Below are 230,686 nucleotides of genomic sequence, written 5' to 3'. Positions count from 1 at the left end.
ATCGAGCCCTGGCCCGCCTCCCGCATGAAGGGCAGAGCGTGTTTGATCGCGGTGAACGCACCGGTGAGGTTGATGTCGAGGGCGCGCCGGAATCCGTCGGTGGCGAGTTCGTCGACTCCCCCGTTGACGACGATGCCGACGTTGTAATGGAGCACGGTCGGTGCGCCGAGCGTATCCGCGCAATGAGCGAAGGCCGCGGCCAGAGAGTCTTCGTCGGCGACGTCAGCGACGACCGTGGTCAGATGGGAGCCGAGGTCGACCCCGCCGAGGTGGATGCCCGTGCCGGGGACACGGTCAGTGTCACCGTCGCCGCGGTCGACACGGTCAGTGCGGTCAGCAACGTCAGCGGCGGCCGCCTCGGCGAGGACCTGTGCCGCCTGATCGAGAGCGTTCGAATCGCGGTCGACGAGGCACACGCGCGCCCCCTCGCGCAGGAACGCGGTCGCCGCAGCGAAGCCGTTGTTCACCTCCCCGTCCGGAGTGCCGCAGCCGATCGCCATGATCGTCGTGCCGACTAACCTACCTGTCGGCGCTGACACGGCTGCCGTCTCTGTCGTACTCATCGTGCGTGGCCCCGTCCTTCGGAGTATTCGGCCTTGAGTTCCTTGCGGGCGAGTTTGCCGTATGCGGTGACCGGCATCGTCTCGACGAAGTGGATCTCCTTGGGCACCTTGTATTTCGCCAGCCCCGCCTTGCACAGCGCGGTCAGCCGCTCGGCCAGGTCGTCGCCCTCGGTCGGCGCCTTTGCGCGTTCGATGACGGCCACGCCGATCTCGCCCCACTGCGGATCGGGCACGCCCACGACTACAGCCTGGGCCACCTCGGTGTCGGTGAGGAGGAGTTCTTCGATCTCGCGCGGGTACACGTTCGACCCGCCGGAGATGTACATATCGGATTTCCGGCCGGTGAGGAACAGGTACCCGGCCTCGTCGAGGTAGCCGACATCGCCGGTATGGAAGACGCCGCCGGCAAAGGATTCGGCGTTCGCGTCGGGGCGGCCGAGGTAGCCGGCGCACACGGTGGGTCCGGCTACACAGACTTCACCTTGGACTCCGGCGGGCCGCTGCGTGCCGGTCTCGTCGACGATGACGATTTCGACTCCGGTGCGGGCGCGCCCACAGGTGCCGATGCCCGAGTCGTCGACGGGGATGATTCCGTGGTCCTCGGGACGGAGGATCGTGATCGCTCCGGTCACCTCGGCGAGGCCGAAGTACTGCACGAGGCAGGGTCCCAGCCTCTCCAACGCCCGGGTCTGGTCGGCTGCGAGCATCGGAGCTCCGGCATAGATGACGCGTTCGAGGGTGTGATCCTCGGGCCCGCGGCCTTCCGGGTAGCCGGCGGCGATGCGGTTGAGGATCGTCGGGACGGTGAAGGCGTTCGTGATCCCATAGGCGTCGATGGCCGGCCACAGGGATTCCACGCTGGGCCTGCCACCTGGGTGGATGATCGACGGGGTGCCGCCGAAGACCTGTCCGAGCATGTGGATGCCCGCCCCGTGCGACAGCGGCGCGAGCACGAGGGAGGCCCCGGTCTCATCCTCATTCGGGAAGAGATCGCAGCGGTGGTTCATGAGCACCGCGCCGAGGTGGCGGTGCGTGAACGTCGCGGCCTTCGGTCGGCCGGTGGACCCGGAGGTGAAGAAGTACCAGCAGGGGTCGTCCTCGTCGACCGTAGAGTCGACGGCTGCCTCGGTGGGATCGGCCGCCTCGGTGCTCGTGGGCAGTTCCCCGATCCAGAACACGGGACCCGTGAAACTTTCCGCCTGGAAGGCTGAGACGAAGTCCGAATGGGCGCGGTCGGCGATGACGGCGGCCGGGGCCACCTCGGCGCTGATGCCGAGCAGCTCCTCGGTCGACAGGGCCGCGTTCGGTGGGGCGATGACGCCACCGGAGCGGAGGATCCCCCAGAAGGACTGGATCACCTCGGCGTGGTTGGCCGAGACGAGGAGGACAGTGTCGCGGCGGCCGACTCCACCTGACTGGAGCGCGGCGGCGAGCGCCTCGGCGCGGGTGTCGAGTTCGGCCCAGGTCCAGCGCTGCCCGTGGTCGTCGTCGACGACGGCGAGCCGGTCGGGCAAACGCCGGGCGGTCTGGGTGAGGAAGTGGGAGACGTTGACCCCGCGCCGAGGTGTCGGCGTGAAATCCTTGGCTGGGGACGTCTGGGAGATGGCGCGCATCAGCGGATGCGCTCGAGGACGGAGGCGAAGTTCGACACGGCGGCTCCGCCCATGTTGAAGACTCCGGCGAGTTCCGGGGCTTCGATCTGGATTCCGGGTGAGCGGCCAGTGAGCTGGGCGGCGGCCAGGGCATGCATGGACACTCCAGTGGCGCCGATGGGGTGGCCCTTGGCTTTGAGTCCGCCGGAGGGGTTGACCGGCAGGCGACCGTCGACTTCGGTAGCGCCTTCGTCGAGGAGGGTGTGGCCCTGGCCGGGGGCGGCGAGTCCGAAGGCTTCGTATTCGAGGAGTTCGGCGATCGTGAAGCAGTCGTGGGTCTCGAGGAAGTCGAGGTCGTCGATGCCGATGCCGGCAGTCTTCAGAGCCTGGTTCATGGCGTCGCGGGCGCCTGCCATCTCCAGCGGGTCGCGTTGGGACAGGGGCAGGACGTCATTGGCGTTGCCCATGCCGCGCCAGGTCACAGCCTGCGGTGCGGAGGCGGCGACATCCTCGGCGGCCAGGACGAGCGCCGCGGCGCCGTCGGAGACCATGGAGCAGTCGGTGCGGCGGAGGGGTTCGGCGACATAGGGGTTCTTCTCGCTCACAGTGTTGCAGAAGTCGAAGCCGAGGTCCTTCTGCATATGGGCCAGTGGGTTCTGGGCTCCGTTGGCGTGGTTCTTCGCAGCGATCTTCGCCAGCGCCTCCGAGTGGTCGCCGTAGCGGTCGAAGTACTGGCGGGCGATCTCGCCGAAGACTCCGGCGAAGGACTTGAAGTGCTCTTCCTCTTCCCGATAGCTGGCACTGAGCAGGACCTCGTTGACGTCGTGACCGGAGGCCTGAGTCATCCGTTCGGCACCGATGACCAACGCGGTGCGGTGGCGGCCGGCGGCGATGGAGTCGTGGGCGGCGAAGATCGCAGCGGAGCCGGTGGCGCAGGCGTTCTCGTGTCGATGGGAGGGAGTGCGGGCGAGTTCGGGGAAGACGGTGCCGGGCAGCGCGGCTTCGAAACCTTGGCGGGAGAGTCCGTTGTTGAAGACGCCGACGTGGATGACGTCGATGTCGGCGGGCTCCAGTCCCGCCTCGGCGATGGCGTCACGGGCGACATCGGCCATCATCTGCGGCAGCGGCGATTCGGACCGGCCGAACTTGCCGTGGGACCAACCGATGATTGCAGGTGAGGACATGGACACTCCTTCGGGTACCGGGCGGCGGATTCCCGGGCCCGGTGTTCGCGACTTCGCGATGGCCGGCTCGGGAAGAGCACTGTCCCCTCATACTTTCCCGGTCCCATCAGTCGGTCAATAAAAATCCACCATATGGAACATTGGTGTCACGGCAGAGCGTCCTGGTTCCTGCCGAAGCCGTGGTCGCGCACGCCCACCGCCGAAAAGTTTCAGCACTGGGTGGTCGTTCTGGTCACGCGACATTGAGAAAAATGCGACCAGAACGACCACCCAAGCCACAGCCAGGAGGCGCTTCCAGCATCACCCCTTCAGGCGCGTCATCTCCGGGTCGAAGAGCGGTTCGGCGGTGACGGTGGCCGGCAGCCGGCGCCCGAGGTACTCGATCTCCACCTTGTCGCCGACAGACAGGGTGTTCGGGAGCCACGCATAGGCGATCGACTTCCCGATCGTGTACCCGTACGCCGCCGAGGTGACGTAGCCGTCCGCGGCTCCGCGTCGACCCGCGGAACCCCCATCACCCGAGCCGTCCGCGGAACCCCCGTCCGATCTCGCCGAGGCGGCCCCGCCGACCACGTAAACCGGTTCTTTCCCGAGTACGACGTCCGAGGGCACGTCGAGGGTCAGGCTGGTCAGCTTCGTCGTCGCAGCAGCCGCCCGCTCCGCCAAAGCGGCCTTGCCGATGAAGTCGTCGGTCTTCGAGGCTTTGACCGCGAAACCGAGGCCGACCTGCACCGGCTCGTGTTCGCTGGTCATATCGGTGCCGTAGGAGCGGAACCCCTTCTCCAGGCGCATCGAGTTGAAGGCCTCACGGCCGCCGGCGATGATGCCGAATTCCTCGCCGGCCTCCCACAGCACGTCCCACAGCCGCGATCCCAGGTCCGCGGAGGTGTAGATCTCCCACCCGAGCTCGCCGACGTAGGACAGGCGCATCGCCGTCACCGGCACTCCCCCGAGGACCGCGGGCTTGGTGCGGAAGTACTTCAGCCCGGCGTCGCTGAAGTCCTCGTCCGTGACCTTCGCGATGACGTCCCTGGCCAGTGGCCCCCACAGACCGATGCAGCAGGTGCCCGGCGTCGTCTCCCGCACAGTCACCCACTTCGCTTGGTCGGCCTCCGACTGATGCCGGGCCGCCCGCGCAACGTAAGCGATGTCGATGTTCGAGTTCGCTCCCACCTGGTAGGTCTGCTCGTCGAGGATCGCCACGGTGATGTCGCTCGTGATGCCGCCGGCCTCGTCGAGCAGCAGCGTGTAGCTCACGGCCCCGGGTTTGCGCAGCATCGACGAGGTGGTCATTCCGTGCAGCAGTTCGCCCGCACCGGGGCCCGTGACCTCGAAGCGTTTGAGCTGGGTCATGTCGAACATCGCCACCGAGGTGCGGGTTTTCCAGGCCTCGGCCGCGGCGATGGGCGAATGGAACTGATTCGCCCATGCGTCGCGTTCGGGTGCCGCCCATTCGGCCGGCATCTCCGAGAGCAGCTCCGCGTTCGCCTCGAACCAGTGCGGACGCTCCCAACCGGAGGTCTCTAAGAAGAACGCACCAAGTTCCTCCTGCTGCCGCCGGAACGGGCTCGAGCGCAGATCGCGGGGAGAGACCCGCGGCTGCAGGGGATGGAGGATGTCGTAGATCTCGACGAAGTTCTGCTGCGAGGTCTCGCTGACGTAGTCCGGTGTCGTCTGCACGTCCTCGAAGCGGTTGAGATCGATCCCGGACAGGTCCGTCGACGATCGTCCCTCGGCGATGAGTTCGGCCACCGCGCGGGCGATGCCGGCGCCATGGGTCACCCACACTGCCTCGGCGACGAAGAATCCGTCGACCTGACGCGACTGCCCGACCAGCGAACCGCCGTCGGGAGTGAAGGAGAAGATGCCGTTGAAGCCGCGCTGGATCTGCGTCTGCGCCAGCTCCGGCAACAGCGCCTTCGTCGCCTCCCATTCGGGGGCGAAGTCATCCGGGGTGAAGTCGAGGCTCGAGGGCATGCGCTCCGAGGTGATCTCGTCCGGTGAATACGCCGGCAACGTGTCGAGGTCGACGGGCATCGGGCGGTGAGCGTAGGAGCCGATGCCGATCCGCTCGCCCCATTCCCGGTAATAGAGGTCCTTGTCCTGGTAGCGCAGGATCGGCGCTGAGGCTCCGGCCGGCGTCTCGTTCTTGCCCACCAAGGAAGGCACCTCGGTGGTCCAGGCGAACTGGTGGCCCAAGGGCAGCAGCGGGATCGAAGTGCCGACCATCTCACCGATCTTCGGTCCCCAGAAACCGGCGCAGGAGACGACGATGTCGGCGGGGATGCGATCCTCTCCGGCGATGACGGCGCTGACCCTGCCGCCGGTCGTTTCGATGTCCGTGACGGTGGTCCGGTCGCGGAACTCGACACCTGCCGCCCGGGCCCGCTCGATGACGAGCTGGGTGCCTTTCGCTGCTAACGCGAGTCCGTCACCCGGGGTGAGCAGCCCGCCGAGCACCATGTCCCGATCGAGCATGGGGAACAGACGCGAGCACTCGTCGGCGTCGATGACATCGGCCTCGACACCGAAGGACCGGTTCCATCCGGCCCGCCGATGCAGGTCCTGGAGTCGATCCTCGGTCGTGGCGATCTCGAGTCCGCCGACGGGCAGGAACGAACCGCGGCCGTCGGGACCGGTGAGCGAGGTGAGCTTCTCGATCGTGTACTGCGCGAACTCGGTCATCGACTTCGACGGGTTCGAAGAGAAGACGAGTCCCGGGGCGTGCGAGGTCGACCCGCCGGGGATGGCCAGCGGGCCCTGCTCGATGACGAGCGTATTGGTCCAGCCCAGCTGCGCGAGTTCGTCGGCGAGGTTGGCGCCGACGATGCCGGCTCCGATGATGACGACTCGAGGTGATGAGTTCGGCACTGAATACTCCTAAAGATTGTGGGGGCTGTGAAGCGGCGGTGGTCAGGGCAGGGCCGGTCCGAGGTGGTTCAGACGTCGATGACGAGGTCGGACTTCGCTGTCGAGCAGCAGGGCAGGAATTTGCCTGCGTCGATCTCTCTGGCCCGGATGCCGCCTTGGTGGTTCATCTCGACATCGCCGTCGAGCTTGACGACTTTGCACGACCCGCACATGCCCTCCTGACAGTTCGCGGGGATCTTCACCCCCGCCTTCCGCGCGGCTTCGAGGACCGTCTCGTCCTCCCCGACACGGACGTTGAGGCCGGTGCGCACGAACGACATCGTGTGCTCACCCTGCCCCACAGTAGGCAGTGCGGCCGGGTCGACGACCTCTGTTTCGTCATCTTCGTCCGACTCCTTCGCCGAGGTGGCCGACCCGGTCCCAGCCGGGCCCGCGGACCCAGCGTCGGACAAGGACCCAGCGTCGGACATGGACCCGGGTGCCGCCTCGGCGAGGGTGTCGTCGGTGACCCCGACGACCTCAATCTCGACGTCGTCCTCGACGGGCACGACCGCCTCGGCGTCGACGGCCTCGGTCGGGGCACCTGCGGCCTCGATCGGGCCGTCGGCGTCGTAGTCGGGTTCGTACATGTCGAGCGCGACCGGCTGGGACTCAAAGTACTCCTCGGTCGAGGCCGCGATCTCTTCGGCGATCTCGCCGGCGATGGCGACTTCCTCGGCGTATTCGGCGCGGATCGCGCGATCGCCGGAGAAGAACTCCATGAACACGGAGGTGTCGTCGACGCCGACGTCACGCAGCAGTTCGGTCGCTGAGTTGAGGTAGCCTTCCGGGCCGCACGCGAAGACCTGCCGACCGTTGGCGTCGGGGACGAGCTCCTCGAGCAGTGGCGTCGACAATCGTCCCGTCCGTCCCGTCCACTCATCGCTGCATGACCGATCGCCGAGGCAGTAGATGACCTTGATCCGGAAGTCGACCTTCGCGAGGAAATCGAGTTCTTCGGAGAAGGCGAAGGAATCAGGGGCCGCACCGTGATAGAGGAGGACCACATCGGCCTGTCCCGGCAGCGAGTGGACGGTGCGGACCATCGACATCAGCGGGGTGATCCCCGCTCCGGCCGCCAGCAGCAGGAACCGAGCCCGCCGGTCGTAGTCGGCGAGGTGGAAGGCGCCGACCGGGCCGAGCATGTCCAAGGTCGTGCCGGGGCGGATGGTGTCATGCGCCCAAGGTGAGACCTTGCCCTTGGGGTCGCGTTTGATCGTGATGGAGAACGTCCAGGGCTCGGTCGGTGCCGACGAGATCGAGTAGCTGCGCGACACCGGTTCGGCATCGGGGCCGTCGACGGGGAAGTCGATGTTGATGTACTGGCCCGATCGGAACGCCAAAGGCGCACCGTCCATGCGACGGAACACGAAGACCATCATTCCGCCCGCCTCGGGGATGGTCTCCACACACTCGGCGGCGAACTCCTGCGGGTGCCAGGGACCCAGCGCGGTGGCGGCCCCGGCCGGACCCGAAGCGCTCGAGAGCACCCGGTTCCACGGCATCTCCAGTCCGCGCACCCGCTGGGCCAGCGGCAGCGCGGGCACGGCGGAGGACCTCATCCCACGTGCTCCCGCATCCGCTGGACGTACCAGTTGATGAAGGCCTCGACCTGGTATTCGCTCTTCATGTACGGACCCTGCTCATAAAAGGGGCTCTCCGCTCCCTGCTGGCAGAGTTCGACGAAGTTCTTGTCCTGCAGGTTCGTCTGCTTCCAGGTGTGGGTGAGCGTCTCGAGGTCGTAGTCGACGCCTTCGACGGCGTCGTCGGCTACGAGCCATATGGTGCGCACGAGAGTCTTGTTCGCACTGATCGGGAATGCCGCGAAGGTGATGACGTGATCGCTGAGGAGGTGGAACCAGGAGTTCGGCTGCAGGTGCATCGAGCAGCGTCCCAGTCGGAAGTCCGGCAGGTCTCCGAGCAGCTTCTTCGACAGCCGACGCCCGTCCGCGGAGAAGGACTCCCCTGCCCCGTCGAGCGATTCGCGGGAGATGCGGATGCCGCCGACGCGGGTGTCGAGCTCTTCGACGACCTCGTAGGGAAGTCCGTAGCGGCGGCAGCGATATTCGAGGGAGGCCTGCGCCTGCTGGTTGCGGTCCCACACGTCTTCGAGGTGGGGTGGGATGGTCTCATCCGTCAGGCCCCAGGTCGGGAACAGCGAGCACGCGAGCTCGGGGTGACCGTCGCAGTGGTAGCACTCGCGGTTGTTCTCCATCACGAGCTTCCAGTTGCCCTCTTCGACGATGTTCTGCTGGAAGGCGACCTTCGTCTTCTCCAGCTCGTGCGGGGCGACGTAGGGTGCGAAGATCTTCGCCGTCTCGTGGAAGTCCGTCGGCGGTTCTGCCGCCAGGCAGATGAACACGAGGCCGGCGGTGATCGTGCCGTGAGCGCGCTTGAGCGAATAGCAGGACTTGTCGAAGGTCATCTCTCCCGGCGCCGAGGCGTGGATGAGCTCGCCTTCGGGAGAGTACGTCCACGAGTGGTAGCCGCAGACGAGATTGCCCGTCGTTCCTTTGGATTCCGTGAGTACGCGAGCCCCGCGGTGGCGGCAGACGTTGTGGAGGACGTTGACACCGCCGTCATCGGTGCGCAGCACGATGATCGAGTACGGTCCGTAGTCGAGGGTGACGTAGTCGCCGGGTTCGGGGATCTCCGCGACGCTGCAGGCGAAGACCCAGTGCTGACCGAAGACGGCCTGCATGTCGAGGTTGAACAGGTTCGGGTCGGTGTAGAACGGAGCTTCGAGCGAGAAGCCGGTCCGACGCGTGTCGAGCCGGACCCGGAACTCATCGAGTCTCTCCTCGGTGAATCCGGCGGGGAAGCCCTTCTTCGTCGGTGCCAGGTTGGTAGCGGTCAATTCTCATCTCCCTTGATGTCTGCCATGCGCGGCCGGACGACAAAGCGGCGAACTCATCGGCCGAGACCGTGGAGACCGAGCCTCGAACTGCGATCTCGAAAGCCAGACTAATCTCCACAATCCTCCGGAAAAAGCGCGAGATTCCGTTCCGTATCGTACGGATCCACTGCATAATGTTGCTCATGATCGATCCGCGCCTGACGACGCTGCGCACCTTCGCCGCCTGCGGCACCATCGCCGCCACCGCCGAACTCACCGGCTACTCCCCGTCCGCGGTGTCCGGCCAGCTCAGAGAGCTGCAGCAGTCCTTGGGCATGACGCTGCTCGTCAAGGACGGCCGCGGGCTGCGACTGACCTCGACGGGCCGCTATCTCGTGCGACGCTCGGACGCCCTGACCGCGACTTGGGAGGACATCCGCGCCGGAGCGCTCGGTGCCGGAGATCGAGCACCGACGCACTTCGGCATCGGCGGCTTCTCCACCGCCTCGTCGAATCTTCTGGCACCTTTGGCGGCGAAGCTGCGCACGGAGCGCCCCGAGGTCAGGGTCCACGTCATCGAGGCGAGCCCGACCCGCTGCTTCGAACTGCTCATCGCCGAACGCATCGACCTCGCCGTCATCGTCTCGATGCAGGGCAATGTGCAGGTCGAGGAGGACGACCGGTTCGAGAGCATCGACCTCCTCGACGATCCCCTCGATGTCATGGTGCCGGCCGATCACCCGGTCGCCGATCGCGAATCGGTGACCCTCGGCGAGCTGGCCGGCGAGGAGTGGATCACGGCTGGCCCCGGATCGCCGTACCACGCGCTCTTCGTCGCGGCCTTCACCGCGGCCGGGGTGACCCCGACCGTTGCGCATGAGTCCGCCGAGTGGGAGACTTCGGCGGCTCTCGTGGGGGCGGGCGTCGGTGTCAGCCTGCTCCCGCGCCTGGCCAGCCTCGCCGGCGAGGCGAACGTCCGCCGGGTCCGGCTCACGGGAACCGGCCGGCTGAGCCGGAAGATCATTGCCGCCGTGCGGGCGGGGAGCCGCAGATCTCCGCTGATCCGGGAGTCACTGCAGCATCTGCGCACGATGTCCCAGCACATACTCTCGACCCGCCTGCGCGAGGATTCCTGAGAGGGATCCTGAGAGAGCTGCCGAGAGGTCTCCTGAGGAGGGTCGCACCCGGCGGCTGCGACGAGTCCGCCGTGTTCGAATGAACTGCCGACGGGGCCTTGACAGAGGTCGATCCGGACGGAGAGACTGCAGTCACGTCTGCCATCAGACTGATATGTCAGTGGCGTCGCCTGACTCACTCACATGTCCGAACTCCCACGCATTCGCATTCATGGAGGCTCAACGATGAGCAATAAGGCAATCAGCTATGCAGGTCCCGGAAAGGTCGAAGTCGTCGACACCGAGTACCCGGAGTTCGTCCTCAAGGACGGCCCCGGGGTCAATCCCGCCAACGTCGGCCGCAAGGTCGATCACGGCGTCATCCTCAAGACAGTGGCAACGAACATCTGCGGCTCCGACCAGCACATGGTCCGGGGCCGTACGACTGCCCCGGAAGGACTCGTGCTCGGGCATGAGATCACCGGAGAGGTCGTCGAGGTCGGCCGCGACGTCGAATTCACGAAGGTGGGCGATCTCGTCTCGGTGCCGTTCAACATCTCCTGCGGTCGCTGCCGCAACTGCAAGGAGGGCAAGACCGGGATCTGCCTCAACGTCAACCCTGATCGGCCCGGTTCGGCCTATGGGTACGTCGACATGGGCGGGTGGGTCGGCGGTCAGGCCGAATATGTGCTCGTGCCCTACGCCGACTGGAACGTCCTGAAGTTCCCGGACAAGGACCAGGCGATGGAGAAGATCCTCGACCTCACGATGCTCTCCGATATCTTCCCCACCGGTTTCCACGGTGCCGTCAGCGCCGGCGTCGGTGTGGGTTCGACGGTCTACGTGGCCGGTGCGGGGCCCGTCGGAATCGCCGCGGCCACCTCGGCGCATCTGCTCGGTGCGGCCTGCGTCATCGTCGGCGACCTCAACGAGGATCGACTGGCGCAGGCACGGGGATTCGGGTGCGAGACGGTCGACGTGTCCAAGGGCGATCCGAAGGACCAGATCGCGCAGATCCTCGGCGAACCCGAGGTCGACTGCGGCATCGACGCCGTCGGCTTCGAGGCGCGCGGGCACGGCAAGGACTCCAGCCACGAGGCCCCGGCCACGGTGCTCAACTCGCTCATGGACATCACGCGCGCCGGCGGCAGCCTCGGCATCCCCGGCCTCTATGTCACCGGCGATCCGGGTGCCCCGGACGAGGCGGCTAAGGAAGGGTCGCTGTCGATGCGCTTCGGCCTCGGCTTCGCGAAGTCCCACGTCTTCGTCACCGGCCAGTGTCCGGTGATGAAGTACAACCGCGGGCTCATGCAGGCGATCCTGCACGACAAGGTCTCGATCGCGAAGAACGTCAATGCGACACCGATCCGGCTCGAGGACGCCCCACAGGGCTACGCGGACTTCGACTCGGGTGTGGCGAAGAAGTTCGTCCTCGACCCGCACGGCCTCATCACCGCCTGAGGGTTTCCGCCTAGGGCGTCCCGTTCCAAGAAGTGGTCGCAATCGGATAGTGCGTGACGAAATTTGGGTCGCAACCGGATACTCAGAAGGCCCTGAAAGTATCCGGTTGCGACCTATATTCTGCGCCCACAGGTTTTGGCGTCCGGCACCCCACCCTCAGCCGGCCCTCAGGCCTCATCTTCCAGCCGCGCGAATGCCAGGTGCGCCAGCGCCGCAGCCTGGTCGCCGAGCAGCCCGTCGTCGAAGACCACCCTGGGCGAATGATTCGTTTCGGCCTCGGGGTCGACACCTTCGGGCGTCGCGCCGAGGAAGACGAATGTGCCCGGCACCTTCTGCAGCACGAAGGAGAAGTCCTCGGACCCCATTCGCGGATGCTCCATCTCAACGACCCGCTCACCCCCGAACACCTCACCAAGGCGTTCGAGCACGACCGCTGACTCGGCGGGGTTGTTCACGGTCACGGGGAATCCCACCCGGAAGTCCGCCTCGGCGGTGCAGCGATGCGCCCGGGCGATGTTCTCGGCGATCTCGGCCACCCGCTTCTCAAGCAGCGCCAGCGATTCCGCGGACAGGAAGCGGATGGATGCGGTGAGCTTCGCGGAGTCAGGGATGACGTTGCTAGCCTGCGCGGCTTCGAGCTGGGTGACTGAGACAACGACGGGGTCGAAGATGTCGAAGGACCGTCCGGTCATCGTATTCAGCGCCAGCACCACCTCGGCGAGCGCGGGCACGGGATCGCGCGTCGCCTGCGGCTGCGAGCTGTGCCCGCCGGCGCCGTGGATGGTGACGGTGAGGTCGGCGAATCCGGCCATGAGCGGGCCGCCCTTCGTCGTGAAGCGGCCCCGCACATCGGCTTCGACGTGGATGCCGTAGGCCGCGACGACGGGGACGCCGGCGGCCTCGAGCACGCCCTCGGCGATCATCGGCTCGGCCCCGCCCTCGACCTCCTCGGCGGGTTGGAACATGAAGATGATCGAGCCGGGGATCTCTTCCCGGTGCGCGGCGAGCAGGCGGGCGGCGCCGACGAGTCCGGCCGTATGCAGGTCGTGTCCGCACGCGTGCATGTTCCCATTCGTCGACGCGAAGTCCAGGCCGGTGTCCTCGACGACCGGCAGCGCGTCCATGTCCCCGCGCAGCAGCACCGCGGGCCCGGGCTTCCCGCCCTTGAGGACGGCCACCACCGAGGTCAGCGACTCCCCCGTCGTGACCTCAAGTCCGAGCCCGGCGAGCTCATCGAGCACCGTCGCTTGCGTGAAGGGAAGGTCGTAACCGAGTTCGGGGTTCGCGTGCAGCTTTCGTCGCAGAGAAATGAGATCGCCGAGGTGGCCCTGCGCTTCGGTGCGGAAATCTGGAGTGGTCATCGGGGCTCCTTGTGGGATGGTTCGGGTTGGTCGAGCTCGCCCGCGGCGCGGATCCCGGCGTCGAAGGCTTCGACGAAGCGGGTGAACTCATCAAGGAAGTCGACCGCGTCTCCCTTTACGGCATCGAGGCCGAGGCGCAGCGCCGCCAGCGACTTCTCGACATCGTCGTCGAATGCCTGCCTCCCGCGCTCGGTCGGAGAGATCAGCTGTGCGGGATGACCCTCCTCGCGGGTGCGCTGCAGCAGACCATCGACGATCGCGGCGTTGATCTGCCGGTTGACCGTCGACTGCTCGAGCTCGAGTTCATGGGCGATCTGCTTGAGGGTGCGAGCGCGCCCGTCGGAGAACATCCAGAGGATCCGCAGGTCGGCGGTGCCGAGTTCCATCTGCGCCGTCTGGGCCCGACGCAGACGCTCGAGGTGGGTGATGAGCGCGGCCATCCGCCGGTCCGGAGGCAGCGCGGCCGTGTCTCGGGCATGCCCCTCAGCCCCGATTCGTCTCACCGCAGGGTCGCTCGGATTTGGTTCGCCGCTCATAGATATGTATTCTACATAAGCACAGAATATGTAGATTACATATCGCGCTCCGGCACCCTCTCCCCCAGGAAGCGAGTCCGACTTGGACGACCACGCCCCCACTGACAGCCACAGCACCCCAGCCCCACCGGCCGCCTCGGCGCCGATCCTCGTCATCCTGGTCCTCGGGTTCTCCAGCCTCTGTGCCTCCCTCATGCAGTCCCTGGTCATCCCCATCCAGCCGGAGCTGCCCCACCTGCTCGACACCACGGCCGCCAATGCGTCCTGGGTCGTCACCGCGACCCTGCTGGCCGGCGGCGTGTCGATGCCGGTCTCCGGGCGCCTCGCCGATATCTACGGTCGCAAGCCGATCCTCGTCGCCTCGGCGATCATCCTCGCTGTCGGCTCCCTCATCTGCGCCCTCTTCTCCACCATCGGGCCCATCCTCATCGGCCGCGTGCTCCAGGGCGTGGCGATGGGCTACATCCCCGTAGCGATCAGCTTCGTCCGCGAGATCGCCCCACCGCATCTGCGCAACTCCGCCGTCGCTGGCATCAGCGCCACCCTCGGCGTCGGCGGCGCCCTCGGACTGCCGATCTCGGCGTGGATCGCCCAGGACTTCGACTGGCACATGCTCTTCTGGCTCTCCACCGTCCTCGCCGTGCTCATGACCGTCTTCTCGGCCCTCGTCCTGCCCCATGTCGCCCCCGTCGACCGTGCCGGATTCGACGCACTCGGCGCGATCGGCCTGGCCATCGGCATCGTCGGCATCCTCGCCGGCGTCTCCAAGGGCAACGACTGGGGCTGGACCGCACCGTCGACCCTGGTGATGATCATCGGCGGCATCATCGTCCTCATCGGCTGGGGCTTCTACTAGGTTCGCCATCCGCATCCGCTCGTCGACCTGCGCACCACCGTGAGACGCCCGATCCTGCTGACGAACATCGCCGCACTGCTCATCGGCTTCGGCATGATGGCCCAGTCGATCGTCGTCCCGCAGCTGCTCCAGATGCCCAGCGAAGTCGGCTACGGTCTCGGGCAGACCATCCTCCAGGCCGGTCTGTGGATGGCACCGGGCGGGCTGATGATGCTCGCGTTCACCCCGATCTCGAGCCGTCTGCTCACCGCTCTCGGCGGTCGCGCGACCCTGGCGCTGGGGGCCTTCGTCATTTCGTGCGGCTACGTCTTCGCCGTCTTCCTCGACGGTGAACCCTGGCAGCTCATGGTCGCCACCTGCATCGCCTCGGCGGGTGTGGGCATCGGCTACGCGGCCATGCCGACGCTCATCCTCGAGAACTCGCCCGCCTCCGAGGCGGGAGCCGGTGTCGGCGTGAACTCGCTCATGCGCTCGATGGGCACCACCGTCGCCGGTGCCGTCATGGCGATCGTCCTGACCAGCCAGACGATGGACGCAGGTGGGATCCGAATCCCCGCCGAGGAGGCCTTCCGCTCCTGCTTCATCATCGGTGCCGCTGCCGCCTTGGCCGGGGCCCTCGTCGTGCTCTTCATCCGCAGGAACCACACCACCGCCGAGGTGGTCGAATCCTCCGAGCACGTCGAATCCACGGCCTGACCGCGAGACGTGCACCATGCGCCCGTCTGTAGGCAGATCAGCCAGTTGGCCTACTGACAGAGTCCGGTATCCACCGCACTCAAAGCTGTCTCAAGCAGCCCAAGGTCGCGAGGGTCCCATTTCAACTCGATAAGGAGCTCTATATGAAGCTCTCGTCGATAGGCTGGCCCAATGGCTGAGTTCGTGCTGTTCTGCGTTCCGACCGCCGTGTACTTGTTCCTGCAAACACGCGGCGACAGGCGAGACGTCGCCTCAACCATGAAACGAGCAGGACTCTCATGGGGCTCGCCGTCCGCATATCTCTGGGCGGCGTCTCTGCTGATTCCGCTCGTGCTGCTCGGATGGCTTGCGATCACCTGTGTACCTCAGGAAGTGCTGAGAGCTCCCGGAGTTTCAATCGCGCAGGTGACGTCGGTGAGCGCAGGGATAGGCGTACTGTTGCGTGCCGTCGGCGAAGAGATCTTCTTTCGTGGACTGCTGGGCGAAGCTCTCGTGCGGAAGGTTGGTTTCGGGTGGGGCAACGTCTTCCAAGCCTTGCTCTTCTTGATACCGCACCTGGCCCTATTGCTGGTGGATCCCCGGCTGTGGCCTCTGCTCCCGGTCCAGTTCGCAGCCGGCTGGCTGCTTGGGTGGCTGAGGCACAGAGCTGGATCTTTTCTGCCCGGGGCTGCTGCTCATGCTCTGGCAAATATCACTGCTGGCGTCTTCGCCTGAGCCAAGCTGTCGTTCGCGGACAGGATCGATGAGATTTACTGCGGGCCATAGACCACCAGGCGTCGACCTGCGTACCGTAGTCGGTGACACCGCCACTCAACGAGGAGACCGAGCGTGCGCATCATCATCACTCAGAACATCACCCTCGACGGCCGCGTCGAGATGCTCGACGACTGGTTCGATCCGCAAGCCCAGGACGAGGAACTCTCGGCCGAACTCATGCGGCAGTCCGCGAACGAGGACGTGCTGCTGCTCGGCCGGCAGACCTTCGAGGACTTCCGCGGCTACTGGCCCGACCAGACCGACGACACCACCGGGGTCGCAGAGCATCTGAATCAGGTCGACAAACGCGTCGTATCCTCGACGCTCACCGAACCCGGCTGGCAGAACACGCAGATCATCAGCTCGGATCCGATGCAGGCGGTCGCGGCTCTGCGTGAGGAACCGGGGCGTGACGTCATCGTCACCGGCAGCATCACCCTCGCTCACGAACTCATCTCGGAGGGACTCGTCGATGAGTATCGGATGTTCACCTATCCGGTGTGGCAGGGTCGCGGACGAGGATTCTTCCACGATGGAGCGCACTCGGCTAGACCGCCCCGGCTGCGGCTCATCGATGCGAAAGCGTTCCCGAGCGGGATCACCTACTCGGCCTACGAACCGAGCGCCTGAGGCGCGCCGACCAGGGGCCTGAGTGACGACCGCCCAGGTAGTCGGGCCTCAGGTGGTCGTCCCTCACCCGGCCTGATTGCGCTCGAAGTCCTTGCCCCACTCATTCATCGTTTCGACGATCGGCTGCAGGCTGCGGCCCAGATCGGTCAGGGAGTATTCGACTCGTGGCGGCACCTCCGGATAAACGGTGCGCAGCACCAGCCCGTCCTCTTCGAGCTCGCGCAGCTGCCGGGTGAGCGTCTTCGTATTCGCCAACGGCACCAGGCGGCCGAGCTCGTTGAACCGACGTGTTCCGTCGAGCAGATGTTTGATGACGGTGAGCTTCCACGTGCCCCCGACCGCCGAGACCGCAACCTCGACCGGGCACACCTCCATCGCTCGCCGAACAGGCAGACGCACACTCACCTCCATAGTGACAGAAATGTCCGTACTAAACAGCTTTACCCTAGGCCGCAACGATGGAAGCATGCAATATGCCAACTCTCCTTCGAGCATCCTCTGGCTCAGTGCTCACCCGGAATCCCGGTCCCTCAACGGGAGCCTGCGCAAGACAGGAGTCGCTCATCTGCGCCGGCACGGCCATACAGTCCTCGAATCCGACCTCTACGCAATGGACTGGGACCCAGTGCTGCGTCCGCGCGACGGCGGCCACGACGTTGAGACCGATGATCCGAGCACCGAGGCGGCCGAATCCGCAGACAAGTCCGCACGCTCCCTCGACCGCTTCCGAGTCAGCGCAGATACCCGCACCGCATATCGCACCGACACCCAGCACTCAGAGGTCGTCCGTGAACAGGAGAAGCTCCGCCGAGCCGACGCGATCGTCGTCCAGTTCCCGCTGTGGTGGTACGGGATGCCCGCCATCCTCAAAGGCTGGTTCGACCGAGTCTTCGTCAGCGGCTTCGCCTTCGGCACCGACGAAGCCACGGGACGTCGGCTCCGCTTCGAACAGGGACCCTTCACCGGCAAACGGACCCTCATCGTCACCACCCTCGGCGATCGACCGCACGCCATCGGGCCGCGCGGAAAGTCCGGAGAGCTGAACGAACTCCTCTTCGGCCTCCTCCACGGCACCTTCGCCTACACCGGCATGAGCGTCCTCGACCCGTTCGCCGTTCCCAGCGCCGACCAGATCGACGACATCACTCCGATCAGCACTCGACTCATCGACCGCCTCGACGGACTCTTCACCGAACCGCCCATCCCCTACCGACCGCAGTTCACCGGCGACTACACGCCCGAATGGGAACTCGCACCCCACGTCCGCCCCGGCGAGCATGGGGTACGCATCCACACCGCCAGCTGACCGAACACACTCTCGACCGCCGCCCACCTGAGGAGAGCCCCCCCCGATGCCCGAACCCACCGGCACCACGCACCCAGCAGACGATTCCACCTCGTGCGACTCCGTGCAGAGATTCGACGCACACGTCCCTGAATCCGAGCTCGACGAGCTCCGCTCCAGACTGGCGACTGCCCGCCTGCCTGAACCCGAGACAGTCGTCCGCCCCGCGCCGGATCCCAGACGTTGGGATCAAGGCGTACCGCTCGCCGACCTCACGGAACTCATCGACTACTGGAAAACCGACTACTCATGGCGCGACTTTGAGTCCCGCCTCGACGAGATCGGCCAATTCCGCACCGTCATCGACGGTCTGGGCATCCATTTCCTGCATCGTCGCTCCTCACGTCCGGACGTGACCCCGCTCATCCTCACCCACGGGTGGCCGGGCGGCATCGCCGGATACGTCGACGTCATCGACGAGCTGGCCGAGCCGACCGATCCCGATGCTCCGGCGTTCCACTGCGTCGTGCCCTCGCTGCCCGGTTTCGGGTTCAGCGACAAGCCGAACGTCACCGGCTGGACCACGGACAGAATCGCCGAGGCGTGGGTGACGCTCATGGGCAGACTCGGCTACGACCGCTTCGCTGCCTTCGGCGGCGACTGGGGCGGGGTGATCACCACGATCCTCGGTGGGCGCTTCCCCGAGCACCTCATCGGAATCCACACCACCTACGCACCCGGCGTCCCCGGAGCCTCCCTGGAAGATCTGACCGAAGGCGAGCGCGCCTGGGCTCTCGATGCCGAAGACTTCTGGACGAATCGCGCCGCCTATGCGCACCAGCAGGCCACACGCCCGCAGACCATCGGCTACGCCCTCGTCGATTCGCCGGTCGGCCAACTCGCCTGGATCCTCGATAAGTTCGCCGAATGGACGGACACCCGTGACAGTCCGTTCGAGACGATCTCCCGCGACCGACTGCTCGACAACGTCTCCCTGTATTGGCTCATGCGCACCGGCGCCTCCTCGGCGCGGATCTATGCCGAAAGCCACGACTCCCTCGACCCCGACCTGCGCGTCGACGTTCCCACCGCGATCACGATGTACCCGCACGATATCGAGCGGTACCCTCGCGCGCTGTCACAGGAACGCTACCGCAACATCGTTCGCTGGCAGACGGCCCCGAGAGGAGGCCACTTCCCGTCCCTCGAGGTGCGAGACTTCTTCATCGACGACCTCCGTCAGGGCCTCGGCGCGGTGCTCGGGCACGGCCCTGCCGAGTGACCGCGCGCGTCGACCCCTCACGCCGTGCCGAACATGACCTTCCGACCGTCGGGGTCCTCGACGGTGACGACGACGTCATCGACCTCGATGAGCGGCACGCCCGTCCCCTTGATCCGTTCGAGGAACTCCGCCTGGTCGAGGATCCGGAAGTACAGGTGGGTGAGGTTCGACTCGGCAACGGGCGGGAATGCGTAGTCGGCGAAGGCTTCCGCACCGTGGAGGGCGATCTGGATTCCCTCGGCATCGATGACGAAGTACGTGTAGTTCTCATCGCCTGCCGTCTCGAGCGGAAGACCGGCGATCTCGCGGTAGAAGGCGGCGGTCGCCTCGGGGTCGGTGCAGGTGAGGAACACCCCGCGAAACGTCGATTCCATTTCGTCTCCCTTCGCCGCCGGTGACGCGGATCCGTCGCCGCGCCCTGCCGGTAGACGCAGTGTACCCGCCGAGGCGGCCCACCGTCAGTCCCCCACCGACCGCCCCCATCGGCTGAGCAGAGCCCGCCCCATCGGCTGAGCAGAACCCGCTCAATCCACCCTGCCAAGCGATACTCATACTCCGCACATACTTCGGGGAGCCGCTCCTGTTAGCCTGACAGGCTGTAGACGACAAGCAGGAGTGATTGTGCGAACGAACCGGTGGTTGCTGGGTCTGGCCATGTCCGTCTCCGTGGTGGCGCTGGCCGCATGCGGAAGTCAGGGCGACGACGCGAAACCGCAGGAGTCCTCGGCCGCCGCCGAGCAGTCCCCCGGTGCCGACTCCGCTGATCAGAGCCAACAGAACCAGCAGAGCAAGCCGAATACGAAGGACATCCCCAAGGTGGTCGCCGAGGTCAACGGCAAGAAGATCACGAAGGAGGAGTTCGTCCCCCTGTTCGAAACCCAGTACCAGCAGATGCAGATGCAGGCTCAGCAGTCGGGCCAGCCGGTCAACGAGAAAGACCTGAAGAAGCAGACTGCGGAGAATCTCGTGAGCACCGAGGTGCTCGTCCAAGAAGCCGATAAGCGCAAGATCTCGGTGACGGACAAGGACGTCGACAAGGGCCTCAAAGAATCCGCCAAGTCCGGTCAGATGAGCGAGAAAGACTTCCTCAAGGCCATGAAGGACCAGGGCATGGATGAGAAGAAGGTCCGCTCGGAACTTCAGAACCAGATGAAGATCGAAAACCTCGTCGAAGACGAATACGGTGAGTTCAAGGTCAGCGGCGAGGAGATCGGCCAGGCCTACGAACAGGCGAAGACCCAGCAGGAGCAGATGGCCCAGCAGGGCGGACAGCAGCAGGAGATGCCTTCGATCGACGAGATGCGCCCCCAGCTCAAGGAGCAGGTGAAGAACCAGAAGTCTCAGGAGGCGACGCAGAAGTTCGCGAAGAAGCTGCGCAAGCAGGCCGACGTCACCATCAATCTCTGATCGTCATCCGACTCTGAGCGTCATCAACCTCTGAGCTCTGCCCAGCTCTGAGGAAGTCCCGAATGGCAGGAAACACCTGTCTTTTCTGCACAAAGTGCTGTGTATTCCTCGCGTTTTCATTGTGAGCGACATAGCCTTTAGTGGAATATGAGTCGGTCGGGTCACCCCCGGCCCGGCCTCTCGTCCACTCTCCGTTGTCAACGGTGACACGAGTTCCACTTCAGAAAAGGACTTCCCGTGGCTTCCATTCTCACGCGTTCGGCCATCGTCGCGCCGAAGCACTTCAATCGGTGGCTGATCCCACCGGCGGCCCTGGCCATCCACCTGTGCATCGGCCAGGTCTACGCATTCAGCGTCTTCAAGATCCCGTTCATGTCGCACTTCGATGCCGGTGAGGTCTCGATCGGCTGGATCTTCTCGATCGCGATCCTCATGCTCGGCATCTCCTCGGCCGTCTTCGGCCCCTGGGTGGAGAAGAACGGTCCGCGCGCATCGATGGTCGCGGCCGGAACCTGCTGGGTCGTCGGCTTCTTCATCGCCTCGCTCGGCATCGTCTCCGGTCAGCTGTGGCTGGTGTACCTGGGCTACGGCGTCATCGGCGGAATCGGATTGGGCATCGGCTACATCTCCCCGGTCTCGACCCTGATGAAGTGGTTCCCCGACCGCCCGGGCCTGGCCACGGGCCTGGCCATCATGGGCTTCGGCGGCGGCGCGCTCATCGCGAGCCCGATGTCGAACCAGCTCATGGCCTTCTACGGCGGCGGTGCCGAACCGGAGAACCTCGTCGCGGGCCTGACCCCGACCTTCGTCACCCTCGGCATCGTCTACGCCGTGGTCATCGCCGCCGGTGCCTTCGTCATCCGCGTCCCCCACCCGGAGTGGACGCCGAAGGGCTTCGACCCCTCGAAGGTCGCCTCGAAGCCGATGCAGACGAAGGGCAACGTCTCCGTCCGCAACGCGATCCGCACTCCGCAGTTCTGGTTCCTGTGGGTCGTCCTGTTCCTCAACGTCACTGCGGGCATCGGCATCCTGGAGAACGCCGCTCCGATGATCCAGGCCTACTTCGGCATCACCGCCGCCGCGGCCGCAGGCTTCGTTGGTCTGCTCTCGATCGGCAATATGGGCGGACGCTTCATCTGGTCGACGACCTCGGATTACCTGGGGCGGAAGAACAACTACATGATGTACCTCGGCGTCGGGGCGATCCTCTATCTGCTCGTCGCGCTCTTCGGCGGCGGCTCGATCATCCTCTTCGTCCTGGCCACTCTCATCATCATCTCGTTCTACGGCGGCGGCTTCTCCACGGTCCCCGCCTACCTCAAGGACCTCTTCGGCGTCTACCAGGTCGGCGCCATCCACGGCGCACTGCTCACCGCATGGTCGGCTGCCGGTGTGGCCGGTCCGCTCATCGTCAACTCCGTCGTCGAGGCCGGCGAAGCAGCCGGGAAGACCGGACCCGAGCTCTACACGCCGGGCATGTTCATCATGGTCGGTGCGCTGGTCGTCGGCTTCATCGCCAATGCCCTCGTCCGTCCGGTCAGCGAGAAGTACTTCGAACGCGAAGCGGACGTCAAGGCCAAGCAGGCCGCCGCCCTCGAAGAAGACTGAAGGAAGGGTCACGATCATGAATGATTCCACCCCCGTCGCCCACGTCCCCGAATCAGGCTCGCCCCAGTCGCCCGTCGGCGGCGCCTACAAGGCCATCGGCTCGGTCCTCACCGTCGTCGTGGCCGGCGGCCTGGTCTGGGGCCTGTCCCTGACCGTGGTCAAGGCCGTCGCGATCTTCACCGGCTGAGTCTCCCCCAAGCAGGACCCTCGCCGAGGCGGCCCCGACGCAGCCGTCCACCCGCCGTCCTCGTCACGGACCGACATCCGATCCCCGGCAGAACCGACAATGGTTCTGCCGGGGATCGGGTGTTTCCGGCCATGTCCGGTCGTGTCCGGCCATGGCCGGCCCAGCTGTGGCCCTCTCTCCGGCATCCTTCCACCTCCGCGAAGAAACGATGCAGGATCATTGCCATCCATTAACTTAAGTGCTTAACTTACTTCATGGATCTCGCTCATGAACTTCACGACCTGGTCCGCACACTCGATCGGTGGGCGGAGCAGATGCTGCGCCCCGAGGGACTGACCTACAACCAGTACGTCGCCCTCGTCATTCTCGACCAGCACCCCGGCATCACCGGACGCACGCTCTCGAAATCGCTCGGTGTCACCGAGGCGGCCGGGTCCGGGATCGTCAAAGCCCTGCTGAACGACGGCCTCATCACCAACGATGCGACTCCGGGCTCCGGCAATCGTCGGCAACTGCGCCTCACCTCGGCGGGGGTAGACAAGTCCGCGCACGGCGGACGTCTGCTCGTACACTCACTCGACGACAATGCCCGAGCGATCGGCATCGACCCGACCACTTTGGCCTCCACGATCCGCGACCTCCACAACGAGGTCCGCACCATCCGCTCCGACACTCCCAAAGACCACTCATGACCCTCATCCCCGGCACCTGAGCAGCGCGATGACCTGGGTGAGCGTGCCGTTCTGGGCACTGCTCGCCGCGGCTGTCGCTCTCGGTCTGCCCGACTGGGGCGACTCGACGTTCGTCAGCATCGCCCTCGCGGTGCTCGCGCTCATCTTCCTCGCCCTGCCCTTCGTCCCCACCGATCTGGAAGGCGAGAAGCTGACCACGATCGGGCGCCTGCATTACCTGATGGCCATCGCCTGGTTCGCCCTCAGCTACGCCTGCATGGGCAACTTCGTGCGGCTCTTCACTGCCGAGGGCCCGGCGCCCCTGGCGCAGATCCTCCAGGTGATCTCGTGGTTCGCGCTCGTGTCTCTCATCGTCAGCGTCGTCGTGCTCATCATCAGGTCCCTGCGCCCGAAGGTCTTCGGCATCGCCGAGCGCATCTTCATCTTCTCCGTCAACCTCTTCTACATCGGTGCCGCCATCGGCATCATCGCCATCGCCGCCTGATCGACCTAACCACCGAGGCGAACCTCCCGTCTCCGGCACCGACCTCCGATCGCGCGCTCACGCACTATGCAGCCGACCATCGGCCAGATGAACGATTCTTTCGCAGCTTGCAGCTACTCGTTCGCTGTGTGTCGCAACGATGAGACTCGTGCCCATGCGCTTCACGGTGTCGAAGACATCGAGGATGAGCTCCTCGCTTTCAGCGTCCAGGGCGCCGGTCGGTTCGTCAGCGAGCAGTACGCGAGGCTGTTTTGCCAGAGCACGCGCGATCGCAACCCTCTGCGACTCTCCGCCGGAGAGCCTGTTCACCCGTTTGCTCGCCAATGCGCTTATGCCAACACGTTCGAGGCACTCCCGAGACCGCGCCTTTGAACCTCGACGATCTGGGCATCCGAACATCACATTGCGCAGTACAGTCCGGTCCTGAAGGAGGTCGAAGTGCTGAGTGATGAACCCAATCGACCTCCATCTCAATCGCGCCAGATTCACAGCATCGCGACCGAGCACTTCCCCATCGAAGAAATACGATCCCGAATAGTGAGGATCGAGACCTGCAATGATCCGGAGCAGAGACGTCTTCCCTGATCCGCTTCTGCCCATTATCGCAACAGAAGTCGGAGCATCACCCAGCCGGAACTCGAGATCGTCAAAGAGTTCCCGCTTCTCTCCGTTGGCCTCCGTGATGCTCTTGTGGATAGATGTCAGCTCAATAGTCATGTCCGTCCCTGATGAATAGTCCGTGCGTGATCCAGCGTTTCCGCAGTACCGTCTGGAGAGAAATGTCGGCGACCATCACAGCAGCAGCTGTCAAGGTTAACGCGATCAGCCCAGATCCTCCGCCCTGAGGAACTCGGCTAGCCAGTAGAACCAGGGCAACGACCAGGACAACGTACTCGAAGGCGGTGACGAACACGATTCTGGCGCCTGTGATACGTGGACTGACGCCTAGAATGAACTCGATCTCCTGCTGTTTCCATCGCCGACGTGCGAGGTGAAGACTGATCACACCGTTCGACACTGCTACACAGATCCCGAGCAGAATTCCCACCCCAATCAGGAGTCCGGCATTGTCCTGAATGAGCTGCCTGGTCAGCTGAAACTGCACAAGGTAGGTCGGCACATTGAGAACGGTGTAGGCGTCGAAACCGCTTTGTGACGCAATTGCGCCCAGTTTCTGCAGCACCGATTCCGCTTCGGTCTTCCGGCTGACGGCAAGATCTCCAGAGATCATTGCGAACGACAGAATCCCGTAGAATTCCTGATCTTCTTCAGTGACCGGTCTGAGCACCGGAGGATAGGGAACAACCAAGGCATCATCGAGGAAAGTGTTCAGTTCACCTTGGTAGAAGATCGTCGAGTCGGGTTCAAGGAACCCACCGACGACGAGTGTGAAGTCCTCGAAGTAGTACTGCACGTCGATGTTGTCCCCGACGTCGTAGATCGACGAGTAGTCGGCCCCCAAGAGGACCGGGATCGTCCGCGAGTCATAATCGACTTCTGGCCATTTGATTCCGGGGCCACTGCTGACTTTCAGCGAGTTGAAATCGAACGCATTCTCGTTCATCTGGAACGACCTGACGTCCGTGAGTCGCTGCCCAGACTCGTCGTCGATATACTCTTCCGTCGGTTCTTCCCCAGAGCTCAGAACGTCAAGTCTCCGTTCGTCGGGAAAGTCCACTATGGACAGCGGTTGGTCGAATAACGACAGGAACCGCATGTCGGTCTCGACGTTGAGCGTGTTGTAGAACCGGCCAACGGCATCAAGAGACTTCCCTGATTCGCGGAACGATGAGAATTCTTCAGGGTCCACCAAAGTGTCGGTGATCGCATACATATCGACCTCCGATTCGCCGGAGAAGCTGCGCGATATCTCTTCTTTGCTGACGTGGGCGAATGCGGCGATCTGAGAGATCAACACGAGCAAGAGACCGAGGATGCAGATCTTCATCAGCATGAACGGCCAGTTCCGGCTCAGGTCTCGGATTATCTCCATGACTTCACCCGCACCAGATCAAGAGTCAGCGAGATCAACATCGTCACTGCTGCGACGGCAACGGGAAGCACTGACGATGGCTCCACCATCGCAGGCAGTTCAGCGAACCGTTGTCGGCCGATGACGAAGCTGAGCACGACGGCACCAGTTCCGACAGCCAAGACGCTCGCAAGACTGATAGCCAGTTGCTCAGTGGTGCTGCGTCCGAGCAGATGCGCCACGTAGATCCTCCGCCTACTGAACGTCGCAGCGAGCATTCCTGTGAACATCGCGCAGACGACGATAACGACGTGAACCACCGTTCCGATAATCGGGGACACAAGGTCGACTTTGGCTCGTCGGTTGACACTGGAGTCGGACCTGCTCACCCGCTCCGATGGGAGCGCAAGCGCCTGCTCTTCTATCGCAGGGCCGTCGACGATGAGTTCGCTGTTCCTCTCTGGCGCCTCGATCAGGTCGCGATCGACAATGATGACATCGTTCTCGACTAGGCTGCGTGCCTGTCTGCCCAGAAGCCCGATGACCTCGTAATCCTCACCGTCGAATGAGTAGACGTCCTTCGTCCCATCGTTTCGGATAGGCACTTGGGAACCGACAAGGGCAATATGGTTGTCTGTTCGCCGAAGCTGACGCCCCTCGTGGACAGGAAGCCTGAGGTCGTCAAGACTCGTACTTTCAACCGCCCTCACGAGGCCGGTGTCGTCCAGTTCTCGGTACATTGCATATGGACCCAACGATTCGTCGAGATAGCCGCGGATCTCATCGGCCGAGCCCGAGAAGGCAACCTTGTGCTGTGAGAACAGGTGGTTGCCCTCTCGGGTGATCTCGGCCTGACGAGCATCGTAGACCCGGGCCCCGATGAGAGCAGAGTTCATCACTGCAAACATCACGGCGATCACGAAGAGTTGGTGCGGTCTCATGATCGAACGCTCACACTTTCGAACGATTCATCGGTATTCACTTCCACGGGGACCGGAATCTTCACGCAGATCATCTGCCGTAGTAGGTCTTCGCTTTTCCGTACCCGTTGCTCTTCTTGTCGGGATTGAACGGCACCCATTTGGTTGTTGCCTCGGTACCGTTCTTGCCCCATTTTCTTCCCGAACTCGCGATGACACCGCTGTTGGGCCAGTAGTGTTCGAGTCGGGCAGTCGTGTAGTGCTTCACGCCTTTCCAGGTTGTCCAACCGTGTGAACGCTTGTTCGTGGTTCCTTTGACAGTCTTCGACTCGGCCTTACCTGTGTGTTTCGCTTTTGCCGCGTGAGTGGTGATCGGGCGCTCAGGGTTCACCGGAGCAGTCGAGACTCCTTTGCCTTCTTCCCATCCTCCGAGGTCGCTCGGCTCGGCCTCACTGGCCGAAACTCCACTCGAGGCGAAGACCGTCAAAGCCGCTGCCAGAGCAGCCCCGGACACGAATCTGTTGAAGGATCGCACAATTCCTACTTCCTTGAGAGTTCTGACAGGTGCTCCGACGAAGCGATAAAGAAGGACCTCCCAGCGGTATGGAACACGCTGCCGTCCAAAGACTAGCCAGGCGCCGCTCAACCGACTTCATCTGAATAGATGAGATTCTCGGCTTGGCACACGAGCTGGCACGACCGGGACGGGTGCCCCACTGAGCCAGGCGTCCCCTCTCAGCCCTTGACTGACAAAGTCGAAGCGTCGCTCCAGCTGCGCCACAGCTTGGCCACAGCCTCCGGGTACTGAATAGGAATCAACAGGCACTCCCACTCAGCAGAGAAAGGCACAGACCATGAACGAGTCGAGGCGCACGAGGTCGGCACACGCACGGACCGGCGCTGGGCACAGCGGTGAGAACACATTCGGCACCGAGACGACGGCGGCTGCCGTCACCGGATCCCGCCCGCGCAGGCGTCGACTCGCACTGGCCGTCACCGGAGCGGCGGCTGCTCTGGCGTTGAGCATCGGAACGGCCGCGGGTCTGCCCGCTGCCGCGGCAACACACGTCGGCACGGTCGCGGCCGGAACGGCCATCCCCTTCACGGGGCAGCCGACCAACCCCAGACAGGGCGGCAGCGGACAAGGCGGATACTCCGGCGGCACCACTCCTGGTGGCAGCGGCAGCTATGGCGGCGGCACTCAGTCCCCGGGCACCAGCCAGGGCGGCGACGGCTCGAGCCAGCAGGACGCCACCCCGGCGAGTGCGAAGGAGTCCACCGGAGTCGTCCTCATCGACACCCAGCTCGGCTATGAGAACGCCGAGGCGGCCGGCACCGGCATGGTGCTGAGCAAGGACGGTCTGGTGCTGACGAACAACCACGTCATCGCCGATTCCACGAAGATCGCCGTCACCGTGGCCACGACCGGTAAGACCTATAAGGCCAGCGTCGTCGGTTCGGATGCGACAAAGGACGTCGCCGTGCTCAAGCTCAAGGGCGCCAGCGATCTGACACCGGCGACGATCGACAACGACTCCGTCTCGGTCGGCGACGACGTCACCGCGGTCGGCAATTCCGAGGGCGGCGGGCAGCTGCAGGCCGCCGACGGAGCGGTCACCGACCTCGGCGCTTCGGTCACCACGACCGCGCAGGGCACCGAGGATTCAGAGACTCTCGACGGCATGATTCAGGTCCAGGCCGATATCGTCTCCGGCGACTCAGGCGGGGCGCTGCTCGATGACCAGGGCGAAGTCGTGGGCATGAACACAGCGGCCTCGTCCGGCAGCGCGGTTGTCACCGGATACGCGATCCCCATCGAGTCGGCGCTGTCGACGGCCGAATCGATCATCGCCGGTGAGCAGACGAGCACGAACACGCTCGGCTACCCGGCCTTCCTCGGCATCGGCGTCGGCCAGTCGGGCAAGCAGGATCAGTCGGGCGGACAGAGCCAGTCCGGCAGCGCGGGCAGCCAGTACGGACAGTCCGGTGCCTCGTCGCAGACCGACGGTGCGACCGTCGCCGGGGTCTACGAGGACACTCCCGCCGCACAGGCTGGGCTCACCGCCGGGGACACGATCACCGCGATCGACTCGACGCCGATCACCGACGGCACCAGCCTCTCGAACGCGATCTCCGAGCACAAGCCCGGCGATACGGTGTCCCTGACCTGGACGGACGCCAGCGGTCAGTCCCATACCTCGAAGGTGACCCTGACCGAGGGGCCGGCGGCCTGAGTCCGGTTCCGAGCCGTTCCGGCCCCCGCCTGCACTCGCTGCAGACGGGGACCGGGCCGCGTTACGGGGATTGCCGTACCGTCCCGGAAGCGACGTAAGATCGGGCCATGCCCGGACATGACGACCCCTCAGCGCCGAAGCGAAGATCACGCTCCGAGGGTTCGCCTGCCCGCGAATCCGACGACACGCGCACCAGTGCAGCACCCGATGGCGAGTCACGCCCACGACCGTCCCGTCTCGACTGGCCGACGATTCTGCGCAATATCGCCCTCGCCCTGGTGCTGCTGGCCGGAGTGTGGGCGGTCTTCAATGTCCGCCTGCCGTCCATCGACGTGATCCAAGACGATATCGCCGCCGCCGGCTTCTGGGGCTTCGCCGTCTTCATCCTCATCTATCTGGTCGTCGCCGCCACCCCCATCCCGGTGACGATCATGGCTGTGGCCGGCGGCCTGATCTTCGGGTTGCCCTTCGGCACGCTGCTGTCGATGATCGGCGTCGTGGCCGGCTGCTGGGGCGGATACTGGATCGCTCGGGGGCTCGGCCGCGACACCGTGATGCGACTGCTCGGATCACACGCCGAATCGATTGAGTCCCGACTCACCGGCGGAGGCTTCTATGCAGTGTGCGCCCTGCGCCTCATGCCCGGCTTCCCCTACTGGCCGGTGAACTACGGCAGTGGGGCACTGGGCATCGACAACCGCACGTTCCTCATCGCCACCATCGTCTCAGCCCTGCCGGGCCAACTCTCACTCGTGGCCGTCGGAGCATTCATCGGCAACCCGACCGTCCTCAACGGAATCGCCGTCGCCATCTCCTGGGCCCTGGTCATCGTGCTCACGATCTTCACGGTGCGCCGCTGGAAACGCACTCGTGACACCGAGGCCGGTTCCGGGTCCGAAGCCCCAAAGTCTCAGCAGTCCGCTGAAAGTGACTGATGAGCATGGGACAATATCTGTCGTGCCTCCGCGACTTTCTACGTCCCTGCTGACGAAGCCTTCAGCCAGAATTCGAACGCCCCATCGCGTCTGGAAATGGTTGCGTGGCGCTCGCCTCGTAGATCTGCCTATTCGTGCAACCACGTTGGTCATCGGGCTTGCTGGCTTCCTGCCGAGTGCGCACGACTCAGGTGATACGGCCTATGGCGTCTTTATGACGCTTGCCGCTCTGTTCGTCATTCTCTCCCCCTATACACCACGGCTGATCGTCGTTCTCTCGATTGTGCTCGGCTGCACGGTCACGTGGTTCTACCCCGCACTGCCCTCGTCATTCCCCGATGCTGGAATCTTCGCGACCGCGATCCTGGCCAGCCATTTCGCATGGGCAGCCTATGGACTCGGTTGCCTGGGCCTGTTCGCACATCTGGGCATGGCAACGTGGCTTCGCGCATTCGACGGTGGGCTCGACGGTCTGGTCGAGACGACTTTCGGCCTGTTGGTCGCAAGCATCCTCGGGTTGAGCGCAGGCGTCGTCGAACAGCGCATCAGAGCTGAAATCTCACACCGCGTCGCCGTTTCGCGCGAGCACGACAGACGTCTCGCAAAGCTCCGCTTGAAGTTTTCCCTCGACACCCACGACGCCGTCTCCCATAGCCTGTCGACAGAGTCCTCGATCATCAAAATGCTCTCACGCGAACAGACCACCGAGGCAGTGGACCGCAAACTCGCCGAACTGACCTTGGTGAATTCCACGGCACAGAAACGGTTGCGCACGCTGCTCTCCAGTTTGGACGCTGAGAGTCCCGACAAGAAGGATGTCGATTTCGACTCCGAAATCCGCACCCTGGGGTCGGCGATCAGGGCGGCCAGCGCAGCTGGGGGCATGTACCTTTCGGTAACGTCTTGTGATCTTCCCCGCTCGGCGCAGCATGCCTTAATGGACCATGCACGTTCCATCATCATGGAACTCACCACAAACATCATCCGCTACACGACTCTGCCCGATACTCCTGTGATCGCTGTGTCTTTGGTGGGGCGCCAACCGGGTTCAGCTCAACTCTGCTTTGAGTCCTGCAACCGCTCCCAAGTGGCGCTCCCTGCTCCTCCTCGTTCTTTGAGCCGTCGGGCACAGGCTCTCAATGGTGATTGTCAGACCTCTTACAAGGATGACGGCACCCTGCAGATAGTCGTGAAGATTCCGGTCAATCTCACCCATTCGCATGAGAAGACCCAGGTGGCAGAGCATGTTTCATTGAGAGATGAAGAGAATCATCTGCACTGGTCTGAGCATCATGCTCTTAATCACGACGATGCTCACACAGCGGAACCCGGACGAGTCGGGCAGCAGGGCCGGTGAGAACGTTCTGGTTATCAGTACTGAAAGCTTCGCTCCAGCCGCGGCACCGATCAGACGTCTCCAGAATTGCTGGAGATGGAAATTCACAAACATTGCGAAATACCGGAAGCATTGTCGATGACTGCACATGACGACAACGACGCCAGGCCTCGCGTCCTCATCGTCGACGATGACTCGTGGACTGCCCGTGCTATAGCGGCTGCCCTTGAGGATTCAGACGAGTTCCTAGTACTCCCGTACGCGCATTCCGGCGAAGAGGCGATTTCAGCGTACGCTATCCATCATCCCGATATCGTCCTGATGGACGTCAATATGCCTCCGGGGATGAGCGGGGCGGACGCCACCTCGGCGATCATCGAAACAGATCCGGAAGCTGCCGTCATCCTTCTCACTACGGTGTCTCCCGGCCCCGGAATCTCCCGAGCTTTGGAAGCCGGAGCAATGGCCGTAGTGCAGAAGACGGCGGCGGATGACGAACTCGTTGCCGTGGTTCGCGCCGCAACCGCCGGCGAATCGCCCGCGTTGCTGCGGACCTTGGCCGAGGACATCATCATCAGCGGCGATATCCTCCCCGACGCACCCGCTGTCGCACCGAGCCTCACGCCTGCCGAACTGGCTTTGCTGCAACAGCTCTGTCGCGGATTGGATTATGCAGAGATCGCTTCAGAGCAACACGTCTCCATCAACACGTTGAAGACACACGCCCAGAATCTTCGCGCCAAGTTGGATGCGACGAACCTCGCCCAGCTGATCGTCAGAGCCCTCCAATACAAGTTCTTCTCGCCTGAATAGAGTTGCCTGAGCTGCCTACTCGTTTGTTAGATCAACAACACGATTTCATACGTTCAGATGAAGTTCTCTCGAAGTCTCGCTGAGTACGCTGACCACGCCGCGAGCAAAGTGATGCTCCCGGTCGGACAGTAATGCGGGTCTCACGCTGCTCATGTCGGTTCTCGGCATCGTCGTCATCGGCAGGGTGCGTGTCAGCGACTTATTGAAGAAGCGATTCGCCTGAGCCGGGTACGGTCAGGCACGAGCATCACTCGAAGTTCGGCTTCCGCCTCTCTTGGAAAGCCCGGAATCCTTCGGCGTAGTCCGGGGTCTGACGGGCCGATTCCTGCAGGGCCGCCTCCTGGGCGAGCACCTCTGTCAGGTTCGGGCGTTCGTCGGCGAGCTTCTGCACGAAGCCCTTCTCCATTGCGAACGCTTCGGCGGGTCCGGACACGATCTTCTCGAGCTTCGATTCGACGAAATCGGACAGCTCCGCCGCTGGAACCGCACGGGAGACGATCCCGGTGGAGGCCGCCTCGGCGCCGGTCATGAAATCGCCGGTGACGATGAGGTCCATCGTGCGGTGGTAGCCGACCCGATCGAGGAACACGTGGTGGGCGCCGGAATCGAGCATCGCGCCGATCGCGGCGAACGGGGACCCGAACTTCGCATCATCGGCGGCGAAGATGATGTCGGCGGCCGCGGCGATGCCGAAGCCCAGGCCCAGCGCGGCTCCCTGAACCTGCGCGATGACGGGGATCGGCAGTGCACGGATCGCCTGGAAGACGGGGGCGAACATCTCGGCGAGGAAGGCGTGAGCGTCATCGGTCTCGACCTCGACGTTCGCGATATCGCGGCCGGAGCAGAAGACCTTGCCCTCCCCGCGGATGAGGAGCACGCGCACGTTGGGCACCGCCTCGGCGACCTTGGCCACGGCCGCGGCGATGTCGCGGAGGTTGTCCGCGTCGAGGGCGTTGCGGGACTCGGGGCCGTCGAGGATGATCTCGGCGATGGGCCCGCGGTTCTTCAGCTGGATCTCGGTCATGGATGCTCCTTTGCGTGTCCTGTCGGAAGGGTCGGCGCCTCGCGGGGAAGCACCTGGGTGTCACCAAGCTGGCGGTGTCACCAAGTGTAGAAGCCCTGGCCGGACTTCCGCCCGAGTTCGCCGGCTTCGACCTTGTCCTTGAGAATCTGCGGGGGTGCGAACCGCTCACCGACCTCGGCCGCGAGGTGTTCGGCGATGCCCAGGCGCACATCGAGTCCGACGATGTCGGTGGTCTTCAGCGGCCCGGCCGGGTGCCGGTAGCCCAGCGTCATGGCTCGGTCGATGTCCTCGGCACTGGCGACGCCTTCCTCGACCATCCGCATGGCCTCGAGGGCCAGGGCCACACCGAGGCGGGAGGAGGCGAACCCGGGCGAGTCCTTGACCGTGATCGCCGTCTTGCCCAGTCCGGCCACCCATCCCTTGGCGACCTCGACGAGGCGGGGGTCCGTGTGGGTGCCGACGACGACCTCGACCAGTTCGGACACGGGCACCGGGTTGAAGAAGTGCAGACCGATGAGGGCCTGCGGTCGGGGCAGTCCGGCGGCGAGTTCGTCGATGGACAGCGCCGAGGTGTTCGTGCCGATGCTCGCGGCAGGAGCGTGCTTCGCGATCGTGGCGAGGATCTCCTGTTTGAGTTCGATGATCTCGGGCACGGCTTCGACGACGAGGAGCGCCTGGTCGAGCAGGGTCGGGTCACGGTCGACGACGACAGTGCCGGGGACATCGATGCCCTTCGACCGCGATTTCTCGATCGAGGCGTCGATGCGCTCCCGGGCGGCGGCCACGGTGTCCTCGGTGCTCTCGATGACGATGACGCGTGCCCCGGCGGTGGCGAAGGCATGTGCGATGCCTGCACCCATCCGGCCGCCGCCATAGACGCCGACGGTCTCGGGCACGCGCGCGGCGACTGCCGCATCGGCGACGACGGTGCCGGTCACAGGAGTGTCAGTGCCGGTCGCGGGCGTGTCGGTGCTGGTGGTGCCGGCGGTATCCGTGGTGGCGGTGGCGGTCGTGTCGGTGGTCTCGCTCATGCGTTGTCGCCTTCTTCTCGGGTGCGCGGTTCGCGCTGCTGGTCCATCGCTTCGGTGGGCACGGCCTCGGCCTTCGCCCGTTCCTGCGCTTCCTGCGCTTCCTGCGCGGCGGCCTGTTCTGCCGCCTGTTCGGCCGCCTTCTTCGCCTTCTTGGCCTCGCGTTTGGACAGGAACGCATCCATCCGCGCGAACTTCTCTTCGGTTTCGAAGAGCACGGCCTGCGCCACATTATCAATGAGCGGGTGGGCATCACGCGGTGCGTGGAACGCGGACTTGCTCAGCCGCACGGCCAGAGGTGCGAAGCTTGCAATCCGGTCGGCAAGCGCCTGACCGGCGAGTTCGAGGTCCTCGGGATCGACGACGTCGTTGAGCAGGCCGATCGCTTTGGCTTCATCGGCCTGCAGCGTGCGCCCGGCGAGCAGGATCTCCTTGGCCCGGGGTTCGCCGACGAGTTCACGCAGACGCCACGCGGCCCCGGCCGCGGCGAGGATGCCGAGCCCGGTCTCCGGGTTGCCGATCTTCGTCGACGGGGTGCCGATGCGGAAGTCCGCGGCGAAGGCGAGTTCGGCACCGCCGCCGAGGGCGAATCCCTCGACGAGCGCGATGACCGGCATCGGCAGTTCCTGAATGCGGGAGAAGATCTTCGAGTTGATTCCGGCCAGCGCGTCATCACGGCGACGGTTGCGCAGCTGGGCGATATCGGCGCCGGCGGCGAAGACCCCGGAGGTGCCGGTGAGGATCGCGACCTTCGGTTCGGCCTCGAGTTCGGCGCACACCGCGTGCAGCGCCTCAACCATCGTTTGGTCGATGGCGTTGCGCACCTCGGGCCGGTTGAGACGGATGATCGTCCGGTCCGAATGGCGTTCGATGAGCACCGGGGAGCCGCCCGCGCTCATGCGCGCTCCAGCAGCAGCGCCGAACCCTGACCGACACCCACGCACATGGTCGCCAGGCCCTTCTTCGCATCGGCCTGCTCAAGACGGTTGAGCAGGGTCAGGGTGATGCGGGTGCCCGAGCAGCCCAGCGGGTGGCCGAGCGCGATCGCTCCGCCGAAGCCGTTGACGGTGTCCGGGTCGAGTCCGAGGTCGCCCATGCACGCCAGCGACTGGGAGGCGAAGGCCTCATTGAGTTCGACGGCCTCGAGGTCACCGACGTTCCACCCGGTGCGTTCGAGCACCTTCCGGGTCGCGGGCACGGGACCGATGCCCATGATCTCCGGGGAGACTCCGGCATTGGCGCCGGCGACGACGCGAGCTCGTGGGTTCAGTCCGTGTCTGTTCGCATAGTCTTCGGACACGAGCACGACGACGGCGGCGCCGTCGTTGAGCGAGGACGAGTTGCCGGCGGTGATGAGTCCGCCGGGTCCGTGGATGGGCCGCAGTTTCCCGAGCTTCTCCAGGGTCGAATCCGCCCGTGGTCCCTCATCGGCGGTGACGTCGCCGATAGGCAGGATCTCCGGATCGAAGCTGCCGTCGGCGGCAGCGGCCAGAGCCTTCTGATGCGATTGATAGGCGAATTCGTCGAGGGCCTCACGGGTGAGCTTCCACTTCTCGGCGACACGCTCAGCCGTCTGCGGCATCGACAGGGTCGTGTCCTCACCGAAGGCGGGGTTCGTGAACCGCCACCCGATCGAGGTGTCCCAGCTGCGGCCGGGCTTCGCCCACGCCCGCTGCGGCTTCTCGGTCACCCAGGGGGCACGCGTCATCGATTCGACTCCCCCGGCCACGACCACCTCGGCGTCACCGGCGACGATCATCGCCCGCGCCGTGGTGATCGCGGTCATCCCGGAGGCGCACAGGCGGTTGACGGTGAATCCGGGTACGGATTCGGGCAGACCGGCGAGGAGCACGGCCATGCGTGCGATGTTCCGGTTGTCCTCACCGGCCTGGTTCGCCGAGCCGAGGATGACCTCGTCGATGTCGGCCGGGTCGATTCCCGCCCGATCGATGACGGTCTTCATCGTGGTCGCCACGAGGTCGTCGGGCCGCTGATCGGCCAGTGCGCCTCCGTAGCGTCCGATGGGGGTGCGCAGTCCGTCCAGAATGAATGCCTCGGGCATGGGTCTCCTCGCTCAGGGGTGACGATCAGTTGTGGTGCGGGTTAGGAGTCGTAGTCGACGATGACTTCGTCGCTGACGGGGAACGTCTGGCAGGTGAGGACGAAGTTCGCCTCGACCTCGGCGTCCTCGAGGGCGTAGTTGCGGACCATGTTGACCTCGCCGCCGCAGATCTTCGCGCGGCAGGTTCCGCACACTCCGCCCTTGCAGGCGAAGGGCAGATCCGACCGCGATTCCTGAGCGGAATCGAGGATGGTCTTGCCCTGCGACATCGCCGAGGTGGTTCTGCGTCCGTCGAGCACGACCGTGACGTCGCTGGTGGCGCCTTCGACGACCTTGTCCGCGTGGACGACTTCCGGTGGCGGTTCGTCGACGTAGAAGAGTTCGAAGTGGATGCGGTCCTTGGGCACGTCGAATTCGGCGAGGACCTTCCGTGCATCGTTGAGCATCCCGAAAGGTCCGCACAGCCACACATGGTCCATGTCCCCGATCGGAACGATGGCGGTGAGCAGCTCTCGCAGCTTCTCCTCATCGAGGCGGCCCGAGAAGAGGTCGACCTCGCGGGGTTCGCGGGAGAGGACGTGGACGAGGTCGAGCTGCTGGTTCCGGGCGTCCTTGAGGTCGGCGAGCTCCTCGGCGAACATCACTGTGTTCGTCTTCCGGTTGCCGTAGAGCAGGGTCACCGAGGCGTCCGGGTTGGACAGCACTGTCGCGGCGATCGAGAGCATCGGGGTGATGCCGGAACCGGCGGCGATGCACAGGTGCTTTCCGCCGACTGAGGCATCGGCGCGGAAGCTGCCCGAAGGCGGCTGGACGTCGATGACGTCTCCGGGACGAACCTCGTTGACCAGCCACAGGGAGAACAGTCCTTCGGGCACCTCGCGCACCCCGATACGGGGATCGGCCCCGGCCGGGGCGCAGATCGAATAGGTGCGACGGTGCTCGGCCCCGTCGATCGTGCGCCGCAGCGTCAGCGACTGACCGGCGGCGAAGTCGAAGAGTTCGGCGTATTCGCTCGGCACGTCGAAGGTCACGGCCGCGGAGTCCTCGGTGAGGTGGTCGACGGACTTCACGGTCAGGGGATAGAAACTCGACCGGGAGGAGCCCGCGGCGGATCGGTTGGCGGGAGCCGCCTCGGCGGTCTGATCGATCGTCTGTGTCATCAGATCTCCTTCACATGGTCGAACGGTTCGAGGCAGTCGAGGCACTGGTACATGGCCTTGCATGCGGTCGGGCCGAATTCGGAGGACAGGCGCACATTGTCCGATCCGCACAGCACGCAGGTGACGGCGCGGCGGGTGGGCATGAGCGTCAGCGCCACCGGGCCGTCGCGGCGGGGCGCGGTTCCGGGTGGGGAGATGCCGGCGTCCTTGAGGGCCTGCTTGCCGCGCTCAGTGATCCAGTCGCTCGTCCAGGCCGGGGACAGGGAGACGCGAACCTCGGCGTCGGGGAATCCGGCGTCGAGGAGCTCGCGCTGCAGGTCATCGCGCATCGTCGCCATCGCCGGGCAGCCCGAATAGGTGGGGGTGATGGTGGTGACGACGCGGCCGTCCTCGATGGAGACGTCGCGGAGCACCCCGAGGTCGAGCAAGGTGAGCATCGGCATCTCCGGGTCCGTGACGCGTTCGGCGGCGGCACGGGCACGAACGATCGCCTCGGCGGGGTTCTCGATCGCGGTCGTGTGAGCCGTAGCAGCGTCGCTCGGCGAATGAGCCGCAGCGGCATCGCTCGCGTGGGTCTGCAGCATGGCGGTCACCACTGTCCCTCCGGATGTTCGCGGGCGACGACCTGCATATCGGCGAGCAGCTTCGACAGGGCTTCGGTGTGCAGTCCGTCGCGGCCTTTGTTCCCGTGGACGCCGACTCCGGCGAGGGATCCGCGTTCGGGACGGTCGATGCCGGCGGCGGCGAACACCTGGTCGAGGATGACACCGGCCTCATCGGCCACCTCGGCGGGGTCGACGCCGATTCCGGCTTCGTCAACATTGGCTTCGACCGGGTGGGTTTCGAAGAGCTCGGTCCACAGCGGCCACAGGCCGTCAAGCGCCTTCACCAGGCGAGACTTCGATTCCTCGGTGCCGCGGGCCAGAGTCACGACCCAGCGTCCGGCGAAGTCGCGGTGGTAGGACATCTCCTTGACGCCCTTCTCAGCGATCGCGGCGAGCACGGTGTCGCGGCTGGTGGTGAGGCGTTCGAAGATCGACAGGCGCCAGGTGGAGTAGATGAGGATCTTCGCAACCGCCTCGGCGAAGTCGCCGTTGGGCACCTCGGCCAGACGCACATTGCGGAAGGCGAGGTCGTTGCGGAAGAACGCCAGTCGGTCCTCATCGGGCACGGGCGAGCCGGCGGGCAGCTCGGGCACGAGCTCCGGATCGGCGGCTGCAGCGCGGGCGAGCAGGAGTCGCGACTGGCCGAGGAGGTCGAGGGCGATGTTCGCCAGCGCGATGTCCTCTTCGAGGTCTGGGGCGTTCGAGCACCATTCGGAGATGCGCTGGGAGAAGACGAGCGCGTCATCGCCGAGCATGAGGCAGTACGCTCCGAGGTCCTTCGCGTCGACGCCTGCGGGCACGGTTGTGTCGACGCCGGCCAGGGGGTCTTCGAAGTCGGTGCCGAAGGCCCAGTTCGCGTCGTTGACGAGCAGCCCTGAGTACGCGTTGTCGTGCGTGTCGTGTTCGACGTTGGTGCCCGCCTCGTCGTGTTCGACGTTGATGGTGGGTTCGTTGTTCGCAGTCATTCGTCTCCCCTTCTCACATGTGGGGGACATCGTCGGGGATGTCGTAGAAGGTCGGGTGGCGGTAGACCTTGTCGCCGCTGGGGGCGAACATCGGGTCCTTCTCGTCCGGGCTCGAGGCTGTGATGTCGGCGGCGCGGACGACCCAGATGCTCACGCCTTCGTTGCGTCGGGTGTAGACGTCGCGGGCGTGGTGGATGGCCATCTGGTCATCGGCGGCGTGCAGGGAGCCGACATGGACATGGTTGAGTCCGCGCTTGCCGCGCACGAAGACCTCGTAGAGTGGCCATTCGCCGCGGGTCGAACTCGCGCTGCCGCTCGCCGAAGCGGTGTTGTCCTTCGCCGAGGTGGCGCCGGGGTTGGTCTCGGTCATTTCGCACTCTCCTCGGGTGTGGTGGTCTCGACTCCGGCGGCGGGAGTCTCGTCGGCCGCTGCCTCGGCGGCTTGGTTCTCTGCGAAGGCGAGCGCGGCTTCGCGCACCCACGCCCCGTCATCCCATGCGCGCTTGCGATGGGCCAGGCGCTGTTCGTTGCAGGGTCCGTCACCCTTGACGACAGCCCAGAACTCGTCCCAGTTCGGGGTCGAGAAGTCGTAGTGTCCGCGTTCTTCGTTCCACTTCAGACCCTCGTCGGGGAAGGTCACGCCGAGGGCCTCGGCCTGCGGGACGGACATGTCGACGAACTTCTGGCGCAGCTCGTCGTTGGTGTGGGTCTTGATGCCCCAGGCCATCGACTGCTCGGTGTTCGGGGAGTTGTCGTCGGGGGGTCCGAACATCATCAGCGCCGGCCACCAGAAGCGGTTGACCGATTCCTGGACCATCTCGCGCTGAGCCTCTGTGCCGCGCATCATCGTCATGAGCAGCTCATAGCCCTGGCGCTGGTGGAAGGACTCTTCCTTGCAGATGCGGATCATCGCGCGACCGTAGGGGCCGAAGGACGTCCGGCACAGCGGCACCTGGTTGCAGATGGCCGCGCCGTCGACGAGCCAGCCGATCGTGCCGACGTCCGTGTAGGACAGGGTCGGGTAGTTGAAGATCGAGGAGTACTTCTGGCGACCGGCGATGAGCTTCTCGGTGAGCTCGTTGCGGGTGGCGCCCAGGGTCTCGGCGGCCGAATAGAGGTAGAGTCCGTGCCCGGCCTCGTCCTGGACCTTGGCCAGCAGGATCGCCTTGCGGCGCAGCGAGGGGGCGCGGGAGATCCAGTTGCCTTCAGGCTGCATGCCGATGATCTCCGAGTGCGCGTGCTGCGCAACCTGACGGATGAGCGTCTTGCGGTACGCCTCGGGCATCCAGTCGCGCGGTTCGATCCGATCCTTGGCCTCGATCGTCTGGTCGAACTGCGCCTGCAGCTGCGACTCGTCGTAGCGGTTGTCGTTCACTTGAGTTGTCATGACCACTCCACCCTTGGATGTGCCCTTGTCAGGACCTGCCTCGGTCAGCAGCCGCCGACCTCGCTATCGGTCCGACCATCGTAGAACCTTCGGACTGCGACATCCATTTACTGACCATTTGTTCTGTATTGTTGATAATAGTGTCGCATACCCCGCGCCGGGGTGCAATGCCGAGCGTGGAGCCGGGCCAGCGCATTCTCCGGTCACTCCAAGGCGGTTTCATTGCTCAGAACGACGCGGATCGACCGGAGAATCTCGATCCGGTGCCCGCAGCGGTCGCACTCCACCACCGCACCACCCGAATGTAGGTCGCTATCGGATACTTTCAGCGCCGAAAAGTATCCGATAGCGACCCGCTTTTGCCCGGCGGCTATCCGATTGCGACCATTTCTCGCCTGCAGGAGCCGTTTGCCGACACCCACAGACGCTGCCTGCCCACACCCGCGAGAGTTGCCTGCCGATGCGTGCGCGATTCGACTGACGCGCCAAGCCAGGACTTGACAGCGACGACGATCGGAACGATATTTATTGACCAGATGGTCGTTAATTCTCCGGCGGGCTGCCTGTCCGGGAACATGGGGGATCTTTCACCGTCGTCCAAGCGCAGCGACGTCTGCACCCTGCCAGCGCAGGATGAACACAGGCGCCCCACACCGCGACTCGAGGAGGAGCCGACTATGGGACAACCCGCCCACGACACGACGACCGCGGAGTCGGAGACGCCAAACGAACCTTCCCCCACCGAGGCGGTCTCCCCCACCAACCAGTCCACCGAGGCGGCTCCCGCCGAGCAGCTCACCGGCGCCGCCGCGATGTTCGCCAATGACCGCGCCTCCCAGCACTTGGGCATCACGGTCGATGATCACGGACCCGGCTGGGCGCAGTGCTCGATGACGATCACCGAGATCATGACCAACGGCCACGACATCACCCACGGTGGATACATCTTCCTCTTCGCCGACACGACCTTCGCCATGGCCTGCAACTATCCCGGATCCATCACGGTCGCCTCGGGCGGAGACATCGACTTCCTCAAGCCGACCCATATCGGCGATGAACTCATCGCGCGCGGCCACGAGGTCGTCAAGCAGGGCCGCTCTGGCATCTACGACATCACCGTCACCCGAGGCGACGAGATCATCGCGACCTACCGCGGCCGCTCCCGCACCCTCCCTCCCCGCAAGCAGTAGACCCCACAGTCAGCAGACCCCGCAGGAACAACAACACCCCACCCAACCACCCGCTGACGACACGGCACCAGCACCCGGAGCCCCGCCTCGGCGGTCTTCGGATCCGACGCACCGGCCGGATCCGACACGAAGAAGAATTGCGCAAGGAGACAAAGATGACTGACACCGACCTCGACGCCGGCGAACGGATGAGCCTGGACGAGCTGCGCGCCGATCAGCTGCGGAATCTCAAGACCACGGTGACTTCCGTGTACGAGAACGTGCCGTTCTACCGGAAGGCCTTCGACGATCTGGACGTGACTCCGGACGACATCACGAGTCTCGACGACATCGCGAAGCTGCCGTTCACGAACAAGCAGGACCTGCGTGACAACTATCCGTTCGGGCTCTTCGCGGTCCCGCGTGAGCAGGTCGCACGCATCCATGCCTCCTCGGGCACGACGGGCCTGCCGACGGTCGTCGGGTACACGACGGGCGATCTTGATCGGTGGGGCAGCCTCATCGCTCGGTCGATCATCGCCGCCGGCGGCAAGCGCGGGCAGATGATGCACAACGCCTACGGGTACGGGCTGTTCACCGGCGGCCTCGGCGTCCACGGCGCCGAACGGCACGGCTTCACCGTCGTCCCGATCTCCGGCGGTCAGACCCCGCGGCAGGTGCAGCTCATCCAGGACTTCAAACCCGATCTCATCACCGCCACTCCGACGTACCTGCTCACGATCCTCGACGAGTTCCACAAGCAGGGCATCGACCCGACGACCACGAGCCTGAAGACCGCGATCTGCGGTGCCGAGCCGTGGACGGACGAGATGCGCAAGGAGATCGAGCAGTCCTTCAACATCAACGCCGTCGACATCTACGGCCTCTCCGAGGTCATGGGCCCGGGCGTGGCCTGCGAAGCCGCGGAGACGAAGGACGGGCCGACGATCTGGGAGGACCACTTCTACCCGGAGATCGTCGACCCCTTCACCGGTGAGGTGCTGCCCGACGGCCAGGAGGGCGAACTCGTCTTCACCTCGCTGACGAAGGAGGCGCTGCCGATCATCCGCTACCGCACGCACGATCTGGCGACCCTGTTGCCGGGAACCGCGCGCCCGAACTTCCGCCGCATCTCGCGCATCACCGGCCGCTCCGATGACCTCATGATCATCCGCGGCGTCAACGTCTACCCCGCGAACGTCGAGTCCGTGCTCTTCGAATTCACCCCGCTGAGCCCGCACTTCCAGCTCGTGCTCACCCGTCCTGGCCGGATGGACGAGATGACCGTCGAGGTAGAGGCCCGCGAAGGCGTCGGCGCCGTCGAACTCGACGGCCTCGACAAGCTCGTGGCCGCGCGCGTCAAGGAGCGCCTCGGCGTCTCCTGCGGCGTCGACATCAAGATGCCCGGCGACCTGCCGCGCTCGGTCGGCAAGCTCAAGCGCATCATCGACCGCCGCGAAGGCGTGCGCTGAGATGAGGTGCGGGGCATGTGCTGAAGCGAGGTCATCGACCCGTGCTGAGGTGAGTGCTGTGACCTGCGTCGCGGCACGCACCGAGGTGGCCGATTAGACTGATGCGCATGCCCGAATCGCCCTCCCCCTCGTCGACCCCACCGGCGGCGACGTCTGCGGCCGCCGAGGATTCGCCGATCCCCGCCGCGGATTCGCCGACCACCCCCGCCGAGGCGACCGCCCCCAAGCGCTCGCGTCGCGGCCGTCCCGGATACGACCGGGAGACACTCATCAACAAGGCCACCGAAGTCTTCGTCTCCCGCGGCTACGACGGCACGTCCATGGACACGGTTGCCCGTGAGCTCGGCATCACGAAGTCCGCGATATACCACCATGTGAAGTCGAAGGAAGAGCTGCTGCATTTGGCGATCAGCCGGGGGGTCCGGGCGCTCGACTCCGCAGTGGAGACCGAGAGTCTGCGTGCCGACGTCACCGCGCTCGAACGCCTGCGCCTCGCCGTGCGCGCCAGCGTGGTCATCCTCATCGAGTACCACCATTCGGTGACCCTGCTGCTGCGGGTGCGCGGCAACTCACCGCTGGAGCGCGACGCCCTCGAGGCCCGCCGCGCCATCGATGCGAAAGTCCGCGCGCTCGTCGAGGCCGCCATCGCCGAGGGCGGTCTGCGCTCGGATTTCACCCCCGGCCTCGTCACGCGTCTGCTCTTCGGCATGGTCAACTCGATCACCGAGTGGTACCGGCCCAGCTATCCCGTCGACCCCGACACCATCGCCGAGGCGGTCACGACGATGGCCTTCCAAGGCCTGGAAGCTTAAGCCAGAGTCCTGTCCCGGCTCAGTCTTCCCCGCCCATTCCGGCGGTGAGCACCCAGTCGAGCGTCGACTCGACCTCGGTGAGCAGCTCTTGCTTCGGCGGTTGATAGTCGCCGATGACCCAGTCGACGACGATCTGGATGCCGGCGCCGACGAGCAGATCACCGAGCACGCGCCGACGCGTATCGCTGAGCCCGCTGTTCGAGATCGCCGCCGCGAGCGAATCGGCGAGCTCGCCGCCGATCACCCGGCCATGCCGACGATAGAGTTCGTCGATGCGCGCACTGACGCCGAGGACTTCGAAGAGGTGGACCCGCGCGAAGATCGGATTGTCCTGCGCCCACCCGAGGAAGCCGCCCATGAAGCCGCGCAGCACCGCCATGGCCTCACCGCCGGGCGCAACTGTGGCGCCATCCGACCCGCCTGAATCAGCCCCACCGCCGGCGAGCACCGCGGCCCGCAGATCGGCGACGACGCGTTCGTAGACCTCGACCAGCAGGTCTTCGAGGGCAGCGAAGGATTCGTAGAAGTAGCGCTTATTCAGCCCCGCTCTCTCGCAGACCGCTCCGACGGTGGCCGCCCGGTATCCCTGAGTTCCGAACAGCTCGATTCCGGCAGCGATGATCTGCTCCCGCCGGGCGCTTTCACGCGCTTCACGGCTGGCGCCGGCGTACGGGCGTCCTCTGGTAGTCACAGTGTGATCTTGACAACAGTGACGGGCGATTGCAAACTGGTACGACCTCGTACCAGAAGGGTAGGGAATGGATTCCACCTCAACAGACACCGGTGCCGACGCCGCGGGACACGGTTCCGCCAGACCAGCGAGCACCTCGGCCCTCAATGCCGCTCAGCGTGAACGCGATCTGTCGACCGCCTCGGCGAATATCTCCGACGTCGTCGTCATCGGCGGCGGATTCACCGGTGTCGGCGTTGCACTCGACGCGGCCAGCCGGGGGCTGTCCGTCACCCTCGTCGAACGCGGTGATCTCGCCTCGGGCACGAGCAGCTGGTCATCGAAGCTCGCCCACGGCGGTCTGCGCTACCTCGCCAAGGCCGATGTCGCGATCGCCTGGGAATCGGCCGTCGAACGCGGCCGGCTGATGAACACCATCGCCCCGCACCTCATCCGGCCCATGCCGATGATCTTCCCGCTGCACCCGCACATCGGTCGCGTCGAAGCCGCCGTGACATCCACCGGCTTCCACGCCGGCGATTTCCTGCGCATGCTCGCGCGCACCCCGAAGGACCTGCTCCCCCACCCGCGCCGCGTCTCGGCCGATGCCGTCCGCAAGCTCGCCCCGACCACGGCGACCGAGGGCCTGCGCGGCGGGCTGCTCAGCTGGGACGGCCAGCTCATCGATGACGCCCGCCTCGTCGTCGCCTTGGCCCGAACCGCGGCCTCCCACGGCGGGCGCATCATCACCTACGCCGAGGCGACCGGCATCGAACCCACGCGCGTGCACATCACCGACCGCCTCACCGGCGATGAGCACATCCTGGGCGCCCGGCAGATCATCAATGCCGCCGGCGTCTGGTCCGACACCCTGTCCGACGAGGTCGAGCTGGCCCCGAGCAAGGGCTCGCACATCCTCGTGCCGGCCTCCCGCCTGGGCGACCCGCAGGCCGCGATCACCGCACCCGTGCCCGGTCACTTCGGCCGCTACGTCTTCGCCGTGCCGTGGCACAACAGTCTGGTCATGATCGGCCTCACCGACGATGCGCACCACGGCCCGATCCCCGAGCGCGCCCATCCGGACGCCGACGAGACGACGTTCCTCCTCAACACGATCAACGCCGTGCTCGAGGACGAACTCACACCCGAGGACATCGTCGGCAGCTACGCCGGCTTCCGCCCCCTGGTCAAGAGCAGCGATTCCTCCTCCAGCGCCGATCTCTCCCGCAAGCACGCTCTGCTGCGCGATTCGCGGACCGGGGCGCTGACCATCGTCGGCGGCAAGCTCACCGGCTACCGGCGCATGGCCGAAGACGCCGTCGACGACGCCGTCAAAGTCGGCGGTCTGCGGGCCGGACCGTGCCGGACGACGGAACTCGGACTCGTCGGCAAGGGCACTCCCGCCCCCGGCCTGCCCGACCGCCTCGTCGCGACCTATGGGACCGACGCCGCACTGGTGGCCGCCTATGGCGATGCCGATCCCACCCTCAGCGAACCCGTGCGCGAAGGGATCCCGCTGACCGGTGCGGAAGTCCGCTTCGCCGTCGAGCACGAGCTCGCCCTCACGGTCGAGGACGTCATCGACCGGCGAACCCGGTGGGGACTCGTCGACGCCGATCGCGACGACCTCTATGACGCTGTGGTCCGGCTGGCCCCGGAACTCACCACCGAATCACGACACGAAGGATGACGATCATGGACAACACGAGGCCGCGTATGCGCTGGTGGGGCTGGGGCGAGGACGGCAATGACGGTCCGGTCAAGCCCGGCGCGAAGGTGATCCTGAGCAAGCACTGCGGGTGGCCGGCCGGAGTCGACCGACCGCATGTGGAACTCGAGGACGTCGCTCTCCCCGAATCGACGCTCACCGACCAGGTGCGGACCCGCCTCGGCGAGATCGTGAGCGAGGAATTCGTCCGCGACGACCGCGCGACCCGCATCTCCCATGCCGCCGGGCGCAGCCTGCCCGACCTCATCCGCCTGCGCGCCGGTCAGCTGACGTCGGCTCCGGATGCGGTGGTCTATCCCGCCTCCACCGCCGAGGTGGACGCCCTCTTGGCCGTGTGTGCCGAACAATCCGTGGCGGTCGTTCCCTTCGGCGGCGGCACCAGCGTCGTCGGCGGCGTCGATGCCGTCCGCGGCGAATTCTCCGCGGTCGTGAGCATCTCCCTGACCCGGCTCGATCAGGTCGTCGACATCGATGAGGAGTCGCTGACGGCGACCGTTCAGGCCGGGGTCTTCGGACCCGACCTCGAGGAGACGCTGCAGGCGCGCGGCTTCACCCTCGCCCACTACCCGCAGTCCTTCGAGTTCAGCACCGTCGGCGGCTGGGTCGCCACCCGTTCGGCAGGTCAGCAGTCGACCGGCTACGGGCGCATCGATGAGAACGTGCACGGTCTGCGCGTGGCGACCCCGGCTGGTCCCGTCGAACTGCGCACCACCCCGGCGACCGCGGCCGGGCCGAACCCGCGCCAGCTCTTCGTCGGCTCCGAGGGAACGCTGGGCATCATCACCGAGGCGACCCTGCGGATCCGTCGTGTGCCGAGTTCCGTGCAGGCCGACTCCTGGTTCTTCCCCGATTTCGCCTCGGGCACCGCGGCGCTGCGGGAGATGGAGCAGTCGGGACTGCATCTGGACATCGCGCGCCTGTCCGATGTCAACGAGACAGCGTTCGGTCTCGCCCAGCTCGGCAGCGAGCTGCAGCGCAAGGGCGTTCTCGCCTACCTGCGTGCGCGCGGAATCACGACCCCGTGCCTGCTCGTCGTCCGCTACGACGGTGCTCAGTCCGATGTGCGGGCGCGTCGTTCCCAGGGGCGTGCGATCGTGCGTCGGCGTGGGGGCGTCAACCTCGGTTCCGTTCCCGAGACCTCGTGGGAGAAGCACCGCTTCTCGACTCCGTATCTGCGTGATCAGCTGCTGCGTGAGGGCATGATCGTCGAAACGATGGAGACGTCGGCTCCCTGGTCGAAGGTGGAAGAACTCCACGACTCGATCAGCGCGGCCATCCAGGCGGAGATGGCCGAGCGCGGCACACCCGCGTTCGTGCTCTGCCACGTCTCGCACCTCTACGCCTCGGGCTGTTCGCTGTACTACACGGTCTTCGCCAAGCAGCAGGTCGGTGCGGAGATCGCCCAGTGGAAGGCCCTGAAATCCGCGGCCAGCGACGCCATCGTTGCAGGCGGCGGGACGATCACCCACCACCATGCCGTCGGCACCGACCATGCTCCATGGCTGCCGGCCGAGACCGGCCAGATGTGGCTGCGGATGCTGCGGGCGGCCAAGGCCGAGGTCGACCCGACCGGGATCATGAACCCGGGCAAACTCATGAACGGACCGGACCAGCTGTGAGCGTGCCCATCATCCTCAACCCCACGGCCCGCCGGGGAGCCGTGCTCAGACGCATCGATCCGCTCGTCGATGCCTTCGCCTCACACGGTCTCGAGGCGCAGCTGGTGCGGAGCACGAGCGAGGAGCATGCGAAGGAGCTCGCGGCCGGGTTCGCCGCTGGGGGTGCTCCGGTCGTCGGCGCCCTCGGCGGTGACGGAATGGCCCGCTCGGTGGCGGCGGGCCTCATCGGCACTAACGCCTCGCTGGGCATCATCGCCGGTGGCCGCGGCAATGACCTCATCGGCAAGCTCGGCATCCCGAAGGACACCGAGGAGGCTGTGGCCGTCATCGCCGAAGGCCGCGATCGGACCATCGACGTCCTCGACCTCGACGGCACGATCAGCCTCGGCAACGTCTGCCTCGGCCTCGACTCGGCCGTCCAGCAGCACGCGAACTCGGCGAGGTTCGTCAGGGGGCACTGGGTGTACCTGTACGGGATCCTGCGTGCGCTCCTGCCGCCCAAAAGCATCGACCTCGAACTGACCGTCGACGGTCAGCGCCTCGACTTCCGCGGCCTGACCGCGGGGTTCGCGAACTCCGGTCGCTACGGCGGCGGAATCAGCCTGTCCCCCGAGGCCCAGCTCGATGACGGTCTCATCGACGTCGTCCTGCTCAGGGAGGCATTCCTGCCGAAGCTCGCTGTCGAGCTCCTCGCGTTCATGTCGGGCAAGCACAAGCGTCACCCGAACATCCACTTCGACCGGGCTCGCGAGATCCGCATCGACACGCCCGCAGGGGCGGCTCCGGTCGAGATCGTCGCCGACGGTGATGCGGTCTCACAGACCCCGGCGACCGTGACGATCTGTCCGTCATCGCTCAAGGTCCGCGTCCCCCGGGAGTAAAGCACCTCGTCAGCGCTAGGTTGTCGGCTCAATCGACATACTTGAGCCCCGTCGCTTCCAACGGTGCTCTCATCTCATAGAGGTCGAGTCCCAACACTCCGGCCTCGAACTCTGCGCGTTTCTCCGCTTCGCGGTCTTCGCGACGTCGCGACGCTTCTGCGACGGTCTTCACTCGATCTTTCGGGACGACGACGACTCCGTCTGCATCCGCCACGACGACATCACCGGGGGTGACCAACGCATTGGCACAGACGATGGGGACGTTGACGGATCCGAGTGTTGCTTTGACTGTCCCTTTGGCGTGTACGGAGCGCGCAAACACAGGGAAGTCGAGACCTTCGAGTTCCTGTGTATCTCGGCAGCCACCGTCGATGACGAGCCCCTTGGCTCCTCGGGCTTTCATAGATGTGGCAAGCAACTCGCCGAAGAAGCCGTCCGTACTCTCCGTCGTGCACCCCGCCACGACGACGTCACCTTCATGAATCTGTTCGGTGGCGACGTGAAGCATCCAATTGTCGCCTGGTTGCAGCAGCACAGTCACAGCCGGGCCACACATAGCGGCCCCGGAATAGACAGGACGAAGATAGGGCCGCATCAAGCCAACACGCCCCATTGCTTCGTGGACAGTCGCTACGCCGAATTCGCTGAGCGCAGCAACGTCGTCGGGGTTGGGACGGTCTATCGTGGTGTGGACGACTCCGAGGTCATACATGGTGCGATGTTCTCCTGATTACAGATCTGAGTTCTGGGTGGATGGGGCTAGGCGTGGCTGCTACCGATTCAAAGTCCTATGGATTCCAAACGACGCTGCAATCTGGGATAGATGCGGCGGACATTGTCGCTGAAGATGGCCTTCCTCTGTTCGTGGGTGAGGTCTGCGCCTTCGATGTAGGCGACCGTATCGTCGAAGTAGCGGTCGGTCGTTGGGTCGATTCCACGAACGGCGCCGATCATCTCCGACGCGAAGAGGACATTTTCCGTTGGGATGACCGAGAGCAGCTCGTCGATGCCGGGCTGGTGGTAGACGCAGGTGTCGAAGGAGACATTGCCGAGCAGATGCTCGTCTAACGTCGGCTTGCCCATGGCTTGTGCCAGCCCTCGGAATCGTCCCCAGTGATATGGTGCGGCACCTCCTCCGTGGGGGATCACAAACTGGAGTTCGGGGAATCGAGTGAACAAGTCTCCTTCGATGAGCTGCATGACCGCGGTCGTGTCGGCGTTGAGATAGTGGGCCCCTGTCGTGTGGAAGGCGGGGTTCGCTGAAGTCGAGACGTGGATCATCGCAGGAAGTTCGTATTCGATCATGGCCTCGTAGATCGGGAACCACTGCTCATCTGTCAGTGGCGGCGATGACCAGTACCCTCCGGAGGGATCCGGATTGAGATTGATTGCAACGACATCGTGTTCGTCCACTACGCGTCTGATCTCTTCCACACTGCTCGCAGGGTCGACTCCGGGCGACTGCGGCAGCATAGCGGCAGGAGCGAATCGTCCGGGATAGAGTTCAGCGACTCTGACACACAGATCGTTGCAGATCCGGGCCCATTCGGCGGAGATCGCGAAGTCTCCGAGGTGATGCGCCATGAACGAAGCTCGCGGGGAGAAGACAGTGAGATCGATTCCTCGTTCGTCCATCAGACGAAGCTGATTGGCTTCTAGCGATTCGCGGATATCATCATCGCTGATCGACGGCCCCCGAGACGGTCGTGATGTTCCGTCTTCGAACGCAGAGAGCTGTTGCTTCCGCCACTCGCCGAGCTGCCCGGGCGCGGTGGTGTAGTGCCCATGACAATCGATGATCATTCTTGTGCCTTTCATACGGTGATGTGTCAGAGATCTGTCTGGCTGTGAAGGTGGAATTCTCCGGACATCAGCAGTCGTGCCGTGCGGGTGATTCCGGCACCGGTGGTCTGTCCGGCCGAGTCGCATTCCAATGCGACATCAAATCCTCCGCTGGGATGCTCTATGGTGAGGATCTGCGTTCCCCCGTCGTCAACGGCCGTAGCGTCAGCACCGTCGGCCGGGGATACCGTCGCTGCGACGGTTCCGGTGAGTCGTGCGGCAGTGGCCACAGTCAGTGCCGCCAGAACGCCGATCGACTCATGGACACGGTGGGGTATGAAGCTGCGAGTGCAGATCGTCCCGCCACCTGCAGGTGCTGCGACCAGAGTCATCTTCGGATAGCTGCGCCCGGTGACATCGCCGAGTCCCATGAGGCGACCGGCTTTCAACCGAATGTCCTCGAGCTGGTTCTTGAGCTCCTCGTCAGCGCTCAGATCTGCCACTGCCTCATACCCGGTGCGTCCGAGGTCCGTGGCGCGGATGAGAACCAGGGGCTGTCCGTTATCGATCAGCGTTGTCTCGACGACCTGCCCGGAATCGAGCGTAATCTCATCGATGAGATTGCCGGAAGGCATCATCGAATCCGCCACCGAGCCTGCGGTGTCGACGAAGCGGATTTCTATCCCCGACCCTGTTCCCGGAACTCCCGCGATCCGGACATCGCCGGCATAGGCCACATATCGCTCGCCGCCGGGAGACGCTTCGGGTGTTCGCACGGTGATCCTGGAGATCAAGCCCGTGTTCAGCGACTTCACGACCGCGGTTGTCCAATCGTCGTTGGCCGTAAGCAGTCCCGATTCGATGGCGAAGGGCACCACGGCGGCGAGCATGTTCCCGCAGTTCGCCGTGGTCTGCACCGAGTCGGAATCAGGAGTCATCTGGGCGAAGATGAAGTCGAGGTCGATTCCCTCCTCATCTGAGACGGAGACGATGCCGGCCTTGCTGGTCAGCGGATGTCCACCGCCGATGCCATCGACTTGAAGCGGGTGGGGACTGCCTAGGACATTGATCAGAACTCGGTTGCGTTCTGCCGGATCACTCGGCAGATCCTCGGCACGGAAGAACGGTCCGCGGGACGATCCGCCGCGCATGAGCATGCCCTGAATGCGCAGCTGCGAGTGTCGAGCCGTCATGCGGGGACCTCTGAGTTGCTCGACGCCTCATCAGACATCCTCTGTTTCCTGGTCGATCGTCCGAGCACGGCCAGCACCAAGGCTCCGAAGAACCAGCTGCCCGCTATGAAGACAAACACCGACGAATAACCGTTCGAGGTGTAGATCGCAGCGATGATCAGCGGCCCCGCTGCATTCGACAGACGTCCGATACCGTAGGTCAGTCCGGTGCCCAAGGACCGGGTTCGGGTGTCGAAGAGTTCTGGGGAGTAGGCATACGCCAAAGAGGTGTAGCCGCGCTCGAACATGTTGACGAGGAAACCGAAGACGACGATGAGGATCGGGTTGAAGGTCAGTCCATAGAGCAGACCACAGATGCCGATGACGGTTCCGGCGATGACCAGCAGCCACCGACGTTCGAACCGGTCGGTAAGCAGTGCCGCGAGGAGGGAGCCCAAGGGCGCTCCAACGGTGGTGAGAGCAACGTAGAAGATCGATTTCTCAACGGCGAATCCCTGGTCGGCGAGCAGCGTCGGAGCCCAGCTGGAGTACCCGAAGAAGCCGACGGTCTGAGTGATCCACAGCAGGCTGAGCACGATGAGTGGGATCGCGTATTTGCGCTGGAAGAGTGTTCGGAAGGGTGTTCCGTGCGAGGCTTTCACCTCGGTCACGGCCGACGGTGCTGGAGAAATGGTCGCTCCGGTCGCTTCGATCCGATTCTCCAGGTCGGTGAGTACCGCAGCAGCCTGGGTGATCCGTCCCTTGCTCTCCAACCAAGCAGGAGACTCGATCAGTGTCCGGAATCCGAGGAAGACAACTCCTCCCAGTGCTCCCCACACATAGACGAGCCTCCAGCTCTCGTCGCTGAGTGGGACTATGAAGCTTGCGATGAAGGTTGTCACCGGTGTTCCACAGATGCCGATCACCATTGCGTAGGCGAGGTACCGTCCGCGCACTTTGGCAGGAAACAGTTCGTTGACGTAGATGACCGCGATGACTGTCATAGCGGACAATCCTGCCGAGGTAAGGAAACGAAGTACGCCCATCGACAGACCGTCCCAGGCGATGACCGTCAGCAGAGAGAAGAACGAGAACCAACCCGTGGTCAACAAGAGGCCCGTCTTACGTCCCCACTTGTCGCCGATCCACCCTCCGACGAGCGAGCCGATGAACATACCGACGAAAGATATTGAGGTGATGTAGGCGACCGAGTTGACGCTGAGGCCCCACACCCGTCTGATTTCCGGCGCTGTGGCCGCAAACGTGTTGATATCGGCGAACTCGAAGAAGTATGCGACGGCAATGAGGACGATGATCCGGATGTGGACCTTGGTCACGGGCAATCGGTTGATCCGGTTGACCGGATTGGCTGTGGCGGCGCTCTGTTCTGTCATCGGGTCTCTCCAGTCCAGTAGAGAGCTTCCGGGTTGTCCACCAACAGCTGCGTCAGTTCCCGATCGTTCTCTGTTATCTGCGATAGGTAGTTGAGCATGACGGCATCGTCAGGCATGTGAGTTTTCAGGTTGGGGTGGGGCCAGTCCGTCCCCCACAGTGTTCTGCTTCCGAACTCGTCGATTACCTTGTGGGCGAAGGGCACGACATCGTCGTAGACGGCCTCGGCGTCGTTAAGGGCGAACGGGCCGGTCTTGGTCAAGCGTTCCGGGCAACTGATCTTGACCCACGCTTGAGTCCGTTCGACGAATCGTAGGAAGTCGGAGAAGTCCTGCGAGGCTGCACCCAGGCCGACATCAGGTCGTCCCATATGGTCGATGACGAGAGGGACTCCGAGTGAGGCGAAGTTCGTCTCGAGCTCGGGGAAGTCCTGCGGTTCGAAGTAGAGGACGATGTGCCAGCCGAGGTCGCGGATCTTGTCGGCGACGGTCTTCAGCTCATCGAGCGGCTGGTTCTGCACCAGTCGCCGGACGAAATTGAATCGGACTCCGCGCACCCCGCGCTCATGCATCGAGCTCAGCTCTGCATCGCTGACCTCCGACCCAAGAGCAACTACGCCCCGAGCCGAATCGCCGAAGTGGTCGAGAGCATCGAGCAATGCTGAGTTGTCTCGCCCATGGCAGCTGGCCTGGACTATGACTCGGCGGTCGATGCCGAGGTGCCGATGCAGGTTGTCGAGGTCGGACTTGCTGGCATCGCCCGGAGTGTATTTACGGTTCGGGGAAAATGGGAACTCGGCTGCAGGGCCGAAGACGTGGCAATGCGCGTCGACCGATGACCGCGGCAATGACAATTGCGGGTCGGCCAAGTCCCTCTTCCACTCCAGCCAGGAATCAGTAGTGACTTCCGTCAACGGTGTACCTCCTTGTACCTGTTCAGGTCGGTGTCGCCGGGTTCTCACTCGGCTTGGAACTGACGAAGCCGATCGTATCGACGACCAACCGACAGCGAGCCTACATGTTAATCATATTGTTGACAATCCTGTGGACAATTTTGTCCATCAGATCAGATATCCTGAACAAGAGAACCGGCCCCCTCGAGCGGAGAGACTCGGCCCTCGAACAAGAAATTACGACGGACAGCGAAAGGATTGTTCCCCTCTGTGACACCCACAGCACAACGGGCCTCATCCCCGGAGAGACGCAAGTCGATGAGCGCCGAGAAGCTCGCCGCCCAGCTGCGCGAAGCGATCATGGAGGGGCGGCTCGTCCCCAATCAGCGGCTCGTAGAGACGGATATAGCGGAGGAGTACGGAGCGTCACGTGGGAATGTGCGCATCGCCCTGTCCGAGCTGACCACCGAAGGTCTCATCGAACGCATCCGGCACCGTGGCGCACGTGTGAGGGCAGTGTCCATCGAGGAGGCCGTCGAGATCATCGAAGTCCGATCCGCTGTCGAGAGTCTCTGTGCATCGAAGGCCGCCGCTAAGGCCAGCGATGAACAGATCGAGCAACTCCGGGCAATCGGAAGCACCATGTCGGAGGCGGTTTCAACGGGCGCCCTGGACGTCTATGCCGATCAGAACCGACAACTCCATACACTCATCATCGATATCAGCGGACAGTCCACTGCCGCTGACACCATCCGCAGACTGCGCGGCCAGGCCGTCCGCCATCAGTTCCGCCTCTCCGCTCGAGAGGGCCGCCCCGCAGTGTCTCTGCCACAGCACCTTGCGATCATCGACGCGATCACCGACAGAGATCCGCAAGCCGCCGCGGCAGCGATGCATGAGCACCTCAGCAGCGTCGCCGAGGCGATTGCAAAATCAGACTGAACGGCCCCGTACCCGATTCAACACTCTTCGACAACTGAATCCACAAACAGATCGCCCCGCGCCGGAGGATCTGCATCCTCGGCGCGGGGCATCTCATACCGGCTGGTCCGGTCGACTCGTCATTTCCAGGGGGGGGTCAGTACTCCTTGGCCACGAGCGTGAGGACGTCGTAGTTCGCGACGGGTTCGTCGTTCTGGTTCACGACCTGCGCGTCCCAGCGGACCTCACCGTACTCGTCGGTCTCACGCGGAGTGATGCGCTTGGCGGTGAGCGTCACCTTGAGCTTGTCACCTGGGGAGACGGGCGTGATGAAGGTCAGACCCTCGAGTCCGTAGTTCGCGAGCACCGGGCCCGGGTCAGGCTGGACGAAGAGCCCCGCGGCGAAGGACACGATGAGGTAGCCGTGGGCCACGCGGCCCGGGAAGAACGGGTTCGCGGCCGCCGCTTCCTCGTTCATGTGCGCATAGAAGGTGTCCCCGGTGAAGTTCGCGAAGTGCTCGATATCGTCGAGCGTGACCTCACGCCATTCGGATTCGAGAGCATCGCCGAGGCGCAGGTCCGCAAGCGATTTCGTGAACGGATGCTCGCCGAGGCGGCGCTCCGAACCGCTGACCCATTCCCCGCCGATCGCGGTGAGCATATCCGGGGAGGCTTGGATCGCGGTGCGCTGCATGAAGTGTTCGACACCGCGCAGTCCGCCCATCTCCTCACCACCGCCGGCCCGACCGGGGCCGCCGTGGATGAGGTTGGGCAGGGGCGAACCGTGACCGGTGGACTCGTCGGCATCGTCGCGGTCGAGGACGAGCACACGACCGTGCCACGGGGCGATCTTTCGGACGAATTCGGTGGCGAACTCGGGATCGTGGGTGACGACCGAGCCGACCAGAGAACCCCGGCCGCGGGCAGCCAAACGCACAGCCTCCTCGGTGTCGGAATAGGTGATGATCGAGGTCACGGGACCGAAGGCTTCGATGTCGTGGACGGCGTCGGCCCAGGGATCCTCGGCCTGCAGCACGGTGGCCGCAACATAGGAACCGCCGTGTTCGGCGGCCAGGCGATCGGATTCCTCGCGGCCGCCGGTCAGCAGACGCGCGCCGCCGGCGAGGATCTCATCGACCGCGTCGAGGACGTCGGTGCGCTGCTTGTCGGAGACGACGGGACCCAGTCGGGTGGACTTCTCACGGGGATCGCCCACGCCCTGGGTGGCGAGCTTCGCGATGATGGCCTCAGCAACCGCCTCGGCGTGGGCCTGCGGCACGAAGGTGCGGCGGATCGCGGTGCACTTCTGTCCGGCCTTGATCGTCATCTCGGCGACGACACCGGAGACGAAGAGGTCGAATTCCTCCGTGCCGGGGCCGGCATCGGGACCGAGCAGGGAGAAGTTCAGGGAGTCCGCCTCGGCGAAGAACCGGGTGCCGCGCTCGGTGACGCAGTCGAGCCCGGACAGGTGACGGGCGGTGTTCGCGGAGCCGGTGAAGGCGATGGCGTCCTGTTCGGCGAGGTGGTCGAACAGCGGGGTGACATCACCGCTGACCAGCTGAATCGCCCCGTCGGGCAGCAGTCCGGAGTCGATCATGTCTGCCACGACCGCGCGGGTCAGGTGGGCGGTGTCAGTGGCGGGCTTGACGACGACGGGCAGGCCGGCGACGAACATCGGACCGAACTTCTCGAGCATGCCCCAGACGGGGAAGTTGAAGGCGTTGATCTGGAGCGCCAGGCCCTGCCGGGAGGTGAGGATGTGGCGGCCGACGAAGGTGCCGTTCTTCGACAGTCGCTCGACTCCGCCGTCGAGGTGGATCGTCGAATTCGGCATCTGTCGGCGGGCGACGCCGGAGTAGGTGAAGAGGGTGCCGATGCCGCCTTCGATATCGACGAACGCGTCGCGCTTCGTGGTGCCGGTGGTGAAGGAGATCTCGTGGTAGCTCTTGGTGCGCTCCATGAGGTAGGCGCCGAGCTTCTTGAGGATGACACCGCGCTGGTGGAAGGTGAGCTTGGCCAGTTCGGTCAGGCCCGTGGTCCGGGCGTGGTCGGCGACGGCGGCGAAGTCGATGCCTGCGGAGCTGACCGAGTGCAGATGCTCACCAGTGGCGGCGTCGAGAACGAGGCGGGCGGATTCGGTCGGTGCGGGTGTGTGCCAGCCTCCGGCCACATAGGAACTGAGAATTTCGGTCATGCTGTGCTCTCCCTCGCGAAACGACGACTCTCGGTTCACGGTGACCTGTGTCGGCACCGCTGCCGATTCCTAGCAATATACTAACCAATCGGTCGGTAATTGTCACCGGACCTCCTCGCCAGTCCCGTTTCCTTGAGGGTGTCGTGTCCACTGGGTACACGATTCCGAGCCACACGGTCGAGCGGGTTGTCGTCGAGATCTTCGACTATTAGATGCGCAGCCATCTCGTTCAGGCCGGCGTAAACGCAAATTGGAAGGTCGCACGAATGCCGGGTGACTGTGCTGGGCGTTAGGCTTTCTCCGATGATCTGTTCGACAGCGTGCCGATGTGGGCGAATGACTTTCTGACCATCGGGGGTCGATGTCCAGAACCGCCCGTAGCCGTCATCCGCCATTGCTCACGTCCCGATCCAGCATCCACTATCTTCTAGGTCTTTGATGCCGTATAACCAGAAACTCTCAGCTTCCACGTTCACTTCTCTTTCTGGTCGAGGGCACGTGCTACAGTGCCGCGCTCTACACCAAGATCACTCGCGATATATCGGAGCAAATTGCTCTGAGCTCGCACAGCAGCAGCTTCGTTGATCTGCTCAGTGTTCAAAACGCGCGGACGGCCAACGACTTTGCCGCTTTCGCGCGCATGCTGCAATCCCTCCGGGTGTTGTCACGGATAGTATTTACTCGGAGCTGCGCGAAGAGGGCGACCATGCCGAACAGAACTCTACCCATGGGTGTCGTTGTATCGATGCCCGGTTCAGTGAGGCTCATGATGACCACGCCCCGAGCATAGAGATCACTGATCGCTTCGACAGCCATCCGTTCGCTAATTGCAATGCGATCGAGGCGGCGAGAGCGACTCCACGGCGGGCCGAATCACGCAAAGCTCTTCGGGCGATGTCGCGCTGCATCTCCTCATAGCTGGTCATTCCCAGCTCTCAGCTCGGGGAAGCGCAGCTCCCATAGTTCGCGTACTACGTGAATCGAGACTCAACTGCAGCCAAGCTCGAATCAGCGTGTTCTTGGTGATCAGCTGCGCTTGGATCGCGTCAGTTCCATCTGCTGATAGAGCTTGATAAGCAAGGCGCACACCACCGGGATCTGACACATCAATGTCGCCAGCATCGAGCCATCGACCCCAGAGCAGAAGGAGAATGGCGCCCTGTTCTGGACCGCGCAGATCTTCGAGACTGGCGACGATCTCATTCGGATCGAGATCTCGGAAACGCACTCGTCCCATAACTGCACCCTTTCAAGCTGTTCGTCTTCATTCAGCTGTTTGTCTCAGAAACGGTACTGGGCACATTTCGGGACATTCGGAAAATGGAACATGATTTTGGGACAAGACGATTCGCCGTGGCGGGGTTAGTTGTCAGTTTCAGAAGCCGAGTGCACTGATGTCCGAAGTCAGTTGCATACCTCCTGAATGAATGGCTATCTCCGAGCACGCCGCGTCAGTGAAGATGGTGGCCAATGCTGTCAACTGTGGCCTTGGCCGTGGCCCCAACTCCGATCAGTGTGGCCGATCCGGGTCCGGTCCAGTCGCCGTACCCAACGAAATACATCCCTGGGTAACGGGTAGACTCGGTGCCAGACAGTGAGATTGTGCCATCTTGTTCGCGGATATCGAGTCCGCGTAGATGCCGCAGGGCTGGTCGAAAGCCGGTACACCAAATCGCAGAGTCGATCCGGCGAGCACTTCCATCAGGCCAGGTCACGCCCTCGGCCGTGAAGCGTTCGAACATCGGGGACGCGATCAAGAGTCCGGCGTCTCGGGCCTCTTTGACAGGTGGAACTGCAACAATATCGCCAAGGCTTGCGACGCCGCCAGGGTCCGGTTCACCTGCAGCCCGTGCCTGCACTTGCCGTGTGGCGACTCGGAAGAGCTCGCGCCCGTCGACGTCGTCCGGTAGATAGCGCGGTTCTCCCCGCAAGCACCAGGTCACTTCAGCGGAATCGACAAGATCCGCCGCGATCTGAGCCCCGGAATTCGCACCGCCGATGACGAGGACAGACTTGTTCACAAACTGTCCCGGTCCACGGTAGTCGGCGCTATGTGACTGTGTCCCGCGAAACGCTGCCTGCCCTGGCACACTCGGCCAAAATGGTTGCGACCACGTCCCTGTCGCATTCACGACGACAGGTGCACCCCAATCACCGGAATCGGTCACTACAGTGAAGCCCGTTTGGCCTGAGACGACGTGAGCGACTTCGACGGGGCGTTCGACAGGCAAGTTGTAGCGGTCTTCATAGTCACTCAGATAGTCGATCACATGGCCTGCATCAGGATTCTCGACAGCCGAAGGCGGCATGAGACGGCCTGGCAGCGAGGAGTATTGTGCCGGTGAGAACAGGCGCAGCGAAGGCCATGTATGCTGCCAGGCCCCGCCTGGGTGCGACTGTTGATCAAGGATGACAAACGACAAGCCGGCGCGACGCAGATAGTAGCCGAGCGCTAACCCCGCCTGGCCACCTCCAATGACGGCTACGTCGACCCTCCGGGCCACCGCGGATGTGTCCTGCAAGACGTTCAGTCCAGGGTCAGGAATCGGCGCAACTCCGTGAAGGCCTCCCGCACCACGGTGTAATGCGCCCACTTGCCGCGCTGCTCACGGGTCAGGAGTCCCGCCTCGACGAGTTTCTTCATATGATGACTGATCGTCGGCTGGCTGATACCGAGAACATCTACCAGGTCACACGCACATACGGACTCACACCCCTGCGCGGCCACATGCGACATCACCCGCAAACGCATTGGGTCAGCCAGAGCTTTGAGCTTCACCGCAATCCGTTCAGACTCAGCCACCTGAAGTGGCGCCGCCGCCAATGAACAACATTCATCCGACGAAGCGTCACCGAGCTTCGTGTCTTCCATTGCAATACTCATAACACCATCATACATTGACGGACATCAATGTATGCTTATAGTCTTCCCATAGACGTACATCAATATGAAGAGGTTCGGATGACTACCACCACAACAGAGTCGACACCAGTGTTGAAGGAGATGTCCTTCCTTGATCGGTGGTTGCCGGCCTGGATTCTCTTAGCCATGGCACTCGGGCTCCTTCTGGGCAATTTCGTCCCAGGTCTCAACACTGCGCTCGAGGCCGTGAAGATTGGCGAAGTATCGCTACCGATCGCCATTGGTCTACTCGTCATGATGTATCCCGTGTTGGCAAAGGTCCGCTATGACGAGACTCAGCGAGTCACAGGTGACCGGAAGCTGCTTGTCCTGTCACTAGTGTTGAACTGGGTAGCTGGTCCGGCGTTCATGTTTGCCCTGGCCTGGATCTTCCTGGCCGACCTGCCCGAATTTCGTACCGGTCTGATCATTGTTGGTCTCGCTCGGTGTATTGCCATGGTCTTCATCTGGAATGACTTGGCCTGTGGCGACCGTGAAGCAGCAGCCGTGCTGGTGGCCATCAACTCAGTCTTTCAAGTCGTTGCATTCGGCGTACTCGGTTGGTTCTACCTCCAAGTCCTGCCCTCATGGCTTGGACTGCCCACCACATCCGCGGACTTCTCGGTCTGGGCGATCGTCCTCTCTGTCCTCGTCTTCCTCGGCATCCCCTTGCTCGCTGGATTCCTCACCCGCACCTTTGGTGAGAAGGCCAAGGGTCGGCAATGGTATGAAGAGAAGTTCCTGCCCAAGATCGGACCCTGGGCACTCTACGGGCTGCTGTTTACCATCGTGCTGCTGTTCTCCTTCCAGGGCGAAGCAATTCTGTCCCAACCCATCGACGTCGTCCGCATCGCAGTGCCCTTGCTCCTGTACTTCGTCCTCATGTTCTCCGTCAGCCTGCTCGCGTCGAAGGCTGCCGGCCTCAATTACGCGAAATCAACGACCGTGGCCTTCACAGCTTCGGGCAACAACTTCGAACTCGCCATCGCCGTGGCGATCGGGACCTTCGGAGTCACCTCCGGGCAAGCACTCGCCGGCGTCGTCGGCCCACTCATCGAAGTTCCCGTCCTCGTCGCCCTCGTCTACGTCGCACTGTGGGCCGGTCGGAAACTGTTCCCCGGCGATCCCACTGTCCCCGCTCGCGCCCAAGGAGTCCGATCATGACAGAAACATCGGCAACCACAACACCGAGTGTTCTCTTCGTCTGTGTCAAAAACGGGGGCAAGTCACAGATGGCCGCAGCTCTGCTGCGCCATCACGCAAACGGCTCCGTCGAGGTGCACTCAGCAGGCACCACGCCCGGGACAAACCTCAACGCACTGTCGACCGAGGTCATCGCCGAGGCAGGCGCTGACATGTCCGAGGACTCTCCCAAATCTATTGACCCGGCCCTGTTGCGCAGGGTTGACCGCGTCATCGTTCTCGGATCCGAAGCCCAAGTCGAACCGGTCGAAGGCATGAGAGCACCCATCGACACGTGGATCACCGACGAACCCTCCGAGCGAGGAATCGACGGCATCGAGCGTATGCGCCTTGTGCGCGACGATATCGACGACCACGTCCGCACCCTGCTGACCGACTTGCTCAATAACTGACTCGATAACTCCAGATTGGAATAACTGATGCCTGAATCCACTCCTACCGTCCTCTTCGTCTGTGTCCACAACGCGGGCCGCTCACAAATGGCAGCCGGATATCTCGCGGCCCTATCACAAGGACAGATCGAGGTGCTCTCGGCCGGATCAGAACCGGCCGAGCACATCAATCCAGTCGCCGTTGATGCCATGGCCGAAGACGGAATCGATATCACCGCTGCCGCGCCGAAGATCCTCACCACCGACGCCGTGAAGGAATCCGACGTCGTCATCACCATGGGCTGTGGTGACGCCTGCCCCATCTTCCCCGGCAAACGCTACGAAGACTGGCAACTCGACGATCCCGCAGGCCAGGGAATCGATGCAGTTCGCCCCATCCGCGACGACATCAAGAGCCGCATCCAACAACTCATCTCCGAGCTGTTGCCGGCCTCGACCCCAGCGAACTGAGGCCCATCCATGACAAGCACCCCTAGCACCGATATTGGTACAACCGATAACCTCATCATCATCGGGTCCGGACCAGCCGGATACACGGCTGCCATCTACGCAGCTCGAGCGGGATTGAGCCCACGGGTCATCGCCGGATCCGTCACCCACGGCGGAGCCTTGATGACGACGACCGACGTTGAGAACTTCCCCGGATTCCCGTCCGGCGTCCAGGGCCCGGACCTGATGATGGACCTCAGCGAACAGGCCAGACGATTCGGTGCCCGCATCGAATATGACGACGCCTCCGCCGTTAACCTCAGTGGAGACATCAAAGAAGTCAGCACCCTCACGGGCGCTGTCTACCGCGCCCCAGCCGTCATCGTCGCAACCGGGTCCGCCTACAAAGAACTGGGCTTGCCAGAAGAGAAGAACCTCACCGGCCACGGTTTGTCCTGGTGCGCGACCTGTGATGGGTTCTTCTTCCGTGACCAACACATCGTCGTTGTCGGCGGTGGAGACTCAGCCATGGAAGAAGCCCTGTTCCTGACACGGTTCGCTCGGACAGTCACGATCGTGGTCCGTCGAGACACCTTGCGAGCCTCAAAGATCATGGCTGAGCGAGCACAGGCGAACGAAAAGATCCGCTTCGTCTACAACAGCCACATCACCAGCCTAGACGGAGGCGAGAAGGTCACCGGCGTGACCGTGACCAACGCGGTCACCGGAACATCCAGCCAGATAGAAGCCACTGGCGTGTTCGTCGCCATCGGGCACCTGCCGCGCACCGACCTGGTCAAGGGACAACTGGACCTTGATCCAGAGGGCTACATCCTCGTCGATGCGCCAACGACGATGACAAACCTTCCCGGCGTATTTGCCTGTGGAGACGCTGTCGATCACCGGTATCGCCAAGCCATTACCGCAGCCGGTACCGGCTGTTCAGCAGCCCTCGATGCCGAACGCTTCCTGGCCACCTACGAACCCGCAACCCCCGTTCTTCAGGAGATTTCCAATGCTTGAGACCACCACCCAGAACCTGCCCGTCGTCATCATCGGAGCCGGACCCGTTGGTCTTGCTGCAGCCGCCCACATCCACGAACGAGGCCTCACCCCGCTCGTTCTCGAGGCCGGCGAGACTATCGGTCACGCCGTGCGGAAATGGGGTCATACCCGCCTGTTCTCCCCATGGCGATTCAACATCGATTCCGCCGCCGGTCGACTCCTGGAAAGCAACGGGTGGCAGACGCCTGATGCCGACGCCTTGCCGACAGGCCATGAACTCATCGATAACTATCTCTCACCACTTGCCACGGCACTCGGTGATGTCATCCGCACCGGTTCGCACGTCGTGGCTGTCTCACGTGAGGGTATTGATAAGACTCGCAGCGCCAACCGAGACGCCACCCCGTTCCTCGTGCGCATCGCCGACTCCGACGGTAGCAGCGAAGATGTTCTGGCGCGCAGTGTCATCGACGCCTCGGGAACATGGGAGCAGCCGAACCCCCTGGGCCGGTCCGGTCTGCCTGCTCCAGGGGAAACCGAGGCCATTGCTGCCGGATCCATTGTAAAGCCACTGCCAGCGGTCATCGGTGCTGATCGAGACCGTTTCGCTGGCCGCCACGTCCTCGTCGTCGGTGCCGGCCACTCAGCAGCAAATACTCTGCTCGACCTTGGTGAGTTGGCACGAGAAGAACCCACCACACGTATCAGCTGGGCCGTGCGCTCTGCCGACGTCTCCAGCGTCTACGGTGGGGAAGGCAATGACGAACTCGCCGCCCGTGGAGCACTGGGAACACGACTGCGAAGGCTCGTCGAAACCGGCGTCATCGATATCCACACTTCTTTCGTGATCAACCGATTCGACAACGCCAACGGTCGCCTGCGCGTGTCGGCTGCGGGCCCGACGGGTGATGAAGACCTTGATGTCGATGTCCTTGTGCCTGCCACCGGCTTCCGCCCGGATCTCTCCATTCTCAGCGAATTGCGTCTTGACCTTGATCCCGCAGTCGAGGCACCCAGCCAACTGGGGCCACTCATCGACCCAGAATTCCACAACTGCGGCAACGTTGCACCGCACGGTGAACGACTCCTGTCCCACCCCGAAGCTAATTTCTACATCGTGGGAATGAAGAGCTACGGCAGGGCCCCCACATTCCTCATGGCCACCGGTTACGAGCAAGTCCGCTCCATCGCTGCCGCCCTTGCCGGTGACCGCGCTGCTGCCGACGATGTCCATCTCGACCTCCCCGAGACCGGCGTATGCACCACTGATCTGGGTGGGTCCTGCGAGGCTCCTGCTGCGCCACAGCCAGTCACGATCGGAGGCCCACCATCATCAACCTGCTGTTGAGCGCAGCGCACCAGACTTCACAGAGCAATATGCGTCCATGAGGATGAAGGAGTGAAACCGATATGTCTGAGACACCCCAGCTCGTCGAGAAGCAGGTCACGGTGACTAATCCTGTTGATGGCTCCCCACTGTCCATCAATCTCAGCTTCGAAGTCCAAATGCCCGACTGTACCTGCACGCCGCGCATTACCTCTCCCGGCAACCCTCCCGGCTGGCAGTCCAAAAAGCCTAACCGCTAATTCCATCGTAGTCACCGACAAGCCGCTCCCGGGGTCTTCTGCTCGCAGGAAGTCCTGGGAGCCCGGTCGCACCCAAGAGAACCACGGGTCGTCCAGCCGGCAGCGTGCAGGGCGAGAAGATGCCTGACCACAGTGGCTCTGGACATACACGTGCGTTCCGAGATCGTGTCCCAGGTGAGTGCGTTGGTCATCAAGGTATTCCAGTAGGCCATCAAGGTATTCCAGTAGGCATTGAAGCCCACGACTCGGGTGACTCGACGGCGGTTCTCGCGACCATCTGAGTCCATGTCACGATCACTGATCCACTCATCGACGGCACGCAGCCAGGTTGCCTGCGAAATAGCCAGAGTGGCCTGCACGCGCAGCCGAGTGCGGCCTCGATGAAGTGCTGAGGTTTTCTTGCGCGCCTGACGGCCTGCGGACCCGGACTGAGGGGTTCGTGCGCCAGCTAGTAGTGATATTGGTGGGGGAGAGGGCTACTGTGCCCGGTGTGGCAGAATACGCTGATGTTGTAGCGGAGCGCCTCATTTCCCGCGGATCTTGACATGAGGCACTCCCCGGACGCCTTGCCCATGCGGGCCGAGACTGTCGGGCAGGCGTCGCGAGCACTTCTGAACGACACCACCAACAAGTGACACGGGGCACGTTCTGACCTATGATCGATCTCAATTACTGACCAAGCAGTCAGCTGTGACGGACGGCCACCCGTCACTGGCCCCGCCGACGGCACCGGCGATCACTCAGAGTCGAGGACCACCGCCGTCGGCGACGGCCCCAGGCAATGTCGCCCAGCAACCGAAAGATCTTCTCATGTCCACCACAGCACCCGGCCCCGCCGCATCACAGCCGACCGAGCCCCACTCGACCACCCGCGAGGAGCGCAAGGTCCTCGCCGGCACCCTCGTCGGCACCACCATCGAGTGGTACGACTTCTTCATCTACGCTCAGGCCGCCGGCCTCATCCTCTCCGCCCAGTACTTCGGGCCGTTGGCCGCGGACAATCCGGCGCTCGGGCAGATCATGGCGTGGGCGTCTCTGGGCATTTCGTTCCTCTTCCGCCCGTTGGGCGCGATCATCGCCGGCCACCTCGGCGATCGGATCGGACGCAAGAAGATGCTCGTGCTCACGCTCATCCTCATGGGGGCCGCGACCTCGCTCATCGGCCTGCTCCCGAACTACGCGATGATCGGAGTCGGCGCGCCGATCCTGCTCACCCTGCTGCGAATCCTGCAGGGCTTCTCCGCCGGCGGCGAATGGGGTGGGGCCGCGCTGCTCTCGGTCGAACACGCCCCGATCTCCAAGCGCGGCATCTTCGGCGCGTACCCGCAGATCGGCGTGCCGGTCGGCATGATCCTCGCCACCGGCGTGATCTGGGTGCTCACCACGGTCCTCACCGCCGAACAGTTCGCGAGCTTCGGCTGGCGGATCCCGTTCCTCTTCTCCGTCGTCCTCGTCTTCGTCGGCTATTACATCCGCCGCCAGGTCGAGGAGTCCCCGGTCTTCGCCGAGCTCGCCGAGCGCAAGGCCGAATCCTCGGCTCCGCTGGGCACCCTGTTCAAGAAGAACACGAAGGAAGTCGTGCTCTCCGCGCTCATCTTCATCGGCAACAACGCCGTGGGCTACATGATCATCGCGTTCTTCGCCGCCTACGCCTCGCGCCCGCTGGAGGAAGGCGGATCCGTCGGCCTCGACCGGGCACCCGTGCTGTTGGCGACGACGCTGGCGAGCTTCGGCTGGCTGGTGTTCACGATGTGGGGCGGCGCGTTGTCGGACAAGCTCGGTCGCGTGCGGACCTTCCAGATCGGGTACGTCCTGCTCATCGTGTGGCTCATCCCGACCTTCCTCATGATCGACATGGCGAACATCTGGATGTACGGCATCGGCATCTTCGTCCTCACCGTCGGCATGGGCCTGTCCTACGGCCCGATGTCGGCGATGTATGCGGAGATGTTCCCGGTCGAGGTCCGCTACTCGGGCGTCTCGATCGGCTACGCGCTCGGCGCGATCCTCGGCGGCGCTTTCGCCCCGACTATCGCCGAGACTCTGCTCGCCGAGACCGGCTCATCGATCTCGATCGCGATCTACATGATCGTCGTGTGCATCATCTCGCTCATCGGCGTCAGCCTCGTCAAGGAGACGAAGGGCAACGACCTCGGCCTGACGAAGCACCACTGAGGCTGCAGCGAACCCCCAGTTCGTCACCTGCACCTCGATTTCCTGGTCGATCCACGGTGAGTCCTCCGCCTGAAACGCCGTGGATCGACCCAACAATCCACCGAGGCGGCGCACCCACTCAGCAGCTCTCGCATAGGCTGATGAGATGACCCTGCCAGACCACACGAACCCGACTTCCCTCGCGTATCCCGACATCGAAGCCGCGGCGGCCCGGATCGCCGGGCAGGTCCGTCCGGTCACGGTCACCCAGCGGGGGAACGACGGAATAGTCTTCGCCCTCGAGTTCATGCAGCACACCGGCACGTTCAAGGCCCGCGGTGCGCAGAACTTCATCCAGGCTCACCTTGCCGAAGGCACCTTCCCCGAGGCGGGAGTGACGATCGCATCGGGCGGCAACGCCGGACTCGCCTGCGCATGGGCGGCACGTGCCGCCGGTGTACCGGCGACCGTGTTCCTGCCGACCACCGCGCCGAGCGTGAAGGTCGAACGGCTGCGATCGTATGGTGCGCGAGTGGAGTTGGTCGGTTCCGAATTCGCCGAGGCGGCCGCCGCCTGCCAGGAATTCGTCGAGTCCTCCGGTGCGCTGGCCTCGCACGCCTACGACCATCCGCTCATCGCCGCCGGCGCGGGCACCTTGATGACCGAGATCCTCGAGCAGGTGCCCGATCTCGACACGGTCGTCGTCTCGGTCGGAGGCGGCGGTCTGTTCGCCGGCGTCGCGACGGCCGCGACTCATCACGGAGTGCGCACTGTCGCGGTTGAGCCGGAGAACTGCCGAGCGCTGAGTGCAGCGATCGAAGCGGGCGAACCGGTCGATGTCACGGTCGATTCGGTGGCAGCGGATTCGCTCGGAGCCCGTCGTGCCACTTCGCTGGCGCTGGAGGCGGCACGATCAGATCTGGTCACCTCGGTGCTGGTCAGCGACGACGCCATCATCGAAGCACGACAGCGACTGTGGGACGAACACCGGCTGGCGGTCGAGCATGCGGCGGCCACGGCGTTGGCGGGAGTCAGCGGTGGTGGCAGAGGGAAGACTGCCAGCGACGGGAAGTCGCCGGGCGGTTATGTTCCGGCCGAAAAAGAGAAGGTCTGCGTCGTCCTCTGCGGGGCGAACACGAGCCTCAGCGATCTCTGAATCACGGGGACGGCCACCTCGGCGAATCGAGCGCCGGAAGTCAGCATGGTCGAACGTTGGACGTCAGCGCGTTCGGTCGCGGTCCTTGGACTTCAGCGAGGCCTTGATGAGGCCGAAGATCGCGAGCGCCACGACGACGGTGATGATGGCTTTAACGAGGAACCAAGCAATGGAGAACGCGACGTTGACCACCCACCACGCAATGATGATGGCGATGATCGCGCCGATGATGCTCCACACGGTACTCATCTTCATGCCTCAAGCCTAGGCCCGAGTGCACAGCCGTGCAATGCGCGCGGTGATCGTCCCAGCCGATCCTCAGCACGGACGCGGTTCGTCAGCCGAGCGCGGCAGCGGTCCGCCCTGCACCGGTCGTCCGAGGTGCCGCACCGGTCCGAACTGCGCGGGCCGACCAGCGGCGGTCGGCGAAGCCAACCTCGATCGGATGGTCGAAGGCGGCAGAGACCTGCTCGGAGGTGAGCACCTCGGCGATGGGACCGGCGGCGGTCAGTCGCCCGTCGGAGATGAGCGCGGCGTGAGTGGTCGTCTCGGGAATCTCCTCGAGATGATGGGTGACCAGCAGCGTCGACAGCTCCGGCGAGCGCAGAGACAGGGCGTCGATGGTCTCGAGCACCTGTTCGCGTGCGGCCACGTCGAGTCCGGTGGTCGGCTCGTCGAAGAGCAGCAGCTGTGGTTCGGCGATGAGCGACCGGGCGACGAGCGCACGCCCGCGCTCCCCCTGTGACAGCACCTTCCACCCGGCGTCGGCGCGGGACGTCAGTCCCACCTCGGCGATCTGGGCATCGGCCTTCACGACATCCTCAGGCGCGGGCTCCCACCGCATGGGACATTCGACGGTGCCGGTGAGACCGGTGAGGACGACCTCGCGGACGGTGAGGTTCGACCGCAGCGGATGACGTGGATTGACGTGTCCGATGAGGCGGCGCAGGGCGGCGAGCTCGACCCGACCCATGCGTGATCCGAGAATATCCACGGTGCCCGAGGTCGGGAACACCTGCGCCGAGGCGAAGCTGAGCAGCGTGGACTTCCCCGCCCCGTTCGGACCGATGAGCACCCAGTGCTCGCCGGCACTGACAAGCAAATCGATTCCGTGGAGTATCTGCGTCTGCCCACGCCGGAATGTCACATCAGCGATATCGAGGACGGTCTTGGCCACGCCTCACTCACCTCTCGCGGACCCGCACGGTCCAGTTGATCCATGCGCCCCGCCTTCGGGCAGGGCGAATCCGAGTCTAGGCGCGGATGTCGCCGAGGCGGTCCTCGCCGATCGATACCGAGTTCCACATCCTGGATCACGGTGGCACCCCGCAGGCGACGACGGCAACGGGCCATAATGGAGTCATGCACAACGCCGCCGATTCGAATGAGGACCTCCGCGAGGAGTATCGCATCAAGATGCGCGGTCGGCTCCTGCGCCGGTCCGCTTCGTTCAATGTCGCCCACGCCGTCGACAGCCTCGAACCGGGCACCGGCGCTCAGAGCATCCAACGCGCGCTGACGCTGCTCAACCTCGTCGGCCTCATCGCCGGGGAGCGGCGCGAAGGCGCGAGCCTGTCCGAGCTCGCCTCGATCAGCGGCCGCCCGAAAGCCAGCGTCCACCGCATGCTCCAGGCGCTCATCGCCATGGGATACGTCGAACGCCTCGAGGAGGGCGGGTACCGCCTCGGCGTGCAGTCGCAGATCCTCGGTCAACTGGCTCAGAAATCGGTGGATCCGCTGGTCACGGAGTCGGAGTCGAGCCTGATGCGCTTGGCCGAGCTCAGCCAGGACACCGTCTTCCTCACCCTGCGCACGGGCAGCTATTCGATCTGCGCCCGCCGCGAGGAGGGCTTCGGTGAGATCTTCAACAACGCCCTGTCCGTGGGCGACCGTCACCCATTGGGCATCGGCGCCGGATCGCTGGCGATCCTCTCCGAGCTCTCCCCCGCCGAGGTGGACGCCCAGTTCGAGGCCAACGCCGAGATCCTCGCCGAGAGGTATCCGAAGGTCTCCGTCCCGCACCTGCGCGACATCATCGATCAGGCCCGTATCGACGGCTTCGTCCACAATCCCGGGCTCTTCGCCAAGGGGTCGTGGGCAGTGGCGGTTCCGCTGCGCATCCGCGGATCGCGGCCGCGTGCGGCCCTGTCGATCGCCTCGATCGCCGACCGTGTCACCGGTTCCCGGGTCGAACGTCTCGTCGCTCTGCTGCGCCGGGAGGCGAAGGCCATCGCCGAGGCGCTGAGTTCGCAGACCGACCTCACCCCGGACTCCGGCGACCTCTGAGGCGGCCTTTGTTCCCCTCGCGCATGACTCCTGCGGGCGGATCCACCTCGAAATCCGCTATTGGATCGAGACGGATCCACCCGCAGGAAGCGCCGATCTGCTTACATGCGCACGGGGTCTGACCTCCTGGTAGCCTGACCACTAGCAACGTCGGGCTCCCGGTTCCCGAGTCACCACGTGACTGGCTGGCCCCAGAGCTGACGACCCCCAGGTGTTGCCGCGGCAGCCTGGGGGCGCTTCGTACTCACCCCGGGTCCGGCTCCAGCGCACTGCGCGAACTCCGGTAGCGTGAGGGCATGCCGGAGACTCCTGATGCCACGACCGTGTCCCTGACGATTCCCGAACTGCGTGAATTGTGCATTGCAGCGATCACCGCTGCCGGTGGGTCACCCGCGCTGGCGCAGTCTCTGGCCGAGGCGACCGTAGCGGCCGAGCGACGGGGAAAGACCGCCGTGGGCACGGCGCATCTCTTCGATTACCTCGACGGCCTCGAGGCCGGCCGCATCAACGGGCAGGCGCAGCCGAAAGTGACGAACAAACTGCCCGCAGCGCACCACGTCGACGCCGACCGCGGCACCGCGCAGCTCGCCTTCGATGCAGCCTTCGACGATTTCGCCTCGTCCGCCGAATCGCTCGGCATCTCCGTCCTCAACATCGCCAACGCCTTCACCGCCGGAGAGCTCGGCTGCTATACGACGCGGCTCGCCGAACGGGGCCTGGTGGCGTTTGCCGGGGCCAACTCACCGGCGCTGATGTCGCTGTTCGGCACACCGGGCTCGGCGACCGGAACGAACCCGTTCTCGTTCGCCGTTCCCCATACCGGTGGCCCGCGCATGTTCGATCAGGCGACCAGCGCCACCGCGTGGGTCAACGTCCGCAACGCCGCCGACCGGGGAGAGACGATCCCCGACGGATGGGCCCTCGCACCCGACGGGGCGGCCACGAACGATGCCGGGGCCGCCCTCGCCGGTTCCCTGCTGCCGTTCGGCGGGGTCAAAGGCAGCAATGTCGCGCTCATGATCGAACTCCTCGCCGTCCACGGCGGGGGCCGCTTCTCCGTCGACGCACCCGCCTTCGACTCGGGTCAGGAGAGCCCGGGCACGGGACTGTTCGTCATCGCGATCGCGGCCGATGCCTTCGACCCTGGCTATTCGCAGCGGGTCGCCGAGCATCTTGACCGTCTGCACGCACGGTTCGGCTTCGACTTCGGCCGCAAACGCAGCCTCGAGGTCGTCGAGCTGCCGGAGGAACTCCACTCGGTGCTCCTCAGCCGCGCCTGAGCTTCACCGACCGCTCGAGTTGCCGTCGACCTCGCACCGCATAACTCGGTACAGCGACGGTAACTCGAACGGTCAGTGGGCACGACCGACGCTTGAGTGCGCAGTCGGTGCGTACGTATTTGGAACAGCCAGAGCGGTCGCACCTCCCCAGAAATCGGCCGACCGGAATGGGCTCAGCGACCGGCCCTCAGGCCCCTAGACCGGCACGGATGCGGCGGACGGCGTCGTCGAAAGACTCCCCGGTCACCTCGGCGGCCGCCCCCGGATCACCGGCGTCGACGGCATCCATGAGTCGGCGCTGGTGCTTGAGCAACGGCGCCTTGGCTTCGGCCGAGATCTCCCGCCTGGCACCGACGAGTTTGTACGCCCGGCAGCGCAGCCACAGGGTCCGGATCGTCTCAACGAGGACGGGATTGCCCGAGGCGGAATATATCGTCGCGAGCAGCTCTTCGTCGTGGTCGAGATACTCTGAGGCATCGCCGGAGTCGAGAGCCGCCTCCATCGCCGCGAACTCCTCATCGAGCCGCGCCCGGCCCGCCCCATCGAGCTTCTGCGCGCCCTGGACCGTCGCTTCGACCTCGAGGATGCGACGCACCGAATAGATCTGCAGCAGCTCCTCGGCGGTGAATTCCTTGACCACGGCCCCGCGGTGCGGGCTGGTCTCGACGAGCCCGACCTCCTCGAGTCGGGCCAGCGACTCCCGCACGGGCATGACGCTCGTACCCAGGGACGCCGCGAGCTGGCGTATCCGCAGTCGATCTCCGCTGCGATATTCGCCGGAGAGGATGCTCGCCTGCAGAGCCTCGAACACCTGGTCGCCGATGCGGGGTCCGATCTCGGTCTGGGTCTCGCTCATATTCGACAGTCTATCCACGCCAAGTTTGCCGCGCAGCGGACTCGAGAGGCGTCAGCGCAGGACGACGGTCCTCTTGCCCGAGAGGAACACGCGGCCGTCGCAGTGCCATTTCACGGCATTGGACAGGGCTTTGCATTCGGCGTCGCGACCGGCGGCGACGAGGTCTTCGGGACCGAAGGAATGGTCGACTTCCACGAGCTGCTGGGCGATAATCGGACCTTCGTCGAGTTCGCTGTTGACGAAGTGCGCGGTCGCCCCGACGGTCTTGACTCCGCGCTCCCACGCCTGGTGGTAGGGCTTCGCACCCTTGAAGGACGGCAGGAACGAGTGGTGGATGTTGATGGCGCGGCCCGTGAGCTCACGGGCGAGGTCGTCGGAGAGGATCTGCATATAACGGGCGAGGACGACGAGGTCGACCTCGAAGCGGTCGACGAGTTCGAGCAGCTTCGCTTCGGCCTCGGGCTTCGTCTCCTTCGTCACGGGGATCCGGAAGAAGGGGATGTGATGCCATTCGACGAGCTCCCGATGGTCGGGGTGGTTCGACACGACGGCCGCGATCTCGATCGGCAGCTCGCCGACGCGGGCCCGGAAGAGCAGATCGTTGAGGCAGTGCTCGAACTTCGAGACCATGATGAGCACCCGCCGCTTCTCCCCCTGCGGCCACAGCTGCCAGGTCGCTCCGAACTCCTCTCCGATCGCCTCGAAGTCGGTCCGCAGCGCCTCTATCCCGTTGCCGGGCTCCGCCGAGACGCTGAAATCGATGCGCAGGAACAGGCGCTCGGTGTACTGGTCGTCGAACTGCTTGAGTTCCTTGATGTCGCCGCCGTGGGTGAGCAGGGCGCCGGTCACCGAGTGGAGGATGCCGGGACGCTCGTCGCATTCGAGGGTGAAGATGAAATCCTGCATGTGCTTGTCTTCCTGTTCGGTCGTGCCAGATCTGGGGTAGTCCAGCAGCTGGGGTGGTGCAGCAGCTGGTGTGGTGCGAAATCAGGGGCGGTGTCCGACACGGACCGGCTGCGGCGGTGCACCGAGGCCGGCCCGTGATCTCGTGCTGTTCAGCACTCGATGACGTTGACGGCGAGGCCGCCGCGCGATGTCTCCTTGTACTTCGATTTCATATCGGCTCCAGTCTGCCGCATGGTCTCGATCGCCTGGTCGAGGTTCACCCGATGCGAGCCGTCGCCGTGCATCGCCAGCCGGGCCGCGTTGATCGCCTTCACCGAGGCTATGGCATTGCGTTCGATGCAGGGCACCTGCACGAGCCCGCCGACCGGGTCGCACGTGAGCCCGAGGTTGTGCTCGAGACCGATCTCCGCGGCGTTCTCGACCTGCTCCGGTGTGCCGCCGAGGACGGCGCACAATCCTGCGGCAGCCATCGCACACGCGGATCCGACTTCTCCCTGACAGCCCACCTCGGCGCCGGAGATCGATGCATTGCGCTTGAAGAGGATCCCGATCGCCCCGGCCGTGAGCAGGAACGTCACGACGGCATCGTCGGAATCCTCCGTCTCGACGACGAACCGGTCCATGTAATGGAGCACCGCCGGAATGATGCCCGCGGCCCCGTTCGTCGGGGCGGTGACGATGCGTCCGCCCGAGGCGTTCTCCTCATTGACGGCCAGCGCGTAGAGGTTGACCCATTCGAGGGCGTCGAGCGACCCCGATGCCTGGTAGTCCGCTGCTTCGAGCTTCTCCCGCAGTTCAGGGGCACGCCTGCGCACCTTGAGCCCGCCGGGCAGCGTCGTCTCCTCACGCGTGCACCCGTTGTGCACGCATTCGCGCATCACCGCCCAGATCGCCAACAGCTTCTCCCGCAGCTGAGCATCGGTGTGAGCAGCGCGTTCGTTGACGGCCATGAGCTCGGCGATGCTCAGCCCGTGCTCACGGCAGCGGGCGAGGAGCTCATCGGCCGTGGCGAACTCGATCGCCTGACCCGTCTCCCCCTCGGTGGCGCCCTGCTGGCCGGCCGACTCGGCGGCCTCGATCGCCTCGGCGGCGTCGTTCTCGGCAGCGAGCTCCTCGGCGGTGACGACGAATCCCCCGCCGACCGAGTAGTACTCGCGCTCGATGACCTCATCGTCGACCTCGGCACGGATGACCATCCCATTGGGATGGCCGGGCAGGCTCTTCCGCAGGTGGAGGACGAGATCCGTCTCCGCTTCGAATTCGATGACCAGACGCCCGCCGAGGTGGAGCTTGCGTTGCGTCTTGACCTCCTCGACCAGCGGGCCCACCTGGTCGGGGTCGAGCGTCTCGGGATCGAAACCGCTTAAGCCCACGAGCACCGCCGAGTCCGAACCGTGCCCGATTCCGGTCGCGGCCAGCGAACCGTAGAGTCCGACGCGGACCCGGCGGACCCGGTGCAGGATCCCCTGCCCGTTGAGTTCGTCGACGAATCGGAGTGCGGCCCGCATCGGCCCCACCGTGTGGGAGGAGGAGGGGCCGATGCCGATCGAGAAGAGATCGAGGACCCCGAGTGCCATCAGCCGACGTCCTCTTCGCGCGCCGAGGCACGGCCGGCATCGCCCGCCCCGACCTCGGCACTCTCGCCGTCGTCGAGGAACTCGGCCATTCCGTCGAGCAGCCAGCGGACGGTGAAGTCCGCGAAGCTCGCTCGCGGGTAGACACGGTATTCGAGCACCGAGGAGTGGTGGAGGATGACCGGGACGGGGCCCAGCGCAGTGACGATCGCGGTGCCGACGCCGAAGGCGCGCGGGTGAAGGTCGGCGCGGCAGCTCTTCTCGAGCACTTCCCGGGCCTTCGAGCCCGAAAGCTGGAGGATCGTGCGGTTGGCGGAGAGATCGACCGCCTGTCCGGGCAGTCCTTCGAGACCCGCCTCGGCGACGAGAGTCTCCCCTGGCTGCTGCTGGCGGGAGACGTCGACGGCGAGGAACTCATCGGGGCTCAGCCACAGGATGTGCAGTCCTGCACCATCGCCGGTGACCTCACCGACCCGACGCGGCAGCGGCAGGCCGAAGACGTCTTCGAGCGCCCGCCCAGAGGCCGAATCCGGCTCTGCCCGCAGACCGAGCTGGACGGAGAACGGCAGCTCGCGCAGAACGACCCGGCGCCCGCCGGCGGCACTCGCATCGGCCATCGCCTCGGCCAGATGCGCAGCCGGGGAGACCCGGAGGTCCTCGAGGGGTTCGGGTGTGACGAGGGTGTCAGTGGAGTAGGTGGTGTCAGCCATCGCGGCGGTTCCCTTCCGGATCGTAGAAGACAGGTGAGGTGATCTCGACGTCGACCAGGGTGCCCCCGAGCGGTGACTGGACGACCTCACCAGTCCGGTTGCGGCCGTTCTCGACGAGAGCGAGCCCGATGGGCCGGTCGAGGCTGGGTGAGATGTAGGACGAGGTGACGTGGCCGATCATCGGCACCGGTCCCTCCTCGGGGGTGACGGGGGTGCCCGAGGTGATGAGCTGGGCGCCTTCGGCCAGTCGCGTGGTCCCGTCGACCGGGAGCACGCCCACGAGATGCTTGCGGTCCTCCCGGGACGTGTCGGCCCGTGTGTAGGAGCGTTTGCCGATGAAGTCCTTGAGCTTCGAGACGATCCACTCCATGCCCGCATCCTGTGGGGTCACGGTGCCGTCGGTGTCCTGGCCGACGATGATGAAGCCCTTCTCGGCACGCAGCACGTGCATGACTTCGGTGCCGTACGGGGTGATGTCGTACTCGGCACCTGCCTCGGCGACGGCCTCCCAGACAGTCAGCCCGTAGAACGTGTCGACGTTGATCTCGAAGGCGAGCTCGCCGGAGAAGGAGATCCGGCAGATCCGTGCGGGGATCCCGTTCGCCAACGTGGTCTCGCGGAAGCCCATGAACTCGAAGGCCTCGTTCGACACGTCGAGGTTCGGAGCGAGCTTCGCGATGACGTCCCGTGACCGGGGACCGGCCACGGCGACGGTCGACCACTGTTCGGTCACCGAGGTGAAGACGACGTCGAGTTCGGGCCATTCGGTCTGGTGCCATTCCTCGAGCCATTCGAGGACGGTCGCCGCGCCGCCGGTCGTCGTCGTCATGTAGTAGCGGTCCTCGGCCACCCGCAGGGTCACGCCGTCGTCGAAGATCATTCCGTCGGGCTTGCACATCAGTCCGTAGCGGCCCTTGCCGACCTTGAGCTTCTTGAAGCCGTTCGTGTAGATCTGGCCGAGGAATTCCCCGGCGTCCTTCCCGCGGATCTCGATCTTGCCGAGCGTCGAGGCATCCTGGAAGCCGACGGATTCGCGCACGGCTTTGCCCTCGCGCAGCACCGCCGCGTCCATGTCCTCGCCCGGCTGCGGGTAGTACCAGGGACGCTTCCACTGGCCGACGTCTTCGAACTCGGCGCCGTGGGCGACGTGCCAGGGGTGGATCGAGGTGACCCGGGCGGGGTCGAAGAGTTCGCCCTTGCGACGTCCGGCCAGTGCCGCGAACGGGACCGGGGCGAAGGGTGCGCGGAAGGTCGTGTGACCGACCCGACCGAGGTCGTCGGCCTCCCCCAGCACCGAGGCGATCGCGCCGATCGCGTTGACCGCTGAGGTCTTGCCCTGATCGTTCGCCGTCGAGATCGAGGTGTAGCGCTTGATGTGTTCGACCGAGCGCATGCCCGCGCCCATCGCCCGTTGCACGTCGGCGACGGTCTGGTCACGTTGGAAGTCGATGAAGTGCGTGCTCAGGTTCTGGTGATCGTCGTCCGCCGAGGTGACCAGCCACAGCGGGCGGGCCGGGGCGTACGCCATCGCTGAGGCGGCGGGGACGGAGAGCGCGGCCGGGAAGCCGGTGCGGTTCGCCGCCTGATTCCCCGCCTCGGCGCCCTGCCGCAGAGCCGCTTCGAGCGAGTAGTCCCCGGTCACTGCTCCGACCGTGAACTGGTCGCGCACGGGCGTCGTCGGCACGAAGGCCGCGATGTCGCCGTTCCAGTGGATTGTGCCCTTGCGCTGACCGTGGAGATGGATGACCGGCGAATGTCCGCCGGAGACGGCAAGCAGGTCGACGGCGATCTCTTCGCTCTCACCTGCGGCAACGCCGTCATCGTCGAGTCCGGCGACGGTGATCGCGCTGATCCGTCCGGCGGGTCCCTCACCGGCGGTGCCGGTGACGGCAGAGCCGAGGATGAGACGGGTGCCCGTGGCTTCGGTGACGGCTTCTGCCACCGCCGAGGCGGTCGGGCGGGAATCGATCACCGCAGGGACGGTGATGCCTGCCGCGTGGAGGTCGGTGACGAGGTCATAAGCGGAGTCGTTCGTCGTCGCCACGGCCACGTTCTGCCCTGCGGCCACACCGTAGCGGCCGAGGTAGGTGCGCACGGCCGAAGCGAGCATGATGCCGGGACGGTCGTTGTCGGCGAAGACAATCGGACGGTCATGCGCACCGGTGGCGAGCACGACCTGACCGGCACGGACGTGCCAGACCTTCTGGCGCACTCCGTGACCGCCGGCGGCGGCGACGGCTTCGGTGCGGTCTTCGAGGGCGACGAAGTAGTTCGAGTCGTAGCTGCCGAATACGGTGGTGTTCTTCACGTAGGTGAGCTCTCCGTGCGCGGCGAACCCGGCGACCGTGGACTCGACCCAGGCGGTGGCGTCCTGTCCGTCGATGGTCTCGGCCGTGGCCGGTCCCGCGGCGAGCAGGGAGCCGCCGGGCACAGGCTGGTCGTCGAGCAGCAGCGTGCGGGCACCGGACTTGCCGGCCTCCCGTGCGGCGGCGAGTCCGGCGGGCCCGGCGCCGACGATGAGGACGTCGGTGTGCACGTGCTTGTGTTCGTAGGTCAGTTCGTCCTGGCCGGGATCGAGGATCCCGAGCCCGGCGAGGTAGTCGGCCTCGAGTCCTTCGGCGATGGCCACGCGTGTGGCGGGCAGCATCGACTCGGAGACGTCTCCGGAGTACCGGGAATGCACGCGGACGAGCGCATTGGACTCCTCGACGCCGGCGCCGAGGATGCCGCGGGCCCGACCCAGATAGGTCGAGTTTCCGCAGTCGATGCGGCCCGCGGCGATGAGGGCACTGGCGATCGTGTCACCGGCGAAGCCCGAGTAGGTCTGTCCGTCGACGGTGAAGTCGATCGGTCGGGTGGTGTCGATGCCGGTGGCAGAGGGCAGTCGAGAAGCGGAGTGCAGACGGGTGGTGTTCGTCATCGAACCTCTCCTTGCGTGTCGGGACGGGGCGAGCCGATCGGGTAGATCGCGGTGAAGTCGTAGGTGGCGGTGTCGCGGACGGCGTTGAACCACTTCCGGCAGCCGGCGCTGTGGCTCCACATCTCGGCAAAGGCACCGCGACTGTTCTCACGGTAGAAGAGGTACTCGCCCCATTCCCTGTCGGTCAGGGCGTACGGGTCTTCGGGGTAGGGAACGTGCGCCTGTCCGCCGTAGTGGAATTCGGTTTCGTCCCTCGGCCCGCAGTTCGGGCAGTGGATGAGCAGCATGTCGGTCCTTTCAGTCCGGTGCGTCGACTCGCTCAGTGCGCCACGGCGGCGGCGCCGTGTTCGTCGATGAGGTGGCCGGTTTCGAAGCGGTCGAGGGCGAACGGGGCGTTGAGCGGGTGGGGTTCGTCGTTCGCGATGGTGTGGGCGTAGGTGAAGCCCGCCGCAGGGGTTCCTTTGAAGCCGCCGGTGCCCCAGCCGCAGTTGGCGTAGAGTCCCTCGACTTCGGTCTTCGACACGATCGGTGAGGCGTCGAGGGTGACGTCGACGTTGCCGCCCCAGGTGCGCAGCACATGAGCGCGGGCGAAGATCGGGAAGAGCTCGACCGCCGCGGCCAGCTGCTCCTCGATGACGTGGAAGCCGCCTCGTTGACCGTAGCCGTTGTACGAGTCGACGCCGGCGCCCATGACGAGTTCGCCCTTGTGCGCCTGGGAGACGTAGACGTGGACGTGGTTGGACATGACCACGGTCGGGTGCACGGGTTCGAAGAGTTCGGAGACCAACGCCTGCAGCGGGTGGGTCTGGATCGGCAGACGGATCCCGGCCATGTCGGCGAGCACCGAGGAGTCGCCGGCCACGGCCAGGGCGACCTTCTCGGTGGCGATCGGTCCGCGGTTCGTCTGCACGCCGACGACCTTGTCGCCGATGCGATCGATGCCGGTGACCTCGCAGTTCTGGATGATGTCGACACCCATCTCATCGGCCTTGCGGGCGAAGGCCCAGGCCACGTGGTCGTGCTTGGCGATGCCGGCGCGCGGCTGATAGGTCCCGCCCATCACGGGGTAACGGAGGTCGTCGCCGATGTTGATGATCGGGCAGACTTCCTTGACCTGCTTGGGGTCGAGCCATTCGGCGTCGACGCCGTTGAGCCTGTTCGCATTCACACGGCGCTGGGATTCGCGCACGTCCTGGAGTGTGTGGGCGAGGTTGAGCACGCCGCGCTGGGAGAAGAGGAAGTCGTAGTCGAGTTCGGCCGGCAGCTGCTCCCAGAGTTTGAGTGACTTCTCGTAGATCGCGGCGGACTCGTCCCACAGGTAGTTCGAGCGGATGATCGTCGTGTTCCGGGCCATGTTGCCCCCGGCCAGCCAGCCGCGTTCGAGAATGGCGATGTTCGTCATTCCGTGGTTCTTCGCCAGGTAGTAGGCGGTGGCGAGTCCGTGTCCGCCGCCGCCGACGATGACGGCTTCGTAGGACTTCTTCGGCTCCGGATTGCGCCATAGGAAGTCGGGGTGTTCGGGAAGCTGGTCAGCCATCAGCGTGCTCCGATCTCGGTGAGGGTGGGGTACAGGGGGTGGTCGTTCGCGAGTCGGGTGACGCGTGCGCTCAGTTCGGCGATGGTCTCCGGGTTCGCGCCGTTCTCGTCCGTGCCGGCCTTGAGCACTTCGGCGATGATGTCGGCCGCCTCGGCGAATGCTTCGCTGCCGAATCCGCGGCTGGCGAGCGCCGGTGTGCCGATCCGCAGACCGGAGGTGACCATCGGCGGCCTGGGGTCGTCGGGGACGGCGTTGCGGTTGACGGTGATGCCGATCTGGGCGAGCAGATCTTCGGCCTGGGCTCCGTCGAGGGTCGAGTTGCGCAGATCGACGAGGACGAGGTGGACGTCGGTGCCGCCGGTGAGGACGGAGATTCCGCGTTCGGCGACATCGGCTTCGGTCAGGCGGCGGGCGAGTTCGCCGGCCCCGGCCAGGGTCCGCTTCTGCTTGTCGACGAAGGTGTCGGTGGCGGCGAGCCCGAAGGCCACGGCCTTGCCGGCGATGACGTGTTCGAGGGGTCCGCCCTGCTGTCCGGGGAACACGGCGGAGTTGATCTTCTTCGCGATGTCCGCGTCATTGGTGAGGATGATGCCGCCTCGGGGGCCGCCGAGGGTCTTGTGCGTCGTCGAGGACACGACGTGGGCGTGCGGGACCGGTGAGGGGTGGAGTCCGGCGGCGACGAGTCCGGCGAAGTGGGCCATGTCGACCATGAGGTAGGCACCGACCGAGTCGGCGATGCGACGGAACTCGGCGAAGTCGAGCTGCCGGGTGTAGGCCGACCAGCCGGCGACGATGAGCTTCGGCTGGTGCTCGTGGGCGAGGCGTTCGACCTCGGCCATGTCGACGCGTCCCGTTTCGGCGTCGAGGCCGTAGGGGACGATCGAGTAGAGGCGGCCGGAGAAGTTGATCTTCATTCCGTGGGTGAGGTGGCCGCCGTGGGCGAGATTCAGTCCGAGGACGGTGTCCCCGGGACGGATGAGGGCGTGCATGACCGAGGCGTTGGCCTGGGCTCCGGAGTGCGACTGGACGTTCGCGTACGCGGCTCCGAAGAGGGCCTTGACGCGGTCGATGGCGATGCGTTCGATCTCGTCGACGTGTTCGCAGCCGCCGTAGTAGCGGCGGCCTGGGTACCCCTCGGCGTACTTGTTCGTGAGCACCGACCCTTGAGCTTCCATGACGGCCGAGGCGGTGTGGTTCTCCGAGGCGATCATCTCCAGGCCCTCGCGCTGCCGGGCCAGTTCGGCGTCGATGAAGCCGGCGATCGATGGATCGAGTTCGGCGATCGGGGTGCTCAGCTCGACGGGTTCGCGACTGGGGAAGGCTTCGGTCGTGCCGGCTTCGGCGGGGTTTGCGAGTTGCTCTGTCATGGATCTCCTTTGACCTGTCGCAATCAGCTGTCCTCAACTGATCAGCAACTAATATATCAGATGCGTTCCTGTAGTGTAGGCAGAGAAATCCAGTCGACGCAATACATTGTCAGCAGAGTTTTCCAGGAGTCTTCTCATGAGCGCATCCGCCGACGCGACGTCACCGACGACGTCCCTGGCGAATCACGCCTATGAGATCATGCGGCACCGGCTCATCATGCTCGACATCGCTCCGGGCGATCCGATCAACGAGGCTGCCCTGAGCGCCGAACTCGAGGTCGGCCGCACACCGATCCGCGAGGCACTCAAACGCCTCGAGCGCGATCACCTCGTCGTGTCCTATCCGCGGCGTGGAACCTTCGCCACCAATGTCGACCTCACCGATCTGTCGACGATCTCGGAGATGAGGGAAGCTCTCGAGCCGATCGCCGCCCGTCGCGCGGCCCGCAGCCTCACATCCGAGCGGCGCATGGATTTCTCGGCCGCGATCGCCGGCCTCAAGGCACTCGAGTCGACCGACGATCAGCGCACGCTCATGGAGCGCGACCTCGAGGTCCATCGACTCATCTACGGGTCTGCGGACAATCCGCACCTGTCGGAGACGCTCATCCGCCTCGACGACCTGGCCACCCGCATCTGGTGCCTCGTCATCCCGGGGATCCCGGATCTCGTCACCCACATCCGCGAGCACATCGATCTGCTCGAGGCGATCCTCGACGGCGACGAACAGACCGTGGCCGCCCGCGCCGCCGAGCACGTCCGCGAGTTCGACAAGACCGTCCGCTCCACCTTGCGCTGAGGCGCCCCTCCACCTGGCACCGAGGGCCCACTCCGCCCCGTACCGACCTCGGCATCCGTTGACGTGATCACAAACACACGCTAACGTGCTTGAATGTGATATATCAGTTGTCGACCTGACTCTGTCGACCACCTCATTCCCTCAACGACGAAGGACTTCCATGACTGACACCTCCACCGCCGCTGATCTGGCTTCAACCGAGAAGACCAGCATCCTGCGGATCATCACATACGCCGGAGCGATCATCGCGTTCCTCATCGGCTCGGGCTTCGCGACCGGCCAAGAGATCCTCCAGTACTACGCGTCCTACGGTTTCTGGGGCGTCTTCGGCACCGGTCTTCTGGTGCTCGTGCTCATCTCCTATGTCGCCGTCGAGCTCTTCCTCACGGGCAGGCGGGAGCAGTTCGAGAAACCCTCACGCGTCTTCTACTACTACGGCGGAAAGTACCTCGGCACGTTCTTCGACTACTTCTCGATCCTCTTCGTCTTCCTCTCCTTCACCGTGATGATCGCCGGTGCCGGCGCGGTCTTCGAGGAGCATTACAAACTGTCGAAGTTCATCGGCGGGATCGCCCTGGCCGCTGTCGTCTGTGCCACCGTGTGGTTCGGGCTGACGAGCCTCGTCGACGTCATCGGCAAGATCGGCCCGGTCATCGTCGTCGTCGCGATCGCCCTCGGCGTCTACGGCATCACGCGCGACCCCGCAGGCGTCTCCACCGGAGTCGATATCCTGCCGAGCCTCGACGTCACTCAGGCGTCCTCGAACTGGTTCCTCTCAGGGCTGTCCTATGTCGGATTCTGCATGCTCTGGCTCGCAGCGTTCCTCGCCGCCCTCGGCAAGACCGTGAAGAACCGGCGCGAGGCCACGGCTGGCGGCTTCGTCGGAGGCATTGCCTTCTCCCTGGCCTGCATGGTCGTCGGCCTCGGGCTGCTGGCCAACATCGGCGAGGTCTTCGACGTCGAGATCCCGATGCTCGTCCTCGCCAGCAGCCTCGGACCGTGGATCGGGGCGCTCATCTCCGTGATGATCCTCGCCGGAATCTACACGACGGCCATTCCGCTGCTGTGGACGGTGTCCTCGCGCTTCTTCGACGACAAGACGAAGAAGTTCAAGTACGTCACGATCGGCCTCGCCGTGCTGGGGACGATCATCGGCCTCGCCCTGCCGTTCTCGCAGATGGTCAACATCGTCTACGTCATCAACGGCTACGTCGGCATCGTCCTCCTGGTGCTGATGGTCGTCCGCACGATCCGCCACGCGGCAGAGCGGAAAAGCTGACCCCGCACCGAGGCGGCCGATCACTCTCGACACATCGACCACCCGTACCGATCCCCAGAACGTCGCCTCGGATGATCCAGTGATCACCCGAGGCGACGCCACCGCTCAACGACCGCCGAGCCGCTGCGAAATCCGCCTGGCCGCCTGAACGCAGTGTTCGCCGAGCTCGACGACCCGTTCAGCGTCGGTGCGGAACTTAGGGGCGGCAATGAGGACAGCGGCGACCACTTCACCGCGATGATCGCGCACGGGGGCGGCAATGCCGACCTCGTTCGGCGAAGTCTCCGCATCATTGAGGGCGTAGGCGACACCATCGGTTCGTCCTTCACCGTCTTCGGCCTCGAGGAAGACCTTCACCGAGGCGCTGCCTTCCGTCCGATATCGTGACCCCAGGATCGACGTGTGCTTGACTGGCTGCGGGCTCGGGATCTGCTCGACGGTGATCGCCTCCGCCCCGTTCCAGACCATCAGCGCGCTCGTCTCCGCAGTGGCACGCGTCAGCGCCTGCAGAGTCGGATAGGCGGCACGCCGAACATCGAGGTCGGCCAGCAGCGGTCCTGCGATCGCGATGATGCCGAGGCCGAGCCGGTACCGCTTGGACGGCACCTGTTCGACGATCCCTTCCTGCTCGAGCGAGGCAAGGATGCGCGACACCGTGCTCTTGTGCAGCCCCACGCGTGGGGCGATCTCGGTGACTCCGAGCTCCTGCCGGTCCGGCGCGAAGCAGCGCAGGATCGACACGGTGTTCTCGATGACCGAGGCACCACGACTCATGGAATCAGAATTCGAGCTCGTTCGAGGCATAATCTCACCCTATTCCCATTTGCCGACGTCGACCTTCTGACACAGCGATGGGGAGAGCTGAGGTCTTGTCCTCAGCTCTCCCCGCTCACCGAACCGCCAGCTCACCGACCACCGTCGGGCAGTGGGAACCGGCGTTCTGACAGACTCAGGCGGGAATGATGTTGTGTTCGGGTCCGAACGGGAACTTCGTGATGTCCTCGGAGCCGTCCTCGCCGACGACGAGGATGTCGTGCTCCCGATACCCGCCAGCGCCCGGCTGACCTTCCAACACCGTGATCATCGGCTCCATCGAGACCACCATTCCCGGCTCGATGACGGTGTCGATATCCTCGCGCAGCTCCAGACCTGCCTCGCGGCCGTAGTAGTGGCTGAGAACCCCGAAGGAGTGTCCGTATCCGAAGGTGCGATTGGCCAGAAGTCCGTGCTCGATGTAGATCTCGTTGAGCTCGGCGGCGATGTCCTTACATACAGCACCTGGCTTGATGAGCTCGATGCCGCGCTTGTGCACTTCGACGTTGACGTTCCACAGCTCCAACGACCGCTCATCCGGCTCGCCGTAGAACAGCGTCCTCTCCAGCGCAGTGTAATAGCCGGTCGGCATGGCGAAGCAGTTGAGGCTGAGGATATCGCCCTTGCGGATCCGTCGTGTCGTCGCCCAGTTGTGCGCGCCATCGGTGTTGATACCTGATTGGAACCACACCCAGGTGTCACGGATCTCCTGATCGGGGAACGTCTTTGCAATCTCATGAGTCATTGCCTCAGTGCCGATGAGCGCGAGTTCGTATTCGCTGATGCCTTCGGTGATGGCAGCCTTGATAGCCTCGCCGCCGAGGTCGCCGATGCGAGCGCTGTGCTTGATGACCTCGATCTCCTCGGGTGACTTGATCATCCGCTGGCGCATCGACTCCTGCGAGATGTCGACGAGCTCCGCTCCCGGGAAGGCGTCCTGGAGCCTGTTGCGATTCTCCAGGGGCAGGTTGTCGTCTTCGACACCGAGGCGGCGCGGGTTGCCGATGCCACGCTGACGCAGGCCCTCCTGGATCGCGTAGTAGTAGTTGTCACGGCGCCAATCGGTGTAGACGATGTTCTCCCCGTAGCTGGTCCGCCACGGCATTCCTGCATCGATGTTCGCCGTGATGGTCACGGTGTCATCTGCGGTGACGACCATCGCATAGGAGCGACCGAAGTAGGTGAAGAGGAAGTCCGAATAGTATTTGATGTTGTGATACGAGGTCAGGACCACGGCGTCGAGGCCCTTATCGGCCATGATGGCGCGCAGCCCGGTCAGCCTCCGCTCCATCTCCGCATCGGAGAAGGTCAGGGGCGTCTTGGATCCGTTGTGGAGGACCTTGAGACGCTCAAGTTCGGCGACGTTGGTGGGTGAGGTCGGCGCATTTACAGTCATGTTTCTCCTTTGAATCAATCGTCCGAACCAACCCTTCGATAAGAAGGCCCGCACGGACAGCATCACGACACTTTCACATGTTGCATTCAGTACAACTATGTTGCACCTAAGTTATGTGACAGGCCTGCCCCTCGTCAAGACACATTCGAAAAGTCAGTTTCGGGTACGCGTTCCCGTCGCCTGCCTGTAAACACGCAACGCGACAAACAGACTGCCGACTCTTCCGGTTCCGCGCGGGTCACCGCCGATCAGTGAGAAGGTCTTCTGAAGCCTGTTGTGCATCGACTGCCGCTCTAGGAACAGGGCCCGTGCCGATGCTGTCGTGTTGCAACCGCTTATCAGCCAAGTTTCGAGCGTGTCCATCAGCGATGTGCCGCGTCTGGCATCGTGCTCAATCAGTTCCTGAAGCAGCTCATCCATCAGCTCCTGCTTGGTCTCGATGCCCAGATGCTCGGAGAGCATCCTGTCGACCAGGTAGTCATCAGAATCGACCACAACTGCTCGATTCGCGGTAACAGGTGCCACTTTCAGCGCCGCCTCCGCCTGCGTGAGCGAGCGGTAACCCGCTGCCGCACCCGAGACGAGCGGACCGACGCACACGGTCCCGTCTCCGGCAACGAGGCTGAGCTCAAGCTCAGTGATCAACTCGCGTCTCTTCGCACGTCGACCGGAATCGGAGAGAACCACAAGACCAATCAGTTCACCCGGCGTGGCGTAGAACACTGACCGGGGCACCAGGCCAGCGAGCGTGTGCTCGAATTTCCCCCTCAACCTATTCGGCTCTGTCGACCGCGCAGCGATCAGCACCAGCGGCGCTGTCGGCTCAATGCCCGCCGACGCGCACAGATCTGCCAGTGGGGCCCCACGCTCGTTGTTCGCCACCGCTCGGATCAGTTGGACTCCAGCAATATCACTGAGCGAAGGTGGACGTTGCTGCAGGAGTGCAAGTCCGAGCACATCTGCAACTCGCTCTCCGACCGTGCGTACGTATGCTTCTTCTCCGGGATCGGCTATCTCGATCTGAAGCGCAGCGGCAACAATCCCGCGAAGGGGAATCTCTACCTCGATTGGGTCCGATACGGCTTCGCCAGCGGAAGAGGGATCTGCGATGTCAACGAGATCGCGCGAAAAGGTGCCGGGAACTAGCAACGATACGGACGCAGAGAGCTCGGCTGCGATGACTCCGAGAATGTCTCGGAGCTCGGCACCGGCTGCGAGATCGACAGCAATCGTGTGCGAAAGCTCCTCCGCCTTCTGCAACATGGCCACGGAGTCGCTCACAAAAGCGCTGTTGATCGATTCGGCAATGACGACGAACGGCACAACTGCTCGCAGTTCAATGAGAATTACGTTTTCCGTTTCGGCAGTCTCGATGATGCTTGCAGGGATTCCGTCGAGGTCGCTGCAAGTCTCGATCGCCAAGGCCGCCACGTCACGTGCTGCGAGTTCCCTGACATATTGCTTCTGCTTCTCGTCGGGAGCGGACGCCAGTGCCTCTCCTCCGGTCAGAAGGAGTTCACCGCCGCGCAACAGCAGGCCGATGTCGAGGACCTCGCTCGAGTGCACCCACCGTATGTCGCGCGTGTTCACTAGTTCGGCGCCAGCTCGAACGACTGGATCTGCGGCCTTCATCGTCGGGTGGGCGAGCACCTCTGCGATATTCATGTGACTACTCCGTCCGAAATTCCGCGACTGTCGAGTTCTCGACTCGCGGATTATTGCGATGCTTCGAACAGTCTATGTCGAAGAAATTCTTTCACTTTACATTCTGTCAATACGAATCCTCAGTCACATGACGGATCGAGCATTGTCGCAACAAAAACGGAACTCTAGGATGGGAAGAATCCAATGGCAGTTCGGTCGTCGCCACAGCTCGTCATTGATCAGATTCGGGCTAGAGCTTTCGGCAGTTCCAGCGGATTCACTGGCAACCCAGTCGCAAAGAGCGAAAGCATCCCGTATCCAATTCGGACGCGGAAAGCAGAGTTACCACAGCCGATCACGATGATTTCTCCGATGAAAGCGCAATGACGCAGCTCAAGGAAGGACACTCGGCATGACCACTGGCCACAAACCCACCGCAGGAAACGATGGAGATTCCGAAATGCATTCAGGCGATCACAACGAAGTCGCTGCTCAAACCGAGGAGCAAGAGGCCGACGCGATTCCCGCTGACAATACAGACCAGGAGAAGGAGCCGAGATTCGTCTCCATTCCGCGATTTCGTGGATCAAAGATGGCTGCCCTCGACCGCAACATCATCATGGTGCTGCCGCCGATCCTCATTGTCACAGTCGTCATAGCCGTCACTGTCAATCCACAAGGATCGGCCGAAGTCATCAATGCGCTCCGGACTTTCGTCACCTCCAAATTCACCTGGCTGTTCGTCGCCTACTCGATCATCGCAGTCATCCTCTGCGCCTGGGTCGCTTTCAGCAGAGTCGGCTCAGTTCGGCTCGGCGGTCCCAAAGCTCGTCCTGAACATGGAAAGTTTGCATGGTATTCGATGCTGTTTGCCTGCGGCCAGGGAATCGGACTGATCTTCTGGTCCGTCGCTGAGCCGATTCTTCTCCGCGAGGGCAGTCCGGTGATTCCTCCCGGTGATTTCCTCGCCGAGGGCGGGATCGTATGGACCTACTTCCACTGGGGACTCACTGCCTGGGCCATGTACTGTCTCGTTGCACTCTGCCTCGCCTATTCCCACCACAACCTCGGTAAAACCCTGACCTTTCGTGAAGCTGTCGTTGACATCTTGCCCTTCAAGACCCGCCGAACTGCGGGAGTCATTGTGGAGCTGCTCGCAATCATCGCGACGGTTCTTGGTCTTGCGACCTCATTCGGATTCGCCGCACTCCAGTTCACGTCAGGTCTCTCATCGTTCACTGGTCTACCCAGCGGACCGACCTTATGGCTCGTTGTCATCGCCGTCCTCGGCGGGTTGACAATGGTCTCGGCCTTTCTCGGAGTGAATAAAGGAATGAAACGAGTCAGCGAGGCCAACTCAATCCTCAGCATCATTCTGATGGTCGGCGTTCTGGTGTTCGGGCCCACGATCTTCATCCTCTCATCCATGACTCAGTCTTTCGGTTCCTTCATCGGAAACTTTGTGCCGATGAGTTTCTGGACCGAAGCGCAGATCTCCGCGGCACCGCTGGGCAGCTGGGAAGATGCGTGGAACGGTTCGTGGACCGTCTTCATCTGGTGCTGGGTTATCGCGTTCTCCCCGTTCGTCGCTGGATTCATCGCGCGGATTTCTCGCGGTCGTTCGATTCGCGAGTTCGTCCTCGGAGTCACAATCGTGCCTTCGCTCATTGTCATGGTCTGGGTCGCCATCCTCGGCGGTGCCGCCATCTACTACGACGACCAAGCGGGTGGCTCAATCTCGTCCGACGTCGCCAGGGATACGTCAACCGGACTTTTCTCTATGCTCGAAATGGTTCCTGTGATCGGCGGAATTCTCCTCGTGGTTGCCACGATCCTGGTGGCCACCTACTACGTCACAAGTCTCGACTCAGGGACCTATGCGCTTGCCGAGTTTGTCACAGCACCGATGAAGTCCGGCCCCTGGTTCCGAGTGGTCCTCGTGCTCAGCATCGGCACCGTAGCCGTTGTCCTTCTCACCGTCGGAGGGACATCGGTCGTCGATACGGTGCAGACGGGAACGATCATCGGCGCCTTCCCATTCACGTTCGTGCTGCTACTGATGTTCGCCAATCTCGTTCGCAGATTACGCAGCCGTAACGCGCAGATCAGACGAGAAGAAAAGATCATCAATGAAAACCACTATCTCCCAGAAGATGACTATGTCGACAAACACGGAGTTCCTATCGAGATCAGCGATCCAAGGAAATCTGAGCGACAGAGCACAGACCTCGGAGACTCTGATGATCTCCGGAACTGACTTAATCACAAGGAAATGGAGACTTCACGTTGACCGTATTTATGGAAGAACTCGACGCATTCGCATATTCCGAGCAGTTAGCGGCCGGAGCGCCTGTGCTCATTCCAGCAGGCTCTATCGAACAGCACGGGCCACATATGCCACTGCATGTCGACTCCCTGCTCTCACGCACCATAGCCGGTGAAACGGCCAGGCGCATCGGGGCTGTCGTGTCGGCTCCGATCTCCTACGGCTACAAGTCACAACAGCGATCTGGGGGTGGCAATCACCTTCCTGGGACAACCAGCCTCACTGGTGACCTGGTCACTGCAATTGCCAAGACACTCGTCCTTGAATTCGTAAGGCAAGGAGTCAAGCAGATAGGTTTCATCAACGGCCATTTCGAAAATTACCAGTTCCTCTACGAGGGCGCAGACCTGGCGCTGAAAGAACTCGCGAACGCCGGGCATGACAATATTCGAATCATGTTGCTCTCATATTGGGACTTTGTCGATGACGAGACGATCTCCAAACTGTATCCCCACGGCTTCACGGGTTGGGATCTCGAGCATGGTGGGGTTCTCGAAACCTCACTGATGCTTCATCTGTTTCCCGAACAGGTTGACATGACCAAGGTAGAGGACTCTCCCCCAGCGGAATTGCCGAACTACGATGTGCTCCCGGTCCGTCCAGAGCTCACACCTGCGTCCGGGTGCTTATCGTCGGCCGTTGAGGCGACTGCCGACAAGGGGCGGATATTACTCGAAACAGCGAGTGCGGGGATGGCAGCGGCGATCAAGAGCCAGTTCGAACACACACCTTCCAGCCCGTAGTTACCTTCACTGATGTCTCTCACAGGGGAAATACTCAACACATGGCGGGCCCCGAACGATCGAATAATCGTGCGGGGCCCGCTGTGACTTCCGGTCGCGCCGGCTCCACCGCCTACCTGCTCGAGACGCGTCCGAAGAGGTTCGCGATCGGAGCCAACAGCAGCGGCCTGGCCGCGAACCAACCGGCCACGACCACGACCATCGCAACGAGGAACCAGATGAGCCCGGCCCAACCGAGCATGTTCGTCCCGGCGAACATGTAACCGAGGTTCTGCCGCAGTCCGGTCGTGAACACGAGGAATACGTGGACGAGGATGAAGAACACGAAGAACAGCATCGTCGGGAAGTGGATCGCCCGAGCCAGCGGTGCCGGGTAGATCTTGTTCAGCGTCGCAGCGTCCTTCGGCCACCATTCGCTCATCCGCACACCCGTGATCGCAGCCACCGGGGCGGCGATGAACACGATGATGAAGTACATGAGCTGCTGGAGCGCGTTGTAGTTGACCCACGCATCCTCCACCGGCCATTCCATCGTCGCGTACTGCAGCGCCGCCGACAGCGCGTTCGGGAAGACTTCCCAACTGGTCGGCACGATGCGTGCCCAGTGTCCGGAGACGAAGAGAAGCACGACGAAGACGACACCATTGGCCAGCCACAGCAGGTCGAGACCCGTGTGCAGCCAGAGGTTGATGCTGACCTTCTTCCCGCCCTTCTTCGGGGTGTAGAACGCCGGCGGCTTCTGCTGGTGTCGCACCTGCAGACCCGAACGGATGATGAGCACCATGAAGAAGATGTTGAGGAAGTGCGTCCACCGCACCCAGCCCGGGAAGCCGGGATCGACGAACTCCGGGATGTGATATTCGCCCGGGTAGCGTTCGAGGAACTCCGGCACACCCGGCAGGGTCGTGACACCACGCGCGGCGAGGATGAGGATCCCGGCCACGACGATGAGTCCGCCGAGACCCAGCCCGACGAGCTTGGACCACTGTCCCAGCGACTTCGAACCGATCATGACCGGTTCCTTCTTCGCTGCAGGCTTCGCCGAGGTGGTGCTGCCCGAACCGGACGACGTGGACTTCGCGGCCGGTGCCGATTTCTCGGCCGGCTTGTCGGCCGTGCGTGCGGCTGGCTTCTCCGCCGACTTCGCGGCGGGTTTGGCCATGGGCTTGCGCTGGGCAGGTTTGTCCGTGGCCTTCGCCGCGGGCTTGCCCATCGGCTTACGCTGAGCGGGCTTCTCCTCGGCTGCGTCGGACTTCTTCTCCGACGCCGAGGCGGCTCCGGCTGCGGCGGCACCTGCACCGGCTGCGGCTCCCGCACCTGCGGCTGCCGCACCGGCACCGACTCCACCGATTCCGGCGCGTCGGCCCTGCGGCTTCGAATCCTGCTTCGCCTCAGCGGTCGACTGTCCGTGGCCGGCAGGCTTGTCTGCCTCGGCCGATGTGGTGTCAGCCGATGCAGCGTCGGTCGATGTCGAGTCTGCAGCTCCGGCGGGCTTCGCAGCCGAGGCCGGGGCGAATCCTTCCGGCGGCCAGGGGTCGCCCCCGGCGGTGCGCGGAAGTCCGCGGCGCAGGGGAACATCGGAGAGCTCGCCCGAACCACGCGAAGCGGCCGCGGCAGCACCTGCACCAGCGGCACCGGCACCTGCGGCGGCAGCTGCCGGAGCGGCCGACGTGGACTCGGAGGCTGATTCGGTCTGTTCGGAAGCGGTGTCTGTGGCCGCAGCGTCGGACTGAGCAGCAGGAGCGGCGGATTCCTCCGCAGCTTCGCCAGCAGGTGCGGCCGAAGCCGCTGCCGGAGCAGCAGCGCCTGCAGTCGCGGCACCGACGGTCTTGGCACCGGCAGGTGCGAAGCCTTCCGGCGGCCAAGGGTCTCCGCCTTCGACGCGCGGCAGACCACGGCGCAACGGAACTTCGCTCGCGGCCGCAGGTGCGGCTTCGGCAGCGGGTTCAGTGTCGGTGGCGGATGCGTCGTCCGCAGACGAGTCTTCCGCGGCCGGCTCGTCATCCGAACCGGCAGCAGCGGCACCAGCGGCCACTCCGGCACCAGCCGCTGCAGTAACGGCAGCCGGAGCAGCCGAGGATTCCTCGCCCGAGTCAGACGACTGGGACTCAGCAGCTTGGGACTCAGCAGCTTCGGGTTCGGCCGGCGCGGACTCAGCCGGTGCTGACGCGGTGGGGGCGGCAGAGACGCCGGGGGCCTTCACACCGGCAGGGGCGAGGCCCTCGGGCGGCCACGGTTCTCCGCCTTCGACGCGCGGCAGACCGCGGCGCAGCGGAACCTCGGCCGCCGGAGCACCCGCCGCACCGGCGGCAACACCGGCAGCGCCGGCGCCCGCCGCGACGGCGGCACCGGAGGACGAATCTTCGCCCGAGGCGTCAGCCGAGTCCGACACGTCGTCGGTCGAATCCGACACGTCAGTCGAGTCCTCAACGGTCTCCGTCGATTCCTCGGCGTCGGTCACATCGGGATCGGCCGCCTCGGCGGGGGAACCTTCATCCAGTTCCTCCGTGTCGGATGTCTCCGGCAGCCACGATGCGCCCTCTTCCAAGGGCTCACCGATGGTGCCCTCCGGGGGCCAGGGGTCACCGCCTTCGACCCGGGGCAGACCCGAGCGCAGCGAACTGGAATAGGTTGCCATATCAGGACTTGTTCTCGTTCAGTGTTTCGATGGCCTGGGGAACGACCTTGAACAGGTCGCCGACGACGCCGAAGTCGGCGATGTCGAAGATCGGGGCCTCGGCGTCCTTGTTGACGGCGACGATGGTCTTCGAGGTCTGCATACCGGCCTTGTGCTGGATCGCACCCGAGATGCCCAGCGCCACGTACAGCTGCGGAGACACGGACACACCGGTCTGACCGACCTGGTGCGACTGCGCGATGTAACCGGCATCGACGGCCGCACGCGAGGCACCGACAGCGGCACCGAGGACGTCGGCGAATTCGCCGACGAGCTCGAAGGACTCCTCGGAACCGACGCCGCGGCCACCGGAGACGACCTTCTGCGCACCGCGCAGCTCGGGACGTGAGGAGGTCTCGACGATGGCTTCGAACGAATCGATGGACGCGGCACGCTTACCGGAATCGGCGACCTCGAGGGCCTGCGTGTTCGCAGACTGCGCTTCGGCGCGGGTCTCGATCGAGCCGAGGCGCACCGTGATGACGGGAGCACCGAAGGTCGGCGCCGAGGAGGCGGTGTAGCCGCCGCCGTAGACGGAGTGGTTGGCCACGATGCCCTCGGAGTCACGCTCGACGCCGATGGCGTCGACGGACACGGCCGAGCCGTTGCGCACTGCGAAGCGGCCGGCGATGTCGCGGCCGTCAAGCGTGTTGGGGACGAGCACGGCGTCGGGAGCGGTGAGTTCGGCGGCCGATGCAACGGCGTCGACGGCAGAGGTGCCGAGATTGCCCTCGGCCACGGCGGCGGTCAAGATCGCTGCGGCACCGAGTTCGGCAGCCTTCTCAGCGGCGGCGTCGGGGCTTCCGGCGGCGAGCACGAGGGCAACGGGCGAGCCGATCTCAGAGGCGCCGCCGAGCAGTTCGGCGGCCGGCTTCTCCAGCTGGCCCTCGGCATCGGCGGTGAGGACGACGAGAATGGCATCCTGCGGGAATTCTGACATGACGATTCTCCTTAGGCCAGACGGTTCTTGGTGAGGTATTCGGCGAGTTCGACGCCGCCGTTGCCTTCGTCGGCGACCTTCTCACCGGCTTCACGCGGCGGCTTCTCGGCGACGGTGACCATGATCGAACGGGCCACGGACTGGTCCTCGGCGTCGATGTCGAGATCGGAGAGGCCGATGACCTCGAAGGGCTTCTTCTTCGCGGCCATGATTCCCTTGAAGTTCGGGAAGCGGGCTTCGGGCAGCGCCTCGGTGATCGAGATGACGGCGGGCAGTTCGGCCGAGACCTGCTGCTGGCCGCCTTCGATGGCGCGGGTGCCGGAGACCTTGCCGTCGGTCAGTTCGACGGTGGTCAGTCCGGTCACGTGCGGGTAGTCGAGGTGCTCGGCGAGCATTGCGGGAATCATGCCGCCGTTGCCGTCGGTGGAGACGTTGCCGGTGACGACGAGGTCGTATTCGCCGCGGCGGATGGCGGCGGCGAGCACCTCGGCGGTCAGGCCCAGGTCGGCTCCGGCGAGTCCTTCGTCGGCCACGTGCACGGCATTGTCGCCGCCCATGGCCAGACCCTTGCGGATCGTCGCGGTCGCGGTGTCCGGCGACATCGAAATGACGGTCACCTCGCTGTCGCTGTCGCTGTCCTTATGCGCCAGGGCGACCTCGAGGGCACGCTCACCGATCTCATCGAGGACTGCTTCCGAGGCGCCGCGATCGGCGAGCCCGGTTTCCAAGTTCAATTTGCGGTCGCCGTACGTATCCGGGACCTCTTTGACCAATACCGCGATCTTCAAGGATGACTCCTTAGCTTCGTGAAGCAGCTCCCGCTGCAGTGAGACTTCTGTCTCATAATCTACAGGTGGCTGATCTGCCTTCGTTAACCGGGTCCGGCCGGATCCGATCTGTTCCCAGTCACCAATGGTACGTGGTATGCACCACAGACATCGTCGTTACTGTACGAACGATCGACAGAATTTGTCCAATGCTGCAGGCGGATCGCTCGCCGAGGCGGGGCCCTAGAATGGGATCAGACCGCGAGCCCGCGGTCCGACCGACCTTTCCCGACCGGCACCCCCTCCGGTCCGGGCGGGCAGGACGCGAACATCAACGGTGAAGGAGCGCCCAGTGGCATTCGACCTCGACGACATCGACCGCAGCATCATCGCCGCCCTCGTCGAGGATTCGCGCCTGAGCGTGCGCCAGCTGGCCGAACGCGTCCACATCTCCCGCTCGGCCGCGCACAAACGGTTCACGAATCTCGTCGAGACGGGCGCGATCAGGAAATTCACCGCCGAGGTGGATCGCCGTGCCCTCGGCATGACCGTGACCGCGGTCGTCGTCGTCAAGATCGGCGAACGTCCGTGGCCGCAGGTGCGCGATGAACTGGCTGAGCTTCCGTTCGTCGAGAAGGTCCAGGCCGTCAGCGGTGACATCGATGCGCTGGTCACGGTCAACGCCCCGGACAATACGGCGCTGTCACAAGTCATTCTGCGCCGGATCCACGAAGTTCCCGGCGTCGTGTCCTCTCGGTCGCTGCTCATCCTCGACGAGGCCGAAGGGCACCGCCCCGGTTCAGGCTGACGCCCCAGCTCAGAGTGACGCCCCGACTCAGAATGAATCACCGAAGCCCCCGGCGCCGGAATTTGCGCCGAGGGCTTCATGACGTGAAACAGAGAGAATCACCTACGCCGAACCCAACACTTCAAGCTAGCGTGTCAACCACCTTAGGAAAGACCAGCGTTGCGTAATTCTCATAGGTAAGCCTAACCCGGGGACCGGGAGTGCACAACAGGCTGGTGCCGAATTTTTCAGTCGCGCGGTCCCGAGAGCAGCATGAGCGCGGCACCGGCGACGATGCGCCGGTACACCGGTTCCACGGATACCGCACCGTTCTTCTCCGTGAGGAGCCCGAGCTCGGTCAGCTCCTGCAGCTCTTCTGCCAGCCATTTGTCGATCGACTGAGCGAGCGACTCGTCGATGTCGAGTTCGGGACGTTCAGGTGCGGAATCGGGAGCGACGACCTCGAGGAGGCGCTGGGCAATCGTGATCGCCGGGGCCGCGTAGTCGTTGCCGTCAACCATCTCAATCGTGTCGAGCAGCCGCTCGTAGATGAACGCACCGATGACCGGCAGTGCCGCATCCACGCTCACCTCACCCGAGCGCCACTGGTCGGCGGCGCTTCCCGGGCGGACCTTGGTGCCGGTGATCTCGGTGATCTCCGCACTCTGCATGACGGCCCACATCGCCTCGAGGACGGGCACCTCATCGGCGCTGCGCGCATAGTTCACGCCATCCTCGTAACGGGCGTTCGAGGCCACCCCGACGGCGTTGATGCCGAACTTTCCGGCCGCCTCGGCGATGTCTGCTCGCTTCACTCGCCCCGTTCCGGTCAGTGGTCGGGACTCGCCGATCCAGTCGAGGATGCCGGCCACGCCCGTGACGATCCGGTTGTTCGGCACCGGCTCCGCCAGCGCCTCCTCGCTCAGGGCATTGGCTTCGATGGCGGCCATCAGGGCCGAGGGCAGCGGATCGGTGCGCATGCTCGCTGCTTCGGCTCGGGCGCGAGCGTCGGCCCAGCGTTCGGGAGTTTCGTCGGTTTCCGCACGGAAGCGAAGGTAGTCGTCAAGAGCTTCGAGGCTGTCGATGAAGATCGCCATCGAGGGAGATTCGTCATCGTCGTTCTCGGCAGCCTCTCGGCCTTCGACGGCGAAGCTTTCGAGGACATCGAGGAGGTCGTCGATTCCCTCGGGTTCGGAGATATCTGCACCTGAGGACACGGCGATGCAGAAGAGGAGATGAACGGCGTCGAAGATCTCCGAGTCCCGGTCGACGTCGTCGTAGTCCTCGGCCAGCCAGTCGCGGAAGCGCTGGTAGAGCGGCATCTCGACGACGGTCTTCTCGACCTCGTCCATCTTCGCGTCGACGTCCTGCCGCGTCCCGGCTGCATGGTTGACGTCCGCGCTCGACCCGCCGAGCCACTCGGGCAGGTCCTTCTCCATCGCGGAGTCGCCCTGAACATCCTGGACGTCCTGGACCACGCGGTCGGCCGGGCTATAGGTGCCGGCAACCGGTTCCGGATAACCGCCCAGCGGCATGAGCTCCTCGATGACGTCCTCCGCTGAGACCTTGTCCCGCTTGGTCAGACGCACGACCACGGCGGCCACGGCGAGCATGGATCCTTCGAGGACGGGAAGTCCGCTGTTGCTGCTGATAAGGCGGTCAAGACTGTCGACGACCCGCCCCTTGTGCGCCAAGGCAAGGATGTCGCGAGCCACGGCACGGGACTTCTTCGCCGACCACTTCGGCGCCATCACTCCGCCGAGCTTCGGTCCGTGCACGTCGTCGGTGAACCATTCGTCGACGAGGCCCATCGCGGCCCCGGTCACCTGCGCGACGCTCGGGCTGAAATCCTCGGGATCGGAGGGCAGGGAGGCCACAACAGCCTCGGCGCGCTTGATATCACCTTCGGCGAACGCGTGGGAGAAGGACCGCAGCTTCCCCAGGGCGAGTCCGCGGTGGGCGCCGACCGGGGTGAATAGGCGGCGGTTGTACTCGGCCTGCGCTTTCTCCATGGCGGCATCGAACTCGGCGTCGGTGAAGTCCGCATTCGGGTCGTCGATGTCGACGCCTTCGGCCTTGAGGAGCGGAGCCAGTTCACGCATCAGCCGATCGCTCATGCCAGGGCTGTGGCTGATATTGCCGCCCGCTGCCATTGCGTCGATTTGAGGACTGTCGAAGAAAGAAGACACGTACTGCTCCTGCCGAGGATGAACTGAAGCAATAACGGTAACAAGTCCGACCTCGTCCACCGCACATCCGACCCGGCATGGCCCCGCGGCTTTGCCGAGATCACACTCCGGGCATCGAACCCAGGGTCTTCCGCACCGCTCCGATCGTCAGTTCGAGAGACTGCGCCCGAACAGTCGGGTCGTCGACGCCGGCACTGACGCTGAAGAGGTGCCCGGAGCCGATGGTGAGGAAGACGAACATCGCCGCCCAGCCGATCGGCACGCTCGCGTCGATGGAGCCATCGGCCTGTCCGCGCGCGATGACCGCTTCGAGCGGATCGCCGTCGTCGTCTGCGCCTTGCGCTTGATCGGCTGCAGGATCCGCGTCCGCGCGGGACTCGGCATCGTCGGGGCGGGGCTCGGCATCGTCCGCACGGGACTCCGCGTCCGCCTCGGCGAAGGTCTTATCGGTGATGATCGGGTTGTCTGCGAACAGCAGGGTGAGCACATCGGGCAGGGTGAACAGCTCCGCGCAGATCCGTTCGAGCGCTGCCAGCCCGGTGCCCTCGTCGGGGCGGGCCCGCATGATCGCCTCACCGAAGCGTCGGGCACCGAGCCGGGCCGCCGCGGCGACGAGCGCCTCCCGATCACCGAAATGCCGGTAGAGGGTTGTGCGGCCGACGCCGATCGACTGGGAGAGCTCGATCATCGAGGCCTGCGGGTTCGCGGCAAGCACCGTGAGCGCTTCACCGACCAGGGCCTCTCGGCCCAATCGCCGCATTCCCTTCACAGGCACACCTCTCTTCTCTGCCCCGCGAACGGCGTCCCGGAGCTGCGGACACCGCAGCGCAGAGCCGCGGACACCACAGCACAGTCTACTTATGGAACATGCATGTTCCATTTTGGTATGATGGAGTACCGATATCGCTTCCGAGGATTGAGCACATCATGGATCAGCGCCAGTCGAAGAACTCCCCTGCCACCCAAAAGTCCCCCAACCCCGCGAACTTCGCTCTCAGCCGGACCGACGTCGTCATCATCGGTCTCGTCTGCATCGGCGTCGGTGTGGCGCTCGGGTTCTTCCTTCCGGCCCTCGGGTCGATCGCCGCGAAGTTCCCCATCCCCTTCGGCGAGGTCATCGAGAAGCTCAGCAGATTCGATCAGCCGTGGGTCATCACCCTCCGACCGGTCATCGGCGCAGCACTCGGGCTCATCGCCGCCTTCTTCATCGCCGCCGCGACGACTCCCCTGCGCGTCGATGAGGACGGAATCACCATCGGACGAGACGATGATCATCCGCTGCGCATCTCCCGCACCTCGTTCTCCACCGCATACTTCGCCGACGGCAAGCTCGTCGTCCTCACCGAAGGTGGACATGAGGCCTTCAAAGGCGATGTCGAAGGCAAGAAGGACGCCATCGCCGAGGCGTTCACCTCCCGCGGATACCGCTGGGGCGAGATCTGACCTGAGTTCCACAACTTTAGTGCCCCGGAAACAGGTCGGGTAATAGCTCAGCCGCGATTTCTTTGGCCTCCCCGGTGACCTCGGGAGCGAAAGTGAATCGCGGACGTCACATTCGGGAAGCGCACCGTGACCGTGATGCTACTGAACAACGGCTCCGATCTACCCGGTCGGTACTCCTACTCGGGGGCGTCTGGTCGTTCCTCCGACGAACCCGACAGGGAACTGGTGAGATACTACGAACAACAGCGGGAGCAGAAGTAGAACCGTGCATTCAGAGTGCCTGATATATCAGTCAGCTACGGCATAGTGGTCTCATGACCACGACTTTCATCGCCGATGACGACGATGATTCCCCGAACGATGCCATCGGACGCATTATCAGAAACATCACTCGTAACTCAGCCGTGAACCACTTCTCTGCGTTGAACAACGCTGTGCGGTTCAAGAGCACCATTCCGACACCGGCGGCCTTGGGCATGATGACCCAGCCCTCCGCCGTGGATGCCGTCGCCAAGATCCTCCAGCAGGTGAACACTTTCAGCTTGTTCGACCACCTGATGCCCAAGGTCGACACGCTGTCGTGGATCACCGATGTGTATCCGAAGGTCGACACTCTGGCATGGCTGGACCGGACACGGTCGATAATGAACACCTCTGCCTTCACGCAACTCGCGTCCATGCGGCTCGAGCAGCAGGAGTGGTGGAAGGGGGCCTACCGTGGCGTCGACTGGCAGAGCATCACCGCTGCGGCTCAGAGGTCGAACCTGAGCGCGGCATCGCAGACGATCGCGCAAACCGGAGCCGCTATGGCGACCTCGCTGAGCGATGACACCATCGAGTCGCTGTTCGCCAAGGTCCATGCAGTCACTGAGTCCGCGGAGCCAGAGCACGGCGATGCTCAGACGGTAGCGGACCCAGAGGAAAGCGCCGAGGTCGATGATCCCATCCTCGACGCTGTCCTCAGCCGGCTGGCCGACTTCAGCACGTGGTGGCAGGACCGTTACCCCGAGTTCTCTTCGCGGGTCATCACCCAGCTGAATATCGCGTCGCGCTCGGTTGTCTACACATTCGTGATGTACAGCCTGCCCACCTATCTGGTGCATTTCCTCGGCACAGACGGCATCGCCATGTCGAGCATCGTGCTGGGAATGGCTCACTTCGTCACCGAGCAGAGCAAGAGCAGAATGTCGCCAGCGAATGCGGCGGCGATCGACTCTGAGTGCCCCTACTGCAAGGCACAGCCGGGGATGCAGTGCATCACCATCTCAGGGAACTACATCGGCAGGCCGACGAAGATGCACTCTCGCCGGCTCGACCGTACCTGACACGGCGGCGGCCCGTCACTATCTCGGTGACGGGCCGCCGCTATCGTACGCCCAGCATGGACACTTGCTTGGAGGTGAAAAGGCGGCATAACCCCATCGTAGACAGCCGATTAGTGCCCTACCAGCACAATTGCCGACCTCGTGACCAGCATAAACACGAACAGAATCGCGAAATCAGCAACTAGTTGTGAAAGTCAGGAGATCTGAGGGCCGCGGCACCGAAGGTTAGGACGGCGCATATCGCCCCGCCCGGAGAGGACTTCTGCACCGAGAGCTGATGCGACCAACGGGGGAAGTTGTTCAGAAGTGGCGGGCCGGTGAGGTCGCTGTCGATGAGTTTTCACCGTCCTCGATGCAAGCAATGCCAACCTGGTGGTCGTCGTGCACGACCGCGACAACGGAGCATGTTGAACCAAGCGGACACCGCTACTTTCTGGTCTGCGCGAATGATAACCGGCCTCGGATTATCATTGTCCGAGGCCGGCTTACATTACGGGAATGCAGGCAACCACACGGCAATAAGCGCCATCTCTCATACGCGTCTGCATGCTTCATGCCCGCTAGATGCAAAGTCCCAATTTCAGACTTATCCTCGAACCAGGGCAGAGACCCCGAGAGCAACTAACACCGAGAACATTCTCAAGTACAACACGCCTCATCCGACGCCGAAGGCTAAATAGTTCATGTTAGCGGCTCCGCGTTTATCGTGACGGTTGTGTTACCTTCTTTTACTGCCGTTTTAGCCCAGTTACTGTAACGGCTTTCGTCAGTTGCACGGCCCGGTTCTTCGGTTGCCAGCCCTGCCACTTGCCTCCGTATCGGACTGCACCCTGCTTATTTCCGGTGTGGAACCATTTGATGCTCTTCCACTTCCCTGACAGGGAGCCCGTTCCTTTGAACCCGTAGTAGTTTGAGCCCCTCATGCAGAAATAGCCGCTCGCCGCCGAGCACCCAGGGCCGACAATTGATATCTAGTGAGCAGAGATATTGGATTCCAGTTTTGCTGCAACAATTTTCCCGTTGTCAGGATCGACTACGACGGTTGCAGGAGCCCCCGACTCGTTGATCTCTTTGACCTTGTCAGGGTCGATGGTCGCACCGGGCACAAGTTCCAGCGGGTCTGCTTCGGCACCGTCTTTCAGCAGCGAATCAACTCGAGCGTCTTCATCTGCAGGCGAAGACGCTACCGGCTGAATGTATTCACTCGAGGCTCCCGATGCCGGTCCGCCGGCGAACGTTGAACCGGCGACCAAGGCAAGCCCACCAACGATTGAGACAAGCTTCTTCATAATTATCCGTTCTATCCAGTGTGGCCGGAGTCCAATCATCGTATTCGACTCGATCCGTCTATGTTCGTTCCCTATCTGCGTGTCTGAAGTATCGACACTTGGGGCAAAGTCAGCTCTGTGGCTGGCCCTGATCCCCTTTTTGTTTAGTCTTCCGAATTTGACTCGCTGCCAGTCTTCCCACCAGCATTCCCGATACAATCCCGACCCATCCGATAACGACCGTCGCTGAGTTGAACTGTGCTCTGCCCAGCGGGATAACGATGTACTGGACAAGTTCGACAGCAAGCGACAGTAACGCTGCAATAGAGGCGGCTGTGACAATGTGGCGAGGCCGAAGGAACAGTCCACTAGATACCCCTAATGGCGCAAATAGCAACAGATTCATCGACTGCCAATTGACCGAGAACAGCGCCCCTGGGTCCGGGAACGACCACGCCCAGACTCGGGTCGTCGTCAAAACTTCGGTCAGTCCCACCGCGTGCCCCGACGGTGTCACAGTCGCAGCGATCACAACGGACACGCTCGCCATCCAGAAGAACACGATGACTGGATGTTCCCGAAGCCGTCGGCCAACAGGCCTTGCGATCACGGCTGCAACGATCACACCAACTGCCACTACCGGCAGGGCGTAGGGCAGTGCCGTTAGATATCTAAGCATTTAAAGGCCCGTGCAGAATGTCGTTCTCGTGTAGTAGTTCTTGCCCGAAATCGTGTCTTTCATCAGGGCACGAGCGCATGGCCTCTTGCTGCTCAACGACGCAGATCCCGAGAACGTCGCTGTCTTTGTTTGCTTCGACTTCATCTTGTAAGTTCCCGACCACGACACCGGGCCCTGAGCTCCGCCCTTCTTGTTGACCGCCTGGAATCCGAACTTAACCGAAACCCCCGAACCTTTCGTCTTCTTGTACGTGACTTTGGCCTTCGAGACACGGTTGCCATTTGAGTAGACCTGAGCGTTGAGTGAGCCGTTCTGCACGTCGTTATATCCCGCGTTATACCAGTTGTAGCTTGACGCTTCAGCGTTGGTCGAAACTCCCAGTGTTAGAGCCGCCGCCGCGACTCCCGCAATGAGCATCTTCTTCACATGATTCCTCTCTGCTAGAACTCCGGTAGTTCTCAGCCGGTATAGAGGTTATGTTCATACTCGGCGTCCGCACATCCCCCAAAAGGATGAAATCACACAAGAAATGTTGATCTACTGCCCTGGTTTTGCAGGCACGCCTGTGTGAAAGTGCCCTGACCGCCACACCCCGCGGCCAAACGTCCACCTGACCCGCCGGAACCGACCTCTTCGTCCCGAGTTGACGCGACGAATGGCCGCCCGTCCGCACCTGCTCAGAAGCCATGGAACCGTGACCTGCCTCACGCCACCATGGGGGTCATGACCATTGACGTTCCCACCACAGGCCGCTCACTGCCCCAGCTGCAGCCGATCAGCTTCATCGGCGCAGATGGCCGACTCACCGACACTCCGACCGAGGGCCTGCGCATCCCCAACGATGCCACCCTCAAAGGTCTCTACCGGCAGATGGTCCTCGTCCGCCGGTTCGAAGCACAGGTCACGCACCTGACCCGGCAAGGTCGACTCGCAACCTACCCGTCTGCGGCAGGTCAGGAAGCCGCCGAGGTGGGGGCCACCACGGCGCTGGCCCCGAACGACTGGCTGTTCCCCACCTACCGTGATTCGGCGGCGCTGCTGACCCGCGGGGTTCCCGTGGCCGAGATCCTCGCGGCCTTCCGCGGTGACTGGCACTGCGGTTTCGATCCGCAGGAATACCACACCTCACCTGCGGCGACACCGCTGGCGACGCAGACCCTGCATGCCACTGGATTCGCGATGGCCGCGAAGCTCAAGGGCACGGATGCGGCGACGCTGACCTTCCTCGGCGATGGCGCCAGCAGCGAAGGCGACACCCACGAGGCCTTCAACTTCGCCTCCGTGTGGCAGACACCGACGGTCTTCGTCCTGCAGAACAACCAGTACGCGATCTCCACCCCGCTGCGGGAGCAGACGAACGCGACGATGCTCGCCGACCGCGCCGCCGGCTACGGCATGCCCGGCCTGCGCGTCGACGGCAATGACGTCGCAGCGGTCTTCGCCGCGTGCTCTGCCGCCCTCGAACGCGGCCGGAACGGGGATGGCCCGACCCTCATCGAATGCCTCACCTATCGGATGGAGTCGCACACGAACTCCGATGATCCGACGAAGTACCGCGACGCCGAGGAGGTCGAGCACTGGAAGCAGTTCGATCCCATCGCTCGTCTCGAGAAGTACCTGCGGCAGGCCGGCGTGCTCGACGATGCGGGCGTCGCTGAGGTCGCCGAGGCGGCCGAGACCCTTGCCGCGTCCGTCCGTGATGCGATGAACCAAGAGGCTGAGGTCGACCCGCGCGAACTCTTCGCCCACGTCTACGCGAACCCGCGCCCTGCGCTGGCCGAACAGCAGCACGTCCTCGAAGCCGAACTCGCGACTGCAGGGCACGCATGAGCGTCGAAACGGGCACCAACCCATCCACGGATTCCACTGCGGTGAACGACGCAACAGCCACGGCCGCCTCGGCGAGCAGTGAAACGTCGGCCCCGTCCTCGGTGACGATGACGAAGGCACTCAACCAAGCCCTGCGGGATTCCTTGGCCGAGGACGATGCTGTGCTCGTCTTCGGTGAGGATGTCGGCCGCCTCGGCGGGGTCTTCCGGGTCACTGAAGGACTGCGTGCCGAATTCGGGTCGAACCGGGTGTGGGATTCGCCGCTGGCGGAGTCCGGGATCATCGGCACGGCGATCGGCATGGCGATGAACGGGATGCGCCCGGTCGTCGAAATGCAGTTCGACGCCTACGCCTACCCCGCCTTCGAGCAGATCGTCTCGCATGTGGCGAAGATGCGGAACCGGACGAAAGGCAAGATCAGCCTGCCGATCACCATCCGCATTCCCTATGCCGGAGACATCGGCGGAGTCGAGCATCACTCGGATTCCTCCGAAGCGTATTGGACGTCCACGCCTGGGTTGACCGTGGTGACGCCCTCGAATCCGGCCGATGCGTATTCGCTGCTGCGCGAATCGATCGCCTCCGAGGATCCGGTCGTGTTCATGGAGCCGAAGTCGCGGTATTGGATGAAGGAGACGCTGTCCCTGCCCGTGTCGACGGCGCCGATGGATCGGGCGCAGGTCATCAGCGAAGGCACCGACGTCACCCTGCTCGCTTATGGTCCGACCGTGCGCACGGCCCTGGATTCCGCCGAAGCCGGAGCCGAACACGGACTGTCCATCGAGGTCATCGACCTGCGCACGCTCTCCCCGTTCGACGATGAGACCGTGTCCGCCTCGGTGCGCAAGACCTCGCGGGCGGCGATCATCCACGAGGCCGCGCAGTTCGGCGGCTACGGGGCCGAAGTGGCCGCCCGCCTCACCGAACGCAACTTCACGTATCTGTCGGCCCCGATTCTGCGGATCGCCGGGTTCGATGTGCCCTATCCGTCCCCGAAGCTCGAGGAGTTCTTCTTGCCGACCGTCGAACGCGTGCTCGATGCGCTCGAGTCCTGGGATTGGGAGCTGTGATGAGCGCTGATCTGAATACCGGTACGCGCGAGTTCATCCTCCCCGACCTCGGCGAGGGGCTGACCGAGGCGGAGCTGATCTCCTGGAAGGTGGAGATCGGCGATGAGATCCACGTCGATCAGATGGTCGTCGAGGTCGAGTCCGCGAAGTCCGTCGTCGAGTTGCCCAGCCCGTTCGCCGGGCGGATCGTTCATCTTCACGCGGCCGCCGGGGATACCGTCAGTGCAGGTCAGGCCCTGTTCTCCGTCGCCGATGCGGGAGCTGAGGCAGGGGGCGCGAACGCGAGTGAATCCGGTTCGTCGACCGACGAGTCCAGCGGTGCGAATCTCATCGGCTACGGCACGTCGGAACCGAAGACCCGGTCGACGAAGAAGCGGTCATTCGGCACCGCGAGGGACACCGAAGCGGCCACCTCAGCCTCTACGCCGACTTCCGCGCTCGCATCAGCGCCCGACGTCCCGACCGTTATCCCTGACGTTCCACCGCAGCCGCCGACAGAGACACCGACTCCCACCGATGACTCGTCGAAGACCGCCACCGGCGAATCGACGTCGGCCGCGGGCGACCGCGTCTCCCCCGTGTCGTCCCCGCTTGTGCGCAAGCTGGCGAAGGATCACGGATTCAGCGCCAAGCACCTGCCGGGCACCGGTCCCGGTGGGATCGTGACCAGGGCCGATGTGCTCGCCGCGATCGAGTCGGGCACGCCTGCGAACGTCGAGGCGCCGAGCGCCCACGTCCCCGCGGGGACGTCACCAGCCGCCGAGCCTCAGTCGATCACGGAACGCAGCGCCGCCTCGGCGGGAGGACCTGCGGTTGCCGCTGCGGGCACCGGTCAGGTACCCGGCGACCGCGACACCCGCACCCCGATCACGGGCCTGCGGAAGGTCGTGTTCGAACGCCTGAGCCGGTCGCGGCAGGAGATCCCCGAGGCCACGATCTGGCTCGACGTCGACGCCACCGAGCTGCTGGGCACGAAGCGCGCACTCGAGGCCCGCACGGGCGAGAAGTATTCGCTGCTCTCCCTCGTCGCACGGTTCGTCGTGGCGGGGCTGAAGAAGTACCCGATCATCAATTCCTCGATCGACACTGCCGCGAACGAAATCGTCGCCCACGGCGACATCAACCTCGGACTGGCCGCGCAGACCCCGCGCGGGCTGATGGTCCCCGTCGTCCACGGCGCGGGTGAGATGAGTCTTCGGCAGCTGCGCGACTCCGTGTCCGAGACGGTCGGGAAGGCAGCCACCGGCAAGTTCGATCCGTCCGAGCTGTCCGGCGGCACGTTCACGCTCAACAACTACGGCGTGTTCGGTGTCGACGGTTCGGCTCCGATCATCAACCTCCCCGAGGTGGCCATGCTCGGCCTCGGACGGATCAAGGACCGCCCGTGGGTCGTCGACGGGCAGCTCACGGTGCGCAAGGTCATGTACCTGTCCTTCGTCTTCGACCACCGGGCGTGTGACGGTCAGGAGCCGAGCGAGTTCCTCACCTTCGTCGCCGACTGCATCGAGAACCCGATCTCGCTGCTGCCGGAGCTCTGAGGCCTGCCCGGCCTGGACCACTTCGGCGCCGTTCAAGAGGAAGCGCACTTGTCGTAGGGAACACACTTCGACAAGTGCGCTTCGCCTTGCACGACGCTTCCCGCGCCGCAATCCACCGATGTGATTCCACGATTCGGACCACCCTCCAGCCTCAGTGATCCACACCACTAGCCTTGCCGAGTCCGTTCCCCTGCGGACGCGAGCGCAAGGAAATGAGGTTGAGCATGTCACGGGACCACAGTTCGGCACGCACGGCGGGACCACCTCGGCGGAGGTATTCGCTCTTCCTCCTCATCATTCCCGTCGTCCTCTACATCCTCACCCCGATCGTGGCGAACTCGGTCGAGCCGCGCATCGCCGGCCTGCCGTTCATCCTCACCTATACGATCGCCGTCACGATCCTCACCTGGTTCTTCGTGTGGATGGCCGCCCGCGGCGACCGGTACTACCGGCACGACCTGCCCGAGCACATCCCCTCCGACATCGCTTTCGGTGAGGACCACGAGATCGAGGAGGCCGGGAAATGAGCACATCCGCGATCATCGCCTGCATCATCTTCGGACTCGCCATGCTCGCGACCATCGGCATTGGCGTGTGGTCCGGTCGGGGTCGGGAGAAGTCCCTCGACGAATGGTCAGTCTCCGGACGCGGGCTCGGATTCATCTTCATCCTGCTGCTCATGGCCGGCGAGACCTACACCTCGTTTTCGTTCCTCGGCACCGCCGGCTGGTCGTACTCCTACGGTGTGCCGATCCTCTACCTCATCGGCTATCTGAGCATCGGTCTCGTCGTCGCCTACCTCGTCGGACCCCTGTTCTGGACCTATGCCGCCAGGCACAAGCTCGTCAGTCTCTCCGATATCGTCGAACACCGCTTCCGCTCGCGTGGGCTGGCGATCCTCGTCGCTGTGCTCGCGACCGTGTTCATCGTTCCCTACATCCAGCTGCAGATCCAGGGCATGGGCGCGGTCGTCAACGCGATGAGCTACGGTGCGATCGACCTCAAGGTCGCAGCGATCCTCTCCTTCATCGTCGCCGAGGCGTTCATCCTCTTCTCCGGACTGCGCGGTTCCGCATGGGTGAGCGTCTTCAAGGACGGGCTCGTCATCCTCGCCGTCGCGTTCCTCGCGATCTACGTACCGCTGCACTACTTCGACGGGCTCGCTCCGCTGCTTGACCGTCTCGTGACCGAGAAGTCGCAGTGGCTGACCTTCCCCGGCGCCGGCGAGAGCACCTACGGCGGTGCCTGGTTCATCTCGACGATCATCCTCAACGGCATCACGATCACCGTGTTCCCGACGTCGATCGCCGGTTACCTCTCGGGCACCTCGGCGAACGCCCTGCGGCGGAACTCGATCATCCTGCCCTGGTACCAGCTGCTCCTGCTCGTGCCGATGATGGTCGGCGTGGCCGCGCTGTTCATCATCCCGACGCTCAAGGATGCCGACCTGGCACTGTTCTCCGTGGTCACGGACTCGCTGCCGGCACCGATCGTCGCACTCATCGGCGTCGCGGGCGCATTGTCGGCCATCGTGCCGATGAGCGTGTACATGCTCTCCATCGGTTCCATGTGGGGCCGAACGGTTTTGGGCGGTGGTTTGGCCGGACCGAAGAACGCCGCCTCGATGACGTCCGAACAGCTCGCCGCCCGGGGGCTGCGCCAGAAGACGCTGTCCCAGTGGGTATGCCTGGCCGTCGGCGTCATCGCCCTCGTGATGAGCCTGCTCATGCCCGACGCGCTCGTCGAACTCTCGGTGCTCAGCTATGAGGGACTCGCGCAGGTCGTCCCGGCAGCGCTGCTGTCCCTCTACTGGCCCCGGATGAGCAAGCAGGCCGCAGCTGCGGGGCTCATCGTCGGCTCCATCGTCATGGTCGGCCTCCACTACACAGGACTCGACCCGCTGCTCGGCATCAACGGCGGACTGTGGGCGGTCGCGGCGAATCTCCTCGTCGTCGTGGTCATCACGCTGGTGAAGCCGGACCCGCGGTGGGTGCCGTCGGCGCAGCGCCAGACCCGCGCCGAGGCGGCCACCAGGTAAGAAGGCCGGCCGACCGGCCGGGATCCAAGCCTCTGCCGTTCACAAGGCAGATGGTTATGCCGAACGGGACTCTGGATGGATTTCGACGCGAAGGTTCAATGCCTTCGTCACCTGGAGAATAGTTGACCAGGTTGGATTCCCGTCAGCGGAGAGCGCCCGATACAGACCGTCTCGACTCATATCGACTCGACGAGCGAGCTCACTCATATTTCCCGACCGCGCAATAATGCCGAGTGCCGCGGGAAGTGCGCCCGGGTCATCGGCTGCTTCTTCGAGAGCTGCCTCCAGCAGCGATACGGCTTCATCTGTGTTGGTGATGTGATCAGCAGCGTCAAAGACCGGATACTTCACTTCATCGGTCATGGCCCTCCCCTTTCTTCTGATCTCTCAGGCCTTTGAGCCAACGATCAAACGTTCGGGTAGTTCGAACAACGACCACATGTCGATTATATCTGACACTTCTGTGTCTTACCAGGGTCCCGCGTTCGACCCCGAAAACCCACAGGAGCCTCAGTCAAGAGCCAGGCGCGGCCACTCCGACAGGTCCGCCAGCATCTGCCGGTCGTGAGTGACCACAACGAGCGCCGTCGAGGCAGACTCAAAAGCCTCCGTGAGGTCATCGACCAGCGAGGCTGACAGGTGGTTCGTCGGCTCATCGAGGATGAGCACATCCGGCTCGACCGCCAGGCACATCGCCAGCTGGAGCCGGCGCTGCTGACCCTGCGACAGCCTGCGAACCGGCGTCGCCGAGGCGGCCGCATCGAGCAGACCGAGTTCCTGCAGAGAGATGCCCTCCGCGTGAGAGCGCAGGCAGTGGTCCTCGAACACGCACTCGGCGGTATCCTCGGCTTTCCAGTCCGGGACTTCCTGGCTGACCAGTTCGATTCGCGCCCGCGAGTCTCGCCATACTGTCCCGGTGCTGGGCGCGATGCGGCCGGTGAGCACATCGAGCAGGGTGGACTTGCCGGTTCCGTTCGCCCCGGTGATGAGCAGCCGATCCCCAGGCTCGATGCACACTGACGTGGCTTCTTTCAGTCGACCGGCGACGGTGACCGACTCGGCGCTCAACAGCGGACCATCAGTGACGACGTCGGTCTCGGGACCGTCATCCGCTTCGGGAACCTCGGGCCAGTGCAGCCGCAGAGGCGGTTCGGGCACCGACACTCGGTGGCGTTCGAGGTCCTCGACGCGACGGTTGAAGGCCTGCACGACTCCCGCCGTCCTCGTCGCACGCTGGTGTTTGCCCGTGCCCTTCGGGGGACGCCACCCCGTACTCAGGCGGGACCGGGCGTCATCGGCAGCATCGGTGAGGCGGGAGTGCTCGGCCACCTCGGCGCGAAAGTCCTGCTCCCATTTCTCACGCTCCCGCCGTTTGCCGTCGACCCACCCGGAGTAGCCGCCGGAATACGTCCGAGCGCGGCCGTCGCGGCTCGGGTCGAGGTCGAGGAAGTCCTCGGCAACGTCGCGCAGCAGCGCCCGGTCGTGGCTGACCAGGGCGAATCCTCCAGACCGGTCGCGCAGCCGTTCGGTGAGGAACGCCAGGGATGACGCGTCGAGGTGGTTCGTCGGCTCGTCGAGCAGCAGAATATCCGTGCTCGACCCGAGGACAACGGCCAGACGCACCCGATACGGCTGACCGACTGAGAGGCTCGCAAGACTCCTCGTCCGATCGGCACACGCCGAGAGCCCGGCCAGTGCGGTGTCGATGCGGCGTTCGCCGTCCCAGGCGTCGAGGCGGGTCGCCAGTTCGAGGGCTCGTGAGAACGCCTGTTCGGAGCCGGGTTCCTCACTGGCCATCGCCTCACCGGCGGCGTCGAGGGCGGCCAGTGCGGCGTTCTCCTGGCGCAGAGACTCGTTGATGAGGTCTCCAACTGTGCGGTTGTCGTCGGCGTCGAGTCCCTGTTCGAGCAGGGTGACAGTGCCTGCTCGTCGCAGTGTCCCCTGGTCGGGCGGCAGGGTTCCCGCGAGAACATGCAGCAGGGTTGTCTTGCCGCTGCCGTTCTCGCCGACGATGGCCAAGCGTGACCCGGCCGAGATCGTCACGTCGAGTCCGGTGAGGATCTCGCGGTCGCCGCGCACGACGTGGATGTCGTCGGCGCGGATGTGCGCGGCAGAACCGGCGGGCAGGTTGTTCTCTGTCGGGAGGGACTGACCTGTGAACGATTGTTCGTCTGCGGGCAGGTTGAGGTTGGGGGATGAAGATGTGGTCTTCGGCATCGTGGTCTTTCAGCTCGTCGTGGAGCCGGACAGCATGAAGCCACCGTCCGGCGAGGGCCAGGACGGCGCACGAGAAGAAAGGTGATCCCGCCGCCGTCAGCGGCGGCTGCGGAGCCTTCTGGAGGGGAGACCGAAATTCATGCCGATAATTCTAGCAGTCGTCGTGTCGCGTTCGCGAGCACTGCAGAATCACCCGTCGAGCAGTGCCGCCGCGTACATCGGGCGGGCCGCGTCGGCGCTCGGCGGGTGGAACAGTCCGGCCGTGGCGTCGCGGAAGAGGCGGGAGAGTTCGTGTTTGTTGCCGAACCCGCTGCCGCTCGTGCACATGAGCGCGGTCTCGGCGTTGCGGCGGGCCGCCTCGGCGGACTTGATCCTCGCCCCTACGAGGCGCAGCGGCCAGCCGGAACCGTGGTCGATGAGGTCATCGAAGTCACGGGCATAGGCATCGATCATCGCGGTCACGGGCATGAAGTCGAGATGCGCATCGGCCAGGCGCGTCCGGGCCTCGGGCACCTCGGCGAAGGTGGTACCGGCCTTCGCCGACTTCCGCTTGTGCAGGCCGGCCGCTCCGAGTTCGAGGGCCCGGGCTGCGACTCCGGCATAGACGGCGGCGATGAGCAGCTGGAAGTTGCTGGTGATGGCGAAGGTGAGCAGGTCGGGGTGTTTGCCGGCGGGGATGATCCGGGAGACCCGCTCGGGCTTCATCGGCACGTGGTCGAGGATCGTCGCCCGCGACTGCGACGCCCGCATGCCCAGCACATCCCAGTCATCGGAGACCGTGATGCCCGGAGCGTCACGTTCGATGAACCCGTAGACGAGTTCGCCCTCGGCCGGTTCGTCCGCATCGGGGCCTGCGATTCCAACGTCGTCGGAGGCCACGGCCCCGTGGACGATGAGCCTGGTCCACACAGGTGACAGTGAGGTGAAGATCTTCACCCCGGTGAGTTCGAAGCCGCCGTCGCCGGTGGGCACCGCCTCGGTGTTCGAGCCCTGCAGCACCCAGTCATTCGACGGCTCCGAGATGCCGAAGGCGAAGATCTCACCGTCCCTGACCTCGTCGAACACCCAGTTCAGGCTGTCGTCGCCGCGGTCGTTCAGGGCTTTGACCACGCCGGTGGTCATGAGGTGCATGTTGATCGCCAGCGCCGTTCCCGGGGCCGCCGATGCCAGGCGCTGCTGGAGTCGGGAGACCTCGAACAGGCTCAATCCCGGTCCGCCGTGCGACTGCGGGACGAACAGCTGAAGATAGCCGAGTTCCCTGAGTTCGGCGAGGTCCTCGTCGAAGAATCGGTTCTCCCGGTCATAGACATCGGCTCGTTCGCGGAAGCGTTCGAGCACCTCATCGGGCAGGTACTTCTCCGCCAGTTCGCTCACGCGTGTCTCACGGTCGCTCATGGTCTCTCCTCTGTCTTCGGGGTCATCGTCATCGAGTTCATCGGTCTTCTCACGTCGTTCCCGGCCTGCGCAGGATGATCGCCCCGTTGTGCCCGCCGAAGCCGAACGACGTCGACAGCACGGTGTCCACGACCGCCTCGGCGCCGGCCGGTTCAGAACTCAGATCACGGGCGTGACCTGCGACGATGTCCCAGTCAGGGAACTCATTGTCCTGCAGGTTGAGCGTCGGCGGTAGCACCTGATCCCGCAGCGCCATGATCGCGATGATCGCCTCGACAACCCCAGAGGTGCCGAGCAGGTGCCCAGTCGATGATTTCGTCGCCGAGATCGGGATCGTTCGTCCGGTCTCCCCCAACGCTGAGTCGAACGCGGCGAGTTCGGCTCGATCCCCGGCCGGGGTGCCCGTGGCGTGGGCATTGATGTGGTCGATATCGCCGGGTTCCAGCCCGGCATCGGCCAAGGCCTGCACCATCGCCGAGGCGGCTCCCCGCCCGTCCGGATGCGGATTCGTCGCGTGGTGGGCATCGCTGGCGGCGCCGAATCCGGCGAACTCGGCCAACGGCGCGGCCCCACGTGCGGCCGCGGAGTCCGCGGATTCGAGGAGAATCGCGGCGGCCCCCTGACTCATGACGAAGCCGTTGCGGTCACGGTCGAAGGGGCGGCTGGCGGCGGTCGGATCGTCCTCATATCCGGCGGCGAGTGCGCGCATGTTCGCGTTCGAGGCGAGGTTGACCGCACCGAGGCAGTCCTCCATGCCGACGATGAGCACGGCATCGGCATAACCGTGGCGGATGCGACGCATCGCCTCGCCGAGTCCGATCGCCCCGGACGCGCACGTCGCCGACACGCCCTGCCCCGGACCGCGCAGGTCGAAGCGCTGACTGATGAGCGCGGCCGCCGAATCGGGTGCCCCATGGATGGCGAGCGTCAGCGGCACGGAACGAGGACCGTCCGCGTCGAGAGCACGGGTCGCTGCCTGCATGGCGTCAACGGGACCTGATCCGGTGGCGGCGATGACGGCGGTGCGGTCGCGGTCCCAGGGCAGATCCTCGGCGGGCGCCGGGATTCCGGCCTGGCGCAGAGCCTGTTCGGCCGCGGCGATGGCCCAGTGTTGGACGGGGCTGAGCCGGCGGGCGAACGCTCGGCGCAGCACCGCCTCGGCGTCGAAGTCCCGGATCTGCCCGCCGATGCGCACGGCGAGGTTCTCGAACTGCTCACCTGCGAGAACGTCGATGGCGCTGGTTCCGGTGCGCACGGAATTCCACAGAGCTTCGGGATCCTGCCCGCTGGGGGTGATCGCGCCGAGCCCGGTGATCACGACCCGCCGGTCGTCCGAGTGGCGCTGCCTGTCAGCGGAGCGCTGAGTGTCGTTGGATGTGGTCACAGTCGCTGTCCCTGTCCGCTCATGACCAGGTCAACGGTTTCGGCCCGCCGAATCTTCCCGCCCACAGTCCGCGGCAGCCGATCGAGCGCGAAGAAGCGGCGCGGCACGAACTGCGGTGCGAGCTGGGCACGGGCATGAGCGAGCAGCGCTGACTTGTCCGCACCTGGTCCCTCGATGACGAGGGCGACGATGCTGCCGAGACTGTCATCGGGCACCGCGATCGCACACACCTCGCCGAGGCGGCCCGCCCCTTCCCGTCCGGGCGCATCGTCGAATCCCTCGAAGGCCCGTTCCACCTCGGGCAGAGACACCTTGTGTCCTCCCGTGATCGCGATATCGCCGGCACGGCCGGCGAGTTGGAGCAGTCCGTTCTCGATCCGCCCCTGGTCGCCGACGCTCGCCCACCCGTCAGGGCCCTGCAGCCGTACCTCGGCGGTGCCGGTGACGTAGCCGTCGGAGCAGGCGGCGGCCTTGATCCACAGGGTGCCGATCTCTCCGTCGGGCAGGCGCTGTCCGTCGTCACCGCGGACCTCGGCGCCGATCGTGTCGTAGACGGTGATCCAGGTGCCGTCACCGTCGCGGCTGTCGCCGATGAAACCGATCTCTGCGGCACCGTAGTAACTGATCAGCCGGGTGTCGGCAAGAACCTCGGCGAGTGCTGAGCGAATGGATGCCGGCAGGTTCGCTCCCCCGGTGACGACGAGGTCGAGACCGTGGAAACGGGCCGGTGATCGGCGGGCCGCCTCGGCGAGGGCCTTGACCACGGCAGGCACGGCGACGACACGGGTGATGGCTTCGTCCGCGATGCGCGCACCCATGGTGAAGGGGTCGAAGTCATCGGCGACGTGGACGCTGCCGCCGGTGGCGAGGCATTCGACGACGGCGTAGAGGGTGAGGCTGTAGGACACAGGGCCGGGCGCCAGGGTCGCCACGCCGGGGAAGGGTTCGAGGTAGGCCGAGGACACGGCGACATTGTCCCGGTACTGCTGGCGGGTCTTGATGAAGGCCTTCGGGTTGCTCGTCGTGCCCGAGGAGAAGAGCATGAGGAACGGTTCGGATGCCTCACGGACGCTCGGCGGGGTGGTGTCGGCGGGATCGACCTCGGCCTCGCGGGCCCGGAAGTCCGCGGCGGTGATGACGGTTCCGGTCCAGCCGGCGGCGGCGAGCGCCTCGGCGAGTTCGGTCGAGTCGCTGATGACGAGCCCGATGCCGGTGCGTGTGATGACTCCGACCTGGTGATCCATCGGCCACCGGGGATCGACCGTCGCCGAGACCGCACGGAAGCCGGCGAGGCCTGCGATGATGCGGGAGGTTTCGAACGCCGAGGTGAGGCTCACCGCCGTGATCGGGATCCCGTGGGTCTCCGGGGCCGGTGTCGGCGGTGTCGTCTGCTCTGCGTGGAGGGCGGAGACGGCTGCGAACAGCGTGGCCGAATCACGGACGAGCTGTGCATAGGTGAGGCTGGGCGCGCTCGCTTCGGCGGAGTGGCCGGTGTCAGCAGACCCACCGACGATCGCGAGCCGATCGGGATGGGCGCCGGCGACCTCGAGGATGCTCGACGTGATCGGCAATTCTGACCTCCCTGCGCGCTGACTTCTCGTCCACACTACATCGCCGCTCGTGCGCCTCCTGCGGGTGGATCGGCGCCGAGATCACATCTCGAACTCGACCTTCTCCCCCGCCTCGGCGAGGGTGCGGATCCGCTTCCGGCAGGCGAACCAGCCGATGACCATGCACACTGCGGCGATGATCGTCACGACCAGGGTCGCCGGGGAATCGGCGAAGACCATGACGAGGATGACGGCGAGGAAGAGCAGTGTCGCATACCCGGAATACGGTGCCCCGATCATCCGGAATGAGGGACGTGCGAGCAGACCGCGGTCGGCCCAGCGTTTGAGCCGCATCTGGCACAGCACGATCATGCCCCAGGTGAGGATGATGCCCACCGAGGAGACGCTGAGCACGATCTCGAACGCATCGGTCGGCAGCAGGTAGTTCAGCGGCACGCCGAGGAGGGCGACCACGGCCGTGATGACGATTCCGCCGTAGGGCACGCCGTTGCGGTTCATCCGCTGCGCGAACTGGGGAGCGGAGCCCGCCACCGACATCGAGCGCAGAATGCGACCGGTCGTATAGAGCCCGGCGTTGAGGGAGGACAGGGCCGCGGTGAGCACGACGAGGTTCATCACGGTGTCCGCGCCCTTGATCCCGATGAAGGAGAAGAAGGTGACGAAGGGGCTCTCACCGTCGACGTAGTCGGTGAATGGAAGCAGGAGGGCGAGCAGGGTGAGCGATCCGACGTAGAAGACCGCGATGCGCAGGATGACGGAGTTGATGGCCTTGGGCATCACCTTCTCCGGGTTCTGCGTCTCACCGGCGGCGGTGCCGACGAACTCGATCGAGGCGTAGGCGAAGACGACGCCCTGCATGAGGATGATCGCCGGCAGCGCACCATTGGGGAAGAGCCCGCCGTTGTCGAGGATCATCGACAGTCCCGGATCGTGACCGGCCACGGGAGTGCCGAAAATGAGGAATCCGACGCCGACGATGAGGAAGACGACGAGGGCCGCGACCTTGATGAGCGCGAACCAGAATTCGAGCTCACCGAAGACCTTGACGGAGATGACGTTGAGTCCGAGCACGAGGACGAGGGCGATGAGCGCCCACATCCACTGCGGCACGGCTGCGATCCAGGCGACGTATTTGCCGAAGAAGCCCATATAGAGTGCGGCCGCGGTGATGTCGACGATCGCCGTCGTCGCCCACACCAGCCAGTAGAACCAGCCGGAGATGAACGCGGCCTTCTCGCCGAAGAACTCACGGGCGTAGGAGACGAACGACCCGGTCGTCGGACGATGCAGGACGAGTTCGCCGAGTGCGCGGAGGATGAGGAAGGCGAAGAATCCGCAGACCGCGTAGGACAGCACGATCGAGGGTCCCGCCTCGTGGAGGCGTCCGCCTGCACCGAGGAAGAGGCCGGTTCCGATGGCCCCGCCGATGGCGATCATCTGCACCTGACGCGGGGCCAGGTTCTTCTGATAGCCGGAATCCTCTGCGGTGAGGTTCAAGCGCGTCGCCCTCCGGGTCGGTTCTGCGGGTACGACGGCGGCGCTGCGGTCGGAGCCGAGATTGTCAGTCATGAGTGTCCTCGTTCGTTGAGTACAGGTGGTCGTGGTGAGTACAGATGGTCGAGTTGAGTGCAGATGGGTGGCATCCGAGCCGGGCGGCTCAGGCCGTGGTGAGGTTCGCGAGCCGTTCGGGTCGGAGCAGGCGTTCGAGTTCGGAGGCGGTCATCAGCCCGTGTTCGAGCACGAGTTCGGCCACACCGCGGCCGGTCTTCAGCGCCTCCTGCGCGATCATCGTCGCCGCCTGGTACCCGATCGTCGGGTTGAGCGCGGTGACGAGGCCGATGGAATGTTCGACGGCCGCCCGGGTGAGTTCGGGATTCGCAGTGATGCCGCCGATGCAGCGGGTCGTCAGCGTCCGGGCCGCCGATTCGAGGTGCGAGATCGACTTGTGCAGGCTGTGCAGGATGACGGGCTCGAAGGCGTTGAGCTGCAGCTGCCCGGATTCGGCGGCCGCGGTGATCGTGACATCGTTGCCGATGACCTCGAACGCGACCTGATTGACCACCTCGGGGATGACCGGGTTGATCTTGCCGGGCATGATCGACGATCCGGACTGCACGGCGGGCAGGTTGATCTCATTGAAGCCGGCGCGCGGTCCCGAGGACAGCAGCCGCAGGTCGTTGCAGATCTTCGAGATCTTCACCGCGATCCGCTTGAGCACCCCGGACAGGTGGACGAAGGACCCGACGTCCTGGGTCGCCTCCACGAGGTCGGGGGCGGTGACCAGGGGCAGCCCGGTCAGCTGTTCGAGCTGGTCACGGACTGCCTCGGCGTATCCGGCCGGTGCGTTGAGCCCGGTGCCGATGGCGGTGGCGCCGAGGTTGATCTCATGCACGAGCGATTCGGCCTCCCCGAGGCGTTCGCGGTCCTCCCCGATCGTCACGGCGTAGCTGCCGAAGGCCTGCCCGAGCGTCATCGGCACGGCATCCTGGAGCTGCGTGCGTCCCATCGTGACGATGTCGTGGAATTCGTCCGCCTTCGCGGCGAACGCGTCCTCGAGTTCCCCGAGTGCGATCAGCAGGCGTTTGATCGCGAAGATCGTGCCGAGCTTGACCGCCGTCGGATACGCGTCGTTCGTCGATTGGCTGAGGTTGACGTGATCGTTCGGACTGATCACGGAGTACGTCCCGCGCGGGTGACCGAGGATCTCGAGCGCCCGGTTCGCGATCACCTCGTTGGCGTTCATATTCGACGAGGTGCCCGCCCCACCTTGGATGACGTCGATGGGGAACTGGTCGTGCAGCGCCCCGTCGATGATCTCCTTACAGGCGGCGACTATCGCGTCGCGCCGTTCTTCGTCGAGGAGCCCGAGGTCGTGGTTCGCCCGGGCGGCGGCGAGTTTGACCGCCGCGAGACCGCGGATGAGGTCGGGATTGGATTGCAGCGTCTGCGCGGTGATCGGGAAGTTCTCGACCGCCCGCAGGGTGTGGATGCCCCAGTAGGCATCCGCCGGGATCTCCCGATCGCCGAGGAGGTCGTGCTCGATGCGTGTATCCGTGCTCATTGTGTGGTTCCGTCTCTGTTCTGCTCAGTGGTGCGAAGTCGTGGTCAGTGCGGGGTGGAGATGGAGGGTCAGGAGGCGACCGGCCGGGCACGTTCCCACTCGCCGAGGCGGTCCTCGACCTCGCGGGTCACGTGCAGTCCGCCGACCTCCCGCCCTCCGCCGAGGATCGGCGGGCTGAGGATGTCGCCCGCCGTCCCGGTCGGGATGGGCAGGGATGCGAGGATCCGGGTGGCGATCGGCAGTCGGGCACGGTCGGAGCCGTCGGCGATCTTGATGGCGATGCCCAGTCCGCTGACGCCGAGGAGTTGGACCGCCTCGGCGCCGTCCTTGGCGATGAGCCCGGGCACGGCGCGCATGAGTGCGGTGACGTCGCAGTGTTCGCCTGCGACCATGTCCGGGTGAGCGCGCATGGCAGCGGCGACCCGGGCCGCGCTCGTGCCCGCCGGGGCTGCGGACAGGCGGGCGAAGGCGCGGGCCATGCCGGTCAATGAGATCGCCGGCAGCGGGGTGCCGCACCCGTCGGTCGAGGTGGTCTGGGGTGTGTCCCCGGTGAGTTCGGTGATGGTGGCGCTGATGTGCTGCTGCAGAGGGTGGGTCGGGTCGAGGTAGTCCGTGAGGTCCCAGCCGTTGACCTGGCAGGTGGCGACCATGGCAGCGTGCTTGCCCGAGCAGTTCTGTGCCAGTCGGCTGCGCGTGCCGCCCGCGGCGAGGTGAGCTTCGCGTTCGACGGTGCCGTAGGGAAGGTCGACGGCATTGCCGAGGGCGGATTCGTCGAGTTCATAGAGGGAGAGGATGCGGCGGGCCCCGGCGATGTGTTCGAGCGCTCCCGAGTGGCTGGCCGCGGCGAGGGCGAGGAGGTCGTCCGGCAGTTCGAGGCCGAGACGCAGCATCGCGAGCAGCTGGAGAGGTTTGAGGGTCGAACGCGGGTAGAAGGGCGCCTCGACGTCACCGGCGGAGACGAGGCGGCGGCCGTCGGTGTCGCAGACGGCGAAGGCACCGAAGTGCACGCCTTCGACGAGGTCGCCGCGGGTGACCTCGACGAGCGGCACGGAGGCCAGGGCTGAGGCAGAGTGAGTCATCGTCTTCCTGGGTTTCGGGCGGGAGCGGGTGCGGACTGGGGCGAAGCGGGAGCCTGCCGGCGATGGCGAAGGACGGTTCAGTCAGTCGAACGGCGGGGCAGCAAGGTCGGTGACGGCGACGGCAACCTGCGCGAGGTGGTCGGCCATGGCGTCGCGGGCCCGCGCGCTGTCACCGGCTTCGATCGCGCGCACGATCTCCGCATGTTCGACATCGGAGTCCGGTTGGCGGCTGGCTGCGAGGTTGAGCAGCTCGGACTGGGCGGTCAGGGCTCCGCGGAGTTCGGCGATGACGCTTTCGAAGACGCGGTTCCCGCTGGCGCGGGCGATGGCGATGTGCAGCTCTCCGTCGAGTTCGACCCAGCCGCGGGGACTCGGTTCGGCGCTCATCGACTTCAAGAGCGCGTGGAGGCGGATCAGGTCGTCCTCGGTGCGGCGGGTGGCGGCGAGTTCGGCGGCGGGGACTTCGATGTGGGGCCGGGCCTCATGGAGGTCCCGGGAGGAGTAGTCGCCGAGGTGGAGGCCGGTCTCCGGCGCGGCGGCGATGACGAAGGTGCCGCTGCCGGTCTTCGTCTCGGTCAGTCCGAGGGTGGCCAGGGAGCGCAGGGCCTCGCGGATGACGGGGCGGCTGACGGCGTACCGGTCGGCGAGCTTGGCCTCGGAGGGCAGACGGTTGCCGATGGGAAAGGTGCCGTCGGCGATCTCGGCGCGGAGGCTGCGCACGACGCCTTCGCCTGCAGAGAGTCTTTCGACGGCGGTGCGCTTGGCGGTGGGTTCGGCCGGGCTGTTCGTCCCCATGACCACTCCTCCGGTTCGATCCGATCATTGATCCGCCACACGACCTACGAGACAAACCTGTCAAGCTGTATGACAGGTTTGAGTGTAATCCTGCTCACCCGCCACGCGTCAACCCCTCCCGGAGACGTATCAGATCCTGAGATGTACGGCCCAGAACAGCGAAAAACGGGCTGAGTGCCGAGAAACGCGTGCGTTCACACGCTTCTCGACACCCAACCCGTTTCTCAACACGGACCGGGGAGTCAGACCCCGCTCAGTCAGTCAGCGACGTAGTACATGCGCTTGTTGACGAACTCGTCCATGCCGTAGGGGCCGAGCTCGCGACCGAAGCCCGAGCGCTTGGTGCCGCCGAACGGAATCTCCGCACCTTCGCCGCCCGGCGTGTTGACGTTCGTCATGCCGACGTCGAGGCGCTGAGCGAGCTTCGCGGCACGCTCCTCATCCTTGGAGAACACTGCGCCGCCGAGGCCGAAGCGCGAATCGTTGGCCAGCTTGAGCGCTTCGTCGTCGCTGGTCACCTTGTAGACGGTGGCAACGGGTCCGAAGAGCTCCTCGCGGTAGGCGTCCATGTCCGAGGTGATGCCGGTGAGCACGGCCGGCGAGACGTACGCGGATCCGTCGGAAGCGAGCTCGCCGCCGACGAGGGTCGCGCCCTGCTCGACGGCACGGTCGAGCTGCTTGCGCAGGTTCTCTGCGGCCGAGCGCGAGGACAGGGGCGAGTACTTGCCGTCGCCCGCCTCGGCGGGGGTGCCCTTCTCCCAGGACTGGGCGCGTTCGGTCAGTCCGGCCACGAAGTCGTCGTAGATGTCGTCCATGACGATCATGCGCTTGTTCGCGTTGCAGACCTGGCCGGTGTTGTACAGGCGGGTGCCCCACGCGGTGTCGACGGCCTCGTTCATGTCTTCGGTGTCGAGCACGATGTACGGGTCGGAGCCGCCGAGTTCGAGCACGGCCTTCTTCAGGTGCTTGCCGGCCGTGGCGGCCACGGCCGATCCGGCACGCTCGGAACCGGTCAGGGACACGCCCTCGACGCGGTCATCGGCGATGATCGTCTCGATCTGCTCGTGGGTGGCGTAGATGTTGTTGTACACGCCCTCGGGCACACCGGCTTCCTTCATGATCTCAGCGATCTTCGCCGAGGAGCGCGGGCAGATCTCGGCATGCTTGAGGATGATCGTATTGCCGAGCACGAGGTTGGGCGCCGCGAAGCGCGCGACCTGGTAGTAGGGGAAGTTCCAGGGCATGATGCCCAGCAGCGCACCGACGGGGCGACGCTGGATGAAGGCCTTGCCGCCGGAGAACGATTCGATCGGCTCGTCGGCGGCGAACTTCGGCCCGTTGTCGGCGTAGTAGTTGAAGATCGCCTCGCAGAACTCGGCCTCTTCCTCGCCTTCGGCGGTGGGCTTGCCCATCTCCTCGGCGATGATCTTCGCGAGTTCGGCCTTGCGCTCACCGAAGATCGACGCGACCTTGTTGACGATGGCGGCGCGGTCTTCGATCGTCTTCTCGCGCCAGTCGAGGTAGCCCTTGTGCGCGGATTCGAGGACCTGCTGGATCTCTTCGTCGGTCGCGTTGTCGAATTTCTCGACGACTTCACCGGTGGCCGGGTTCTCGACGCGGTAGCCGCCTGCTGCACTTCCTACATTGCTCATTCCAGACTCCTTCGACTTGGGCGCCTGTTGGCGCCGACTAAGCAATTGCATACCTCTTCGCCGTCGAAATCGACGGATTGCGTATGCCTGTCTCACACGCTATCAATCCGTGACGTGCGCAACAAGTGCCTGACCCTGGGGGAATCCTCAGTCCCGGATCAACAGCGATCCCCTCGCCGAGGCGGTGCGGATTCCGAATCATTCGCAACGAAATCCGAATCTCCTTTGCGAGAGAGCACCGACCGACGAGGACGAGCGCTCACCTGCCGACGAGGTCGAGCGCTGCCGCGGCGATCGAGGCTTCGTCGATGCCGTGGATCTCGTAGGCTTCGCTCACCGATGAGGCCTGACCGAATTCGGTGACCCCGAGGTTGCGCGTGCGGTCCCCGCGCATCCCGGCCAGGAACGCCAGCGTGTGCGGGTGTCCGTCGAGAACCGTGACGAGAGGCGCTGGATGCGCGGTCGGGAACAGGTCTTCGGCGATGGCCGAGCGCACACCGGCGACCACCCGCGAACGCTCCTGCATCGATTGGAACACCTTCGACGGTGAGGTCAGGCAGACGATGCCGGCGCGGACTCCGAGCCCTTCCAAGCGTCGGGCGGCCGCAATCACCTCGGTCATCATGGCCCCGGCGCCGACGAGCGTGACCTCGTCGTCTGCTGCCGGTCGGGCAGAGAGCCGGTACCCACCGGCGATGACCTGGTCCCGGCGGCGGGACCTGAGCAGCGGATCCTCAGGCACGGCCGCCAGCTCCTGGCTCACAGGCTTCGTCGACAGGCGGAAGTAGGCGGAGTTCCCGTCCGGATCGGCGAGTTCGCGCAGCGCTTCGAGCAGAGTCCACTCGAGGTCTTGGGCGAAGGCCGGTTCCCAGCTGGTCAGGCCCGGGATCTCCAGGGTCACCGAGGGTGTGTTGAACGACTGGTGCGCACCACCTTCCGGGGCGAGGGAGACGCCCGAGGGTGTGCCGACCATGATGGAGCGCCCACCGGCGTAGAGGCCGAAGGTCCACGGCTCCAGAGCCCGGTTGATGAAGGGATCGTAGATCGTCGCGATCGGCAGCAGCGGCTGTCCCCAGCGGCTTCCCGTCGCCCCGAGCTCTCCCGCCAGTGAGACGAGGTTGACCTCGGCGATGCCGAGTTCGATGTGCTGTCCGCCCGCCCCCTCCTGCCAGCGCAGCACCCGTTCCCGATCGTCGGCGAACCAGTCGTGTCGGCCCGCCGGCGACCAGATGCCGGTCTTGTTGATCCATCCGCCGAGGTTCGTCGAGGTCGCGACGTCCGGGGACAGGGTGACGACGCGCTGCGCCACCTCGGGGGCGACGTGCTTGAGGTCGGAGAGGAATCGGCCCAGCGCCGCCTGGGTGGAGATGAGCGGCCGCGGGGTATAGCCCAACTCGGCGGGCACCTCGGCGACGGTGTGGTGGTCGATCGGCTCCCGCCGCAGCCGCTGCGCGGTTTCGGTGCAGAGGCGACCGGCAGGTGTATCCGGGGCGAAGGCGACCCACGGGTCGTCGAGATCCATCTCCGAGGCGGCCGCAAGGTCGCGCATCTGCGCTTCGGTCAGCTGGGCGGCGTGGTTGCCGGGGTGGCCCTCCGTGGCCAGTCCCTTGCCCTTGATCGTGTAGGCGAAGACGACGGTCGGACGGTCGTCGTCGATGGCGTCGAAGGTCGAGATGAGCTGACCGAGGTCATGTCCGCCGAGGTCACGGATGAGGGAGGCGAGACCGTCCCCGTCGAATTCGTCGATGACCGCGGACAGGGCGGCCGCCTCGGTGTCGGTCAGCCCCGAAATCAGGCGGTCGTGGATCTCGGACGGGTGGGCGCGCAGCAGCCGCTGGTATTCGGGGTTGGGCATCGTCACGAGACGGTCCTTGAGCGCCTGCCCGCCGTGGGCGGCGAACACAGCTTCGAGTCGGCGTCCCCACGGGCAGGTGAGCACCTGCCAGCCGGCGGCGTCGAACATGCCCTGCAGCCGTCGGATCTGGACGTCGGGGATGACCCGGTCCAGGGACTGGCGGTTGAGGTCGACGATCCACACTAGTTCGCCGAGGCTGCGCACCTCCGGATCGATGATCGCCTCCCACACCGCACCTTCGTCCATTTCGGCGTCGCCGAGCAGGGAGTAGAAGCGGCCGGCCTCTGGGGTCTCGGGGAAGCGGTCGGAGACGTAGCGGTGGGACAGTGCCGCCCAGATCGGGGCGGTCGCGCCGATGCCCACCGAACCTGTGGAGAAGTCCACGGTGTCCGGGTCCTTCGTCCGCGAAGGGTAGGGCTGGAGTCCCCCGCGGCTGCGCAGCGAATCGAGGTGCTCTGCGCCGAGGTCGCCGATCAGGTAGTTGATGGCGTGGAGGACCGGCGAGGCGTGGGGCTTGACCGAGACCCGGTCGATCGCGCGCAGCCGGGTGAACCACAGCGCCGTCATGATCCCGGTCATCGACGCCGAGGAGGACTGGTGCCCGCCGACCTTGACCCCGTCGGGATTCGTCCGCCCGCGGTTGGCGCGGTCGATGATCGACGTCGCCAGCCACAGCACCCGCTGGGCGATCTCGTCGAGGGTCTCCTCGTCGCCCGAGGCCGAGGCGCGCAGCGGACGGTCATTCGTTCCCGGAGGGCTGACCTGCAGAGACGTCTCGAACTGGTGGAGTTCGGATTCCTGTGGGGTTGAATCCTGCGCCGACGAATCCTGTGGGGTCGTCATCGTCAGAAGATCGCGGAGTAGGCGTTGAGTGCGAGCTGACCGCCGAGGTGGGCGTAGAGGACGTTCGAGTCCGCCCCGATGGTGCCGTCTCCGACGAGGTCGATGAGTCCGGCCATCGACTTGCCTTCGTAGACAGGGTCGAGGATGACGCCTTCGAGCTGGGCGGTGGTGCGGATCGCGCCGACGGTCGTCTCGTCGGGGATGCCGTAGGCCGGACCTTCCCAGCCGGTGCGGATATCGACGTCGGCGGCGGTGATCTCACGGCCGAGGCCGATGAGTTCGGCGGTGTTGTTCGCGATGCGGCGCACCTGGTCGCGGGTCTTCTCGATCGTGGCGGAGGCATCGATGCCGATGACCTGCCGCTTGGGTCCGCCTGCGGCTTCGAGCGCTGCGAAGCCGGCGATCATTCCGGCATGCGTCGAGCCGGTCACGGTGCAGACGACGATGGTGTCGAAGAAGACACCGAGTTCCTTCTCCTGTTCGGCGACCTCATAGGCCCAGTTCGCGAAGCCGAGCCCGCCGAACTTGTGCTCGGAGGCGCCTGCGGGGATCGGGTAGGGCTTGCCGCCGGACTCTTCGACCTCGGCCAGAGCGTTCTCCCAGCTCGAGCGGATGCCGATGTCGAAGCCGGCCGAGTCGAGGCGGACGTCGGCGCCCATGATGCGTGAGAGTTCGATGTTGCCGACTCTGTCGTTGCCCGGGTCCTCCCAATCGACCCAGCGCTCCTGCACGAGTCGAGCCTTCAGCCCCAGGTGAGCGGCGACGGCGGCGACCTGGCGGGTGTGGTTGGATTGGTAGCCGCCGATCGAGACGAGCGTGTCCGCGCCGGAGGCCAGGATGTCGGGGACGATGTACTCGAGCTTGCGGGTCTTGTTGCCGCCGAAGGCGAGTCCGGAGTTCACGTCTTCGCGCTTCGCCCAGATCCGGGCGCCGCCGAGGTGGTCGCTCAGTCGCGGGAGTTCGTGCACCGGGCTCGGTCCGAAGGTCAGTGGGTAGCGCTCGAAATCGGTGATGGCCATGAGGTCCTCTGTTCTCTCGTGGTTGACGTTCTCTGGAGCTTGACGATCCCCAGGGACTGACCGCAGCGATCCCACCCTTGGGACCGCCTGTGATATGCAATATATTGCATTCTGGTGATGGCTACAATAGACCGATGAGCGCGTCCCACGACTCGGGACGACAGACACAGCCCGATCACAACAGGCGAGGAGACAGAGCGTGCCGATCCCCATGGATGCCCCGGTGCCGCACCGCACCCTGCTGCGCGATGATGTCTACCGCTCGATCCGCGACGCCATCGTCCGCGGCCAGCTGGCACCGGGCGAACAGCTGCGCGATCAGGAGCTCGGCGCCTGGCTGCAGGTCTCGCGGACGCCGGTGCGCGAGGCCCTGCAGCGGTTGGCTCAGGCTGGTCTCGTCGTCGCCCAGCCGGGGAAGATGACCCGGGTCGCGCCCGAGGATCCGACTCTCATCCGCAGCGCCCGGCAGATCGCCGCGGAGCTTCACGCCCTGGCCGTGTCCTTGGCCTTCGAGTCCCTCACCGACGAGGATCTCGAGACCATGGAAGCGGCGAATGGGCGCCTGCGTGAGGCTCTGACCTCAGGCGATGCCGAGGCGGCCATTGCCGCCGATGATGATTTCCACGAGGTGGCCCTGCTCAGATCAGGCAATCCCCTCATCCCCGACCACCTCGAGGTCGTCACCGCCACACTCCGTCGCGCGGAGTTCCTCCACTTCGAGTCGGTGAAAGGTTCGGCCTCTCCCGAGCAGCACACGGAGATCATCGCCGCGATCCGCACCGCCGACATCGATCGTGCAGTTGAGCTGACACGGGCGAACTGGTCGGCCCTCTCGACCGAGGCCGCGATCTGCGACTGACTCTTCAAGTCATCTGATGACTTGTGTTAGAGTCCTCACCACAGATCACCGACGATCAGAGGACCCACAATGTCATCGACGACGAAACGACTCACTACCACCCTGCTCGCAGCCGTCGCGGGACTCACCCTGCTGACGGGTGCCGCCGCACCGACCACCACATCGCAGGCACAGGCGAGCACAACCGCATCTGCCGACACCCAAGCGAAGGCGAACGACCGATCCGACTCAACCCCCGCCCCCTCGGCCGGCTGCGGCACAGAGCAGAAGCCGGGCAACGACGAGAAGACTCTCACCACCGCTGACGGCGAGCGCAGCTTTCGCATCAACATCCCGCGCGATTACGAGACCGCGACGCCGCTGCCACTGGTCGTCGGCTTCCATGGCAACGGGTCCGACGGTGCCGAATTCCAGAACTACACGGGCTTGCCGCAGCTGCCGGCGATCACCGTCTTCCCCGATGGCGACCTCAAGGACGGCAAGCGATCGTGGCAGGGGGCGCCCTATGCCAGCGGTGCCGATGACGTCGCATTCGTCGCGGATCTGCTCGATGCGGTCGAATCCGAGCACTGCATCGACCTCAATCGGGTCTATGCGACCGGCAAGTCCAATGGCGGCGGGATGGTCTCAGTGCTCGCCTGCCATCTGCGCGATCGCTTCTCTGCTTTCGCTCCCGTCGCCGGCGCCTACTACCCGCAGTCGACGGAGGGCTGCGACTATTCGACCCCGACTCCGATGCTCGCCATCCACGGCACCGGGGATGCCACGATGCACTACGACGGCGGCCACCGTCAGGGTGAGGACTACCCAGGAGTCCGCGAATGGATCCAACCCTGGGCAGACGCTTCCGGGTGCGAGAAGAAGACCGAGCGCAAGGTCGGCCGCAAGGGCGAAGACGTGCTGCGCACCCAGTGGACGAAGTGCGGCAAGTCGCCCGGCTCCGCAGCGGTCGAACTCTATTCCGTCACCGACGGAGGTCACGTCTGGCCGGGTGAGGTCGTCTACAGCGGCGGCGGATATGTCACTGGGGACTTCTCGGCCACGGACACGATCTGGGAGTTCTTACTCAGCCATCCGGGCTCGACGCAGGGGCCGGCCCAGAAGTGACCGTTGACACACATCACCCAAAGTGATTAGATGACTTAAACACTTGAAGGAGAGCACCATGAAGTCCACCGTCGGACTCGTCGAACGGCTCACACGCGAAATCGTCGAGACCATTCGCACCGAAAACCTCCAGCCCGGACAGTCCCTGCCCTCGGCGAAGGAACTTGCCTCCCGCTTCGAGGTCACCGTGCCCACCGTCCGAGAGGCCCTGCGCCGGCTCGAGGCCACCGGCTCCGTAGAGCTCAAGCACGGTTCGGGCACCTATGTTCGCGAGGCGATCAACCGACGCATCCTCGACAATCCGCACTATGTGCCCGTCGACCTCGCCGCCGCCCTCGAACTCCTCGATGCCCGCATCGCCATCGAACCCGGCATCGCCGAACTCGCTGCAACCGTCCAGGACGCCGACGCAGTCGACTCGATGGAGTCTGCTCTCGACAATGCACTCCAGGTCACGACCGCGGTCCCGGCCGGACACTTCCACGTCGAACTCGCCCGTGCCTCGGGCAACCGCGCCCTGCACGAGATGCTCGTCTCCCTGCTGGCTATCCACTCCCGAACCCAGCAGGCGGCACGGACGAGCTATGACCGGCTGCGCGATCACGATGAACACGCCGACATCCTCGACGCGATCCGCCGCGGTGACGGCTTCGAAGCCTCCCACCGCACACGCAAGCACCTCGAGGCGATCCGCGCCGCAGTCCTCGCCGGCTGGACCGATGACACGCCCCGAACAGAAGGCACGAACCAAGCCGGCGACACAGACCCCACGGAAGGCTCCCGACGATGACCCGTCCCGCGATCACGGAGATCCGTCCGCATATCCGCGACTACGCCGAACTCACCTCACTCGAAGTCGAGCTCGCGAAAGACCGCGGCAGCCTGCTCGTCCTGCCCGTCGGCGCCTGTGAACAGCACGGTGACGGACTGCCGCTGGGCACCGACAACATCCGCGCCGACCACGTCGCCCACGCTGTCGTCGAGCAACTCGCCGGCGGCGCCCAAGGACAGGCCGGCCGCGCCTTCGTCCTGCCGAGCATCGACTACGGAGTCTCCCCACACCACCGGTTCCTGCCCGGCACGATCAACATCGGACCCCAGCTGTTCATCGACCTCATCACCTCGATCGCGCATCAGCTCGCCGACGCGGGATTCGCCAAGCTCCTCGTCATCACCGGGCACGGCGGCAATCTTGCCTCTCTCGGAGTCGCTCAGCAGTCACTGCTCGAGACTCACCCTGACTTCGTCTTCGCCTATGCTCCGGTCTCGGCACTGGCCCCCGAATCGACCGCGGCGCTGCCCCGCACCGAGGTCAGCGGCCACTGCGGAGAGTCCGAGACTTCCCAGATGCTCGCCATCGACGCGCATCTCGTCGACACCGACCATCTCAGCCCCGGCGCCACCCGGCTCGACGATCTCGATCCGCGCGCCCGTCTGTCACGGACGAAATCACCGTCGACCGCGGTGACGTTCGACCGCTACGCAGACAATGGGGTCCTCGGCGATCCGCGGACCGCCACTGCCGCGGCTGGGGAGGGCATCCTCGGCGAGGTCATCTCCGTTCTCGTCTCCTACTGTCAGGAGCTGCAGAAACTGTGACAGCCGCTTCTCACTGACCAGCCATCTGACCGGCCGTCTGGCCGAAATCCCGACCACGCCACCACCCGATTCTGCCGATGGAGTCACCGGGCCCTGGTGCACCTTGCCCGAAAACACTGCCCGAGAACTCCTCCCAACTGTCCTCTTCCGACCGGATTCCGTCTGGATTCATCCGCCTGGACTCTCAGGAGCTCACATGAAACCGACCACGACCACCGCCACCGCGCAGACGACCGAGCAGGAGAAGCTGCCGCTCGTCATCCGCGCCCTCAACGTCATCGAAGTCGTCGGCAACAAGCTGCCGAACCCCTTCTGGCTGTTCTGGATCCTCGCGGCGATCCTCGCCGTGTGCAGCCTCATCCTCTCCTTCGCCGGCGCAGGAGTCGAAGATCCCGGCACCGGGGAATGGACCCCGGTGAACAATCTGCTCAGCGGCAGCGGCATCGCCATGGCCGTGAGCACCGCACTCGACGCGTACGAGACCTTCCCGCCGCTGATCACGATCATGGTCGTCATCATGGGTGTTGCCCTGGCCGAACGCACGGGCCTGCTGTCGACGGCGATGAAGGTCTCGATCGCCCGCGTCCCGGCCGGACTCATCGTGTTCACTGTCGCGTTCATGGGCACGGTCTCACACGTCGCCTCGGCGGCGGCCTATGTCATCCTCGTCCCCCTCGGCGGCATGGTGTTCAAGGCCGTTGGCCGCTCCCCCGTCCTCGGCGTCATCGTCGCCTACACCTCGATCGCCTCCGGCTACGATGCGAGCCCCATCCCGACGCCCAATGACGCGATCTTCGCGGGCATCACGACAGCCGCGGCGAACATCATCGACCCCGACTACATCGTCACCCCGATCGGCAACTGGTACTTCAACATCGCCAGCTCGATCCTGCTCGCGATCGTCATCACCATCGTCACCGAACTCGTGCTCACGAAGCGCGACAACCTCGAGGCCGACGAGGATGCCGAGCACGAGGACCTCGTCATCACCGACAAGGAACGCTCGGCTCTCAAGTGGTCCATGTTCGCCGTCATCGCTGCGGTCATCGCCATTGTCGTCCTCGTCGTCCCCGACGGTGCTCCCCTGCGCGGCGACGGACCCATCGGCGAGTCCCCCTTCCTCACCGGCATCGCCTTCCTCATCGCTCTGCTCTTCGGCATCGGCGGCATCGTCTACGGCTTCCGCGAGGGCACGATCGAAACCTGGTCCGATGTTCCGAAGCTCATGGGTCAGGGCCTGGCATCGATCTCCGGCGTCCTCGTCCTCTTCTTCGCCATCGCGCAGTTCCTCGAGTACTTCGAGTGGACGAACATCGGCATGCTCGTCTCGGTCTCCGTGTCCGAGCTCTTCACCGGCCTTGGACTGCCGACCTGGGTGGTGTTCATCCTCGTCCTGCTCGTGCTCTCGATCGTCAACGTGCTCATCACCTCCGGTTCGGCGATGTGGGCGATCATGGCCCCGGTCATCGTCCCGCTGCTCATGCTCCTCGAGGTGCCGCCGGAGACTTCGCAGGCGCTCTTCCGGATCGCTGACTCCGGATCGACCTCGATCACTCCGATGAGTCCCTATTTCATCCTCGCGCTCGGCTTCATGCAGAAATACCAGAAGAGCGCCGGCATCGGCACTCTCGCTTCGCACACCCTGCCGCTGGCGATCTGCATGACGATCAGCTGGAGCCTGCTGTTCTTCCTGTGGTGGGGTCTGGGCATTCCGCTCGGACCGGACGCTCCCGTGCGCTGACCTCGTTCGCCGCGGCCGATTCCGTGCTGAGCAGGACGATGTGCGAATCCGCGTCGAGGCCGAGTGCGCCCGCACCGCCGGCCTCGCCCGCACCGCCGAGCTCGGTCAGGGCTGCGCGCAGGCCCGCCAACGAGGCGGCTCCGCAGGGACCGACGTCGATGCCCTGGCCGTGGAGTTCGTCCATCGCCGCCAGCGCCTCGGCGTCGGTGACCGTCACCGCAGCGTCGAGCCCGGATTCGAGGACCGGCCAAGCGAGGCTCGAGACCGTTCCGCAGTTGAGTCCGGCCATGACAGTCGGCTGTGAGGTGTCGACGCTGACCGGCTCACCGGCACGCAGAGATGCGCACACGCACGCTGCCGTCACGGGTTCGACGGCGAGCACCCGGGCCTCCGCTCCGTGCCGCCGCTGCTGCTCGACGGCGGACTGCAGCAGGGAGCCGACCCCGGTGGGCACGAGCATGAGGGAAGCACTGCGACCGAGCTGCTGCTCCACCTCGGCGAACAGGGTCGAGTATCCCTCGACGATCCACCCGGGCACGTCCTCATAACCCGGCCAGGCCGTGTCCTGGACGAGCAGGTCGTTGTCTCCGCAGCCGTTCGCCGCAAGTTCGACCGCCCGATCGTAGACGAGTCCGCTGTCGATGACCTCTGCCCCCTCACCGCGGATCGCGTCGAGCGTGCTTCTCGGCAGTCCGGCGGGCACGACGACCCGTGCCCGAACGCCGAGGAGGGCCGCGATCCGGGCGAGCGCGCGCCCGTGATTGCCGTCGGAGGCGGTCACCAGGCGGAGGTCGAGTCCCCGGGTGCGTTCGCACAGTTCGGTGAAGGTGCCCGCAGGTGCGAGTCCCAGACGCGCGCTGATCGCACGGTCGACCGCCCATGAGGCGCCGAGGGCCTTGAACGCGGGCAGGCCGAATCGATCCGATTCGTCTTTCACCCGCACCGAGGCGACCCCGAGCTCCGCGGCGAGCGCGGGCAATTCGATGAGGTCAGTGACCCGGTAGCCCGGGATCGTGCGATGGAAAGCTTGCGGTTCGCGGGGTTGCGGCTCGCGGAGCTTCGGTTCGAGGGGCTGTGGGTCCGGGGTCCCGTCGTCCGGGGTCTCGCGCAGCCAGAGGCGCTTCTCGCCGCTCATGCGCTCAGCTCCTTCACCGCTGAGGCGAGGACTTCGACTCCGGCTAGGCAGTCCTCGGGCGTCGAGTACTCTCTGGGATTATGGCTGATCCCCTGGTATTGGCCGCGCACGAAGACCATGGCGGCAGGGGCGATCGCCGCGATCTCCTGAGCGTCGTGACCGGCCCCCGACATCAGCCGCATCGAATCGTATCCGCGTTCCTTCGCCGCGGTCTCGAGTACGTCCTGGACATCCTCGGCGAAGGGCACTGCCTTCGTCCGGGCCATCTGTGCCGTTTCGACTCGCAGACCTGGCTGGGTGTCGGGAAGATGTTCGAGGAATTCGGCAAGATCCGCCTCGGCGCGGGCCATGTCCTCATCGACGGGGTTGCGCAGGTCGACGGTGATCTCGGCCCGATCGGGCACGACGCTCGGCAGCCCCGGTGAGGTCTCGATGCTCCCGACCGTCGCGCGCAGCCGCCCGTAGTCTCCGGAGTCGACCATGCGTCTGACCTCGACGATGATCTGCGCGGCTGCCAATCCGGCGTCGATGCGCAGCTCGGTCGGGGTGGTTCCTGCGTGTGCGGCGCGCCCGTGGAGGGTCACCTTCTGCCAGGAGATCGACTGGACTCCGGTGACGATGCCGATGGGGCGGTCCTCCTGGGCCAGCACCGGTCCCTGTTCGATATGGCATTCGAGGTAGGCATGTGGCGGTGCGAGGCGGACGGGCCGCTGACCCTTGAAGCCGATGCGCTCCAGTTCGTCACCGAGTCTGAGACCTGCGGCATCGTTGAGTGAGTAGGCGTGGTCGAGGCTCAGCCTGCCGGCCGCGACGGCGGATCCGAGCATATCGGTGCCGAAGCGCACTCCCTCTTCCTCGGTCCACGCGGCGACGGCGATGGAACGACGCGGACGCAGCCCCGCCTCGGCGAAGGAGCGGAGAACCGCCAGTCCGCCGAGCACGCCGAGGCAGCCGTCGAACGCGCCCGCGGTGGCCACAGTGTCGATGTGTGAGCCGATGAGCACCGGGGCCAGCTCGGGTTCCTCCCCTTCCAGGCGGCCGAAGATCGTGCCCATCTCATCGATGGTGACCTCGAGGTCGAGCTCTTCCATCCAGGAGATCAGCAGCTCGCGCCCCGCACGATCCGCATCGGTCAGCGACTGCCGGTTGACTCCGACGAGGCCGGTGGCCTCGTCGTCATAGGCGCCGATCGCTGCGAGTTCCATGAGGTCGGCCCACAGACGGTCTCCGTCGATGCGTGTGTCTGCTGCGGTGGTGGAGGTCATTGCTCGTCCTTTCTCGGGTGTCTGCTGTCGAGCCTACGAACACCCACTCATGAAATCGATAGACTTGCTCTCACCATTACTCATGAATATTTCCCATGATTCGACACGAATTCTTCTGCTCTGACACGGAGGCGCGATGTACAGTCTCAGGCGGCTCCGCCTGCTCCGGGAGGTCGCAGCGCGCGGCAGCCTTGCGGCCGCTGCCGCTGCCCTGGGTCAGGATCCGTCTTCGGTCTCGCACCAGCTCAAGATCCTCGAGACCGAGGTCGGAGCTGCGCTGCTCGAGCGGGTGGGTCGCGGGGTCCGCCTGACCGAGGAAGCGCAGATCCTCGTCACCCGCACCGAGGCCGTGCTGCGTGAACTCGAAGCCGCAGAGGCGGAGATCGCCGAGGTCAGACATCGCGTGGGCGGCACCGTGCGCATCGCCGCCTTCCAGACGGCTCTGCACACGATCGTGCCCGGCACGCTCGCCCGACTGGCCAGGGACCATCCGGAACTCACGGTCATCACGACGCATATCCGCACCGAGGATGCGGTCCCGGCGCTGCTCGCCCGGGATTTCGACCTCGTCCTCCAGGAGGACTACCCGTCCCGACCGGCTCGCCGTGACGACGGGGTCGAGACGGAGGTGCTCGGCGACGACGAACTCTGCCTCATCACCCCCGCAGAACCCGCGAGCTCCGAATCCGCAGCCGGCGGCCCCGGAGCCTCGGGACCGGGCCTGGCCGAATGCGCCCATCACGCCTGGGCAATGGAGCCGGCAGACACCCGGGCCGGGCACTGGTCACGCGCCGAATGCCGGCGAGCGGGGTTCGAACCCGAGGTGCGCACGGACTCCTCCGATAACGTCCTGCTCGTCCGGCTCGTCTCCCTCGGACTTGCGTCGGCCCTCGTCCCCCGCATGTCACTGCGGGCAGCCGCGAGCACCGGCATCGATTCCGCAAGGATCACGATGAGCGACCTGCCGGAACCTGCGAGCCGGCGCATCTCGACGGCGATCCGCCGCGGCAGCGCCCGAACTCCGCGGATCATCGCCCTGCGCTCCGCCCTGGCCGAGGAGTTCGCCCGCCTCTGAGCCCGCAGTCGTTCCTGAGTTTTGAAAGTTTTGTTCACGCCCTGCTCCAGCCCGGATTTCGACTTCTCCGCGGGAACTTCGGAGGCGCCGAGCATGAGCCGGATCATGTCTTCGTTGGCTGCGAATACACCACCTGACCTGGGATGATCGCGAACAATAGGATCTGATGATCGCGCACCACAGGTTCCGGCAGGGAAGCTTTTGATCGGACCACGCAACCGCCCCAGCGCTCACCCGTGAGGACGAGGTCGGCAAAAGCTGTTGACGCTCAAACTTCACCCGCGATACTGTCTAGTAACACCCCGTAGTAACTTACGTCACACGCTGATGCCGGCCATGCCGTCGGTGGTCAAGGAGGATCAATGAAGTTCCGCAATCCCAGCCTGATTCGCAGGCTCTGTTCATCACACGCCGGCCGCATCGCGATGGTCGCGATTCCCACCGGCGTCGTTTCAGCCATGCTCATGGGCGGGGTGGCCCAGGGAGCGGTCCCGGTCTCGTTCGCCATTTCCGGCACCCAGTTCAAGATCACCTCGTCGCAGCTCGAGGGAACCGGGTTCTCGCAGTACAGCGGAGTCGCCAAGGACGCTGACGGCGGCAAGCACGCCGTCGTCACCGCGAACATCAAGGACGCGACCCTGGAGAACCTCTGCCAGTCGGCTGTCCAGGAGACGCCTCTGGGCAAGGTCGGCATCCTCATCAAGGCCGGCGGCAAGGGAACCCCCGCCTCGGCGAAGGATCTGCAGATCGGCATGACCGGGCTTGAGGGCGATGCAGAATTCAAGAACATCCGCATCGGCGTCGACGCCTCCGACGTCAATACGAAGGCCAAGGGAAGCAAGGGCGACTTCTCCCAGGACGCCGACACCGTCTCGATCAAGGACCTCAAGCAGGACTCCTGGTCGACCACGGCTTCGGTCTTCACCCTCAAGGACATGTCGCTGAAGCTCACCGACGGATCTGAGACGTGCGGCTGATGAAGGACTCAGCAGCAAACGGGCAGCCGACCCCTGAACGGGAGGCCGCCGAACAGGAGGCCACCGTGCAGAAGACGAGCCTGCTTGCGCTGTCCCGGCGGAGTCGACGCGCCGATGAGCAGAGTCACCACCTCGAATCCGGCGTCGAGACGGCAGAATTCGCCGTCGCGACGCCGGAGGCGGGGGATGCCGAGCGCAGCGAGGAGGCCGAGATGACCGAAGGCGCCGAGAAACGTCGAGGGTTCAAGCATTGGCGTCGGCAGCGCCCCTTCATCGGGGGTGTGCTCGCCATTCTCGGCGGAATCGAACTGTTCTTCTCCGGTCAGCTGGACCTGGGCAACATGCAGATTCAGTTCGGCATCGAGGGACTGCAGGCGACTGTCATTCCGATCGTCATCGTCGTGCTCGCCCTGCTGTCGATCTTCCGGCCCACGCACCATGTCTTCTACGGGATCATCGGCCTCGTCCTCGCAGTCTATTCACTCATCGGAGTGAACCTCGGCGGGTTCATCATCGGCATGCTGCTGTCCACCATCGGGGCGATCCTCGTGATCGCCTGGATGGGACCGCGCGGACCGAAGGAATCCGAAGCCGCTGAGGGGGAGACTGCATGAGGGCACCCAGCCGCCGCACGGCCTCAATCCTGGCGGCAGCTGTCCTGATCCTCCCGACGACTCTCGGGGCGGGATCGGTTGCAGCCGCTCACTCGTCGCCGCTGTGCTCACTCGTGGGCACTTGCGATGACGAGGATTCTGCCAAGGTCAAGGACCCGGCACCTGCGAAGACCGTGTCGCCCGGAATGCCGGTGAAGCCGAGCGATCGGCCGACCTCGGATCCGTCGCTGCCGGCACCTGGACCCACGGATGAACCGAGCGAGGAGCCGACGGAGGAACCATCGGAGGAACCCACGGACCCCGGTGGCCTGGGGCTCGATGAGCCCAGCGACGACCCGACCGAGGACCCGGATGAGGATTCGGACGAAGAGGGCAACGGGGAATTCCCGTCCGAGGCACAGATGGACGAGAATGCTCCGATCTTCACGAAGACTCCGGCCGCCATGGGCTCCGATGGCCTATCGTTCAAGGGCCTCAAAGGAATCTCGTTCGTTTCGGTGCCCACCGCTGACGGCGGAAGCATCGTGGTGCTGAAGATCCAGGCCGATGAGATCAAGATCACCGGCTTCTCACTCACCGTGAAACCGCCCGAGGAGGACCATGGTCTGGTGACGAAGGCCGACACGATGACGCTCAGTGGCGATGTCACTACCTACATCGGGTCGATCACCGCCACGACGAAGGACGGGAAGTCGCTGACCATCGGCCCGGAGACCCCGCCGCCCATGGATGACGTCGAACCCGGTCTGCTGCGTGTGACGATGGGCCTCGTCGGCTCGACCGCCGATTCGATCAGCTACTCGAACACCGATCAGAAGCTCAAGAAGGCCGACTGATCAGCCGCGGGAGACGGTAAGACCTCACCGAGGCGGCACCGTCCACCGAGGCGAAGCCCCTCACCGGGGTGGAACAGGCCCTCACCGGGGTGATCAAGCGCGAAGGCTGCGGACTGAGTCCGCAGCCTTCGCGCGTTCCTGCCTCTTCCGACGCAGAGTGCCCGGTTCAAGGCACCAGGTTCGAGGCGCCAGGTTCGAGGTCTCGCGATCAAGGCACCGCGACCGAGCTAGGCCGTAACCGACCGCGACCGAGCTAGGCCCTAACCGATTGAGAACTGCGCCGAACCAGGAATTCGACGAACGCGCCGGCCAGAGCCCGACCGGCATTTTGGAGTTCCTCGTCGGCGTCCTCGACCTCCGCGATGATCGACTCCTCGGTCTTGCCTGCCGGCAGTGCGAGGTCGTTGCCTCCCAGCCAGCGTGTGACCTGCGCAGCGTCGGTCTCGGGATGGAACTGCGTCCCCCACGCGAATTCGCCGAGGCGGAAGGCCTGGACGGGAGCGTCCGAGCCCGTGATCAGGAGTTCGGCACCTGCGGGCAGCGCCATCTCCTCCTGGTGGAAGAGCACCGACGGCAGCGCTCGATCCGACAGTGACCCGAACACCGGATCCGCCTCCCCCGCCGAGGTGGTCTCAAGCTCGTAGATCCCGATCTGCGGGTGCGCCCGCCGAGTGATGGGGGCGTCGCCCGCGACGGCGAGCATCTCTCCGCCGAGGCAGATGTTCAGACTCGGGAACTCACCGTCGATCGAGGCCCGAAGCAGGTCCCTGACCTTGGGGAACCAGGGATTGTCGGCGTCTTCGAGGGGGCCGGCGGCCCCACCGAGGACGATGAGGGCATCAAAGGAACCGGCCGAACCGGCCGCGGGAGCATTCGGATCGCGGTTGAGTGCCCTGGCGGGGAGCGCCTCGGCAGTGAGCGCCTCGGCGGGGATGACCTCGCCGAGGTACGGGCGGGTCACCACCACCTCGGCGCCGGATTCTTCCAACCACCGCCCGAAGCGCTCGGGTCCGGTGCCGCGTTCGTGTTCGATGACGAGGATACGCACAGTGCTCATGGCACCATTGTGGCCCATCGGGCGGGGATACTGGTGGCACAGGAATCGCTCTTGCATCTGACACTGTGGCAGGTGGTGAACTGTCGATGACGACGAAGGGAGGGCCCATGAAGATCGGTGAGTTCGCACGGCTCGGACAGGTGTCGGTGCGCATGCTCCGGCACTACGAGTCGCTCGGTCTGCTGATTCCGAACTCGGTCGACAGGTTCACCGGCCACAGAAGCTACACTGTCGGCCAGTTGCTACGGCTCAACAGGATCATGGCGCTCAATGCTTTGGGGATCTCGCTGCGGAAGGTCAGCGAACTGCTCGACGCGCAGCTCAGCACCTCCGCGCTGTCCGACATGCTCAACCTGCGTCGTCACCAGCTGCGCGCCGAACAGACGGCCGCAGCAGCAAAGTTGGCCGAAGTCGAATTTCGGCTGACGCTGATCGAAAGGACGACCATGGATCACCCAGACTGCATCATCAAGGACCTGCCCGCCGAGCGAGTTCTCGGCCGCGCCCTGGTCCTCGGGGAACCGCCGTTCGACACCACTGAGATCGGTCCGCTGTTCGGTGAGGTCGCAACCACTCTCGCCGAGGCAGGTACTCGACACGGAGTGGGCGTCGGCCTCTACACCGACACCGGACACGGCACCGAGGTCACCTGCGGGTATCGAGTCGACACCGGCCAGGAGATCTCCAACCTGCATTTCACCGAGCTGCCCTCTGCTGAAGCCGCGACTCTCATCCATGAAGGATCGATGAGTCACATCGGTGCCAGCTGGCAGCATCTGAGCGAGTGGTGCCTCACCCAGGGCTATTCGCTGTCCGGACCGTGCCGGGAGGTCTACCTCGAAACTGACGCAGACGCCGACGGTTCCGACGGCTCGGGCTGGGTGGTCGAACTTCAGCAGCCCATCGCGAGGTGAAGCCGACTCACCGGACGAGAATGCGAACGGGCCCGCGCCACGACGATGTCGTCAGACGCGGGCCCGGCCCCGCCTCGGCGAGGATCAGCCTGTTGCGATGCCTCCTGCCCTGAGCAGGAGGAGCTGGCCAGCTCAGTTCTCGATCGAGGCTGCTCCGGCGCTGTTGGTGGTCGCCTTGCCGGCCACGATCTTGCCCCGCAGGGAGAGGAAGAACAGGACGAGGCTGACGGACAGCGCGATGTGGCCGAGTCCGGCGATGCCGGCGATCATGGCGTTGGACTCCTCGCCGAGGACGGTGAGCGATCCGTGCCAGACCATCATGCCCGCGGTGAGCACGACGCCGACGTTGTAGAGCCAGAAGAACCAGGTGAAGAGCTTCGTCCCGGACAGTCCGAACACCTTATCGAGGGCGAGGACGATGAGCAGGACGATGAATCCGAGTGTGAGCACGTGGGTGTGGACCACGCCGAGCTGGGTGAACTGCCCCTCCGGGAAGTCGTTGGCCTTGGTGAACTCGCGATAGAACAGTCCGGCGAGGACACCGATGATCATGTACGTGAAAGCTGCGTTGAATATCTTCTTCATGCTTCCACTTCATCAGTTCGCGAGCGCGGATCCCTGACCCGCAGGATTGAACTCGGAATCCAACTTTCGATTGATGTTTGCCCTCACACCCCTCCAGACCCCGAATCGGCCGGTCTCAGGGGCGTGACGGGGTTAGCCTGAACGCATGGCTATGGAGAATGTGTTCTCGAAGATCGACCGCATCGCCGGCGGCAGCAAGGCGGGTCTTGTCGTGCCGCGCGAGGGGCTCGAGCATCCGAAGACGAAGCGCGCCCTCGCGTGGATCACCTGGCTGCTGATCTTCGAGCTCGTCCTCGGCTTCGGTGCCGTGGTCTACGCGATCATCATCGCCCGCGCCGGGGAGCCGGTGCCGTTCGCCGTGTGGATGCGCACCGTCGTCGTCCTCGGCATGACCGCGACCCTGTTCTACTTCTTCTGGCGGGCAACGAAGGGCTTCTACTGGGGCTACCAGCGCCTGCGCCTGTTCACGCAGATCTTCCCCGTCATCACGCTTGTCATGGCCGCGATTCCCGGCCTCTACCCGGTGTGGATGATCACCGAGCAGATCGTGTTCAGCCTCGTCATGATCGGCGTCGGCGACTTCCTCACCGGCGATCACCTGCGCGAGGTGTTCCGCAAGCCCGAGAACTGAGCGGCAAGGCCCCGCACCGGTAGCCGCAGATCAGCGACGCCGAGGCGGCCGCGGCCTTCCGCTCATCCCGCAACGAGGCGGCGCGCCTCCTCCTGATGGGCGGCGATGAGGGCCTCCTTGTCGAGTTCGATCCCATCCGCGCCGATCGCGTGACCGTCGATGACCCGCCACTGCCCGTCGACCATGACCCGGTCGGCCTTCTCCGCGCCGCAGAGGACGAGCGCGGGGATCGGGTCGTGGGAGCCGGAGAACGCGAGCCCGTCGAGGCGGAACATCGCCAGATCGGCTCGCTTGCCCACCGCGATGGTGCCGATGTCTCCCCGGCCGAGTGCGGCCGCCGAGCCCTTCGTTGCCCAGTCGAGGACGCGGTCGCAGGTGACCGCCTCGGTGCCGTAGCGCAGTCGTTGGATGTAGAGGGCCTGACGGACCTCGCGGATGAGGTTCGAGGCGTCGTTCGAGGCCGATCCGTCGACGCCGAGGCCGACGTTGACTCCGGCGTCCTCGAGTTCGACGGCGCGGGCGATGCCCGAGGCCAGACGCATGTTCGAGGTCGGGCAGTGCGCGACTGAGGCGCCGGCGGCACCGAGGCGGGCGATCTCCTCGTCATCGAAGTGGACTCCGTGGGCCAGCCACGCCCGGTCGCCGAGCCAGCCGACGGATTCGAGGTAGTCGACGGTGCGCATGCCGAAGGTCTCGCGGCAGAAGTCCTCTTCGTCGATGGTCTCCGCCAGGTGGGTGTGGAGGCGGACGTCGAGCTCGGTGGCGAGCGTCGCGGACTCGCGCATGAGTTCGGTGGTCACCGAGAACGGGGAGCAGGGAGCGAAGGCGATCTGGATCTGCGCCCCCTCGCCGCGTTCGTGGTACGTCTCCACGAGGCGACGGGAGTCGGCGAGGATCACCTCGGCGTCTTGGACGGTCTCCTGCGGCGGCAGGCCGCCGTCCTTCTCTCCCAGTGACATCGACCCGCGGGTGAGCATGGCGCGCATGCCGAGTTTGCGGACGACGTCGACTTGGACGTCGATGGCTTCGTCCATGCCGGTCGGGAAGAGGTAGTGGTGGTCGGCGGCGGTGGTGCACCCGGATTCGAGCAGTTCGGCCATGGCCACGGTCGTGGCGAGTTCGAGGGCGCGCGGAGTCAGTCTCGCCCACACCGGATAGAGGTTCTGCAGCCACCCGAACAGCGGCAGATCCGCCACGGGCGCCCAAGCGCGGGTCAGTGTTTGGTAGAAGTGGTGGTGGGTGTTGATGAGCCCGGGCGTGATGACGTGGCCGGAGGCATCGATGACTTCGCCGAGGAAGCCCCTCAGTTCGCCACCTGCGGGAACGAGCTCGACGATGGTTCCCGTGGACCGGTCGATGACGATTCCGCGGGCTGCCTGATCGGGATCGACGCCGGCACCGAGGTGGACGGCCAAGGGATCGCGCAGCCACAGCCGGGCTCTCGGGTCGCCGGGTCGGTGGTCGTTCGCGTGCTCGCCGCCTGTCGTATCGGCTGTGATGTCGGCCGTCGTGCTGTTTGTCATGTCGTCGCCTTTCGGACCTCGAAGCTCGGCCTGCCGTTCATCAGGCAGGGCCTGTGATGAGGGCGACAACGCTGGGGCTGACGCCACCAGCTCAGGTTTTTCGGCGTCTGCTGCTCCGCCGTCCGATGTCTCGTCCATGAGTGCAGATGCCGGCGCGACAGCGCCACCGGATCAATCGGGCCGATCGATCCGCCCGTATGGACGGAATACTCGATCGGGGCTGTCGGATCGGCCCGCCTACACGGACCGAATGCCTCAACTGTACGATGGTTCAGAACCACCAAGCTGAGCGAACGATCAGTAGAATGCCGTTTGACGAACACATCGACGAATGCGACTCTAGCATGTGCTGCAGGTCACGAAAACGTATTGCGAGTCGAATGGTATTCCTTTAGAGTTCTGCGATAAGGAAATATCATTTCGCACTTTGAAATTCTGAAGCCGATTCCTCGGTCACAGTGGTGCCCACGCCGATCTTGCCGCATGAAATATGGCACACCACCGGTTCGAGCGGCGCACAGCAGCAAGAGTTCGAGGACAACTCAACGGAGAGACAGATGTCGGTAGCCAACCAATCACCTAAGAAGGGCCGCGCGTCGGCGGTCACATCCAAGTCGCGGCGCCCCGAGGACGAGCGCCTTCCGATCGGCAGCTCCTTCGCGTACGGACTGCAACACGTGCTGACCATGTACGGCGGAATCATCGCCGTGCCGCTCATCATCGGCAACGCCGCCGGCCTCGATGGCAACGGCATCAGCGTACTCATCGCGTCCTGCCTGTTCATGGGCGGCCTGGCAACGATCCTGCAGTCGGTGGGTGTGCCGTTCTTCGGCTCGCAGCTGCCGCTGGTCCAGGGCGTTTCGTTCGCCGGAGTAGCCACGATGACGTCGATCCTGGCCGGCGGCGGGGGTCTGCCTGCGGTGTTCGGTTCGGTCCTGGTCGCCTCGGTGATCGGTCTCCTCGTGGCCCCTGCCTTCGCGCTCATCGTGAAGTTCTTCCCACCGGTGGTCACCGGCACGGTCATCACGACGATCGGCTTGTCGCTCATGCCCGTGGCAGCGGGCTGGGCGATGGGCGGCGACGCGGAAGCCGCTGACTACGGCAGTGCCCGCAATATCCTCATCGCAGTGGCGACTTTGGCCATCGTGCTCATCCTCAGCCGCGTCCCGGTGGCGGCGATCTCGCAGCTGTCGATCCTGCTGGCCATTGTGCTCGGCACCATCGGATGCCTCATCTTCGGGTGGGCGGATTTCTCGCATGTACTCGATCGCGGAGTCTTCGCATTCCCCGAGCCATTCGCGTTTGGTATGCCAACATTCTCGGCTGCCGCGATCATCTCGATGTTCATCGTCATCATCGTCACTTTCGCCGAGACGACTGCGGACATCATCGCTGTCGGCGAGATCGTGCGCAGCAAGGTCGATTCGAAGCGGATCGCCTCGGGCCTGCGTGCCGACATGCTGTCCTCGGCGGTATCGCCGATCTTCAACTCGTTCACTCAGTCGGCTTTCGCACAGAATGTCGGCCTGGTGGCGATCACCGGTGTGAAGTCGCGTTTCGTGGTCACTGCCGGCGGTGCGATCCTCGTCGTCCTCGGTCTGCTGCCGGTGATGGGTGGTGTGGTCGCTGCGGTGCCGACTCCGGTTCTCGGTGGTGCCGGCATCGTCCTCTTCGGCACGGTCGCTGCGTCGGGCATTCGCACGCTGTCGAAGGTCAACTACGAGGGCAACCTCAACATGATCATCGTCGCGGTGTCGCTGGCCTTCGGAATCATCCCGGTCGTCACACCCGAGTTCTACAACTCCTTCCCCGCTTGGGTCGGCATCATCCTGCACTCGGGCATCTCTTCGGCAACGCTGATGGCGGTGCTGCTCAACCTCGTCTTCAACCACATCGGAGTGAAGACGAAGGATCGGTCGGATCGGTCGGTCTTCGTGGCCGGCACCGGGCGGGTCATTCGCAAGGAAGAGCTGCAGCGACTTCTCGACAATGAGCCCGTTCTCGCCGAGGGCGACATGGTCAAGGACGGCAAGATCGTCGACTGCAATGGCGAAGAGGTCCCAGTCGTCACAGATGAGCAGCACGAGAAGGTCGTCGAGGCGGCGAAGAAGGGTGAGGTCAAAACACAGGAAGACGTGCGCCGTCTGATCGAGGACGACGACAGCTGAGCCTCGCTTGGTGGTCGCGGTCGAACGATGCCGTGGCCTCGGGTCGGGAAGAATGGTTCCGGGTCGGATAAGGCAAGGCCGGGGCCGGGGCCGGGGAGCAGTTTGACCTGTTCTGGGACGGCCAGAACCCGACCATGCCCGGTCAGAACGGCGGTGGGTTCTCCGGATCCCAGCTCACGTTCCAGATCGACTCCTGGGCTTCCCGCGAGCGGCGCGTCTTTCGGGCGTCCTCGCTCTCGGCCCCGATTCCCACAGCGCCGGTTTCAGCAACGCCGGTTTCCGAGGTGTAGCGCAGCACCGACTCTCCAGTCGCCTCTGTCTGTTCGGCCTCCGTTTGTTCAGTCTCTGTCTGTTCGGCCTCTGCCGTGTCCGAGACACATTTGTCCCCTGTGACCGCTTCGAGCGGCTCTCCCGCCCTCGCGCCGCGCCAGTCCTCGTTGCTGCTCACACCAAGGTCCAGCTGGTCAGGCAGCTGGGCATAGTTCTCCACTTGCCATGCGTGCTCGGCGTGGACCGGATTGTCTGGCGGGTACATCGTCGTGACGACGTCATGGGAGAAGGCATACTCCACCGCCCCATCCTCAGTGGTGCGGATGGAGAATTTGCGGTCGGTTTTCAGCTGGTGGTGCACTTTGCACAGCGGATGGGTTTTCGCGAAGGTCGTCTGTCCGCCTCGTGCGGGATCGTCGTGGTCGAACGGGATGATGTGGTCGATTTCCGAGGTCTCGGCTCGACGGGTGCATCCCGGAACCGAGCATGACTGCCACTTCGCGGTCAGCGGGGCACGCACATCTGCGGGGATGTGGTAGCTCTTCGAGCGCGCATCGATCGGTGTTCCGGTGGCAGGGTCGGTCAGGATCCGGTGCCAAGTGGGGCTTTCGCCGGCGAGAGCCTTCGCGGCGTCGGCCGGCACAGGAGCACTGTCGGAGAACATGCCCGGAAGCTCCGAACGACCGACCGCGGTGAGGTAGGGAACCGTGATCATCATCTTCGCCTGCTCCCGCACCCACTGTCCGTGGGTGGGCATGACGAGCTTGATGATCGACTTGACCTTGACACCCGTTGCTGCCGATTCTTCGGCTTCCTGTGTGGCCGCCCGCGCTGCGCGGTCGACCGCTCCAGCCGAGATCGGGGCCATCGGATCGCCGGTCTCGATCGAGTCGAGGGCGATTTCCTTGGTCGAGGTCTCCCCAGTGGTCGTGTCGTGTGTGGTCACGGCGATGAGCATCTGCGGGGTCGCCCGTGTCGCGATGTCGAACATCAGGGCGGCGATGCCGTCCTGTTCGCCCACCTCGGCGGCGGACAGGTCGTGGTCGGTGAATGCGGAGATGTTGCCTTTGCGGATGGCCCGAGCGAACGCTTCGATGCGCAGGTAGAAGGCCTGGAGCTCCACGGCCGGACCCGACAGCAGCACCGAGGCGGTGCCGTCGGCGTAGGTCGTGATGTCCACGTGACGACGTTTTGCCGCGACATCGAGGCGGTCTTCGACCGGAATGAGCGAAGCGATTTTGAGGTTCAGGGACTTCCTGAAGGTTTCGATGGTGATGTCGGCGCGACGCTGTCCGAGATAGCTGTCGAGGCGGGGGACGTACTCAAATTCGACGTCCTTCACAGCACGTGCAGCGACGAGCACATGCTGGATGGTGAATTCGCCGTTGAGGCAGCGGTCAAGGAACTTCGGCAGACCGAAGACCAGCGTGAGTGCGTTCGTGATCTCGTTGTACGCACCGTCGACTGTCGCGCCGAGAACTGCGGTCAGTTCGGCGACATCCTCTTTTGCGGCGAATTCGTGCGCCCACGAATTGAACGACCGGTGGAGCTGGAACTTCGGGAAGTTCGGAAGCGGCTCAATAGCGGCAGCCGCTGTGCGTTCGACTTCGGTCGGCTCAGCCGCTTCGGCCTCGGCGTTCTCGACCTCAGCGCCCTCGGATCCGACGTCGCCGAGCTCGGCGTTCTCGGGCTCTGTCTGGCCGGGCTCAGTCTGGTCGACCTCGGCGAGCGCAGCTGTCGGCTCCCCGTCCCGGGTCGTGATGAAGCGCTCCACCGTCTCGGTGAAGGTGGCGTGGTGGTAGATCTCGCCCTCAGGCGCGTAGCGGAGCCGGTCGACGACCTCGGCGAGGAAGAGACCGGCGACGGCCTGAAGTTCTGCGATGCGTGCACCGGTGCTCAGCCGTGCGATGCTCGCGACCACGGCCATAGGCGAATCCGGGTCGACGTCGAGGCGACGTGGTGATTCGGGGCCGACCAGCGGCGGAGGGGTCGGCAGGGAAGACTGCTCGATGGTGGAACCATTGGAGTCCCCAACCGGAGAAGCGTCCGAGGAGTCGTTTGAGTCCTCGTTCGACGAGTCGCTCGAGGACTCCTTTGACGATTCGTTCGATGACTCGTCTGACGAGTCATCCGAGGCAGGGTCAAGACCTTCGTCGCCCGGATCCTGGGGATCCTTCATCGGTCTCGCCGCCTTTCACGTCGATGTGAATGCCTTGGTCCCATTCTACGCCCGAACCGAATCAATGAATGTCACAATTCGATTACAAACCGGACTGATCTATTTTTCGATGGTATTTGCCGAAGTTTGTTCGAGATGCACCGACCTCGGGTCGAACATCCTTCGAGATGAGGGCGAGGCTCGGTCGCCGCTCCAGGTTGCGACTGCCCCGGAACACTGCTGCTCCGGAATCCGACTACTCCAGCAGCAGGCCCGGCAAGTCATCCATCGATGCGAACGTCTCGGCGGCACCAACGGCCAGCAGCGTTTCGGTGCTCTGATGAACCGGCGACTCCGGGCAGAAACCGAGCACACGGGATCCTGCCGCAACCCCGGCCATGACTCCGGTGGGCGAATCTTCGATCACGGCCGCCTCGGCGGGGTCGATACCCAAGGAATCAGCGGCCGCGAGATAGACGTCAGGGGCCGGCTTCGAATTCGGCTGCTCCATGCCGGAGAAGATCCGATCCTCGAATGCGTCGAGGAGTCCGATCTTCCGCAGCTGAAGTTCGATCTTCGGGCGGTCCGCTCCCGATGCACACGCGATCCTGCCCGGATACGCCTCGGCGATGCGGCCCACCGCGTCCACCACGCCCGGGATCGCCTGCAGGGAGGCCCTGAGGTTCTCATTGCGGCGACGCCGGAATTCGTTCATCCACTCATCGTCGATCCGAAAACCGGTGTGCTCTTCGATCACGTCGGCCTCGTCACGGAGCATCTTCCCGACGAACCGGGCGATGCTCTCCTCAGCCGTCAGCTGCCAGCCGAGTTCGACGAGCATGGCGTGCAGGACGCCGTTCGTGATGCTTTCGGAGTCGACGAGGACCCCGTCACAGTCGAAGAGGACGGCAGAGTATTTCGGATGAGCTGACATAATTCGATTCTGCCATCCGGCACTGACGCGAGAGCAGCGCTCCCCCACCGCGGATGTGCCCAACGGTCGAATCTGGCCCAACCTACGTGGTGACGCGAACTTCGCCGCTCCTATCAGGCAGCACCTCGCAGGTCACACCGACCCGATCGACACCGCCGTGTACAGAACGCGCGCGGAGGCGAGCGCGCAGACGATGATGACCAGTGCGAACAGCGTCAGCCAGGCACCGGCCGGCAGCCGCGAACCCTGGGCGAGGATATAGGCATCGGACTGCTGCACGTGCCGCCTGCGGGTGTGGACGCGGATGACCTTGACGAGGTCCTTGAGCGAGCCGATGGTCAGTGCGGTGCCGAGTGCGCCGACGAAGACCGAGATCCACTCGAGCGGGAGGAAGACGACGACGAGCTGCGCCGCGACCGCAGTGATCACGGCGATGATCGCGCCTGCGAAGTTCCGGATGAAGATGAGCGCCACGAGCAGGATCAGCGCACCCACAGACAGTGCCAGCGGGGCCCAGCCGAAGACCGCCGAGGTGATGAGGACGAGCCCGAGAACGCCCGGTGCCGGATATCCCCAGAATCCGGCCCAGGTGGCTGAGAAGCCGACACGTCCGAAGGAATTCATCTGACCGGAATGATCGAAATTCAGTGAGATCCCTTTGACCACCCGCCCGGTCATGAGGGCTGCGAACGCGTGTCCGAGTTCGTGGACGAAGGTGACGAACAGGCCGAAGAACCGCCAGATGCCCGGCGTCAGCGTCACCACCAGGGGCAGTCCGATCACGAGGACGAGTCGGAGGACGTCGAGTTCGAGTCCGTCCTGCCGCCCGAATCCCGAGGTGATCGCGTTCCACCACGTCGCCGTCGCCTGCTCTATGTCCATAGCCGCTCAGTGTACGAACCGAGCCTGAGCGGCGTCCTCAGGACTTCTTCAAACGACAGTCGAGAATCTCAGGAGAATGCTGAGCTGATCGCCGAGTCAGTTGTGACCTCACGCGCTCACACGTCATCGACGTCGACCCAGGACCGGGTCGACACAGACTTCAGCACCGCCTCGGTGATGAGCACCGCGCGAACTCCGTCGCGGAGGGTGGGCAGACCCTCGGGCAGGTCACCGGCGAAGTAGGAATAGGAGTCGGCGATGAACGAGTTGAAAGCATCCTGGTACCCCTGCGGATGACCGGCCGGGACTGAGCACAGGCGCGCAGCATCGGCGTGGAGTGTCTCAGGATCGCGGATGAGCAGGCGAGACTCGTCTCGACGTCCCCACCACAGGGTCTCCGGCTGTTCCTGATCGAATCGCAGGCTCGCCTCGGTACCGGCGATCTCGACGGTCAGTGCGCTCTTTCGTCCGGGAGCCACTTGCGACACGAGCAGCGCACCGATGGCACCACCGGCGAATTCGACGGTGACGGCCACGGTGTCCTCCGTCGTCATGGGAGTCCCGCCTCGGTGAGGGTGGACGGTCCGGACCGTCGCCACCAGCGAAACGATGCGGTCATCGACGATGAACTCGATGAGGTCGACGAGGTGGGATCCGATATCGGCGAAGACACGCGAAGGGCCTCCCCGCTCGGGTTCGGCTCGCCAGTTCACATCGTCGGCGCCCAGCAGCCAGTCCTGCAGATACGAGGCATCGACGGTGAGCAGTCGGCCGGCTTCTCCGGCGCGGAAGCGGGCGCGGGCTTCGCGCACCATCGGGTGATAGCGGTAGGCGAACGGGACGGTTCCGCCGAGTCCTGACTCCTCGGCGCGGGCGAGTATGGCGCGGGCAGACGTCGAATCGGTCGCCAGCGGCTTCTCGCAGATGATCGCGGAACCGGCGTCCAGCGCCCGCAGCGACTGTTCGGCGTGGACATTGTTGGGGGTGCACACATGGACGACGTCGAGGCACCGGTCGATGAGCTCGTCAACCGATGAGGAGTCCGCGAAGCCCAGCTCGGCGGCGGCGCGTGCGCTGCCGGCGGGCCCGGACGTGGCCACGACCTCGAGCACGGCTCCGGCCGAACGCGCGGCCCGGCTGTGGACCCGACCCATGAAACCACCGCCGAGGACACCGATACGCGGCGCCCGGCCGCCCGCAGAAACGCCAGAGAACCCTGAAGCACCATTGACCATGCCTCATTATGCAATCGCCGTGAACACGAAGTCGACTCTGCGAAAACGGATCGCCGCGGCAATCCACAGAGGCTCCGGTCTGGCCCTCTACACTAGAAGGAAGTGGTCGCGCAATCCCCGACTTCCCGCGCACCACATCTCCGAAGGAGTGTCATTGCCTCAATCACGACGATTCGCCCAGGTCGACGTCTTCTCCGCCGTTCCCTTCCGCGGCAACCCCGTCGCCGTCATCCTCGATGCAGACGACCTCGACGACGCGCAGATGGCGCAGATCGCGAACTGGACCAACCTGTCCGAGACCACCTTCATCCTCTCCCCCACGGATCCCGCCGCCGACTACCGTCTGCGGATCTTCACCCCGCACCGGGAGCTGCCCTTCGCCGGGCACCCCACCCTCGGTTCGGCTGCGGCCTGGCTCGACGCCGGAGGAACACCGAAGCAGAACGACCGGATCGTTCAGGAATGCGGTGCCGGACTCGTCGACATTCGCCGAGGCGGCCCCACCACCGCGCCGACTGGATCATCCGAATCCCCGACGTCCGAATCGTCCGCCGACGCACCCACCGGATCGACCGGGACCCTCGCTTTCGCCGCCCCCGAGCGCATCCGCGCCGGTGAGCTCGACGAATCGTACGTGGCGGAGATCGCGACAGCTCTCGGCGTCGACCGCGGTGACATCCTCGACCACCAGTGGGCCGACAACGGACCCGGCTGGGCCGCCGTGCGGCTGGCCAGCGCCGAACAGGTGCTCGCGCTGACCCCCGACTTCTCCGCGATCCCCGATGCCAAGCTCGGCGTCCTCGGCGCCCACCCCGACGCCTCGGAGCACGAATATGAGATCCGTGCCTTCGTCCCCGGCGTCGGCGTGGCAGAAGACCCCGTGACCGGCAGCCTCAACGCTTCCGTGGCCCAATGGCTCATCGGCGCCGGCCTCGCTCCTGACTCCTATACAGCAACTCAGGGCACCGCACTTGGCCGGGCCGGAGTCATCTCGATCTCGGCCGAGGCGGCGAATCCCGGGGCAGACCCGGACGCTGCCGGAGCAGACCCGGACATCTGGGTCGGCGGCGCCACGACCGTGTGCTTCCGCGGGACGGTGAGCGCATGAGCCGCCATGTCACGTCGGTGAACAAGCCGAAGAAGCGGCTGCGGATCTTCCACGGTCGCATGTACTTCGCCCTCCAGGCACTGGCCGGAGCCGCCTGGTGGCTGGGCACCGCGACGATTCCCGCCGTGCAGACAGCGACCCTGGGCGGAATCGATCCGCTGCTCATCGCGATCGTCGACATTCCGCTCTTCGTCATCGGCTCCGCCCTGGCCGCACTCAACTTCCGCTGGGCCGTGTGGATCGCCGCCGGCTGGAGCGTGCTCGTGGCCCTCGGCATGGTCATCTATGCGACCGCCACCACCGAGGCGGGACTCGGTGCCGTACTCATGATCCTCGCCGCGCTCGGCAGCGTGCTCGCCGGCGTCCTCATGCTCTACGGTCGCATCCCGTCCGAGAAGCTCCTCGTCGGACCCTTCGCCTTCGAAAGTTCGCACACCCGTGTGCGCTCGCGGCTCCTCGTGCACACCACTGTCCAGATCGTCATCTTCTGGGGCGTCTTCCTCGTCATCATCCCGCTGATCATCAATGCCTTCGAGGACCGGTGGGAGCTGGCCTACAAGTTCCCGATCCTGGTGGTCGTCACCGGCTTCGCCCTGCTCGCATTCTCCAGCGTCATCGGCGTGTGGTCGGCTCGAGCGATCGCGAACTTCGGCTCCGGCACACCGCTGCCTTCCCAGATGGCCCATCACCTCGTCACCCGCGGTCCCTACGCCTTCGTCCGCAATCCGATGGCCATCGCAGGCATCGTCCAGGGCGTGGCGATGGGCCTGCTCATCGGCTCCTGGCTCATCATCGTCTACGCGCTCATCGGCTCATTCCTGTGGAACTGGCTCATCCGCCCCCACGAGGAAGCCGACCTGTGTGAGCGCTTCGGCGACGAATACCGCGCCTACGCCGACCGGGTGGGATGCTGGTGGCCGCGGTTCTCCCGGACTTCGTCGTCGGATCTTGCCGAGGAAGCCTGATCGGCCTACTCTCGGATCAGACCGACCACTCACCGAGGAGGCGGCATGGTCACCTTCACCACTGAACTCCTGGCACTCGGCAACAATGTCGGCATCGAAGTCCCCGAGGACATCGTGCTCGGCTTCGGCGTCGGCAAACGCGTGCCCGTCATCGTCACGATCGCCGGCTATTCCTATCCGTCGACGACCGCGGTGATGGGCGGGAAGTACCTGCTCCCGCTGGCCAAGGAACATCGGGAGAAGATCGGCGTCGCCGGCGGCGAGACCCACGACGTCACGCTCACCCACGACACCTCGAACCGGGAGACTCCCGTCCCCGATTCCCTCGCCGAGGCGCTCGCCGCCGCAGAACTGCGCGAGACCTTCGATGCGCTCGCTCCCTCGAAGCGCAAGGAACATGTGCGGCAGGTGACCTCGGCGAAAGCCGAGGAGACCCGGGATCGCCGAATCGCGAAGATCATCGCATCGCTCGGCTGATCACCCTTCGTCGTGGAACGTCACCGCGTAGCCGTCGGGATCGGCGATCGCGAAGGTGAGCCCGAAGGGGCTGGGAGTCGGCTCACGGAGGATCTCGACCCCCGCCTCGGCGAGGGAATCATGAAGAGCGCGGGCATCGTCGCACCTCAGCCACAGTGCCACCCCGTTCCCCGGGCGGTCCCCGGAGTCGAGATCGACGCCGGGCAGCGGTTCGCGCACGGCAAAGGGAATCGGCGAGGTGGTGAACACGACCGCTCCGGGAGGTGCGGCCGGGGCGCGGGTGAGCCCGAGCTGCGATTCGTAGAACCGGGCGGCCGCTTCCACATCACGCACCTGCAAGGCGATGAAGTCCGGGCCGTGCACCGTACCGGCCGGCTCAGAGCTCATTGACTCACTGTTGACCGACTTCGTGCTGACCGATTCAGTGCTCGCCGATTCAGTGCCCGTTGACGCATTCATGAGTTTCTCCTTCTTCCCGCACCCCGCCATCTGACGGGATCCCGAATTCGTTCAATGTCAGCATCCTGACATGACCGAATGTATGTCAGAATGCTTACATGAGTCAAGAGCAGAGTGGAGACGTGTCGAATGCGGTGGAGAGCCTCGATTCTCTCCTCGGCTATCAGCTCAAGCATCTGCAGACGGCGCTGCGGTCTCGGATGGACGAGACGCTGCGGCCGCTGGAGCTGACGACACCGCAGTACAACTGTCTCGAGCAGCTGCGTCGGAGGCCCGGGGCATCGAACTCGGAACTCGCCCGCGGCGGCTTCGTCACCCGGCAGACGATGAACACGCTGGTGCGCGGACTGCAGGAGCGAGGGCTGATCACGAGACCGGCGAAGGCCGAATCCGGGCGCGTCCTGCCCACACGCCTCACCCCGGCAGGCGAAGAGCTGCTCGATCAGGCGGTGTCCCGAGTCGAGGTGATCACCGCCCGCATGGCCTCGCCGCTCGACGAAGAGACTCGGACGAAGGTCACCGAGGCGCTCGGTCGGTGCATTGCGGCCCTCGAGGAACCGGAGGACGGCTGAGGGGCAGCGGCGCGGAGCGGGGAATCCGCGGAGCGGTAACTTCCGAGTGGCGGCCGGCTGAAAGGCGACCCCGAACCGGCACGTCTGCCGAACGGCCGCGGAATCGCTCAGACGGTCGCGAATTCCCTGCGGGAATCGCTCCCTGTCCTTCGCACCGGCCACACGGCCATGCAGCACAGGCCGAGGAGCGCGCCGATGCCTGCACCGATCGTGTTCGTGACGAGGTCGCTGAGGGTGGCGAAGCGGGTCTGTGTGAGCACAGTGCCTTGGAAGATCTCGATGGCGGTGCTGAAGCTCGCGCCGACGACGAATCCGAGCCACCAGCGCCTGCGCCCGAAATGCAGGGCTGCAAGGAAGCCGAAGGGGATGAACATCGCCACATTGCCGAGCTTCTCGACCCGTTCATACGTCAGCCAGGCCGTCTCCCGGTGCGCGGCGAAGAGGTCGAGTGCGTGCCCGATGAGGGTGTTCGGGCCGGTGCCCATCTGCTGCGGGGTCAGCGTGATGGCGGCAATGAAGAGGGTGTAGAGAACGAGAAGGGCCAGCGGCGCACCGACTGTGCGCTGATCACGATCTGTCATCACCGTCCAACATACGACTGAATCCTTGGAGTGCGATCAATGCGCAGCTGCGCATGGTCAATGCTCAGCTGACCGCGATCAGTGCACCCCACGATCCATGCACCGCGACATCAGTGCATCACGCGATCAGCGCACCTCGTGATCGACGGGAGTATCGGCAGGCCCCGGCCAGAGAGTCATGGCGATGAGTCCGGCCACCGCCCCGATGCCGGCGCCGAGGCTGTTCGTCACGAGGTCGCTGATAGTGCCGAAGCGAGTGGGCGAGAGCAGAGTCGCCTGCGTGCCCTCGATGAGGCAGGTGAAGGCGATCCCCGTGACCCAGCCGACCCACCAGCGGCTGCGCCCGCACTGCAGCGCCATGAGAAGGCCGAAGGGGATGAACATTCCGACGTTCGCCAGCTTCTCGAGCATGTCGTAGTCGATCCACGCGGTCACCCGATGGGAGGCGAGGAATTCGAGCAGCCACGCGATGAACGATCCGGGACCCGTGTCCAGCTGGTTGGGCGTGAGGGTGACGAGGCCGATGAAGACCGTGTAGAGGATGAGCAGCGCCATGGGCACCGTTCGCAGCCTCCGCCTCGCACCCGTCATCGCTCCCCTGTTCGTCGAGGGCCGGCCCGCTTGGACTCAGCCTGCCCGGACTCATTCGCCCCGGTCTCATTGTGCCCTCCTGCGACAGGAGGGTCGAGGGAGTCCCGCAGAGATTGCGGGACTCCCCCGACCCTTGCGGTCTCACGCCACCGCCACAGCGCACCGAATCAGCGCACCGAATCAAGACAGAACTTCGGCCGAGACCCTCAGCTCACGGCCTCGACTTCGTCGAAGCTCGCGGTGTCGATGACGACGCGGAAGCGCACATCTCCGTCGACGACCCGGTCATAGGCGGCGTCCGCCTCGGTGACGGAAATCGTCTCGATCTGCGCGGCGATGCCGTGCTCGGCGCAGAAGTCGAGCATCTCCTGGGTCTCGGCGATGCCGCCGATGTTCGATCCGGCGATCGCCTTGGCCCCGCCGATGACCGAGCCGAAGGAGAACTGCTGCTTCTCGGGCGGGAGGCCGACGACGGCCATAACCCCGCGCGGCTTCAGCAGGCGCAGGTAGCGGTCGACGGGGATGTCGGCGCTGATCGTGTTGAGGATGAGGTCGAACTCGCCGCGGTGGTCGGAGAAGAAGTCGTCCTCGGTCGTCGCGAGCATCCGCTTCGCGCCGAGGGCGAGCGCGTCGTCCTCCTTGCGCAGCGTGCGCGAGAGCACGGTCACCTCGGCGCCCATGGCCGCGGCGATCTGCACGCCCATGTGTCCGAGTCCGCCGAGCCCGAGCACGGCGACCTGCTTCGGCGCCCCGTCCTTCTGCTCCCCTGCACCCCAGCGGTTGAGCGGTGCGTAGGTGGTGATGCCGGCGCACAGCAGCGGCGCGGCGACATCGAAGTCGAGGGCATCGGGGATGCGGCACACGAATCGTTCATTGACGACGACCTTCTGCGCGTAGCCGCCCTGGGTGATCGTGCCGTCGACGTCTTCGACGTTGTAGGTTCCGACGCTGCCGTTCAGGCAGTTCTGCTCCTGGCCGGCCAGGCATTCTTCGCAGTCGCCGCACGAGTTGACCATGCAGCCGACGCCCACGCGGTCGCCGACCTTCCAATCGGTGACGTTCTCACCGACGGCTTCGACGACGCCTGCGATCTCGTGGCCGACGGTGAGCGGGAAGTGCGCCTCGCCCCATTCGTTGCGGATGGTGTGGATGTCGCTGTGGCAGATGCCGGCGGCCTTGATGTCGATGAGGACGTCATCGGGGCGCGGATCCCGGCGTTCGATCGTGGCCACGCGGAACGGCTGGTCCGGTCCGGTCTTCTGCAGTGCCTTGACGCTGATGCTCATATGCTCTCCTTGTTCGGATGTGCGAGGCTGGGCCCCATCGTCCAGCGCCTGACGCAGGAATTCTATTCCATGCATATGGACTTATCCTTCAGATCACATTCAGGCCCGCAGGCGCACTCGCAGCCGTGCAGGCTCGGCCCGTGACTGTGCTCAATCCTTGATCGCCCGCTCGCCGATGCTCAGATCGAGAGGGAAATCGACGGGAGCATCCCCGAAGAGCAATCGACCCGCCGAGGCGGCCGCCGCCCTGATCGCGTCCGCCGCCTCCTCGGCCTGCTCGGCCGGGGCATGGATGATGACTTCGTCGTGGAGGAAGAAGACGAGGTGAGCCCGCCTGGAGAACACCGGCCCCGAGGCGGTCGCCGGCTTCTCGTCGATCGCGGGCAGTCCGGCCAGACGCAGCCGCAGATCGGCCAACCATGCCAGCGCCAATTCGGCCGCGGTGCCCTGGACGACGAAGTTGCGGGTGAATCGTCCCTGGTCACCGGCGGCACGCCGAGCCCGCTGCTCATCGGCACCGGTGGCGTCGAAGCGGTTCGCCGCCCTCTGCAGCCTCTGCCACCCTTCGCTCGGGGGTGGTGAGGTCCGGCCCAACCAGGTGGACACGACTCCCCCGCGCAGCCCCACCTCGGCGGCGGAATCGACGAGATGCATCGCGGCGGGGAAGTTCGTCCGCAGACGGGGCACCAGCGCCCCTGCCTCACCCGTCGTCGATCCGTACATGGCGCCGAGGACCGCGATCTTCGCCTCCTGCCGGGTGGCTACGACACCGGCGTCGACGAGCCCGGAGTAGAGGTCCTTGCCGTACCCGGCCTCGGCCATCGCCCGATCCCCGGACATGGCGGCCAGCGCACGAGGCTCGAGCTGAGCGACATCGGCGGAGACGAGTCGCCAGCCGGGATCGGCACGCAGTGCCGGGCGCAGCTGGCGCGGAATCTGCAGGGCACCTCCCCCGCTGGCCGCCCACCTGCCGGTGACGACTCCGCCGGGCACGTAGACGGGCCGATAACGGCCGTCGTCGACCCATTCGTCGAGCCAGTGCCAGCCGTTGGCACTGAGGAGCCGGGCCATCTTCTTGTACTCGAGCAGGGGTGCGATCGCCGGATGATCGATTTCGGCCAGCTCCCATTTCGACGTCGAGGCCACGTTGATGCCGGCATTGCGCAAGCCTGAGAGCAGACGGTTCGGGGAGTCGAGGTTGAGCCGCGGGTCCTCGAGGGCGGCGCGGACCTCATCGGCCTTGGCCAGCATCTTCGCCGGCTTCCCGTCACGGATCGGTCGGGGGCCGAGCATCTCGGTCAGGATCCGGTCGTGTTCGGCTTCGTCCCACGGGACTCCCCCCGCCCGCATCTCTGCGGCGACGAGTCCTCCGGCCGATTCCGCGGCCAGCAGCAGCCGCAGCCGACCCGGATCGCTTGCCGACTCGATCGCCGCGCTCTGGCGAGCGTATTCCGCCGACGCCGCCTCGAGGTCGTGCGGCACCTGCCGGATGTGGCCGCGACCGGCGTCGACGTCGAAGAGCGCTGCCGCCTGTTCGGGTGCAGAGGCGTCTGCGGGAGCGGCGTCCCAGTCGGCGGCGGCGCGGATCGCGTCCGGGGCGGTGACGAGTTCGGACCGGGCCAGGATCGCGTGAGACAGGCGCAGGTCGTGGCAGCGTTCGACACTCACCCCGGCGGCCAGCAGCTGCGGATACCACTTCGGGGTGTCGCTGAGGACCCACCGGGGGCCGGGTGCGGGAGCGCGAACCGTGCTTCCGGCTGCCCCGGTCGCCTCTCTCCCGGCCCCATTCTCACGGTCACGGACGAAATCGGGAAGGGCCGCCTCGGCGAGCTCGATCCGGCCGATCTCCGCACCGCTGCGATCAAGGTCGATGATGCCGATCCGAGCGCTCTCGAACCCCGTGCCGGGCAGTGTCCCGAGCACGCAGGCGGCAGTCGGCACATCGGTCATGGATCCACAGTACGCCGCGGCGCTGACATGGACCGGCCGCGCCGCGGCACGGGATCCTCCGCGCCCTGGCGGGTACCGCGTATGCACCGTCGTCTGCACAGTGGACCACCGCGTCGGCGCCGACTGTGATCCTGGTAACGTCGGAAGCGAATTCCGGGTGCCGAACTCCGCTCGAAAGGCCAGATCAGCAACATGGACGTTGTCTCCGCTCTCACCTCCGCCCTGCCGGCCGCCGCCGTCATCACCGATCCCGACTCGATGGACGCCTACCGCTGGGACCGGGCCAACGATCCCGACGCCGGGGTGCCCCTGGCCGTGGTCCGGGCGACCTCCACCGAGGAGGTGCAGACGGTGGTGCGCATCGCCGCCGAGGCGAAGGTCCCGATCGTGCCCCGCGGCGCGGGATCCGGCCTGTCCGGCGGCAGCTCCGCGATCGCCGGCGGAATCGTGCTCTCGCTGGATCGGATGCGTGAGATCACCATCGATCCGATCACCCGGATGGCCGTCGTTCAACCGGGCGCCTTCAACGCCGAAGTCAAGGCCGCCGCGGCCGAACACGGCCTGTGGTACCCGCCGGATCCCTCGTCCTTCGAGTTCTGCTCGATCGGCGGCAACATCGCCACGAACGCCGGCGGCCTGTGCTGCGTGAAATACGGCGTGACCACGGACTACGTCCTCGGAATGACGGTCGTCCTCGCCGACGGCAAGGCCGTGCAGCTCGGCGGACCCCGGCTCAAGGACGTTGCCGGCCTGCCGCTGACGAAGCTGTTCGTCGGATCCGAAGGAACGCTGGGCGTCATCACCGAGGTGACGCTGCGGCTCATCCCCGCACAGCTGCCCCCGACGACCGTGGTCGCGATGTTCCCGAAACTTTCCGATGCCACGAACGCCGTGCTCGACATCGCGAAGGCCATGCGGCCGTCCATGCTCGAATTCATGGACAAGCCCTCGATCAACGCCGTCGAGGATGAGCTGAAGATGGGACTCGACCGTGAGGCCGAGGGCATGCTCGTCATCCAGTCCGATGAGCCCGGGGAGCATTCGGGTGTGCAGGCCGCGCTCATCGAGGAGATCTGCAACGAGAACTCCGCCTCCGAGTGCTATCTCACCGCCGACCCTGAAGAGGGCGAAGCCTTCGTCACGGCCCGCCGGATCGCGATCCCGGCCGTGGAGAAGAAGGGCGCACTGCTGCTCGAGGACGTCGGGGTTCCGCTGCCGAAGCTCGGCGATCTCGTGCTCGGCATCGAGAAGATCTCGACCGAACGCCAGGTGACGATCGCCGTGATCGCCCATGCCGGCGACGGCAACACGCACCCGCTGCTCGTCCTCGACCCGAAGGACGAGGAGCAGCAGAAGCGCGCGCAGATCGCCTACGGGGAGGTCATGGATCTCGCCACGGGCCTCGGGGGCACGATCACCGGGGAACACGGTGTCGGACGGCTCAAGGCTCCGTGGCTGGCGCCCTACCTCGGCAAGGACGTCATGGACCTCAACCACCGGATCAAGAAGGCCCTCGACCCGGACAACATCTTCAACCCGGGATCGGTCTACACCGGACTCGTCTGAGGCTCCGGTCGGGGTTCGCGGCGCAGCAGCGGTGCCAGGGCGAGCACGATCAGCAGCACGCCCATGGGGATGAGCAGAGCCGTCCGCAGCCCCCAGTGATCGCCGACGAGACCGAGCGCAGGCGGTCCGACGAGGAAGGCGAGGTAGCCGATCGTCGAGACCGCGGCCACCCGTTTGGCCGGCTGCGCGCCCGAGGTACCTGCCTCCGACAGTGCCACCGGAAAGCCGAGTGAAGTCCCGAGGCCCCAGAGGAGCACGGCGGCAGCGGCGACGATCTGGCTGTCGATGAGGGAGGCCAGGCCGATGCCGAGGAAGCCGAACGCCGCGCTGACGAAGAGCACGTTGGCGCGGCCGAAACGCTGAAGGATGCCGCCGCCGAGGAAGCGGCCGATCGTCATCGCCGCCGCGAAGATCGCATAGACGCTCGAACCGAGCGCGGGGTCGAAGCCGTGCCCATCGACCATGACCAGCGGCAGCCAGTCGTTCGCGGTGCCCTCGGCGAGCGCCATCCCGAGCACGATCGCACCGATGACGATCAGCCGCGGGTCCCTCCACACCGAGGGGGTGCCAGCTGGCCGAGGACTCGGTTCGGGACCTGAACCGGGGGTCGCCTCGGCGGGGTCCCCTTCCATGGAGGCGCTCCGGCCCGTCCCCGCGGGGACGTGGCGCATCGCCAGCGCCATGACGACGACGCCGAGGATGCCGATGAGTATGAGGTGAACGAGAACGGGGAAGTCGGCGGCGGTGGCGAGGATCCCGATGACGGCGCCGATGACGGTGCCGAGGCTGAAGAAACCGTGGAGGCCGGGCAGGAAGGGGCGATCGAGGTGCTTCTCGAGTTCCGCCCCCTCGACGTTCATCGCGACCTCTCCAGTACCCATGCCGAGTCCGAAGACGACGAGACCTGCGGCGCCGACGAACGACTGCGACCAGGCGGCGCCTAGGCCGATGATGGGCATGCTCGCGATGACTCCGAGCGTGCCGAGGCCGATGATCGGTCGCGCCCCGAAGCGGCCGACGAGCGGCCCGGAGGCGAGGATTCCGAGCATCGACCCGATGGAGAGTCCGAAGAGGACGAGGCCCATCTGTGCCGTGCTCGCGTCGAGGGCGTCACGGATCGACGGGGTGCGGGTCACCCACGAGGCGATGGTGATGCCGGGGAGGAAGAAGAGTGCGAGCAGGGACAGACGGCGAGCGCGCAGGGTCGAGGAGCGATTCGTCGCCGGGGTCGGCACGGCCTGCTCTTCGGACATCGGATCATCTCCTCATCGGTGTGCACTGTGCTCAGGCGGACAGTCCTCAGATCGGTGTACGGATGTACACACATTGATCAGTGTACAAATGTACACTCTCAGTTGTCCGTCTGTCACAGCTGACAGAACTGTCGCGGGAGTCAAGAACCGACCGCACGGACTGATCACGGGATTCGACGAAGGAGGGGGCCGAATGAGTGCACGCAGCGGAGTGCCGAACGACCCCGGCCGCCGGGAACGGATCATCGCGGCCGCCCTCGAGCTCATCCTCGACGACGGCGTCGCCCGGGTCTCCCACCGCGCCGTCGCAGCACGCGCGGACGTCCCACTGGGGTCGATGACCTACCACTTCACCAGCATCGACGAGGTGATCACCGAGGCGTTCCGTCGCCTCGTCGACAGACTCTCCGGCCGCTACCGCGCAGGTCTGCACGAGGCGGCGACCCCCGCCGAGGCGCGCGAGGCCGTCGTCGAGATCATCTGCGGCGACACCTTCGCCTCCCCTCGGGAGATGGCGGGAATCTTCGAGCTCTACTCCTATGGCCGCAGCTCCCCCGACTCCGCCGAGCTCGCCGCCTCCTGGATGGGCATCAGCGCGGCCGCGCTGACCGAACACTTCACCCCCGACGCGGCCCACGCCGTCGATGCGCTTATCGAGGGGTGGACGATCCATCACCATCTCGACGGCAAAGCACCCGACCGGGAACTCGTGCGCGCGGCGGTGACCGCGCTGACCTCCTCAGCACTGTAGAGGCTTCCTCGGCATGGAATGACAGTTTCAGCGATATTCTGAGGACAGCTGTCGAATCGGCGTCGATTCGATCGTCTTCTCTGTGAACGACCGAAATCCGGCCGCCGCACACGGAACGGAGTGAACCATGCGCTATTCACTGATCTTCCACGCACCCGAGCCCGGAGCCGACGGCCCCGCACCCACCGAAGAGGACTTCCAGGAGATGATGCGCCTCATGGACGACTTCGGCCAGGCGCTGACCTCGGCCGGAGTCTTCGTCGCCTGGGAGATGCTCGCACCCCACTCTGAGACGAAGACCGTGACTCGGAGGACCGGAGAAGTCGTCATCGAGGATGGGCCCTTCGCCGCGGCGAAGGAGGCCCTGGCCGGGGTCGTCGTCATCGACGTTCCCACCATCGAGGCGGCCCTGGCTTGGGCCGAGAAATTCCCCGGCACGAGCTACGGGACCATCGAGGTCCGCCCCGCCGCGACGTCCTTCGTCGACGGCGCCTGGACCCGCCCGGGTGACTGCCCGTCCCGACCGGACCGCACCTCCTGATTGCCGGCCGCGATGACCGACTCCGCCGATCGGGCGATGATCCTGTCCCAGGACGGCTGGGGCAGGATCATCGCGCTCATCGCGTCGGCCGACGGTGACATCGCCGGCGCCGAGGATGCCCTGGCCACCGCGCTCGAACGCGCCGTCACCGCGTGGCGGGCCCAGGGCCCACCCGGCAATCCCGAGGGCTGGCTCTACCGGGTGGCGCTCAACGCCCGCAGAGACGTCTGGAAGTCCGCGGCGACCCGGACAGCCGCCGCCCTCGATGACGAGGTTCTCGACCAGTCGGCGGGCCGCCTCGGCGCCCATCGTTCGAGCATCGATCCCGCGCGCACTGATCCCACACAGATCGATCCCACGAGCTCCGATCCTGCTGATCTCGACCTCGATGCCCTGCCCGATCAGCGCCTCGAACTCCTCGCCGCCTGCGCGCATCCCGACATCGACGCGGCAGCACGTCCGCTCCTCATGCTCTCGGCCGTGATGGGGTTGAGCGCGAAGCAGATCGCCGCGGCGATGGCCCTGCCCGCCGCCACGGTCTCTGCCCGTCTGACCAGGGCGAAGAAACGGGTCGCAGCGCTCGGCATCGGCTTCGGCGAACCCGATCGCCTCGACCTCGAGGCACGCCTGCCGGATGTGCAGGAGGCCATCTACGGTGCCTTCGCGATCGAATGGACACACGCGGCCACCGAACCGCGCGAGGGCATGATCGGCGAGGCCGTCTACCTGTCCCGCCTGTTGGCCGAGCTGTGTCCCGGTGACGGCGAAGCACACGGACTGGCCGCCCTCATCCACCTCTCGGCCGCCCGCTTCCCCGCTCGTCGCAGCGGCGACGGACGATTCGTCCCCCTGACCGACCAAGACCCGGACCGCTGGGACGGAACACTCACCGAGGTGGGCGAGCGCCACCTCGTCGAGGTCCACCGCTGTGGGCACGTCGGCCGATTCGGGCTTGAGGCGGCCATCCAACTCCTCCATATGGCCGGAATCCGCACCGGATCCACGGATTGGCCGATGCTGCTGCGCCTCCACGACGACCTCGCGCAGGTAGCCCCGAGCCTCGGCGGGTCGGTCTCCCGGGCGGCCATCCTCGCCGAGGTCGACGGCCCCGCGGCGGGACTGGCAGCACTCGATGAACTGAGCCGGAGCCAAGCACGTCTCAGCGCCTTCCAACCCGCCTGGGTGCTGCGGACCCACCTGCTCGACCGGCTCGGCCGCGATGCGGAGGCGGCCTCCGCTCGTCAGCGCGCCCTCGAACTCACCACGGACCCGGCCGAACGCGACTACCTGACCGGGCTCACCTGAGACCGTGGTCACCTCGTCTTCGGGATGAGCCGGGGTACGGCATATGATGGTGAAATCAATCCACAGACTCCGAAACCCTTCTGCATGCACAATTCCTCTCAGACCGAACCGCCTCCGGCCGCTGCGGGCACCTCCCAGGGCTTCGCCCACGCCAAAGCGATCCTGTTCGGCGAACACGCGGTCGTCTACGGCTCGCCCGCCGTCGCCGTGCCGTTGCACGGCCTCGGCGTCCAGACGGATATCCGCCGGTCCCCGGAGCAGGAGACCCGGATCGAGAGTCAGCTGTTCTCCGGAAACGCGCAGACCGCTCCGGAGCCGATGGGTCCCGTCGTCGCCGGCCTCAGGGCCGCGCTCGATGCCGTAGGCGATCCCGACGCCGAGGTGGAGCTGCTCATCCGTTCGGCGATCCCCCACAGCCGCGGCTTGGGGTCGAGTGCCGCCGTGGCCACGTCCGTGGCCCGTGCCGTGGCGAACCTCCACTCCACAGTCTTCGACGAGGAGACTCTCCACGAGATTGTGCAGGCAGCCGAGACCGTCGCTCACGGCCGTCCCAGCGGCATCGACGCCTGGGCCGTGGCGAAGCCCGCCCCGATCCGCTTCCAGACCGGGTGTGCGGAGACCATCGACGTCGGTCAGCGACTCGTCTTCGTCCTCGCTGACTCCGGGCATCACGGCTCCACCGCCGAGGCGGTCGGAGGCGTGCGTGCCCGCCGGGATGCCGATCCCTCGCGCATCGGCGGGATGATCGACCGCCTGGCCGCGATCACCGACGCCGCCGTCGACGATATCCGCTCCGGTGACCGGGCCACGATCGGACGGCGCATGCTCGAGGCCCATGAGCTGCTCAGCGGCATCGGAGTCTCGACCTCGACCCTGGACTCGCTCGTCAGCGCCGCCACCGCGGCCGGAGCCCGCGGAGCCAAGCTCACGGGCGGGGGCCTCGGCGGCTGTGTTCTGGCCCTGGCCGACGGGGACGACGAGGCCGAGGAGCTCGCGGATGCGCTGCGCACGGCGGGAGCGCCCCGCACCTGGACGACGGAGGTCAGAGCGACATGAGAACGACGACGGCGCGGGCCTACCCGAACATCGCCCTGGTCAAATACTGGGGCAAGGCCGATGAGGAGCTCATCCTGCCGGCCGCGGGCAGCCTGTCGCTGACCCTCGATCACTTCGAGACCACGACCACCGTCGTCCCCGCCCCGGGTGCCGGAGCCGATGTCCTCGAACTCGACGGGGCGCTGGCCGATGCCGGCCAGACCGAACGCATCTCGACCTTCCTCGACCATGTCCGCGCACTCGCCGGACGCGAGGATCGGGTCCTCGTCCGCTCCCGCAACTCCGTGCCCACGGGAGCCGGACTGGCCTCCTCGGCGTCGGGATTCGCAGCCCTGGCGACCGCTGCCGCCGCAGCCTTCGACCTCGACCTCGAGCCCCGCGACCTCAGCCGCCTGGCCCGCCGCGGTTCGGGCTCGGCCTGCCGATCCATCCCCGACGGAGTAGCGGTCTGGCACGCCGGTGACGACGCATCCTCCTTCGCCGAATCTGTCGACGCCCCGGACATGAGGATGATCATCGTCACCGTCAATCGGGCCAGAAAGGCAGTGTCCTCGCGGGAGGCGATGCGCCTGACCGCGTCGACCTCTCCGTTCTACCCCGGGTGGGTGTCCTCGACCGAGGACTATCTTCAGCAGATGCTCGCGGCCTGCGCGGCCGGGGACTTCACCCGCATCGGCGAGATCACCGAATCCCATGCTCTGCGCATGCACGGACTCATCCAGTCCACCGTGCCCCCGATCCGCTTCCTCAACCCGACCAGCCATGCGATCTTCGACGCCGTCGCCGAAGCCCGTGAGTCTGGGATCGAAGCCTATTCGACCGCCGATGCCGGACCGAACGTCGCCGTCATCGTCCGTCCCCACGACGCCGAGGCGCTGGCCGGACAGCTCACGGCATTCGGCGATGTCCGCATCGTCGGTCCCGGTCCCGGTGCCCATCTGCTCGACGCCGCCGAGGCGGTCCCTGCGGTCGGTGACGACCCGGCCGAGACCACGCACGCAGGTGAAGGCAACCGCGCATGATCATCACCCGGGCGCCCGGAAAGCTCTACATCGCCGGAGAGTACGCCGTTGTGACCCCCGGTCAGCCGGCGGTGCTCATCGCCGTCGACCGCTGCATCACCGTGCGCCTGACCGAGAGTGAGGACTCCGGTCACATCCATTCCTCCGAATACGGCCAGGCCCCCTTGGTGTGGCATCGGGAGGAGAACGGCGAGACCATCGTCCTCGAGCACCGTCCCGCCGACTATGTGCTCTCGGCGATCTCGACCGTTGAGGAGCTGCGGGCCGCCAGGGGTGCGGCCCCACGTTATTTCGATCTCGACATCTCCAGCGAACTCGATGACGCGGACGGTCGGAAGTTCGGTCTCGGTTCCTCGGCCGCGGTGACCGTGGCGACGATCGCGGCCCTCGATGAGTTCTACGAACTGCACCTGAGCCTCACCGAACGCTTCAAACTCGCGCTGCTGGCCACGATCATGATCTCCCCGAACGCCTCGGGTGGGGATCTGGCGGCGAGCACCTTCGGCGGATGGATCCGCTACTCCTCCCCCGACCGTGCGGCGCTGCGCGCCCACCGTGAGGCGCATGGCGTCGTCTCGGCGCTGCATTGCCCCGAATGGGCGGGATCCTCGGCCCGGCGGGTCACCCCTCCGGCTTCTTTGAACCTCCTCGTCGGGTGGACGGGTTCGCCGGCCTCGACCGAGCACCTCGTCCAACGGGTGCACACACCCGGGGCCGCGGACACTGCTGCACCGGCCCCCGAGGCACCGAAGCCGCGCCCTCTGGCGTCCTTCGCCGCCGAATCCCATGTCCTCGTCGACGACCTCGTCACCGCCTTCGACCACGATGATGCCGAGGCCGCCCTCGACACCATCCGGGCCGTGCGGGCACTGCTGCAGCGCCTCGACGAGACCTCGGGCAGCCTCATCGAGACCGAGACCCTGCGCGATCTGTGCGAGATCGCAGGCGCGCACGGTGCGGCCGCGAAGCCCTCGGGCGCCGGCGGAGGAGACTGCGGCATCGCCCTGGTGCGCACGAGCGGCACAGCCGCGACCGCAGCCGACGCGGCCGCGACCGGCGCAGCCAGGACCGCACCCGACGCGGCCACCACCGGCACAGCCACAACAGCCACGACCCCACCTGGCACCCACGCCGATGTCGAGGCCATCCTCGCCGGCTGGGAAGCTGCCGGCATCCGACCACTGGACCTCGGTGCCCACCGAGAGGAAGGCGAGATCGATGAGTTCTGAGACCCCGGAGGCCAAGGCCTCGCGCGCCTCCCGCAAGGACGACCACGTCCGCCTCGCCTCGGCCCAGCAGACCGAGGGGCCGCGACGGACCGACTTCGACGACCTCGAGTTCGTCCACCATGCGCTCTCGGGCACCAGTCCCGATCGCGTCGACCTCTCCGTGAACCTCGGCGACTGGACATGGCCGACCCCCTTCTACGTCAACGGCATGACCGGCGGCACCGAGACCACGGCGAAGATCAACCGGGATCTCGCGATCGCCGCGGCCGAGACCGGACTGCCCATGGCCTGCGGCTCGATGAGCGTGGCGCTCGACGATGCGGAGGCCGCGAAGGGCTTCACCGTCATCCGTGAGGAGAACCCGGACGGCTTCGTCATGGGCAACCTCGGTGCCGGGCGCAGCGCCGATGACGCCCGCCGCGCCGTCGAACTGCTGCGCGCAGACGCCCTGCAGCTGCACATCAACCCCGTCCAGGAGACCGCGATGCCCGAAGGCACCCGCGACTTCTCCACCTGGATGAGCGGGCTCGAAGACATCGTCGACGCCTGCCCCGTGCCCGTCGTCGTCAAAGAGGTCGGATTCGGGCTCAGCCGCCGCACCCTGACCCAGCTCGCCGAGATCGGCGTCCGCTTCGCCGATGTCTCCGGTGCCGGGGGAACGGACTTCCTGCGCATCGAAAACGACCGCTCGGGCGCCGCCGACTTCTCCATGCTCACCGGCTTCGGCCAATCGGCGCTGGCCTGCCTGCTCGACGCCCCACCCGAATGGACGGGTGCCACCGGCAGCACCAGCGCTGCCGCCAGCACCACCGGCAGCACCACCGCAGCCCGCAGCAACGCCGCCACGGGCGACAGCGCCGGGCCCGGGGCCGTCCCATCACGCGTTCTGCTCGCCTCCGGCGGGGTCCGGAACCCCTATGATGTCGTGAAAGCACTGGCCTGCGGTGCCCGCGCCGTCGGCGTCGCCGGGACCTTCCTGCAGACGGTGCTCGACCAGGGAGCGGAAGGACTGGTCGAACTCGTGCACACCTGGCAGACTCAGACCTCGGCTCTGTTCGCTCTGCTCGGAGCGCAGCGGTCCACGGATCTCTTGGGCACGGATCTGCTCACGCGGGGCCGCCTCGGCGAGTTCGCCCGCCTGCGCGGAATCGACGTCACCGCGCTCTCGCACCGATCTGACGTCCATTCGAGGAGGAATCAGCTGTGACACAGCAGACCACGATCACCGGGATTCCGACCACCTGGGTCGGTCCCCTGCGGGTCAGCGGCGATGCGCTGGCTCCGGCAGGCACCCACACCGAGGTGGCCGTTCCCCTGGCGACGTATGAGACCCCGCTGTGGCCCTCCGTCGGTCGCGGTGCCTCGATCTCGCGTGAGATCGACGGCGGCATCCGCACCGTCATCGTCGATGAGCGGATGACCCGGTCGGTGCTGTTCGTCGCGGAATCCGCGATCGGCGCCGAGGCGGCCGCGCAGGCCATCCGCCACCGGATGCCCGAACTCGAAGACGTCGTCGCGGCCGGTTCCAACCATGCCCGGCTCATCGAGATCCACCCCGAGATCGTGGGCAATCTGCTCTTCGTCCGCTTCGCCTTCCGCACCAATGACGCCTCGGGCCACAATATGGTCACGCAGGCCTCGGACACGCTCATGGAGCGCATCCTCTCGTGGCAGCTGGGACTCGACTACGGGTCGGTCTCAGGCAACTACTGCTCGGACAAGAAGGCCACCGCGGTCAACGGGATCCTCGGGCGCGGACGCAATGTCGTCGCCGAGATCCTCCTGCCCCACGAGGTCGTCGAGCGCCGCCTGCGCTCGACTGCGGAGAAGATGACGGAGATCGTCGTCCGCAAGAACCTCGTCGGCTCGACGATCGCCGGTGCTCTGCGCTCGGCGAACGCGCATTATGCGAACATGCTGCTCGCCTTCTACCTGGCCACGGGTCAGGATGCGGCGAACATCGTCGAGGGCTCGCAGGGCATCACGTATGCGGAGAACCGTCCCGAGGGCCTGTACTTCTCGACGACGCTGCCCCACCTCATCGTCGGCACCGTCGGCAACGGCAAGGACCTGCCCCATGTCGACGAGGCGCTGGAGCGTCTCGGGTGTCGTGAGGACCGCGAACCCGGTGCGAACTCGCGCCGCCTGGCCGCGCTCATGGCCGCCACTGTGCTCTGCGGCGAACTGTCGCTGCTGGCCGCGCAGACCAACCCGGGCGAGCTCATGTCGACCCACTTGGAGATGGAGCGCAGAGCCGAGAAGGAACGCGGGAACGAGAAGGAACGCGGGACCGAAACGGCTCGCGGAGAGGACGGCGAGGCCGCATGACATCACGCACTGCTGCGGGCGCTGCTCCGATCGGCATCGACGACATCGAACTGTCCACGACGCATCATGTGGTGGCCCTCGACGACTTCGCCGAGGCGAACGGCACCGATCCGGCCAAGTTCCATCTGGGTCTCGGCCAGGACGAGTTCAGCTTCCCGGCACCCGACGAGGACATCGTCACGATGGCCGCCGCGGCAGTCGCCCCCATCATCGAACGCAGCGGCACCGAGGGCATTCGGACGATGCTGTTCGCCACGGAGTCGGGCACGGACCAGTCGAAGGCCGCTGGCATGGCCGTGCATTCGCTGCTCGGTCTGCCGTCGCAGATGCGCATCGTCGAGGTCAAGGAGGCGTGCTATTCGGCGACCGCTGCCCTGCAGGCGGCCGTCGGCATCGTCACGCGTGCGCCCGAACATCGTGTGCTCGTCATCGCCTCCGACGTCGCCCGGTACGAGCTCGACACCCCCGGTGAGCCGACTCAGGGTGCCGGTGCCGTGGCGATGCTCGTGTCCGCGAACCCGAAGCTGCTTGAGATCGAACCGGTGTCGGGCCTGAACTCGGCCGATGTCGACGACTTCTGGCGCCCGAACGATTCGTCGACCGCGATCGTCGACGGCGCCCTGTCCGTCACTGCGTACCTCGATGCGCTCACGGGTGCGTGGACGGACCTGCAGGATCAGGGCGGGCCGAGCATCGACGAGATCGACCGCGTCCTCTACCACCAGCCCTTCACGAAGATGGCGAAGAAAGCTCAGGTCCACCTCGCCGGCCTGACCGGCGCGCAGTTGGACACGGAGATCGTTGCGGGAGCTGGTGCCGAGGCTGGTGCTGCTGGTGCCGCTGGCGATTCCGCCGGCGCGGGTGCGGCCTCCGTTGCCCCCGAAGCCTCCGCCGGTCCGCGCGATACCGGGCTCGCGACCAGCACGCTGTACAACCGTCGCCTCGGCAACTCGTACACGGCCTCGCTCTACGCGGGCCTCTGTGCTCTGCTCGACAATGATGCGGATCTCACGGGCAAGCGCATCGGACTCTTCAGCTACGGTTCGGGAAGCGTCGGCGAATTCTTCACCGCCCGCGTCGTGCCCGGCTATGACCAGTACACGCGCCGGCAGGCCGTGACCGCAGCGCTCGAGGCCCGAGTGCCGCTGTCGATCGACGCCTACCGTGCCCTGCACTCGACCGAGCTGCCCAGCGCCGAGGACGTCTCCACCCCGAAGGTGACTGCGGGACCGTTCCGCTTCGCCGGCATCAGGGGTCGCGCACGCATCTACGAACGCGCCTGAGACGGGCGCGGACCGCGCGCCGCACCCGTCGGAACCCCTCGGCAGCATCCACGGCGCCGGAGGTTGGCCCCCGCCTGCATCCATGGGGCCGGACGCTGGTCCCTCCGCACGCACCCCACGACGGAAACGGCTCTGGTTGCTCTGAACAGCTCACGTTTTTCGGTGAGCCTTCCAGAGCCACCCGAGCCCTTTCGGGTTCGGCGGAGTTGCTAGGGGGCTGCGGATCTTATAACCGGCCGTCTGCGGGCACGAAGAAGCCCCTCACCCGACCTTCTGCAGGTCCCGGTGAGGGGCTTCTCGTTCGCTGTGCGCGAGGGGGGACTTGAACCCCCACGACCTTGCGGCCACTGGCACCTGAAGCCAGCGCGTCTACCAATTCCGCCACTCGCGCGAACAAGGTAAAACTCTAGCATCGCATCCGCCGAAACATGAAACCGGGGTGGCCGATTAGGCGCAAACGTGTCGACCTTCACATTTTCACCCCTTCCGAGCACCCGCACACACCACGACCCAACACCCGCACACACCGCTCCTGAGCACCCGAACACACCGACGTGACAGCCTCGATCTTCCCTGGACGCGCGCCGGGAATCCCGGCACAGGTTCGCCCCGCGAACACGCGTGACGTGAGTTGAGAGCCTCACCGCGTTAGGATTGGGTGTTGACGTGCCCAGACTGTGTCCACCCGGGACTCCCTGGTCAGGGCCCACACTGACGCGGGGCGAAGAGTTCGTCTGCGAACGGCAACACCTTTAGAGGAGGTGCCATGGGGATACTCGATCGCTTCGAGAAGGGGCTGGAAAACGTCGTCAACGGCGCCTTTGCCAAAGCCTTCCGATCACAGGTCGAACCCGTCGAACTCGCCGGTGCCCTGCGCCGTGAGGCCGACAACAAGGCCGCCGTGGTCTCACGCGGTCGCACACTGACGGCCAACCACTACATCATCGAACTCTCACCGACCGACCACGACCGGCTCTCCGGTCTCGAGTCCGAGCTGCGATCCGATCTGCGCCAGATCATCGGCGACCACGCCGTCGAACAGGCCTACAGCTTCGTCGGCCCCGTCTCCGTCGAATTCGCCCTCGCCGACGACCTGGACACGGGCATGTATCGCGTCGTGTCCTCGACTCAGCGTCCCGACGGCTCCCCAGCGGCCCAGCCGGCAAATCGCGGCGGATACGACCCGGTCTCCCGGGCCAACCCGATCGTCGGCGAGTCCCCGAACTCCGGTTCCCGCCCCGTGACTCAGCGCCGCACCCCGGAACCGGCTCGACAGACATCGGCCCCGCGCTCGAATCTCGCCGCCCGGCCCGCGCCGGCGCCAGCTGCCCCGCGCAGCCGCACGATCGAGGCCAGCGTGACCATCGACGGTCGCACCCAGGCGCTGCGCCAAGGCACGAACACCTTCGGCCGCTCCTCGTCGAGCTCGGATTTCGTCATCGACGATCCCGGCGTCTCGCGCCGGCACTTCGAGATCATCGTCGAAGGCGACCATGCCGTGGCCAATGACCTCGGATCGACGAACGGCACCCTTCTGCACGGACGCAAACTGACCTCCGCCAAGCTCTCCGACGGCGATGTCCTCCTCGCCGGAGAGGCCGAAGTCCACTACAGCGAGCGGGACGCCCAGTGAGCGAATTCACCGTCACAGTCTTCCGACTGGCCTTCTTCGTCATCCTCTGGCTCTTCGTCCTCGGAGTCGCCGGTGTCCTGCGCCGGGACATCTTCGGTCCCCGTCGCTCCCGTGCCGGTCGCAAATCTCGCCGAGGCGGCTCCAAGACGAGCCCACCCCCGGCTCGACCGGCTCCCGCACCGAGTCCGGCACCCGCGTCCGCACCGGTCGCACACGCCCATCCGGGCACCATCCGCATCACCGACGGTCCCTTGGCCGGTCAATCGCTCATGCTCTCCGGAGCACCAGTGACCTTCGGCCGGTCCCCGGACAACACCATCGTCATCAATGACGACTTCGCCTCCAGTCACCATGCCCGGATCTCCGCGAAGAACGGCGCCTGGATGCTCGAGGATCTCGGTTCGACGAACGGCACCATCGTCAACGGATCGCGCATGACCGGCCCTGTGCGGCTGGCCATCGGCACCCGGATCACCATCGGACATACGACCCTGGAGACCCAATCGTGACGACCGGCGGTACCATCACTCTCCGTTCGGCAGCCCGGTCTCATACCGGGCTGGTGCGCAAGAACAACCAGGACTCCGGGTACGCCGGTCCGAACTTCCTGCTCATCGCCGACGGTATGGGCGGTCATGCCGGCGGTGACGTCGCCTCGGCGATCACCGTCTCCCGTCTGGCCGAACTCGACGAGGAACCCGGTGGCGAGGATGCCCTCGAACTGCTGCGCACCTCGATCCTCGACGCCAATGATCAGATCTGCCGCGGCGTCGGCGAACAGCCCGAACTCGCCGGCATGGGAACCACCGTCACCGCGGTGCTGCGTGCCCCGGGCAACCGCTTTGCCCTCGCCCATATCGGCGACTCCCGCGGCTATGTGCTGCGCGACGGCAAGCTCCAGCCGATCACCCATGACCACACCTTCGTCCAGATGCTCGTCGACGAAGGCCGGATCACCCCCGAGGAAGCCGAAACCCACCCGCAGCGATCCGTCGTGATGAAGGTCCTCGGCGACGTCGGGGCCTCCCCCGATCTCGATCTGTCGCTGCGCGAGGCCCAGGTCGGCGACCGCTGGATGCTGTGCTCCGACGGGCTGACCGGTTTCGCCGATATCGATGACGTCTCCCGAGTGCTGACCGATGTGGCAGACCCGGACGAGGCCTGCCGCCAGCTCATCGACCTGGCTCTGGCCGGCGGTGGAGCCGACAATGTCACCGTCGTCGTCGGCGACGTCCTCGAAGGCGAAGTCGAGACTCCCGCCGGGGTCTCCGTCGGCTCCGTCCACCTCAACCCCCGCTATGCCGCGATCGGGGCGAACCCGGAGACCGATTCGGAAGCGGACCCCGATGCCCACGCGAACTACGGCGACGGCGACGTTCCCACCGACACCGTGCCGCTCCAGTCCGTCGACAGCGCCGAGGATGACGACGTCGAAGCCCGCGACGGCACCACTCAGCAGCTGCGGACCAAATCCGCCGCAGACGAGGAGGCCGACCTCGACGACGAGGTCGAGAAAAGGTCCTACCTCGGCTGGATCATCACCGCCATCGTGATCATCGCGCTGGCCGTGGGCGGGTTCTTCGCCTATAACTACGTCAGCAACCAGTACTACGTCGCCGCCGAAGACGGCAAGGTCTCGCTCTACCGAGGGCTGGATACGACGCTCGGACCGATCGAGCTCAGCCGCCTCGTCGACACCACGAATATCGAGGTCGGCACCCTCAACAGCTATTCGCAGGACCGCCTGCGCGGTTCGATCCCCGCAGGCTCCCGCGATGAGGCCGACCGCATCATCGACAATCTGCGCAAGGAATCCGACCGTTCGTCCGGTGTGACCGGCAACGTCGAGGACGCCGCGAACCCGACCGATCCGGCGCCTTCGCCCCCGGATTCCAAATCCGCCGACCCCAGTGATGCCATCACCCGGGAGTCGCAGTGACGAACCAGGCTCCCTCGCAGACCGCGCGACCCAGAACCTACCGTCTGGCCGAACTCGGTCTCCTGATCGTGGCCATCGCCATCTCCACCAGCGCCTATGCGCTCGTCGGTCTCGGCGTCGAGGACACGATCCCGGCCAATGTCTACGGCTACGCCGCATGGCTGGCCGCACTGGGCCTCATCCTCCACGTCGTCGTGTGGATCAAAGCCAAGTACGCCGACCCCGTTCTCGTGCCGATCGCGGTGCTGCTCAACGGTCTCGGACTGGCCATGATCTACCGCGTCGACCTTGGACGCGATGAGTACCTCGGCTCGGCGATGACCCAGCTCGTGTGGATGACGCTCGGCATGGGACTGGCGATCGCCGTGATCTTCATCGTCCGCGACCACCGCTGGCTGCGCCGCTACACCTACGTCTCCGGCTTCGCCGCTCTCCTCTTCCTCCTGCTGCCGCTCATCCCGGGCCTCGGCAAGACCATCAACGGCGCCCGCATCTGGATCGGTGTCGGATCGATGTCCTTCCAGCCCGGTGAGATCGCGAAGATCCTGCTCGCAGTCTTCTTCGCCGGATATCTCGTCACCTACAAGGACCAGCTGGTCGCCGCCGGTCCGAAGATCCTCGGCATCCGCTTCCCCCGCCTGCGTGACTTCGGTCCCATCGTCATCGCCTGGGTCGCCAGCGTCGGCATCCTCGTCTTCGAACGCGACCTCGGCACCTCGCTGCTCTTCTTCGGCCTGTTCGTCGCGATGCTCTACGTCGCCACCTCGAAGGTCTCCTGGATCATCCTCGGCCTCGGCTTCTTCTCCGCCGGCGCCGTCGCAGCGACCTTCCTCTTCTCCCACGTCGGACAGCGTGTGTCCGGTTGGCTCAATGCGCTCAGCCCCGAGGAGTACAACAAGACCCCCGGCGGTTCGTACCAACTCGTGCAGGGCCTGTTCGGCATGTCCAACGGCGGCCTCATCGGCACCGGCTTCGGCGAGGGGCGACCGAACATGGTCCCCTACGCCGAGTCCGACTTCATCTACGCGAGCTTCGGCGAGGAGATCGGCATGGCCGGCCTCTTCGTCATCCTGCTGTGCTACCTCTTCATCTTCCAACGCGGCATCCGCACTGCCCAGCAGCTGCGCGACGGCTTCGGAACCCTGCTGGCCACCGGCCTGTCCTTCACGATCGCGCTGCAGGTCTTCGTCGTCGTCGGCGGCGTCACCCGCCTCATCCCGCTGACGGGTCTGACCACGCCGTTCCTCGCCCAGGGCGGATCCTCGCTCATCGCGAACTGGATGATCATCGCCCTGCTGCTGCGGATCTCGGACAACGCCCGACGTCCCGTCGAGGAGTTCCACACCGGCGTCCTCACCATCACCGAGGACCCCCTGCCCGAGAAGAAGCCCGCGACCGCCGCAGTCGGATCGGCAGCCTCGGCGAACTCAGCGAATCCGACGGAATCGGATGACAGCGCACCCGCGAGACGCAGCACCGCCTCGGCGCGGGAGGTCGACGAAGACGCACCCACGACGAACCTCAGCCGCGCCGACAGCGAAGCGCCGACGACCAACCTCGCCCCCGCGGACGACCACGACCCGAACCGCAACGACCCGCACAACACCGGAGGTGAACGATGAAGAAGTCATTGACGCATATCGCCGTCGTCGGATTCGTCATGTTCGCGCTCCTGTTCGGATCGACGAGCTGGGTGCAGTTCGTGACCGCGGATTCGCTGAACAACAACCAGCTCAACAACCGGCGGATCCTCGACCAGCTCGCCCGCGATCGCGGACCGATCCTCGTCGACGGCACCCCGATCGCCTATTCGGAACCTGTCGACGACAAGTACAAGTACCAGCGCAAATACGGTTCGGACAACCTCGATCCGCGTGCCTACGCCTCGCTGACCGGGTTCTACTCGGTCGTCTCCGGCGCCTCGGGGATGGAACGCGCAGTCGGCGACTACCTCTCCGGCGACTCCGATGCCCTGTTCTACGACAAGGTCGGGTCCTTCTTCACCGGCGAGCAGCCCCGCGGCGCCGCCGTGGAGCTGACGATCGATCCGAAGGTGCAGCAGGCGGCCTGGGAGGGTCTGGGCAACCAGAACGGTGCGGCCGTGGCGATCAACCCGAAGACCGGGAAGATCCTCGCCATGGCCTCGACCCCCGGCTGGGATCCCAACGCCCTGGCCAGCCACGACTCCACCGAGGCCAGTGAGGCCTTCAAGAACCTCGAATCCGCCGAGGGCAAGCCCGCCTACAACCGGGCCATCGGCGGCAACCTCTACCCGCCCGGCTCGACGTTCAAGGTCCTCGTGGCCGCGGCCGCCCTGGAATCCGGTGACTACGAGCCCGATTCGCAGCTCAACGGCCCCGCGAAGCTCGATCTGCCGCAGACCACGGCGACGATCGGCAACTCCCACCCGGGCGCCTGCCGCAACGGAGGAAAGCCGACCCTGGCTGATTCACTCGCCGAATCCTGCAACACCTCGTTCGCCTCCCTGGGCATGGATCTCGGTGAGGATGCGATCGCGAAGCAGGCGGAGAAGTTCGGTTTCGGCGAGGACCTCGAGATCCCGCTCAATGTCACCCCGTCGACGTTCCCCTCCGACCTCAACCCGCCGCAGCTCGCGCAGTCCTCGCTCGGTCAGTACGAGGTCCGTTCGACCCCGCTGCAGATGGCGATGATGACCGCAGGCATCGCGAACGGCGGAAAGATGATGAAGCCTCAGCTCGTCGACCGGGTGCTCAACGCGAACACCCTCGAACCGATCTCCGAGACCCGGCCGAAGGAGCTCTCCCGCCCCGTCTCCGGCGATACGGCCGACAAGCTCACCGAGATGATGACCGGAGTCGTCGAGAACGGAACCGCCTCGGTGGCGAAGATGGGCGATACGAAGGTCGCTGCGAAGACCGGCACCGCTCAGCACGCCACGGGTGCGGCACCTCACGCCTGGTTCATCTCCTTCGCCCCCGCCGATGACCCTGAGGTCGCGGTCGCAGTGGTCGTCGAGAACGGTGGAAACGCGGGCAATGAAGCTTATGGTGCGACGGTCGCAGGACCGATCGCGAAGAATATGATGGAAGCGGTGGTCGAGAAATGAGACCCGTCGAAGGCACCCTGTTGGGCAACCGATACAAACTCACCTCCCGCATCGCCGTCGGCGGCATGGGCGAGGTCTGGAAGGGTGTGGACTCCGTGCTCGGCCGTGAGGTCGCGGCGAAGATCCTCAAGGACGAATACCTCTCCGAATCCAGCTTCCTCGCCCGCTTCCGCGCCGAGGCGCAGAACATGGGCCGTGTCTCCGATCCCGGCATCGCCGGCGTCTACGACTACGGTGATGAGGACGGTTCGCCCTACCTCGTCATGGAGTACGTGCCGGGTGAGGCGCTCTCCGCGATCATCGAACGCAGCGCACCCCTGTCCGAGACCGACACCCTGAGCATCGTCACTCAGGCTGCTCAGGCTCTCGGTGCCGCACACAAGGTCGGGGTCATCCACCGCGACATCAAACCCGGCAACATCCTCATGACCCCGGATTTCCGGGTCAAGATCACAGACTTCGGCATCGCTCGAGTCACGGACCAGGCGCCGCTGACAAAGACCGGCCAGGTGATGGGCACCGCGCAGTACCTGGCCCCCGAACAGGCCACCGGCAAGGGCTCTGGTCCCGGATCCGACCTCTATGCGCTCGGCATCATCGCCTACGAAGCGCTGGCCGGGCAGCGCCCCTTCACCGGCGATTCGCAGGTCGCGATCGCCATCGCCCAGGTCAACCAGCAGCATCCGCCGCTGCCGGACACGGTGTCCGAACCGCTGCGGCGCTTCATCGACTGTCTGCTGGAGAAGAAGCCGGATCGTCGCCCGTCCGATGCCTTCAAGGTCGCGAAGGCCGCCGAGGCGCTCTCGGCCGGGGACATCGCCGGAGCCGAAGAGCTCGTGCCGCAGATGCGCCACGGAGCCGCCGCCTCCGAGGCGCTCACACAGGTATTCAACAACCCCGAGCCCGTGCCCACGACGAAGGCCATCCCGGTCACCGCCTCCCAGGACGCCACACAGGTCTACCCGAACAACCAGGCTGCGGGTTTCGCCGCCGGTGCCGGTGCCGCAGGCGCGGCAGGAGCTGCCGGTGCCGGGGAACTGGATCCGAACGATCCGCAGAAGAAGGACCTCGAGAAGGACAAGCAGTCGAACAAGGGCCGCGTCCTCATCTGGATCCTCGCGATCCTCGCACTGATCGCGGTCGGGTCCCTGCTGTGGTTCTTCCTCGGCGGAGGCAATGCCGAACCCGAACCGGAACCGTCTACGTCGGCACCGACCTCGGAGGCTGCGAAGACCATCGAGATCGACAAGAACGACTACATCGGACTGTCGGAATCCTCGGCGACGCAGAACCTCGAGAAGAAGGGCCTGGAGGTCGACACCACCGAGATCAACTCGGACCGTGCCGCCGGCACCGTCGCCGATGTCGGCGAGGGCGACAACGGGTACACCTTCGAAGAGGGCGACACCGTCACGCTCTACGTCTCCGCCGGTCCTGCCGAAGAGCCGGAAGAGCCGGAAGAGCCGGCGTCGGACTCCGGAACCGATCCGGGACTGGGCAATGACTCCGAATCGAGTTCGGACTCCGGTTCCTCCTCGGATTCGCAGGACCAGGGCTCGGATTCGGGATCTGATTCCGAGAACAGCGATACCGGTTCGAACTCCTCGAGCTCCTCGGAGTCATCGAGCTCGTCGGATTCGTCGAGCTCCACTGACTCCGAGTCCGGCTCGGACTCCTCGAGCTCGAACGATGGTTCCGGTTCGGATTCGTCGAACTCCGGTGATTCGGCCGACTCTTCGGGAGGGTCGAACCCGAACAGCGGCAACAACGGCTCCGGCAACAACTCGAATTCCTCGAGCAATGGCGGTGAAAGCGGAAACCCGAACGGGAACAACGGCAATGGCTAGACATTGAACGACACTGAGCAGCGATCACGAGAAGCGAAGAGTTTGCAATACTGAGACTCAACCCGGAACGAGTCAGAATGAACGCACCGACCGGGTGAGACAAGCGGAGGACATACATGACTGAACCCAAGGTGCTGTCGGGGCGGTACGAAGTTCGTGCGCTCCTCGGCCGTGGGGGCATGGCAGAAGTGCACGAAGGCGTCGACAACCGGCTCGGACGCCGCGTCGCCATCAAACTTCTGCGGTCCGATCTCGCCCGCGATCCTTCGTTCCACACCCGACTCAAGCGGGAAGCTCAGTCCGCGGCCGGCCTCAATCATCCCGGCATCGTCTCCGTCTACGATTCGGGTGAAGAGGAATTCGCCGAGTCCGGCGGCTCGTCCGTGTCCGTGCCGTTCATCGTCATGGAATACGTCGAGGGCCAGACCCTGCGCGAGGTGCTCAACGAACACGGCACGCTCACCGTCGACGAGGCCCTCAATGTCATCGCCGGTGTCCTCGCCCCGCTCGAGTACTCTCACCGCAACGGCATCGTCCACCGCGATATCAAACCGGCGAACGTTATGCTCACCCCCGAAGGTGACATCAAAGTCATGGACTTCGGGATCGCCCGGGCGCTCAAGGACAATTCGGGCCTGACGCAGACCCAGTCGGTGGTCGGCACCGCCCAGTACCTCTCTCCCGAGCAGGCTCGCGGCGAGGTCGTCGACGCCCGTTCGGACCTGTATTCGACCGCCTGCCTGCTCTATGAGCTGCTGGCAGGACGACCCCCGTTCGTCGGGGATTCGCAGCTGGCCGTGGCCTACCAGCATGTCGGGGAGACCCCGCAGCCGCCGAGCTTCTACAACCAGTCCATCCCACCTGCCGTCGACCGGCTCCTCCTCCACGCCCTGCTCAAGGACCGCGACGCCCGCTACCAGGACGCCTACACCTTCCGCGAGGATGTGCTCGCCGCCCGCGACGGCCGGCCGATGAGCTTCGAGGACGACGTGGACGCCACTCAGGCGTACCCGATGATGGCCCCGCCGATGACCGGAGCGATGGCGCACGCCAACGAGGCGGAGCCGACACCTGAGACCGGACCCGTGTCCGCGATCATGACCAACCAGGAGGAGCGGCCGCCGCAGAAGCGCTCCCGCGCCTGGATCTGGATCGGCAGCATCTTCGTCCTCCTCGCCCTGGCCGCCGTGGCCCTGTGGGTGTACGAGATCAACAAGCCCGAACCGATCGTCAGGGTCGAAGTCACCGACGTGGCGAACATGAACGCCGATGAGGCCGAGTCCGCGCTCATCAAACAGGGCCTGAGAGTCGACCGCGATGAGAAGTACAGTGCGGAGGTCGATGAGGGCAAGGCGATCGAGACCGACCCGCCGGGCGGTCAGAGCGTGGAGAAGGACAGCGTGGTCAAGCTGGTCATCTCCTCGGGCCCCGAATCCGCGAAGGTCCCCGATGTCGCCGGCAAGACCGAGGAAGAGGCGCGGAAGATCATCAACGACGCAGGCCTCCAGGCCGGCACCCACATCTCACAGAACTCTCCGGATGTGGAGAAGGGCGTGGTCATCGAGACCAAGCCCGGTGACGGTCAGGAAGTCGATGTCGACTCGAATGTCGACCTCGTCGTGTCCTCGGGCATGGTCGAAGTTCCCGATGTCGCGGGCAAGACCGCGGAGGAAGCCTGCAAGATCCTCGAGGGCGATGACTACCAGCTCGGCTGCAAGACCGAAGAGGTCGAGACCGCTGACGAGGAGGAGAAGAAGGTCTTCGAACAGTCCGCCACTGCGGGAAGCGAGATCAAGCAGGGCAGTGAGATCACAGTGAAGGTGGCCAAGAAGCCGCCGGAGCCCTCACCGACGATTCCCTCGGTCCCCGGCGGCATCCCGACCGCGCCTTCGCCCACCGATGACGCAGACAGCGACGGCGGCGGCGATGGCGATGGCGACGAGAAGGACGAGGATTCGATGGGCGGCAGCCTCTTCGACAACTGGACCGACGGCTGGTCCGACGCCTCCGGACGGTAGGACCCCCGGCGCCCGACCAGGGCAACCCTGATCCTCAGTCCGGTGCCGTTGCTCGGTCCGGTTCCGGCTCTCGGGGCTGCGCCCCCGCTCTGATCCTCGAACCCGTGCCGGTTCTCATTCCAGCGTGATGAACAGGTCCGTTCGCATGTCTGCCGGGTCCGCCTCGGGGCTGGGCTCGGTGACATAGAGCTCGATGAAAGGCAGTCCTGGATGGTGCCCGGCCGCCACCGCATCTTTGAGCAGCTGGGCCCAGGTCTCCCCGAGTCCGTCATACCCGCCGAGGTGGCTGCTCACTGCCATCGAACCCGCCGGAAGCTCGGAGGGGATGACGATATGCCCTCCGGAGATCGGCTGCGCGTTCGTCAGGCCCGCAGAGATGGGGATGCCCACCTGCAGGTCCACTGTCTCGCTCGGCTGCCTAGTGTAGAGAGCGAAGGCCGGCCCCGCGGGTTCGACGCCCGCCTCGGATAGGACGGGGAAGAGCCCTGAGAAGGTGGCGTCGAAGAGCGCCGGAAGCTCGGCCATGGGCACGTCTCGGGCCTCGACGACGGCAGCCGGGGTTCCCGGCACTTCGACGACGGTGAGTTCGGTGTACGGCTCTTCGCGCAGATAGCTGGGTTCTGACATCGTGGTGACCTCCTGTGCACACAATGATCGTTGTGCACATGATCCTAACGATCGGCCGCCTCGGCGAGAACCCCGATGACGGAGGTCGGCGGGAATTCTCAGGCGATCGCCGACGCCAGCGGGGACATTCCCGCCGCCGCTTGGGCTGCTCCTTCGAGTCCGCACACCTCGAGCCAGTTGCCGAGCATGAGGTAGCCGTGTTCGGTGAGCACCGACTCCGGGTGGAACTGGACGCCGAACAGCGGCCTCTCCCGGTGTTCGATGGCCATGACGATGCCGTCCTCTGTGCGGGCGGTGACGGTGAACTTCTCGAGGTCGAGGGTCTCGTCGACGATCGCCAGCGAATGGTATCGGGTCACGGTCAGCGGGCTCGGGCAGCCGAAGAAGATGCCCTCCTCGTCATGGGTGATCACCGAGGTCTTGCCGTGCATGAGCACAGGCGAATGGGACACCTGCGCACCGAAGACCTCACCGAGGGCCTGATGACCCAGGCAGACGCCGAAGACCGGCATGTCAGCGGTTTCGGCCCAGGCCAGCAGCGGCGGGCACACTCCGGACTCGGCGGGCACTCCGGGTCCGGGCGACAGGAGCACACCGTCATAGGCGCTCACGGTCCGGGCGACCGCCTCGGCGGGGATGTCGTCATTGCGGACGACGTCGACGTCTGCGCCGAGCTCACGCAGGTAGGACACGAGCGTGTAGACGAAGCTGTCGTAGTTGTCGATGACGAGGATTCTGGTCATTGCACTCCGTTGCGTCATTGTCCGCCGTCGGTGACGGTGGCGTTGTTGAAGGGCATATACGGGGCGATGACGGGGAAGACGTACTGCATGAGCAGCAGCACCACCGCCGCGATGAGGATGAGCGCGAAGATGAGTTTGACGAACCAGTTCCCGGGGAGCAGTCGCCAGATGAATGCGTACATGTCAGGCACCACCGTTCTTGCTGACCTTGTCGTAGGCCTTCGATTCCTTGATGTTGTCGGGCGCGCCGTCGCTCGCAGGCGTCCAGTCGGTGAGTTCGGCGTAGGCGACGTAGCGTTCCCGGGCGGAGAACATCGGATTGCAGGCCGTCATCGTCAGGATCCGGTCCTTGCCCTTGTAGTCCGGTTCGTTCGGCACCGGGGCGAGGACCTCGACGGCGTCGGGGAGGATGATGTCGAAGTTGCGGAAGGTGTAGGTGTAGAAGCCGTCCTTCGTCTGGACGATGATCTCATCGCCGGGCCGCAGCTGTGCGATCTGGTTGAGTGGTTTGCCGTAGGTCACGCGGTGGCCGGCGATGGAGAAGTTGCCGACTTCGCCGGGCATCGCCGAGTTCGGGTACCGGCCGACGCCCATCCGGTTGAGCACGGGTTCGAGATCGACGCCCTCGGCGACGGTGCGATAGTAGTCGTCGCCGAAGCGCGGGATGTAGAAGATGCCGAAGGCCTCGTTCTTGCCGACCGGGTCTGCGACGACGGGTTCGTCCGGGTCATCGGGCAGTTCGTTCGGGTCCTGGTTCGCCCAGTCCTGTGTGAGTTCGTCGGCGAGGACTTCATTGTCGCGGTTGGCCTGGATGTCCGTCCACCACAGCTGCCAGACGACGAACAGGATGAGGACGAGGCCCGCGGTGATGCAGAGTTCGCCGAAGGTGCGTATGGTGCCGCGGACCGGACCGAGGGGTTCGCGCTCCACGGGCTTGCGCTTGCGCGACGTCGCCGCCTGTTCCCGCCTGGACCGGGGCGGTTCCTGGGGCGGGGGCGGCTGTTGGGACTGTTGGGACGTGTGCTGAGCCGGTGGCTGCGGATTCTGGGGTGGGTCCTGGGGGGAGTTCTGTGGTGGCTGCTGTGGTGAGTCGTAGAACGCCGGTGGGGCATCGGAGTACACGGCGGTCGGCTGTCCCTGGGCTGCGGCGGCTTCGGCCTCACGGCGACGCAGCTCCCGGCGACTGGGCAGCGGCTGCTCACCTGCGCCCCCGTTGCCCCCGTTGACATGGGGTTGTGCTGCCGAGGGTTGGCTCTGCGCGGCACGGATAGTGGGTCGCGAGGGCGGGTTCGCGCCCGGCTCGTTACCCGAGGAGGAACTATTCACCACTTCTGCTCCGTGACTGTCACTGCATTGTCAGGGCTCGTCCGGCAGTCAAGCGAGGACACCCCTATGCACTTTATCCTATGGGAATCACCGTACGGAGCGCGTTCGGGACGCTTTCAGGGTAGTCGGAGTTTTTCGCTGTGACCCCCGTCGCGAGTAGACTGGTCACCGATTGTCCCCAACCATTCATCCGGCGGCCCTGCAGCGGTCGACCGTCAAAGGAGTACTCGTGGCCAAGTCCAAAGGACGGACCCAGCGCACTTCTCGCACATCGTCGGCGGCCAAGGCTCAGCAGGCCGAGACCCCGGACGAAGTCGAGGCAGTCGAGACCGAGTCGGTCGACACCGATGTGACTGAGGCAGAGGGCACCGACGACACGGTGATCGAGACCGCGTCCGACGAGGCCGCGTCCGACGCGGATGACTCCGACGAAGCCGTATCCGACCAGGCTGCGGGCACGAAGACGGACAAGGCAAGCAAGGCCGGCAAGGCCGCCGAGAGCACGACCGCGGACGGCAAGGCCAAGGCTGACAAGGCCGCCGACAGCAAGGACACGAAGGACGAGAAGTCCTCGGAGAAGAAGTCGGCTGAGAAGAAGTCTTCGGCGAAGGGCGCGACCACCAAGCGCACCTCTCGTTCGGGCAATCCGGCCAAGCGTTCGCAGGGTCGCAAGAAGGCCAGCTACACCTCGACGAGCGGTCAGCAGACGATCAAACCGAACCCGAGCTGGTTCCTCCCTGTGCTCCTCGGCCTGCTGATCGTCGGACTCATCTGGCTCGTCACCTTCTACATCACCCAGGGCGCCTTCCCCGTCGAAGCCTGGGGCAACTGGAACATCCTCATCGGCTTCGCCTTCTTCGTGGCAGGGCTGATCATGTCCACGCGCTGGCGCTAGCCGACACCCGGCCGCAGTCACACTGATTGTCCGGTCGATCCGCGTCGATTCTGAGCCTTGGGTTCAAGGAGTCGTCGCAACACCTCCAGTGAGGAGGATGTTGCCATGGCCCGTCCCGGACCCCGTTCCCTGCCCAGAACAGTCGAGGCCCAATTCTGGGACCTGATCAGGACAGGATTGACCGTCGAAGAGGCCGCCGAGGTATTGGGCGTGTCGGTATCGATCCTTCGGCGGTGGTTTCGCCATCGTGGAGGTGTGAAACCACCAATCGGTTATGGTCACCCAACCCGGTTCCTGACCATCGATGACCGTGAAGACATCGCGGTTTATCGGGGTCAGGGGCTGGGCGTCAGAGCAATCGCTGAGCGTTTGAATCGAAGCCCGTCAACGATCAGTCGCGAACTGCGCCGCGCCGCACGCGCCCCGGAACACGTCAGACCCTCCCGACCGGCCTATCGGCCCAGGATCGCCCAGGAAGACGCTGATGCGAAACGCCATCGGCACCGGGACCGGAAGCTGACTACCAATCTTGCCCTGCGCCGTGAGGTGCAGGCACGATTGGCACTGAACCACAGTCCCGAGCAGATCGCGTCACGACTGCGCGTGGACTACCCCGATGATCCGGAGATGTGGGTGTCGCACGAAACGATCTACCAGTCCCTGTACGTCCAAGGCCGAGGCGGACTCAAGCGCGAACTGGTCAAGCATCTGCGTACGGGCCGCAGCCTGCGTAAACCGCGCAGAACCAGTCAGGAGCGGCGGGGACGGATCCCGAACATGGTCAACATCGCCGACCGGCCCAAGGCGGTCGAGGACCGGGCCGTGCCGGGCGACTGGGAAGGCGACCTTATCCTGGTGAGTGTGTCAACCCCATTTGGCCCCACTGTGATGCTTTGATTTGGCCCCACCCCAGCATGTGTGGTCGTGCTCGCCGCGCGTTGGTAACAGTCGCGGCCCAGCGGGGTCGGGCGGTGTTGTGTTGCGAGCCTTTCTCCGGCCACAGGAGTGGCCGGGCCTCTCAGGTTCCAGTGTGGTCAGAACGGCGGATCGCCAGGGCCGTAGTCGGGTTCGGTTGGTCCGAATCGGCGACGCAGTCGCTGAAGGTCCTCAATAGCCGAATCGATCAGATCGGCGGCATGCTCGCGGCCACTGGGCTGAACAGACTCGATGGTGACACTGATCCCGTCCAGGAGATCCTGGGCGTCATTGAGGCGTTGGCTGATGTAGGCGACCCAGTCCTCGGTGGCATCGATGGCATTTCCGCTGGCTGGTTCCTGATCCTCGGTGGTGATCATGGTTGATCTCCTTCCTGCAAAGTGGCCTCTTCGCTCCTGGCCCGGGTGGTGCGCAGCCGGTAAGAGCTGGTGCCGGTGTTGATGATGTGGGCGTTAAACGTCAACCGATCGACAACGGCCGCGGCCAGCCGCGGGTCGGTGAATGTCTGCCCCCACTCGCTGAACGAGGCGTTCGAGGCTGTCGCAATCGAGGCTCGTTCCTCACGTTCGGTGATGATCTGGAAGAGTAACTCAGCTCCACGAGAATCGAGGCTGACATACCCCAACTCATCCAGGCACAGCAGGTCCAGGCGAGCATAGCGGCCCACTACCCGGGAGAGCTGCTTGGCATCGGCGGCCTCGGTGAGCTCGTTGACCAGGGCCGCCGTCGTGACGTAGCGGACTCTGCGGCCCTGCTCGGCCGCGGCGGTCCCCAGACCGATCAGCAGATGCGTCTTCCCTGTCCCGGAATCACCGAGTAGCACCAACGGCTCACCGGCATCGATCCACGCTCCGGTGGCCAGAGTCGCCAACCGGGCCGGCGGCAAATCCTCGATGGCGGCGGTATCGAAGTCGGACAGGTGCTTGGTGCGAGGAAACTTCGCTTCCTTGATCCGCCGGATCCGACGGCGGGCATCACGATCATCACACTCCGCGGCCAACACCTCAGCCAGGTAGGCCTTGTGCGAGAGCCGTTCTCGGGCTGCTGCCTCGGCCATCGGTGAGGCCTGGTCACGGATCGTGGGCATGAACAGGGTCCGACAAGCCGTGGCGATCGCGGCCTCAGCCGCCTGATCACCCAGAGCAGTCACTGCCGGCGTCGATGCCGGGATGGTTTTCGCGTTCATGCTCCCACCACCGAGACCAGTTCGTCATAGGCGCCCAGGCCCGGCACCGGCCTCTCCCCGACTGGTCCGACGTGGGCCGGGACGACCACCGCCGGTGGCGCAGTCATCGCCTGACCGGCCCGGCGGGCCTCGACCGCGACCACATCAGCATCGAAGCATCCCAACCCGGTCGCGGTTGTCAATGCGGTGACAATGTCACCGTTGGGCAGGCTGCGGTGCAGTAGCAGCACACCGATGAGCGCCCGGGTCCCGGCCGTGTCGCCGAGTTGCCCACGCGCAGCATCCCAGAACCGTTGATGAGCGTTCGTGAACATCCCGGACTTCCGGGCAGCCGCCAGCGCGGTGGCCCCGGCGAATGCTCCGGGCTTGCGTATGAGGACTTCCAGGTAGTGATCGAGGACCAAATCTTCGGTGTACTTATGCAGCGACCGGGTATGGACAGCGACCACCCCCGACTCAGCGATCACGGTCACCGTCGTGGCCCCCAAACGCACCTGGAGGCGTCTGCCAGCCAACCGGGCCGGCACCGAGTAATAGGACTGACGTACGCACACTCTGGCTCTCGCATCGACCCGACACGACAGGGTCTGCGCGGCATCGAAGACCTCATCGGGCAAACCCCGCAGGCCAGGCAGCTCCCGGGCCGCCGCGGCCCCGACCGTCTCGACCCGGCCGGTGATCTTTCGGTCGTCATCACCAGCATCGGCAGCGACCATGAAAGCGTTGAGCTCGGCTAAGGAGGCGAACTCGGGCACCGGCACCAGATGACGGCGCCGGAACCGACCGACCTCCCCCTCGACGCCACCCTTCTCATGAGCACCCTTGATCCCGGGCTGGCAGAAGAAGCTATCGAACCCGTAATGCGACCTCAGGGCGACAAACCGGGGATTCTCCTCCCGTTCCCGACCCAGCAGCACCCGCACCACCGCCGGAGTCAGGTTGTCATACCGGATCATGCCCGTCGGGACTCCACCGAGCCGGTCGAAGGCCTTCACATGACCGTCGAGAAACGACTCCTGAGCCTGGTTGGCGTAAGCAATGTGCACGGCTTTACCCGAATGCGATAGGCGCAGAATGAACATCCACAGCTTCAACCACACCCCACCGATGAGGGCGTAGAACTCCCCGAAGTCGACCTCGGCTTCAGCCGCCGGGGCATGGGTTTGAGGAACCTTGACCTCCAACGACTGATCGAAAATGTCCCGGCGCAGCTTCGCGACCAGGGTTCGCACACTCGACTCCGCAACCTCGACTCCTTCCTCCTCGACGAGGCGCTGCCAGACCCGCCGGGCGGTATGACGCTGCTTCCGAGGGACCTCTTTGTCAGCAACTAACCAAGCCCGGACGGTGGCAACGTGCTCACCGAGGACTGGTGCTACCCTCTCCGGAGTCTTCCGCCGCGGTGGTACCGCATCCGCCAACGCCTGACGTACCGTCCTGCGGTGGACCTTGTACTTTTGGGCTAACTGTCGAATCGACATCTCATGGTCTCTGTGGTCTCGTCGGATATTCTCGAATTGCTCCACTCTCGACATCTCCTTCATATGCCCCACCTCTTCGTGAACGTCTTGGTCGACATCACGAACGGTACGGCTGGTAGGTCGGGGGTGGGGCCAAATCAGAGGATCATTTTTGCTCCAAGTGGGGCCATTTCAGACTGTCACACTCATCCTGGGGACAGTCGAATCGGGATCAGCGATCGGGACTCTGGTCGAGCGTGCCACGGGGTTTTCGATGTTGCTGCATCTGCCTGAGTCACACACAGCCAACGCAGTGGCCGAGGCGATGATCGCGAAGATGGCGCAGCTGCCGGCCGAGTTGAAGCGCTCACTGACCTGGGATCAGGGCAGTGAAATGTCTGAACATGTACGCATCGCTGAGGCCACGGGTTTTGATATCTACTTCTGTGACCCGCATGCGCCTTGGCAGCGGGGAACGAATGAGAACACCAACGGGCTGTATCGGCAGTACTTCCCGAAGAGCACTGACCTCAGCCAGTGGGGGTCGGGTTACCTCGATATGGTCGCTGCTGAGCTCAACGCCCGACCCCGGAAACGGCTGGGCTGGAAGACACCGGCCGAGGCCCTGGCTAAGCTATTGAACGAACACGACGATTCGACAGGTGTTGCAACGATAGCTTGAATCCGCCAGCTCAGAATCGACGCGGATCGACCGGACATTTCTGCATTCACCGGAGATTCCTGTTCACCGATCCGTGCCCACAGCAGCGAGGCCCAGTTACGAGTCCACAGTCACGAGGCTCAGAGTCGCGTCAGGCCGCCGGCGGCCATCGCGGAACCGGCCGGAGCATCCCCAGGTGTGTCCGAAAAATCCACAATCCACAGGGGCTGAGTTATACCCAAGCCGGGTGCGTCATTTGTGGATAACTTATTTTAGGTCTCTGACCAGGCTAAACACACGTGTGTAAGTTATCCACGTTGTGGATAGACCTTGTGGACAACTATTTTTCCACCGCAGAATGCACACAAGAGCCCTTTGATCTGCTATAGATCTCTGGCAGCTCAGTTCGCCGGCTCAGAGTCCCAGCCCGAACATCCGCCAGGCTCCGCCTGCCGCCATGAGGACCACGAGCGCGATCGCGGTCAGGAAGAAGACGGTGCTGCGGGTTCGCTCCGGCCCGAGCAGTCCCGCGCAGCCGAGGACGAAGCCCGTGAGCAGACCGCCGAGGTGGGACTGCCACGACACTCCTTCGACGAGGAAGCCGTAGCCGAAGTTCAACGCCACGAACACCACTGCACCGGCGATGTTGCGGTCGAGTCTGCGAGTGGGCACAAGAAGGACCCCGACGATCGCGAACACCGCTCCCGAGGCACCGATGTGGTTCGTCACCCAGTCGCGGCTGAAGGGTTCGGCCAAGACGAGCACCATCGCCGAACCGCCCATCGTGCCGATGAGGTAGAGGAGAAGGAACTTCACGCGTCCCAGTGCCCGTTCGACGAAGGACCCGAAGAAGAACAGTCCGATCATGTTCGCGAGCAGATGGAACGGGTTCGGCATCTCGTGGACGAGAGCCACCGTGAGCACTCGCCACGGCTGTTCGAGGGTCAGCACCGGCACAAAGCCCAGACGGTGGAGCAGGTCGAAGGCAGGGATCAGCTCGGCGAGAAAGGCCACCACGGTGACGATGAGAATCGTGCGGGTGACAACAGGCGGGGATACAGAGAGGGCCCGGCCGGTTTCCCGGGCCGAGCCCTCATCAGGTGTGTCCATCACACCATGATACTCAGTGGTCCGTCAGCGTGGTCCAGCAGCGGCTGAAGGACCTGGAGACTGCGTGTGGACCTGCAGACCGTGTCAGGGTCTGCACTCACTTCTGCGTGATGTCGACCTTTTCGATGATGACCGGCTCGACCGGCTTGTCCATCGCAGCGGTGCGCACGCCGTCGATCTCGTCGACGACCTTCTGGCTGGCTTCGTCGGCGACCTCACCGAAGATGGTGTGCTTGCCGTTGAGCCACGGAGTCTCGGCAGTGGTGATGAAGAACTGCGAACCGTTGGTGCCGCGTCCCATCTGCTTGCCGGCATTCGCCATGGCCAGCAGGTACTTGCGATCGAACTGGAGTTCCGGGTGGATCTCGTCGTCGAAGGTGTAGCCGGGTCCGCCGGTGCCGGTGCCCAGCGGGCAGCCGCCCTGGATCATGAAATTCGAGATGATGCGGTGGAAGCCGAGTCCGTCGTAGAAGGGACGCTTCGTCGGCTCTCCGGTCGAGGGGTCCGTGAATTCGCGCTCACCCTGGGCCAGCTCGACGAAGTTGGCCACGGTCTTCGGGGCATGGTTGCCGAAGAGGTTGATGGTGATGTCACCGTGGTTGGTGTGCAGGACAGCTGTGTGCGTTGAGACTGTAGTCATACCTTCATTCTTCCACGCCGCGGCGGCGAATGCAGTTTCGCACCAGCTCCATTGCCCAACCTGTCAGGCGATCTGCAGACAATTTGATGACATCCGCTGTCCACAGGTTTGCGCCTAGGCCGTAGACTGGTCAGTGATCAACTTGACCACCGACATCGAAGGATTGGGAATGTTTATGTCGAAGAAGCCCACTCGAGATCAGCTCAGTTCGAAGCTCGATTCCGCGAAGCAGACGTCACTCCGAGTCCTGGCAGATGCCAGCGAGAACGCTGCTCCGAAGCTCCGTGAGGCCGCTGACAAGGCTCGCCCGCAGGTCGAAGCCCTGGCCGGCAAGGCAGAGGAGTTCGCAGAGAAGGCTCGCCCGCAGGTCGAGGCTCTGGCCGACAAGGCCAATGATCGGGTCCACGACTGGGCCGACAAGCTCGAGTCCTACCGCCCCGAGGCCACCGAACGCGCCGGCAAGTTCGCGTCGAACGCCGCGTCTTCGCTGTCCGCTGTCGAGACCCCGAAGCTCATCGACGACTTGGCCGTCCGCCTCACCGGCGACAAGAAGGCCATGAAGAAGGCCCGCAAGGCTCTCGCCAACGCCGGGAAGCGCATCGAGAAGGACACCGCACGCAAGTCCGGAGGCGGAAAGGCCGCACTCGTGTGGACCCTCGTCATCGGTTCGGCCGCCGGAATCGGCTACTACGTGTGGAAGAAGGCTCAGCCGGTCGAAGATCCGTGGTCGACCCCGCTGCCGAACAACCGTCCTGCCGACGCCCGCCCTGTCGGATCGACCCCGGCCTCGCGCCAGGGCGCTGCCACCGAGGTCTCGCAGACCGCGGTGCCCTCGACCAAGGCAGAAGCCACGGACGAGGTCCCTGCTCCGAAGCCGGCCGTCAAGCCCGCCGAGGCACAGGCAGGCGAGGACACGAACGCCAAGCACTGAGACCTGCACCGCTGACATCGTCCCGCGAGTGCAGCGAACAGAACAGTGAATCACCGAGGCGGCCCACCGGAAAGGTGGGCCGCCTCGGTGTTTTCATTCGTCTGAGTCGAGGACTTCGCGTCCGCTCGGTCCGCCGCGGGGGAACCGTCCGGCCCGACGGGCCGCCAGCAGCCCGGTGATCGTGAACGCCAGGGTCGCGGCGAGGATGAGCAGCACCGGTGCCGTCCACCCGCCGGTCACAGTGTTCAGCCACCCTGCGAAGGGCGGCGCCAAAGTCGCGGCAAGGTAGCCGCCGCCCTGCACTCTGGCCGAGCCCGAGGCCGTCTGGGCATCGCTGCCGGCGGTGCGGGCGATGATCGAGAAGATCGCGGTGAAGCCGCCTCCCTGCGCGATGCCGCCGGTGATCGCCCACAGACCGTAGGCGCCCGGTGCCAGCAGCAGACCCACCGGCAGGGACAGCCAGAGTACGGCGACGATCGCCACCGGCATCCACGGCCGTGACCTCGCCGCCAGCAGCGGCACACCGAAAGCACCGAGGATCGCTGCGATCTGGAACAGTGAGGCAGTGCCGCCGGCCGCAGCCGGGGCCAGCCCGATCTTGTCGGCGAGGTAGCTCGGCAGCCAGGTCGTCGTCGTGTAGTACGCGATGGACTGGCCGGAGAAGGTGATGACGAGCAGGGCGATGATGCCGCGATAGGCGGCGGGCGCCTGACTCCACTTCTGCTTGCCTGCGGGGGCGACCACCTCGGCGCTGGATTCGTCTTCGGCTTCTCCGGCGGCGATGGCTTCCTGGGCAGCCCGCACCGCATCGCCGTCACGGCGGATCCGGACCCGGATGAGAACCATCCAGAAGCCGAGGCCGATGAGCGCGAGCACCGCCCATGCGGCCAGTGCCCACCGCCAGCCGAAGGTCGCGGCCAGGGGGCCGGTGCCGATGAGGGTGGCCATCGAGCCGACGTTCATCATCGCCGAGTACAGGCCGGTGACCAGCGATACCTGCTCCCAGGGCACCTCTCGGCGGATGAGCACGGGCACGACGATATTGCCCAAGGTGATCGCCAGTCCGATGACGGCCGTGCCCGTGAGGACGAGCCAGGGCGGACCGACCGAGCGCAGCACGGTGCCGGCCAGCACCCCGGTCAGGCAGGCGATGACGGTGGTTTCGGCGCCGAGACCGGTGATGAACTTTCCGGCCAGGGGTGTGGCGAGCGCGAACAGGAGCACCGGCAGGCCGGTGAGCAGACCGAGGCCGGCCGCGCTGAAGCCTGTGCCGTCCTGAATGGCCGGCAGGATCGCGGTCGGCGCGATGATCGGGGTGCGCAGGTTGAGCGCAAGGATGATGATGCCCAGGACGATCCAGGGCAGCATCGATTTGGCGGTTCGGGGAGCGGAGCTCACATGCGCTCGGGGACGCGGATGCCGAGCACTCCGAGACCGGCTTCGAGGACCTCGAGCACGATCAGCGACAGGCGCAGGCGGGAGTCCCGCAGCTCCTCTGTCTCGGCGATGAGCACCGGGCACTGCTCGTAGAACGAGGTGAAGTCCTGGGCCAGGTCGAACAGGTAGGTGCACAGGCGGTGCGGTGCGGAACCTGCGGCCACCTCGGTGAGGACATCGGCGAAGCCGAGGATCGACAGCGCCAGCTCACGTTCGGCCGGCTGTTCGAGGCTGATCGCAGCCTTGCCGACGCGGACCGGGTCGATGCCTTCGGCTTCGGCCTTGCGGCCGATCGAGCGGATGCGGGCGCCGGCGTACTGCAGGTACGGGGCGGTGTTGCCGATGGGGGCGAGCATCCGATCGAGGTCGAAGGTGTACGAGGTGTCGTGGGCGACGGAGAGGTCGGCGTACTTCACCGCACCGATGCCGACGATGCGCGCGACCTCTTCGGCCTCCTCGGCGCTGAAGTCGACGTTCGATTCGGCCAGGGTCGTCTTCGCCCGGGTCACGGCCTCTTCGAGGAGTTCGGCCAGGCGCAGCGGGGCGCCGGAGCGGGTGCGCAGGATCTTCCCGTCGGAGCCGAGCACATTGCCGATCTTCACGTGTTCGGTGCTGAAGGACTCCGGCAGCCAGCCTGCCTCGCGGGCGACGGTGAACACCATCTCGAAGTGCTGGGCCTGCGGGGTGCCGACGACGTAGAGGGCACGGTTCACGCCGAGGTTGATCGCGCGGTTGCGCACGGCCGCGAGGTCGGTCGTGGCGTAGCCGTAGCCGCCGTCGGACTTGCGGATGATGAGCGGCAGGGGTTCGCCCTCCCGACCGGTGAAGCCGGCGGGGAAGACGCACAGGGCGCCATCGGAGATCGTCGCCAGCCCCTTGGCTTCGAGTTCGTCGCAGACGTCGGCGAGGACGTCGTTGTAGGTGGACTCACCGGCCAGATCCTCGTCGGTGAGGGTGACGTCGAGGAGGGAGTAGATCCGGTTGAAGTACTCGCGGGAGTAGCCGACGAGCCGCGTCCACAGTTCCAGCGTCTCCGCGTCGCCGCCCTGAAGCTTGACGACGCGGGAGCGGGAGCGGGTGGCGAATGCCTCGTCAGCATCGAACTTCGCCCGAGCGGCCTGGTAGAAGGCGTTCGGGTTCTCTGCCACCTCGGCGGCGGCTGCGGATTCGACGCCGACATCGAGGAGGTGTTCGATGAGCATGCCGAACGGAGTGCCCCAGTCGCCGATGTGGTTCTGGCGGATGACAGTGTTGCCGAGGAATTCGTGTGTCCGGGCCAGGGCGTCGCCGACGACGGTGGTGCGCAGGTGGCCGACGTGCATCTCCTTGGCCACGTTCGGGGCCGAGTAGTCGATGGCGACCGTCTGCGGGTCGTCGTTGGACGGGGCCTCGGCGACCCCGCCGACGGCCAGTGTGGAGGCGAGGAATGCGGGCGTGAACGTGAGGTTGATGAACCCGGGGCCGGAGATCTCCGGGGTCTCGCAGATGCCGTCGAGGTCGAGGTTCTCCACGATCTGTGCGGCGATGTCGCGCGGCTTGGACTTCAGCTCCTTGGCCAGCGGCAGGGCCACATTCGCCTGGAAGTCCGCGAACTGGCTGCTTCGGATCACGGGATCGCGCCTGGCGAAGTCCTCACCGAAGGCGTGGGTGAGGGCGGCGGCGAAACGGTCCGTGAGCACAGAAGTCAGAGATGGCATACGGCCATTCTATTGCCGCGTGCAAGTTGCCTGGGCATCGGTTCAGGGCCCGCACCGCTGGGCATCGGGCCTTGTAATGTGGGTCACGTGACTTATCTTCGCTGCCCTCATGTCCAAGCCGATCTCATCACCTTCACCGCAGACGACGATGTCTGGCTCGTGGGGTCCGCCGGCGGTCGCGCCTGGCGGCTGACCTCGGATCGAGTGCCAGTGCGGTCTCCGCGGATCTCCCCGGACGGAGCGCATGTCGCGTTCGTGTCCTTCCGGACGGGCCAGCCCGAGCTCATGGTCGCCGAGGTGGCCACCGGTGCCCTGCGCCGGCTCACCTGGTTGGGTTCGACGACCATGACGATGCTCGGGTGGTCTGACGCCACCCATGTCCTCATCGGTGCCAATGCCGGGGAGTTCGAGGTCCGCAACCATGTCGTGAAGTCCATCGGCCTCGACGGGGCAGTCGAGCGTCTGCAGTTCGGTCGCGCCTCCGGGCTGGCCCGTCATCATTCGGGGACGACGGCTCTGTCGACGCCGTTCTCTCGTCCGCCCGCGCACTGGAAGCGCTACCGGGGCGGAACCGCACCAAGGCTGTGGCTCGATCGGGTCGACGGCACGAACTCAGCCGGCATCCCCGATGGTTCGAACGCCCGGTGGCAGCGGCTGCTGCGCGAGGACGAGGCCCCTCTGACCGACCCGCTGTGGGTCGGTGATTCGCTCGTCTTCACCTCGGATCGGGCCGCGACGTTCCCTCACCATGCCCAGGAACAGGCGAACCTGTGGATCATCGATGGCCTGGCCACGGCCGCCTCGGCGAACGAACCCCGCCAGCTCACTCATCAGGGTGAGGCCGAGGGGTATGTCCGCGATGCCACCACCGACGGCACTCGCATCGTATGGCACAGCCGTGGGGAGATCAGGATCCTCGACAGTCTCGATGCGGACGTGCGCACACTCTCGGTGACGCTGCCGGGCACGCAGGTGCAGCCGCTGAGCCTCGACCCGAAGACCGGGATCAACAGCATCAGCCCTGACAGTCAGGGCAATGCCTCGGTGCTCGAGTGGCGCGGGAAGACGTTCTGGTTGGCTCATCGGGAGGGACCGGCCAGGGCGCTGTGCGCGGATTCGTCGGTCCGCACCCGCGAACCGGTGATCCTCGGCTCGACCGGTCAGGCCGCGTACGTCACCGATTCCGAAGGGGAGGACGCGATCGAGGTCGCGTCTCTGACCGGGGACAAGCCGCCTCGGCGAATCGGGGCCGGAGCACTGGGCCGGGTCCTGCACCTGCGGGCGGATCCTGCGGGGAAGACCCTGGCGACGATCTCCCACGACGGGTCGATCCGGCTCATCGAGGTCGGCAACGGGCGCACCCGGCTGGTCGGTCATTCCGGGCACGGTGAGGCGCGCACCCCGCGGTTCTCCTCCGACGGGAAGTACCTCGTGTGGTCGCAGCCGACGCAGGGTGAGGAGCTGCTCGCGCAGCTGATGATCGTCGAGGTGAAGTCCGACCAGAAGGCGCGGCCGCTGACGACGGGGAAGTTCAACGACTTCTCACCGACGTTCACCCGCGACGGGAAGTTCGTCGCCTTCCTCTCCGACCGCACCTTCGACCCCGCGTACAACCAGCACTCCTTCGACCTGTCCTTCAACGGCGTCACCCGCCCCTGGCTGCTGCCGCTGAGCGCCGAGGAGCCCGCCCCGTTCGGCCCGAGCGCAACCGGATGGGCGATCGCCGAGGTCGCCGAGGATGCGAAAACCGAACGCGCCAAGGCGGACAAGCCCGTGGCTACCGCCGAGGTCGACCTCGACGGGGCCGAGGAGCGGATCCTGCCGTTCCCCGTCGCCTCCGGAGTCTTCCGTGACCTCGAGTCCGCCGATGGGGGTCTGCTGTGGATGCGCACCGGCGATGCCGAGGGCGGCGAACTCGGCTCCAAACGCGCCGGCGATGCCGGTGACAAACCCGCCGAGGTGGTCCAATTCTTCGACTTCGCCAAGCGCAAGGTCACCACCGTCGTGGACAAGGCCAGCGATTATGAGGTCTCCGGTGACGGGAAGCTCATCGTCGTCCGCTCCGAGGACGACATCAGCGTGGTCCCGGCGAACCGGAAGGTCGAGGCCGATGACGATGAGTTCGTCTCCGTCGACGTGACCCGGCTGCGGTTCGAACTCGACCGGAGAGCCGAATGGCTGCAGATGTTCGAAGAGAACGCCCGGATCATGCGCGACCACTACTGGCGCGAGGACATGAACGGGGTCGATTGGGAATCCGTGACCCTGCGCTGGCGGGCCGTGGCCGCGAAGGCGCTGACGCATGACGACCTCGTCGACATCCTGTGGGAGACCGTCGGCGAGCTCAACACCTCGCACGCCTATGTCTCCCCGCCGAACGGTCTGGGTGATGAGTCGAAGAAGCTCGGCTTCCTCGGCGCTGATCTGGAACGGACCGCGGAGGGATGGACGATCTCTCGGATCCTGCCTGGTGAGAGCAGCGAACCGGATGCAAGGTCGCCGCTGCGGCAGGCCGGAGTCGGTGCTGCCGTCGGTGATGTCATCGTTGCCGTGAACGGTCAGCCCGTCGACGAGGCGGCCGGCCCTGCCGCGCATCTGCAGGGTGCCGCGGACTCGATCGTCGAACTCACCCTGCGCCGGTCCCGCCGCAAGGACCGCACGGTGGCCGTCATCCCCTTGGCCGGCGAGGAGGTTCTGCGCTATCAGGACTGGGTGCGCTCCCGTCGGGAGTACGTGGCCGAGAAGTCGTCCGGCCGCGTCGGCTACGTCCACATTCCCGATATGACCTCCTACGGCTGGGCGCAGCTGCACCGCGATATCCGGCAGGCGATGGGCTGCGAGGGCGTCATCGCCGATGTCCGCTTCAACCGGGGCGGGCACACGAGCGCGCTGGTGGCCGAGCGCTTCGCCGACAAGGTCGTGGCCTGGAATCAGGCCCGCAGCTATGACGTTATGGGTCGTGACCCCGAGGACGCACCGCGCGGGCCGGTGGTGTTCGTGGCCAATGAGTTCTCCGGCTCCGACGGCGACATCATCAACGCCCGTGTGCAGGCCAGGGGCATCGGCCCGGTCATCGGCGTGCGCACCTGGGGCGGAGTCGTCGGCATCGACGGGCGCTACGACCTCGTCGACGGCACCGGAGTGACCCAGCCGCGGTACTCCTTCTGGATCGAGGGCAAAGGCTGGAGCGTGGAGAACTACGGCGTCGAACCCGATATCGAGGTCGAGCACGATCCCGGGCAGCTCTTCGCCGCCGACGATCCGCAGCTCGATCGCGCCATCGCCGAGGTGTTCGCCGGGCTGAAGGACCATCCCGCCGCCCAGCCACCGGAGTTCCCACCCCCGCGCGTGCAGCCGTCACCGAAGCCCGGGGCCCCTGAGGCCCCGACCGAGGGCTGACCCCCGGGCGAACGGACTCACCTATCCACCGGCACCAGGGCCCACATGGCGAAGCCGAGCAGCGCGAAGCCTGAGATGACGCCGCTGATGACCGGGATGAACGCCGGGGCCGCGGCGAAGAAGGCGATGAACCCGCCGATGCCGCAGAGCGTGACGATGGTCGCGAGCACATGGAAGCGATCGAGTCCGAAGACCCACCCGAGTGCATAGAAGTGGGTGCCGACGACCACGGCTACCCACGCGACACCGAGTTCCGGGTGGCCGAGACCTGACAGCAGACGGGCACCGGCGAACAGCAGAACCGCCTCGATGAGCACGATGATCCAGTAGGCGCGCCCGAACGGCGGACCGCGACGGTCACGCGCAGACGCTGCCGCACGTGAGCGCATAAGTCCACGTACCGCGAAGACCGCGATGCCTGCGAAGGCGAGCGCTCCGAGGGCGATGACGAGCGTGCGGCCCACGGTGGAGAACTGGGAGCTGTTGATGATGAGGAACAGCAGTCCGAAACCGGCCCCGATCAGCGCTCCGATCTCCGCCCCAGCGGCCGTAGTCCGGCCTTCGGACTGCGGGCCGGTCGTGTCTCCACGGGGTGTCGGAGGGGTGTTCGGTTCCGGTGCTTCCGAAGTCATCGTCGTCCGTTCGTCGGTGAACTCCATCCGTGTTCGGAGGAGTTCCGCGGGTTCGCCGAGTTCATTCTTGCACCCTCAAGCCCGCTTGCGACGCTTCGGCCGGCACAAATCCAGCTTTCGACGCCGCCGAGGCACCCACCACGCCTCACCCCCAAGGCTCACGACCCGAGCTGCGCTCAGGAGTTCAGGGGGACGCTGGATTCGTCGGTCAGCGCAAGGAAGCCGAAAGTCTCCTGCAGGTAGAGGTCCACGGTGTCACCGTTGTGACCGCTGTAGCCGATCGACAGATCCTGTCCGAGGTGCAGCTCGTAGTCGCCGCCGCGGGTGGACACGAGCAGGGCGCCTTCGAGCGCCGGCGCCCAGATGATCTCTCCGGCGCCGAGCTGGCGCGAGAGGTGATCGCGGACCGGGAAGCCGTGATCGGTCGATTCGGAGACCTTCGTGTATTCGGCGGAGGACAAAAGCAGACTGTAGGGCCCGTCGACACCGGCCATGCGCAGGCTGGACAGTGCTTGCGCCACCGCGTCCGCATAGTCCTCGACGGCCTCGGGCAGGTCGACGGCCGTGTTCGAGGAGTTCGGGACGATGCCACCGATTCCCGCGGAGTCGAGGCCGTGGAGGATGGCCCGGTCCTCGGCCATGGCGATCGTCGTGGCCGCGTCCTTGACCGGCTGCCAGTCCGAGTCTCCGGAGCCGCGGGCGACATCGTCGATGGCCTGTCGGGTGACGGTGAAGGGGGCGCGGAGTTCCACGAACTCCTGGACGATGCGCTGGCGGATATCGAGACCCGAGGTCTCCGAGGCGATGTCGCGGATATGGCCGGTGGTCACCGAGGAGGTCTCGAAGCCCGTCGGCCCTTCGACGTCGACGATGCGCCGACCGGCGATATTGCGCTTGAAGGTGCGCCTGGCCTCCTCCTCGATCTCCGCCCAGGCCGGGCCGGTGATGGGAGCTAGTTCGCGATAGAGGTTGTTCACTGTCGTCTCCTATTCAGGCTGCCGATTCCGAGGCTGCCGTCCGTGGGTGCCGAGGGGTCTGTCGTTGTCGGATCATCGTCAGGTTCGGTGGCATCGACCGGCACCGAGGCGGCTCCACCGTCCCCGTCGGCCGTGGACTCGGCCTCCGCGGCAGGCTCCGCGCCGATCCCGAGCCCCGCCTCGGCGAGTTCCCCATCGGGGTCGTCGAGGAAATCCTGGCTGGGGATGAAGAAGAGGGTGCCGGTCTCCGCGGTCGAGAAGTCGAGGATCCGGTCGTAGGTGCCGACCGGGTCGCCGATGAACATGTTCTCAAGCATCTGCTCGGTCGTCGTCACATCAGCGGCGTACGCGATGAAGTAGGTGCCGTACTCCTCGGACCCGACAGAGCCGAAGACCATGTTGTCGCGGACGACCTCACGGTCGTTGCCGTCTTCATCCTCGATCGAATTGAGCACGAGGTGGGAGTTCGGCGCCTTGTCCTCTTCGGCGAATTCGACGTCGGAGAGTTTGGTGCGTCCGAAGGCAGCCTCCTGCTCCTCGACGCTGAGTGCTTCCCAGCCGGTCATATCGTGCGTGTACTTCTGGACGATCGCGTACGTGCTGCCTGCATAGGCCGCGGCAGCCCCGCCGGCAGCGGCGGCGACGTCGGATCCCGCCTCGGCGAGCTCCTCGGTGAAGTCATCGGGCTGCAGGAACACGGCATCGACGGCGCCCTGATCCTCGGGATTCTCCGTCCCGTCGACGAAGCCGAGGATGTCGCGTTCGTCGAAGTAGCGGAAGCCGTGCACTTCGTCGGCGACGTCGACGGCACCGGCCAGGGCGTCGCGGATGAGCCGGGCGAGTTCGAAGCACAGGTCGATGCGGCGAGCGCGGATATGGAAGAGGAGGTCGCCCGGGGTCGAGGGTGCCGTGTGGACGTCTCCGCGCTGTTCGATGAAGGGGTGCAGCCCCGGAGGCCTGGGGGCGGTGAACATCCGGTCCCAGAGGTCTGCGCCGATGCCCGTCACACAGCTGAGGTCGTCTTCGCGGGAGCGGAATCCCACGGTGCGGGTCAGTCCGGCGATCTCACCGAGGAAGTCCTTCGCCTGTTCTTCGAACCCGGATCGGACGGTGAGGACGAGGAAGATCGCAGACGGCGAGGGCGGCACGAGAACTCGCTGCGGAGACTTCCCATTGGGGAATGCCTGCTGCCAAACGGTCACTGCACCATCTCCTCGGATCGCGGTTGATGCCAGGCCTGCCTCGGCGCACCGAGGTGCCGCATGTCCTGCGAGTCTACGCCTCACCAGGCATGTTGGCCATGGTGTGGGAGCCCGGCGCTGCTCGGCTGCCCGGGACCCGTCCGGCGGCGGTTGTGTGAGAGTCGTAGACTCGAAGGCAAGCGAGCGAAAGGAGCATCCGACGATGTCCGAGAAGAAGAGCTCCGCCAAGAGCAGCGCGGCCGAAGTCCAAGTCCGCCGCATCTACGACGAAGCGCACAAGTCCGATGGAACCCGGGTCCTCGTCGACCGCGTGTGGCCGCGCGGGGTGAGCAAGGACAAGGCCGAACTCGACGAATGGGTCAAGGACGTCGCCCCCTCGACCGAGCTGCGCAAGTGGTATTCCCATGATCCGGAGAAGTTCGACGAATTCGCCGACCGCTTCCGCAAGGAACTTGATGACGATGACGCCGCCGCGGGCCTCGACGAGCTGCGCGATTTCGCGAAGAAGGGCACGCTGACCCTGCTCACTGCGGCCAAGCGCGATGACATCAGCCAAGCAACGGTGCTCGCCGACATCCTCAACGGCGGGAAGAAGACCACCGGGACATCCGGCAGCAAGGGAGAGAAATGAACGACATCACCCCCGACACCCGCGACTGGGCCGACGTCCTCGACGGAGGCTGCCCCGACTGCGGCTTCACCGGCCAGGAGGACCCCACCACCGTGCCCGCCACGCTCACCGAGGCGGCCGCCACCTGGCAGACGGTCCTGACCAGGGACGACGCCGCCACCCGGCGGACGCCGGGCCGCTGGTCGGACCTCGAATACGCCGCCCATATGCGCGATGTCCTCGACGAATTCCGCCGCCGCACCGAGCTCATGCTCACCGAGACGGACCCTACGCTGGAGAACTTCGACGGCGACGCTGTCGCGATCGCCTCAGATTACGCTCATGAGAATCCCGCCGAGGTGGCCCCCGCCCTGTCCGCGGCCGCCGAGTCCTATGCCGGCCGCCTCTCCCAGGTCAGCGGAGACGAGTGGGATCGTCGCGGGTTCCGCGCCGACGGCCGCGCCTTCACCGTCGCCACACTCACCCTCTACGGACTCCACGAAGTCCGCCACCACCTCGGCGACGTCGGGGCCTGAGGCCATGACCGTCGAAAGGTGAGGGCATGTCACTCGACCAGGAGGAGAAGGTCGTGAAGAACCGACTCCACCTCGATTTCCGTCCGGATGACCAGGCCGCCGAGGTGGCCCGCCTCCTCGGCTGAGGAAGCCGTCCCGCGTCCTCAGTTCTCCTGAGCTGCTTGCGCATGGTCTCCGAGGCGCTGCAGCCAGCGGATGAGCAGCTGGGTCTCGGCAGACCCGAGCACCTCGGCGTGGGAGGCGGCGTATTCGATGACCGACTGGGCGAACCTGTCGTCCGCGGCCTCCGACTGCGAGGTGCCGGTGATCGCGTCGAACACGCCCTCACGCACGGCAGCCGACAGCTGCGGATCGGGAGCTCCCGCAATGATGAGACGCAGCGTCACGCCGATATTGGCCGCGAGGATATGGGCCGCGGCCTGCTCGGAATTGACGACGAGTCGCCCCTGAGCCTCTGCGGCCGCAGTCAGCGAGCCCAGGATCTCACTCGCCCGCGACTGCTCGGCCGGTGCATAACCGGGCTGGACCTTGCCGTACATGAGCGTATAGAACCCAGGATTGTTTAATCCGAATTCGACATGGGCGTCCCACCCATGGCGCAGATCCTGGATCGGATCCCCGCTCGACTCCATCGCCATCTTCTCGCCCAGGTACATGTCGAAGCCACGTTCGATCACGGCGTCGATGAGTCCTTGTTTGCTGCCGAAAAAGTGGTAGAGCGTCGGCATCTTGACGCCGACGGCATCGCACACGGCACGCAGCGAGAAGTCCTCCCCAGGGGAGGCGGCGATGAGTTCGGCCGCAGCATTGAGCAGCCGAGTTCGTGTATCGATGGTCGGGGTCTCTGTCATATCGCTATATTATCGTGTATTGTCGTTACGGCAAGGTATATCGACGATATAGTGAGGTTGAGAATGACCGCCACCACACTGACGAACAAGAACATCCTCATCGCTGGAGGAGGGAAGAACCTCGGTGGGCTCATCGCCCGTCAGGCCGCAGAGGCCGGGGCGAATGTCGCCATCCACTACAACTCGGATTCGACTCGACCCGAGGCCGAGGAAACCCTGGCCGCTGTCGAATCCCACGGAGTCAAGAGCGTCCTGCTCAGCGGCGATCTCACCCGACCTGAGGTCGTCACGGCACTCTTCGACGACGCCGAGGCGGCTCTGGGCGGCATCGACATCGCCGTGAACACCTCCGGCAAGGTGCTGCGCAAGCCGATCATGGACACGAGCGAGGACGAGTACGATGCGATGTTCGACATCAACTCGAAGGCGGCCTACTTCTTCATCAAGGAAGCGGGCAAGCACCTCAATGACGACGGTCAGATCATCACCATCGTCACCGCCCTCCTGGCCGCATTCACCGACGGATACTCCACCTATGCGGGCGGGAAGAGCCCGGTCGAGCACTTCACTCGTGCCGCGGCGAAGGAGTTCGGCGAGCGCGGAATCTCCGTCACCGCCATCGCGCCCGGCCCGATGGACACTCCGTTCTTCTATGGGCAGGAGACCCCCGAACGCGTCGAATTCCACAAGTCCCAGGGCTTGGGCAATCGACTCACCCAGATCGAGGACATCGCTCCGATCGTGCGGTTCCTCGCGACCGAGGGCCGGTGGATCACCGGTCAGACCATCTTCGCCAACGGCGGGTACACCACCCGCTGAGCACAGAGAATCAGCTGAACCCAGAGAATCAGCCGAACAGAGAATCAGGAGTCACCATGGACAATCTGCAGATCCCGAAGACCATCGCCTCGTTCATCGACGTCGTCAATGCCCACGATGAGCAGGGCTTCCTCGATGCCTTCACTTCCGAGGGCGTCGTCGACGATTGGGGCCGTGAATTCGCCGGCCGCGAGGCCATCAAGGCCTGGAGCGACAAGGAGTTCATCGGAGCGACCGGCACCATCACTCCCGAAGAGGTGACGGAGGACGGCGACCGAGTCACCGTGATCGGCGACTGGCGGTCGACCCACGCGAACGGACGATCCTCGTTCGCCTTCGACCTGGACGGGGACCGCATCGCGAAGATGACGATCCGAGAGGGCTGAGCCGGCCTATCTGGGTTGACTCGGACCATCTGGTGGGGCTGCGCCCGTGTTCGGGAACAGCCCCACCGGTTCCGGGCCCCGTCGGCGCAGTCGATCTCGGTCGACGGTCCGCCCTCGAACATCGTTGGCAGCCGGTCCTAACTCGGCCGGGATCGCTCCCAGCTCAGCTCTCTTCTTCCGGCTCCCACAGCTCGATCCGGTTCCCTTCGGGATCGGTGACCCAACCGAACCGGCCGATTCCGTCCATCTGCTGGGTCTCCGCAGCCACCTCGGCGCCGGCGTCGCGCAGCTGCCCGAGCATCGCCTCAAGGTCGGCGACACGGAAATTGAGCATCGTTTGCTGTCGATCCTGCCCGTCGGGCCGGGTCCCGAAGTAGTCGGTGTCGGCCTCGAAGAGCCCGATCACCGTCGGTCCCGCCGGCTGCTGCCACAGTCCGTGGTCACCGAAGTCGAGCCCGAGCACATCGCGGTACCAGACCGTCAGGGCCTCGGGGTCATTCGCGCGGAGGAAATATCCGCCGATTCCAGTCACTCTCTCCATGGCTGAATAGTAGACCCGGGGACAGACACAGCGGTCCCAACAACGAGCATCGCAGCCTCAGCAACGGATTCAGCAGTCTCAGGGACGGACTCAAGTGTCGCGGAATTGCAGGAGACGATAGTTTGTTACAGGGCACAGATCGTCAACCCGTGAAAGGACGTTCCATGAGCAAGTTCGCTGTCACCAATGCCAACACCGGCGAGGTCGAAGAAGAGTTCGCCTCGGTTCCGAAAGAAGAGATCCCCGCGTACATCGATCGTGCCCATGAGGCACATCTGGCGTGGAAGGAGACCCCGCTTCACGAACGCGCGGCGATCCTGCGCAAGTTCGCCGATCTCGTCGATGACAACGCCGAAGAGATGACCGACATCATCGGTCGTGAGATGGGCAAGATCAAGAAGCAGGGCCTCGGCGAGGTCGACAAGGTCGCCCGCACCGCCCGTTGGATGGCCGACAACGCCGCCACCCACCTGGCACCCACTCATCTGGCCGCCGCAGGTGCGGCTTCCAGCTATGTCGAGCACCAGCCGCTGGGCGTGCTGCTGGGCATCATGCCCTGGAACTTCCCCTACAACCAGATCGCCCGCTTCGTGCTGCCGAACCTCATGGTCGGCAACTCGATCATCATGAAGCAGGCCTCGATCTGCCCGAAGTCCTCGCAGTACTTCGAGGATCTCCTCACCGAGGCGGGACTGCCCAAGGGCGTCTACCAGAACATCTACCTTGACTCCTCGCACGCCGAAGAGGTCCTCAAGGACTTCCGCGTCAAGGGCTTCTCGCTCACCGGCTCCGAGGGTGCCGGTGCCTCCGTGGCCGCGATCGCCGCGAAGTACTACAAGCGCGCCGTGCTCGAGCTCGGCGGCAACGACCCGGCCGTCGTCCTCGACTCGAAGGATGTGGCGTCCGTGGCACAGAAGCTCGTCGGCCTGCGCCTGGCGAATGCGGGACAGGTCTGCACCTCGCCCAAGCGCATGATCGTCGTCGATGAGCTCTACGACGAATTCGTCGCCGAGGCCGTCAAGGCCACCGAGGCCATCAAGGTCTCGGACTTCGACGACCCCGAGGTCGGCATGGGACCCGTGTCCTCCGAAGGCGCTCGCGACGAGATCGTCGAGATGATCGACAAGGCCGTCGCCGATGGAGCGACCCTGCTCACCGGCGGCAAGAAGCTCGACCGTCCGGGCTGGTTCATGTCCCCGGCCGTGCTCACCGACATCGACCCGCGTTCGGACCTCGGCTGCAACGAGCTCTTCGGACCAGCTGTGATGATCTACCGCGCCAAGGACGAAGAGGATGCGCTGCGTCTGGCCAATGACACCGAATACGGTCTCATGTCCTCGGTGTGGACCGACGACCTCGAGAAGGGTCAGGAGTTCGGCAAGAAGATCAACGCCGGCATGACGCTCATCAACGCCCACATGGAGTCCGGACCGGAGTACCCGTTCGGCGGCATCAACCGCTCCGGCTACGGCCGCGAGAACGCTCAGTGGGCGTTCCAGGCCTTCACCAACGAGCACCTCATCCGCGTGCACAACTGATCCGTGCACTGCCGGGGCTGAGCCTGCGGCAGAATCGACCGGCACCGGCGTTGACCTGTGTGCCGGACATGGCCCGGACTGAGACGAGCCCGTCGGAAAGCGACATGATCGCTGTCCGACGGGCTCGTGCTCTTCTCATCTCGGCCTTCCGACCGTCTCACTCGAGCGTGACATCCCCATTGCCAGTTGTGACCTCGATGGTGTGCGGACTGTCGGGATCCTCAATGAGCGAGTTCGACTGCGCACCATTGTCTGTTCGCAGCGAGACGGCGTAGGCCGCTTTCGGCAGTGACGTTCTCACTTCACCGTTGTCGGTCGTCACCGTTAAGTTCGATGGTGCCTCGTCGAACCTCAGATCGACTGATCCGTTCTCTGCCTGCGCCGTGACGTTGTCGGAACTCAGTCCTCTGGCGTGTTGGTCACCGTTGGTGCTGCGCAGTGTCAGATCACCGCCGATGTCGGAGGCTGCTATGCCCCCGTTCTCCGTGGCAAGCGACACCGAGGTGTCAAAGTCCGTCGCGGACACCTCTGCGTTCGCCGCCTGCAGACTCACCGCCGCGGACTGCGGTACGACGACCTGGTACCGCACCTCGCACGAGGTCAGGAATCCGCAATCGGTGGAAAGTACGAGTTCATCATCCGTCATCGTCCACTTCGCCTGATCCGCATCACCCGTGAACCACCGCGTCACTTCGACGGCCTCGACGTCACCCGGTCGCAACTCAATGTCGCCCCCGGACTCCATAATGATGCCGAGGTCATCGCCGCTGATCGGAAATGAGTGGCCCTCGGGATCGACCTGGTCGAGCGACGGTCCGCATGCGCTCAGTCCAAGCGCGACAAGGAACCCTGCACTTGAAAGGGCAATCACCCTGAACCTTCTCTGTGCTCTCACGTCGCCTCTCCTGCCTTCAGGTGTTCTGCCGAGCTGTGCGTCGATTTCATCGTCCTCACCTTCGGGGGTCCTCATCTTCGCGGTTCGGACCCGGAATGAGTGATGGCGTCAATCAGGGTGGTCACTGCCAGTTCAATTGCCGCCGAGTCGACCTGCTCCGGATCGGCCAGATGCTCCATCGACAGCCCATTCGTCAGACAGTGCAGAACAAGTGCAGCCACCTCAGGATCGATCGTAAGCTCGAGTCCGCTGCGTCCGGTGACTTCCCGAATGGCGCGCTCGGCAACCTCCCGCTGCGTCCGTCGCAACGGCGTCCAGGCCTCTCTCGCTGCAGCGTCCCGAGCGGCCCGTGCCGCAAACTCGAGCCCGATCCGACTTCGCTGCTCGTCGCCCGTAATGCTTTCGGCGACGATATTCGCCACGAACGACGCCACTTCCCCCGACGGTATTTCCGCGGCTCGGAGCAGGCGGTCCCTTTCGATTTCGGAGCGATCCTCGAGGACTGCGGCGAAGAGCCCCTGTTTGCTTCCGAAATTGGAATAGACAGCACCTTTGGTGAATCCGGCTCGGAGAGCGATGTCGTCGACAGTTGCCGCGTCATACCCGTGCTTGGTGAAGGCTTCCGCGGCCGCAGCAATGAGTCGCTGCCGAACCTGACTTCGTGGGACTCGCCGCGAGACCCCTCGGCTGCTCTCGTTCATCGACATGATGGAAGCATACAGTACTTTCGGTATTGAATACTATAAGTATCGGAGTTTGGCCGCCGTGCAATCCCTCGGATCCGTCGTCCCGTCGGCGCGATGATTCTCACCTTCGACGTGCCAAACTCTCGCGTCTTCTTTCCGCCGCTCCCGACGAGCGAATTCACATTGCCACGGCAGATGAAGTTGCGTTTGTATAACGCTTCTCAAGCGGTCACGGAGTCGGCGGGCCGCCTCGGCGAGCATTCGTCAGGTTCGGTCCGCTGCTCATGCTGTGACCTGGAACGATGCTCTGAACAGCCGCGCCACTCACCTTTCGATTCGGCGGTCTGCGTGTGCCTCGGGAGCGTCGCCGAAACTGCTCCCACATGATAAATGAGAGCTGAACCACTTTGACTCTCGATCACGCTCCGGCCTACTGTGAAAATTCTGAAAGACCAATGGATGTTCTTTGAATGTGAGGCAGATGTGAACTTGAGAAAGCGGCTCTTCTCCGGAATTGCGATCGCGGCATCACTGGCCCTGACAGCCGGGCTCTCGGCCTGCTCCTCCGACGGCGGCGACGAGGATGCACCGCTCGAAGACTCGTACACCTACGCCACAGACACCTCCTTCGTCCCCTTCGAATTCAAGGAAGACGGCAAGTACGTCGGCTTCGACATCGACCTCATCACGGCCGTCGCCGACGAAGCAGGGTTCGAGCTCAAACAGGAAGTGACGAACTTCGACGGCATCATCCCCGGCCTGCAGACCGGTTCCTTCGACCTCGCCGTCGCCGGCATCAGCATCACCGACGAGCGCAAGCAGACGATCGACTTCTCCGACCCCTACTACAAATCCGGTCTGATCCTCGGCGTGCCCACCGACAATGAGGACATCAAGAGCATCGACGACCTCGACGGCAAGACTGTAGCCACACGCCTCGGGTCGACGAGTGCCGCCTACATCGAAGACAACATCGAGGGCGCGGAGGCGAAGACCTACGAACAGCTCGACCAGGCTTACCTCGCGGTCGAATCCGGCAGCGCCGACGCGGTGCTCTACGATCAGCCGAACGTCGCCTACTACATCCGCACCGAAGGTGAGGACAAGCTCAAGATGGTCGGCGACCTGCTCGAGGCTCAGGACTACGGCATCGCGATCTCGAAGGACAACCCGAACCTCGTCAAGGCCGTCAACGAAGCTCTGGCCACCATCAAGGAGGACGGCACGTACGCGGAGATGTACAAGGAGTGGTTCGGCGAAGAGCCGCCGGCCGAAGACTGACACCTCAGTTGTGAGAGCACAGCGGACTGCGGGCAGGGGAGCCATCCCGTGCCCGCAGTCCTGTGGAAGGAAGATATGTCCCGCTTAGCCCAATTCAACTGGCTCGGAGTCATCGATTACATCCCCGCACTGCTGCAGGGGCTGTACTACACGCTGCTCGTCTCCGTCGTCGGGCTCGTCATCGGTTTCGTCCTCGGAGCGATCTTCGGCCTCGGCCGCATCTCCCGCAACAAGATCGTCTACGGGATCTCGACGGCCTATATCGAGCTGCTGCGCGGCACTCCGGTGCTGGTGCAGGCGATCTGGATCTACTTCGCCCTGCCGCTCATCATCGGCTTCAACATCCCCTCGCTGACCGCCGGCATCGTCGTCATCGGCCTGAACTCCGGTGCCTACATCGCCGAGATCGTCCGCGGTGCGGTGCAGTCGGTGGAGAAGGGGCAGATGGAGGCCGGCCGGTCTCTGGGGCTCTCTCAACACCTGACGATGCGCTATGTCATCTGGCCGCAGGCGTTCAAGCGGATGATTCCGCCGTTGGGCAACCAATTCATCATCAGCATCAAGGACACCTCGCTGCTGTCGGTCATCCTCGTCCCCGAGCTCATCTTCCAGGGCCGCCTCGTCGCGTCCAACCACTTCAACGCCGTCGAGATCTATACGACGGTAGCGATCTTCTACCTGGTCATCACTCTGACACTGTCGAAGGTCCTCAACATCATGGAGAAGAGGCTGACTCACTGATGATCATCCGCGTATCCGATCTGCACAAATCCTTCGGCGACAACGAGGTGCTCAAGGGCATCGACTGCGAGGTCGAACCTCAGGAGGTCGTCTGCGTCATCGGGCCCAGCGGCTCCGGCAAATCGACGTTCCTGCGATGCCTCAACATGCTTGAGGAGATCACGAGCGGTGAGGTCGTCATCGACGGCAAGAGCCTGACCGACAAGAATACGAACATCAACGATGTGCGCACGGAGATCGGCATGGTCTTCCAACAGTTCAATCTGTTTCCGCACATGAGCGTGCTCGAGAACATCTCCTTGGCACCACGGAAGGTGCGTGGCCTCAGCGAGCAGGCGGTGCGCGAGCGGGGCCTGAAGCTGCTGGACAAGGTCGGTCTCGGAGACAAAGCGGAAGCCTATCCGGCGCAGCTCTCCGGAGGACAGCAGCAACGCGTGGCGATCGCTCGAGCGCTGGCGATGGAACCGAAGATGATGCTCTTCGACGAACCGACCAGTGCGCTCGACCCCGAACTCGTCGGAGAAGTCCTCGCTGTGATGAAGCAGCTCGCCGAGGAGGGGATGACCATGGTCGTCGTCACCCATGAGATGGGCTTCGCCAGCGAGGTAGCAGATCGGGTGCTGTTCATGGACGACGGGCTCATCGTCGAAGAGGGAACGCCGGATCAGATCTTCCGCGCTCCGCAGTCAGAGCGCACGAAGTCGTTCCTCAACAAGGTGCTGTGAAAGGCGGATGGTGGAGGTAAGGGGACTCGAACCCCTAACCCTCTGCTTGCAAAGCAGATGCGCTACCAATTGCGCCATACCCCCGAAGTGTATGCGCCGATTTTACTCGCATCGGCCACCGCACGGCAATGTCTCGGCTCGAGCCGACGAACCGCCCCCTGAACCTCAGCCGACGACAGGTTCGACGCGGATCGCCTCGGCGGCGTCGAGGGCGAGCTCGATGCCCTCGCCGTCGATGTTCACAGCGATCGATGAGGCAGCTGAACTGATCGCCGTGACCGTCAGCCGAGTGCCGATGATGATCCCACGGTCGGTGAGGTAGCGCAGCAGCTCCGGGGACCGGTCGGAGACTCTGGCCACCGCAACCTCAACGCCCGGAGAGGCCTCCTGCAGCCGGCGACTCGGCACAGACACCGTGTGGCCGTGCACATCGGGGATCGGGTCGCCGTGCGGATCCCGATCCGGATGGCCGAGAGCGGCGTTCATCGCCTCGAGCACAAGATCGGACACGGCATGTTCGAGCTGGTCGGCCTCATCGTGGACCTGGTCCCAGGTCAGTCCCAAGGCGTCGACGAGGTAGGTCTCGAGGATCCGGTGGCGCCTGACGGTCTCCACGGCGATCTGCCGACCTGCATCGGTCAGGGTGATCTGTCCGTAGGGCTCATAGTCGATGTACCCGTCACGGGCGAGCTTCTTGAGGTTCGCCGACACCGTCGAGGCGGTCACACCCAACTGTTCGGCGAGGTCAGTCGTGGCAGGGCGACCGCCCGGCCATTCGTAGGCCTTCCAGATGAGGGTGACATAGTCCTCGACCATCCGGGTCACTGCAGGGCGCGGCATGATCGTCATTCTACGCGCGAGTCTCCGCGCGATCAGCGGTGGCAGGGGCAGTGGGGTCACCGGTGGCAGCGTCACCAGGGTCTGCGGTCGCGGGGCCGGTGGGGGCCGCCTCGGCGAGCTGGGGATCGTCCGTGTCCCGACCGGATCGACGGAAGGGAGCGGCGAGGGTGGGCAGGATGTCGCGGCGATGGAGGATGAGGAAGACGATCGCCAGTCCCGCCTGGATCGCGGAGAGCACATAGCGTCCCGACGTGTCCGTGACGAAGAACTGCACCCCGAACAGAGCCGCCAACCCAAGCGCCGGTGCCCAGTGGAAGCGCAGGGCAAGGATGATCGCGACGCCGAGGATGGTCTGCGTGGCCGTGAGCGTGAACTCCTCGATCTGCCGGCCGTCCAAGGGCAGCCCGAGGCCGCCTCCACCGGCGAGGTGGGCGATCGGCAGAGACCCGACGAGCAGACTCCACTGGTTGACCTTCGAGGCGATGAGCGTGCCGATCGCGGCCGCCCCCATCCCGCGGAGGGCGAACATCGCGGCGATGATGAACTCCGGTGCCTCCGAAGCGAGCGGAGCCAGCCACTGGACGAGGAAGTAGCTGTCGATTCCGAGGGACTGCCCCGAGGCCACGAGCGCCTCGGCGAAGGGTTCGGCACTGAGCAGAATGATCGCGGCGGAGACGACGAACAGCGAGATGACGGTGATTCGGCGGGCCGACTTCGGCATTTCCGCGATGAGCGCGGCCGCTCCGACGAACTCCTCTTCCTCGTCACCGGCGGACTGTCCGGCCCGCCACAGGTAGAACGCGAAGATGAGCACGAGGCCGATGCCGAACCACATCGGGATGGCGCCCATGAGCGGGATGGCGAACGCGAGGACGCCGAGGATGACGAGGAATCCGATGTCCATCCGAGCTCCCGAGTCGAGGCGCAGGGAACGCGGTGCGCGCGTCCGAGGAATCTGTCCCTGGGCCTGTGCGCCGGTGGTGCGCTTGGCTGCGCCGGTCGTACGCCTCGTCGTGCGTTTCGTCCTGCGCCGGGCGACGAGGAGGGCGATGATGACGACGAGCGGCCACCCGAAGCCGAGCAGCAGTCGGTTCGACCCGGTCATGTTCGCAGCCGCGAAATGCAGGTAGTCAGGATCCGTGCCCGACCGGAACGCATAGTAGAGGTCCACAGCATATTCGGGGAGGACGGCGATGAGTGCCAGCAGGGCGATCGCCAGGGCTCCCGAGATGTCCTTCTGCGCCGCCTCGGCGGCCCATGCCAAGAGGAAGGCGGCAGCGACGATCGCGGCTCCGAAGGCGAAGAGATCGAGGACCGGGGCCACCTCGGTGCCGGTGATGCGCAGCACCACGGCGGGTGCGGCGATGAGCAGGCAGAGCACGATGCGGCGAAGGATTGCGGTGGGCATGTCTTCCAGACTTCACCCCGCAAATCGGGTGTGTCTACGGACAACTGAGACTTAGACGCCTCCAACAATCGCAGCGGCCCGCGCGATCCGCGTGAGTCCGCTGATCGGACGGCCTGCCGGGATGAGGACGTGTGCCGCAGATCACCGGCTTCGCGACATCATTGCTGCAGCGCTGCAGCCAAGTACTTCGCCGAGGGGCCCCGACCGGTGGCGGCGACATCGGCGGGTGAGCCTGTGGCCACGACCTGTCCGCCGGCGCTGCCGGCACCGGGGCCGAGTTCGATGACATGATCGGCGACGGCCACGACGCGCATATTGAGTTCGACCATGACGACAGTGTTGCCGGCATCGACGAGTGACTGCAGGTGAGCGACGAGGCGGTCGGCATCAGCACAATGCAGCCCCGAGGTCGGTTCGTCGAGGACGTAGAGGGTGTCGCCGCGCTGGGAGCGTTGGAGTTCGCTGGCGAGCTTGACCCGCTGTGCCTCACCTCCGGAGAGTTCGGTGGCGGGCTGGCCGAGCCGCAGATAGCCGAGGCCCACGTCGATGAGCGCGGTGAGCGAGCGGACGATGTCGAACTCTCCGGTGAAGAACTCGTGGGCCTCTTCGACGCTCATATCGAGGATCTCGGCGACGTTGCGTCCCCGCCAGAGGACTTCAAGCGTGCTCGATTGGAAGCGTGTGCCGTGGCAGTCCGGGCATTCAGTGTAGACCGAGGGCAGGAAGAGCAGCTCGACCATGACGGAGCCTTCGCCTTCGCAGGTCGGGCAGCGTCCGCCGGCGACGTTGAAGGAGAACCTGCCGGGCTTGTACCCGCGTTCCCTGGCTTCGGGGGTCTCGGCGAAGCGGCGGCGCACATGATCGAACAGACCCGTGTAGGTCGCGACGTTCGAGCGCGGGGTGCGGCCGATGGGTTTCTGGTCGATGCTCACGACCCGACGGATGCCCGTGAGGTCGCCGGTGACGGTGCCTGCCAGCTCCTCGGATTCGTCGACGAGCAGCAGGTCATCTGCGTCAGGTGCGGGTTCGTTCGCCTCGGTGCCGGCACCGAGGCGGTCGCCGACAAGCACGGGCAGTGCCTGGCTGACCAGGCTGGACTTCCCGGAACCCGAAACACCGGTGACGGCGGTGAGCGCGCCCACGGGCACCTCGATGCTGACATCGGCGAGGTTGTTGCGGCGGACGTCGTCCACACGCAGCCACCCCTGTGGTTCGCGCGGGGTGTGGTGCTCGAGCCCGCGATCGCCGAAGACATACTCGCGCGTCACGGACTCCTCGACCTCTGCGAGACCGGCGGAGGGGCCGCTGTAGAGGACCTTGCCGCCGCGTTCGCCGGCGCCGGGTCCGATGTCGACGAGCCAGTCGGCGTGACGCATGATGTCAACGGAGTGTTCGACGACGAAGAGACTGTTGCCGCGTGCCTTCAACCCGTCGAGGATGCCCATGAGTGCGTCGACGTCCTGCGGGTGGAGGCCGGCGGAGGGCTCGTCGAGCACATAGACGACCCCGAAGAGGTCGGAGGTGAGCTGCGTGGCCAACCGAAGACGCTGCAGCTCCCCGCCCGACAGCGTCGGAGTGGTCCGATCGAGCGAGAGGTACCCGAGCCCGAGGTCGCTGATGGGTCTCAAGCGGTCGATGAGTCCCTCGCCGAGGCGGACGAACGCAGCACCGAATTCCTCGCCCGCGTCCATCGCCGCCTTCGCCGAGGCGACCTCGGTCTCGAGCACGGTCATGAGTTCGTGCAGCGGCAGGGCGGAGAATGCGGCGATGTCGAGCCCGGCGATCGTCACGGACAGGGCTTCGGGTTTGAGTTTCTTACCCTGGCAGACCGGGCAGGTCTCGACGCTGAGGAACTCAGCCACCCGCCGCTTCATCCCGGCGCTCTTCGTGTTCGCGAACGTGTCGAGCACATACTTCCTGGCACCGACGAACGTCCCCGAATAGGTCGGTTCGGCACCGGCGTCGATCGCTTCGCGCGCCTCGGTCAGGGTCAGCCGGGAGTGGACGGGAAGGTGCGGGGTTTCCTCGGTGAAGAGGATCCAATCGCGGTGTTCGCGCGGCAGGTCCTGCCAGGGGACGTCGACGTCGTAGCCGAGGGCCACGAGCACATCACGCAGCTGGTGGCCGTGCCAGGCCTTCGGCCAGGAGGCGATCGCGCGCTCCCGGATCGTCAGCGTCGGATCCGGGACCATCTTCTCTTCGGGGACGTCGAAGACGCGGCCGATCCCGTGGCATTCGGGGCAGGCGCCTTCGACGGTGTTCGTCGAGAACTCCTCGGCCAACAGCATCGGCTGATCGTCGGGGTAGTGTCCCGCCCGGGAATAGAGCATGCGCACGAGGCTGGACACGGTTGTGATGCTGCCGACGCTCGAGCGGGCGCTGCGCCCACCGCGCTGCTGCTGCAGGGCCACGGCCGGCGGCATTCCCGTGATCGAATTCACGTCCGGGACCCCGGCCTGGTCGATGAGCCTGCGGGCGTAGGGGGCGACGGATTCGAGGTACCGGCGTTGGGACTCGGCATACAGAGTGCCGAAGGCCAGGGAGGATTTGCCCGATCCGGACACCCCGGTGAACACGACGAGTGCGTCCCTGGGCACGCTCAGGTCGACGTTGCGCAGGTTGTGTTCCCTGGCCCCGCGGACCCGCACGTCCGGCTGGATCTCGGGTGAGGACGTGGGGTCCGAGGACGCAGAGGAGGTCATGTGGTCACCGTACCAAGGCGGGACCTCGGATCACCGAGGCGGCCGAGCGCAGAACCCCTCGTTCCGGGAGATTCGGAACGAGGGGTTCGGTGCGCATCATTCGGCCGCCGCCGAGGGTCCGACCGTCATTCGGCGGGTGCGCCGGCGCTCGGTTCGACCACCTCGGCGGGGTGATCTTCCTGATCCTCGGGCTTGCGGATGAAGAACGCGAGGACGACGGGAACGATCGCGATGACCGTCGCCAGCAGGAACGCGGCGTGGCCTCCGGGAGCGCCCGCCTCGGGGATGGTCTTGCCTTCGGCCTGACCGGAGTGCAGGGCAGCGGAGTAGATCGAGATGAGCAGCGCGGTGCCCGCGGCTCCTGCCACCTGTTGCAGGGTGTTGAGCGCGGCCGAACCATGCGAGTACAGGTGACGGTCGAGCGAGCCCAGCGAGGCGGAGAACAGCGGGGTGAACGATGCGGCCAGGCCCAGGGACATGACGATCTGGATGATGATGAGCAGCCAGATCGGCGTGCCCACACCGGCCGTCGAATACGCGAACATCGAGGACGCGATCATGATCGTGCCGGGAACGAGCAGCGTCTTCGGTCCCCGCGCGTCGTAGATCCGACCCATCACCGGTCCGAGCAGACCCATGATCACCGAACCCGGCAGGAGAACGAGACCGGACTGGGTGGCACCGAGTCCGACGACGCTCTGCAGATACAGCGGCAGCAGGGAGAAGGTGCCGAACATCGAGAGTGCGACGATGGCCATGATGATGACCGAGAAGACGTAGTTGCGGGAGTTGAATACGCGGAGGTCGAGCAGTGCACGATCGCCCCTCTGCAGAACGAGCTGGCGCCACACGAAGAGGGCGAGGAAGAAGAGTCCGCCGCCGATCATCGCCCACGCCAGTCCGGTCGTGGAACCGCCGCCGGACTCGCCGCCGTGGCCGCCGCCGAATTGGCTGAGCCCGTAGACGATGCCGCCGAAGGCGAAGACGGACAGGACGATGGAGACGACGTCGATGGGGGCGTGCGTGGATTCGCCGAGGTTGGTCATCCATTTCGCACCGAGTGCCAGGGCGATGAGCGCGATCGGCAGGATGATGCCGAAGAGCCAGCGCCAGCCCAGCGAATCGAGCACGATGCCCGACATCGTCGGTCCGATGGCAGGTGCGAGGGAGATGACGAGGCCGACGCGACCCATCATCCGACCGCGCGAATGTGCCGGGACCACGTTCATCATCGTGGTCATCAGCAGCGGCATCATGATGCCGGTGCCTGCGGCTTGGACGATCCGTCCGATGAGGAGCAGGATGAATCCCTGCGAAACGAGGCAGATGAGCGTTCCCGCGGAGAACAGGATCATTGCGGCCAGGAAGATCTGGCGCGTGGTGAACCGTTGGAGAAGGAAGCCGGTGGTCGGGATGACGACGGCCATGGTGAGCATGAACGCGCTGGTCAGCCACTGACCGAGCTCGGGCGGGATGCCGAGGGCCTTGTTGAGCTCTGGGATGGCGATGGCCATCGTCGTCTCGTTGAGGATCGCCACGAAGGCGGCCACCAGCAGCAGCCAGATGACCTTCATGCCAGCGGGGTCGATGGTCTCCTGCTGGGGTGTCTGTGCCGGTGCGGGTGAGCTGTCGCTGGACAAAACGGTGCTCCGTTCGGATGTGTCTGAATGGCCCCGGAAGTGGGCAGAGGTCGCACGCTGATGCCGAATCGACGCGCAGACAAGGTTGTCAACAGCAACTCACACTAGCCTATTCCCGTATCCGTCAGACAGTGGGGAGAACCCGAAACCGCGGCGATCTTCGTCACTGCGGGCACGGTCGGTTCAGCATCTTTCGAAGAGGTAGTCCGTGGCATCCGGGACCACGAGATCGCGGTCGCGCAGGATCATCAGCGGCGGGCGATCCGGGTCGGTGCAGGCGTCGGTGAAGGACAGCCCCGCCTCGGCGAGAGTATCGGGATATTCGACGGCGAGGACACGGTCGCCGTAGACGTCTGTATACCGGTCGCATTCGGCGAAGGCGGCGCATTCCTCCGCCACGGCGAAGTCGAATCCGAGGTCGTCATGGGCGGTGCGGGTGAGCTCGGCCGCATTCTTCTGTGCGATCGCCAGACCACGCCCGTGGGCGCGGTCGACATAGGCTGCGGCGAGTTCCATGGCTCCGGCCCGGTCGATGTCGGGGAAGCGGTCGGCGGTGTCGAGGTTGTCGATCTCGACTGCGTCGAACCCGCGGTCTGCGCAGCCGTCGATCATGGGGCCGATGATGTCGAGGATCCGTGAGCGCTGCGCTGCGGTCGAAGGGTCGAGGATGTGTTCGTCGGGCCACTCCGGGTCGACGACGAGGTTTCCGGCGGCGTCGTGGAGGAGCAGGTCTTCGTGGTCGCGCCAGCGGTCCGCCTCGTCGGGCTGGGTCTGGAAGCCGTTGACGTAGCACACGGAGTAGGCCCCGGTCAGCGGTGCGGCGCCGGCATCGCGGACCACGATGTCGATAGAGGTTCCCGAGCCGGTCGGCAGCGAGTCGTAGGTGCCGCCGAGCTGGTAGTCGAAGACGCTTGAGGCGGACAGGTCCGACAGCCTTCGGGACTGTGACTCGGGCTGTGACTGTGACTCGGACCGTGAGTGAACCGTCCCCTCAGCCGGCGTCGATGATGAAGCATCCGCGGCGCATCCGCCCATCGTTGCGGCGACGCCGACGATCACGGCGGTCGCCATCCACCGCGGTGGGTGCCGGCGTACGCGAGGTCTCATGACCTCACTGTAGTCGGCGCCGGTCGTCATCGGACCCGCTGCGGAGTTCACCGAGTCTTCGATTCGACGTGCCGAATGTTCACTCGAGCGCTGTTAGCGTCGACAGAGGAGACAAGGCACCTGGTCTCTTGGAAACATCAGTCCTCGTCACACAGTCAAGCGGAACGAACGGATGAGAATGACTCTGAAGAACGTCATCACGAAGACCATGACAGTCACGATGATCGCCGCAGCCGCACTGCTCGGCACCGGCACGATCGCCTCGGCGTCTGCGACGGCTCCCGCCCAAGATGCCGCAGCGGTCAGCTCAGCAGCCGAGAAGTCCACGTCCAGCGCGAAGCCCGGCTCCGCCTCGGCGAACCCGGAGGCGGAGAAGAAGTTCTCGAGCATCGGGAAGTTCCTCAATCACTACAAGGGCCAGTCGCTGGCCAACTCGCAGGGCGGGTACCAGGGCGAATGCGTCAGCCTCATCTCCCGGGCCCTCGAAGAGGTCCACGGCGTCGACCACGGTGCGTGGGGCAATGCCGTCGACTACCAGGCCGGCGGCTCCGGTGGTCAGGAGATGAAGAAGAACGGCTTCACCTGGCACACCGACCAGAAGTTCGAGAACGGGGACATCCTCGTCTGGGGCGACGGGGCGAACACCACCGCCTACGGCCATATCGGCATCTACTACGAGGGCAAGGTGTGGCACCAGAACTTCAACGGCGACCGCAGCCTGCACACCTATGACGGTCTCATCGACGGCTACCTGGGCTACTGGCGAGCCTGATGCGCTTTCGGACCCAGTGAAACGGTCGTGACTGAAGAAAACCACCCCACATAGCTTCCTATGAAGTTGAGTGGGGTGGTTTCCGTCGTACTAGTTCCGGACGTCGTGGAGGACCGTTAGGCACTAGCCGCAAAGTAGCGTTGGTGGGTTGAGCGAAGGGTGTCTTCATCCTGACTTGTCAGCACGGCGAGCTCCCATTCGGACCCCACATGAGTTTCCGCAAGCTGCATCCGCCGCCGAACAGCATCTTTGGATTTCCCAAACCGTTCGAGCACGTCAAGTTCGGCAGTGCGCTTGTTATATGCGAGGACGAACTTAGTCATCACGATCGCCTTTCACCATAGAGAGAAGAATACGCTCAGTTTCTTTTAGCGCTTGCAGGATCGACTCCTCAGTCTTCTTGTTGTCATTGTACTTAGATTTCAAAATTTCGCGCGTTGCGTCCTCGACACTCTCGGAAAATTGCGACAGATGGCCAAGGGTGTCGACATGTGCTTCGAACTTCGCGAGCTGCTGTGACTGCTCTTGCATGGAGTCGACAAGCTTTCGAGCTGATGCCTCCTCGGGCAACTCACCGTATCGGATCCCACGGCCGACGATCATCGCGAGAAGTTCGTAAGCGTTCGCCCAGGCGCTCTGCAATCGAGTGCGAAGCTGAATTTCGCAACGCCCAGCGGGGTATTTCGCCAACACGTGAACGGCCCTGTACCCACTGTGCTCGCCATCTCGAAGATCCTTGACAAAGACATTCTCATCGCCAACTTCGTCGCCGATTATCTCCTTAACCGAATCGGCAAAAGCCGTCTGCACTGAGAGGATCATGTCGGCGTCGATGCGCACGCCTGCCAGATCTCCCACGTTTTGCAGTGGAGTCGAGTGATTCCGTTGCAACTTCTCGATCAAGGTACCAATAGTCTTTGGACGAGATGTGCCTGGAGCAGCTGTAAGCCCCAAAGGTGACCAGTCGAGGCTTTCTAAATGTTGCAATACGTCACCAGCGAAATCGAGATACCAGACGAGTACATCTTCGTATTCCGGCGCTTTGCCTGGAGGTACCGTCCCATCCCGTAGGGCTTTCCCCAAGGCTCGGAGATCGTTCTGGGACCATGTTGGCGATTCCAGACGTGAAGGGGTAGACATTCGGCAACTATATCTCCGGATGCGCCACTTCAGTAACACAATGGTTGGCTACAGAACGACGATCCCACATAGGGCCACTTCGCTTGTTACCCACTCATCCTCTGGCTGAAATCGGATACTTTGCTTCGTATATTCCTGTTGGACTCGAGCCAGACCAGAAATCATAAGATATCTCTAGACAGGAAGTCGAGGAAGATCCGGGTCCAATCGGCCGACGGGATCGCACTCCGCAATCACCGACGTATACGCGTGACTCGGATTCCACCCATCATGCGACTGGCCAAACGGGGCACGAATTTCACGCGTGTACGTTCCTAGAAAGGTGGCGTGCTACTCAGGGCTTCTTCCGTGCCTAAGGGGACAATCGAATGGTTAACGACGGACACAGGGCCGATTCTGTGCTGTAACTGCGCGCTCAAAATTCGCAAGATTGTGGGTGCATCGTCGACGAAGACTGAAACCCGAAACGGGATCGAGAAAGGATATGGAGAGAGACAGCCGCGGGTCCTGCCCGGCAACGACGAAGGCTCCGAACCGCAATGGTTCGGAGCCTTCGTGTTACGAGTGCTGTCTCAAAACTACTCGAGTGGAGGTAAGGGGACTCGAACCCCTAACCCTCTGCTTGCAAAGCAGATGCGCTACCAATTGCGCCATACCCCCGAAATGGGTTCTCACCCTCACACCGAATCGGTGTGTTCGGACCATTCGGCTTGAGCAGATTGATTCTGCTTCCGCCACCGGAAGAATACTCCCAGTCCCACAAGAGTGAGACCGCTGAGAATCCATCTCTTCATGATCCTCCTCGAAAGGTCATCCTCAAAGGAGAGGACGTGGGCCTACCTGGACTTGAACCAGGGACCTCTTCGTTATCAGCGAAGCGCTCTAACCGCCTGAGCTATAGGCCCTTATCGGGGTGAACCCGAAGTAAAACGATACCCAACCCCTGCCGACAAACACAAATCGGAACCCAGTGACTCGTCTCACACCCTCCGAACTACCCGACGGCGCCCCAGCAACCTTTCGCTGGAGTGCTGGGGCGCCGTCGGGTAGTAATTCGGGTCAGTCGTCGGTGAGGGTGAGGCTGAAGCCGCCGGCGATGAGCGATCCGATGTTGTAGATGAACGCTGCCAAGGTCGACAGCGCCGTCATCAGGACGATGTTGATGACCGCGATGATGAAGCCTGCGGCCACGACTCGGCCGAAGCCGAAGATGCCGATGATGCGCTCGGCCGATTCAGCACCGGCGAGTTCGCTCATCGTCGATTCGAGGCCGCTCATCACGCCGGTCGCCTGCAGCACGACCCAGAGCACGATGAACGCGACGATGGTGGCGATGCCGATCGCCACGGACATGAGGAACGACATCTTCATGACCGACCAGGGGTCGACCGCGGAGACGGTGAGTCGAACGGTGCGAGGGCCTTTCTTCTTCTTGCCCTTGCCGCTGTCGACCATATTCTTCACACCCATCTTCACGCTGCCGGAGCTGGCGCGGACGGTGTTCGCGGCGTTTCCCATCACCGAGGTGGCCGTGCGGTTTCCGCCGCCCGATCCCTGGGAGCCGGCACCCTGAGACCCGGTTGCCTGGGCACCGGTTCCCTGAGACCCGGCTGCACCCGATCCCTGGGATCCGGTGTGTGCAGTCGGTCCCGAACCCGTCGAGGGAACCCGGCCGGGCTTCGGCGAGGTCTTCGGCGCCGGGGGTGCGACGACAGTGGTGTTCTGCGAGGTCTGATTGGACGAGGTCTGATTGGACGAACTCTGACCGGAACCGCCCTGACCGGGCGATGCCGATTTCGCACCCGAACCCTGTCCGGAGCCGCTCGAGTCGGTCGGTTTCGCATCGTTCTTCGACGATCCCGCCGTCAGACGGGTCGAACCGCTCGACGTGCGTATGATCTTCCCTGAGCCTGGCTGCTTGCTATCGCTCACTCTTCCACATCCTCGTTGCCGGTCTGAGGCTCTGCGACCTCACCTTCCGGGACTTCGGCATCGTCTTCATCTTCGTCGTCGACCTCGGACTCGGGACCACGGGTCACTGCGATAATACGGTCTTTCTTGCCCGGTTTCGCGAACACCACACCCATGGTGTTGCGTCCCTTCGCAGGAACTTCGTCGATGCTCGACCGAACGATCTTACCCTTCTCCATGACCACGAGGACCTCTTCACCGTCTTCGACGATGAGCCCGCCTACCAAGTCTCCGCGCTGTTCGGTGATCTTGGCAACCCGGATTCCCAGACCGCCACGACCCTGCAGACGGTATTCATCGACGGGGGTGCGTTTCGCGTATCCGCCCTCGGTGACGACGAAGACATAGGTGTCCGGCTGAACGACGTCCATCGTCAGCAGCTCGTCATCGTCCTTGAACTTCATTCCGGTGACGCCGCCGGTCACACGGCCCAGGGGACGAATCGACTCGTCATCTGCGGCGAAGCGGATCGACATGCCCTTGCGTGAGATCATCAGCAGATGGTCGTCGGAACCGACGATGCGGGCCGAAACCAGCTCATCGGGCTGCCCCTTGTATTCGCGCAGGTTGATGGCGATGACGCCGCCGGTGCGATTCGAGTCGTATTCGCTCAGGCGGGTCTTCTTCACCACACCTGACCGGGTGGCGAGGATGAGGAACTCGGCTTCCTCGTAGTCGCGGATGGACAGGACCTTCGCGATCGTCTCACCCGGCTGCAGCGCGAGCAGGTTCGCCACGTGCTGGCCCTTGGCATCGCGTGAGCCCTCGGGAAGCTCGTAGGCCTTCGCCCGGTAGACGCGACCGGTGTTCGTGAAGAAGAGCAGCCAGTTGTGCGTCGAGGTGACGAAGAACTGTTCGACGACGTCGTCGCCGCGCAGCTGTGCGCCCTTGATGCCCTTGCCTCCGCGGCGCTGTGCCCGGTAGAGGTGCGTCTGCGTCCGCTTCGCGTAGCCGCCGCGGGTGATGGTGACGACGACTTCCTCTTCGGGGATGAGGTCCTCGATGGACACGTCTCCGTCGAAGCCGGCGAGGATCTTCGTCCGGCGGTCGTCACCGTAGCGCTCGACGATCTCGTCGAGCTCCTCGGACACGATCTCCCGCTGGCGCGACGGCGTTGCGAGGATGTGGTTGTACTCGGCGATGAGGGCTTCGATCTTGTCGGCCTCTTCCTGGATCTTCAATCGTTCCAGGGCGGCCAGACGGCGCAGCTGCAGGTCGAGGATCGCATTGGCCTGGATCTCGTCGACTTCGAGCAGCTCCATCAGACCGGTCCGGGCCTCGTCCGAGGACGGGGACCGGCGGATCAGGGCGATGACCTCGTCGAGGGCGTCGAGGGCCTTGAGGTAGCCGCGCAGGATGTGGGCGCGTTCCTCGGCCTTGCGCAGACGATACTGCGTGCGACGGACGATGACTTCGATCTGGTGCTTGACCCACAGGCGCAGGAAGGAATCGATGCTCAGCGTGCGCGGCACGCTGTCGACGAGCGCAAGCATGTTCGCGGAGAAGTTCTCCTGCAGCGAGGTGTGCTTGTAGAGGTTGTTGAGCACGACCTTGGCCACGGCATCGCGCTTGAGCACGATGACCAGGCGCTGACCGGTGCGGCCCGAGGACTCGTCGCGCAGGTCGGCGATGCCCGCGACCTTGCCGTCCTTGACGTAGGAGGCGATCTTCGCAGCCAGAGTGTCGGGATTGACCATATACGGCAGCTGGGTGACGACGAGGCAGGTGCGGCCCTGGATCTCCTCGACCTCGACGACGGCGCGCTGGGTGATCGAGCCGCGACCGGTGCGGTAGGTGTCTTCGATGCCCTTGCGCCCGAGGACGGTCGCTCCCATCGGGAAGTCCGGTCCCTTGATGAGGCCGAGGAGCGCCTCGAGGGCCTCTTCCTTGCTCGCCTCGGGGTGCGACAGCAGCCACTGCGCACCGGAAGCGACTTCACGCAGATTGTGCGGCGGAATGTTCGTGGCCATGCCCACCGCGATGCCCGCGGAGCCGTTGACCAGCAGGTTCGGGAATCTGGACGGCAGGACCATGGGCTCCTGGTTGCGCCCGTCGTAGTTGTCCTGGAAGTCGACGGTGCCCTCTTCGATGTCCCGGACCATCTCCATGGCCAGGGGCGCCATCTTGCACTCGGTGTAACGGGGGGCGGCCGCGCCGTCGTCTCCGGGGGAACCGAAGTTGCCCTGACCGGCCACGAGCGGATACCGCATCGTCCACGGCTGCACGAGGCGGACCATGGCGTCGTAGATCGCCGTGTCACCATGCGGGTGGTACTGGCCCATGACGTCGCCGACGACACGGGAGCACTTCGAGAAGTTGCGGTCGGGGCGGTAGCCGCCGTCGAACATCGCGTAGAGGACGCGACGGTGGACCGGCTTGAGTCCGTCGCGGACGTCCGGCAGGGCACGTCCGACGATCACGCTCATCGCGTAATCGAGGTATGACCTCTGCATTTCGAGGTTGAGATCAACCTGCTCGATCCGGTTGGTTTCTGTTCCGATATCGTACTCGTCGGCCAATGTAGGCTCTTCCCTTGTGTCTTGACCGTGTCCGGTTGGCTGTCAACCGGATGCGACGGCGATTGATGAGTTCAAAGAATGGGGTCGAGGCATCCGACCTCTCACCCTCACCGAGGCGGGGCCCCGGTGAGGGTGGATGATCAGATGTCGAGGAAGCGGACGTCCTTCGCGTTCTCCTGGATGAACCGGCGACGCGAATCCACGTCATCGCCCATGAGGACCGTGAAGATCTCATCGGCGACGATCGCGTCATCGAGGGAGACCTGCTTGAGCAGGCGATGATCCGGGTCCATCGTCGTCTCCCACAGCTCCTCGTAGTTCATCTCGCCCAGACCCTTGTAGCGCTGGATCGCGAGATCCTTGGGCAGGCGCTTGCCTTCGGCCCGACCGGTCTCGAGCAGGCCGTCGCGTTCCTTGTCCGTGTAGGCGAACTGGTGTGCTGCGTTCGACCACTTGATCCGGTAGAGCGGCGGAGTGGCGAGGTAGACGTAGCCGTGTTCGATGAGCGGCTTCATGTACCGGAAGATCAGAGTCAGCAGCAGTGTGGTGATGTGCTGACCGTCGACATCGGCGTCGGCCATGAGGACGATCTTGTGGTAGCGGAGCTTCTCGAGGTCGAATTCCTCACCGATGCCGGTGCCGAAGGCGGTGATCATCGCCTGCACCTCATTGTTGCCAAGGGCCCGGTCGAGACGGGCCTTCTCGACGTTGAGGATCTTTCCGCGCAGCGGCAGGATCGCCTGCGTGTTCGGGTTGCGGCCCTGCGTGGCCGAGCCGCCGGCCGAGTCGCCCTCGACGATGAACACCTCGGAGATCGTCGGGTCCTTCGACTGGCAGTCCTTGAGCTTGCCGGGCATGCCCGAGGACTCGAGCAGTCCCTTGCGGCGGGTGGCTTCTCGCGCCTTGCGTGCGGCCATCCTGGCCTGGGAGGCCTGCAGGGCCTTGCGGACGACGTCCTTGGCCTGCGCCGGGTTCGACTCGAACCAGTGGCCGAGTTCGTCGCGCACGACGCGCTGGACGAATCCCTTGACCTCGGAGTTGCCGAGCTTGGTCTTCGTCTGCCCTTCGAACTGCGGGTCGCCGAGCTTGACGGAGATGACCGCGGTCAGGCCCTCGCGGATGTCGTCGCCGGTGAGGTTCGGGTCCTTCTCGCGCAGCAGCTTCTGTTCCTTCGCATACGCGTTGACCAGCGAGGTCAGTGCGGTGCGGAAGCCCTCTTCGTGAGTGCCGCCCTCGTGGGTGTTGATGACGTTTGCATAGGTGTGGACGGATTCGTTGTACGACGTCGTCCACTGCATCGCGATCTCGAGCGACAGCATCTGTTCGCCCTCTTCGGCTTCGAAGACGATGACGTCGGGGTGGACGAGATCAGCCTTCTTCGACGAGTTGAGGTACTCGACGTAGTCGAGCAGGCCGTGCTCGTAGCGGTAGGTGACGGTGCGCGGCTTCCATTCGTCTGCCTCGTCCTCGTCGATCTGGACGTCATCGTCATCGACCTCGTTGTGGCGTTCGTCGGTGAGGCTGATCTTCAGGCCCTTGTTGAGAAAGGCCATCTGCTGGAAACGGGCACGCAGGTACTCGTAGGAGAAGTCCGTGGTCTCGAAGATCGAGCCGTCGGGCCAGAAGGTCACGGTCGTCCCGGTCTCGTCGCTCACCTCACCGCGCTGCAGTTCGCCGGTGGGCACACCCTGGACGAAGTCCATGTTCCACACGTAGCCGTCGCGCTTGACCTCGACCTCGAGCCGTTCGGACAGCGCGTTGACGACGGTCGAACCCACACCGTGGAGACCGCCGGCCACAGCATAGCCGCCGCCGCCGAACTTACCGCCGGCGTGGAGGATCGTGAGGATCACCTCGACGGTCGGCTTGCCCTCGGTCGGGTGCATGGCCACGGGCATTCCGCGGCCGTCGTCGGTGACGCGGACACCGCCGTCGGCGAGGATCGTGACCTCGATATGGTCGCAGTAGCCGGCCATCGCCTCGTCGACCGAGTTGTCGACGATCTCCTGAACGAGGTGGTGGAGACCACGTTCCGAGGTCGAACCGATGTACATGCCGGGTCGTTTCCGGACTGCCTCGAGACCTTCGAGTACCGTGATGTCGCCGGCATCATAATGAGGCTGATCCTCGGTCGTCATGTGACTCCTTGTTCGGATGGTCGCTATCAGCTCCCCATTCTACCGCGCCGCACGCTGAAATGCCCGTAAGCGGCCTGTGAAGGCGGATTTCCCGAATTTTCGGACCGCAGATGTACCCCCGGACACCTAAGGGAGCGGCTATGGCCGTTTAAGGCCTTCTGTGTTCTTCCCACCTGCTGCGGGTTCCGCACAGGTTCTCGTCGGTCCCGGCGACCCGTTCGCCGAGGCGGCCGGGCCCTTTCACCCGAACGTGTCGCGAGGTCCGCGGCCGACCACAGAGCGTCGGCCCCGTTTGAAGCTGCGTCCCTGCGGTCCCTTGATCTCGATCTCCGTGATCGTCGCCGAACCCAGTCCCTCTTCGAGGCGGCGCAGGATCGTCGGTTTGAGGACGCGCAGCTGGGTGGCCCAGGTCGTCGAATCGGCGGCGATGACGAGCAGGGGCGGCGAGAAGTCGACAGGGGTCGCATGCTGGGCGACCTGCGGGCCGACGAGATCGGGCCACCGACCGAGCACCTTGCCGATGTCGAGGGAGGAGGTCCAACCGCGGTCGGAGATGAGCGAACCGAGCACGGACGACACTGACTTCGGGTCACGTCCGTCCTTGCCGGAGCCCGAGTACACGACCTCTCCGCGGAGGCGGGAACGGCGGCGGCTGCGGACGAACTTCGCTTCGGTGACCTCCATGCGTCGAACCCTGTCGAGGGCTTCGAGGGAGGCGACCGGGGTCGAGAAGTCTCGGCTGATTCCGCTCACGATGAGGTGTCCTGCAGCAGTCGGGACTCATCGATCCGAGTCCCTTCGAGCCCTTCGGGCAGATCCGAATCGACGGCGGCGGTGATGAAGACCTGCTCGGCGGCGGCGACGCGAGTCGCCAGCCGACTGCGCCTTCCTGTGTCGAGTTCGGCGAAGACGTCGTCGAGGACGAGGATCGGCTGTTCGGCGGCGGAGCCGGCATCGGCGGAGAGCAGATCCCATCCGGCCAGCTGCATGGCCAGGGCCAGCGACCATGTCTCCCCGTGGGAGGCGTAGCCCTTGGCCGGATGTGAACCGATGCGCAACGACAGGTCGTCGCGTCCGGGGCCGTGCAGTGTGAGTCCGCGTTCGATCTCCGCAGTGCGCCGCCGATCGAGGGCTTCGAGCAGCAGCTCTCTGCATTCGGCTGCGGAGGCGGACCGGGAGTAGTCGATGCGCGAATCGTAGGAGATGTGCGCACCCTGCCTCTCGAGCCGGGCATCTGCGGCGATATAGGCGAAGTTCTCCTGCAGCGGAGCCACGATGTCGGCGAGGATCCGCTGCCGGCCGAAGACCAGCTCGGACGCGGAATCGGCATAGGCCATGTTCCAGATGTCCAGTGTCGCCTCGAGGCCCGGATCACGGTCTTCCCGGAGTCTCTTCAGCAGTGCGTTGCGCTGTTTGAGGGCACGTTCGAAGTCCGTGATGATCGAGGCGAACCGCGGATTGCGGGCCACGACGAGGGTGTCGATCCATGATCGGCGCTCGGCGGGTTCACCGCGCACCAGGCTGAGATCCTCAGGCGCGAAGACGACGCAGGACACGAGCCCGAGGATGTCCTTGAGCTTGACGGCGCTGCGATTGACGCGGGCCCGATTGGCGCCCTTGGCCTGAATCGTCACTTCGACGGTGGCATGACGCTGGTCCCGATTGACCAGGGCCGACACCGTTGCGGCGGGACGGTCCTCACGCACCAGGGGTGCATCGAACGCGACCCGGTGGGAGCGTTGGTGTGCGAGGTACCCGATCGCCTCGACGATATTGGTCTTTCCGGTCCCGTTGTCCGCCACAAAGGTGGTGACTCCGGGAGAGAACTCGAGGTCGAGTTCCGGATACGACCGAAAGTCACGCAGGGAGAGTCGGGATATCCACATTCAGATGCGCGTGGGCATGAGCAGATATCGATAGGATTCGTCGGCCGATCCGTCGAGTTCCTTCTGCCCGGAGATGATGACCGGCTTCATCGGCTGTGTGAAGGAGAAGTTCACATAGGGACTCTCGACGGCTGCGAGGCCCTCGGCGATGTAGTGCGGGTTGAAGCCGACGGTGATCTCGTCACCCTGCAGGGTCGCTTCGACCGCTTCGGAAGCCTGAGCGTCGTCACCGGTTCCGGCGTGAAGGGTGAGCATTCCGTCGGTGACTTCGAACCGCAGCGGAGTGTTGCGCTCGGCCACGAGTGAGACACGACGGACGGCTTCGCGCAGCACCGCGGTCTCCACGATGGCGTGGATCGGCACCGAGTCGGGAAACAGCGACCGGACCTTCGGGTACTCGCCCTCGACGAGCAGCGAAGTGGTCACTCGGCCGGCCGAAGTGAACGAGATGAGGTCCTTGCCGGCGTCGGTGCTCAGTCCGATGGTGACATCGCCGCCGAGGGACTTCGACACGTCGGAGAGGGTGCGGCCGCGCAGCAGTGCGACGGCCGAGACGTCCGGGCGACCGGGGTTCCAGGTGAATTCGCGGACGGCCAGGCGGTACCGGTCGGTGGCGAGCAGGGTGACCTTCTCGCCTTCGATCTCCACGCGGACACTGGTCAGGATCGGCAGGGTGTCGTCCTTCGACGTCGCGATCGTGACCTGTGAGACAGCGTTCTGGAATTCGCCGGCGGACACGGTTCCGGAGTCGTCGGGAACCTGCGGCAGTGCAGGGTACTCGGCGACGGGCATCGTCATCAGTGAGAAGCGTGAGGACCCGCAGGTGACGTCGACCTTCGCATCGATCTGCTCGAGGGTGACTTCCTGATTCGGCAGAGCCTTGGAGATGTCAGCCAGCAGTCGTCCGGAGACGAGCACTGTGCCGGCGGAGACGACATCGGCTGCGATCTCGACTCGGGAGGAGACTTCGTAATCGAAGACGGCCAGCCGAACGGTGCCTCCGGCTTCAGCGGTGATGAGGATGCCGGTGAGAACCGGAGCGGAAGGACGGTTGGGCAGAGTCTTGGTCGCCCAGGTCACCGCGTCGGCAAGAACGTCGCGATTGACTTTGAACTTCAAGGGGGATGCTTCCGCGTTCACTTTACTCCTTCGGGGTGGCCACCCGACCTGCTCGGGGCATCTGGCTCAAGACTCCGGGCCGCAGGGCACAGGCTCGATACTGCTCGGAAAACTTTACACAGCCTATCGGATGAATGACCACCTCAGCAGAGTCGATCGGAAGGCAGTGCCGAAAGTGCCTGAGCCCAAGCGGAAACGGGCAGCGAAACGTGAATCTCGGATTCGAGAATCGATCGAGATCCTGTGTTCGAATATTCTCCGCCTCAGCATCACCCTCGAGGCTGTGCTCACAGCTCGTCGAAAGCCGAGCGGAGCAGGCGGTGGCGGTCGCCCTCTTAAGAGTTGAATTCACTTGGTAGAAGTATCAGCACCTGTGGAGACTGTGGACAAGTGCTGTCTACCCCTGAGCAGTCAAGGGATCCATCCGCTTATGGACCTGTGGATGCCTTGTGCACCACGACGTGGGAGTCGGTGGGCGCTTGGGTAAACACAAGCATGTAGTTCACATCTTTCCACCCGCACAGCACTTCTGTCCACCGCCTTGTCCCCAGCTGTGAGCAATTGTCCCCAAGGTTATCCACAGATGTGTATACCGCGTTCTATAGGCGATGCTGTTGTTTAATGCGGTTTGTGAGTTCGGTGACCTGGGTGTAGACGGCACGTCGCTCGGCCATCTGAGTTCGAATCTTCTTGTTCGCATGCATGACCGTCGTGTGATCGCGGCCGCCGAACGCCTGGCCGATCTTCGGCAGGGAGAGGTCGGTGAGCTCGCGGCACAGGTACATCGCGATCTGACGAGCCGTGGTCAGGGTCCGTGAGCGGGAGGTCCCGCACAGGTCATCGAGGGTGAGGCTGAAGTAGGCGGCGGTCTGACCCATGATGTCCGCGGCGGTCACGGCAGGGGTGTCGTCCTGGGTGATGAAGTCCTTGAGCACGGTCTCTGCCAGCGAGACGTCGATCTGCTGATCGTTGAGGTTCGCGAACGCGGTGACGCGGATGAGAGCGCCTTCGAGCTCGCGGATGTTCGACGAGACGCGGGATGCGATGTATTCGAGGACGTCATCGGGGACGTCGAGCTGCTCGGCGGCTGCCTTGCGACGCAGAATCGCGAACCGGGTCTCCATATCGGGCGGCTGCACGTCGGTGAGCAGACCCCATTCGAAGCGGGAGCGCAGCCTCTCCTCGAAGCCCTTGAGCATCTTCGGCGGCTGGTCGGAGGTGATGACGACCTGTTTGGCCTCATTGTGGAGAGCATTGAATGTGTGGAAGAACTCTTCGACGGTGGCATCCTTGCCCTGCAGGAACTGGATGTCATCGATCATGAGGATGTCGACCTCACGGTAGCGCCGCTGAAAGGCCGGGCGCAGGGCATTCGATGTCTTCGACGACCCGATCGTATTGATGAAGTCGTTGACGAACTCTTCGCTCGAGACGTATTTGACGCGGATCTCCGGGAAGAGCTGAGTGGCGTAATAGCCGATGGCGTGGAGCAGGTGGGTCTTGCCCAGTCCCGAATCTCCATAGATGAAGAGGGGGTTGTAGGCCTTGGCCGGAGCCTCGGCGACGGCGAAGGCGGCCGCATGGGCGAAGCGGTTCGATGCGCCGATGACGAAGGTGTCGAAGGTGTACTTCGGGTTGAGCTGGGCGACACCGGGAGCGTCGACGGGCGGAACCATGGGGGCGGCGGTCGCCTCGGCGATCTTGAGTTCGCGCTCGGTCATTCCCGAGGTGTTCTGTGCCGACTGCGCCTGCGCCGGTGCCGGCGGTTCGTGGTGGTCGGTCTGGTGACCGTAGTCCTGGTGAGCGTGGGCTGCAGGTGCCGATCCCCGGTCGGCGGACGCTTCGGCGCCCGATGTCTGCGGATTCGCCTGCGGAGTAGGAGTATGAGGGGCCGGCTGCTGTTCCTGCACCGGGGCAGGGCCGCCCGTCGCCGAGGTGGACGTGACCGGATCGATGGGCACCTGAGGTCCCGGTGTCGGTTCGCCGATGAGATCTTCGAACCTGATCGGCACGTCGAGCTCGGGATCGACGACGAAGCCGAAGGTCACGTCGAAACCGAGGACCTTCGAAAATTCCCTGGTCAGAGGGCCGAGGAGTCGAGTCTCAATGGTGCGCCGGGTGTGTTCGTCACGCACTGCGAGGAGGACGAGGGCATTGTCCACGAGGGCCTTCGGTACGGCGAGAGACAGGAATCCCCTCTGATGAGCCGTGAGTTCCGGGTCCTGATCCAGGGTTGAGACCACCGTGCGCCAGCGGCTGATGAGCTCATTCTTGGAGTTCGACACCGTCAA

The 230,686-nt window shown here is 65.0% G+C and carries 204 protein-coding genes, 4 tRNA genes and 2 pseudogenes (1 of these 210 cut by a window edge); 92 read left to right on the top strand and 118 right to left on the bottom strand.

Features of this window, described 5'->3' with window-relative positions; genetic code table 11:
* The 6 genes from L1F31_RS01045 to L1F31_RS01020 all read right to left on the bottom strand — a co-directional run.
* Positions 1-563: the 5' portion of an SDR family NAD(P)-dependent oxidoreductase gene (locus L1F31_RS01045; RefSeq protein ID WP_265418883.1), read on the bottom strand. Its footprint begins 379 nt before the window's first position; the window shows 563 of its 942 coding nt (coding positions 1-563); the start codon lies at positions 561-563; the stop codon falls past the left edge of the window.
* Positions 560-2,176: an AMP-binding protein gene (locus L1F31_RS01040; RefSeq protein WP_265418882.1), complete on the bottom strand. Its 1,617-nt coding sequence runs from the start codon at positions 2,174-2,176 to the stop codon at positions 560-562. Before L1F31_RS01040 ends, L1F31_RS01045 begins: the two co-directional genes overlap by 4 nt.
* Complete coding sequence (locus L1F31_RS01035; RefSeq protein WP_265418881.1) at positions 2,176-3,339, bottom strand: thiolase domain-containing protein; 1,164 nt, start codon at positions 3,337-3,339, stop codon at positions 2,176-2,178. The genes L1F31_RS01040 and L1F31_RS01035 overlap by 1 nt, the downstream gene beginning before the upstream one ends.
* A gap of 300 nt (positions 3,340-3,639) precedes the next feature.
* Positions 3,640-6,210: a GcvT family protein gene (locus L1F31_RS01030; RefSeq protein WP_265418880.1), complete on the bottom strand. Its 2,571-nt coding sequence runs from the start codon at positions 6,208-6,210 to the stop codon at positions 3,640-3,642.
* A gap of 68 nt (positions 6,211-6,278) precedes the next feature.
* Positions 6,279-7,811 (bottom strand): iron-sulfur cluster-binding domain-containing protein, encoded by a 1,533-nt coding sequence (locus tag L1F31_RS01025; protein WP_265418879.1) that lies wholly within the window; start codon positions 7,809-7,811, stop codon positions 6,279-6,281.
* Positions 7,808-9,106, bottom strand: coding sequence for an aromatic ring-hydroxylating oxygenase subunit alpha (locus tag L1F31_RS01020; RefSeq protein ID WP_265418878.1), 1,299 nt, complete (start codon positions 9,104-9,106; stop codon positions 7,808-7,810). The genes L1F31_RS01025 and L1F31_RS01020 overlap by 4 nt, the downstream gene beginning before the upstream one ends.
* A 182-nt stretch (positions 9,107-9,288) precedes the next feature.
* Here L1F31_RS01020 and L1F31_RS01015 point away from each other — a divergent pair, with 182 nt between their 5' ends.
* Both L1F31_RS01015 and fdhA read left to right on the top strand, forming a co-directional pair.
* Entirely contained in the window at positions 9,289-10,221 is a 933-nt protein-coding gene (locus L1F31_RS01015; RefSeq protein ID WP_265418877.1) for a LysR family transcriptional regulator, read from the top strand.
* A 225-nt stretch (positions 10,222-10,446) separates the two neighbouring features.
* Positions 10,447-11,661, top strand: coding sequence for a formaldehyde dehydrogenase, glutathione-independent (gene fdhA, locus L1F31_RS01010; RefSeq protein WP_265418876.1), 1,215 nt, complete (start codon positions 10,447-10,449; stop codon positions 11,659-11,661).
* Between the two features lie 167 nt (positions 11,662-11,828).
* Here the strand turns inward: fdhA and L1F31_RS01005 are convergent, their stop codons facing one another.
* A complete protein-coding gene (locus L1F31_RS01005) occupies positions 11,829-13,022 on the bottom strand; it encodes a M20 metallopeptidase family protein (protein WP_265418875.1) in 1,194 nt (397 codons plus the stop codon).
* Positions 13,019-13,558 (bottom strand): MarR family winged helix-turn-helix transcriptional regulator, encoded by a 540-nt coding sequence (locus L1F31_RS01000; protein WP_265418874.1) that lies wholly within the window; start codon positions 13,556-13,558, stop codon positions 13,019-13,021. The genes L1F31_RS01005 and L1F31_RS01000 overlap by 4 nt, the downstream gene beginning before the upstream one ends.
* An 82-nt stretch (positions 13,559-13,640) precedes the next feature.
* Between L1F31_RS01000 and L1F31_RS00995 the strand changes: the two genes are divergently transcribed.
* The 4 genes from L1F31_RS00995 (at position 13,641) to L1F31_RS00980 (ending at position 16,496) form a co-directional block, all read left to right on the top strand.
* Positions 13,641-14,414: an MFS transporter gene (locus L1F31_RS00995; protein ID WP_265418873.1), complete on the top strand. Its 774-nt coding sequence runs from the start codon at positions 13,641-13,643 to the stop codon at positions 14,412-14,414.
* A 39-nt stretch (positions 14,415-14,453) separates the two neighbouring features.
* The gene (locus tag L1F31_RS00990; protein ID WP_265418872.1) at positions 14,454-15,110 is read left to right on the top strand and encodes an MFS transporter; all 657 of its coding nucleotides are present in this window, start codon (positions 14,454-14,456) and stop codon (positions 15,108-15,110) included.
* A 171-nt stretch (positions 15,111-15,281) separates the two neighbouring features.
* A complete protein-coding gene (locus L1F31_RS00985; protein ID WP_265418871.1) occupies positions 15,282-15,824 on the top strand; it encodes a CPBP family intramembrane glutamic endopeptidase in 543 nt (180 codons plus the stop codon).
* 114 nt (positions 15,825-15,938) lie between these two features.
* A complete protein-coding gene (locus tag L1F31_RS00980) occupies positions 15,939-16,496 on the top strand; it encodes a dihydrofolate reductase family protein (RefSeq protein WP_265418870.1) in 558 nt (185 codons plus the stop codon).
* Between the two features lie 63 nt (positions 16,497-16,559).
* Here L1F31_RS00980 and L1F31_RS00975 read toward each other — a convergent pair whose 3' ends face one another.
* Entirely contained in the window at positions 16,560-16,895 is a 336-nt protein-coding gene (locus L1F31_RS00975) for a winged helix-turn-helix transcriptional regulator (protein WP_283255784.1), read from the bottom strand.
* A gap of 67 nt (positions 16,896-16,962) precedes the next feature.
* On the opposite strand from L1F31_RS00975, the gene L1F31_RS00970 reads away from it, so the two are divergent.
* Both L1F31_RS00970 and L1F31_RS00965 read left to right on the top strand, forming a co-directional pair.
* Positions 16,963-17,802 (top strand): NAD(P)H-dependent oxidoreductase, encoded by an 840-nt coding sequence (locus L1F31_RS00970; protein ID WP_265418869.1) that lies wholly within the window; start codon positions 16,963-16,965, stop codon positions 17,800-17,802.
* Positions 17,803-17,848: 46 nt separating this feature from the next.
* Positions 17,849-19,063 carry an epoxide hydrolase family protein gene (locus L1F31_RS00965; protein ID WP_265418868.1) on the top strand — a complete coding sequence of 405 codons (1,215 nt, stop codon included), beginning with the start codon at positions 17,849-17,851 and terminating at the stop codon, positions 19,061-19,063.
* 17 nt (positions 19,064-19,080) lie between these two features.
* On the opposite strand, the gene L1F31_RS00960 is transcribed toward L1F31_RS00965, so the two are convergent.
* Positions 19,081-19,437 (bottom strand): VOC family protein, encoded by a 357-nt coding sequence (locus tag L1F31_RS00960; RefSeq protein WP_265418867.1) that lies wholly within the window; start codon positions 19,435-19,437, stop codon positions 19,081-19,083.
* Between the two features lie 247 nt (positions 19,438-19,684).
* On the opposite strand from L1F31_RS00960, the gene L1F31_RS00955 reads away from it, so the two are divergent.
* From L1F31_RS00955 to L1F31_RS00935, 5 genes are all read left to right on the top strand, one after another.
* Complete coding sequence (locus L1F31_RS00955; RefSeq protein WP_265418866.1) at positions 19,685-20,470, top strand: SurA N-terminal domain-containing protein; 786 nt, start codon at positions 19,685-19,687, stop codon at positions 20,468-20,470.
* 237 nt (positions 20,471-20,707) lie between these two features.
* Positions 20,708-22,078 (top strand): L-lactate MFS transporter, encoded by a 1,371-nt coding sequence (locus L1F31_RS00950; protein WP_265418865.1) that lies wholly within the window; start codon positions 20,708-20,710, stop codon positions 22,076-22,078.
* 16 nt (positions 22,079-22,094) lie between these two features.
* Complete coding sequence (locus L1F31_RS00945; RefSeq protein ID WP_265418864.1) at positions 22,095-22,265, top strand: hypothetical protein; 171 nt, start codon at positions 22,095-22,097, stop codon at positions 22,263-22,265.
* A gap of 254 nt (positions 22,266-22,519) precedes the next feature.
* Positions 22,520-22,957, top strand: a complete 438-nt coding sequence (locus L1F31_RS00940) for a MarR family winged helix-turn-helix transcriptional regulator (RefSeq protein ID WP_265418863.1) — start codon at positions 22,520-22,522, stop codon at positions 22,955-22,957.
* Positions 22,958-22,985: 28 nt separating this feature from the next.
* Positions 22,986-23,441 carry a hypothetical protein gene (locus L1F31_RS00935; protein ID WP_265418862.1) on the top strand — a complete coding sequence of 152 codons (456 nt, stop codon included), beginning with the start codon at positions 22,986-22,988 and terminating at the stop codon, positions 23,439-23,441.
* A gap of 57 nt (positions 23,442-23,498) precedes the next feature.
* On the opposite strand, the gene L1F31_RS00930 is transcribed toward L1F31_RS00935, so the two are convergent.
* From L1F31_RS00930 to L1F31_RS00915, 4 genes are all read right to left on the bottom strand, one after another.
* On the bottom strand, positions 23,499-24,158 hold the full coding sequence (locus tag L1F31_RS00930; protein ID WP_265418861.1) for an ABC transporter ATP-binding protein: 660 nt from the start codon (positions 24,156-24,158) through the stop codon (positions 23,499-23,501).
* Complete coding sequence (locus tag L1F31_RS00925) at positions 24,148-25,395, bottom strand: hypothetical protein (protein WP_265418860.1); 1,248 nt, start codon at positions 25,393-25,395, stop codon at positions 24,148-24,150. Before L1F31_RS00925 ends, L1F31_RS00930 begins: the two co-directional genes overlap by 11 nt.
* A 29-nt stretch (positions 25,396-25,424) precedes the next feature.
* Positions 25,425-26,333 carry a hypothetical protein gene (locus tag L1F31_RS00920; RefSeq protein WP_265418859.1) on the bottom strand — a complete coding sequence of 303 codons (909 nt, stop codon included), beginning with the start codon at positions 26,331-26,333 and terminating at the stop codon, positions 25,425-25,427.
* Positions 26,334-26,424: 91 nt separating this feature from the next.
* Positions 26,425-26,724, bottom strand: coding sequence for a hypothetical protein (locus tag L1F31_RS00915; protein ID WP_265418858.1), 300 nt, complete (start codon positions 26,722-26,724; stop codon positions 26,425-26,427).
* A 463-nt stretch (positions 26,725-27,187) separates the two neighbouring features.
* Between L1F31_RS00915 and L1F31_RS00910 the strand changes: the two genes are divergently transcribed.
* The 4 genes from L1F31_RS00910 to L1F31_RS00895 all read left to right on the top strand — a co-directional run bounded on the left by L1F31_RS00910 (position 27,188) and on the right by L1F31_RS00895 (position 31,651).
* A complete protein-coding gene (locus L1F31_RS00910) occupies positions 27,188-28,567 on the top strand; it encodes a S1C family serine protease (protein WP_265418857.1) in 1,380 nt (459 codons plus the stop codon).
* Positions 28,568-28,674: 107 nt separating this feature from the next.
* Entirely contained in the window at positions 28,675-29,502 is an 828-nt protein-coding gene (locus L1F31_RS00905; RefSeq protein WP_265418856.1) for a TVP38/TMEM64 family protein, read from the top strand.
* A gap of 214 nt (positions 29,503-29,716) precedes the next feature.
* Positions 29,717-30,859: a sensor histidine kinase gene (locus L1F31_RS00900; RefSeq protein ID WP_265418855.1), complete on the top strand. Its 1,143-nt coding sequence runs from the start codon at positions 29,717-29,719 to the stop codon at positions 30,857-30,859.
* 75 nt (positions 30,860-30,934) lie between these two features.
* On the top strand, positions 30,935-31,651 hold the full coding sequence (locus L1F31_RS00895; RefSeq protein WP_265418854.1) for a response regulator transcription factor: 717 nt from the start codon (positions 30,935-30,937) through the stop codon (positions 31,649-31,651).
* Positions 31,652-31,898: 247 nt separating this feature from the next.
* On the opposite strand, the gene L1F31_RS00890 is transcribed toward L1F31_RS00895, so the two are convergent.
* The 9 genes from L1F31_RS00890 to paaA form a co-directional block, all read right to left on the bottom strand.
* On the bottom strand, positions 31,899-32,675 hold the full coding sequence (locus L1F31_RS00890; RefSeq protein ID WP_265418853.1) for an enoyl-CoA hydratase/isomerase family protein: 777 nt from the start codon (positions 32,673-32,675) through the stop codon (positions 31,899-31,901).
* Between the two features lie 77 nt (positions 32,676-32,752).
* Positions 32,753-33,706, bottom strand: coding sequence for a 3-hydroxyacyl-CoA dehydrogenase family protein (locus tag L1F31_RS00885; protein ID WP_265418852.1), 954 nt, complete (start codon positions 33,704-33,706; stop codon positions 32,753-32,755).
* Positions 33,703-34,602, bottom strand: coding sequence for an enoyl-CoA hydratase/isomerase family protein (locus L1F31_RS00880; RefSeq protein WP_265418851.1), 900 nt, complete (start codon positions 34,600-34,602; stop codon positions 33,703-33,705). Before L1F31_RS00880 ends, L1F31_RS00885 begins: the two co-directional genes overlap by 4 nt.
* On the bottom strand, positions 34,599-35,765 hold the full coding sequence (locus tag L1F31_RS00875) for a thiolase family protein (RefSeq protein ID WP_265418850.1): 1,167 nt from the start codon (positions 35,763-35,765) through the stop codon (positions 34,599-34,601). Before L1F31_RS00875 ends, L1F31_RS00880 begins: the two co-directional genes overlap by 4 nt.
* Before the next feature lie 41 nt (positions 35,766-35,806).
* A complete protein-coding gene (paaE, locus tag L1F31_RS00870) occupies positions 35,807-36,925 on the bottom strand; it encodes a 1,2-phenylacetyl-CoA epoxidase subunit PaaE (RefSeq protein WP_265418849.1) in 1,119 nt (372 codons plus the stop codon).
* Entirely contained in the window at positions 36,925-37,509 is a 585-nt protein-coding gene (paaD, locus tag L1F31_RS00865) for a 1,2-phenylacetyl-CoA epoxidase subunit PaaD (protein WP_265418848.1), read from the bottom strand. Before paaD ends, paaE begins: the two co-directional genes overlap by 1 nt.
* Before the next feature lie 5 nt (positions 37,510-37,514).
* Positions 37,515-38,495 carry a 1,2-phenylacetyl-CoA epoxidase subunit PaaC gene (paaC, locus tag L1F31_RS00860; protein WP_265418847.1) on the bottom strand — a complete coding sequence of 327 codons (981 nt, stop codon included), beginning with the start codon at positions 38,493-38,495 and terminating at the stop codon, positions 37,515-37,517.
* Positions 38,496-38,508: 13 nt separating this feature from the next.
* Complete coding sequence (gene paaB, locus L1F31_RS00855; protein ID WP_265418846.1) at positions 38,509-38,865, bottom strand: 1,2-phenylacetyl-CoA epoxidase subunit PaaB; 357 nt, start codon at positions 38,863-38,865, stop codon at positions 38,509-38,511.
* Positions 38,862-39,881, bottom strand: a complete 1,020-nt coding sequence (paaA, locus tag L1F31_RS00850) for a 1,2-phenylacetyl-CoA epoxidase subunit PaaA (protein ID WP_265418845.1) — start codon at positions 39,879-39,881, stop codon at positions 38,862-38,864. Before paaA ends, paaB begins: the two co-directional genes overlap by 4 nt.
* A gap of 677 nt (positions 39,882-40,558) precedes the next feature.
* On the opposite strand from paaA, the gene paaI reads away from it, so the two are divergent.
* The 3 genes from paaI (at position 40,559) to L1F31_RS00835 (ending at position 43,334) form a co-directional block, all read left to right on the top strand.
* Positions 40,559-41,071 (top strand): hydroxyphenylacetyl-CoA thioesterase PaaI, encoded by a 513-nt coding sequence (gene paaI, locus L1F31_RS00845; RefSeq protein ID WP_265418844.1) that lies wholly within the window; start codon positions 40,559-40,561, stop codon positions 41,069-41,071.
* Positions 41,072-41,226: 155 nt separating this feature from the next.
* The gene (paaK, locus tag L1F31_RS00840) at positions 41,227-42,522 is read left to right on the top strand and encodes a phenylacetate--CoA ligase PaaK (protein WP_265418843.1); all 1,296 of its coding nucleotides are present in this window, start codon (positions 41,227-41,229) and stop codon (positions 42,520-42,522) included.
* Positions 42,523-42,629: 107 nt separating this feature from the next.
* Entirely contained in the window at positions 42,630-43,334 is a 705-nt protein-coding gene (locus tag L1F31_RS00835; protein WP_265418842.1) for a TetR/AcrR family transcriptional regulator, read from the top strand.
* A 19-nt stretch (positions 43,335-43,353) separates the two neighbouring features.
* On the opposite strand, the gene L1F31_RS00830 is transcribed toward L1F31_RS00835, so the two are convergent.
* Positions 43,354-44,025 carry a TetR/AcrR family transcriptional regulator gene (locus L1F31_RS00830; protein WP_265418841.1) on the bottom strand — a complete coding sequence of 224 codons (672 nt, stop codon included), beginning with the start codon at positions 44,023-44,025 and terminating at the stop codon, positions 43,354-43,356.
* 67 nt (positions 44,026-44,092) lie between these two features.
* Between L1F31_RS00830 and L1F31_RS00825 the strand changes: the two genes are divergently transcribed.
* The 3 genes from L1F31_RS00825 to L1F31_RS00815 are packed head-to-tail and all read left to right on the top strand — an operon-like array spanning position 44,093 to position 48,233.
* Entirely contained in the window at positions 44,093-45,694 is a 1,602-nt protein-coding gene (locus tag L1F31_RS00825) for a glycerol-3-phosphate dehydrogenase/oxidase (RefSeq protein WP_265418840.1), read from the top strand.
* A gap of 5 nt (positions 45,695-45,699) precedes the next feature.
* A complete protein-coding gene (locus L1F31_RS00820) occupies positions 45,700-47,352 on the top strand; it encodes an FAD-binding oxidoreductase (protein ID WP_265418839.1) in 1,653 nt (550 codons plus the stop codon).
* Positions 47,349-48,233: a diacylglycerol/lipid kinase family protein gene (locus tag L1F31_RS00815; RefSeq protein ID WP_265418838.1), complete on the top strand. Its 885-nt coding sequence runs from the start codon at positions 47,349-47,351 to the stop codon at positions 48,231-48,233. Before L1F31_RS00820 ends, L1F31_RS00815 begins: the two co-directional genes overlap by 4 nt.
* 28 nt (positions 48,234-48,261) lie before the next feature.
* On the opposite strand, the gene ligK is transcribed toward L1F31_RS00815, so the two are convergent.
* From ligK to L1F31_RS00790, 5 genes are all read right to left on the bottom strand, one after another.
* Complete coding sequence (gene ligK, locus L1F31_RS00810) at positions 48,262-48,945, bottom strand: 4-carboxy-4-hydroxy-2-oxoadipate aldolase/oxaloacetate decarboxylase (protein ID WP_265418837.1); 684 nt, start codon at positions 48,943-48,945, stop codon at positions 48,262-48,264.
* Between the two features lie 68 nt (positions 48,946-49,013).
* Entirely contained in the window at positions 49,014-50,036 is a 1,023-nt protein-coding gene (locus tag L1F31_RS00805; protein WP_265418836.1) for an amidohydrolase family protein, read from the bottom strand.
* Between the two features lie 26 nt (positions 50,037-50,062).
* Entirely contained in the window at positions 50,063-51,208 is a 1,146-nt protein-coding gene (locus L1F31_RS00800; RefSeq protein WP_265418835.1) for a PrpF domain-containing protein, read from the bottom strand.
* Positions 51,205-52,581: an MFS transporter gene (locus L1F31_RS00795; RefSeq protein ID WP_265418834.1), complete on the bottom strand. Its 1,377-nt coding sequence runs from the start codon at positions 52,579-52,581 to the stop codon at positions 51,205-51,207. The genes L1F31_RS00800 and L1F31_RS00795 overlap by 4 nt, the downstream gene beginning before the upstream one ends.
* Positions 52,578-53,492 (bottom strand): amidohydrolase family protein, encoded by a 915-nt coding sequence (locus L1F31_RS00790; protein WP_265418833.1) that lies wholly within the window; start codon positions 53,490-53,492, stop codon positions 52,578-52,580. The genes L1F31_RS00795 and L1F31_RS00790 overlap by 4 nt, the downstream gene beginning before the upstream one ends.
* Positions 53,493-53,741: 249 nt before the next feature.
* Here L1F31_RS00790 and L1F31_RS00785 point away from each other — a divergent pair, with 249 nt between their 5' ends.
* Positions 53,742-54,413 (top strand): GntR family transcriptional regulator, encoded by a 672-nt coding sequence (locus L1F31_RS00785; protein ID WP_265418832.1) that lies wholly within the window; start codon positions 53,742-53,744, stop codon positions 54,411-54,413.
* 136 nt (positions 54,414-54,549) lie between these two features.
* On the opposite strand, the gene paaZ is transcribed toward L1F31_RS00785, so the two are convergent.
* The 5 genes from paaZ to L1F31_RS00765 all read right to left on the bottom strand — a co-directional run bounded on the left by paaZ (position 54,550) and on the right by L1F31_RS00765 (position 59,470).
* The gene (gene paaZ / locus L1F31_RS00780; protein WP_265418831.1) at positions 54,550-56,586 is read right to left on the bottom strand and encodes a phenylacetic acid degradation bifunctional protein PaaZ; all 2,037 of its coding nucleotides are present in this window, start codon (positions 56,584-56,586) and stop codon (positions 54,550-54,552) included.
* Positions 56,587-57,183: 597 nt separating this feature from the next.
* Positions 57,184-57,420 (bottom strand): recombinase family protein, encoded by a 237-nt coding sequence (locus L1F31_RS19020; protein ID WP_429860975.1) that lies wholly within the window; start codon positions 57,418-57,420, stop codon positions 57,184-57,186.
* Between the two features lie 88 nt (positions 57,421-57,508).
* Positions 57,509-57,823, bottom strand: coding sequence for a transcriptional regulator (locus L1F31_RS00775; RefSeq protein ID WP_265418830.1), 315 nt, complete (start codon positions 57,821-57,823; stop codon positions 57,509-57,511).
* A gap of 214 nt (positions 57,824-58,037) precedes the next feature.
* On the bottom strand, positions 58,038-59,108 hold the full coding sequence (locus tag L1F31_RS00770) for an ArsO family NAD(P)H-dependent flavin-containing monooxygenase (RefSeq protein WP_265418829.1): 1,071 nt from the start codon (positions 59,106-59,108) through the stop codon (positions 58,038-58,040).
* Between the two features lie 5 nt (positions 59,109-59,113).
* Positions 59,114-59,470, bottom strand: a complete 357-nt coding sequence (locus L1F31_RS00765; RefSeq protein WP_265418828.1) for an ArsR/SmtB family transcription factor — start codon at positions 59,468-59,470, stop codon at positions 59,114-59,116.
* Between the two features lie 78 nt (positions 59,471-59,548).
* Here L1F31_RS00765 and arsB point away from each other — a divergent pair, with 78 nt between their 5' ends.
* The 7 genes from arsB (at position 59,549) to L1F31_RS00730 (ending at position 67,414) form a co-directional block, all read left to right on the top strand.
* Positions 59,549-60,652: an ACR3 family arsenite efflux transporter gene (gene arsB / locus L1F31_RS00760; RefSeq protein WP_265420479.1), complete on the top strand. Its 1,104-nt coding sequence runs from the start codon at positions 59,549-59,551 to the stop codon at positions 60,650-60,652.
* The gene (locus tag L1F31_RS00755; protein WP_265418827.1) at positions 60,649-61,083 is read left to right on the top strand and encodes an arsenate-mycothiol transferase ArsC; all 435 of its coding nucleotides are present in this window, start codon (positions 60,649-60,651) and stop codon (positions 61,081-61,083) included. Before arsB ends, L1F31_RS00755 begins: the two co-directional genes overlap by 4 nt.
* 27 nt (positions 61,084-61,110) lie before the next feature.
* On the top strand, positions 61,111-61,533 hold the full coding sequence (locus tag L1F31_RS00750; RefSeq protein ID WP_265418826.1) for an arsenate reductase ArsC: 423 nt from the start codon (positions 61,111-61,113) through the stop codon (positions 61,531-61,533).
* Positions 61,534-61,542: 9 nt separating this feature from the next.
* Positions 61,543-62,535 carry a thioredoxin-disulfide reductase gene (gene trxB, locus L1F31_RS00745; protein ID WP_265418825.1) on the top strand — a complete coding sequence of 331 codons (993 nt, stop codon included), beginning with the start codon at positions 61,543-61,545 and terminating at the stop codon, positions 62,533-62,535.
* Positions 62,528-63,865 (top strand): NAD(P)-binding domain-containing protein, encoded by a 1,338-nt coding sequence (locus L1F31_RS00740; protein WP_265418824.1) that lies wholly within the window; start codon positions 62,528-62,530, stop codon positions 63,863-63,865. The genes trxB and L1F31_RS00740 overlap by 8 nt, the downstream gene beginning before the upstream one ends.
* Before the next feature lie 1,049 nt (positions 63,866-64,914).
* Positions 64,915-66,279, top strand: a complete 1,365-nt coding sequence (locus L1F31_RS00735) for an MFS transporter (protein ID WP_265418823.1) — start codon at positions 64,915-64,917, stop codon at positions 66,277-66,279.
* A gap of 145 nt (positions 66,280-66,424) precedes the next feature.
* Positions 66,425-67,414 carry a serine/threonine dehydratase gene (locus tag L1F31_RS00730; RefSeq protein ID WP_265418822.1) on the top strand — a complete coding sequence of 330 codons (990 nt, stop codon included), beginning with the start codon at positions 66,425-66,427 and terminating at the stop codon, positions 67,412-67,414.
* A gap of 63 nt (positions 67,415-67,477) precedes the next feature.
* On the opposite strand, the gene L1F31_RS00725 is transcribed toward L1F31_RS00730, so the two are convergent.
* Together L1F31_RS00725 and L1F31_RS00720 are read right to left on the bottom strand one after the other, a co-directional pair.
* Positions 67,478-67,669 (bottom strand): hypothetical protein, encoded by a 192-nt coding sequence (locus tag L1F31_RS00725; RefSeq protein ID WP_039211572.1) that lies wholly within the window; start codon positions 67,667-67,669, stop codon positions 67,478-67,480.
* Between the two features lie 82 nt (positions 67,670-67,751).
* Positions 67,752-68,591, bottom strand: coding sequence for an ABC transporter ATP-binding protein (locus L1F31_RS00720; protein ID WP_265418821.1), 840 nt, complete (start codon positions 68,589-68,591; stop codon positions 67,752-67,754).
* 185 nt (positions 68,592-68,776) lie between these two features.
* On the opposite strand from L1F31_RS00720, the gene L1F31_RS00715 reads away from it, so the two are divergent.
* On the top strand, positions 68,777-69,700 hold the full coding sequence (locus L1F31_RS00715) for an IclR family transcriptional regulator (RefSeq protein ID WP_052240135.1): 924 nt from the start codon (positions 68,777-68,779) through the stop codon (positions 69,698-69,700).
* A gap of 296 nt (positions 69,701-69,996) precedes the next feature.
* Positions 69,997-70,980, top strand: a complete 984-nt coding sequence (locus L1F31_RS00710; protein WP_265418820.1) for an Ldh family oxidoreductase — start codon at positions 69,997-69,999, stop codon at positions 70,978-70,980.
* A 187-nt stretch (positions 70,981-71,167) separates the two neighbouring features.
* Here the strand turns inward: L1F31_RS00710 and L1F31_RS00705 are convergent, their stop codons facing one another.
* The 8 genes from L1F31_RS00705 to glyA all read right to left on the bottom strand — a co-directional run bounded on the left by L1F31_RS00705 (position 71,168) and on the right by glyA (position 80,850).
* Complete coding sequence (locus tag L1F31_RS00705) at positions 71,168-71,836, bottom strand: GntR family transcriptional regulator (protein ID WP_265418819.1); 669 nt, start codon at positions 71,834-71,836, stop codon at positions 71,168-71,170.
* 51 nt (positions 71,837-71,887) lie between these two features.
* Positions 71,888-72,742, bottom strand: a complete 855-nt coding sequence (gene purU / locus L1F31_RS00700) for a formyltetrahydrofolate deformylase (RefSeq protein ID WP_166828750.1) — start codon at positions 72,740-72,742, stop codon at positions 71,888-71,890.
* A gap of 149 nt (positions 72,743-72,891) precedes the next feature.
* Positions 72,892-74,319, bottom strand: a complete 1,428-nt coding sequence (locus L1F31_RS00695; protein WP_265418818.1) for an L-serine ammonia-lyase — start codon at positions 74,317-74,319, stop codon at positions 72,892-72,894.
* Positions 74,319-75,026 (bottom strand): sarcosine oxidase subunit gamma, encoded by a 708-nt coding sequence (locus tag L1F31_RS00690; protein WP_265418817.1) that lies wholly within the window; start codon positions 75,024-75,026, stop codon positions 74,319-74,321. The genes L1F31_RS00695 and L1F31_RS00690 overlap by 1 nt, the downstream gene beginning before the upstream one ends.
* Entirely contained in the window at positions 75,019-77,946 is a 2,928-nt protein-coding gene (locus L1F31_RS00685) for a glycine cleavage T C-terminal barrel domain-containing protein (RefSeq protein ID WP_265418816.1), read from the bottom strand. Before L1F31_RS00685 ends, L1F31_RS00690 begins: the two co-directional genes overlap by 8 nt.
* Entirely contained in the window at positions 77,943-78,233 is a 291-nt protein-coding gene (locus L1F31_RS00680) for a sarcosine oxidase subunit delta (protein WP_152346091.1), read from the bottom strand. Before L1F31_RS00680 ends, L1F31_RS00685 begins: the two co-directional genes overlap by 4 nt.
* A 32-nt stretch (positions 78,234-78,265) precedes the next feature.
* Positions 78,266-79,483: a sarcosine oxidase subunit beta family protein gene (locus L1F31_RS00675; RefSeq protein WP_166828763.1), complete on the bottom strand. Its 1,218-nt coding sequence runs from the start codon at positions 79,481-79,483 to the stop codon at positions 78,266-78,268.
* Complete coding sequence (glyA, locus tag L1F31_RS00670; protein WP_283255783.1) at positions 79,483-80,850, bottom strand: serine hydroxymethyltransferase; 1,368 nt, start codon at positions 80,848-80,850, stop codon at positions 79,483-79,485. The genes L1F31_RS00675 and glyA overlap by 1 nt, the downstream gene beginning before the upstream one ends.
* 136 nt (positions 80,851-80,986) lie before the next feature.
* On the opposite strand from glyA, the gene L1F31_RS00665 reads away from it, so the two are divergent.
* Entirely contained in the window at positions 80,987-81,649 is a 663-nt protein-coding gene (locus tag L1F31_RS00665) for a GntR family transcriptional regulator (RefSeq protein ID WP_265418815.1), read from the top strand.
* A 160-nt stretch (positions 81,650-81,809) separates the two neighbouring features.
* Complete coding sequence (locus tag L1F31_RS00660; RefSeq protein WP_265418814.1) at positions 81,810-82,928, top strand: YkvI family membrane protein; 1,119 nt, start codon at positions 81,810-81,812, stop codon at positions 82,926-82,928.
* Positions 82,929-83,033: 105 nt separating this feature from the next.
* On the opposite strand, the gene L1F31_RS00655 is transcribed toward L1F31_RS00660, so the two are convergent.
* The 3 genes from L1F31_RS00655 to L1F31_RS00645 form a co-directional block, all read right to left on the bottom strand.
* Entirely contained in the window at positions 83,034-83,702 is a 669-nt protein-coding gene (locus L1F31_RS00655; RefSeq protein ID WP_228278250.1) for an IclR family transcriptional regulator, read from the bottom strand.
* 175 nt (positions 83,703-83,877) lie between these two features.
* Positions 83,878-85,137, bottom strand: coding sequence for an aminopeptidase P family protein (locus tag L1F31_RS00650; protein WP_166828777.1), 1,260 nt, complete (start codon positions 85,135-85,137; stop codon positions 83,878-83,880).
* 153 nt (positions 85,138-85,290) lie between these two features.
* On the bottom strand, positions 85,291-86,802 hold the full coding sequence (locus L1F31_RS00645; RefSeq protein ID WP_265418813.1) for a helix-turn-helix domain-containing protein: 1,512 nt from the start codon (positions 86,800-86,802) through the stop codon (positions 85,291-85,293).
* A 391-nt stretch (positions 86,803-87,193) separates the two neighbouring features.
* Here L1F31_RS00645 and L1F31_RS00640 point away from each other — a divergent pair, with 391 nt between their 5' ends.
* Both L1F31_RS00640 and L1F31_RS00635 read left to right on the top strand, forming a co-directional pair.
* Complete coding sequence (locus tag L1F31_RS00640) at positions 87,194-89,038, top strand: BCCT family transporter (RefSeq protein WP_323127516.1); 1,845 nt, start codon at positions 87,194-87,196, stop codon at positions 89,036-89,038.
* A gap of 41 nt (positions 89,039-89,079) precedes the next feature.
* Positions 89,080-89,850, top strand: coding sequence for a creatininase (locus L1F31_RS00635; protein ID WP_166828783.1), 771 nt, complete (start codon positions 89,080-89,082; stop codon positions 89,848-89,850).
* 112 nt (positions 89,851-89,962) lie between these two features.
* Here L1F31_RS00635 and L1F31_RS00630 read toward each other — a convergent pair whose 3' ends face one another.
* Genes L1F31_RS00630 through L1F31_RS00620 form a run of 3 tightly spaced genes read right to left on the bottom strand, consistent with a single transcriptional unit; the run spans position 89,963 to position 94,255 of the window.
* Complete coding sequence (locus L1F31_RS00630; protein WP_265418812.1) at positions 89,963-92,488, bottom strand: cytochrome b/b6 domain-containing protein; 2,526 nt, start codon at positions 92,486-92,488, stop codon at positions 89,963-89,965.
* Between the two features lies 1 nt (position 92,489).
* Positions 92,490-93,467, bottom strand: coding sequence for an electron transfer flavoprotein subunit alpha/FixB family protein (locus L1F31_RS00625; RefSeq protein ID WP_265418811.1), 978 nt, complete (start codon positions 93,465-93,467; stop codon positions 92,490-92,492).
* An 11-nt stretch (positions 93,468-93,478) separates the two neighbouring features.
* The gene (locus tag L1F31_RS00620) at positions 93,479-94,255 is read right to left on the bottom strand and encodes an electron transfer flavoprotein subunit beta/FixA family protein (RefSeq protein WP_265418810.1); all 777 of its coding nucleotides are present in this window, start codon (positions 94,253-94,255) and stop codon (positions 93,479-93,481) included.
* Between the two features lie 331 nt (positions 94,256-94,586).
* Here L1F31_RS00620 and L1F31_RS00615 point away from each other — a divergent pair, with 331 nt between their 5' ends.
* Complete coding sequence (locus tag L1F31_RS00615; RefSeq protein WP_265418809.1) at positions 94,587-95,042, top strand: Lrp/AsnC family transcriptional regulator; 456 nt, start codon at positions 94,587-94,589, stop codon at positions 95,040-95,042.
* 227 nt (positions 95,043-95,269) lie between these two features.
* Here the strand turns inward: L1F31_RS00615 and L1F31_RS00610 are convergent, their stop codons facing one another.
* Positions 95,270-97,138 (bottom strand): hypothetical protein, encoded by a 1,869-nt coding sequence (locus L1F31_RS00610; RefSeq protein ID WP_265418808.1) that lies wholly within the window; start codon positions 97,136-97,138, stop codon positions 95,270-95,272.
* Between the two features lie 172 nt (positions 97,139-97,310).
* The gene (locus L1F31_RS00605; protein ID WP_265420477.1) at positions 97,311-97,970 is read right to left on the bottom strand and encodes a TetR family transcriptional regulator; all 660 of its coding nucleotides are present in this window, start codon (positions 97,968-97,970) and stop codon (positions 97,311-97,313) included.
* Between the two features lie 167 nt (positions 97,971-98,137).
* Here L1F31_RS00605 and L1F31_RS00600 point away from each other — a divergent pair, with 167 nt between their 5' ends.
* Together L1F31_RS00600 and L1F31_RS00595 are read left to right on the top strand one after the other, a co-directional pair.
* Complete coding sequence (locus L1F31_RS00600) at positions 98,138-98,653, top strand: YqeB family protein (protein WP_265418807.1); 516 nt, start codon at positions 98,138-98,140, stop codon at positions 98,651-98,653.
* A 314-nt stretch (positions 98,654-98,967) separates the two neighbouring features.
* On the top strand, positions 98,968-99,978 hold the full coding sequence (locus L1F31_RS00595) for a zinc finger domain-containing protein (RefSeq protein ID WP_265418806.1): 1,011 nt from the start codon (positions 98,968-98,970) through the stop codon (positions 99,976-99,978).
* 971 nt (positions 99,979-100,949) lie between these two features.
* On the opposite strand, the gene L1F31_RS00590 is transcribed toward L1F31_RS00595, so the two are convergent.
* The 3 genes from L1F31_RS00590 to L1F31_RS00580 form a co-directional block, all read right to left on the bottom strand.
* The gene (locus L1F31_RS00590; RefSeq protein ID WP_265418805.1) at positions 100,950-101,267 is read right to left on the bottom strand and encodes a hypothetical protein; all 318 of its coding nucleotides are present in this window, start codon (positions 101,265-101,267) and stop codon (positions 100,950-100,952) included.
* 109 nt (positions 101,268-101,376) lie between these two features.
* A complete protein-coding gene (locus L1F31_RS00585; RefSeq protein ID WP_265418804.1) occupies positions 101,377-101,871 on the bottom strand; it encodes a VanZ family protein in 495 nt (164 codons plus the stop codon).
* A gap of 54 nt (positions 101,872-101,925) precedes the next feature.
* On the bottom strand, positions 101,926-102,351 hold the full coding sequence (locus L1F31_RS00580) for a hypothetical protein (RefSeq protein ID WP_265418803.1): 426 nt from the start codon (positions 102,349-102,351) through the stop codon (positions 101,926-101,928).
* A 297-nt stretch (positions 102,352-102,648) separates the two neighbouring features.
* On the opposite strand from L1F31_RS00580, the gene pdhA reads away from it, so the two are divergent.
* From pdhA to L1F31_RS00555, 5 genes are all read left to right on the top strand, one after another.
* Complete coding sequence (gene pdhA, locus L1F31_RS00575; protein ID WP_265418802.1) at positions 102,649-103,755, top strand: pyruvate dehydrogenase (acetyl-transferring) E1 component subunit alpha; 1,107 nt, start codon at positions 102,649-102,651, stop codon at positions 103,753-103,755.
* Positions 103,752-104,825 (top strand): alpha-ketoacid dehydrogenase subunit beta, encoded by a 1,074-nt coding sequence (locus L1F31_RS00570; protein WP_265418801.1) that lies wholly within the window; start codon positions 103,752-103,754, stop codon positions 104,823-104,825. The genes pdhA and L1F31_RS00570 overlap by 4 nt, the downstream gene beginning before the upstream one ends.
* A complete protein-coding gene (locus L1F31_RS00565; protein WP_265418800.1) occupies positions 104,825-106,363 on the top strand; it encodes a dihydrolipoamide acetyltransferase family protein in 1,539 nt (512 codons plus the stop codon). Before L1F31_RS00570 ends, L1F31_RS00565 begins: the two co-directional genes overlap by 1 nt.
* A 224-nt stretch (positions 106,364-106,587) precedes the next feature.
* A complete protein-coding gene (locus L1F31_RS00560) occupies positions 106,588-106,890 on the top strand; it encodes a DUF3311 domain-containing protein (RefSeq protein WP_265418799.1) in 303 nt (100 codons plus the stop codon).
* Positions 106,887-108,401, top strand: coding sequence for a sodium:solute symporter family protein (locus L1F31_RS00555; RefSeq protein WP_265418798.1), 1,515 nt, complete (start codon positions 106,887-106,889; stop codon positions 108,399-108,401). Before L1F31_RS00560 ends, L1F31_RS00555 begins: the two co-directional genes overlap by 4 nt.
* Before the next feature lie 54 nt (positions 108,402-108,455).
* Here the strand turns inward: L1F31_RS00555 and L1F31_RS00550 are convergent, their stop codons facing one another.
* From L1F31_RS00550 to L1F31_RS00495, 12 genes are all read right to left on the bottom strand, one after another.
* Entirely contained in the window at positions 108,456-108,764 is a 309-nt protein-coding gene (locus L1F31_RS00550; RefSeq protein WP_265418797.1) for an addiction module antidote protein, read from the bottom strand.
* Positions 108,765-108,911: 147 nt separating this feature from the next.
* Positions 108,912-110,618, bottom strand: coding sequence for an ATP-binding cassette domain-containing protein (locus tag L1F31_RS00545; protein ID WP_265418796.1), 1,707 nt, complete (start codon positions 110,616-110,618; stop codon positions 108,912-108,914).
* Positions 110,619-110,807: 189 nt separating this feature from the next.
* A complete protein-coding gene (locus L1F31_RS00540) occupies positions 110,808-112,013 on the bottom strand; it encodes an acyl-CoA dehydrogenase family protein (RefSeq protein ID WP_265418795.1) in 1,206 nt (401 codons plus the stop codon).
* Positions 112,014-112,062: 49 nt separating this feature from the next.
* Positions 112,063-113,397, bottom strand: a complete 1,335-nt coding sequence (locus L1F31_RS00535; protein ID WP_265418794.1) for a beta-ketoacyl-[acyl-carrier-protein] synthase family protein — start codon at positions 113,395-113,397, stop codon at positions 112,063-112,065.
* Positions 113,394-114,968: a class I adenylate-forming enzyme family protein gene (locus L1F31_RS00530; protein WP_265418793.1), complete on the bottom strand. Its 1,575-nt coding sequence runs from the start codon at positions 114,966-114,968 to the stop codon at positions 113,394-113,396. Before L1F31_RS00530 ends, L1F31_RS00535 begins: the two co-directional genes overlap by 4 nt.
* An 81-nt stretch (positions 114,969-115,049) precedes the next feature.
* Entirely contained in the window at positions 115,050-116,537 is a 1,488-nt protein-coding gene (locus tag L1F31_RS00525; RefSeq protein ID WP_265418792.1) for an amino acid permease, read from the bottom strand.
* An 88-nt stretch (positions 116,538-116,625) separates the two neighbouring features.
* Positions 116,626-118,029 carry an aspartate ammonia-lyase gene (locus L1F31_RS00520; protein WP_265418791.1) on the bottom strand — a complete coding sequence of 468 codons (1,404 nt, stop codon included), beginning with the start codon at positions 118,027-118,029 and terminating at the stop codon, positions 116,626-116,628.
* A gap of 68 nt (positions 118,030-118,097) precedes the next feature.
* Complete coding sequence (locus L1F31_RS00515) at positions 118,098-119,108, bottom strand: asparaginase (protein ID WP_265418790.1); 1,011 nt, start codon at positions 119,106-119,108, stop codon at positions 118,098-118,100.
* A gap of 81 nt (positions 119,109-119,189) precedes the next feature.
* Positions 119,190-119,903, bottom strand: a complete 714-nt coding sequence (locus L1F31_RS00510; RefSeq protein ID WP_265418789.1) for a FadR/GntR family transcriptional regulator — start codon at positions 119,901-119,903, stop codon at positions 119,190-119,192.
* A gap of 257 nt (positions 119,904-120,160) precedes the next feature.
* Entirely contained in the window at positions 120,161-121,555 is a 1,395-nt protein-coding gene (locus L1F31_RS00505; protein WP_265418788.1) for an NAD-dependent succinate-semialdehyde dehydrogenase, read from the bottom strand.
* Positions 121,556-121,814: 259 nt separating this feature from the next.
* Positions 121,815-124,253 (bottom strand): transketolase-like TK C-terminal-containing protein, encoded by a 2,439-nt coding sequence (locus L1F31_RS00500; RefSeq protein ID WP_265418787.1) that lies wholly within the window; start codon positions 124,251-124,253, stop codon positions 121,815-121,817.
* Positions 124,254-124,255: 2 nt separating this feature from the next.
* Positions 124,256-125,272 (bottom strand): 1-aminocyclopropane-1-carboxylate deaminase, encoded by a 1,017-nt coding sequence (locus L1F31_RS00495; RefSeq protein WP_265418786.1) that lies wholly within the window; start codon positions 125,270-125,272, stop codon positions 124,256-124,258.
* Positions 125,273-125,471: 199 nt separating this feature from the next.
* Here L1F31_RS00495 and L1F31_RS00490 point away from each other — a divergent pair, with 199 nt between their 5' ends.
* The 5 genes from L1F31_RS00490 (at position 125,472) to L1F31_RS00470 (ending at position 130,578) form a co-directional block, all read left to right on the top strand.
* A complete protein-coding gene (locus L1F31_RS00490; RefSeq protein ID WP_265418785.1) occupies positions 125,472-126,131 on the top strand; it encodes a GntR family transcriptional regulator in 660 nt (219 codons plus the stop codon).
* 69 nt (positions 126,132-126,200) lie between these two features.
* Entirely contained in the window at positions 126,201-127,238 is a 1,038-nt protein-coding gene (locus L1F31_RS00485; RefSeq protein ID WP_265418784.1) for a CE1 family esterase, read from the top strand.
* Positions 127,239-127,296: 58 nt separating this feature from the next.
* Positions 127,297-128,028 (top strand): FadR/GntR family transcriptional regulator, encoded by a 732-nt coding sequence (locus tag L1F31_RS00480; protein WP_265418783.1) that lies wholly within the window; start codon positions 127,297-127,299, stop codon positions 128,026-128,028.
* Positions 128,025-128,837: a creatininase family protein gene (locus tag L1F31_RS00475; RefSeq protein ID WP_265418782.1), complete on the top strand. Its 813-nt coding sequence runs from the start codon at positions 128,025-128,027 to the stop codon at positions 128,835-128,837. The genes L1F31_RS00480 and L1F31_RS00475 overlap by 4 nt, the downstream gene beginning before the upstream one ends.
* A 196-nt stretch (positions 128,838-129,033) precedes the next feature.
* A complete protein-coding gene (locus L1F31_RS00470; protein WP_265418781.1) occupies positions 129,034-130,578 on the top strand; it encodes an AbgT family transporter in 1,545 nt (514 codons plus the stop codon).
* Here the strand turns inward: L1F31_RS00470 and L1F31_RS00465 are convergent.
* Entirely contained in the window at positions 130,505-131,713 is a 1,209-nt protein-coding gene (locus tag L1F31_RS00465; protein WP_265418780.1) for a diaminopropionate ammonia-lyase, read from the bottom strand. The two genes, L1F31_RS00470 and L1F31_RS00465, sit on opposite strands and share 74 nt — an antisense overlap.
* Positions 131,710-132,978, bottom strand: a complete 1,269-nt coding sequence (locus L1F31_RS00460) for a M20 family metallo-hydrolase (protein ID WP_265418779.1) — start codon at positions 132,976-132,978, stop codon at positions 131,710-131,712. The genes L1F31_RS00465 and L1F31_RS00460 overlap by 4 nt, the downstream gene beginning before the upstream one ends.
* 136 nt (positions 132,979-133,114) lie before the next feature.
* Between L1F31_RS00460 and L1F31_RS00455 the strand changes: the two genes are divergently transcribed.
* The 4 genes from L1F31_RS00455 to L1F31_RS00440 all read left to right on the top strand — a co-directional run bounded on the left by L1F31_RS00455 (position 133,115) and on the right by L1F31_RS00440 (position 136,480).
* Positions 133,115-134,053: a LysR family transcriptional regulator gene (locus tag L1F31_RS00455; protein WP_265418778.1), complete on the top strand. Its 939-nt coding sequence runs from the start codon at positions 133,115-133,117 to the stop codon at positions 134,051-134,053.
* Between the two features lie 362 nt (positions 134,054-134,415).
* Positions 134,416-135,030 (top strand): DUF6230 family protein, encoded by a 615-nt coding sequence (locus tag L1F31_RS00450; RefSeq protein WP_265418777.1) that lies wholly within the window; start codon positions 134,416-134,418, stop codon positions 135,028-135,030.
* Positions 135,030-135,644, top strand: coding sequence for a DUF6114 domain-containing protein (locus L1F31_RS00445; protein WP_265418776.1), 615 nt, complete (start codon positions 135,030-135,032; stop codon positions 135,642-135,644). Before L1F31_RS00450 ends, L1F31_RS00445 begins: the two co-directional genes overlap by 1 nt.
* Positions 135,641-136,480, top strand: coding sequence for a hypothetical protein (locus L1F31_RS00440; protein WP_265418775.1), 840 nt, complete (start codon positions 135,641-135,643; stop codon positions 136,478-136,480). Before L1F31_RS00445 ends, L1F31_RS00440 begins: the two co-directional genes overlap by 4 nt.
* Positions 136,481-136,733: 253 nt before the next feature.
* Here the strand turns inward: L1F31_RS00440 and L1F31_RS00435 are convergent, their stop codons facing one another.
* Positions 136,734-137,537 carry a type 1 glutamine amidotransferase gene (locus L1F31_RS00435; protein WP_265418774.1) on the bottom strand — a complete coding sequence of 268 codons (804 nt, stop codon included), beginning with the start codon at positions 137,535-137,537 and terminating at the stop codon, positions 136,734-136,736.
* A 107-nt stretch (positions 137,538-137,644) separates the two neighbouring features.
* On the opposite strand from L1F31_RS00435, the gene L1F31_RS00430 reads away from it, so the two are divergent.
* The gene (locus L1F31_RS00430; RefSeq protein ID WP_265418773.1) at positions 137,645-138,451 is read left to right on the top strand and encodes a MerR family transcriptional regulator; all 807 of its coding nucleotides are present in this window, start codon (positions 137,645-137,647) and stop codon (positions 138,449-138,451) included.
* Positions 138,452-138,583: 132 nt separating this feature from the next.
* On the opposite strand, the gene L1F31_RS00425 is transcribed toward L1F31_RS00430, so the two are convergent.
* Positions 138,584-139,036: a DUF2871 domain-containing protein gene (locus tag L1F31_RS00425; protein ID WP_265418772.1), complete on the bottom strand. Its 453-nt coding sequence runs from the start codon at positions 139,034-139,036 to the stop codon at positions 138,584-138,586.
* Positions 139,037-139,181: 145 nt separating this feature from the next.
* Here L1F31_RS00425 and L1F31_RS00420 point away from each other — a divergent pair, with 145 nt between their 5' ends.
* The gene (locus L1F31_RS00420; protein WP_265418771.1) at positions 139,182-139,667 is read left to right on the top strand and encodes a hypothetical protein; all 486 of its coding nucleotides are present in this window, start codon (positions 139,182-139,184) and stop codon (positions 139,665-139,667) included.
* 62 nt (positions 139,668-139,729) lie between these two features.
* On the opposite strand, the gene L1F31_RS00415 is transcribed toward L1F31_RS00420, so the two are convergent.
* Positions 139,730-141,190 (bottom strand): 8-oxoguanine deaminase, encoded by a 1,461-nt coding sequence (locus tag L1F31_RS00415; RefSeq protein WP_265418770.1) that lies wholly within the window; start codon positions 141,188-141,190, stop codon positions 139,730-139,732.
* 557 nt (positions 141,191-141,747) lie between these two features.
* On the opposite strand from L1F31_RS00415, the gene L1F31_RS00410 reads away from it, so the two are divergent.
* Positions 141,748-143,358, top strand: a complete 1,611-nt coding sequence (locus L1F31_RS00410; RefSeq protein WP_265418769.1) for a nucleobase:cation symporter-2 family protein — start codon at positions 141,748-141,750, stop codon at positions 143,356-143,358.
* A 142-nt stretch (positions 143,359-143,500) separates the two neighbouring features.
* On the opposite strand, the gene L1F31_RS00405 is transcribed toward L1F31_RS00410, so the two are convergent.
* From L1F31_RS00405 to L1F31_RS00390, 4 genes are all read right to left on the bottom strand, one after another.
* A complete protein-coding gene (locus L1F31_RS00405; protein WP_265418768.1) occupies positions 143,501-145,807 on the bottom strand; it encodes an HNH endonuclease signature motif containing protein in 2,307 nt (768 codons plus the stop codon).
* A gap of 235 nt (positions 145,808-146,042) precedes the next feature.
* Positions 146,043-146,720 carry an HAD family hydrolase gene (locus L1F31_RS00400; protein WP_265418767.1) on the bottom strand — a complete coding sequence of 226 codons (678 nt, stop codon included), beginning with the start codon at positions 146,718-146,720 and terminating at the stop codon, positions 146,043-146,045.
* 132 nt (positions 146,721-146,852) lie between these two features.
* Positions 146,853-147,602: a M50 family metallopeptidase gene (locus L1F31_RS00395; protein WP_265418766.1), complete on the bottom strand. Its 750-nt coding sequence runs from the start codon at positions 147,600-147,602 to the stop codon at positions 146,853-146,855.
* Between the two features lie 116 nt (positions 147,603-147,718).
* Positions 147,719-148,837 (bottom strand): Gfo/Idh/MocA family protein, encoded by a 1,119-nt coding sequence (locus tag L1F31_RS00390; RefSeq protein WP_265418765.1) that lies wholly within the window; start codon positions 148,835-148,837, stop codon positions 147,719-147,721.
* Between the two features lie 154 nt (positions 148,838-148,991).
* Between L1F31_RS00390 and L1F31_RS00385 the strand changes: the two genes are divergently transcribed.
* The 3 genes from L1F31_RS00385 to L1F31_RS00375 are packed head-to-tail and all read left to right on the top strand — an operon-like array spanning position 148,992 to position 151,387.
* The gene (locus L1F31_RS00385; protein ID WP_265420476.1) at positions 148,992-149,945 is read left to right on the top strand and encodes a PhzF family phenazine biosynthesis protein; all 954 of its coding nucleotides are present in this window, start codon (positions 148,992-148,994) and stop codon (positions 149,943-149,945) included.
* On the top strand, positions 149,942-150,910 hold the full coding sequence (locus L1F31_RS00380) for a methyltransferase family protein (protein ID WP_265418764.1): 969 nt from the start codon (positions 149,942-149,944) through the stop codon (positions 150,908-150,910). The genes L1F31_RS00385 and L1F31_RS00380 overlap by 4 nt, the downstream gene beginning before the upstream one ends.
* A 45-nt stretch (positions 150,911-150,955) precedes the next feature.
* Positions 150,956-151,387: a YdeI/OmpD-associated family protein gene (locus L1F31_RS00375; protein ID WP_265418763.1), complete on the top strand. Its 432-nt coding sequence runs from the start codon at positions 150,956-150,958 to the stop codon at positions 151,385-151,387.
* Here the strand turns inward: L1F31_RS00375 and L1F31_RS00370 are convergent, their stop codons facing one another.
* A complete protein-coding gene (locus L1F31_RS00370) occupies positions 151,388-151,774 on the bottom strand; it encodes a VOC family protein (protein WP_265418762.1) in 387 nt (128 codons plus the stop codon).
* A gap of 170 nt (positions 151,775-151,944) precedes the next feature.
* Between L1F31_RS00370 and L1F31_RS00365 the strand changes: the two genes are divergently transcribed.
* Positions 151,945-152,418, top strand: coding sequence for a MarR family winged helix-turn-helix transcriptional regulator (locus L1F31_RS00365; protein ID WP_265418761.1), 474 nt, complete (start codon positions 151,945-151,947; stop codon positions 152,416-152,418).
* Between the two features lie 107 nt (positions 152,419-152,525).
* On the opposite strand, the gene L1F31_RS00360 is transcribed toward L1F31_RS00365, so the two are convergent.
* From L1F31_RS00360 to L1F31_RS00345, 4 genes are all read right to left on the bottom strand, one after another.
* Positions 152,526-152,999, bottom strand: a complete 474-nt coding sequence (locus tag L1F31_RS00360) for a VanZ family protein (protein WP_265418760.1) — start codon at positions 152,997-152,999, stop codon at positions 152,526-152,528.
* 126 nt (positions 153,000-153,125) lie between these two features.
* Complete coding sequence (locus tag L1F31_RS00355) at positions 153,126-153,554, bottom strand: VanZ family protein (RefSeq protein ID WP_265418759.1); 429 nt, start codon at positions 153,552-153,554, stop codon at positions 153,126-153,128.
* A 242-nt stretch (positions 153,555-153,796) separates the two neighbouring features.
* Positions 153,797-154,876 (bottom strand): NAD(P)-dependent alcohol dehydrogenase, encoded by a 1,080-nt coding sequence (locus L1F31_RS00350; RefSeq protein ID WP_265418758.1) that lies wholly within the window; start codon positions 154,874-154,876, stop codon positions 153,797-153,799.
* Positions 154,877-155,026: 150 nt separating this feature from the next.
* A complete protein-coding gene (locus L1F31_RS00345) occupies positions 155,027-156,826 on the bottom strand; it encodes a bifunctional 3'-5' exonuclease/DNA polymerase (protein WP_265418757.1) in 1,800 nt (599 codons plus the stop codon).
* Between the two features lie 192 nt (positions 156,827-157,018).
* Here L1F31_RS00345 and L1F31_RS00340 point away from each other — a divergent pair, with 192 nt between their 5' ends.
* The gene (locus L1F31_RS00340; protein WP_265418756.1) at positions 157,019-158,392 is read left to right on the top strand and encodes an FAD-binding oxidoreductase; all 1,374 of its coding nucleotides are present in this window, start codon (positions 157,019-157,021) and stop codon (positions 158,390-158,392) included.
* On the opposite strand, the gene L1F31_RS00335 is transcribed toward L1F31_RS00340, so the two are convergent.
* Entirely contained in the window at positions 158,374-159,645 is a 1,272-nt protein-coding gene (locus tag L1F31_RS00335; RefSeq protein ID WP_265418755.1) for an MFS transporter, read from the bottom strand. The two genes, L1F31_RS00340 and L1F31_RS00335, sit on opposite strands and share 19 nt — an antisense overlap.
* A 193-nt stretch (positions 159,646-159,838) precedes the next feature.
* Here L1F31_RS00335 and L1F31_RS00330 point away from each other — a divergent pair, with 193 nt between their 5' ends.
* The 9 genes from L1F31_RS00330 to L1F31_RS00290 all read left to right on the top strand — a co-directional run bounded on the left by L1F31_RS00330 (position 159,839) and on the right by L1F31_RS00290 (position 169,160).
* Positions 159,839-160,396: a TetR/AcrR family transcriptional regulator gene (locus L1F31_RS00330; RefSeq protein WP_265418754.1), complete on the top strand. Its 558-nt coding sequence runs from the start codon at positions 159,839-159,841 to the stop codon at positions 160,394-160,396.
* A gap of 127 nt (positions 160,397-160,523) precedes the next feature.
* Complete coding sequence (locus tag L1F31_RS00325; RefSeq protein ID WP_265418753.1) at positions 160,524-160,937, top strand: YciI family protein; 414 nt, start codon at positions 160,524-160,526, stop codon at positions 160,935-160,937.
* Positions 160,938-160,949: 12 nt separating this feature from the next.
* Positions 160,950-162,242 (top strand): RNA polymerase sigma factor, encoded by a 1,293-nt coding sequence (locus L1F31_RS00320; RefSeq protein WP_265418752.1) that lies wholly within the window; start codon positions 160,950-160,952, stop codon positions 162,240-162,242.
* 84 nt (positions 162,243-162,326) lie between these two features.
* Complete coding sequence (gene mvk / locus L1F31_RS00315; RefSeq protein ID WP_265418751.1) at positions 162,327-163,298, top strand: mevalonate kinase; 972 nt, start codon at positions 162,327-162,329, stop codon at positions 163,296-163,298.
* Complete coding sequence (gene mvaD / locus L1F31_RS00310) at positions 163,295-164,320, top strand: diphosphomevalonate decarboxylase (RefSeq protein WP_265418750.1); 1,026 nt, start codon at positions 163,295-163,297, stop codon at positions 164,318-164,320. The genes mvk and mvaD overlap by 4 nt, the downstream gene beginning before the upstream one ends.
* Positions 164,317-165,549 (top strand): phosphomevalonate kinase, encoded by a 1,233-nt coding sequence (locus L1F31_RS00305; RefSeq protein ID WP_265418749.1) that lies wholly within the window; start codon positions 164,317-164,319, stop codon positions 165,547-165,549. The genes mvaD and L1F31_RS00305 overlap by 4 nt, the downstream gene beginning before the upstream one ends.
* The gene (locus L1F31_RS00300) at positions 165,539-166,756 is read left to right on the top strand and encodes an isopentenyl-diphosphate delta-isomerase (protein WP_265418748.1); all 1,218 of its coding nucleotides are present in this window, start codon (positions 165,539-165,541) and stop codon (positions 166,754-166,756) included. Before L1F31_RS00305 ends, L1F31_RS00300 begins: the two co-directional genes overlap by 11 nt.
* Entirely contained in the window at positions 166,753-167,877 is a 1,125-nt protein-coding gene (locus L1F31_RS00295) for a hydroxymethylglutaryl-CoA reductase (RefSeq protein ID WP_265418747.1), read from the top strand. Before L1F31_RS00300 ends, L1F31_RS00295 begins: the two co-directional genes overlap by 4 nt.
* Positions 167,874-169,160: a hydroxymethylglutaryl-CoA synthase gene (locus tag L1F31_RS00290; protein ID WP_265418746.1), complete on the top strand. Its 1,287-nt coding sequence runs from the start codon at positions 167,874-167,876 to the stop codon at positions 169,158-169,160. The genes L1F31_RS00295 and L1F31_RS00290 overlap by 4 nt, the downstream gene beginning before the upstream one ends.
* 307 nt (positions 169,161-169,467) lie before the next feature.
* On the opposite strand, the gene L1F31_RS00285 is transcribed toward L1F31_RS00290, so the two are convergent.
* Positions 169,468-169,551: transfer RNA gene (locus tag L1F31_RS00285), tRNA-Leu, on the bottom strand.
* A 375-nt stretch (positions 169,552-169,926) separates the two neighbouring features.
* Between L1F31_RS00285 and L1F31_RS00280 the strand changes: the two genes are divergently transcribed.
* The 7 genes from L1F31_RS00280 to pknB all read left to right on the top strand — a co-directional run bounded on the left by L1F31_RS00280 (position 169,927) and on the right by pknB (position 179,685).
* On the top strand, positions 169,927-170,793 hold the full coding sequence (locus tag L1F31_RS00280; RefSeq protein WP_265418745.1) for a DUF3662 and FHA domain-containing protein: 867 nt from the start codon (positions 169,927-169,929) through the stop codon (positions 170,791-170,793).
* A complete protein-coding gene (locus L1F31_RS00275) occupies positions 170,790-171,302 on the top strand; it encodes an FHA domain-containing protein FhaB/FipA (RefSeq protein WP_265418744.1) in 513 nt (170 codons plus the stop codon). The genes L1F31_RS00280 and L1F31_RS00275 overlap by 4 nt, the downstream gene beginning before the upstream one ends.
* Positions 171,303-171,355: 53 nt before the next feature.
* Positions 171,356-172,732 carry a PP2C family protein-serine/threonine phosphatase gene (locus tag L1F31_RS00270; RefSeq protein ID WP_265418743.1) on the top strand — a complete coding sequence of 459 codons (1,377 nt, stop codon included), beginning with the start codon at positions 171,356-171,358 and terminating at the stop codon, positions 172,730-172,732.
* Positions 172,729-174,354, top strand: coding sequence for an FtsW/RodA/SpoVE family cell cycle protein (locus tag L1F31_RS00265; RefSeq protein WP_265418742.1), 1,626 nt, complete (start codon positions 172,729-172,731; stop codon positions 174,352-174,354). The genes L1F31_RS00270 and L1F31_RS00265 overlap by 4 nt, the downstream gene beginning before the upstream one ends.
* Positions 174,351-175,820, top strand: coding sequence for a peptidoglycan D,D-transpeptidase FtsI family protein (locus L1F31_RS00260; protein WP_265418741.1), 1,470 nt, complete (start codon positions 174,351-174,353; stop codon positions 175,818-175,820). Before L1F31_RS00265 ends, L1F31_RS00260 begins: the two co-directional genes overlap by 4 nt.
* Complete coding sequence (locus tag L1F31_RS00255) at positions 175,817-177,667, top strand: protein kinase domain-containing protein (RefSeq protein ID WP_265418740.1); 1,851 nt, start codon at positions 175,817-175,819, stop codon at positions 177,665-177,667. The genes L1F31_RS00260 and L1F31_RS00255 overlap by 4 nt, the downstream gene beginning before the upstream one ends.
* Positions 177,668-177,783: 116 nt before the next feature.
* The gene (gene pknB, locus L1F31_RS00250; protein ID WP_265418739.1) at positions 177,784-179,685 is read left to right on the top strand and encodes a Stk1 family PASTA domain-containing Ser/Thr kinase; all 1,902 of its coding nucleotides are present in this window, start codon (positions 177,784-177,786) and stop codon (positions 179,683-179,685) included.
* A 114-nt stretch (positions 179,686-179,799) separates the two neighbouring features.
* On the opposite strand, the gene L1F31_RS00245 is transcribed toward pknB, so the two are convergent.
* The 4 genes from L1F31_RS00245 to L1F31_RS00230 all read right to left on the bottom strand — a co-directional run bounded on the left by L1F31_RS00245 (position 179,800) and on the right by L1F31_RS00230 (position 182,384).
* Positions 179,800-180,312, bottom strand: a complete 513-nt coding sequence (locus L1F31_RS00245; RefSeq protein ID WP_265418738.1) for a GyrI-like domain-containing protein — start codon at positions 180,310-180,312, stop codon at positions 179,800-179,802.
* Between the two features lie 98 nt (positions 180,313-180,410).
* Positions 180,411-181,055 (bottom strand): anthranilate synthase component II, encoded by a 645-nt coding sequence (locus tag L1F31_RS00240; protein WP_265418737.1) that lies wholly within the window; start codon positions 181,053-181,055, stop codon positions 180,411-180,413.
* 14 nt (positions 181,056-181,069) lie between these two features.
* Entirely contained in the window at positions 181,070-181,237 is a 168-nt protein-coding gene (locus tag L1F31_RS00235) for a hypothetical protein (protein ID WP_166968632.1), read from the bottom strand.
* Position 181,238: 1 nt separating this feature from the next.
* The gene (locus L1F31_RS00230; RefSeq protein WP_265418736.1) at positions 181,239-182,384 is read right to left on the bottom strand and encodes a class E sortase; all 1,146 of its coding nucleotides are present in this window, start codon (positions 182,382-182,384) and stop codon (positions 181,239-181,241) included.
* A gap of 226 nt (positions 182,385-182,610) precedes the next feature.
* Here L1F31_RS00230 and L1F31_RS00225 point away from each other — a divergent pair, with 226 nt between their 5' ends.
* Positions 182,611-183,276 (top strand): cell division protein CrgA, encoded by a 666-nt coding sequence (locus tag L1F31_RS00225; protein ID WP_265418735.1) that lies wholly within the window; start codon positions 182,611-182,613, stop codon positions 183,274-183,276.
* A gap of 105 nt (positions 183,277-183,381) precedes the next feature.
* Positions 183,382-184,146 (top strand): annotated as a pseudogene (locus tag L1F31_RS00220) (IS30 family transposase); the annotation flags it as partial.
* Between the two features lie 164 nt (positions 184,147-184,310).
* Here the strand turns inward: L1F31_RS00220 and L1F31_RS00215 are convergent.
* The 3 genes from L1F31_RS00215 to istA are packed head-to-tail and all read right to left on the bottom strand — an operon-like array spanning position 184,311 to position 186,933.
* The gene (locus L1F31_RS00215) at positions 184,311-184,571 is read right to left on the bottom strand and encodes a hypothetical protein (protein ID WP_265417433.1); all 261 of its coding nucleotides are present in this window, start codon (positions 184,569-184,571) and stop codon (positions 184,311-184,313) included.
* Entirely contained in the window at positions 184,568-185,398 is an 831-nt protein-coding gene (gene istB, locus L1F31_RS00210) for an IS21-like element helper ATPase IstB (protein WP_265417432.1), read from the bottom strand. Before istB ends, L1F31_RS00215 begins: the two co-directional genes overlap by 4 nt.
* Complete coding sequence (gene istA, locus L1F31_RS00205) at positions 185,395-186,933, bottom strand: IS21 family transposase (protein ID WP_265420372.1); 1,539 nt, start codon at positions 186,931-186,933, stop codon at positions 185,395-185,397. Before istA ends, istB begins: the two co-directional genes overlap by 4 nt.
* Positions 186,934-187,063: 130 nt before the next feature.
* Here istA and L1F31_RS00200 point away from each other — a divergent pair.
* A pseudogene (locus L1F31_RS00200) lies at positions 187,064-187,540 on the top strand (IS30 family transposase); the annotation flags it as partial.
* 393 nt (positions 187,541-187,933) lie between these two features.
* On the opposite strand, the gene L1F31_RS00195 reads toward L1F31_RS00200, so the two are convergent.
* Together L1F31_RS00195 and L1F31_RS00190 are read right to left on the bottom strand one after the other, a co-directional pair.
* A complete protein-coding gene (locus L1F31_RS00195; protein WP_265418733.1) occupies positions 187,934-188,629 on the bottom strand; it encodes a rhomboid family intramembrane serine protease in 696 nt (231 codons plus the stop codon).
* A gap of 97 nt (positions 188,630-188,726) precedes the next feature.
* Entirely contained in the window at positions 188,727-189,269 is a 543-nt protein-coding gene (locus tag L1F31_RS00190) for a peptidylprolyl isomerase (RefSeq protein WP_265418732.1), read from the bottom strand.
* A 133-nt stretch (positions 189,270-189,402) separates the two neighbouring features.
* On the opposite strand from L1F31_RS00190, the gene L1F31_RS00185 reads away from it, so the two are divergent.
* Positions 189,403-190,200 carry a hypothetical protein gene (locus L1F31_RS00185; RefSeq protein WP_265418731.1) on the top strand — a complete coding sequence of 266 codons (798 nt, stop codon included), beginning with the start codon at positions 189,403-189,405 and terminating at the stop codon, positions 190,198-190,200.
* Between the two features lie 93 nt (positions 190,201-190,293).
* On the opposite strand, the gene L1F31_RS00180 is transcribed toward L1F31_RS00185, so the two are convergent.
* Together L1F31_RS00180 and argS are read right to left on the bottom strand one after the other, a co-directional pair.
* Entirely contained in the window at positions 190,294-191,598 is a 1,305-nt protein-coding gene (locus L1F31_RS00180; RefSeq protein ID WP_346732474.1) for an MFS transporter, read from the bottom strand.
* Complete coding sequence (gene argS / locus L1F31_RS00175) at positions 191,595-193,334, bottom strand: arginine--tRNA ligase (RefSeq protein WP_265418730.1); 1,740 nt, start codon at positions 193,332-193,334, stop codon at positions 191,595-191,597. The genes L1F31_RS00180 and argS overlap by 4 nt, the downstream gene beginning before the upstream one ends.
* Before the next feature lie 87 nt (positions 193,335-193,421).
* Between argS and L1F31_RS00170 the strand changes: the two genes are divergently transcribed.
* Positions 193,422-196,733: a S41 family peptidase gene (locus tag L1F31_RS00170; protein WP_265418729.1), complete on the top strand. Its 3,312-nt coding sequence runs from the start codon at positions 193,422-193,424 to the stop codon at positions 196,731-196,733.
* 17 nt (positions 196,734-196,750) lie between these two features.
* Here the strand turns inward: L1F31_RS00170 and L1F31_RS00165 are convergent, their stop codons facing one another.
* The 3 genes from L1F31_RS00165 to L1F31_RS00155 all read right to left on the bottom strand — a co-directional run bounded on the left by L1F31_RS00165 (position 196,751) and on the right by L1F31_RS00155 (position 199,544).
* The gene (locus tag L1F31_RS00165) at positions 196,751-197,365 is read right to left on the bottom strand and encodes a hypothetical protein (RefSeq protein ID WP_265418728.1); all 615 of its coding nucleotides are present in this window, start codon (positions 197,363-197,365) and stop codon (positions 196,751-196,753) included.
* Between the two features lie 176 nt (positions 197,366-197,541).
* Positions 197,542-198,342 carry a family 1 encapsulin nanocompartment shell protein gene (locus L1F31_RS00160; RefSeq protein WP_265418727.1) on the bottom strand — a complete coding sequence of 267 codons (801 nt, stop codon included), beginning with the start codon at positions 198,340-198,342 and terminating at the stop codon, positions 197,542-197,544.
* A complete protein-coding gene (locus tag L1F31_RS00155; protein WP_265418726.1) occupies positions 198,339-199,544 on the bottom strand; it encodes a Dyp-type peroxidase in 1,206 nt (401 codons plus the stop codon). Before L1F31_RS00155 ends, L1F31_RS00160 begins: the two co-directional genes overlap by 4 nt.
* A gap of 202 nt (positions 199,545-199,746) precedes the next feature.
* On the opposite strand from L1F31_RS00155, the gene L1F31_RS00150 reads away from it, so the two are divergent.
* Together L1F31_RS00150 and L1F31_RS00145 are read left to right on the top strand one after the other, a co-directional pair.
* Positions 199,747-200,175 (top strand): DUF488 domain-containing protein, encoded by a 429-nt coding sequence (locus L1F31_RS00150; protein ID WP_265418724.1) that lies wholly within the window; start codon positions 199,747-199,749, stop codon positions 200,173-200,175.
* Complete coding sequence (locus L1F31_RS00145) at positions 200,172-200,690, top strand: DinB family protein (RefSeq protein ID WP_265418723.1); 519 nt, start codon at positions 200,172-200,174, stop codon at positions 200,688-200,690. Before L1F31_RS00150 ends, L1F31_RS00145 begins: the two co-directional genes overlap by 4 nt.
* A 143-nt stretch (positions 200,691-200,833) precedes the next feature.
* On the opposite strand, the gene L1F31_RS00140 is transcribed toward L1F31_RS00145, so the two are convergent.
* Entirely contained in the window at positions 200,834-201,541 is a 708-nt protein-coding gene (locus L1F31_RS00140; RefSeq protein ID WP_265418722.1) for a TetR/AcrR family transcriptional regulator, read from the bottom strand.
* A gap of 63 nt (positions 201,542-201,604) precedes the next feature.
* Here L1F31_RS00140 and L1F31_RS00135 point away from each other — a divergent pair, with 63 nt between their 5' ends.
* Positions 201,605-202,360, top strand: a complete 756-nt coding sequence (locus L1F31_RS00135; RefSeq protein ID WP_265418721.1) for an SDR family oxidoreductase — start codon at positions 201,605-201,607, stop codon at positions 202,358-202,360.
* 56 nt (positions 202,361-202,416) lie between these two features.
* Complete coding sequence (locus L1F31_RS00130) at positions 202,417-202,746, top strand: nuclear transport factor 2 family protein (protein WP_265418720.1); 330 nt, start codon at positions 202,417-202,419, stop codon at positions 202,744-202,746.
* A 163-nt stretch (positions 202,747-202,909) separates the two neighbouring features.
* Here the strand turns inward: L1F31_RS00130 and L1F31_RS00125 are convergent, their stop codons facing one another.
* The gene (locus tag L1F31_RS00125; protein WP_265418719.1) at positions 202,910-203,287 is read right to left on the bottom strand and encodes a VOC family protein; all 378 of its coding nucleotides are present in this window, start codon (positions 203,285-203,287) and stop codon (positions 202,910-202,912) included.
* 164 nt (positions 203,288-203,451) lie between these two features.
* Between L1F31_RS00125 and L1F31_RS00120 the strand changes: the two genes are divergently transcribed.
* Positions 203,452-204,825, top strand: a complete 1,374-nt coding sequence (locus tag L1F31_RS00120) for an NAD-dependent succinate-semialdehyde dehydrogenase (protein ID WP_265418718.1) — start codon at positions 203,452-203,454, stop codon at positions 204,823-204,825.
* A gap of 157 nt (positions 204,826-204,982) precedes the next feature.
* On the opposite strand, the gene L1F31_RS00115 is transcribed toward L1F31_RS00120, so the two are convergent.
* Positions 204,983-205,696, bottom strand: a complete 714-nt coding sequence (locus tag L1F31_RS00115) for a DUF4097 family beta strand repeat-containing protein (RefSeq protein ID WP_265418717.1) — start codon at positions 205,694-205,696, stop codon at positions 204,983-204,985.
* 95 nt (positions 205,697-205,791) lie between these two features.
* A complete protein-coding gene (locus L1F31_RS00110) occupies positions 205,792-206,427 on the bottom strand; it encodes a TetR/AcrR family transcriptional regulator (RefSeq protein ID WP_265418716.1) in 636 nt (211 codons plus the stop codon).
* 462 nt (positions 206,428-206,889) lie between these two features.
* On the opposite strand from L1F31_RS00110, the gene L1F31_RS00105 reads away from it, so the two are divergent.
* From L1F31_RS00105 to L1F31_RS00095, 3 genes are all read left to right on the top strand, one after another.
* Complete coding sequence (locus tag L1F31_RS00105; protein ID WP_265418715.1) at positions 206,890-207,687, top strand: transporter substrate-binding domain-containing protein; 798 nt, start codon at positions 206,890-206,892, stop codon at positions 207,685-207,687.
* 75 nt (positions 207,688-207,762) lie between these two features.
* Complete coding sequence (locus L1F31_RS00100; RefSeq protein WP_265418714.1) at positions 207,763-208,428, top strand: amino acid ABC transporter permease; 666 nt, start codon at positions 207,763-207,765, stop codon at positions 208,426-208,428.
* Positions 208,428-209,153 (top strand): amino acid ABC transporter ATP-binding protein, encoded by a 726-nt coding sequence (locus L1F31_RS00095; protein ID WP_283255782.1) that lies wholly within the window; start codon positions 208,428-208,430, stop codon positions 209,151-209,153. The genes L1F31_RS00100 and L1F31_RS00095 overlap by 1 nt, the downstream gene beginning before the upstream one ends.
* 8 nt (positions 209,154-209,161) lie before the next feature.
* Here L1F31_RS00095 and L1F31_RS00090 read toward each other — a convergent pair.
* From L1F31_RS00090 to L1F31_RS00065, 6 genes are all read right to left on the bottom strand, one after another.
* Positions 209,162-209,237: transfer RNA gene (locus tag L1F31_RS00090), tRNA-Ala, on the bottom strand.
* An 81-nt stretch (positions 209,238-209,318) separates the two neighbouring features.
* Positions 209,319-209,993, bottom strand: a complete 675-nt coding sequence (locus tag L1F31_RS00085) for a metal-dependent transcriptional regulator (protein WP_265418713.1) — start codon at positions 209,991-209,993, stop codon at positions 209,319-209,321.
* A 10-nt stretch (positions 209,994-210,003) separates the two neighbouring features.
* The gene (locus L1F31_RS00080; protein ID WP_265418712.1) at positions 210,004-211,401 is read right to left on the bottom strand and encodes a sodium:proton exchanger; all 1,398 of its coding nucleotides are present in this window, start codon (positions 211,399-211,401) and stop codon (positions 210,004-210,006) included.
* A gap of 158 nt (positions 211,402-211,559) precedes the next feature.
* Entirely contained in the window at positions 211,560-214,103 is a 2,544-nt protein-coding gene (locus L1F31_RS00075; RefSeq protein WP_265418711.1) for an excinuclease ABC subunit UvrA, read from the bottom strand.
* Between the two features lie 125 nt (positions 214,104-214,228).
* Positions 214,229-215,677: an MDR family MFS transporter gene (locus L1F31_RS00070; protein ID WP_265420473.1), complete on the bottom strand. Its 1,449-nt coding sequence runs from the start codon at positions 215,675-215,677 to the stop codon at positions 214,229-214,231.
* 249 nt (positions 215,678-215,926) lie between these two features.
* The gene (locus L1F31_RS00065; protein WP_265418710.1) at positions 215,927-216,850 is read right to left on the bottom strand and encodes an endo alpha-1,4 polygalactosaminidase; all 924 of its coding nucleotides are present in this window, start codon (positions 216,848-216,850) and stop codon (positions 215,927-215,929) included.
* A 178-nt stretch (positions 216,851-217,028) separates the two neighbouring features.
* Here L1F31_RS00065 and L1F31_RS00060 point away from each other — a divergent pair, with 178 nt between their 5' ends.
* Positions 217,029-217,622, top strand: coding sequence for a CHAP domain-containing protein (locus L1F31_RS00060; RefSeq protein ID WP_265418709.1), 594 nt, complete (start codon positions 217,029-217,031; stop codon positions 217,620-217,622).
* Between the two features lie 116 nt (positions 217,623-217,738).
* Here the strand turns inward: L1F31_RS00060 and L1F31_RS00055 are convergent, their stop codons facing one another.
* The 11 genes from L1F31_RS00055 to dnaA form a co-directional block, all read right to left on the bottom strand.
* The gene (locus L1F31_RS00055) at positions 217,739-217,945 is read right to left on the bottom strand and encodes a hypothetical protein (protein WP_265418708.1); all 207 of its coding nucleotides are present in this window, start codon (positions 217,943-217,945) and stop codon (positions 217,739-217,741) included.
* Positions 217,938-218,762 carry a nucleotidyltransferase family protein gene (locus L1F31_RS00050; protein ID WP_265418707.1) on the bottom strand — a complete coding sequence of 275 codons (825 nt, stop codon included), beginning with the start codon at positions 218,760-218,762 and terminating at the stop codon, positions 217,938-217,940. Before L1F31_RS00050 ends, L1F31_RS00055 begins: the two co-directional genes overlap by 8 nt.
* Positions 218,763-219,349: 587 nt before the next feature.
* A tRNA-Ala gene (locus L1F31_RS00045) sits at positions 219,350-219,422 on the bottom strand.
* 171 nt (positions 219,423-219,593) lie between these two features.
* Positions 219,594-219,667 (bottom strand) — tRNA-Ile (locus L1F31_RS00040).
* 154 nt (positions 219,668-219,821) lie between these two features.
* Positions 219,822-220,694 (bottom strand): DUF3566 domain-containing protein, encoded by an 873-nt coding sequence (locus L1F31_RS00035; RefSeq protein WP_265418706.1) that lies wholly within the window; start codon positions 220,692-220,694, stop codon positions 219,822-219,824.
* A complete protein-coding gene (gene gyrA, locus L1F31_RS00030; protein ID WP_265418705.1) occupies positions 220,691-223,252 on the bottom strand; it encodes a DNA gyrase subunit A in 2,562 nt (853 codons plus the stop codon). The genes L1F31_RS00035 and gyrA overlap by 4 nt, the downstream gene beginning before the upstream one ends.
* Positions 223,253-223,392: 140 nt before the next feature.
* A complete protein-coding gene (gene gyrB, locus L1F31_RS00025) occupies positions 223,393-225,390 on the bottom strand; it encodes a DNA topoisomerase (ATP-hydrolyzing) subunit B (RefSeq protein WP_265418704.1) in 1,998 nt (665 codons plus the stop codon).
* Positions 225,391-225,630: 240 nt separating this feature from the next.
* Positions 225,631-226,143, bottom strand: a complete 513-nt coding sequence (locus tag L1F31_RS00020) for a DciA family protein (RefSeq protein ID WP_265418703.1) — start codon at positions 226,141-226,143, stop codon at positions 225,631-225,633.
* Positions 226,140-227,276 carry a DNA replication/repair protein RecF gene (recF, locus tag L1F31_RS00015; protein WP_265418702.1) on the bottom strand — a complete coding sequence of 379 codons (1,137 nt, stop codon included), beginning with the start codon at positions 227,274-227,276 and terminating at the stop codon, positions 226,140-226,142. The genes L1F31_RS00020 and recF overlap by 4 nt, the downstream gene beginning before the upstream one ends.
* On the bottom strand, positions 227,277-228,416 hold the full coding sequence (dnaN, locus tag L1F31_RS00010; RefSeq protein WP_265418701.1) for a DNA polymerase III subunit beta: 1,140 nt from the start codon (positions 228,414-228,416) through the stop codon (positions 227,277-227,279). It lies immediately after the preceding gene.
* 578 nt (positions 228,417-228,994) lie between these two features.
* A complete protein-coding gene (dnaA, locus tag L1F31_RS00005) occupies positions 228,995-230,680 on the bottom strand; it encodes a chromosomal replication initiator protein DnaA (RefSeq protein ID WP_265418700.1) in 1,686 nt (561 codons plus the stop codon).
* Between the last annotated feature and the right edge of the window lie 6 nt (positions 230,681-230,686).

This window comes from Brevibacterium spongiae (genome assembly GCF_026168515.1).
In the GTDB taxonomy this organism is placed as follows: domain Bacteria; phylum Actinomycetota; class Actinomycetes; order Actinomycetales; family Brevibacteriaceae; genus Brevibacterium; species Brevibacterium spongiae.
This window is presented reverse-complemented; position numbering and strand designations above follow the sequence as displayed.

Bases quoted from the DNA above. Each gene is read 5' to 3' on its own strand.
- L1F31_RS00610 (WP_265418808.1), bottom strand. From the start codon at position 97,138: ATGAGCGATCGGCTGATGCGTGAACTGGCTCCGCTCCTCAAGGCCGAA.
- L1F31_RS00125 (WP_265418719.1), bottom strand. From the start codon at position 203,287: ATGGAGAGAGTGACTGGAATCGGCGGATATTTCCTCCGCGCGAATGAC.
- L1F31_RS00930 (WP_265418861.1), bottom strand. From the start codon at position 24,158: ATGACTATTGAGCTGACATCTATCCACAAGAGCATCACGGAGGCCAAC.
- paaB (WP_265418846.1), bottom strand. From the start codon at position 38,865: ATGACCGAGACCAACCCCGGCGCCACCTCGGCGAAGGACAACACCGCT.
- L1F31_RS00335 (WP_265418755.1), bottom strand. From the start codon at position 159,645: ATGTCCGAAGAGCAGGCCGTGCCGACCCCGGCGACGAATCGCTCCTCG.
- L1F31_RS00565 (WP_265418800.1), top strand. From the start codon at position 104,825: ATGAGCGCTGATCTGAATACCGGTACGCGCGAGTTCATCCTCCCCGAC.
- L1F31_RS00055 (WP_265418708.1), bottom strand. From the start codon at position 217,945: ATGACTAAGTTCGTCCTCGCATATAACAAGCGCACTGCCGAACTTGAC.
- paaK (WP_265418843.1), top strand. From the start codon at position 41,227: ATGACTGACACCGACCTCGACGCCGGCGAACGGATGAGCCTGGACGAG.
- L1F31_RS00505 (WP_265418788.1), bottom strand. From the start codon at position 121,555: ATGAGCAATGTAGGAAGTGCAGCAGGCGGCTACCGCGTCGAGAACCCG.
- L1F31_RS00440 (WP_265418775.1), top strand. From the start codon at position 135,641: ATGAGGGCACCCAGCCGCCGCACGGCCTCAATCCTGGCGGCAGCTGTC.
- L1F31_RS00775 (WP_265418830.1), bottom strand. From the start codon at position 57,823: ATGGGACGAGTGCGTTTCCGAGATCTCGATCCGAATGAGATCGTCGCC.
- L1F31_RS00905 (WP_265418856.1), top strand. From the start codon at position 28,675: ATGCCCGGACATGACGACCCCTCAGCGCCGAAGCGAAGATCACGCTCC.
- L1F31_RS00715 (WP_052240135.1), top strand. From the start codon at position 68,777: ATGCACAACGCCGCCGATTCGAATGAGGACCTCCGCGAGGAGTATCGC.
- pdhA (WP_265418802.1), top strand. From the start codon at position 102,649: ATGACCATTGACGTTCCCACCACAGGCCGCTCACTGCCCCAGCTGCAG.
- L1F31_RS00215 (WP_265417433.1), bottom strand. From the start codon at position 184,571: ATGATCACCACCGAGGATCAGGAACCAGCCAGCGGAAATGCCATCGAT.
- L1F31_RS00350 (WP_265418758.1), bottom strand. From the start codon at position 154,876: ATGAGCATCAGCGTCAAGGCACTGCAGAAGACCGGACCGGACCAGCCG.
- purU (WP_166828750.1), bottom strand. From the start codon at position 72,742: ATGCAGGATTTCATCTTCACCCTCGAATGCGACGAGCGTCCCGGCATC.
- recF (WP_265418702.1), bottom strand. From the start codon at position 227,276: ATGTGGATATCCCGACTCTCCCTGCGTGACTTTCGGTCGTATCCGGAA.
- L1F31_RS00380 (WP_265418764.1), top strand. From the start codon at position 149,942: ATGAGCCGCCATGTCACGTCGGTGAACAAGCCGAAGAAGCGGCTGCGG.
- L1F31_RS00545 (WP_265418796.1), bottom strand. From the start codon at position 110,618: ATGCCGAAGACCACATCTTCATCCCCCAACCTCAACCTGCCCGCAGAC.
- L1F31_RS00415 (WP_265418770.1), bottom strand. From the start codon at position 141,190: ATGACAAACAGCACGACGGCCGACATCACAGCCGATACGACAGGCGGC.
- L1F31_RS00510 (WP_265418789.1), bottom strand. From the start codon at position 119,903: ATGGGGACGAACAGCCCGGCCGAACCCACCGCCAAGCGCACCGCCGTC.
- L1F31_RS00405 (WP_265418768.1), bottom strand. From the start codon at position 145,807: ATGAAGGATCCCCAGGATCCGGGCGACGAAGGTCTTGACCCTGCCTCG.
- L1F31_RS01035 (WP_265418881.1), bottom strand. From the start codon at position 3,339: ATGTCCTCACCTGCAATCATCGGTTGGTCCCACGGCAAGTTCGGCCGG.
- L1F31_RS00875 (WP_265418850.1), bottom strand. From the start codon at position 35,765: ATGCCCGAGGCATTCATTCTGGACGGACTGCGCACCCCCATCGGACGC.
- istA (WP_265420372.1), bottom strand. From the start codon at position 186,933: ATGTCGAGAGTGGAGCAATTCGAGAATATCCGACGAGACCACAGAGAC.
- L1F31_RS00495 (WP_265418786.1), bottom strand. From the start codon at position 125,272: ATGGCCATCACCGATTTCGAGCGCTACCCACTGACCTTCGGACCGAGC.
- L1F31_RS00465 (WP_265418780.1), bottom strand. From the start codon at position 131,713: ATGAGCGGCGAGAAGCGCCTCTGGCTGCGCGAGACCCCGGACGACGGG.
- L1F31_RS00120 (WP_265418718.1), top strand. From the start codon at position 203,452: ATGAGCAAGTTCGCTGTCACCAATGCCAACACCGGCGAGGTCGAAGAA.
- L1F31_RS00085 (WP_265418713.1), bottom strand. From the start codon at position 209,993: ATGCCGCGCCCTGCAGTGACCCGGATGGTCGAGGACTATGTCACCCTC.
- L1F31_RS00890 (WP_265418853.1), bottom strand. From the start codon at position 32,675: ATGACCGAGATCCAGCTGAAGAACCGCGGGCCCATCGCCGAGATCATC.
- L1F31_RS00550 (WP_265418797.1), bottom strand. From the start codon at position 108,764: ATGACCGATGAAGTGAAGTATCCGGTCTTTGACGCTGCTGATCACATC.
- L1F31_RS00255 (WP_265418740.1), top strand. From the start codon at position 175,817: ATGAGACCCGTCGAAGGCACCCTGTTGGGCAACCGATACAAACTCACC.
- L1F31_RS00900 (WP_265418855.1), top strand. From the start codon at position 29,717: ATGACGCTTGCCGCTCTGTTCGTCATTCTCTCCCCCTATACACCACGG.
- L1F31_RS00360 (WP_265418760.1), bottom strand. From the start codon at position 152,999: ATGACAGATCGTGATCAGCGCACAGTCGGTGCGCCGCTGGCCCTTCTC.
- paaA (WP_265418845.1), bottom strand. From the start codon at position 39,881: ATGACAACTCAAGTGAACGACAACCGCTACGACGAGTCGCAGCTGCAG.
- L1F31_RS00475 (WP_265418782.1), top strand. From the start codon at position 128,025: ATGACCCGTCCCGCGATCACGGAGATCCGTCCGCATATCCGCGACTAC.
- L1F31_RS00420 (WP_265418771.1), top strand. From the start codon at position 139,182: ATGGCTATGGAGAATGTGTTCTCGAAGATCGACCGCATCGCCGGCGGC.
- L1F31_RS00885 (WP_265418852.1), bottom strand. From the start codon at position 33,706: ATGAGCGAGACCACCGACACGACCGCCACCGCCACCACGGATACCGCC.
- L1F31_RS00665 (WP_265418815.1), top strand. From the start codon at position 80,987: ATGAGCGCATCCGCCGACGCGACGTCACCGACGACGTCCCTGGCGAAT.
- L1F31_RS00075 (WP_265418711.1), bottom strand. From the start codon at position 214,103: ATGACCTCCTCTGCGTCCTCGGACCCCACGTCCTCACCCGAGATCCAG.
- L1F31_RS00650 (WP_166828777.1), bottom strand. From the start codon at position 85,137: ATGACTGTAAATGCGCCGACCTCACCCACCAACGTCGCCGAACTTGAG.
- L1F31_RS00660 (WP_265418814.1), top strand. From the start codon at position 81,810: ATGACTGACACCTCCACCGCCGCTGATCTGGCTTCAACCGAGAAGACC.
- L1F31_RS01005 (WP_265418875.1), bottom strand. From the start codon at position 13,022: ATGACCACTCCAGATTTCCGCACCGAAGCGCAGGGCCACCTCGGCGAT.
- L1F31_RS01040 (WP_265418882.1), bottom strand. From the start codon at position 2,176: ATGCGCGCCATCTCCCAGACGTCCCCAGCCAAGGATTTCACGCCGACA.
- L1F31_RS00370 (WP_265418762.1), bottom strand. From the start codon at position 151,774: ATGAGCTCTGAGCCGGCCGGTACGGTGCACGGCCCGGACTTCATCGCC.
- L1F31_RS00325 (WP_265418753.1), top strand. From the start codon at position 160,524: ATGCGCTATTCACTGATCTTCCACGCACCCGAGCCCGGAGCCGACGGC.
- L1F31_RS00425 (WP_265418772.1), bottom strand. From the start codon at position 139,036: ATGAAGAAGATATTCAACGCAGCTTTCACGTACATGATCATCGGTGTC.
- L1F31_RS00455 (WP_265418778.1), top strand. From the start codon at position 133,115: ATGTACAGTCTCAGGCGGCTCCGCCTGCTCCGGGAGGTCGCAGCGCGC.
- L1F31_RS00600 (WP_265418807.1), top strand. From the start codon at position 98,138: ATGGATCAGCGCCAGTCGAAGAACTCCCCTGCCACCCAAAAGTCCCCC.
- L1F31_RS00195 (WP_265418733.1), bottom strand. From the start codon at position 188,629: ATGGACACACCTGATGAGGGCTCGGCCCGGGAAACCGGCCGGGCCCTC.
- L1F31_RS01015 (WP_265418877.1), top strand. From the start codon at position 9,289: ATGATCGATCCGCGCCTGACGACGCTGCGCACCTTCGCCGCCTGCGGC.
- glyA (WP_283255783.1), bottom strand. From the start codon at position 80,850: ATGACAGAGCAACTCGCAAACCCCGCCGAAGCCGGCACGACCGAAGCC.
- L1F31_RS00190 (WP_265418732.1), bottom strand. From the start codon at position 189,269: ATGACTACAGTCTCAACGCACACAGCTGTCCTGCACACCAACCACGGT.
- L1F31_RS00320 (WP_265418752.1), top strand. From the start codon at position 160,950: ATGACCGACTCCGCCGATCGGGCGATGATCCTGTCCCAGGACGGCTGG.
- L1F31_RS00065 (WP_265418710.1), bottom strand. From the start codon at position 216,850: ATGAGACCTCGCGTACGCCGGCACCCACCGCGGTGGATGGCGACCGCC.
- L1F31_RS00300 (WP_265418748.1), top strand. From the start codon at position 165,539: ATGAGTTCTGAGACCCCGGAGGCCAAGGCCTCGCGCGCCTCCCGCAAG.
- paaZ (WP_265418831.1), bottom strand. From the start codon at position 56,586: ATGACCGAAATTCTCAGTTCCTATGTGGCCGGAGGCTGGCACACACCC.
- L1F31_RS00800 (WP_265418835.1), bottom strand. From the start codon at position 51,208: ATGACGGCTCGACACTCGCAGCTGCGCATTCAGGGCATGCTCATGCGC.
- L1F31_RS00260 (WP_265418741.1), top strand. From the start codon at position 174,351: ATGAAGAAGTCATTGACGCATATCGCCGTCGTCGGATTCGTCATGTTC.
- L1F31_RS00390 (WP_265418765.1), bottom strand. From the start codon at position 148,837: ATGGTCAATGGTGCTTCAGGGTTCTCTGGCGTTTCTGCGGGCGGCCGG.
- L1F31_RS00935 (WP_265418862.1), top strand. From the start codon at position 22,986: ATGACCTGGGTGAGCGTGCCGTTCTGGGCACTGCTCGCCGCGGCTGTC.
- L1F31_RS00500 (WP_265418787.1), bottom strand. From the start codon at position 124,253: ATGACGACCCCACAGGATTCGTCGGCGCAGGATTCAACCCCACAGGAA.
- L1F31_RS00985 (WP_265418871.1), top strand. From the start codon at position 15,282: ATGGCTGAGTTCGTGCTGTTCTGCGTTCCGACCGCCGTGTACTTGTTC.
- L1F31_RS00280 (WP_265418745.1), top strand. From the start codon at position 169,927: ATGGGGATACTCGATCGCTTCGAGAAGGGGCTGGAAAACGTCGTCAAC.
- L1F31_RS00730 (WP_265418822.1), top strand. From the start codon at position 66,425: ATGACCCTGCCAGACCACACGAACCCGACTTCCCTCGCGTATCCCGAC.
- L1F31_RS00805 (WP_265418836.1), bottom strand. From the start codon at position 50,036: ATGATCATCGATTGTCATGGGCACTACACCACCGCGCCCGGGCAGCTC.
- L1F31_RS00445 (WP_265418776.1), top strand. From the start codon at position 135,030: ATGAAGGACTCAGCAGCAAACGGGCAGCCGACCCCTGAACGGGAGGCC.
- L1F31_RS00710 (WP_265418820.1), top strand. From the start codon at position 69,997: ATGCCGGAGACTCCTGATGCCACGACCGTGTCCCTGACGATTCCCGAA.
- L1F31_RS00485 (WP_265418784.1), top strand. From the start codon at position 126,201: ATGTCATCGACGACGAAACGACTCACTACCACCCTGCTCGCAGCCGTC.
- L1F31_RS00725 (WP_039211572.1), bottom strand. From the start codon at position 67,669: ATGAAGATGAGTACCGTGTGGAGCATCATCGGCGCGATCATCGCCATC.
- L1F31_RS00430 (WP_265418773.1), top strand. From the start codon at position 137,645: ATGAAGATCGGTGAGTTCGCACGGCTCGGACAGGTGTCGGTGCGCATG.
- L1F31_RS00375 (WP_265418763.1), top strand. From the start codon at position 150,956: ATGGTCACCTTCACCACTGAACTCCTGGCACTCGGCAACAATGTCGGC.
- L1F31_RS00100 (WP_265418714.1), top strand. From the start codon at position 207,763: ATGTCCCGCTTAGCCCAATTCAACTGGCTCGGAGTCATCGATTACATC.
- L1F31_RS00945 (WP_265418864.1), top strand. From the start codon at position 22,095: ATGAATGATTCCACCCCCGTCGCCCACGTCCCCGAATCAGGCTCGCCC.
- L1F31_RS00675 (WP_166828763.1), bottom strand. From the start codon at position 79,483: ATGGCTGACCAGCTTCCCGAACACCCCGACTTCCTATGGCGCAATCCG.
- L1F31_RS00540 (WP_265418795.1), bottom strand. From the start codon at position 112,013: ATGAGCGACCGTGAGACACGCGTGAGCGAACTGGCGGAGAAGTACCTG.
- L1F31_RS00435 (WP_265418774.1), bottom strand. From the start codon at position 137,537: ATGAGCACTGTGCGTATCCTCGTCATCGAACACGAACGCGGCACCGGA.
- L1F31_RS00135 (WP_265418721.1), top strand. From the start codon at position 201,605: ATGACCGCCACCACACTGACGAACAAGAACATCCTCATCGCTGGAGGA.
- L1F31_RS00330 (WP_265418754.1), top strand. From the start codon at position 159,839: ATGAGTGCACGCAGCGGAGTGCCGAACGACCCCGGCCGCCGGGAACGG.
- L1F31_RS00365 (WP_265418761.1), top strand. From the start codon at position 151,945: ATGAGTCAAGAGCAGAGTGGAGACGTGTCGAATGCGGTGGAGAGCCTC.
- L1F31_RS00970 (WP_265418869.1), top strand. From the start codon at position 16,963: ATGCAATATGCCAACTCTCCTTCGAGCATCCTCTGGCTCAGTGCTCAC.
- L1F31_RS00640 (WP_323127516.1), top strand. From the start codon at position 87,194: ATGACCACTGGCCACAAACCCACCGCAGGAAACGATGGAGATTCCGAA.
- L1F31_RS00680 (WP_152346091.1), bottom strand. From the start codon at position 78,233: ATGCTGCTCATCCACTGCCCGAACTGCGGGCCGAGGGACGAAACCGAA.
- ligK (WP_265418837.1), bottom strand. From the start codon at position 48,945: ATGTATGACCTCGGAGTCGTCCACACCACGATAGACCGTCCCAACCCC.
- L1F31_RS00635 (WP_166828783.1), top strand. From the start codon at position 89,080: ATGGAAGAACTCGACGCATTCGCATATTCCGAGCAGTTAGCGGCCGGA.
- L1F31_RS00150 (WP_265418724.1), top strand. From the start codon at position 199,747: ATGTCCGAGAAGAAGAGCTCCGCCAAGAGCAGCGCGGCCGAAGTCCAA.
- trxB (WP_265418825.1), top strand. From the start codon at position 61,543: ATGACAAGCACCCCTAGCACCGATATTGGTACAACCGATAACCTCATC.
- argS (WP_265418730.1), bottom strand. From the start codon at position 193,334: ATGCCATCTCTGACTTCTGTGCTCACGGACCGTTTCGCCGCCGCCCTC.
- L1F31_RS00625 (WP_265418811.1), bottom strand. From the start codon at position 93,467: ATGTCAGAATTCCCGCAGGATGCCATTCTCGTCGTCCTCACCGCCGAT.
- L1F31_RS00910 (WP_265418857.1), top strand. From the start codon at position 27,188: ATGAACGAGTCGAGGCGCACGAGGTCGGCACACGCACGGACCGGCGCT.
- L1F31_RS00480 (WP_265418783.1), top strand. From the start codon at position 127,297: ATGAAGTCCACCGTCGGACTCGTCGAACGGCTCACACGCGAAATCGTC.
- paaE (WP_265418849.1), bottom strand. From the start codon at position 36,925: ATGACACAGACGATCGATCAGACCGCCGAGGCGGCTCCCGCCAACCGA.
- L1F31_RS00795 (WP_265418834.1), bottom strand. From the start codon at position 52,581: ATGACAGAACAGAGCGCCGCCACAGCCAATCCGGTCAACCGGATCAAC.
- L1F31_RS00450 (WP_265418777.1), top strand. From the start codon at position 134,416: ATGAAGTTCCGCAATCCCAGCCTGATTCGCAGGCTCTGTTCATCACAC.
- L1F31_RS00345 (WP_265418757.1), bottom strand. From the start codon at position 156,826: ATGACCGATGTGCCGACTGCCGCCTGCGTGCTCGGGACACTGCCCGGC.
- L1F31_RS00140 (WP_265418722.1), bottom strand. From the start codon at position 201,541: ATGACAGAGACCCCGACCATCGATACACGAACTCGGCTGCTCAATGCT.
- L1F31_RS00235 (WP_166968632.1), bottom strand. From the start codon at position 181,237: ATGTACGCATTCATCTGGCGACTGCTCCCCGGGAACTGGTTCGTCAAA.
- L1F31_RS00460 (WP_265418779.1), bottom strand. From the start codon at position 132,978: ATGACCTCCACCACCGCAGCAGACACACGCATCGACGGAGACCGTCTG.
- L1F31_RS00705 (WP_265418819.1), bottom strand. From the start codon at position 71,836: ATGAGCGAGACCCAGACCGAGATCGGACCCCGCATCGGCGACCAGGTG.
- L1F31_RS00895 (WP_265418854.1), top strand. From the start codon at position 30,935: ATGGAAATTCACAAACATTGCGAAATACCGGAAGCATTGTCGATGACT.
- L1F31_RS00880 (WP_265418851.1), bottom strand. From the start codon at position 34,602: ATGAGCGCGGGCGGCTCCCCGGTGCTCATCGAACGCCATTCGGACCGG.
- istB (WP_265417432.1), bottom strand. From the start codon at position 185,398: ATGAACGCGAAAACCATCCCGGCATCGACGCCGGCAGTGACTGCTCTG.
- L1F31_RS00070 (WP_265420473.1), bottom strand. From the start codon at position 215,677: ATGAAGGTCATCTGGCTGCTGCTGGTGGCCGCCTTCGTGGCGATCCTC.
- L1F31_RS00940 (WP_265418863.1), top strand. From the start codon at position 22,520: ATGGATCTCGCTCATGAACTTCACGACCTGGTCCGCACACTCGATCGG.
- L1F31_RS00655 (WP_228278250.1), bottom strand. From the start codon at position 83,702: ATGAGTCGTGGTGCCTCGGTCATCGAGAACACCGTGTCGATCCTGCGC.
- L1F31_RS00555 (WP_265418798.1), top strand. From the start codon at position 106,887: ATGAGCACATCCGCGATCATCGCCTGCATCATCTTCGGACTCGCCATG.
- L1F31_RS00595 (WP_265418806.1), top strand. From the start codon at position 98,968: ATGACCACGACTTTCATCGCCGATGACGACGATGATTCCCCGAACGAT.
- L1F31_RS00965 (WP_265418868.1), top strand. From the start codon at position 17,849: ATGCCCGAACCCACCGGCACCACGCACCCAGCAGACGATTCCACCTCG.
- L1F31_RS00130 (WP_265418720.1), top strand. From the start codon at position 202,417: ATGGACAATCTGCAGATCCCGAAGACCATCGCCTCGTTCATCGACGTC.
- L1F31_RS00630 (WP_265418812.1), bottom strand. From the start codon at position 92,488: ATGGCAACCTATTCCAGTTCGCTGCGCTCGGGTCTGCCCCGGGTCGAA.
- L1F31_RS00095 (WP_283255782.1), top strand. From the start codon at position 208,428: ATGATCATCCGCGTATCCGATCTGCACAAATCCTTCGGCGACAACGAG.
- L1F31_RS00305 (WP_265418749.1), top strand. From the start codon at position 164,317: ATGATCATCACCCGGGCGCCCGGAAAGCTCTACATCGCCGGAGAGTAC.
- arsB (WP_265420479.1), top strand. From the start codon at position 59,549: ATGACTACCACCACAACAGAGTCGACACCAGTGTTGAAGGAGATGTCC.
- L1F31_RS00080 (WP_265418712.1), bottom strand. From the start codon at position 211,401: ATGCCCACCGCAATCCTTCGCCGCATCGTGCTCTGCCTGCTCATCGCC.
- L1F31_RS00050 (WP_265418707.1), bottom strand. From the start codon at position 218,762: ATGTCTACCCCTTCACGTCTGGAATCGCCAACATGGTCCCAGAACGAT.
- paaC (WP_265418847.1), bottom strand. From the start codon at position 38,495: ATGACTGCGAACAACGAACCCACCATCAACGTCGAACACGACGAGGCG.
- L1F31_RS00400 (WP_265418767.1), bottom strand. From the start codon at position 146,720: ATGTCAGCTCATCCGAAATACTCTGCCGTCCTCTTCGACTGTGACGGG.
- L1F31_RS00570 (WP_265418801.1), top strand. From the start codon at position 103,752: ATGAGCGTCGAAACGGGCACCAACCCATCCACGGATTCCACTGCGGTG.
- L1F31_RS00515 (WP_265418790.1), bottom strand. From the start codon at position 119,108: ATGACTCACTCTGCCTCAGCCCTGGCCTCCGTGCCGCTCGTCGAGGTC.
- gyrB (WP_265418704.1), bottom strand. From the start codon at position 225,390: ATGACGACCGAGGATCAGCCTCATTATGATGCCGGCGACATCACGGTA.
- L1F31_RS00395 (WP_265418766.1), bottom strand. From the start codon at position 147,602: ATGGACATAGAGCAGGCGACGGCGACGTGGTGGAACGCGATCACCTCG.
- L1F31_RS00165 (WP_265418728.1), bottom strand. From the start codon at position 197,365: ATGACTTCGGAAGCACCGGAACCGAACACCCCTCCGACACCCCGTGGA.
- L1F31_RS00355 (WP_265418759.1), bottom strand. From the start codon at position 153,554: ATGGCGCTGCTCATCCTCTACACGGTCTTCATCGGCCTCGTCACCCTC.
- L1F31_RS00690 (WP_265418817.1), bottom strand. From the start codon at position 75,026: ATGGCTGACACCACCTACTCCACTGACACCCTCGTCACACCCGAACCC.
- L1F31_RS00820 (WP_265418839.1), top strand. From the start codon at position 45,700: ATGGACAACACGAGGCCGCGTATGCGCTGGTGGGGCTGGGGCGAGGAC.
- L1F31_RS00145 (WP_265418723.1), top strand. From the start codon at position 200,172: ATGAACGACATCACCCCCGACACCCGCGACTGGGCCGACGTCCTCGAC.
- L1F31_RS00755 (WP_265418827.1), top strand. From the start codon at position 60,649: ATGACAGAAACATCGGCAACCACAACACCGAGTGTTCTCTTCGTCTGT.
- fdhA (WP_265418876.1), top strand. From the start codon at position 10,447: ATGAGCAATAAGGCAATCAGCTATGCAGGTCCCGGAAAGGTCGAAGTC.
- L1F31_RS00060 (WP_265418709.1), top strand. From the start codon at position 217,029: ATGACTCTGAAGAACGTCATCACGAAGACCATGACAGTCACGATGATC.
- L1F31_RS00925 (WP_265418860.1), bottom strand. From the start codon at position 25,395: ATGCTGATGAAGATCTGCATCCTCGGTCTCTTGCTCGTGTTGATCTCT.
- L1F31_RS00240 (WP_265418737.1), bottom strand. From the start codon at position 181,055: ATGACCAGAATCCTCGTCATCGACAACTACGACAGCTTCGTCTACACG.
- L1F31_RS01025 (WP_265418879.1), bottom strand. From the start codon at position 7,811: ATGAGGTCCTCCGCCGTGCCCGCGCTGCCGCTGGCCCAGCGGGTGCGC.
- L1F31_RS00110 (WP_265418716.1), bottom strand. From the start codon at position 206,427: ATGTCGATGAACGAGAGCAGCCGAGGGGTCTCGCGGCGAGTCCCACGA.
- L1F31_RS00835 (WP_265418842.1), top strand. From the start codon at position 42,630: ATGCCCGAATCGCCCTCCCCCTCGTCGACCCCACCGGCGGCGACGTCT.
- L1F31_RS00590 (WP_265418805.1), bottom strand. From the start codon at position 101,267: ATGAAGAAGCTTGTCTCAATCGTTGGTGGGCTTGCCTTGGTCGCCGGT.
- L1F31_RS00735 (WP_265418823.1), top strand. From the start codon at position 64,915: ATGTCCACCACAGCACCCGGCCCCGCCGCATCACAGCCGACCGAGCCC.
- L1F31_RS00520 (WP_265418791.1), bottom strand. From the start codon at position 118,029: ATGAGCACGGATACACGCATCGAGCACGACCTCCTCGGCGATCGGGAG.
- L1F31_RS00750 (WP_265418826.1), top strand. From the start codon at position 61,111: ATGCCTGAATCCACTCCTACCGTCCTCTTCGTCTGTGTCCACAACGCG.
- paaI (WP_265418844.1), top strand. From the start codon at position 40,559: ATGGGACAACCCGCCCACGACACGACGACCGCGGAGTCGGAGACGCCA.
- L1F31_RS00340 (WP_265418756.1), top strand. From the start codon at position 157,019: ATGGACGTTGTCTCCGCTCTCACCTCCGCCCTGCCGGCCGCCGCCGTC.
- L1F31_RS00645 (WP_265418813.1), bottom strand. From the start codon at position 86,802: ATGAATATCGCAGAGGTGCTCGCCCACCCGACGATGAAGGCCGCAGAT.
- L1F31_RS00685 (WP_265418816.1), bottom strand. From the start codon at position 77,946: ATGACGAACACCACCCGTCTGCACTCCGCTTCTCGACTGCCCTCTGCC.
- mvaD (WP_265418750.1), top strand. From the start codon at position 163,295: ATGAGAACGACGACGGCGCGGGCCTACCCGAACATCGCCCTGGTCAAA.
- paaD (WP_265418848.1), bottom strand. From the start codon at position 37,509: ATGCTGCAGACCCACGCGAGCGATGCCGCTGCGGCTCATTCGCCGAGC.
- L1F31_RS00525 (WP_265418792.1), bottom strand. From the start codon at position 116,537: ATGACTGACAATCTCGGCTCCGACCGCAGCGCCGCCGTCGTACCCGCA.
- L1F31_RS00605 (WP_265420477.1), bottom strand. From the start codon at position 97,970: ATGCGGCGATTGGGCCGAGAGGCCCTGGTCGGTGAAGCGCTCACGGTG.
- pknB (WP_265418739.1), top strand. From the start codon at position 177,784: ATGACTGAACCCAAGGTGCTGTCGGGGCGGTACGAAGTTCGTGCGCTC.
- L1F31_RS00470 (WP_265418781.1), top strand. From the start codon at position 129,034: ATGAAACCGACCACGACCACCGCCACCGCGCAGACGACCGAGCAGGAG.
- L1F31_RS00290 (WP_265418746.1), top strand. From the start codon at position 167,874: ATGACATCACGCACTGCTGCGGGCGCTGCTCCGATCGGCATCGACGAC.
- L1F31_RS00245 (WP_265418738.1), bottom strand. From the start codon at position 180,312: ATGTCAGAACCCAGCTATCTGCGCGAAGAGCCGTACACCGAACTCACC.
- L1F31_RS00960 (WP_265418867.1), bottom strand. From the start codon at position 19,437: ATGGAATCGACGTTTCGCGGGGTGTTCCTCACCTGCACCGACCCCGAG.
- L1F31_RS00695 (WP_265418818.1), bottom strand. From the start codon at position 74,319: ATGGCACTCGGGGTCCTCGATCTCTTCTCGATCGGCATCGGCCCCTCC.
- L1F31_RS00765 (WP_265418828.1), bottom strand. From the start codon at position 59,470: ATGAGTATTGCAATGGAAGACACGAAGCTCGGTGACGCTTCGTCGGAT.
- L1F31_RS00825 (WP_265418840.1), top strand. From the start codon at position 44,093: ATGGATTCCACCTCAACAGACACCGGTGCCGACGCCGCGGGACACGGT.
- L1F31_RS00560 (WP_265418799.1), top strand. From the start codon at position 106,588: ATGTCACGGGACCACAGTTCGGCACGCACGGCGGGACCACCTCGGCGG.
- L1F31_RS00740 (WP_265418824.1), top strand. From the start codon at position 62,528: ATGCTTGAGACCACCACCCAGAACCTGCCCGTCGTCATCATCGGAGCC.
- L1F31_RS01000 (WP_265418874.1), bottom strand. From the start codon at position 13,558: ATGAGCGGCGAACCAAATCCGAGCGACCCTGCGGTGAGACGAATCGGG.
- mvk (WP_265418751.1), top strand. From the start codon at position 162,327: ATGCACAATTCCTCTCAGACCGAACCGCCTCCGGCCGCTGCGGGCACC.
- L1F31_RS00410 (WP_265418769.1), top strand. From the start codon at position 141,748: ATGTCGGTAGCCAACCAATCACCTAAGAAGGGCCGCGCGTCGGCGGTC.